Source organism: Lutibacter maritimus (genome assembly GCF_900116115.1).
GTDB classification, from domain to species: domain Bacteria; phylum Bacteroidota; class Bacteroidia; order Flavobacteriales; family Flavobacteriaceae; genus Lutibacter; species Lutibacter maritimus.
This window is the reverse complement of sequence record NZ_FOZP01000006.1, coordinates 57,672-288,357: the sequence shown is the minus strand read 5'-3', so window position 1 is coordinate 288,357 and position 230,686 is coordinate 57,672. Positions and strand designations below refer to the sequence as shown.

Below are 230,686 nucleotides of genomic sequence, written 5' to 3'. Positions count from 1 at the left end.
TGGCGCATTTGTGGGGATCAAACTTTAATGAGTTTGTTGGAATTGCTCAATATTCCAAAGATAGATGGTTTGCAAATTCAAAATTAGTTTTTGGAAAAAAAGGGTTCGATTTTAATTCTTCAACAGATTCTTTTAGCTATGGAGGAAATATTTATAGAGATAATGATGAAAGAGCAAATGATTACGGAAATACCATTGGTCAAGGAAATGCAGCTAAAATATTTATAGCAGATGTACAAGTGGGGTATTTGGTAAATCCTGCAACAAATTTAAAATTGTTTGGAAGTGTAACATTTAGAAATTTTAACCCAGATGTGCCAACAACAACTTTTAATAAAACAAATAATACGTGGATTTCATTTGGTTTAAAAACAGATGTTTTTAATTGGTATTTTGATTTTTAACAAAAAAAATGGGATATATATCCCATTTTTTTTACTATAATATTAATTAAAAAGTATTATTTAGTGGCATCAAAATATTCTTTAGCCATGCTTTCTCTAAAGTCTGGATGCGCAATTTTTATTAATTCCTTAACGCGCTGACTAATTGTTTTCCCATATAAATCTGCAACGCCATATTCAGTAACAATATATTGTACGTGAGCCCTTGTAGTTACAACCCCAGCACCTGTGTTTAAAAATGGTACAATTCTACTAATCCCTTTATTGGTAACAGAAGGCAATGCAATAATGGCTTTTCCACCTTCACTTAATGACGCGCCTCTAATAAAATCCATTTGTCCACCAACACCTGAAAACATATTAGCACCAATAGAATCTGCACAAACTTGCCCAGTTAAATCTACTTGAATAGCAGAATTAATAGCCACCATTTTTGGGTTTTGTCTAATATTAACTACATTATTTGTATAATCGCATGAACGCATTTCAATAAATGGGTTATCATCTACATAATCATATAAACGTTTAGATCCTCCTAAAAATGTAGTTAATGCTCTACCTGCATTTATACCTTTGTAGTTTCCGTTTATCACATCTTTTAAAATTAAATCAATTACTCCATCAGAAAACATTTCGGTATGTAAGCCTAAATCTTTATGATTTCCTAAGCGAGATAATACGGCATTTGGAATAGAACCAATACCCATTTGTAAAGTACTTCTATCTTCTATTAATTGTGCAATATAATCACCAATTTTATTTTCAATTGTTGTTGGTGTAGGCATGTGAAATTCATGAATTGGCGCACTTTCTTCAACAAAAGTATCCAATTCAGAAATGTGAATTAATCCTTCACCATGAACTCGTGGCATTTGATCATTAATTTGAGCAATTACATGTTTGGCGTTTTCAATTACTGCTAAAATTGCTTCAACAGAAACACCTAAAGAGCAATAACCATGTTTATCTGGGGTTGAAACCTGAATTAAAGCTACGTCAACAGGTAATACGTTTCTTTTAAATAAATTAGGAACTTCACTTAAAAAAACAGGCGTGTATGATCCGTTTCCTGCCTTAATAGTATGTCTTACGTTTTTACCAATAAATAGTGAGTTTACATGAAAACTATCTTTATATTTTGGATCTGCGTAGGGTGTTTCACCTTCAATATGTAAATGACAAACTTCAACGCCTCTTAATTCTTCATGTCTTGCAGACATTGCATTAATTAAAGCTTGTGGTGCTGCTGCTGCTGCCTGAATATATACTCTATCGTTTGATTTTATTACTTTAACTGCTTGTTCTGCGGTTACTGATTTATACATAAATATTATATTAAATGTTTGGTGGTGCAAATTTACCAAACATATTCTTTTAAAAAACTGTCGAAAATCATCTTTCGAAAACGTTTTCTTAATTATTTTAATTGATACTAACTTCACTTTGTTTTTCTTTTTTTTAAAGTAACTTTGCAAAACCAATTTTCAAGAAAATGATAAAAATTAAAACGAGAGAAGAAATTGAGTTAATGCGCGAAAGTGCGCTAGTGGTTTCTAAAACATTAGGAATGTTAGCTGGTGAAGTAAAACCGGGCGTAACCACTTTATATTTAGATAAATTAGCTGAAGAATTTATACGCGCCGAAGGTGCAATTCCAGGATTTTTAGGTTTGTACGATTTCCCAAACACCTTATGTATGAGCCCAAATGCGCAAGTTGTACACGGAATTCCTAATGACAAACCGTTAGTTGAAGGCGATATTATATCAATTGATTGTGGTGCGTTAAAAAATGGTTTTTATGGAGATCACGCTTATACTTTTGAAGTTGGTGAAGTTGCGCCAGAAGTAAAAAAACTGTTAGCTATAACAAAACAAAGTTTATATGAAGGTATTAGACAGTTTAAATCTGGAAACAGAGTAGAAGATGTTGGTTTTGCTATTCAAAATTATTGTGAAAAACATGGATATGGTGTTGTTAGAGAATTGGTTGGACATGGTTTAGGTAAAGCAATGCATGAAGATCCAGAAATGCCAAACTACGGCAGAAGAGGAAGAGGTAAAAAGTTTATGGAAGGTATGGTGGTTGCTATTGAACCTATGATTAATTTAGGAACACATCAAATAAATCAATTAAAAGATGGTTGGACTATTTTAACACGCGATGGAAAACCAAGTGCACATTTTGAACACGATGTTGCCATTGTAAATGGTAAACCAGAACTACTTTCTACATTTAAATATATTTACGAAGCTTTAGGAATTGTAAGCAGTGAAGAAGATGAGTTTAGACAAAACTTATAATGAAAGTTTTTAAATTTATACTCAACACTATTCCTAGACCAATACTTATAAAAGTAAGTTATTGGGTGCGTCCGTTAATTTTTTATTATTTAAAAGGATCAACATTTACAGATCCAATTGATAATAAAAGCTTTAGAAAGTTTTTACCGTATGGTTATGGGCAACAACGTCTAAATGCCTTATCACCAAGCACGCTTTCTTTGGAACGTCATCGGTTACTTTGGCTGTATTTAAAAAATGAAACAGATTTTTTTACAGCACCAAAAAAAGTATTGCATATTGCACCTGAACAATGTTTTTTAAAAGTGTTTAAATCTCAAAAAAACCTTAATTATACTACTGCAGATTTGTATTCGCCAATTGCGGATGTAAAAGCAGACATTTGCGATTTACCTTTTGAAGAGAATTCATTTGATGTAGTGTTTTGTAACCATGTGTTGGAACATATTGAAGATGATAAAAAAGCAATGAGTGAATTATATAGAGTTTTAAAACCTGGTGGCTTGGGAATATTTCAAATTCCGCAAGATTTATCACTGGAAACTACTTATGAAGATTTTTCAATAACATCAAAAGAAGAACGAAAAAAACACTTTGGACAATACGACCATGTTCGTGTATATGGTAAAGATTATTTTGATAGATTAAGAGCTGTTGGTTTTACTGTAAATGAAATAGATTATTCCAAAACGCTTTCACAAGAATTACTTACAAAATACTGTTTGGTGAAAGGCGAAATTTTACCTATTTGTACTAAATAATTTAATTGTCGAAATTTTCTGATTTGTACGTTTGTAATTGATCATTTTCATCAATATAAATTAAAAAGGCTTTTAATTCAGTGTGTGTTTTTAAAAATTCTTTTGTTTTTTCTAATCCCATTGCCATACAAGCTGTAGCATAACCATCAACATCGGCACAATCAGATTTTGAAATAACAGAAGCACTTAATAAATTACTTTCAGTTGCATAACCAGTTTTGGTATTTATAGTATGGACAAACTTTTTGCCATCAGGTGTTGTTCTATATTTTCTATAATTTCCAGAAGTAGCAATAGATTCATTATGTAATTGAATTACAGTTGCAAATGAACGTGAGCCATCTTCATTTGGGTTTTCAATAGCAATTTTCCAGGCAACACCATCTTGGTTAACACCTCTAGCTCTAATTTCGCCACCAATTTCAACCATATAATTGGCAATATTGTTTTGTTCAAAAAGTCTTCCAATAATATCAACTAAATATCCTTTGCCAATGGCATTAAAATCGAAATAAATTTGAGGATACATTTTTTTAACTTTTCCATTGTTTAAACTCACTTTATGAAAACCTACAAAAGTGAGTAATGAGTCTATTTTAAGCGAGTCTAAGTCTGCAATTTCATTTTCTGGTCCAAATCCCCATGCGTTCACTAAAATCCCAACTGTTGGATCAAAATCTCCGTTAGTTTCATTAAAAATTCTAGCCGATTTATTAAAAACTTCTTGAAAATACGCATCAACCACCACAGTGGTATCACCATCGTTAATTTTTGAAATATCAGAAGTAGGAATGTAGGTTGAGGTAGACTTGTTAATTGCTGTAATTAAACTATCTATTTTTCCTTCAAAATTAACAGTATCATCTGATAAATATTTAATAGAAAAAGTTGTTCCTATGGCTTCCCCTTGTAATGTTTTTAATTCGAGGGAATTATTATCCGAACATGAAAAAAATACGATTAAAATTAATATATATAGGGCGTTTTTCATTATAATTTTGTATATTAAAAGGTCAGTAAAAATAGGCTGTAAAGATAGTAATTTATTATTATCATAAATATTTCTTAAATTTGAAATGAATTAATTTTATTGTGGTCTTTTTACTACATTTGTTCAGTATTTAAACAATTTTTATTATGAAAAGAATATCAGTTTTGATTATCACAGCATCAGTTGTGTTGAGTTCATGTGTGTCACAAAAAAAATACACAGAATTAGAAGGGAATTATAAAAAAACAAGTCAGGAGTTGGTTGATGCCAAAGCCGATTTAATGAAATGTAGAATAGAAAATGAAGGAAAACTTTCAGCACTGGAGCAAAGAGTGTTGGATTTAAAAAAAGACAAAGAAAAAACATTAGAGTATGTTGACAATTTAACAGTGTTATCTAAATCTGCTTCAGATAACATTAAAGAAACGCTTGCTCAAATGGGTAAAAAGGATGAGTACATTCAACACATCCAAAAAGCTATGAATAAAAAGGATTCAATAAATTTAGCTTTAGGATTCCAATTGAAAAAAGTATTAAAAGATGGATTTAATGATGAAGACATTGAAGTAAGTGTTGAGAAAACAGTTGTTTACATTAACATAGCTGACAAATTATTATTTAAAAGTGGAAGTGCTACCATTTCTAGCGAAGCTAAAAGAGTGTTAGGAAAAGTTGCTGAAGTAATTGCTGCACAACCTAATTTAGAAGTAATGGTTGAAGGTTATACTGACAACAAACCAATTAGTACAGCTGGAATTCAAGATAACTGGGATTTAAGTGTTAAAAGATCTACTTCAGTTATTAGAGTATTACAAGATGACTTTAAAATTGCACCAGACCGTTTAGTTGCTGCTGGTAGAAGTGAGTATAAACCATTAGCAAGTAATGATACTGTTGAAGGTAGAGCTAGAAACAGAAGAACTAGAATAGTTTTAATGCCTAAATTAGATCAGTTTTTCAAATTATTAGAAAATAAGATTGAGTAATTTATAAAACTCATTATTTAAAAAAGCCACGCAATTTGCGTGGCTTTTTTTTGTTAATATTTTTAATTAAGTTCTATATCTAATAATTGTAAGCCTTCATATTGCAGTAAATATTCTTCATTTAAAAAAGGAGGTTGCGTAGTATCATTTTTATGTGCTAAACCAACTCCGGCAAAAATTACTTTAGCATTATTGTGCCGTGCATGTGCTTTAAATGTTTCCATCCAAATAACATCATAGGTTAATGCGTATTCTGAAATTAATGAGGCTTTTACAACTACAAAATAGCGTTGATTATTTTTATCAATACAAACATATTGTGGATTGCTTTTTAGCTTGCTATTAATGGCTATAAACTCATAGCCTTTCGCTTCTAAATCTTTGCCAACAATATTCATCGCTAAATTATGTATTTCTTGTTTAGATAAAGGTCTACTCATTTTTTTTTGATATTTAGTAAATAAAAAATCCGATACAAAAGTACCGGATTTTATTTATTTGTATCAAATTGATGTTCTAAAAATTAACCTCCAAAGTCATCAAATCTAATATTTTCATCTGGCATTCCAAAATCTTCTCCCATTTTTTGAACAGCTTTATTCATTAACGGAGGACCACAGAAATACAATTCAATATCTTCTGGTGATTCATGCTTTGATAAATATTCATCAATAACTGCTTGATGCACAAATCCAGTAAATCCATCTCCTTTTGTATCATTTGCATCTATTTTATTTACCCAATTATCTTCTGGTAAAGGTTCAGATAATACTAAATAGAATTTAAAGTTTGGAAATTCTTTTTCTAATTCGTAAAAATGATCTAAATAGAATAATTCTCTTTTTGATCTACCACCATACCAATATGTAACTGTTCTTCCAGTTTTTAAAGTTTTAAATAAGTGATATAAATGAGAACGCATTGGAGCCATACCAGCACCTCCACCAACATATAACATTTCTGCATTTGATTCGTTGATAAAGAACTCACCATAAGGTCCAGAAATGGTAACTTTATCGCCTTTTTTACGAGAGAAAATATATGATGAAGCAATCCCAGGATTCACATCCATCCATCCGTTTTTAGCTCTATCCCAAGGCGGCGTTGCAATACGTACGTTTAACATAATTTCTCTACCTTCAGCAGGATAAGAAGCCATAGAGTATGCACGTTCTACTAGTTCTGGGTTTTTCATTTTCAAACTCCATAAACCAAATTTATCCCATTCAACTTGAAACTTATCAGGTGTTTCATGTTCTTCAGGGTGTGCGGTAATATCAATATCTTTAAAATCAACTTCACATGGTGGAATTTCAATTTGAATATAACCACCTGCTTTGTAATCCATATCTTCTGGAATTTCTACAACAAATTCCTTAATAAAAGAAGCTACATTGTAATTTCTAACTACGGTTGCTTCCCATTTTTTAATGCCAAAAACCTCTTCAGGAATGGTAATATCCATATCTTGTTTTACTTTTACCTGACAAGCTAAACGTGCTCCGTGCTGTAATTCTTTTCTAGTGAAATGTGGAGTTTCAGTTGGTAAAGCTTCGCCACCACCAGAGTTTACGTGGCATTCACATTGAATACATGTTCCACCTCCACCACAAGCAGAAGGTAAAAATATTTTTGCATTTCCTAACGTAGATAGTAATGAACTACCTGATGGTACTTCAATTTCTTTTTCACCGTTAATTTTAATTTTTACAGGACCTGAAGGCGATAATTTTTGTTTTACAACTAATAAAAGAGTTACTAATAAAAGTGTTATTATCAAAAATACGGCAACGGTTGCTACTATTATTCCTATTGTGTTTACTGCTAATATCATCCTTATTCAATAATTTGAGGTTCGTTAATTGTTGTACTGTCAACTACAGTTTCAACCTCTTCTGTAATACTACTTTCTTGAGAAGGCGCTACAACTTCAATAGAAGCAGTTTCTGTAGTTTCTTCTTTTTCATCACCACCTGTAAGCATTCCTCCAAAACTCATAAATCCAATAGCCATTAAGCCAGTGATAATAAAAGTAATTCCTAACCCTCTTAATGGAGCAGGTACGTTTGAGTATCTAATTTTTTCACGAATGGCAGCAATTGCTAAAATTGCTAAAAACCAACCAATTCCAGAGCTTATTCCATAATTAAAGGCCAAACCTAGTGTAGGTATTTCACGAGATTGCATAAATAACGAACCACCTAAAATGGCACAGTTTACAGCAATTAAAGGTAAAAATATACCTAGTGAATTGTATAATGAAGGTGAAAATTTCTCAACAATTATCTCTACTAATTGTACCATTGTTGCAATGGTTGCAATAAACATAATAAATGATAAGAAACTTAAGTCGTAATCAGCATATTCTTCACCTAACCAGCTTAATGCACCTTCTTGTAATAAATATTGATCTAATAGCCAGTTTAATGGTACAGTAATTGCCATTACAAAAATAACCGCTGCACCTAAACCAACTGCAGTTGAAACTTTTTTTGATACGGCTAAGTACGAACACATTCCAAGGAATGTTGCAAATACCATATTATCTATGAATATTGCTTTAAAAAATAATTCTAAATGTTCCATATGTTTTAGTATTTAGTTTCTGTTTAAAAAAAACAAAAAGCTAATGATATTAATTTTCTATTAATGCTTTATTTCTTGAACGTTGTACCCAAATAATAATTCCTAATGTTATTAATGCCATTGGCGCTAACAACATAAATCCGTTATTTTCATAACCATAAGCATAAACGCCAGTTTTTTCAATTGGATCACCTAAAACTTTAATTCCAAGTAAAGTACCTGAACCTAATAATTCTCTAAAGAAACCAACAATCACCAAAATTACTCCGTAACCTAATGAGTTTCCAATGCCATCTAAAAATGATCTCCAAGGCCCATTCGCTAAAGCAAACGCCTCAAAACGTCCCATGATAATACAGTTGGTAATAATTAACCCTACGAAAACGGATAAAGTTTTACTTAATTCATAAGCAAATGCTTTTAAAATAATGTCTACTATAATTACCAATGCAGCTACAACAATTAACTGAACAATAATTCTAATTTTAGAAGGGATAATATTTCGTAGTAATGAAATTACTACGTTTCCAATAGCTAAAACAAATAGTACGGCTATTGCCATTACTATGGAAGCTTTTAGGTCTGCAGTAATAGCTAACGCAGAACAAATACCAAGTACTTGTATGGTAATTGGGTTATTATCTGCTAATGGGTCTGTAATTAATTTTGCGTCTTTTTTTGATAAAAGTCCCATAAATTATTTTTTTAATGTTTTTAAATAAGGTAAGTATAGCTGTAAATCCTTTTTAAGCATTGCTGCTAAACCGTTCCCTGTAATAGTTGCACCTGCTATAGCATCTACTTCGTTGTCAGTTTTATCGTTGTTTTTAGGGTCAGCATTTCCTTTAGCAACTTCAATACCTTTAAACGTATTATTACCATCTAAAATGTGCTCACCTTTAAAATCATCCATAAAAAAGCGTTCTTTTATATTTGAACCTAATCCTGGTGTTTCTCCAGCGTGATCAAAAAATACACCTTGAACAACTAAGTTTTCATCTAAAGAAACATATCCCCAAATGGCATCCCATAATCCTTTACCTCTAACAGGAATAATATAAAAAGTTGCATTATCTTTTTCTCCAACAAATAAAGGAAGTTTTCTTTCGTATGAAGGATTTTTAGCTGCAGCTTCTTCTTTTTTAATATCTATTAAATATGCATTTGGATTTTCAACAGCGTTGGTACCTGTAATAACATATTGTTTTGTAATATATTTTTTAAATTCCTCTCCAACAATTGATTTTGAAACAAATTCAACACTTGTTTCATCATTTTCGTTAACACCTAAAGCATATAATATGTTTTGTTGTTTTTCAATACGCTTGTTTTCAGTAATTTGCTCTTTGAAATTAGAGGACACAAAAGCTAGTAAAGCTCCAACTATAAGTACCATAGCTGTTGCGAATAGTACTGTATATGAGTTTTTATCTGTATTAATTGCCATTTGTTATGCTGTTTTTACTTTTAAACGTTTTAATCTTCTTTTAACGTTACCTTGAACCACGTAATGGTCAATAGTTGGTGCAAATACGTTCATTAATAATATTGCTAACATTACACCTTCTGGATATGCTGGATTGAACACACGTATTAAAATTGAAATAAATCCAATTAAAAATCCATAAATCCATTTTCCTTTGTTAGTTTGTGATGCAGTGACTGGATCAGTTGCCATAAATACTACACCAAAGGCAAAACCTCCTATTAGTAAATGATGCCAAAACTCAGTACTCATTAAGCTATAAAATTTGCTTCCTTCAGCTATCCAACCAGCGTTTACAACACCGTTAAAAATAAGTCCCATTACTAAGGCTCCTACTACTGAAGATAACATAATTCTCCAACTTCCAATTTTGGTAGCTACTAAAAATATACCTGCCAAAAGAATAAGGAACGTAGATGTTTCTCCAACAGAACCAGGTATGTATCCAAAGAACATATCGGATACTGTGTAAGCAAATTCTTTTCCTTGCGCTAAGCTTCCTAAAATGGTTTCTCCAGAAATGGCATCTAAGTTAGCACCTGCAGCAATTTCTTTTGCTCTTTCAGTTGCTCCTTCTACCCATACTTTATCACCACTCATCCAAGTTGGATACGCAAAGAATAAAAATGCACGGATTACTAAAGCCGGATTTAAAATATTCATTCCTGTACCACCAAAAACTTCTTTTCCAATAACTACTCCAAAAATAACAGCTACTGCTAACATCCATAATGGAATATCTACCGGTACAATTAATGGAACTAGCATACCTGTTACAAAGTAACCTTCTTCAACTTCGTGTCCTTTTATAACTGCAAAAAGCACTTCAACACCTAAACCAACAACGTATGAAACAATAATTAGCGGAAGTATTTTTAAAAAGCCAAACCAAAAAGCATCCATTGATAAAAATTCAACAGGTGCTCCAAAAGCTTTAAAGTGTTGAAATCCAGTATTGAACATTCCAAAAATTAAACACGGTATTAGTGCTAAAACAACCATTGTCATGGTTCTTTTTAAGTCATCAGCAGCTCTTACGTGACCGCCAGAGTGTGTAGTTTCGTTTGGAGTATATAAAAAAGTATGTAAAGCACTATAAGCAGGTAACCACTTTTTACCTTTACCCTTTTCTTTTATATTATGTAAATTTTCTTTTAATCCCATAATCTTATCCTATTTCTTTTAACATTAAGTCTAAACCTTTTCTAATAATTTCTTGATGTGGTTGTTTAGAAACACACACAAATTCAGTTAAGGCAAAATCTTCTGGAGCAACTTCATACATACCTAATTGTTCCATTTCATCTAAATCTTTATACTTACAAGCTTTTAATAGCTGCATTGGATAAATATCTAAAGGAAACACTTCTTCGTAATTACCAGTTACAACAAATGCTCTGTGTTCTCCGTTAGTATTGGTATTTAAATCGTATTTTTTATTTGGGAATAACCATGAAAAAGTTAAGGCTCTTGAAGTTGAAATTTTATTGAAAACTGGTAAATTCCAGCCAAACATTTCATAATCATTTCCTTCAGGAATTACAGTTACCATATTATCATAATAACCCAAACTTCCTTTTAAACTTTTTGCAGTACCAGTTAGAACATTTCCGCTAATTATTCTGTTATTATCACCTTGTAATTTTCCATCAACTAAAGAAGCAATTGTAGCGCCTATTTTAGTTGTATAGTATTTTGGTGTAGCAACTGATGAACCTGCTAAAGCAATAATTCTTTCAGCATTAAACATTCCTGTTAGTAATAATTCACCAATAATTACTAAATCTTGTGGGTTGATTGTCCAAACAACTTCACTTTTATTTACAGGATCAATTTTTGCAATTTGTGTTCCAACATTTCCTGATGGATGCGGTCCTGAAACTTTATGCAATGAAATATTGTCTAAACCAGCTAATGGTGAATTGTCATTTTTTCCAACAGAAACGTGAACACTACCGGATGTTAACTTGCTTAATGCAGTAACAGCAGCTTGTAATTCTTTTTCTTTTCCTGCTAAAACATAGTTATAATCTGCAGCTAATGGAGCACTAGCGTAACCAGAAATAAAAATTGCTTTAGGAGTGTTAGAAGGTTTTGCAATAACATCATAAGGTCGTTGTTTTATAAAAGGCCAACAACCTGCTGCTAATAAATGACTTTTTATTTCATCAGCTTTCATAGCTTTTGGATCTTTTTTTCCAAAATCTACAAATTGTTGATCTTTATCAGCACTTATTTTAATTGCTAAAATTTTTCTTTTTTCACCACGTATAATATCAACCACTTCTCCGCTAACGGGTGAAGGAAATTTCATATTTTCATTAGCTTTGTTGTAAAAAACTGCTTCTCCAGCTTTTACTTTAGCACCAATTTTAATTGATAATTTTGGGATAATACTGTGAAAGTCTTCTGGCTTTATGGTATACATATTTGATGCTAAAGCTTGTTCGGTAACCTTCTCAGCTTCACCTTTTAGCTTTATATCTAGCCCTTTTTTAATTCGAATGTCTTGTGACATATTTTAAGTATATTTAATAGTATCTAAAAAACGGTGCAAAAATAATAATTTATAATGTAGTTTCTGTGTTTTTCAGACAATTTTTTACGCAAAGGTTATAATCATTAATAATCAAAATCGGTTTTATTATATTTACCGTTAGATTTTTGGTATACATATTGATTTTAAATTTACAACCTAATTTAATTTATTTTGAAAAACACATTACTTTTTTTGGTTTTGGCATTTTTATTTAATGTTGCTTACTGTCAAATAGATTTTTCTCAGCCAAATCATATTAAAACCATACAGTTAAAACCAATTGCAACAAATTCATTTGCACCCATTATAAAACTTGGCGATAAAATTCAATTATCTTTTGATGATTTAAATGCTGATGAACATACATATACCTATAAAATAGCGCATTGCGATATAGATTGGAGTGTTTCAAACTTATCTGAATCTGAATTTATAAATGGTTATGCTGAAGATAGAATTAGAGATTACGAAAATTCATTTAATACCCTACAGCCTTTTACCAATTATACCTTAACCATACCTAATGAAAATACCGCTCTTAAAATTTCAGGAAATTATATTATTTCTATTTTAAATGAAGACCAACAGGTTGTTTTTAAACGCTCTTTTGTGGTATACGAACCAAAAGTTACCGTTGGGGTGGCAATTTATAGAAGTAGAGATATTTCAAATATAAATACACAACAAGCTGTAGAATTCACCATTAATAATCCAAATTTTAGAATTAACAATCCTAACGAAGAAATTTACCCAATAATTCTTCAAAATAATAATTGGCAAACAGCTATTAGCGGACTAAAGCCTCAGTTTTTTAGAGGCACACAATTGTTGTATAAATACAATAAAGAAACCAGTTTTTTTGGCGGCAATGAATTTTTATTCTTTGATTCTAAATCTATAAGAAACTCTAGCTTAAATATTGCAAAAGTAGAGTTGGGTACTAATTTATATCATACATATTTATTTACCAATGAAGAAAGAATAGACAAGCCTTATACATTACATCCAGATGCTAACGGAAATTTTGTTGTTAGAAATTTAACAAGTGATAACCCTAACACAGATGCAGATTATAGTTGGGTGCATTTTTCATTAAGTACATTAGAAAACTTAACGGGTAAAGATGTATACGTTAGCGGTAATTATAATAGTTGGCAATTAAATGAATTAAACAAATTAAATTACAACCCATCAACAGGTTTGTATGAAGGTGCTATTTTATTAAAGCAAGGTTTTTATAATTATCAATACGTTACAAAAAATAGCAATGGGCAAATTAGTAACCACGACATTGATGGTTCGTTTTATGAAACTGAAAACGATTATACTGTTTTAATTTACTATAAAGGTTTTGGAAACAGATATACACAAGTAATTGGTGTAGGTTATGGAAATTCCGAAAAAATAAACAATTAGGTTTTACTTTCAAAAATTTCTTATATTTGAAGAACTAATAAAAAAATCAAATTAAGTTACTATGGTACAACAAGTAACCAATGGAATTAAAATATCTGTAATTTCTAATTTTGAAGGCACAAGCTATCGAAATTACAAGTTATATTATGGTTTTAGTTATCAAGTTACTATTGAAAACCAGAGCAATGATACCGTGCAACTGTTAGAACGCCATTGGAAAATTTTTGACTCATTAAACCATACAGAAATTGTAGAAGGATCTGGTGTTATTGGTCAAAAACCAGTTTTAAAACCAGCACAAATACATACCTATGGGTCTAATTGTTTTTTATCATCTCCAATTGGAGCGATGCATGGGTATTACAAAATGATTAATTTTACTACTTCTAAAATATTTAAAGTGTACATACCTACATTTCAGTTAATGGTTCCTAATATTAGTAATTAAAAAAATGAAATTTAGTTTAATAAAATATACTTCTAATCAGTGTAAAGGTTTAGAATGTTTAAACTGTGGACAACCATTAACTGGCAAGGAGAATTTTTGCTCGTATTGTGGGCAAAAAAACACGACCAAAAAACTTACATTTCACAATTTTATAAACAGCCTTTTTGCCGGGTTTTTTTCCTATGACTCTAGGTTTTGGTCAACGTTTATTCCGCTGTTAACAAAACCCGGAAAAGTATCAAAGCAATATATTGAAGGTAAACGCGCCAGATTTGTAAACCCTTTTCAATTGTATTTAAATGTTTCTATCATTTTCTTTTTAATTATTGGAATTTCAAATAAATTTAGTATTGAAAGTACAAATGAAAGTACAAATGAAAGTCCAATGGCTAAGGCAAAAACAACCATTGACTCTTTATCGCAAAGTGAAAAAAAACAACTCGATTCGGTTTTAACAAATTTAAAAGATGAACTTGTAAATGTAAACCCTAAAGATTCTACAAAAACAGAAATTATTACAGACCTAGAAACGGCGTTGGCTATTGCAAAAAGAAACGATACAAGTAAATTAGATGAAAACTATCAATACGCAATACATAAAACGCCTAATAAAAGCATTGGAATTGTTAATAAGGTAAAAGATTTTTATCATTATTATAAGGCTCATCCAACATATCCTGTTTCAAGTGCTTTAGATAGTTTGGGCTACGAAAATACTTTTTGGAATAAAGTGTATTATCAACAAACCGTTAAATCTAATAAAAATTACGAAAAATTTAAAAATGAAGGTGGAAAGGAATTTTTAAAAGTATTAACATCGTATATTTCAATATCACTATTTGTTTTTTTACCATTCTTTACGCTATTTTTAAGTTTAATTTATTTTAGAAGAAACTACACTTATATTGAGCATTTAGTGTTTGTTTTTCATGTGCAAACAGTTTTCTTTTTATTATTATCTATATTTTACATCATAAATTTGTTTACTAAAACCGATGGTGTTTTATTGGTATTTATGCCATTATTTGCATTTTATTTATATAAAGCATTGCGCTATTTTTATAAACAAAGCAGATTAAAAACCGTGTTAAAATTTATTATTTTAAATGGTTTTTATATGCTTTTAGCGTCATTCGGACTTTTAATTGTAGCGGTACTGTCTTTTATTGTTGGTTAAAATATTTCTGAAAAATATTTACCATGTACAACATCTTCATAATCCATTTTAACAGTAGTATTGTTTTTTTCTACGCAAGTAATACTTACCGTTTCAACATACGAGCGTTTCATTAAAATAGACTGTTCTTTATTACCAATTTCTGAATGATGAAAGTTTAAAATTGCTTCTTTTGAAATTTGGTTGGTAGCTTTCCAGTTATTGAACCATTGTTTGCGTAATTCTTTGGCATCATCGGCATATAAAGTTGCAGATGACCAAATTTTCGGTTCAATTTTTAACTTGTTAAAGTGTTTTGTTTGTGCGTCCCAAATAAGTTCAAACAAACGTAAGTTGTTTGTGTTCCAATCAGCAATTACCATAGTAAAAGGTTCAATGTTATTTAGGTTCATTTCAGCAATCACCGTTTCAAAATTAGTTGCTTTCAAAATTTCTTTAGCAATAACACCCCTGCTTTTTTTGTAAGGTACTTTTCTGGTATGTTTTGTAAATGCGCCATTTAAAACACAAACCAATCTGTTAGTTGCACTAACACCAATCCACGTGCCGCCAGCAATTTTGTCTTTTGGCATAAGAATTTCAACACCATCTTCAACATATTTTTTAGGAGCAAACGTTTCTCGGGTACTTTGTTCATCTCTATTGGAGGTTAAAATAAAGTTATGATTACTTGTTGGTAGAAATGTAACGGTACACATGCTATTAAAATTAGTATATTGAGTATTAGTTTGAAACAATAAAAGTAAATCACTTTTTGTAACTTTGTAGACAAATTTAAATCAAAAAAAACTAAAAAAATAATACCATGGCTTCAGGATTTTATAATGTACCAAAAGCGGTAAACGAACCAGTAAAATCTTATGCTCCGGGAAGTGCGGAACGTAAGGCTTTAATTGAAACGTATAAAAAAATGTTTAACCAACAGGTTGACATCCCTTTTTATATTGGTGGAAAAGAATATAGAACTGGCAATACTGTTGATATTCATCCTCCTCATGACCATAAACATTGTGTTGGTAAATACCATACTGCAGATAAAGAACATATTGAGTTAGCAGTAAAAAAAGCTGCTGAAGCAAGAGTAAAATGGGCAGCAACAAGTTGGGAACACCGCGCTGCAATATTTTTAAAAGCAGCAGAATTATTAGCAGGACCATTCCGTTATAAAATGAATGCTGCTACTATGATTGCACAATCTAAAAATGTATTTCAAGCAGAAATTGATTCGGCTTGTGAATTAATTGACTTTTTACGTTTTAACGTAGAGTTTATGACAGAAATTTATAGCAATCAACCACAATCATCTCCAGGAATTTGGAACCGTATGGAGTACCGTCCTTTAGAAGGTTTTGTATATGCCATTACACCATTTAACTTTACAGCAATTGCTGGTAATTTACCTGCTGCACCTGCGTTAATGGGTAATGTTGTTATTTGGAAACCAGCTAGCTCACAAGTATATTCTGCACAAGTAATTATGGAGTTATTTAAAGCTGCAGGATTACCAGACGGCGTAATAAATATGGTTACAGGTAATTCAGCAATGATTACAGATGTGCTTTTAAATAGTTCAGATTTTTCTGGTGTTCACTTTACAGGATCTACACCAGTATTTAATAGTTTTTGGGAAACAATAGGTAAAAATATGAATACCTATAAAACCTATCCAAGAATTGTTGGTGAAACTGGTGGTAAAGATTTTATTTGGGCACATGCATCATCAAACCCTCAAGAAGTAGCAACAGCAATATCAAGAGGTGCTTTTGAATATCAAGGGCAAAAATGCTCAGCTGCTTCACGTGCTTATATGCCAAAAAGCTTATGGCCAGCAATTAAAGAAGCGGTTATAAAAGATGTTAATTCATTTAAAATGGGTTCGCCTGAAGATACTTCAAACTTTATTAATGCCGTAATTGATAAGAGAGCATTTAAAAAATTATCAGGCTATTTAGAGCAAGCTAAAAAAGCTACTGATGCTGAAATTATTGTAGGCGGAGGTTATGATGATGCTGTAGGTTATTTTATAGAACCAACGGTTATTGTTACAACAAATCCAATGTACGAAACTATGTGTACTGAATTGTTTGGGCCAATAATTACAATTTATGTATATGAAGATGAAAAATGGTTAGAAACTTTAGATTTAGTGGACAAAACTGGAGAATATGCTTTAACAGGTGCTATTTTTAGTGGCGACAGATATATTATTGATATTGCAACTAACAAATTAGAAAATGCTGCAGGAAACTTTTATATAAATGACAAACCAACCGGAGCCGTAGTTGGGCAACAGCCATTTGGTGGTGCTCGTGGATCTGGAACAAATGATAAAGCTGGTTCTGTTTGGAATTTATTACGTTGGGTAAGCAACCGTACAATTAAAGAAACATTTGTGCCACCAACAGATTATAGATATCCGTTTTTACAAGAAAGCACTATTGAAACTGTAGAAAAAGAAGTAGAAAGCGCTGTTGAAAAACTAAAAGAATTAGGAAAAGACCTAAAAAGTAAGTTTAAATAAAAACAGTATAAAATAATAAAAAAACTCGCCAATTGGCGAGTTTTTTTATGTTTAAAGTTCAATTAAACGCCTTTAAATTTGTCAGCGCCTTCTAATAACCCAATTAATTGTTGTGGATTATGGATGATAACAGGCATATGTTGCGGACAAATGTAAAATTCACTTTCTTGATAGTAAAACTTTGTAACCGGTATTTCTGTTGATGGCGTTTTACAAACTAAACATGCTTTAACTTGACTCATAATTGTAAATATTAATTAAAAGACAAAGTTATCCTAAATAGTTTAATAAAAAACTAATAAATGTCATCTCTTTTTAAGGGGAATATGCACTACTTTTTTAGTTTCAAAAAAAGCATCATCAAAAAAATCAGTTAAATTGTATTGAGTTGCTTTTGGAAAATTTTGTAATTCTTCGGTTAAATCGCCTCCTTTTAAATATAAAATACCGTTTTTTAATTCGTGGCGTTGTTTTTTAGCAATTTTTCCTTTCGTCCATTTTACAAAATCGTCCATATTAGTTACGGCTCTACTTACAATAAAATCGAATTCTTCGTTCACCAACTCCGCTCTTTTATGTTCTGCTTTTACATTTGTTAAACCAAGGTCAGCAACAACTTCATTCACCACTTTTATTTTTTTTCCTATAGAATCTACCAAATAAAATTCAGTTTCAGGAAATAAAATAGCTAAAGGAATCCCCGGAAAACCACCACCAGTGCCAATATCTAATACTTTAGAATTTGGTAAAAAACCTTGAACTTTAGCAATTCCTAACGAATGTAGTACATGGTGCGTGTAAATTTCATCAATATCTTTTCTTGAAATAACATTTATTTGCTCATTCCAAAATTTATAAAGGGCTTCTAATTTACCAAATTGCTCAATTTGAATTTCAGTTAAATTAGGAAAGTATTTCAAGATGATTTTCATAGTTAATATTTGATTGGTGCAAAATTACTATTTCTAAAATTAAATTAACATCTTTTCAAAAAATGTTATTTTTTTCATAAAAATATTATATTAGAACATAAATGGTTTAATTTTGGAGCGAATAGAGTAATCTATAATATATTATGATGAGTAACAAAACAATAAGCTTTTCTAGAATTGATAAAGCTAAATTTTTTAGAACATTAAATAAAAGGGTAAATACGTATTTTAAGGAAAATAAAATTGAACGTACAGGTAACTGGAAATTGTATACCAAAGCAATGATAATGTTTGGTATATTTTTAGTGCCTTTAATTTTAATATTAACAGTTTCAATGCCACATTGGGTGTTGTTATTGTTAACCGTTGTGATTGGAATTGGAATGGCAGGAGTTGGTATGAACGTTATGCACGATAGCAATCACGAATCTTTTTCAAGTAAAAAGTGGGTAAATAAAATAATGGGTAGTAGTATTTATATTTTAGCCGGAAATGTATATAATTGGAAAGTACAACACAACGTATTACACCATACCTTTACAAACATTCAAGGACACGATGAAGATATTGATGCTGGAAGAATTATCAGATTTTCAAGACACGCAAAGTGGTTGCCAATTCATAAATTTCAAAAATATTATTCCATTTTTTTATATGGTTTACTAACTATAAACTGGGCAATTACAACCGATTTTAAACAAATGCACAGTTATTTAAAACGTAAACTTTCATACGGAGAGTTTCCAAATCCGGCAACTGAATGGACCGTTTTAATCATTACTAAAATTATTTATTACTTATTGTGGCTTGTACTGCCTTTATTGGTATTAGATATTGCTTGGTGGAAAGTTTTAATTGGGTTTTTTGTAATGCACTATACCGCAGGAATGATTTTAAGTGTGATTTTTCAATTAGCACACGTAGTTCCAGCAACCGAAATGCCTGTGCCAGATACTGAAGGTAATTTAGAACATACTTGGGCAATTCATCAGCTATATACTACAGCCAATTTTGCGCCAACTAATAAGTTTATATCGTGGTATACAGGAGGATTAAATCATCAAGTTGAACATCATATTTTTCCACATATTTCACACATTCATTATGGAAAAATTGCCCAAATTGTAAAAGAAACTGCACAAGAATTTAATTTACCATACAACGAGTATACTACATTTTCAAAAGCAATTAAAGAACATTTTAATCAATTAAAAGCGTTAGGTGTAAAGCCAACGTATGCCTAAAATTTATGTTATGAACAATCAACTATCCAACAGAATTAACAGTTTACCAGTTTCAGAAACTTTAGCAATGGCTGCTAAAGCAAGAGAATTAAAAGAACAAGGAAAAAATATTATCAGTTTAAGTTTAGGCGAACCTGATTTTAATACACCTGATTTTATTAAAGAAGCAGCAATACAAGCTATACATGACAATTATAGCACTTATAGCCCAGTTGATGGTTATTTAGATTTAAAACAAGCAATTTGTAGAAAATTTAAACGTGATAATAATTTAGAGTATAAACCAAGTCAAGTAGTAGTTTCAACAGGCGCAAAACAATCTATTGCAAATGTAGCAATGGTTTTATTAAACCCTAGTGATGAGGTATTATTACCTGCACCATATTGGGTAAGTTATTCTGCAATTGCAACTTTAGCTGAAGCAACGTACAAAGAAATTCCTTCTACTGTTGAAACTGATTTTAAAATTACACCAGAACAGTTAGAAGCTGCCATTACTCCTAAAACAAAAATGATATTCTTTAATTCGCCAAACAACCCAAGTGGAACTGTTTATTCTGAAGCAGAATACAGAGCGTTGGCTGCAGTAATTGAAAAATATCCAAATATTTATGTGCTTTCTGATGAAATTTACGAACACATTAATTATGGTGAACCATTATTTAGTTTTGCACAAATTGAAAGCATGTACGACAGAACAATTACCGTAAATGGTGTTGCTAAAGCATTTGCCATGACAGGCTGGAGAATTGGTTACATTGGCGCTCCTGAATGGATTGCTAAAGCATGTAATAAATTACAAGGTCAAATTACATCTGGAGCAAATTCAATAGCACAACGTGCAACAATAGCTGCATTAGATGCGCCAGTTTCTAAAATACAATTTATGGTTGATGAGTTTAAAAAACGTAGAGATATTGTTTTAGGCTTATTAAGTGAAATTGACGGAATAAAATGCAATACTCCAGGAGGTGCTTTTTATGTTTTTCCTGATGTTTCTGCATACTTTGGAAAAACAATAAAAGGACATAAAATTGAAAATGCTGGAGATTTTTCTATGTTTTTATTAGAAGAAGCAAATGTTGCAACCGTAACAGGTGATGCCTTTGGAGCACCAACTTGTTTAAGAATATCTTACGCAGCTTCTGAAGCGCAATTACGTGAAGCAATCGCTAACATAAAAAAAGCAGTGAGCTAGTATTTATGTATAATTAACATAAAAAAACCGAAACACAAGTTTCGGTTTTTTTTATGCTTTTTAGTGTTTTAAAGTACTACTTTATATATTAAAGTATTCTTGTATTGCACAGTTAGTATACTACCTATAAATACATAAAATAGCTTGTTGCTAATATTATAAATAAAAGAATAGCATAAACGTTGTTAAAGTATAGTATAAACTATATAAAAGGTGAGTATCTTTTAAAATGGAGTTGTACAATAAATTAGAAAATAAATGTACGTTTAATTTAAAATAATTGTACAATTAAAGTAAGGAAGTTGTACAACTTATATAAAACTGTAAAATTGCTATAAATTGTAGTGGTTAGCAGTGATGTATAAAAATAAGTAATTATTGAATATAAAGGGTATTACAATGGATTATTTTATTAACATTATTAACTATGTTTTTTAGAGAAATCAACATCGTAATTTAAAGTAACGTGTAAAATATCATTAGAAATAAATTTGGTAGCGTTTGATTTATAATAATATCTCCCATAACCCACCCAAATTTTTGAGTTTTCTAACAATTGATAGCCAATTAAAGCAGCAAAATTATTTTGGTCAAAGTCAGGTTCAGTTAAACCAGTTTGAAATCGAATCCTTATTTCATTAGAAAGTTTACCGTAAATATTTTTATTGTTTTTTAGTTTTACTAAGTTGGTAGTTACTTCTAATCTGTATCTAAATCGTTGAGAATAGCTGTTACCATCAATACTATATTCATTATCACTATTTTGCACAATAACATCTTTAAATCGTTGTTCAAAAACAAATCGTTGATTTAGTTTAGTGTTCCCAATTGCACTATTTACAATTAAATTTTCCCAAATTCTATTTTCGTATTTTTTAATTGGAGCATGCGCAGCGCCTTCAGGATAATAAGTATATGATAAATATCCAGCACCAATACTTACGTTTTTATTTAATTTGTAACTAGCACCTGGCTGTATTACCAATGCTTGGTTATTCTGAATAAAATCAACCGTTCGTAACTGAGTTACATTACTTAGTGAAAATTTATTTGAAAGTTTAAAATTATTGGTAAAGGTTAACCACGATCCTTTATCTTTTAAAACGGTAGTTTGTGCATTTACACTACTTACAATTAAAAAAAATACAATTATAAATCGGATATTTTTCATCTTAAAAAAAGTATTTTAAAGTGGGCAAAGGTATTGTTTTAACAAAGCATTAAGAAGTGATACCGTGTTTTTTTAAGTTGAAAATTGTATATTTAAAGCTACTAATTTAAAAAACAACTAATTATGGCTGTAATGAAAGTTATTGAAGTAATGGCAAGTTCAACGATAAGTTGGGAAGAGGCCACAAAAAATGCAGTAGAACACGCATCAAAAAGTGTAAAGCACATTAAATCTGCATTTGTACAATCACAAAGTGTGGTTGTTAATGACAACGAAATTTCTGAATTTCGTGTAAATGTTAAAATTACATTTGAAGTTGAATAAATAATTAGCTTCATAAATATTTAAAAGCGCTTTATGATAAGCGCTTTTCTTTTTTGTATTTTTACGTAATTACTACTTTTAAATGAATAAATTTTTAATAGCATTGCTACTAATTTTAACAATTAGCTGTAAAAATCAAAACAATAAACCTATGCATACACCAAAATTTACCAATAATTTAATAAAGGAAACAAGTCCTTATTTATTACAACATGCGCATAATCCTGTAAACTGGTATGCTTGGAATAATGAAACGTTAGCATTGGCAAAAAAGGAAAATAAGTTGTTGCTTATTTCAATTGGGTATTCATCGTGCCATTGGTGTCATGTAATGGAACATGAAAGTTTTGAAAGCGAAGAAGTTGCTGCAGTTATGAATGCAAATTTTATTAATATAAAAGTTGATAGAGAAGAGCGACCAGACATAGATCAAATTTATATGAACGCGGTTCAATTAATGACTGGTAGTGGCGGTTGGCCATTAAATTGTATTGCATTACCCGATGGAAGACCCATTTGGGGAGGAACGTATTTTCCAAAAGAAAACTGGATAAATGCGTTAACTCAAATTAGTAAAATGTATGCCGAAAAACCAAACGATGTTATTGATTATGCAGTAAAATTAACCGAAGGTATAAAAAAATCTGATTTAATAACATTTAATGAAAATGTAAAGGAATTTTCGGTGGCAGATTTAAATCAAATTACCAACACGTGGCAACAATATATGGATTTTGAGATGGGCGGCAGAACGGGTGCTCCAAAATTTCCAATGCCAAACAACTATCAATTTTTATTAAGATATGGAACGCAGATAGCAAATGATTCAATTTTAAACTACGTAAATACTACCTTAACAAAAATGGCTTTTGGCGGTATTTATGATCAAGTTGGTGGAGGTTTTTCTCGGTATTCGGTTGATAAAAAATGGCACGTGCCTCATTTTGAAAAAATGTTATATGATAATGGACAGTTAGTGAGTTTATATTCAGAAGCTTTTCAAGCTACTAAAAACCCATTATATAAAAATATTGTGTACCAAACGTTAACATTTATTGAACGTGAACTTACCAATAATGAAGGAGCATTTTATTCATCATTAGATGCAGACAGTATAAATAACGAAGGTAAATTAGAAGAAGGGGCTTATTATGTTTGGACTATAAACGAACTAAAATCTATTTTAGGAAATGATTTTAACCTGTTTTCTGACTATTATAATATTAACCATTATGGTTTGTGGGAACACAATAATTATGTGTTAATTAGAACAAAATCAAACGCTGAAATTTCTAAAACACATAGTATTTCAGAAAATGAGTTGGTTAAAAAAATAGAAAACTGGCAACATATTTTGTTAAATGAACGCAATAAAAAAGAAAAACCAAGACTAGATGATAAATCGTTAACTTCTTGGAATGCTTTAATGTTAAAAGGATATATTGATGCTTATAAAGTTTTTGATGATCCACATTTTTTAGAAATTGCCATTAAAAATGCCACATTTATTTTATCAAAACAAGTACAAGAAAACGGAAATTTAAATCATACCTATAAAAATGGTAAAAGTTCTATTAATGGTTATTTAGAAGATTATGCCACAGTTATTAATGCTTTTATTGCATTATATGAAGCTACTTTAAATGAAAAATGGTTAGTAAATGCCAAACAGTTAACCGATTATACGTTTGATCACTTTTTTGATACACAAAACTCTATGTTTTATTTTACTTCAGATGAAGACCATGATTTAATCACTCGAAAAATGGAAATTGAAGACAATGTAATTCCTGCTTCAAATTCTATAATGGCAAATAACTTATTTTTATTAAGTCATTATTATTCAAATAGTTATTATTTAAAAGTTAGCAAGCAAATGCTACACAATGTAAAAGACAGAACAGCGCAATATGCATCAGGTTATTCTAATTGGCTGCAATTAGCGTGTAATTTTACTGGAGAATTTTATGAAATTGCAGTTTCAGGAAAAGATACTTCAGCAAGAATAAAAGAAATCAACAAAAATTATATTCCAAATAAATTAATTGCCGGCAGCATTTCAAAAAGTAATTTACCATTAATGGAAGGACGTTTTAGTGAAAATGAAACAAACATTTTTGTGTGTGTTAATGGCGCATGTTTACTTCCTGAAAAAAGTACTGAAAAGGCATTGTCTCAAATTAAAATAAAGTTTTAAGATGAAATATTTACAAATTTTCTTTGTGGCACTAGTTGCATTTGAACATATTTATTTTATGATTTTAGAAATGTACTATTGGGATAAACCAAAAGGATTAAAAGCGTTTGGAATGAAATTAGAAGAAGCAAAAAGCTCTAAAACATTGGCAAAAAACCAAGGATTGTATAATGGGTTTTTAGCAGCAGGATTAATTTGGGCAATTATAAATAAAAATAATTTTGAAGAATTAGCATTCTTTTTTCTTATATGTGTGACCATTGCCGGAGTTTATGGGTCATATACAACAAAGAATATAAAGCTTTTTTATGTTCAATCAATACCCGCAATACTAGGAATTTTAACTTTAATATTATAAATAAATAACTATGGATTATCAAAAATATATAGATTTAGCATTAGGCTTTATTGGAAAATATGCAGTAAATGTGGTTGTAGCAATACTCATATTAATTATTGGACTTTGGCTTTCAAAAAAACTAATTAAAATTTCTAGAAAATTAATGGCAAAACAAGGCGTTGATGAAACGCTTCAAAGGTTTTTAGGAGATTTATTAGGTTGGACATTAAAAATTTTAGTGTTTATAACTGCAATCTCTCAAGTAGGTGTTGAAACAACTTCATTTATTGCAATTTTAGGAGCTGCAGGTTTGGCGGTTGGTTTGGCATTACAAGGTTCACTTGCTAATTTTGCAGGCGGTGCTTTAATTATGATTTTTAAACCATTTAAAGTAGGTGATTTAATAGAAGCTCAAGGTGAAATAGGTGTAGTAAAAGAAATTCAAATATTTGTAACTAAAATAATTTCTCCGGGTAATAAGTTGGTAATTATTCCAAATGGAACCTTATCTAACGGGAATATTAAAAATTATACTGAAGAAGGTAAATTGCGTGTTGATTTAACCTTTGGAATTGGTTATGGTGAAGATATTAAACAGGCAAAAGAGGTTTTTATGAATGTTATAAAAAGCAATCCAAATGTTTTAAATGAGCCAGCACCAAGTGTAAATGTATCTGAATTAGCAGACAGTTCTGTTAATTTTGCAGTAAGACCTTGGACCACTCCAGATAAATATTGGGATGTATATTTTTCCGTTACTGAAGAAGTAAAATTAGCCTTAGATAAAGCAGGTATAGAAATCCCATACCCACATCATGTTGAAATTAGAAAATAAATTACTTTTTTGAAGTAGTAACCATAAAATCTTTTAAATAAAAAGGTTCAAAATAGGCGACATTTTCAATGTCGCTTTTTTTGTATTTTAAATACGATAGTTTTCCCATTTCTTTTGCTGATGGAAATTTATTATCAATAAAAATGGCGTTTTTATGAGTCAATATTTCTCTACATTTATCAGCGCCATCGCCAAAAAAGTAAACGGTGTTTTTTTCTAAAAAATTTAAAAAGGAATCTTCAGAAACAATAGTTGCTGTAACTTCTTCTTTTAAATTATTTTGCTCATCATATACAGCCGAATACACTTCCATACGTCTTGCATCTAACATTGGTATTTTATATCCTTCAGAAATTATAACAGATTCGGCTAAAGATTGTAATGTGTTTACAGAGATTAAAGGAATGTCTAACGCAAAACAAAGGCCTTTTGCTGCAGAAACTCCAATTCTAAGTCCGGTATAAGATCCAGGACCTTTACTAACTGCAATAGCTTTTAAATTGGAAAATGTGATGTTAGTTTCATTGATAACATCAGAAATAAATTGATGTAATTTTTCAGCATGAGAAAAACCACCTTCGTTTAATTCCTTAAAAGCTACTATTTCTCCATCTTTTGCTACACTTACTGAGCAGTTTTTAGTAGCAGTTTCAATATTTAATATATAGGCCAAAATCTGAGTTTTTTAAATGCAAATATACTTAATTAGTTGTGTATAAAACAAAACATCCAACTTTATAGGTTGGATGTTTAATGTATTATTTTAACAATTTTTAATTAAGTGTAATGGATTCTCCATAATAGAATTTCAACACTTTTGTTTTAAAAATATAATCGTATTTAGCTCTAATTATTGCGCCTTCTGCACTTACTAAACGGTTACGTACTAAATCAAAATCAAATTGTGTCATTGCACCAACATTGTAACTTTCTTGTGCATTTTTAAAAGCTTCATTTTGTGCAAGTAAAGATTTTTGAGCTGATTCAAAAGTTTTTGCTGCAGCTTTTGCATCATAATATGCTTTTTGTATGGTTTGTTGTAATTGTAATTTTTGATTTTCTAATCCAAATTTAGAAATCTCATAATTAATTTTTTGCCTGTTTACATTTGATTTGGTTTGATTTCTGTTGAAAATTGGAATATTTACATTAAAATTTAAACCGTAACCTAAATTGTTGTCTAATTGTGTAAAGTAAGGGATATGAGAATTGTTTTTAAGGTTGTAACCATAACCAGTTCCAATATTAGCGCCAAAACTTACGGATGGTAAAAAAGATGCTTTTGCAATTTCTACAGATAAATCAGCAGATTCAATATCTAATTCAGCTCTTTTAATTTCAGGTCTGTTGGTTAACGCTTTTTGGTAAACATCTTCAGGATTGTTGTATAGCATTGCTATTGATGGTGAATCTACTTGTATAATTTCAACATCAAAACCAACTGGACTTATTTGTAATAGTTGAGCTAAATCTAACAATGCTAAGTTTAAGGTATTTTCATATGCAATTACGGCTTGTTCATCGGCAGCAGCAGTAGATTGTGCGTTTAATAAATCGCCTTTTGGTTTTACACCAGCTTCAAATTTTGCTCTTGCATTTTCAATTTGCTTGTTGCTAATTTCATATTGAACTTTAGCAACATTTAAATTTTCTTTTGCAAATAATACATTTAAATAAGTATTTACTACATACAAAGAAATGTCATCTTGAATTTTTTCTAAATCTAATTTACTTGATTCAACTCCTAACTTAGCTTGTTTGTAAGTATTTAAATTTCTATAACCATTAAAAACAGTAATTCCAGAATTTATTCCAAAAGAACCTCCAAATGTACTTGTTGAAACTCTGTCTTGAGAAACAGGATCAAATCCAGAGCCAAAATTTAAATTTCCACTTGTAGAAGCATTTAAATTAGGTAAAAAATTTCCTTTAGCACTGTTTAAATTCTCTTGGCTAATTTCAACATTTAATTGGTTTTGTTTAATGGTAATATTATTGTCTATTGCGTAGTTAACGCATTCTTGCAATGTCCATTTTTTGTCTTGTGCGTTTAAAGTAATAAAGAATATAAAAGCTATAAGACTAAGAATTTTTGTTCTCATTAAGTTAGTTGAGTTTTGGATTAATTATTAATAACAATGTCTGAAAAAATGTAACTATTTCAATAAAAATAGAAAACATATAACTTTTCAGAGATGTTTAATTTGCTATATGACGACTAAAATTATTATTTGTTACACTGTTAGCGTCTTATAGAAATGTTAAATTTTCTTTTTTCTTCTATTTTTAATGATAAAATATAATAATGCTCCAACTAAAAGATACGGAAAGACCATTAAATAAAGGATGCCAGAATTTAAACCTTCGGCTTGAGATACTTCACCACTTTCAACCACAGCTTTACACATAGCGCATTGTGCATTTGCTATGTAAGCTATTAAAAATAATACAATTGAAAGGAAATATTTTTTCATTATAAATAATATGGAGAAATCATTAAATATACCACAACTCCAGTAATTGTTACATATAACCATAGTGGAAATGTGATTTTTGCTATTTTTTTATGTAATTCAAAATTGTTTGTAATTGCTCTAACGTAGGTAATTAGTACAAAAGGAATTACAACAATTGATAATAATATGTGTGATATTAAAATGAAGAAGTACACAGTTTTTAAAATTCCTTCGCCACCATATTTAGTAGATTCAGACGTCATATGATATGCCACATACATTACTAAAAAAAGTACTGAAAAAACTATGGCAGTTTTCATTAGTTTTTCGTGTAATTGTATTTTTTTATGTTTAATTGCCCAAACAGCAGCAATTAATAACAATGAAGTTAATCCATTAATTGTTGCGTAAATTGGTGGTAAAAATACGGGTAATTTTAGGTCAATTTTTACACCAAATAAAATAGCTACTACTAAAGGAATTGCAATTGATAAAATGACAATCCATGTATTGTATTTTTTTGTACTTTTTTCCATTATTCTTTTAATAAAATTTGAATATCTTCTTTAATCATTTGTACACCTTTTGGTTCTAAACCTTCGTAAAAAGCAATTGGATTTCCATTTTCATCTAATCTTGAGCGAATATTACCTTGTTTATCAACCAAAGCAAACATACCAGAATGTTCAAAACCACCTTCGGCATCACTATTTTCACCAGCATATAATGTAAATCCTTTATTTGCTAATTCATAAATTTTATCTTGATCGCCAGTTAAAAAATTCCAGGTTTTTAAAGTTGCGCCGTGATCTTTTGCGTATTGTTTTAAAATTTCAGGAGTGTCGTGTTTCGGATTTATACTGAAAGAAGCAATTCCAAAATCTAAATTTCCATAAAATTCATTTTGAATTTTTACCATATTTTCATTCATTCTAGGACAAATAGTTGGACACGTTGTAAAAAAGAATTCAACAACATACACTTTGTTTTTATAAAATGCATTTGATATTAGTTCACCATCTTGGTTGGTAAATTCAAAATTTGGAACTTTTGCAATGGTAATTAATGTTGGTGTTTTAAATTTATTTACAATTTTTGGTACTGCATAAATTCCAAAAATTAAAATGATAAAAGCAACTCCTATGTATGAATATTTTTTCATTTGATTTAAATTTCTCTTTTTCTACGTTGTTCTTTTTCAGCAGATTTTTTTAGCTGATAATAAATAATATCAATATCATCTTTCATCTTATTTTTTAAAATAGAGATAGATTTCATATTGTATCCGTATAATTTTCCATCTTTGGTATCTTCATCATCTTTTCTTCCTCTTAAACGCAATTCCATATCAATTATGTATGCATTTTCTGAATATAAATTTTCATTTAAATTAAATGGCGTTTTAAAACTATTGAATAGTGTTTTTATGTTTGCAGAATTTGCATAAACAAAATGCCATTTGCTAATATCAGTAAATGCAGAAAGTTCTTCTATGGCTTCTTTGTATAATCCTTCCGATCCTTCAGGTAATATGGCAATTATTTGAAAATATGGTTTTTGATAAAATCTTTTATAAATGGTTTGGTTTAAATTAAATAAACTTCCTTTTGCTGTACTACTATCGTTTCCTAAAAAGCAAACAATTGATAAGTGATTTTCAAATGAAATAGTACTTGTATTAGTAAGTTCTTTAATGTCAATTACATCTTCGGTTAAAATTGGTAAGTTGGAGTATTTATAAATTCCTTTGGATAGGAAAATATAAAAAACCAGCGGTAAAATAAATAAGCTAAAAAGTACCCAAAATTTTTTCATAATACAAAGTTAAAATAAAAAAAGGTGGTTAAAAACCACCTTCAATAAATTATTTTTTATTTTTTTAATAGCTCCATTTTACCAAAGGTGATAAAACATCGTTTAAGTAACTTCCTTCAATTAATAATAAGGTTGCTAAATAAATAATTAAGAAAACTGCAGTCCAAACTACAGCTCTTCTTAAACTTTTAGATTCATCAGCCATATGCATAAAAAACCAAGTAATATAATAGGCTTTTGCAATGGTTAAAACTAAAAATATAATGTTTAACGGACTTGTACCAAGTATTTTTGTTAAATGAAGAGATTCAGGTTTTAAAATTCCTAAAATAACTTCAACAATAGTAATTAATGAAAGAATACCAAATACTTTCCAAATTAAACCGGTGTGCGGTGTATGTTCTTGTGTGTGCGTTGTCATTTTTTATCTTTTTAATAAATTAAACCAAGTAGAAGAATGTAAATACAAATACCCAAACTAAATCTACAAAGTGCCAATATAATCCTACTTTTTCAACCATTTCATAATGACCTCTTCTTTCATACGTTCCTATAATAACATTAAAGAAAATAATGATATTGATAATAACTCCTGAAAAAACGTGGAAACCGTGAAAACCTGTGATAAAGAAAAAGAAATCAGCAAATAATGGTTTTCCGTATTCATTTACTTGTAAATTAGCTCCTTTTACAACGGCTTTTGTTTCGTTTAAATAAGTCATTGCTTCCGCACGAGGAACAATGGTTTTGGTTTTTGTTACAGGATCAATTTTTTCTAATCTTATTGAAATATCTGGATTTGCTTTAAAACCAGCTATCACTTCTTCAACAGAAAATGGCGGTAAAGAACTTTCACTCATAAACCAAACACCTTTATCTCTGGTTAATTGTGTTCTTTCGGAATGTGATGAAACTGCAAATTTTTCTAATTCAATTTGATGTCCAGAAGCATCCACAAATTGTACAATTTTACCATCGTTTAATTGAACTGCCCCATAAGAACCTCCAATAAAATTTTTCCATTCCCAAGCTTGTGAGCCTAAGAATATTAAACCTCCAATAATGGTAAGCAACATATAAAAAGTAACTTTTCCTTTTTTCATTTGATGACCAGCATCAACGGCTAAAACCATTGTTACCGATGAAAATATTAAAATAAAGGTCATTAATGCTACATAATACATTGGTGCATGAACACCGTGCAAAAATGGAAAGTGTGTAAAAACTTCGTCAGCAATTGGCCAACTATCAATGAATTTAAAACGCATTAAACCATACGCGCCTAAAAAGCCTGAAAAAGTAAGTGCATCTGATAAAATGAAGAACCACATCATCATTTTACCATAACTTGCTCCTAAAGGATTATTGTTCCCTCCACTCCATGAAGTACCAGTAGAATCAGTAGCAATAGTTGCTTCCATATAAGTTTTGTTTTTGATTTTTAGTTATAGTTGCGCCAAAAATACATTATTTTTTTTATCTAATAAAATAGAAAAATAAAAACAAGTAAATCCACAGAATATCAACAAAATGCCAGAATATCGCTCCAAGTTCTAATCCTAACGTATCTTTTGATGAATATTTTTTATTGAAATGATTAAAAATAACCACTAAAAGTACTACAATTCCAGCAGCAATATGTGCTATATGTGCCAATGTAATTCCATAAATAAAAGAAGATTTTACAGTGCTTTGCGCTCCTGCAAATACAAAACCTTCATTAAATAACTCATTAAAACCTTCAAATTGAAAAAAGATAAATCCAGCACCCAATAAAAGCGTTGTAATTAAGAATACCGTTGTTAATTGTCGGTTGTCTTTTTTAATGAAAAATTTAGCCAGTAAAAAAGTTATACTACTTAAAATTATAAGTGCAGTACTTGTGTAAAATGCTTCAGGTAAATCAAAAGAAACCCAATCGTTTCTTTTTCTACTCACTACATAAGCACTTGTTAATCCAGCAAACATCATGGTCATACTAATCATTGAAACCCATAACATTGGTTTCGCTGACTTTCTTTTGGCTGATTTGTATTCTTGTTCTAAAGTTTGTCCCATTTTTTAATGTAAAAATTTATCTACAACGTAAATTATTTGTACTAAAGTAATATATAAAACGCTTGAAAGCATTAATTGTCTAGCTTCTTTATTAGTTTGATGTTTGTATAGTTTTATTGCATAATATAGCATTGTACTGCCTAAAAACACCAAAATTAAAGCTGTTAATGGGTAAATATAAAAACTTCCAGTGATTTTTAAAACAGGAATTATAGAAACTAGTGTTAAACATACTGTATAAATAATAATTTGAACAACAGCTTTTCTGTTTTTTTGCCCCATCGGCATTAAATTAAATCCTGCTTTTTTATATTCATCAAACTGTAGCCAAGCAATTGCCCAAAAATGAGGGAACTGCCAAAAGAACTGAATTAAAAATAACATGCCAGGTTCTATAGAAAAATTATTAGTAGCCGCTACCCAACCTAACATAAAAGGAATTGCTCCAGGAATTGCCCCAACAAAAACCGATAACGGTGTTACGGCTTTTAATGGCGTGTAAATGCTTGTGTATAAGAAAATAGAAATTGCTCCGAACAAAGCACTTTTTGGATTGATACTATATAATATGGCTAACCCAACAATAGTAAAAGAAACAGCAATTACCATAGCCATTGAAACATGCATTCTTCCGGATGGTAAAGGTCTATTCATAGTACGTTTCATTAAAGCATCGGTATCTTTTTCTATAATTTGATTAAACGCATTTGAAGCGCCTACCATTAAATAGCCACCAATGGCTAATAAAATTAATGTTGAAAGTTGAATTTTTTCAACGGCTAATAGATACCCAGCTAAAGATGAAAATACAACACTTAATGATAAGCCAACTTTTGTTAATTGCTTAAAATCATTAAAAACTGTTGAAAAAGTCATTTTTTCTGACAAAGAATTTGAAGATAATTGCATTTTTTTAGTAATAATATGTGCAAAGATATTTTTTTATTAGACAATTACAACCTTATAATAAGGAGATTAAAAAAAATATTAAAATAAATTTAAAAAAAGTCTTTGCTATTAAGAGAATTGTTTTAAATTTGCCCTCGCATTTGAGAGATTAAATGAATGTTCTTTAAAAAATGACTGCGAAAGTAGCTCAGGGGTAGAGCATCACCTTGCCAAGGTGAGGGTCGCGGGTTCAAATCCCGTCTTTCGCTCTACAATATAATATACCAATGCAGAAGTGGTGGAATTGGTAGACACGCTGGACTTAAAATCCAGTGGGCAGTAATGCTCGTGCGGGTTCAAGTCCCGCCTTCTGTACAAAAAAAGCCGAAACAATTTGTTTCGGCTTTTTTGTTTTCATAGATTTTTTTTTCAAAAGATACTTTAACAAACCTCTAAATAAATTCTATTAATTATACTCTGAGTATATTTCACACATTAAATTACTTACATAAATAAAATGCAATCGATTGCATTTTTAAAATTATTTAGTATTTTTACAAAAAAAACATACATAACTATGGCAAGTAAATATCAAGTGAGGTACGCTTCAAGTCCAAAAGCAGTAAAGCTTTATGATACGCAGCAATTACGTGAAGAATTTTTAATAGATAACTTAATGGAAGAAGGTAAAATTAATTTTACCTATTCGCATTATGATAGGTATATTACTGGATCGGCAGTACCATTAGAGCCACTTAAACTTGAAACGATTGATCCATTAAAAGCTCAATACTTTTTGGAAAGAAGAGAGCTTGGTATTATAAATGTTGGAGGAATTGGAATTGTTGAAGTAGATGGAGCAATTTATGAATTAGACTTAAAAGATGCTTTGTATATTGGAAGTGGTAATAAAGAAGTTATTTTTAAAAGCAACGATATTAAAAATCCTGCAAAATATTATATAAACTCAGCACCAGCTCATACAAATTACCCAACAAAAAAAGTTAGTAAAGCCGAAGCTAATAAAATAGAATTAGGTTCACTAGAAACAGCAAATCATCGTACGGTTAATCAAATGATTATTGGTGGTATTGTAACAACTTGTCAATTACAAATGGGTATGACAGAATTAAAAACAGGAAGTGTTTGGAACACAATGCCAGCTCATGTCCACGACAGAAGAATGGAAGTGTATTTTTATTTAGATATTCCAGAAAACCAAGCAGTATGTCATTTTATGGGAGAACCACAAGAAACACGTCATATATGGATGAGTAATCATCAAGCGGTAATTTCTCCTCCTTGGTCAATTCATTCAGGTTCAGGAACAAGCAATTACACGTTTATTTGGGGAATGGCTGGTGAAAATTTAGATTATGGAGATATGGATGTTTGTAAAATAACAGATTTAAGATAAATTAATAATAAAAAATTATGTCAATAAATTTATTTGATTTAACAGGAAAAGTAGCCCTAATTACAGGCGCAGTTCATGGGCTAGGAATGGCCATGGCTAAAGGACTCGGAAATGCTGGAGCTACTATTGTAGTAAATAACAATTCAATTGAAAAATTAGACGAAGCAGTTGCAGAATATAAAGCAGCAGGTTTAAAGTCGTTTGGATATGTTTTTGATGTAACAGATGAAAAATCAGTAATTGAAGCCATCACTAAAATTGAAACAGAAGTAGGTCCAATTGATATTTTAGTAAATAACGCTGGTATTATTAAAAGAACACCTATTGTTGATATGGAGGTTGTTGACTTTGAAGCTGTAATAAAAGTAGATTTAGTAGGTCCTTTTATTGTTTCTAAAAATGTAGCTAAAGGAATGATTCAACGAGGTGGAGGAAAAATTATTAATATTTGTTCTATGATGAGTGAGCTAGGTAGAGATTCTGTAAGTGCTTACGCTGCAGCAAAAGGTGGATTAAAAATGTTGACTAAAAACATGGCTACAGAATGGGCTAAATACAACATTCAAACAAATGGTATTGGTCCAGGCTATTTTGCAACGAGTCAAACTGCTCCAATTAGAGTAAACGGACATCCTTTTAACGATTTTATTATTAGCAGAACTCCTGCTGGACGTTGGGGTAATCCTGATGATTTACAAGGAGCAGCAATATTTTTAAGCTCAAAGGCTAGTGATTTTGTAAACGGACATGTTATATATGTTGATGGTGGAATTTTAGCTACTATTGGAAAACCATCAAACGAAGATTAAAAATAAAAGTATTATGAAAACTGTTCAATTATTTTTTAGCTGTTTATTGCTAGTTATTTTTGCATCTTGTGCACAAAAAAATACTAGAAAGTTTATAACGGTTAAAAATTCAATAGATATTCCCAGATCTTTTGAAACAATTGAGTTAACCAAGCAATTTTTAAAGGTTGATAGTTTAAATAATATTGGAATTAAAGATGTAAATTCTGATAAATTAGCAATCACTCAATTAGTAGATTTAGATGATGATGGAATAATGGATCAATTATTATTTCAACCAGAAGTAGCTCCAAACTCTGAAACAACCTATGAAATAATAACCATTTCAGAAAATGAAAAACCAGAAACAAACAATTGGTGTTATTCAAGATTTGTGCCTGAAAGAACAGATGATTATACTTGGGAAAACGACAAAGTGGCTTTTAGAGTATACGGTCCAACAGCTCAAAAAATGATTGAAGAAAATATTCCTGGCGGAACACTTTCAAGTGGAGTTGATGCGTGGTTAAAAAAAGTATCATACCCAATTATTAACAAGTGGTATAAAAAAACAGTGGTTGATAAAACAGGAAGTTATCATGAAGATACCGGTGAAGGATTAGATAATTTTCATGTTGGAGCAAGTAGAGGTGTAGGAGGTATCGCCATTAAAAAGGATAGTTCCTATTATGTTTCAAAAAATTATACCAATTGGAAAACCATTACAACTGGACCTATTAGAACCAGTTTTTATTTAAATTATGCCGATTGGGATGCTGATGGAACTAATATTAAAGATTCTAAAATTATTAGTTTAGATTATGGGAGTAACTTGTCAAAATTTGAAATTACATTAGAAGGATCCAATACTATTTCAGCAGGTTTAGCTTTACACGAAAAGGATGGAGAGGTAACTGGTAGCAAAATGCATAATTGGGTAAGTTATTGGCAACCGCATGCCAATTCTAAGCTTGGGACTGCTATTGTAGCTCCTAAAAAATATTTTATTGATTTTGAAACGTATAACACTGAAAAAACAGATTTAAGCAACGCATTTTCCCATTTAAATGTAATAGATAATAAAGTGATTTATTATGCAGGTTTTGGATGGGAAGAAAGCGGACAATTTTCAACTAAGGATGAATGGGAGAAATATTTAAATCAATTTTCAGAAAAAATAGAACATCCATTAATAGTAAGCTTAAAAAATTAAATTAGATGCTTCTAATGATTATAAAATTTAACATTAGAAGCATTTTAATAAAGAATTAATTGTAAATTTATTATTTAATAATTTACAGTTATGGAACTTACATTTCCTTTATTTGCAGGAATAATTGCAGCCGTTCTTCATGTAATTTCTGGTCCTGATCATTTAGCGGCAGTAACGCCATTTGCAATTGAAAGTAAAAAGAAAGCTTGGAAAGTTGGTTTGTTTTGGGGAATTGGACATTTGTTGGGAATGCTTTCCATAGGAGTTTTATTTTTATTTTTTAAAGAATTAATTCCTATTGAAAAAATATCTGAACACAGCGAAAAGTTTGTGGGTGTTATTTTAATTGGGTTAGGATTGTGGATTTTTCTTAAAATTTTTAAAGCAGAAAAAAAACACAAACACACGCATATCCATGCTCAAAATAATCCAATTATTCACGAGCACCTGCATAAACACACTGCTGAAAAAGTACATACACACTCACATCCAAATCTAAAACAAGGAAATATAGCTTCTTTATCTGTTGGTTTTGTTCACGGACTAGCAGGTGTAGCTCATTTTTTATTGTTTTTACCAGTTATCGGTTTTACAAGCATGTTAGATTCTTCTAAATACATTATTGGCTTCGGCATAGGAACTTTAATAGCGATGATTTCTTTTGCCATGGTTGTTGGAAAAGTGGCTGATTTTTCAAAACAAGATCATAATGAAACCTTTTTTAAAGGCATTCGTTTGGCTGGTGGTTTATTTGCATTTATAATTGGAATTTATTGGGTAATTGCCAATTAACAAATTCTTGGCAACTGTTCTCCCACTAATGGGCTCACAATTCTTTTTCCGCCAATCAAACTTTTTAAAACCACTTTATTTGGGTGTTCATCTGTAATTTCACCAATAATTGAAGCATTTTTACCTTTCTCATGACTTCTCATTAATGCTAAAACCTCGTTTTCAATACTTGGATCAACAATAGCAATAAAAACGCCTTCATTGGCAACATACATTGGGTCTAAACCAAGCATTTCACATGCTGCAGCAACTTGTTTTTCTATAGGAATATACGCTTCTTTTAAAAAAACGCCCAATTCAATATCAGTGGCAATTTCATGTAAAACAGTACCCAACCCTCCACGTGTTGGGTCTCTAAATAATTTTATTTTATCGCCAAATGCATCTAACAAATCTTTTACTAAATAGTTTAAATTGGTTGAATCGCTTTCAATATCCGATTCAAATTCCAACCCTTTTCGTTCGCTCATTATAGCCATTCCATGTTGTGCTATAAAACCATTTACTATAATTTTATCGCCAACTTTAATATGATCAACAGAAATATTTGCCTGCGGATGCACTTCTCCAAATCCCGTAGTATTGATGAAAATTTTATCGCCTTTTCCTCTTTCAACAACTTTTGTGTCACCAGTTACAATAACAACGCCACTTTCATCTGCCGCTTTTTTTATTGATTTTATAATGTTATAAAATTCACCTACATCTAATCCTTCTTCAATAATAAATGCCAATGATAAATATTTTGGAATTGCACCACACATGGCAACGTCATTTACAGTGCCGTGAACAGCTAAACTTCCAATATTTCCACCTTTAAAAAATATGGGCGTAATTACAAAACTATCTGTAGAAATAGCAATTTTACCTTCTATTTTAACAATAGCACCATCGTGTTTTTCATTTAAAAAAGGATTGTTAAATACAGAAAAAATAAGCTTATCTAACAAATTTCTGGTTAGTTCTCCGCCACTTCCATGGCCCAAATTAATTGTTGTAAATCCTAAATTATTTATATCCATTTTAGTCGATTTATTGGGTTGAAAAATGATAATATGCTGCACAAGCACCTTCTGATGAAACCATTGGAGCACCTAACGGATTTGATGGTTTGCAAGCTTTACCAAATTGCTCACATTCATTAGGTTTTTTAATACCTCGTAAAATTTCACCTGCAATACAATTCGGGTTTTCAGGTACTTTTATATTACTGATATTAAACTTTGCTTCAGCATCATATTTTCTGTAAGCATCTTTTATAACGTAACCACTATTAGGAATTTCACCGATACCACGCCATTCTCTATTGCCAATTTCAAATATTTTATTGATTACATTAATAGCGGCAATATTTCCTTCTTCTTTAACAATGCGCGAATATTGATTTTCTAGTTTGTATTTTCCTGCTTCTAACTGTTTTACAGCCAAATAAATACCCTGAACCAAATCTAATGGCTCAAACCCAGTAATTACTGTTGGAATTTTATATTTCTCCACTAACGGATAATATTCTTTAGTTCCCATAATTGCACACACATGACCTGCGCCTAAAAAAGCATCAATTGTACAAAATTTATCATCTAAAATAGCTTCCATTGCTGGCGGAACCAATACATGTGATGCTAAAATGGAATAGTTAGAAATGCCTTCTTTTTCAGCATGTAATACCGATAAAGCATTTGCTGGTGCAGTAGTTTCGAATCCAACAGCGAAAAATACAACTTCCTTATCGGGATTTTCTTTTGCTATAGAAACTGCCTCAATTGGCGAATATAAAATACGTAAATCTCCACCCAAAGCTTTGGCTTCTAATAAGCTTTTTTTACTTCCAGGGACACGAATCATATCGCCAAATGAACATACAATTACACCTTGTTCTAAAAGTTCAATAGCTTTGTCAATTAAGTTTAAAGGTGTTACACAAACGGGGCAACCAGGTCCGTGAATCATTCTAACTTTTTCAGGCAATAATTCTAAAATACCGTTTTTAACCAAACTATGTGTTTGACCTCCGCAAATCTCCATAATGTTCCACTCACGCGTTGTAATCTTGTGAATTTCATCTAAGATTTTCTTAGTTTCTTCTAAATTTCGATATTCACTTAAATACTTCATTTATTAATTTTTAATGTGTAAATAATACATCAATTGTCCGAAAGAAATGTTTTCATCGTTAGGTGATAATTCTTTATGAAAATACAATTTAATTTCTTTTGGAGCTAATTCTAAAAGCATATCTACCAAAGTTGTGTTTTGAAATACACCACCACTACAAGCAATATGCTTAAATTGGTGTTTTTTAGCGATATTTAAAATAGAAGTTGCTAACGTAAATAAAAAATTAGTAATCATATTTTTAGTTGAATTTCCTTGTTGAATTTCTTTGTAAATTGCTGAAATTATTTCATTTACAGAAATAACATCTGTTGAATTTAAATAGTTTTTACAGTTTTTTAAATCATAATTGCCAATTGAATTTTCCAATAAAATAGCCGCTTCACCTTCGTAAGAATTATAATCGGTAATATTTAATAAGGATGCTACAGCATCAAATAATCTCCCGACCGAAGATGTTTTAAGTTGATTATTTTTCTTTAAATATTGATAATTCTTTAATTCTGTTGATGTGAATTTTTGCACTAAAACATCAATCATTTCATCTGAGGCTAAAGAAAATAATGATAGCCGAGGTTCTTTAGCCATTTTATTGCCCAAAATCCAATCAAAATTTTCTATTTGGGCAATTCTCTCAATAACATTGTTTTTATAGCTAAAAAATTCTCCGCCCCAAATTTGATTATCATCACCAAAACCAGTGCCGTCAAAAACCACTCCTAAAACTTTTTCTTCAAACAAGTTATGCTCTCCTAAAATGGCTGAAAAATGTGCTTTATGATGCTGAATTTCAACCAATTTTGAACTTGTTTTTTTAGCCAATTCTATTCCATATTTTGTACTGTGATATAACGGATGCTTATCTACCAAAATAACTTCTGGTTGTTGTTCAAAAATATTGATAAAAGATGCTATTTCAGTAATATAACGATTATAAATATCAAAATTTTCTAAGTTCCCAATATACTGACTTGCGTATAAATAATTATTCGGATAAAAGGTAAAACTACTTTTTAAATCGGCGCCCATGGCCAATATTTTTTCAATAGTTTTAATAGCTGTACCAAAATAATTTGGCGCAAAACCACGTGAACGTCTAAATAGTATTTTTTGCTGAAAATTACTGCTAAATTTCACCACAGAATCGTCTTGGGGATGGGTTATTTTTAAATTATGTTGTAAAAAATAATCGGCTACATTTTCCAATTTTTCAAATGCTTCATCATTTTCACTAATAATTGGTGAACCATGAATATTACCGCTTGTGGCAACTATTGGAAAATTTAATTCATTTGCTAATAATTGTAAAATTCCAGTATAAGGTAATAGTACACCAAGTTGATTTAAGTTTGGAGTAATTTCATTTAAAGCTAAATTACCATTGTAATTTTTTGATGAAATAATAGTAATCGGACTTTCTTTTGATGTTAGTGATTCTATTTCCTTTTCTGAGATAAAAAACTCTTTTTGAAGCTTTTTTAAAGATGGAAACAACACCGCAAATGGTTTTTTTGGTCGATGCTTTTTTTCTCTTAATTTTTGAATAACCTCTGTGTTTTCGCCATTACAACACAATAAATAGCCACTGGTGTTTTTTATAGCTACAATATTTCCTTCTTGTAAAAGCGATGCAACTTTCTGAAATACTGTGTTTTTAGAAGTTTTAATAGCTATTCCTTCAGCATTTATTAAAACTAATTCAATTCCACAGGTTGAACATGTATTTGTTTGAGAATGAAAACGTCTGTTTGCTGGGTTTGTATATTCTTCCATACAATCATCACACATTAAAAAATTGTGAATGCTGGTATTACTTCTTTCAAAAGGAAAATTTTCAGTAACCGCAAATCTAGGTCCACAATTTACACATGTTGTAAAAGGGTAATTGAAACGTTTGTTCTTTGAATTTTTGATTTCATTTTTACAGTCGTCACAAATTGCAAAATCGGGAGTTAAAGGCAGATTTAATTGTCCGTTTTTTTTTGAGGAGATAATTTTGAAATCATCAAATAGAACGTGTTCAATCTCAATAATTTTACTTTTTTGAATGTTTGCAACTGGCGGAGGAAAATGTATTAATTTGGAATAAAACTTGTCAATATTTTCTTTTGTGCCAGTTACATTAACTAGTACACCTTCTTGGTTATTAGATACGGTTCCTTTTAAATTAAATTCGGTGGACAAAGTATAAATATAAGGACGAAAACCTACACCTTGTACTTGCCCAGCAACCGTAATTTTATAGGTTTTCAACATTCAATTTATAGCTTTATAATTTACTATAAATTTACACTTTTTTTAGGTGAAGTGCTTCTGAATGGTTTAAAATTTGTTGAATTATTTCAGGAATTGCAGCTCGAACGTGATCGTTTAAATCTATGGTCATTGGATTTAATTCTTCAATAGAAACCGTAAATAAATGAATGTCAGGAATATGCTCCATTAAATAGACTGCCTCAATCATATCTTTTAAACCAACATCATGAACACTTAATGCAGAAGGAAAATCCGATGCAAATTTTGGACGAATAAGAGAAATAGTTCCGGCTTGTTTTCCATCCATAGTGGCATCAACAAAAATGATGGTTTTATAAGCCTCAAAACAATTCAGCAATAAAAAACCACCTGTTCCGCCATCTAAAATATCTATATAATCAGGAAGTTCAATTTTACTCATTTCCTGAATAATATGCACGCCAATCCCTTCATCACCCATTAAATAATTGCCAACACCCATTACTAAAATACTGTTGGATTTGTCTTTTTCAAAAAAATAAGAATCGCTGCTAATGGCAACTGGAGTTCTTTCTGTCATATTTTATTCATTTTAAAAAAGTAAATTCATTTTATCTGTACTTTCAAATAAAATGAACTTACTACTATGAATGTATTGTTTTTATTTTTTACTTTCTTCTGGAATATCTTCGTGATGTTTAATTCTATCTTCTCGTACAAATTTAAAGCCTCCAAACATTGATGAGACTTCCCCACGACCTTCTAACCAATCATGATAAAAAACCAAATACACGTGTACTAAACTAAATAAAATAAATGTCCACATTGCTATATGATGAATAGTACGCACCATAAAATCACCTCCAAATAAGGGAATAACCCACGAAAATAATTTTGGAAACCACCAACCAGATGTATCTGCATACAATGCGAAACCAGTAAATATTTGAATTAGAGCTATAAAAAACATTACTAAATAGGATAACGTTGCCACACTGTTATGACCAACACTAATATCTTTTACATTTGGATGATCTTCATTTAACAGCATAACATCAATCTTAACAACGTGCCAAAAATTATTCCAATTCTTTTTACTGAATGGCCAAAAAGCACGCCAACTTGCAAATTGATTTCCTACAAACGACCAATAAATTCTCATTATCATTATAAAAAGAAAAATATAAGCGGCTACAAAATGGATAAAACGAACAATTCCGAACGAATGTAAATTGGTAGCTTCTGCGTTTGATAATAATGCTGGTGGATTTGCAATTAAAAAACCTGTAATACATAGCACAATAATTGCAAGGACATTTAACCAGTGAAATAATCGTACCGGCAATTCCCAAACCATTACTCTTATAAATTTTTTTGCTTCCATGATTTAAGTTTTAACTTTCACAACTTGCAATATTTTGAACTTGCGAAATATGATTTCCGTGTTCATCATATAAATGTACTGCGCAGGCAATACAAGGATCAAAAGAATGTATTGTTCTTATAATTTCAAGAGGTAATTCTGGATCTGCAACAGGAGTTCCAATTAAAGTAGATTCGTATGCTGAACGTTGCCCTTTTGGATCACGTGGTGAAGCATTCCAAGTACTTGGTACAACTTGCTGATAATTTTCAGTTTTACCATCTTTAATTTTAATCCAGTGCGCTAATGCTCCACGAGGTGCTTCCATAAAGCCAACACCTTTAGTTTCTGCAGGCCAAGTAGAAGGTTCCCAACTATCCATATTTGCCATACGCTCATCACCATTTTTAATGTTATTCATTAAAGTATTGTAGAACTCCATAGTCCAATTTGCTACTAATTGTGTTTCAATTCCACGTGCAGCAGTTCTTCCTAATGTTGAAAATAATGCATCAACAGGCACTTCCAAATGAGTTAATGCTCCATTTACAGCATCTTGAATTTCTTTATTTCCACGTCCGTAACCGACTAGTAAACGTGCTAAAGGTCCAACTTCCATTGGTAAACCTTTCCAACGTGGTGTTTTAATAAAACTGTATTTTTCTTCAACATTTAAAAACTCATACGGTGGTTTTGGTCCTGAGTATTTAATGTTAGTTTCACCATCCCAAGGATGTTTTCCTTTATCATCACCATCAGAATAATTGTACCATGAATTATTTACAAATTCTTCAATATCACCATTTCTATGGTCTACATCGTGCACTTTAGATAAATCATTATTTAAAATTACTCCTTGTGGAAATTTAAAGCTCGATAAATCTGCATAACCATTTGTTGGGAAATCACCATAACTCATGTAATTTCCAAATCCTTTACCAATAGCACCCCAATCTTTATAGAAAGAAGCAATGGCTAATAAATCTGGAATATACACTTGTTCAATAAAATCTTTTCCGTCTTGTAACAACTTTCCTACGTATGCAAGTCTTTCAGCATTTAAACCGCCGGCGCCATCAGAATTAATAGCACAAGCCATTCCACCAACTAAATAATTTGGATGTGGATTTTTACCACCAAAAATAGTATGTACTTTTACAATTTCTTTTTGCCAATCTAAAGCTTCTAAATAATGCGCTACCGCTAATAAATTTACTTCAGCAGGTAATTTCATTTGTGAATGTCCCCAATAGCCATTGGCGAAAATGCCTAATTGACCGCTTTCAACAAATTTTTGAATTCTTTTTTGAATATCAGAAAAATAACCAGGCGAACTTTTTGGCCATTTTGAGATACTTTGCGCCAATGCTGAAGTTTGTGTAGGATCAGCTTTTAAACAGTTTACTACATCTACCCAATCTAATGCATGTAAATGATAAAAATGTACAGCGTGATCGTGCATATACAAAGCACCTTCCATAATATTCCTTACCATTTCAGCATTTGGTGGTACCGCAATTCCTAAAGCATCTTCCACAGATCGAACTGAAGCAAGTGCATGTACCGTTGTACAAACACCACAAGTACGTTGTACAAATGCCCAAACATCTCTTGGATCTCGACCTTTAACTATTTGTTCAATACCTCTAACCATTGTGCTTGAGCTAAAAGCATCAACTATTTTACCATCTTTTATTTCGGCTTCTATTCTTAAATGACCTTCAATACGTGTAATTGGGTCAACTACTATTCTATTTGCCATTGTTTTATGTTTTAAGACTCAATATTTTTTTCGTTATCCTTACCTCTGTTAATTCTATCCATTAATTCTTTTCGTTTAGAGATATTTGCAGCAACTGCATGAACAGCAATGCCACCAGCTAAAACTCCTGCAGCAACTTTTCCAATAGTATCTGCATTAGATTCAACTGCAAATCCAGGCATTTTTGTTGTTCTTTCATAGAAAGGACCATTATCCCAAAAATCTTCTTCACTGCAACCAATACATCCATGGCCAGATTGAATAGGATAGCTTACACCATTATTCCATTTTATAGTTCCACATGAATTGTAAGTCATTGGCCCTTTGCAACCAACTTTGTATAAGCAATAGCCATTTTTAGCATTTTGATCATCAAAAGTTTCAGCAAATAAACCGGCATCATAATATGGTCTTCTGTAGCAAGAGTCATGAACACGTTTTGCGTAAAATGCTTTTGGTCTTCCTAATCGGTCAAGTTTTGGTAAACGACCAAAGGCAACCACATGCACAATAATTCCGGCCATCACTTCACCAATTGGTGGACAACCAGGAACTCTAATTATTGGTTTATTTTTTACAATTTTATGAATTGGTGTTGCGCCAGTTGGATTTGGTTTTGCAGCTTGCACACAACCATTGGAAGCACAACTTCCCCAAGCAATAATAGCTTTTGCTCCTTCAGCAGCTTCTAAAAACGATTCTTTTGCAGATTTTCCTGCAATACAACAATAGTTTCCATCATCTCCCATTGGAATAGAACCTTCAACACACAAAATATATTCACCATGATATTTCTTCATAGTTTCTTGTTTTGCTGCTTCTGCTTGATGACCAGATGCAGCCATTAGTGTTAAGGTATAGTCTAATGAAATTTTATCTAAAATAATATCTGCAACAATTGGGTGATTTGACCTGATGAATGATTCACTGCAACATGTGCATTCTTGATAATGTTCCCAAATAACAGGCAATCTTGGCGTTTTTTCTAAAGATTGCGCTATTTGTCCTACCATAGAGTTTTCCAATCCCATAAAAGCAGCCATATATGTGGTAAACTTCATGAAATCTCTACGACTATAACCTTGTTTTATGATACTTTCATAATAGGTTTTGCGTTGTTCATTATTATTAGACATAGGTAAAATTTTAAATGATAAAAATACTTTTTAAGTGATTTGCTTCTTTGTGGAAAAAGAACCTATCTAATTTACAATAAAATTTAATTAAAACAAGTGTAACTACCTAATTTAGAATGTTTTAAAATAAGACTATACAATCCTTAATGGTAACAATTGTTACAATGGTTTTTTACTGATGAATATCATAGGGTTTCTTTTTATATATTTTGTAACTTTGAGAGTAAATCGTTTAATACTCATGCACGAACTATCGATTGCCTTAGGAATTGTGAAAATTGCAGAAGATGAAACTGCAAAAGCAAAAGCAGAAAAGGTGACTAAAATAGAATTGGAAATTGGTGTGTTGGCAGGTATTGAAATTGATTCGTTGAATTTTGTTTGGAGTTCTGCAGTAGAAAATACGGTATTAGAAAATGCTGAAAAAGAAATACTAATTATTGATGGCATTGGAAAATGTATAGATTGTGATACCGAGTTTGCAATGGAAAATATTTATGATTGTTGCCCAAATTGCGGCAGTAATTTTAAAGGAATTTTAAAAGGAAAAGAGTTAAAAGTTAAAACGTTAGAAGTCATTTAAATTTATAAAATTATGTGTGGAACTTGCGGCTGTGGATCAGAAAATAATGGTCCAACAATTTTAAAACCAGGAGAACATAAACATTCACATGAAGAACATCATCATCACGATGAGCATTCACACTCGCACGATGATCATCATCACCATCATCATGATGGCCATTCTCACACGCACAGCCATATTCATGACCACAAACACAAAGTGTTGGAAATTGAACAAGATATTTTAAATAACAATGCGGTTTTAGCAGCCAGAAATAGAGGTTATTTTGAAGCTAAACATATTTTTGCGTTGAATTTGGTGAGCTCACCCGGTTCTGGAAAAACTTCAATTTTAGAACGAACATTGGCCGATTTAAATAAGGAAATGTCTTTTTATGTAATTGAAGGAGATCAACAAACAATGAATGACGCCAATAGAATTGACGCGTTAAATATTCCAGTTGTTCAAATCAATACTGGAAAAGGTTGCCATTTAGAAAGTGATATGGTGTATGAAGCCGTTAAAAAACTTGAAATGAAAGATCATTCAGTTTTAATGATTGAAAATGTAGGAAACTTAGTTTGTCCTTCAATGTTTGATTTAGGCGAAAGTAAACGTGTTGTCATTATAAGTACAACCGAAGGTGAAGATAAGCCAATAAAATATCCAGATATGTTTCATACAGCTGATGTTTGTATTATTAATAAAATAGATTTATTACCGTATGTAAATATTGACATTCAAAAATTAAAAAATTACGCATTACAAGTAAACCCTCATTTACAATTTTTTGAAGTTTCAGCAACAAAAGGCGTTGGAATGGAAACTTGGTATAAATGGCTGAAAGAAAATTTAGTTTAGGCAATATAAATTTTGCGTTAGCGATTGAAGTGGCATCCTTTTTTAGAGTGCAACGAAGAAAAAGATAGAACAAAAAGCGCGACCTGAAAAGGAACGCCCAAAATCAATATTAAATAATTATGTGTTTATCAATACCAGGAAAATTAATAGCAATTACATCGCAATTAGATGAAACTTTTAGAGTTGGAAAAGTATCGTTTGATGGTATTATTAAAGAAGTTAGTTTAACGTTGGTACCAGAAGCAAATATTGGTGATTATGTGCTGGTTCATGTGGGCGCTGCTATTTCAACCATTGATGAAGATGAAGCTAAAAAAACTTTTGAATTATTAAAACAGCTTGATGAATTGCATGAATTAGAAGATGATTCAGAAAAATAATTGAATTCTTTGTTCTTTTTTATTAAACATTTCAAAAATATTTGCCTTAAAGTTCTTATTTTAGTTTTACTAACTAACTAAAAATGAAAACATCAAAGGAATTGAAAATAGGGAATCCTCCCAAAAGTGTTGCTGGTTTTAAGGCAATAACAATTTCTATTCAACAAATTTTACAAAGAATGCCTTTTTTAAAGGCGCTGAAAGTTTTAAATAAACTGAATCAAAAAAATGGTACAGATTGTCCAGGTTGCGCTTGGCCAGATCCTAAACACAGATCTAAATTAGGAGAATTTTGTGAAAATGGTATCAAAGCCATTGCTGAAGAAGCTATGGAGGCAAAAGCCAGTCCAGAAATTTTTGCTAAATATTCCATCAAACAATTACAAGAACAATCGGATTATTGGCTTGGGCAACAAGGAAGATTAACGCATCCAATGATTATTCGACCAAATGAAACACATTACTCTCCAATTTCTTGGGATGAAGCTAATAAGTTAATTTCAAAAGAATTAAACGCATTAGAAAATCCGAACGAAGCGATTTTTTATACATCGGGAAGAACCAGTAATGAAGCTGCTTTTTTATATCAATTATTTGTTAGAATGTATGGCACTAATAACTTGCCAGATTGCTCAAATATGTGTCACGAATCTAGCGGAGCAGCACTTTCAAAAACGGTTGGAATTGGTAAAGGATCGGTTACTTTAAACGATTTATACAAAGCAGAACTGATATTAATTTTTGGTCAAAATCCGGCTACAAATCATCCAAGAATGTTGGTTGCTTTAGAAAAGGCTAAAAAAAATGGTGCAAAAATAGTTACTATAAATCCGTTAATTGAAGCTGGATTACTTCATTTTAAAAATCCACAAACAATTAAAGGAATTAGCGGAATTGGAACAGAAATTTCCGATTTGTATTTACAAATTCAAATTAACGAAGATGTAGCTTTATTAAAAGCGGTGCTTATAAAATTGTTTGAAAAAGCAACTTTGCAACCTGATATAATAGATCAAGATTTTATTCAACAAAAAACTGCGGGTTTTGATGAGTTTAAAAAAGATTTATTATCTAATAATCTACAAGAACTTATTGTAAGAACAGGTTTGTCGGAAAAAGATATTGATGCGTTGGTAGATTTAATTGCAGACCACAAAAAAATAATAACTTGTTGGGGAATGGGATTAACCCAACACGTTAATGCAGTTGATAACATTCAAGAAATTGTGAATTTGTTGTTGGTGAAAGGAAGTATTGGAAAAGAAGGTGCAGGAACTTGTCCAGTTCGTGGACATAGCAACGTGCAAGGCGATAGAACAATGGGAATTGCTGAACGACCTTCAAAAAAATTATTAGATAAAATAAGTGAAAATTTTGGATTTACACCACCAAAAGAACATGGCTATTCGGTTGTGGATGCTATAGCAGCAATGCACCAAAAGAAAGCGAAAGTTTTTATTGCTATGGGTGGAAATTTTTTATCAGCAGCACCAGATACACATTTTACATCAGCAGCATTAAGTAATTGTAATTTAACCGTGCATATTTCAACAAAGTTAAATCGGTCTCACTTAGCACACGGAAAAACAGGAATTATTTTGCCTTCCATGGGAAGAACAGATGTTTTTGAAGTGAACGGAAAACCACAATTTATAACTGTAGAGAATTCTATGGGAGTTGTACATTCATCAAAAGGCACCTTACAACCACCTTCTAAATTTGTTGAAAGTGAACCCATTATTGTGGCAAATATTGCAAAAGCAACTTTAAAAAACTCCAAAGTAGATTGGGATTTTTTAGTGAGCGACTATAATAATATTAGAGATTTAATTGGAAAAACTATTGCTGGATTTGATAATTACAATGAAAAAATTAAAAATCCAATAGGTTTTGAATTGCCAAATGGTGCAAGAGTTGGGGACTTTAATACACCAAATAAGAAAGCTAATTTTACTATTAATAAATTGCGAAATGAAGAGAAATTAGCGGATGAATTTATTATGATGACCATTAGAAGTCACGATCAATTTAATACAACTATTTATGGTTTAAATGATAGGTATAGAGGTATTTACAATGGTAGAATGGTTGTTTTTATGAATGCACAAGATATGCTTAAAAAAGGGTTGAAAAAAGGTAATAAAGTAACACTTTTCAATAATTACAATCATAAAAAAAGAGAAGTTTCTAATTTTACGGTTGTGCCATATAATATTCCAAAAGGTTGTGTGGCAACTTATTTTCCGGAAGCAAATCCGTTAGTGCCATTAGAATTAATTGCCCATACAAGCTACACGCCATCTTCAAAATCGGTTTGTGTAAAAATAATTTAAAAAAAAGCGTTTATATTTTTTAATATAAACGCTTTTTTAAAAAGAATATAATTAATAGTTATTCTTCGTAAGAGTGCTTATAAGGTTCGCCACTTACAATTTTTAATATATCATTTTCTACCGTTTCTCTCGGGTATTCCACAAAACGTCCAATTTCCTTTCCTTCTTTAAAAAAAATAAAAGTAGGAACACGAACAATATCAAAACCTTCTTGTAAATTATCCGGAGTTGATTTGCTTCTGTTTACAGCTATCAATTGTAAATTTTTGTAATTAAACCCAGTTGCATCTAGTATTTTATAAAATACGGGTGTTTGTTGTTGACTATCACCACACCAAGTTCCCATAAATGCTTTTATAGTAACATTGTTAATAATTGGTTTTAGTTTTTCAATTACTTCAGCATTTAAAGTATAGCTATCGTAATTTGGTTGAAACCAAGAATTATAGGGCTCCACTTGAAAATTTTCTTTAGCTGCAATTCCAACTAAATTACCTGAAACATCTTTAGTGGCGTTCACCATATTTTTTTTTGATGAACAGCTAAATGCACTAACTATTAAAAGTATCAATACTAAATTTTTCATTTTATAAAATATAAGATTAAGTAAAAATACAAAATTATATTAATGAATGTCTACTCATTGCTTTTGGTTGTTCAATTCCCATTAATTTTAAAATTGTTGGAGCAATATCACCTAAAACGCCGTCTTCAATTTTATGTAAATCTTTATCAACTAAAATAAGAGGAACTGGATTTGTTGTATGTGCTGTGTTAGGTGTTCCATCAGGATTAATCATTGTTTCACAGTTTCCGTGGTCGGCAATTATTAAAGTTGTATAGTCATTTGCATTTGCAGCAGTTATGACGTCTTTTACACATTGATCAACAGCTTCACAAGCTTTAATGGCTGCTTCCATAACACCTGTATGTCCAACCATATCTCCATTTGCAAAGTTTAAACACACAAAATCAACCTCTTTTTTATTTAATTCAGGAATAATTGCATCACGAATTTCATAAGCACTCATTTCAGGTTGTAAATCGTATGTTGCAACTTTTGGTGATGGGCATAATAAACGTTTTTCACCTTCAAATTGTTGTTCTCTTCCTCCAGAAAAGAAGAAAGTTACATGTGGATATTTTTCAGTTTCGGCAATTCTAATTTGTTTTTTACCTGCTTTTTCTAAAACTTCACCTAATGTATCTACTAAATTATCAGTGTTATAAATTACGTTAATTCCTTTGTAAGTTTCATCGTAATTAGTAATTGTTACATAATGAAGTGGTATGGTTTTCATCCCAAAATCTGGGTAATCTTGTTGGGTAAGAACTTCTGTTAATTCACGACCTCTATCAGTTCTGTAATTAAAGAAAATTACAACATCATCAGCTTTTATTTGCGCTTTTGGAGTACCATCGGCATTGGTCATAATTATTGGTTTAATAAACTCATCAGTTACATTTTCTGCATAACTTTTTTCAATGCTTTCAATTGCATCTGTTGATTTTGTACCAACTGCATTTACCATTGCATCATAAGAAATTTTTACGCGTTCCCAACGTTTATCTCTATCCATTGAAAAATATCTACCAGTAATTGTCGCCAATTCACCAGTGGTTTTTTTCATATATTCTTGAATATCATTGATAAAGAATTTTCCTGATTTAGGATCGCAATCTCTACCATCAGAAAATGCATGTAAATAAACATTTTTCGCATTGTTTTCAGCAGCAACATCTAACAATCCTTTTAAATGATCTATATGAGAGTGAATACCACCATTTGAAACTAAACCTAGCAAATGAATGTTTTTATTATTTACTTTAGCGTAATTAAGTGCATTTAATAAAACTTGTTCTTGACCTAATGTTTTGTTTTTAACTGCCATATTAATTCTAACTAAGTTTTGGTATACTATTCTACCAGCACCTAAGTTCATATGCCCAACTTCACTATTTCCCATTTGTCCTTCAGGTAAACCAACGTGTTCACCGTCAGTTCTTAGGCTTGCATTTGCATATTGATTGTATAAATTATCTATGTATGAAGTGTTTGCGTTATATACTGCAGAAACCTTTGGATCTTGCGTAATTCCCCAACCATCTAAAATCATTAAAATTACTTTCTTATTCATTTTAAAATCTATTTAATTTTGAAGTTCAAATATACGAAGTATTCAACTTAAGCGCCTTATTTTTAGGTCTTAAATTGAACTTAAAATTACTAAAACGATTGCGATAAAATATTTTATTTGTTATAAAAATATATTTAAATACAACTTATGTAGTTAAAATTTGGTAACTAGATTTTTTACTTTTTGGCGAGTTATTACTTACACCAAGCGGTAAACATCCAATTTCTTTTTTCTAAATCTCTCATAAAATCTGTTATAATTTGTTCGGTTACATTGTCGCCAGTATCTATAGCTGCGTTTATAACATTTAGCATTTTATTATGTAAAATGTCGTAATCTTTAAGTACTTGGTTAACCATTTCAATTGCAGTCATTTTGTAAGCTTTAGCTTCTTTAATTTCAGAAACATCTAAGATTTCTTTCATGGTTAAGGAAGGTTTAATTCCAAATACACGAATTCTTTCGGCAAGCACATCAATATTTTCTTTAACAGTGTTGTATTCATCTTCAAATTCTTTGTGTAATTCAAAAAAATCTTGACCATCTACATTCCAATGGAAATTTCTTAATTTATGATAATGTACAAAGTAGTTTGCTATTAGTTCGTTTAAACTTACTACTATTTCTGCCGTTTCTAAATAGGTAAAGCCTAATTTTCTAAAGGTGTTTTTTGTTGAAGTATTTATGTTTTTTGCTATTGATTTCATATTATCTGTGTTTTTAGTGTTTTTTGAACTTTTATATAAAGGAGTTCAAAAAAAGTTATTATTTTTAATTTGATGATTTAAAAAAATCGAAAAGTTAAGGTTGTTCTAATTGAAAATTAGATAACAGAAAATTTAGAATGTTTTTGTGTATTTTTCATATAAATAATATAAAGATTTAATTGAGAAAATCAAATCTTTAACATTCTTTAACAGGGGAAAAAAGGGTATGAAAACGTAAGTATTTATTGCATTTTCAATTTAAAATGAGTTTATAAGTAGAACTATTATTTTTTATATTTTTCTATTGCTTGTTTAATTTTTTCAATTCTATTTTCAGGATCTGGATGTGTACTCATTCTTTCCGGAGTTTTATTTGGTCCAGCAGCAGCTTTTAAAATTTCCATAACACCAATTAATTCTATTGGGTTGTAGCCTGCATCAATCATAAATCTAACACCCAATTCATCACTTTCCAATTCATCATCTCTACCATAACTCATATTTATAACATTAGCAATTGCAGCTGCTCCTTGTGCAGTATTTGGATCGAGCCCAACGGCAACACCACTTACAAAAGTTTCAGTTAAACCTTGTTTAGCCATTCTTTCTGCAGAATGACGCCCAACAACATGTCCAATTTCATGACCTAAAACGCCAGCCAATTGATCTTCATTTTCTAATTTTGAGAACAAAGCGTAAGTAATAAATATTTGTCCGCCCGGTAATGCAAAAGCATTAATTGTTTGTGGGTCTTTTAATAAATGAAAATCATATTGATAATTGGTTTGTTTTGCAACGCTATTGGTTACTAATTTTTGCCCCACCATATCAACAAATTTTTGATAGTTTTGATCAGGATACAAACCACCATGTTGTTGTGCCATTTCTGGAGCGGTTTGTAAACCTATAGCAATTTCATCTTCTGTAGAAATTGAAATATGTTGTTTTTTTCCTGTAAATTCATTTATTTCACTATTAGAATAATATTTAATTACTCCAAACAATATAATTGCAGCGCCAATTAATAATTTTACTTTAGAATTTCCTCTTTTCATTTTTTTTAATTTCTGAATAGTCGTAAATATACAATGTAAAATATTTATGAACAAGACTTCAAAATTTGAAAAAATTGTAACTTCCCCAAATAATAGTTTTTTTATGAATAATAATATTGTTTTTAATGAAGTAACTAAAAAGTTACCAAAGCATTTACATCAATTTATTGTAAAACAGCCTTATAATGAGTATACCGCTCAAAACCAAGCTGTTTGGCGATATGTTATGCGTTTAAATTTAGATTATTTAAGTAAAGTTGCACATGAATCGTATATTTCTGGATTAAAAAAAACAGGTATTTCTGTAGATGTTATTCCTAAAATGGAAGGAATGAACCGAATTTTAAAAAACATTGGTTGGGCTGCTGTTTCGGTTGATGGATTTATTCCTCCCAATGCATTTATGGAATTTCAAGCATACAATGTTTTAGTTATTGCATCCGATATTAGAACTATAAATCATATTGCATACACGCCAGCTCCTGATATTATTCACGAAGCAGCTGGTCATGCACCAATTATTGCTAATCCTGAATATGCAGAGTATTTAAGGCGTTTTGGTGAAATTGGAAGCAAAGCAATTTCTTCAGCAAAAGATTATGAAATATATGAAGCAATTCGTTTGCTATCAATTTTAAAAGAAGATCCAAATTCTTCTGATGAAATTATTGAAAGTGCATTACAAAAAGTAGAAGCATTGCAAAATTCTATGGGCGAATTATCTGAAATGGCGCAAATTAGAAATTTACATTGGTGGACTGTAGAATATGGATTAATTGGAGAAATTAATAATCCTAAAATTTATGGAGCAGGCTTGTTATCATCTATTGGAGAAAGTAAGTTATGCTTAACCGATAAAGTAAAAAAAATACCATATTCTATTGCAGCCGCCACTCAAAATTTTGACATAACAAAACAACAACCACAATTATTTGTAACACCAGATTTTGCTCATTTAAGTTTTGTTTTAGAAGAATTTGCAAACAAAATGGCATTACGAAAAGGGGGTTTAAAAGGTGTTAAAAAATTAATTGAATCTTCAAATATTGGAACAATTGAGTTAAGTACTGGAATTCAAATTTCAGGAGTTTTTAATAATGTTATTGCTGATGATAATAACAATCCGGTTTATATTCAAACTACAGGTCCTACAGCCTTGGCAACAAGAGATAGAGAAATTATAGGTCACGGAACTGAACATCATGCAGAAGGATTTGGAAGTCCTATTGGAAAGTTAAAAGGAATAAATTTGGCTATTGAAGATATGTTTCCAAAAGATTTAGAAGTGTACGGTATTTATGAAGGTAAAAAAACCATTTTACACTTTGAAGGAAATGTAAAAGTAGAAGGAGAAGTAATAACTGGAAAAAGAGATTTAAAAGGAAAAATAATTTTAATTTCTTTTAAAAATTGTACTGTTACACATAACAACAATTATTTATTTAAACCTGAATGGGGAATTTATGATATGGCTGTTGGAAAAGAAATAGTTTCGGCTTATGCTGGTCCAGCTTCTGCAAGTTCTTTTCAAAATCTTGGGAAAGTTTCGGAAGAAAAAACACATAAAATTAAGTATTCAGAGAAAGAGTTAAATCTTCATAAAATGTATGCTGAAATTGCCTTAATGCGTACTGAAAATATTTATGTTGATAGAATTAATTTATTGTTTGAAAAGTTAATAAAAGAATATCCAAATGATTGGCTTTTACCTTTAGAAATGTTTGAATTAACATTTAATTTAGATGCTAATTTGAATACTAAAATTTATAATTATTTATTGCAACTAAAAGATAATGAGCATTTTACTGATTTGATAGAAAATGGTTTAAAACTTATTTTAAGAAACAATTAGTAACTGGTGTTACCGTATTTATAATATTATAACTTATATTTGCGCAAAATTTAAAATAGTTAAAATGAGTTTTTTCGGATTATTTGGTGGTGGAAACGAAGGTTCCTTAATTGAAGAATATTTAAAAGAAGGTGCTGTTGTAATTGATGTTAGAACAGTTGAAGAGTTTAAAAGCGGTCATGTAAATGGCTCTAAAAACATTGTATTAAATACAATTCCAGGAAAGGTAAAAGAAATTAAAGCTTTAAATAAAAAGGTAATTGCAGTTTGCCGAAGTGGTGCAAGAAGTGGGCAAGCAACATCGTTTTTAAAGCAACAAGGAATTGATGTAATTAATGGTGGGCCATGGCAAAATGTGGCTAAATTTGTAAAATAAAAGTAACAATTTTAATTAATATTGAAAAAAGAGAAGCATTATGCTTCTCTTTTTTGTTAATAATCACTTTTTCTTCTTCTTTTTAAAAGTTTGTATATAATTAAAATTAAAATAATCCCAACCAATATAGGAATTCCAAAAAATATAAAATAATAAATTCCAGTTATAATAAAGTTTCCAGCGCCTTTTACTTCATACGGATTTTTTAATGAAATTTTAGTGTATCCAACGGAGGGTTTGTTATTAGAAAAAACATCAATTTCTTGAAATAAATAGTTGCTTTTTGCTATAATTTCTTCAAAATTAAAATCATCTATTTTTTTATTATAAATAAGTATAAAATTATCATCAGGTTGAACGCCATAATTTGCCAATTTTAAATGTAGCGTGTTGTTAGATGGGTTAAAATATAGTTGTGAGGGAGCAATACCTTTAATATCGGCTAGGTTTATATCATCTTTTAATTGTGCATAAAAGTTGCCAGTTTCAATAGGTGATTTCCAAATAGAGCCTGTTTCAATTAAATAAATAAATCCATTTTTATTTTCTTTATTATAACCTTGTAAAATTTGTGCATTATTAGTATTTACAATAAAGTGAACAGTGAAATTTAGTAATTGTTTAGGCGGAAATGTTATTTCCCAAACATACCAATTGCTATTATTTGAAGGAAGTTTTAATAAAGGAATTTCTTGTTGATGAATACTTCCTTTAATTTTATATAAATCATCAAAAACCACTTGGTTTAAGTGCGATTGATAATTTTTTGAAGGAAAAACGGTATTTATAGGATAACCAACTTTTATAGTTAACGAATCATTAGTTGTATTTAAGAAATTGTAAACACCTTTTACAACAGCAAAACCTTTATATAATTGTATATGTATTGATTCTGACTGCATTTGTATTTTTTTATATGCTATAGAATCTTCAGGATATAATAATTGAAAAGAGCCGCTTCCTCCTGCATTCCAAATGCCTGGTTGTGCTGTATTAGACAGTAAACTGGAAAAAAGGATGAAGGTTCCAATAATTAGAATGGTATTTTTCAGTAATTTTTTCATTTTAAATTACAGGTTTTTCATTACCATCTAAAATATTATTTGTTGGATTTGCCACAAAATAAAGTTCAATTAAAGTTCTGAAAGCTATTAAAATTATGGCAACAACTGTTATTCCTGATGAAAAAACAATAAAAAATCCGCTTATAATTACTGTAAATTGTTGCACAAATATGCGTACATAAGGTTCTGTAAATGTTTTGTTTAGTGAGCTTGTTTCATATTTTTTTGGAATAATAAAATTAAGCACATAATCAGCAAAATTATAGACAGTTATTGAAATTAACACAAATGTAATTCCTTTATATGTAAGTACGTATTGAATATTTTCTAATATATTAAAGGCTTCTTTTATATTATTGTCTGAAATAGTTAAAAATGCAAATACAAATATGAGTTGAATTGCTATAAAAAATGAAAAGTGAAATATAAAAAATAGAATGAGCGAATAATTTGAGTAATTTGAGTTTTTTTCTAGTTTGTTATTAAAAGAAATTATAGAATATATTTTAAAGACATACACAATACCGATTATAGCTGTTTCTAAAAAATAAGCTGTAACTATTGTTATCGGATCTACTTTTCCAATAATTAAAAGGTATAGTAGAAAAATTGCATTAAACCAAACAAATGAGTTTTGTTTGGTTGGTAAATATTTTTTTAAATTAAAGCTTTTCATAATTATTTACTTTTGGTGGGAATTATATTTTTTCCAAAGTATATAGTTTATGAGCTATAGCATTTTTAAAATCTCTCATGATATAAGTTGCTACATTATCTTTATACATTATTACATCATTTGGGTTTGTTGTTGAATATTTTACGGTGTATAAATTATAATCTTTAAAAGCCGTTCCTTTATCGGTAATATACCAGTTTTTATTTTCGTTAACACACCAAAACATATTGTGTGTGTTGCTTATAATTGTGGCTTCCATCCACATTTCTTGTCTGGTTAAATTATCACTAAAATTACGTGCAATTGCAGTTGTGTTACTTTTTGGATGGTATACAATCATATCAACTAAATTTGTATGTTTTACTGCTGATACTTTTGAAGTTAAATAAACATCTTTATCTGTTTTTACTTTAAATTTTTCGCCTTCGGTTTTTAACACGTAAATTTTATCAACTTTTTCAGGATCTTCAAGCGGATTAAAAATTTCTTTCTTTTCTAAAGTTTTTAAAACATATTCATTTTTTTGTTCATATTTTTTAATAAAAGGGATATCAAAATTGGTATTTCCAACTGTTTTTCCATTGGCATAAGTAATTTTTCTAAAAGAAAAAACATTGTACGTTTTGTCTTCATAGGTAGATTTATAAGCATACCGTTTTTTTAACCAATTTCCATCAGAACTGTATTCGTAATTATACGAGCTTAAAACATTGTCATTCATTATAGTTTCTAAGGTATTTCCATAAGAATCATATGTGTATTTGTAAAATGAGCTTGAGTTTTTTCCTAAAAATGAATAAGAGATATTATTGCCATTTTCATATAAATAAGTGCTGGTGCTTTCTTGTGAACCTTTATAAAAATATTTGTAAATTTTTGTGTAACTATCTGAATTTTTGTAGTTTAAGTAATCGTAAATTGCTGTAGTTTCTCCAGTATTATTTTTACTTATTGCTTGTAACAAATTTCCTTTACTATCATAAGAGTATTCAATGATTGAAGGGTATTCCGATATGTATTCTCTTTTAGTTAATAGGTTATTGGTGTATATGTAATTTGTTGAAGTGTTTGTTGTTTTATTGTCTAATAATGAAATTACTTCGGTAGCATCGCCTATTAATTTATTGTTATTGTAACTATAAGTAGTTGTAGATTTACTTTGATAATAACTGCCAAAATATTGATAAATATTAGTGGTCATATTTCCATTTTTATTATAAATAATTTCTGAAATAGACTCAATATAATAACCATCTATGTTGCTATCATATCTATACGTGTATTCTTCAACTTTTATAACTTTACCTTGTAATTTATTGTCTTTTAAACTGACATTAAGATCTTGTGAAAATAAATTAATTGAGGTTAAAAAAATGGTTAAGTAGCAAATAAAAGTTTTCATATTTTTTGATTTTTGATAGTTTATTATCAATCAAAAATCTTTAATTTTTAAAAGCTAATCAATACGACAAATGCCTTATTTTTTATATAAGTTTATGTTTTTGAGCTATTAAAACAGCTTCCATTTTGTTATGTACTTGTAATTTTTTGTAGATATTTTCAATGTGTTTTCTAACTGTAGATGGTGAAATAATTAAATTATCAGCAATTTCATTATAATTTAACCCTTTGCTTAAATGTTCTAAAATATCGGTTTCTCTATTGGTAAGTTTTATTTTTTCTACTTCTTCACTGTTATCAATTATTAGTGGATTTCTAAGTAGGTTTAAAGTTTTTAAAGCAATACTTGGTGTCATTGGTGCGCCACCATTTATAACTTCTAAAATACATTTATGTAAATTTTCGGCGTCAATTTCTTTTAATAAATAACCATTTGCGCCAGCTTTTATTGCGTTAAAAATATTTTCATCGTCATCAAAAACCGTTAACATAATTATTTTAATATGTGGATATTTAGACTTTACAATTTCGGTTGCCGTAATTCCATCCATTTCAGGCATTTGTATATCCATTAATATTACATCAATATTATGGTTTACTTCTAATTTTCCAATTAACTCAGCACCATTATTACCCTTAAATTTGAAATCTAAATCATTAAAAAAAGATAATTTTTCTATTACGGCTTTCGCTAAAAAACTATTGTCTTCTGCAATGGCTATTTTTAAAGTCATAATTTTAATTTTTTTAGTATTCGTAAATCTAATTAGAAATACTTCGTGAATCTATACGGCATTTGTCTTATTTTTAGGGCATATAATTTTAATTGAGGTCCCGTTATTTGGTGCTGATGTAACAGTAATTTTTCCTCCAACCTCTAAAATTCTACGTTGCATATTTTCTAAACCATTGCCAAGATTAATGGTGTTTATGTCAAACCCTTTACCGTTATCATGAATTTCAAAATTGATATGATCATCAGTTTCTGAAATAAGTATATTAATTTCAGTTGCTTCAGCATATTTTATAGTGTTGTTAATAGCTTCTTGAAAAACTCTAAAAATATTCATTCCTTTAATTGAAGAGAATACAATATTGCTACTTTGTATATTTGATGTAAAATGAAACTGAATAGTTGTTGCAACTGTTTTCGCTTTTTCAATAAATGTTAATAGGCGAGATTGCAAATCTTGGTAAGAAATTTCGTTTTTGTTCATTGCCCAAATGGTATCTCTTAATTGCCCAATAGTTGCCGATGCAAATTGATTAATTTCGGCTAATTTGTTTTTAAGTTTTTCATTAGTAGCGTCGGTTAAAAACTTTAAATTATCTATTGAAGAAATTATAAAAGTAAGCTGTGAGCCAATATTATCATGTAAATCGCGAGAAATGCGTAAACGCTGATCTTGTAATTTACTATATGTTTGTGCTTCTTTTAGTTGAAGTTGATTTAAATATTCTCTTTTTTTATGCTGTTGTCTTTTATATAAACCGAATGAAATAATTGAAAAAACCAGCAATCCAGATCCTAACAATAAAGCATATAAATTTTTGTTTTTAATTTCTAATTCACTTTTTAATAATTGTTCTTTCTGTTGCGAAATTTCTTTTTCACGTTGTGCAGTATCATATTTTTCTTGAATTTCTGCAATTTCTTTTGTTACTCTTGAATTAAACATAGAGTCTTGCATAACAGAATACAATTTTTGATAATGAATTACGCTATCGCTATTATTTTTATGTGCAAATAAATATAGTAGTGATTTGTATGAATTCATTTTTAATTCATTGGCATTTGTTTTGTTAGCTAAATATAAAGCTTCTCTAAATTTAAGTTCAGCATTATTAATTTTACCAGTTTGTAAATATAAATCGCCCATATTTAAAGCTACACTTGAAATGCCATAGCTATCATTTAATTTTTTGCGTAATTTTAATGATTTATCAAACATTTTAAGTGCTTCAACATATTTGTTTTGATCTTTTAAAACACCTCCATAATTGTTATAAAGTGCCGAAAGTTCTTGTTCATAATTGTTTTTTTCACCAACTTCAATTCCTTTTTTGTAGTACGTTAAACTTTGTACAGTATCTTTTAAATACAAATATGAATTTCCAATATTTGTGTAGGAGTGAACTAAACCATATTCATCATTAATTCTTGTTCTTATTTCTGCAACTTCAAGATGTTCTGTTAATGCTTTTTCATATTGTTTTAGGTTAAAATAAATGTTGGCAATATTGTTTTTTATAAGCGCAACGTATTGTATGTTTTTTAATTTTTCAAAAATTTCAAGCGCTTTTGTATTAAAGTAGATAGCAGAATCCATTTTAAAAATTCTTTGATATGAAATTCCCATTTTGTTATACAAGCTTCCAACACCAGCAGAGTCTTTGTTTTTAATACGAATTAATAACGCTTTTTTATAAAATGAAATAGATGTATCAAAATTTGAAAGTTTATAATGAATAATACCAAAATCATTATAAGCCTGAGCTTCGCCATTTAAATTTTTTGTTTTTTTTGATAAATCAAGTGCTGCGTTGCCAAAATAAAAGGCAGAATCCGTTGAAATACCACTATAATACCAACATAAATCTCCTAATACTTTTACTTTTGTTGAATCTGAAATTTGAGTTTTTAAAAGTAATTTTAAGCTATCAATTACATTATTTTGAGCAGAAGCTGATAAAAATACTATTGAAAATAAGGTAGCTAGTTTTAGTTTCATATGAAATTTTTAAGCAATATACAAAAAAAGAGGCTTGTTTTTATGTGTGTTTAATATTTAATAAAAACACGTGTTTTATAAAAATTATGTAGTGTTATGTATAATAATTGGTATTATTTTACGTAAATAATTTAAAAATGTATTAAAACACAATTTGAAAAATGCTTAAATTAATGTGAGTTTTACTAATTTTTAGGACATACAATTTTAATTGATGTTCCTTTGTTGATTTCAGAATTTATAAAAATTTCACCGCCAATTTCAAGAATTCTTCGTTCCATATTTTCCAAACCATTACCAAGTTCAGTGGTGTTTTTGTCAAAGCCTTTACCATTATCATTTATCAAAAAAGTAATGGCGTTTTTATTTTCTGAAATGTGTATATTAATTTCAGTTGCTTCGGCATATTTTATAGTGTTGTTAATGGCTTCTTGAAAAACTCTAAAAATATTCATTCCTTTAATTGATGAAAAAATGATTTTGCTTGTAATCTTGTTTTCAATATTAAAATGAATATTTTCTGAAACCAATTTTGCTTTTTCAATAAGCGCCAAAGTTCTGCTGTAAAAATCTTCAAAAGTAATTTCACTTTTATTCATTGCCCAAATGGTATCTCGTAATTGCGCAATTGTTGAAGTTGCAAATTGGTTAATTTCAGATAATTTGTTTTTAAGTTTTTCATTTGTAGCATCTGTTAAAAACTTTAAATTATCAATAGAAGAAATTATAAAGGTTAGTTGAGAGCCAATATTATCGTGTAAATCGCGAGAAATTTGTAGTCTTTGATCTTGTAATTTGCTATATGTTTGCGCTTCTTTAAGTTGAAGTTGATTTAAATATTCTCTTTTTTTGTGCTGTTGACGTTTGTATAAACCTAAAGAAACTAGCGAAAATATTAAAAGACCAGAACCTAATAATAAGGCATATAAATTTTTGTTTTTTATTTCTAATTCACTTTTTAATAGCTGTTCTTTTTGTTGAGCTATTTCTTTTTCTTTTTTTTCGGTTTCAAATTCAATTTGCAATTCTGCAACACGTGTATTGATTTGTATGTTAGTAGTGCTATCTTTTAAAGTTTGAAATATTTTATTGTAAGCATACGCATTTTTATAATCATTTAATTCTAAATAGCATTGTGTTATTAATTCTGCACAATATTTTTCTAAGTGTTGGTATTTATACTTTTTAGCTAAATCGCCACTCTTTTTAAAATTTTTAATAGCTTCTTCGTATTTTTTTTCGGCAAAATTAATGTCTCCAATATGTGTGTAACTAACAGCAATACCATAATTATCATTCAATTTTTGTCTGATAGTTAGCGAACTGTCAATGTATTTTTTTGCAATATTAAATTTTTTAAGTTCAGAAAAAGTGTCTGCTAAGTTTGCATAACCATAACCTAAACCAATATTATCTTTTAATTGCTTTTTTAAAACCAAAGATTTTTTATGGTAATACAAAGCGCTATCAGCATTTTTATTTAATAAATGCAGCGTGCCATAATTATCATAAATAGGATCTATTAAAGTGTTGTCATTGGTAGATTCAATTAATTTAATACTCATTCGCATATAATAAAAAGCCTTATCCATATCATTTCTTTTAATGGAATATCCTAATTGACCATATGCTACGCCAGCTTTTAATGTTTCACCTAAATTTTCATAAATTTTAATTGCTGTTAAAATGTAATCTATCTTTTGATCATTTTTATCTTTATAGGCGCTTATTTGACTTAATTTGAAATAAATTTCGGCTAATGAAAGACTGTCATTTAACGAAATTGCCAAGTCTTTCCCTTTCTGAATAATTTTTTCAGAATTTGAAATGTCTCCAACAAATTTATCATAAGGAAATTGTACAATTTTTTTTAGTTGAATTTCTTTCGGTAAATTGGTAATGGCATTTTGAAGACTATCTGAATAGGAAGTTTTTTGGGCAAAAAAGTTGCAAATCCAAAAAATGATAAAAAAATAAGCTAAACGTAGTTTCATTGCAAATTTATGTGTTGGAATTTTGTAAGATGAAAATAGTAATATTTCTAGAATTCCAAAAATTAATGAAATAATTTGCGAGTTGTTATTGGTTATAAATTAAAAATTTTAAGCATATAACTTATAATATTCAATTAAAGCTTCGGCTCTTTCTATTTTATTAGAAGGAATTGGAATGCGTGTTTCATCAAAAGTATCTCCTTTTCTTGTAGACCAAGCAATTTCAATTTCTAGCAGTTTTAAGCCATTTTTACCATCAATTATTGTCATGTTTTTAATCCATTTTTTATCGCCATATAAATCTATCCTTTTATTATTAATAGTGATATAATCTGTATAAAAATTTACAATTGCCTCCTTTTTAATGGGTTTTAAATGAGCTGTTGATATTTTATTGCGAGCCCAAGGAATTAAAATTGCAAAAGGAATTACAAAAATAAGTGTCATTAAAAAAGTTATTTTTCTTGATAACATTAAAAAAGGAATACCAACTATTAAAGTTGCAATTCCCATATAAATATTATCTTCTTTTTTAAGTGATTTTGCTTCCTTAATAAATAGGTTCCATTCTTTAGCGCTAAAAGTCCAAGTATCTAAAAAGTCTTTAGAATTAGTTGTAGACAAAATCAGTTGTTTTTAAATTTGAAAAGACCGCTTCAATTATTGTAGATTATTGAAACGGTCCTTAAAAAAAAGTTATTTTAAATTATACGCATTTATAGTGCTATTATTTGCTTTGTAGTATAAAAACCCTTCAAATTCATCAATCTGATATTCAGGTTTTTTATCATTTAAAATAATTTCTTTAGTAACTTTTCCAGAGTTTTTATCAACTTTCACCAAACCAACACCGTCATCTAATTTGGTTAAGATAAATTGAGAATTTTCGGTAGCAGCAGATGCTTTAAATCGTTTTGACATGATTGCAAACGATGCGCTTCCAATGGAGGCAAACATATCTGATGCTCTTTTAGCCTCTTTACCATAATCATTATAATTATCTAAATCATTTGCACTGCCGTATGGGTTAGTTCTGTTCATGCCAGCTCTGGCAGCTGTTGAAACTGCCAGTGCTGTAGATGCTACGGCAACAACTCCTGATAGCACTTTAATAAAACCACTTTGACCTGGAGATTTAAAATATTCTTGAAATATTTGCTTTCCATTAGCATCTAATAAGGCTAGGTTTTGAGAAGAACTTAAAAAGATATTTCCATTTCTCATTTCCATGGTATTTGCAACTTCTTTTTCATCAAATTTTACATTTGCCAGTTCACTAATATCAGTAGAGCTAGCATCAATTGCATAAATGGTTCCGTTTGCAGCTATTAAATATCTGTTTTTAGCACTGTCGAAGGTTGAAGCTACTGCAGCAGAATTTTTATATTTTAAAGGTTTTTTCCAAACTTGATCACCTGTTTTTAAATCAACAATATTAGCATCTTCACTTGTTATATAAATTAAACCTTGTGGAGTTTGTGCCATTATCATAATATTTTCACCCGTTTTTAAAGGTTTTTTAAATAAAGTAGTTCCATCAAAAGAAATTTTGTTTATACCTCCTTGTTGAATTCCAAATAAAATACCATCATCTTGCACATAAAAATGTTGTACATATCCTTTAGTTTTAGGGGCTTTTTCCCATAAATCTTCACCAGTTGCAGCGCTTAAAAATGCAATTTCAGATTCGTTTTTGGTGGCTAAAATACTATTACTTCCACCATCATTTTTATCGCTTACTACAGCTAAACCTTGTGGTAAAATTTGAAAGTTAGAAACATTTCCTTGTACTTTTCTATCATCTTTCCAAAGTTCAGCACCGTTATTTCCAACTTTATGAATTCTGGTGTTTTTACCATTTGTAGTAGTTTCAAAGCCATAAATTTCTTGTTCTGATTCATCTGCTACCATCCAATTTACACCTTTTATTTTGCATTCCCATAAATCATCTCCTTTGTGAGATTTAGCAATTAAACCTTGAGCAGTAGGAATAATAATAAAGTTTTTTAAAAATAGCGGTGTGCCTGTTACGCTAAAATCTTTTGCAATACCAACACGTCCTGGTTTATCTAAAAAGAAACTATAGTCTAGTTTACTTGAATTTAAATCGTAAACAGCCACTTTTGGTGTCATTTTTTCAAATTTATCTCCTTCTTTTTGAATACCGCTAACAATTAATTTATTTTGTGGTAGTACAATATTACAGGTATATATTTGGTTCCAGTTATCGTTTTCTGAGTTAAAAATAACTTCACCTTTAATGTAATCAATAACTGCTCGTTTTGTTTTTGCTATTCCTGCAAATTTAGAGTTTGCCCCTTGTGATACAACTATATAAGGTGAGCCAGGTATAAATTCTGTTTCTTCAGGTTTTAATTGTCCAAAAGTGTTAAATACAAATACAGGTTCTTTTTGTGTAGGTCTAATTCCAGTTAAACCATCATTAGTTGCCACTACCAAAACACCTCCAATAGTTAATGTCATTTCGTTAATTTTAGCGCCTAAATCGTATACAGCATCGGGTGTTTCTGATTTTTGAGCTAAAATTGAAACTGCGCTGAATAATAGAGCAATTATCAAATTGTTTTTTAAATTAAAATAGTTTGATTTCATAATTAATAGTTTTATTAAGTTTTTGCGTGATCTGTAACCAAAAGTCTATTAAATAGACAGTTAAAACAATACGTCATATGTCGTATTTTGCGAAAAAATAAAGAATTACAAGAGCATAATTAATGATGCAATTGCTAAAAAAACTCCTATAATTAACATGTAAAGAATTAACAAACGTTTGGTTTTAGTTACTTTTTTTTGAATTTTTAACCATAAAAGAAAACTAATAACACCAAAAGGCAACGATAAAAATAAATTTATATAATAAACCCAAATAAAACTTGTTAGCATAAACCATAAAGCAAAAACAAATGTTAAAGCATAGTATATTAAACTTTTTTTCATTTTTTGCTATTATGGGTTAAATTCTACAGAGTAATTGCTAGAGAATCTTATTTAAGATATTTGTAATCTGGGTCTTTTTGTAAAATTAAGTCTAATGCCAAATTGTATGACTTAAGCATTTTTATTAAAGTAGCATCTGTAAAACCTTTTTCAATCCATAAATAAGCAACATAGTTTATAGAATTATTGTTTTCTCCATAATATGATTTTACCAAAGCAACTTCAGTATTTAATTTGTTTATAAATTCTAAAATCTCCATTTTAGTTAAGTTAGGTTGTAAAGCATAATTTCCGCTAATAGAGATATATCTATTTTGGCTATCTAAATCAACAAAAGTTTCGTATTTGTCTTTTATTTTAAGGTAAGAACTGTTCACTTGTAAAACTTCTACGTAAGCATTTTTAAAAATTTCAGAAAGTTTTTGAGTGTTTAAAGTGGTGTTGTCAATATAATTTTGAGAAAATGAAATTGTTGAAATAAACAATCCAACTAAGATTAATTTTATTTTTTTTGATGTAAAATGTAGTGTTTTCATAATGTGATTTTTGAATTAGTGTTTCAAAAATCATAAATATTAGAAACGCAAACAATACGTCAAATGTCGTATTTTATTAAAAATGGATGTTTGGAATAGTTTTTTCAAGCAACGCTATTTTATCATGAAGTGTTTTTAAAAACTGTTGATGTTGCGTTGAAGAAGAATTAAATGGACGATGCGCCATCCCTTTTTGAATGGTATCAACTTCTTTTAAAGTTGCAAACGTTTTTTCATCAATCCAAACATATTTAAACTGTTCCCAAATATAATTAATGGCCGTTTCATTTGGGTGCATCATATCACTCGAGTAAAAACGATAATCTCGTAAATCATCTAGCATAATTTCAAATGACGGAAAATAAAACAGCTTATTTTTTGTAGTTATTATTTGATGAACGGCCGAGATTAAATGCGCTTTGCTTTGTGTGTTTTCAATAAAACCATCTTTTAAATGTCTAACCGGACTTACTGTAAAAATAATTGTTGCTGTAGGATTTATATCCTTTATAAGCACACATGTATTTTGTAAGGAAGCCAATATTTCATCAACAGAAAGCATTTCTTTTAAAAACTTTTTTTGGGGAACTTTATGGCAATTTCCAACAATCGTATCGGTTTCAATAAATCTGTAAACCCAAGCAGTTCCTAACGTAATTACAATATGGCTTGCATTTTTTAATTGCTGATGCGTTTGCTTAATTGCTGAATTTAAATTGAGTAATAATTCGTTTTGAGTTATTGCACTTATATCTGAGTGCGCATCAAAACAATGCCAACGTTCATTTAATGAAAACGTATTTTTTTCTGAGTATTTTTTTAAGTTTATAGCATTTGTAATTAAATTTTCAATAGCAATTGGGTTAAATAAAATACCAAAAGGATTGCTAAATGTTGGAAATTTAAAATAGTGTAACTTTTTGCTAATATTTTCAGAAAAACAAGAACCAATTAAAACTAATTTGGAGTTATAATCTATTTGATTACGCTCTTTTTGAAGTTTTATGTTGGTTCTAAAGTTCATTTTTTACCAATTTTTAAAGAATGTATTCTTTTCCTTTTTGTAAAGCATCTTCAATACCTGCTGGATTTTTTCCTCCAGCAGTTGCAAAAAACGGTTGACCGCCACCGCCACCTTGAATTAGTTTTCCTAATTCTCTTACAACTTGTCCGGCATTTAGTCCTTTTTCTGTCACTAAATTTTTAGAAATATAACACGTTAAAAACGCTTTTCCATCGGCTTCAGCACCTGCTAATAAAAATAAATTTTCAACTTGGTTACCAATTTCAAAAGCTAAATCTTTAATACTATTTTGATCTAAATCTAGTTTTTTAGCTAAAAAGTTTATACCATTAATTTTTTCAACCTCATTAATTAAATCGCCTTTTAAATTTTTGGCTTTATCTTTTAATAATGTTTCAATTTGTTTTTTAAGCGTAGTGTTTTCTTCCTGTAAATCTAAAATTGATTTTAAAGGATTTACTGGATTTTTCAAGATGTCTTTAATTTCAAAAAAAGCTCTGTTATTTTCAAAATAAAAATCTTTTGTAGCATCGCCAGTAATTGCTTCAATACGTCTAATTCCAGATGCTATAGCATTTTCAGAGGTAATTTTAAAATGCCAAATATCTCCTGTGTTTTGAATGTGAGTTCCACCACATAATTCTACCGATTGTCCAAATTGAATGGCGCGAACGGTATCGCCATATTTTTCGCCAAATAAAGCCATTGCACCTTTATCTAAGGCAGTTTGCATTGGAATATTTCTAAATTCTTTTAATGGAATTTTACTATCAATTCTGGCATTTACAAAATCTTCTACTTCACGTAATTCATCAACGGTTAATTTTGCAAAGTGCGAAAAGTCGAAACGTAAATTTTTTGAATGTACAGCAGATCCTTTTTGTTCTACATGAGTTCCTAAAACTTCTCTTAATGCTTGGTGTAATAAATGGGTTGCAGAATGGTTACAAGCAGTTCTAAAACGTTGTTTTTCATCTACCGAAACATTAAAAGTTTGTGTTGGGTCTTTTGGTAAATTTTCGGCATAATGAATAATTAAATTATTCTCTTTTTTTGTGTTTACAATATAAATTACATTTCCATTAGGCACTTCTATATAACCTTTATCACCTACTTGACCACCGCCTTCAGGATAAAAAGGAGTCATATTAAACACTAATTGGTAAAAATCCCCTTCTTTTTTTGATGAAACTTTGCGATAACGTGTTATTTTAACTTTGGCTTTTAAAGTATCATAACCAATAAACTCTTCTTCGTCATCATCTTCATATAAAACAACCCAATCATCTGTTTCTACAACAGAAGCTGCTCTTGATCTGTTTTTTTGTTTTTCTAATTCAGTATTAAAATCAACTTCATTTAAAGTCATTCCTTTTTCTGATAGAATCAATGCTGTTAAATCAATTGGAAAACCATACGTATCAAATAATTCAAAGGCTTTTTTTCCAGAAACTTCAGTTCCGTTGGTGTTTTTTATAATACCATCAAGTAGTAATAGCCCTTGATCTAGAGTTCTTAAAAAAGAATTTTCTTCTTCTTTAATTACGTTAGTTATTAATTGTTTTTGGGCTTTTAATTCAGGGAAATATTCTCCCATTTGTTTGCTTAAAGTATTTACCAATTTGTAAATAAAAGGTTCTTTTGTATTTAAAAATGTAAATCCGTAACGAATGGCACGTCTTAATATTCTTCTAATTACATAGCCAGCGCCAGTATTTGATGGTAATTGTCCGTCGGCAATTGCAAATGCAACAGCTCTTACATGGTCTGCTATTACACGAATAGCAATGTCTGTTTCTTCATTTTTTCCGTAATCGCTGCTTGTAATTGCTTCAACTTCTCTAATTAGTGGTGTAAAAACATCCGTATCATAATTAGATTGTTTGTTTTGTAATACCATACACAAACGTTCAAATCCCATTCCAGTATCTACGTGTTGTGCTGGTAATTTTTCTAAAGAACCATCGGCTTTACGGTTGAATTCCATAAAAACCAAGTTCCAAATTTCTACAACTTGAGGATGATCGTTATTTACTAAGCTTTTACCAGAAATTTTAGCTTTTTCTTCTGCAGAACGTATATCAACATGAATTTCTGAACACGGACCACACGGACCTTGTGCGCCCATTTCCCAAAAGTTATCTTTTTTATTTCCATTTATAATGCGCTCTTCATCAATAAACTGTTTCCAATAATCATACGCTTCTTGGTCATAACCTAATCCATCTTCTTCGGCACCTTCAAAAACGGTTACATATAAACAGTCTTTATCAATTTTATATACTTCGGTTAATAATTCCCAAGCCCAAGAAATTGCTTCTTTTTTAAAGTAATCACCAAAACTCCAGTTTCCTAACATTTCAAACATTGTATGATGGTAAGTGTCTTTACCAACTTCTTCTAAATCGTTATGTTTTCCTGAAACACGTAAACATTTTTGAGTATCAGCAACACGTTTTTCGGCGGCTGTTTTTTGTCCTAAAAAATATTCTTTAAACGGCACCATTCCAGCATTTGTAAACATTAATGTTGGATCGTTTTTTAATACTATTGGTGAAGATGGAACTATTTGGTGTTTTTTAGAAGCAAAAAAATCTAAAAATTGTTGACGTATTTGTTGTGATTTCATCTGTTAATTATTTACTAAAATAAAGGAGTTTTATTCCTTTTGTAAAACATTTTGTAATTTTGTTAATTGTGTACAGCAATATTATAAATTAATAGTGCGTTTAAAGTGCAAAAATAATATAATTTAATAACAATGGCGAAGGTAAAATATTATTACGATTCTGATACACTTTCCTATAAAAAGATAAAGTCTAAAATAAGCGATATTTTAAAAAAAATATCATTGGCTTTAGTGTCAGCAATCATGTTTATGGTATTAGGCTACGTTGTATTTACTCAGTTTTTTGATTCTCCTAAAGAAAAGGAATTAAAAAGAGAGTTAGAGTTTGTAAAATTAAATGAACAATTACACAGTAAAAAAATTGTTCAGTTAGAAAAAATTTTACAAGATATTCAAGATAGAGATAATAATATCTATAGATTGTATTTTGAAGTTAGTCCAATTTCAAACGAGCAAAGAAAAGCTGGTTTTGGTGGTGTAAATAGGTATAAAGCTTTAGAAGGTTTTGACAATTCTGAAATGATAATTGATGTAACAAAAAATATGGATATTTTATCTAAACAGTTATACATACAGTCAAAATCTTTAGATGAAATAGTGAAATTAGCCGAGAATAAAGAAAAGTTATTAGCAGCTATTCCAGCAATTCAACCAGTTAAAAATCAAGATTTAACAAGAATGGCATCTGGTTATGGATGGAGAACAGATCCGTTTACAAAAGCCAACAAAAAGCATTGGGGAATGGATTTTACAGCACCCAAAGGTACACCAGTTTATGCTTCAGGTGATGGCGTTATAGAAAGAGCAGATCAAAACGCAGCAGGTTACGGAAAACACATACGAATAGACCACGGTTTTGGATATATTTCGCTATATGCTCACCTCAGTAATTATAATGTAAAAAAAGGACAAAAAGTTAAAAGAGGAGATTTAATTGGTTTTGTAGGAAACACTGGTCGTTCTCAAGCACCACATTTACACTATGAAATTTTTAAAAACGGAGCCAGAATAAACCCAATTAATTTTTATTATGGTAACTTATCTCCAGAGGAGTTTGCAGCAATGCAAAAAGCTGCTGAAATTCAAGGCCAATCACTAGACTAATGTATATAGATTTACCAGAAAAAAGATATTATAAAATAGGAGAAGTTGCCAAAGCATTTGGTTTAAACGCATCTCACATTCGGTTTTGGGAAAAAGAATTTGATATTTTAAAACCTAAAAAAAACAAAAAAGGAAATCGTTTATTTACGCAAGAAGATCTTAAAAACTTACAGCTAATTTACCATTTGGTAAAAGAAAAAGGTTTTACACTAGAAGGTGCTAAAAGCAAAATGAAAGAAAATCCAAAAAATATTGAAGGAAATCATGATATTATTATGCGTTTAGAAAAGATTAAGGCCGAATTAATTAATATTAAAAATGAAATTTCTTAATTATATTTATATAATTTAGTAACAAATTTAAATTTTCAACAACTAATTAAATAGTATTAATTTAAAAATAGAAAACAATGAAAAAGTGGTTAATTCCCGTAATAATAATTGGTTTACTTGTATTGGGTGGTTATAGTTGGGTAAAAGGTTTTTATAACTCTACCGTTCAGTTAAATGAAAATGTTTCAGAAAGTTGGGGAAATGTGCAAACAGCCTATCAACGTAGAAGCGATTTAATTGGTAATTTAGTAAATACCGTTAAAGGTGCAGCAGATTATGAAAAAGAAACTTTAACATCTGTAATTGAAGCCAGAGCAAAAGCAACATCAGTAACTGTTGATCCTACAAATATTACACCAGAGCAGTTAGCAAAATTTAATGAAGTTCAAGGCGGATTGAGTGGTGCATTAAAAAGTTTATTGGTAACCGTAGAGCGTTATCCAGATTTGAAAGCAAATCAAAACTTTTTAAAATTACAAGATGAATTAACAAGCACAGAAAATCAAATACTTACGGCACGTACACGTTATAACGAAGCAATAAAACCTTTTAATAATCATGTTAAAACGTTCCCTAATAATATTTTGGCTGGATTTTTTAATTTTGAAGGGAAGCCATATTTTGATTCTGAAGCTGGGGCAGATAAAGCGCCAAATGTTGAATTTAATTTTAGTGATAAAGAATAATGTCTAAAGTTGAAGATTTTTTAACAGCTGAGCAAGAACAAACAATTGTTTTAGCCATAAAAACTGCCGAAAAAAATACTTCAGGTGAAATACGTGTTCATATTGAAAAAAGCACAGAAAAACCTCCTATGGAAAGAGCATTGGATGTTTTTTATTCCTTAAAAATGGATGCTACTGAATTAAAAAATGGCGTGTTGATTTACGTGGCTGTTGAAAGCAAAAAGTTTGCAATTTTAGGCGATGAAGGTATTAATAAGCTAGTTCCTGAAAATTTTTGGGATAATGAAAAAAATATCATACTTGCACATTTTAAAGACAAGGAATATGCTTTAGGACTTAAAAAAGCAATTTTAGAAGTTGGTAAAAAACTTAAAGAATTTTTTCCACATCAATCTGATGATACAAATGAATTATCTGACGAAATTTCAAAAGGATAAATGAAATCAAAAAATAAAAATAGTAGGTTAATAAGCATTTTTTTGCTTGTATTTTGTTTTATACAAGTAACTTTCGCTCAGTTTACTATTCCTAAAGTACCCAAGCTACAAACCAGTGTTTACGATTATGCTTCTATTTTGTCTGTTAATGAAAAAGCGGCTTTAGAACAAAAATTAATCCAGTATTCCGATTCCACTTCAACACAAATTGTTGTAATTACTGTTGAAACAATAAACGGTGAAGATATTGGTATTTTAACACCAAAATGGGCACATGAATGGAAAATAGGACAAGCAAAAGAAGATAACGGAATACTTATTTTATTAGCTAATAAAGAACGTAAAATTTGGATTTCTCCCGGCTATGGAGTTGAAATTAAATTAACTGCAGGTATTACTGGTGATATCGTGCGTGATGTAATTATTCCTGAATTTAAAACAGGAGACTTTTATGCTGGATTAGATAAAGGTGCAGATGCAATTTTTGAAGTTTTAAAAGGAACATACAAAGCAAATAAGGCCAAAAAAAAAGATGGAGGATTTCCATCGTTTATAATTATATTCATCATATTTATTATTTTAATGATTATTTTCTCTAATAAAAATAGAGGAGGTGGAAATGGAGGAAGAGGCTTTAGAAGAGATTCAACAGCTGCAGATATTTTAGAAACAATTATACTAACACGTGCTGGACGTGGCGGCTTTGGTGGTGGATTTGGAAGTGGTTCAAGTGGTGGTTTTGGTGGTGGCGGCTTTGGTGGCGGTTTCGGTGGCGGCGGCTTTAGTGGCGGCGGCGCAGGAGGAGGCTGGTAATAGTTGTTTAATTTTTAAGGAATTAAAAAAATAAAATTAATTCATAAAATATGCGGATACTTTATATAAAGTATTCGCATATTTTTTATAAATAATAATTATTTTAAATAGCTAATTTTAATGCTATAGCCTATTAATATTTTGCTTAAAACAAAATTTTTCGCTAATCAAAAAACTTTAATTAAACTCTCATATAATTATTAATGCTAAATAAAAAACTTTACTTATAAAATATATTAATCTAAAAATCAGTTACATTAAATTTAAAAAAACTCTCAATTAAATATCTATCATTTCTCAAACTGATAAATATCATTCTAAATTGTTTAAGTTGAACATAATTTTGATAAAAACTTTTTGTAATGATAAAAATATTTAAAACTTCAAAAAATGTTATTATTAACATTGATGAGTATTTTGATACAGTTGAGTTAGGTATTCTAAATTTTAAAGAAGGAGTTAATAATTATTTAGAAGGAAATTTCACCGAATTTGAAAATAACCTAAAAATTATTGAAGTACTTGAAGGTAAAGCCGATTCAATAATTAGAAAAATTGAGAATGATTTATACATATATTCATTAATCCCAAATTATGCAAGTGAGGTTTTAAACTTGCTTGAAAAAGTGGATGATATTATTGATAAGGTTAAAAATAATTTAAGTCAATTTGATGTTGAAAGACCTTTTCTTCCTGAAGAAATAAAAAATGATTTTTCTCGCCTTTTAAACATCTCGGTAAAATCTGCCGAAAATGTAATTCCTGCTGCTCGCGCTTTTTTTACTGACCAAAACTTGGTAAAAGATAAAATTCAAAAAGTTATTTTTTACGAACGTGAAACTGATAAGTTAGCAACCAATATTAAGCGAAAAGTATTTAAAGAAATGCCGCATCTTAAACTAAGTGAAAAAATACACTTACGTTATTTCACATTGCATGTCGAAGAAGTTTCAGACGCAGCAGAAGTTGTGGCAAAAATGCTATCATCATTAGTAATAAAAACTAGAATGTAATATTTAAATATAATTTATGTTTTTATTTTTTCTAACAAGCGGATTATTTTTAGGTTGGTCATTAGGCGCAAATGATGCTGCCAACATTTTTGGTTCTGCTGTTGGTACTAAAATGGTCAAATTTAAATCTGCAGTTGTAATTGCCTCTGTTTTTGTGATTATAGGTGCAGTTTTACAAGGTTATGGAGCTTCACAAACTTTGGGCGATTTAGGTTCAATAAATGCAATTGGAGGTGCTTTTACAGTGGCACTTTGTGCTGGATTAACGGTGTTTTGGATGACCAAGTTGCAATTACCAGTTTCTACTTCACAAGGAATTATTGGAGCAATAATAGGGTGGAATTTCTATTCTGGAAATCCAACGGATTTAGCTGTGTTGAGCAAAATTGTCAGCACTTGGGTTGCAGGACCGATTTTAGGAGGGATTTTTGCAATAGTTTTGTATTTACTCTTAAAATATTTTCTTGATAAAAGAAGAATTCATCTTTTAAAATTAGATGCATATTTAAAATACGGACTTTTAATTGTAGGTGCTTTTGGTGCATATAGTTTAGGAGCAAATAATGTATCTAATGTTGTAGGTGTTTTTATCCCATCACTTCCAGAAATTACATTAAACTTTGGATTTTTCTCATTAAATGCTGTTCAACTTTTATTTTTAGTTGGTGGTGCATCTATAGCAATAGGTATTATTACGTATTCTAAAAAAGTAATGATGACCGTTGGAAATAATTTAATGAAACTTTCTGCAGAAGCTGCTTTGGTGGTGGTTTTATCGCACTCGTTAGTGTTATTTGTTTTTTCTTCAACAACACTATCAAACTTGTTTCAAAGTGTAGGTTTACCAGGAATTATGTTGGTTCCTGTTTCAAGTTCTCAGGCAATTGTAGGAGCTATTGTTGGAATTGGTTTATTAAAAGGAGGAAGAGGAATACAATATGGCGTTTTAGGTAAAATTTCAATAGGATGGATTGCAACGCCTATAATTGCTGGTTTTACCACATTTGTTTCTTTATTTTTTATGAACAATGTATTTAAAATGGTTGTTGTTCAAAATGAAAATAATATAATAACTAATAAAATAAATGATGTTATTATACACCCACAAATGAATACCTCTGTTAATTTATACCAACCTTTATTGTTCTTAATTATCATTGTTTTAGTAATTGCTTTAGTTGTAATGCTTGTTAATTTGGTTCGTACGTCTTCTCAAACAAAAGAAGATGCTTCATCTGAAAGGTTACTTAAATATGAATCTCAAGAAAAAATGTTAAATGCTGAAATACAAAAAGTAAATACAGAAAATGCCAAGTTAGAAAAGCAGATAGAATTTAAAAGAAAGGAACAAATGGTAATTGCTTTAAGCATTATTCAAAAAAATCAATTTCTTGAAAAATTAAAAATTAAAATTGATAAAATAATATCAAAACCAGAAGTAAAAGCAGAAGAATTAATAACCCTAAAAAGGTTGATTATTGATAATTTAAGTATTGATAAAGAACGAGAAAAATTTAATTTTTATGTAAATGAACTAAATGCAGATTTTTATTTGAGGCTTGTAAACAGGTTTCCAGATTTATCTGAAAATGAACAACGTTTGGCGGCTTTAATTCGCCTTAATTTAAGTTCAAAAGAAATTGCTTCCATATTAAACATATCTACGAAAAGTGTAGAAGTAAATAGACATCGACTTAGAAAGAAAATGCGCTTAAAACGCGAAGAAAACTTAACTGAAATTGTAAGTAAACTTTAAATATATATATGAACTTTAATTAAAATAAAAATGAAAAACAAATTTTACACATTGCTAGTAGTAATGATCCTATATGGTATTGGATCTGTTGCTCAAGAAGGAACTAAAACTGATTCTATAAGGATAAATCAGTATGGACAAGCAGTTCGTTTTCAGCCGCTAAATGCTGAAGCTCAAGATGGAATTTTAAAATTTACATCAGCAGACAAAAGTTATTCTATTTGGATGGATAACCGCGTTCAGTTTGATGGCGAAATGTTTTCTAATGATGCATTTAATCCAATTGGAAACGGAGCTTCCATTAGAAGAGCAAGGTTTGCTATGAAAGCTGAACTATGGAATAATTGGTATGGAGAAATTGATTTAGATTTTTCTGGTTCGGCTGTAGAATTAAAAGATGCTTACGTTAAATATACTCCAGATTCTGATAGCTGGAATATTAAAGCAGGACATTTTAAAGAAAGTTTTGGTATGGAAACCACTACAACTTCTAGATATTTAACGTTTACAGAACGTTCCCTTATGTCTAAATTTGATCCTTCACGCCATTTGGGATTTCAATTTAACCATTGGGCGGATAAATACTTAATAACAGCAGGATTACATTTTAGTACAGTTGGAGATAATGAAGAAGTAGTTTTTACTCAAGACAACAATAAAGATTTGGGTGTAGATGATGGATATTCATTAACTGGTAGAGCTGTTTTTATTCCTATAAATGATGAGGATAAAGTATTACATCTGGGAATTGCAGGTACGTATAGAACTCCAAAAGTAGATTTAGAAATTCCTTATTCTTACAGATTTAGCACAAGATCTCACTCATCAATCAACAGAAAAAAATATATAGATACTGACGATATTTTAAATGTTGATAATAACACAATGGTAAACTTTGAATTAGCGGGTAGATATAAAGGATTTATGTTTCAAAGTGAATATAAGTTAGTTACAGTAAATAGAAATGATGATTTAGATGCCATCAATTTTAATGGTTTTTATGTGCAAGGAGCCTATTTATTATTTGGGGGTCATCATAATTACAATGCAGAAGAAGGTGAATTTACAAGAATTACAAGAGGAAAAGAATATGGTGATTTAGAATTAGCTGTTAGATATGATTTTGTAGATGCAAATGATTTTGATAATGGAATTTATGGTGGTTCAGCAGAAGGATATACTGTTGGTTTAAACTATCATGTAAATCCAAACGTGAAATTTATGTTGAATTATATTTATAATAATAACGATAGATTTGCGAACGGTAAAGGTAAATTATATGCGGGTTATGATGCTGATGGCAACTTAACAAAAGATCCAACAAATGTATTTGATGCAGATGGTAATGGTGGTGATGATTTTGGAATGGCAGCATTTAGAATAGAAATTGATTTTTAACAATTAAAAAATATTAAAATGAAAAATATTAAATATTTATTAGTAATGATAATTGCCTTAACTACAACTTTTAGTTGTGTTGAAGACGAGAATGTGTATGTTGAACCAAGTCCTTGGGTTACGGTTACAACAAAAACAGTAAATTATACGCAGGGACCATTAAAAACGGTGAATTTTCCTAATAACCCAATTCCAGGAGAAGCAGTTAATGTTGTATTAACATATTTAAGTACTGAAACAATTTTAGAAGCAAGAATTTATTTTGCAATAGGAGATAATCCAGTATATGTAAAAGCCAATAAAATTGGAGGTGAAGATGATCCTTCATTCACTCAAACAGGAGTTACAATTAACATGAAAGATCAATCACAATCAGGTGTTAAAACTTCATTTTATGTTCGTATTGCAACAGCAAATGCAGAGTATTATTATGGTAATGATGGTTCTATGTATTTAGATGATACTCCTGGAGGAGGCTCAACAGATGAATCTGATACATTTAAAGAAAATCCATCTCTTTGGAATGTATTTACAGCTCAATAAATAATAAAAATATCAGCTTGTATTTTTAGCTAAATACAAGTTGATATTAATATAAAATATGCTACTAAAAATCAAAAACATTGGTGTAATACTAAGTGTGATATTCATTCTTTTTGTGTCTTGTTCTAAAAATAATGAAGTTTTTCCAGTAAATAATGGATTAGAACTCATTAATTCATACAAAATTAATGTGTTAGAACCTTCGGGTTTAGCAATTAATAACGATGGAACAATTTTATACACCGTAAGTGATAGCACCAATAAAATATACAAATTATCTACTGCTGGAGATGTGCTGCAAACTTTTGAATATTCTGGAAATGATTTAGAAGGTATTTCAGTATTTACCAATACTAAGTTGTTGGTTGTTGAAGAAAGAACAAAAGAAGTAGTAGAATATGATATGGAAACAGGAAATTTTAATAAACATAAAATTGACTACAATAACACCACAGCAAATAGTGGGTTAGAAGGTGTAGCGTATAATTTTAATGATGAAACCATATTTATTTTAAATGAAAAAGATCCAGGATTATTAATAAGGTTAAATCCAAATTACACCATTAAAACCTCTACTACATTAAATTTTGCTTCAGATTATTCAGGGGTTTTTCACGAAAGCGCCACTGATAATTTATGGATTGTTAGCGATCAAAGTAGAACAATTAATAAGTGTAATTTAGAGGGTAACCTTATAAAAAGTTACCCAATTAATGTAATTAAAGCGGAAGGAATTGCAGTTAGTAACGATAAAATTTATATAGTAAGTGATGCGGAGGCTAAACTGTACATATTTAAAAAACCAGTTTAAAATTAAAAAAATACAATAATGACAAAACCAGAAATGAAAATAGGTGAAATATCTAAACCTCGTTTTGAGTTTAGAAGTTTCGGACAAAGTTTTGAAGAATCTGCTAAAAGAATGTCCAGATTTTCAGTGCCAATTCCTGAAAAAGTTTGGGAAAGAGAATCCGAAGAAATTTATATTTTATCTAAAACAAACGATATAAATAACACCAAAATACGCGATGGTAAAATGGATATTAAAACCTACGTGCAAACTGTTGATGGCTTAGAACAATGGAATCCATTAATGAAAGGTGAATTCCCAATTGCAAAAGAAGTGTTATTAAAAGAAGTATTTCCTGCATTTAAAGTAAAAATACCAACCTTTAATAAAGATGTTTACACTTTTGATGAGTTTATGGCAATTATAGATGCACATCCAGATTTGCAAGGAGTTAGAGTTTACAAGCAACGTTTTGGGTATATGGTAAACAATACTTTATGTGAAGTTGGAAATGTTTTAATAAACGGAGCAAAAGTAGTTACTATTAATTCTGAATCTACAGAGTTAGAAGATATCAAAAAAACAATTGCAGATTGTAAATTAGAAGGCGTTGAAAATATAAACTATTTACAAGCAATAAAAAGAGTAATAGGTTGGATTAATAAACCACTAGCAAATTAATTATGGCACAAGAAATTGAAAGAAAGTTTTTAGTAAAAAGCGATGCTTTTAAAACTGAAGCTTTAGCAAAAATGAGAATTACCCAAGGTTATTTATCATCAATTCCAGAAAGAACGGTACGTGTTCGTATTAAAGGAGAAAAAGGGTTTTTAACAATTAAAGGGATTGGAAATGAATCTGGCGCATCGCGTTACGAATGGGAAAAAGAAATTGCTGTTGAAGAGGTAAATCAGCTATTAAAAATTTGTGAACCAGGTGTAATTGATAAAACACGTTTCAATGTAAAATCTGGTGAACATACTTTTGAAGTTGATGAATTTTATGGAGATAATGAAGGTTTGGTTGTTGCTGAAATAGAACTTTCATCAGAAGATGAAAATTTTGAAAAACCGAGTTGGTTAGGTGAGGAAGTAACAGGGCAAGTCAAGTATTACAATTCGATGTTAATGAAAACGCCATATAAAAATTGGTAAACACAAAATTATTTTAAAAATCCTATAAATAGAAATGTTTATAGGATTTAAAACCTTTTATTGAAAAATAATATGTATAAAAATGTATTGGACATGAGTAACTACCGAATGGAAAAACTTCCAAAAAGGCAGTTAACCAAGGTAGAAAAAGTATTTGCCATTATTGGCGGGCCATTGGCAATTATTTCATTCATACTCATCATGTTTGTGCTTGATTTGTCGTTTTTACAAAATTTTAATTCAGAGAGTTTAAGTAAAAGTGCATTGGCTAATTTTGATAAAATTGGAATAAACAATTTTATTCAGTCTAATAGAGCAATGTTGGCCATATTTATCGCCTCATTAATTTTATGGATAACCGAAGCAATTCCAAACTATTTAACTTCTTTAATTTTAATTATTGCGTTGGTATTGACAGGTGTTTTACCAGAGAAAGTTGCTTATGCGCAATTAGGTCACGAAGTAATGTGGTTAAATATCTTGTCGTTTATTTTGGCAAGTATGTTGGTTGCAACTGGCGTTGCAAAAAGATTTGCACTTTGGTTTATTTTAAAGTTTGGAAAAAATGCTTCTTCCATATTTTTAAGTTTTATTGTTATAAATGTGTTGTTATCTATATTTATTTCAGCTACAACTGCAAAAGCAGCTATTTTATTACCAATATTTATGGTGATTGCTGCTGTTTATGGAGCATCAAATGGGAATAGAAATAATTTTGGGCGAAATATAATTCTACAAAATCTATTTCAAATTAATATGGGAGCCAGTGCTTTTTTAACAGGTTCTGGAGCCAATTTATTGGCGGCATCACTAATTGCAGGAGCTATTGGTAGCGATATATTTTTTGCCGATTGGATGATTGCTGCATTTCCTGGGGCAATGATTTTAATGATTTTAGGATGGATTATTGGAACAAAAATTATTTTTCCGCTTAAAAAAGAAGAGAAAACGCCTTCTATTGAAGGTGGAATGGATACGTTAAAAACAGAATTACACAACATGGGTAAAGTTTCATTTAATGAAATTAAATCTATTTTTATATTTGTCTCTATTTTAGCACTTTGGGTAACAGATAAATACCACGGAATAAGTCCAACAGCAGTTGCATTTGTTGGAGCGATAGTTGCTTTACTTCCAAAAATTGGAATTGTATCTTGGAATGATGTTGATATTCCTTGGCATTTATTATTATTCTCTGCCGGAGCTTATACTTTAGGTGCTGGATTTAATGTAACCGATTTGCCAAGTATTGCAGTAAACTCAATGTTTGATAGTTTAGGAATAAGCGACAATACGCCTTTTTGGTTGCTTTATATGGTATTAACCTTTGGAATGGTTTTTAGCGCATTGGTATTTCAAAGTAAAACAATGCGTGCTATGATTTTTATTCCAATTGCTATAGGAATTGCAACAAGATTTGGTTTTGAAATTATTAGTTTAACGTTGCCAGTAGCCTTTTTAATAGAGCATGTGTATACATTGCCTTTTAATAGCAAGCCTGCATTATTGTTGTATTCTACTAATCATTATAGTTGGGCAGATACTTTTAAATACGGAATAACCATGCAAATTTTAGCTTGGATACTTTCAATTGTAATGGCAATGACTTATTTTAAATGGCTAGATATAACACCTAACGGACTTTTTTAAAAAGCTAAAAATATAATGATTCAAAATAGTGTAAAAATTCATGATAATTTTTCTTTAGAAATTAAATCGATTTATGAAAATACTTCAAAAAGAAAAAAAACAAAATATGATACTATTACCTATTTGTTTATTCCTAATGGTTTAAATATTAATAATCAAACATATACCAAAACAAAATTTTATAATGATGTAAAGGTTTACATTAGATATAATGCTTCGGAATACACTTTAGAAGAGATCATAAATTTAAAAACAGGACCTTTAAATTTATTTATAAAAAGTGTAAAAAAGATTGTTAAGGAAAAATCAACTAAAAAAAATATCTTAGATTTTGAGGCAAAAGTAAAATTGTTGGGAGCAATTTTAAATAACTCGTTAAAATTACAAACACACTATTTTAAGTTCCAAAAACTGGCAGATTTACAACTTTCTAATCAAGATTTTTTTAATCAATTAAAAGAAATTCTTCATATTTACAGAACACAAATTCCAATAATCGAAAACTCAAGTTTAGATGAAAATATAAAAAATATTATAAAACTAGGCGATGAGTATTTAAGCAATATATCCAACTATTACACCATACAATTATTAGAACATTTCAAAAAAATAAGTACTGAAAAGTCGGATTTAAAAATAATTATTCAGTTTATAAAAGAAGAACAAGAGTATCGAAAAACACAAAATTTTGATACTTCTAAAGATGATGATTATTATGATGAAACGTTGCTTCATAAAAGAAGTCAACTAAAAAAATATATTGATGGAGTTTTGTTTTTAACTCGAGATGTAAGAAAAGATGGCGCTTTTGTTGAGCAATCTGTTTTTGCAATTGCTGCAGGTTTAGCTATGGTTTTTTCAACTGGGATAGCATTTTATTATCAACAAGTTTACGGAAATTTTACACTTCCATTTTTTATTGCATTAGTTGTTGGCTATATGTTTAAAGATAGAATTAAAGCTTCAATTGGGTTGTTATTTATTAGTAAAGCAAGTTCTTTTTTTTATGATTATAAGATAAAAATTAAAGATCTTCAAAATAATTTAATTGGTATCACAAAAGAGAATTTTGTATTTGTCCCTTTCGAAAAATTAGGACCAAAAGTTAAAAAACACCGTATTAAAGATGGATATTTGGATGCGGATTATGATTTTTATGGAGAACAAATAATTCAATACAAGCGAAAAATTGAGATTTATCCGAAAAAATTTGGTCAAGAAATTTCTGATAATCGATTAAATAGTTTAGTTGACATTACACGAATTAGTTTTAATCGATTTATTACCCAAATGGATGATCCCAAAAAAAGTTATTCTATTTTAAAAAAAGGCAAAATTATTAATAGAGTTGGCAATAAAATTTATCACATAAACGTAATTCAAAAATTTTATTCAGAACAAGGAATTGAGTTTAAACGATATAGAATTATTATGAACAGAAAAGGAATTAAACGTGTTGAAAATATAGCGCTTGATGTTATTTAATCATTTGTTTTAATTCGCTAACTTTAATTGGTTTGGTAATATAATTGTTACAACCTACAGCCATTACTTTTTCCATATCACCTTCTAAAGCAAAGGCAGTTTGGGCAATAATTTGTACTTTTTTATTAAATTTTCGTATTTGTTTAGTCGCTTCATAACCATCCATTACGGGCATTTGAATATCCATTAATATAATATCAATATCTTCATGTTTCTTGCAAGCTTCTACAGCCTCAATGCCGTTTTTTGCATGAATTATTTCTTTGGCTAAATCTTTAATGGCAATGGAAAGAAGCATATCAGAAGCTTCATCATCTTCTACAATTAATATTTTTAATTTTTCAGAAGAATTTGTTGTATTGAGTTTAATGCCCTTTAATTCTGTTGCTGTATTAGTAATTGTATCTTTGGTTTTAAAAGGAATAGTAAAATAAAATGTACTGCCTGTTTTTTGTTCTGATGAAACCCAAATTTTTCCACCAAGCATTTTTACATATGCTTTTGAAATTGCCAAGCCTAGTCCAGCTCCTTGATGTGCCATTTTATCGGTAATATCTGCTTGAATAAAACGTTCAAATATGGCATCAAGTCTATTTTTTGAAATACCAATTCCTGTATCCTTCACATAAAATTCTAGTACTGAGTTTTTTCCTTCATTTTTTATAAGATAACCAAATTCTATACAACCCTTATCAGTAAATTTAACAGCATTTTTTACAAGATTTGTAAGTATTGCATACATTTTTTCTTTATCAGTTTTAATAATTGCCGCCTCTAAAGGTAATGGCTTATTACAAAGGAATTGAACACTTTTTTTTTCAACTTCGGGTTTAAAAAACGTATAAATATCTTCTAGTTGTTCATTAATATTTAATTCTTTTAAGTCAAGTTCTATTAATCCAGATTCAATTTTAGAAATATCAATTATATCATTAATTATATTAAGCATTCGCGCTCCGCTTTTTTCAATAACATGGATATATTGTTGTTGTTTTTCACCGGAAAGTTCAGGGTTTTTTAATAATTCTGAAAATCCTAAAATACCATTCATTGGTGTGCGTATTTCGTGACTCATATTTGCTAAAAAAGCAGATTTTAATTGATCGCTTTGTTCTGCTTTTTCTTTTGCAATTTTTAAATCATTTTCAATAATTTTTAGGCTCGTAATATCGTGACTTACACCAACTAAAAATTTGTCGCCATTATCATTTATAAACCTTTTTTTACTTGTAAGGAGTGTGCGAGTTTCATTGTCTCCTAAAGTAAATGGTTCTTCATTAATACTTTCAATGCCGCTCATTAATACTTGTTTGTCAATTTTAAGAAAATTCTTTCTTTCTTCAAGGGAAACATCCTCAGCAAGTGTTTTTCCAATAACATCATTTTTAGAACATTGAAATAATTTACAAAATGCATCATTTACTACTAACATTCTGCTTTCATCGTCTTTTACAAATACTGGGTCGGCAATATTATTTATAATTGTATATAAATATTTTTCGCTTTGCTCTGCTTTTTCTTTTGCTTTCACTAGTTCTAATGCTGCTATTTTTTGAGCAGTAATATCATTAACTGTACTAATTGCTCCAATAATTTTGCCTTTATGGTTATATAACGGAGCAATTCTATCTACTACCCAACCTTTTTTATTTGTAGTTGTAATGTTAAAAGAGGTTTCTACAATGTCTGTTTTTAAACCTTTTAGAGCTTTTTCAACATTTGCAAGAATGCCACTTCCTTCTAAAAACGGAAATACTTTTGTGGGGTTTTTACCCAAAACATCTGCCGCTTTTATTCCTGTTAATTCTTCCATATAGGGATTCCAACCTATATATTTTTTATTTAAATTATATACAACAAAGCCTTCTTGAGCACTATTAATTACTTGTTGATTAAATTCATTGGCCTCATTTAATTTTTCTTCTACTTGTTTACGATGTGTAATGTCAGAAAAAATACAATGTGTATGATGAAATTGGCCAAATTCATCACATCCTATTTTACCTTCATAAGAAACCATAAAATGAGTGCCGTCTTTTCTTACCATTTCAAATTCATAATTATGAATTTCACCATTTTTTATGAAAGTTGGGAACCGTTCTTTAATAAGTTCTGCAGATTTTGGAGTCATAAATTCCCGAAAGTAGCGACCAATAACTTCTTCTCTTTCATACCCCATTGTTTCTAGCCACGTATTATTTACATCAATAATTCGTGTAGTATTATCTAATGATTGATAACTTAATGGAGCGTTATCATATAACAGTTTAAAGCGTTTTTCATTTTCTTCAGCATGTTCTTTGGCTTTAAGTAATTCCTTAGTACGTTTTTCATTTTGTTTAATTTGTAAATCAAATTCAAGCTGAAGATTATTATATAGTTTTTGTAATTCAGAAAGCTGTATTTGTAATTCTTCGTATGTAGGTTGAGTTTTCATACTATTTGTGATTTGATTTTTCAATAAAATCGGTTTTTTTGTATTTAAAAAGTTACTATAAAACCTTTTATAAATCAATGAATTAGATTTTATAATTTTTTTAGGAAATTTAACTAATATAAAAAAAAGAATTGAAATAGTTGTGTAAACTTCTTTGGATAATAAAATTAATAATCATTCTAATTAAGAAAATTTAAATGGTTTTCATTTTAAAAATTTATTAAGAACACTTAAAAGATATAAAATTATTATGAGTAGAAAGGAAATTAAGCAAATTGAATTTGGACCGTTATTTAGCTTTAAAGATAAATTAAGTTGTAAGTTTGTATTAAAAAAATCATTTTTAAAAAATTAAAATTAAAATGAACCAATATGTAGAGCTAGTAAAAGAATATCCAATTTTAAGCGCCATTATTCAATTTGCCGTTTTAGGAACTTTTGGCGATATTATATCTAAATGGCTTCAACAAAGAGTAATTTTTTTACCATATAAGTTTTCAATTTTATTTTTAAAAATGCTCGAATGGGCTTTTTTAGGTATTTGTATAAAATATGCGTTTATTGGTTTTCAAGGGTTTGTTGAGAGTTTAATTTCACATAAATTATTACCTAATCTTGGTTTGTTTGGCAGCGCATTCTCGGTATCTGTTTTAATGAATTTACAGTTTGGGTTATTACTGGTTATTTTGCATCGTTTTTTAGATAATTTAATTTCAAGAGAAAATAATTGGAAAAACATTGATAAAGGAATGTTTTCACTAGTTTGGTTTTGGATTCCAGCACATACCATAACATTTATGTTAGATAAACCTTTTCAAATTGGATTAGCTGCTGTTTGGAGCGTTATTTTAGGAATTATTTTAGGATATTATAATAGAGAAATTAAGAGTTGAAAAATTTAGTTTTTTAAGTATTATTTAAATTTATTTACTTTTACAAAAGACTAATTTATAAAACAGAGTGAATGCTTATAGACAAAAGTTTACAGGAAATAGAAAAATTATTGCCTTTTTTTAAAAAGACAAATGTAAAAGTATCTGCTGTAAATGTAGGATGGCATTTAGATCATTCATTAAAAGTAGTTAATAATGTTTGTTTAGCTATAAAGCAATCGAAAGTTGAAAATTATAAGTCTAATTTTAGCTTTTTAAAGAGTTATATTCTTTTAATAGGAATTATTCCCAGAGGTAAAGCTAAAGCTCCCAAAAACGTTATTTCAACTGCTGATATTTTTGAAAATGATATTTTAGAACAATTAATTTCTGCAAGAATTAATTTAGAGGAAGTAAAAAAAATGCCTGCTAAAAGTCATTTTAGGCATCCTCATTTTGGTATGTTATGTTTGAAAAAAAGTCTTCGGTTTTTAGCAATTCATACAAATCATCATTTAAAAATAGCGCAAGATATTATCAAAAATTAAAAGCATAAGTATTATTTTTTTTAGTGATAATCGTGCGCTTCAGTTAATTTTCCTTTAAAAACCCGATGTACAAAAGTGAAATAAATAACTACTAAAACAAACGCAATAATCCACCAAATAATACCCACCTCTAATGCATAAGTTTCTGAGGCTGTATTGTAAATTGTTAACGATTCAATTATGGAATTTGTACTTGGAATTACAACTGGAAACATACTGGCAACAGCGCTTCCAATACCGCTAATTATAAAAATGGTTGATGCTGTAAAACCAAGCCAACTTTTTTTGCTGTTTCGTGCAAATAGCATTCCAATTAAACCTAGTAAAGCTATAAAAGGCAATAAATAAATAGATGGATGCTGAGAAAAAAGTTCTTTATGAAATGATTTCATTGTTATAAATGCAAGTAAAGAAATAGCAATTAAAACAACCAAAGCAACCCATAAAGGCAATATTTTAGATTGTAATTTTTTAACAAATTCACCGTCCGTTTTTAAGATGATCCAATAAGCGGCGTGAATGGTTAATGTTAAAACAGCCACTAATCCAATTGTAATTGTAAACCAATCTATAACACCTGGTCTTTCTGCAAAAGGAGAGAAGCTTCCATCCCATAATGGCGTAAAAAATGCATAATTATTAGTAAAACTAGCAACGCCATCTTCAACACCTCCAAGATTTACACCTCTAATAACATTTCCAAAAGCAATACCAAAAAATAAAGCCAATAACAAACTAGAAATTCCAAATGCTTTTTGCCAAGGTTTAATCCATAATTCGTGGTTTATTAAATGTGTAAATTCAATACCTAATGCTCTAAAAATAAATAACCAGAGTATAATAATTAAAGGCAAATAAAAACCACTAAATGCTGAAGCGTACAATGTTGGGAAAGCAGCAAATAAAACGCCTCCAAAAGCTACTAACCAAACTTCATTTCCATCCCAAAATGGACCAATGGCTCTCATAACCTGTTTTTTTTCAGCATCAGTTTTAGCAAAAAATAAATGAATAATTCCAGCACCAAAATCAAAACCATCTAATACAATATACATAACAAGCATAAAGCATAAAATTACATACCAAATTACTTCCATGTGTTTAGTTTTTTAAAGTTAATTTTGGACCTTTATGAATTATTTTCCCTACTAAAATTAGCATTATAAATCCTAATAATAAGTACAATCCAACAAATCCTAAAAGTGTAAATAAGGTGTTTCCTGCTGAAACACTTTCAGAAATTCCATCAGAAGTTTTAAAAAGTCCGTATACTAAATACGGTTGTCTACCAAGTTCAGATGTGTACCAACCTGCTGTGTTTGCAATGTATGGAAATGGAACGGCGAATAATAATATCCATAAAAACCATCGTTGAATTTCTAATTTTTTCTTCCATAAAAACCAAATTCCTATAAACATAATTCCAATAAAAATAGTCCCTAAACCAACCATAATATGGTATGAGTAATATAAACCTGGAATGTTAGTTGGCCATTCTTCTTTAGGAAAATCATTTAAACCTTTTATTTCAGCATCCCACCTTTTGTAGGTTAAAAAACTCAATACTTTTGGAACTTCAATTTTATTATCCAATCGTTGTTCTTTCATATTTGGTTGTCCAATTAATACAATAGGAGCACCTTCTTCCGCGTTAAATAAACCTTCCATAGCTGCTAAAGTTACAGGTTGTTTTAAAGCAACTTGTTTTGCTAATAAATCGCCCGTAGGAAAAGCTACAAATAAGGTTGAAATAAGTCCTGTAATTATGGCTGTTTTTAAAAATAAATGTGCGTATTCCTTATGTTTATTGATTAAAAGGTAAAATGCACCAACACTAGCTATAACAAAAGAAGTTGTTACTAATGAAGCCATTTGGTTGTGAAAAAATGATGGCAATAACCAAGGATTGCTAAATAAATCTGAAAAATTATTTAATATAAACTTGCCATTAGCTAAAACTTCATGACCTACTGGATTTTGCATCCAAGAATGCGTGGCAATAATTAAATAACCACTTGCCCAAGAGCCAATAAAAATTAAGAACGCCGTTAAAAAATGGAGTTTTTTACCCAGAATTTTTTCGCCAAACAAAAATAATCCTAAAAAGGAAGATTCTAAAAAGAAGGAAAACATACCTTCCATAGCTAAGGTTTGACCTATTATATTTCCGGTTCTTTCAGAAAATTGCGCCCAGTTTGTTCCAAATTGAAACTCCATTGGAATTCCTGTAACAACGCCCATTCCAAAGTTTATAGCAAATATTTTTGCCCAAAATTTAGCTGACTCATTGTAAATTAATTGATTGGTTTTTAAGTAAAAACCTTTGTATAAAACAATTATTAACGCCAAACCCATAGTGAGTTGTGGAAATAAGTAATGGTAAGTAATGGTAAAAGCAAACTGCAATCTACCATACAAAAGTGCGTCATCCATTATGTATGAATTTTATAATTTTTAAGCCAGTGTTGAAGCCAAAATTACAAATTATTGTATTACTCTATGTAAATAGTATTACTTAAAGTAAGTGTAAATTTGAAAATTTGATTATTCATTATTATCTTTAGGAAACGCTTTTTTGTTAAAAACAATTAGCAAACCTACAGCTATGGAAATTGCAGCATCAGCTACATTAAAAATTGCATTAAAAAAAGTAAAAGGTTTGCCGCCCCAAATTGGTATCCAACTAGGTAAATCGCCACTCCAAATTGGGAAGTATAGCATATCAACAACTTTTCCATAAAATAATTCACCATATGGTTTTTCGGCAAAAAGTGTTGCTGTAGCATTTGCAGGAGTATCAAAAATGACTCCGTAAAAAACCGAGTCAATTATATTTCCCATTGCACCTGCAAAAATTAGTGAAATAGCTACAATTAATATTGTGTGAGCTTCTTTTTTAATAGATGAATATAGCCAATAACCAATACCACCAATTGCAAAAAGTCTAAAAATTGTTAAAAATAATTTTCCAGCTTTCCCTCCAAATTCTGCACCCCAAGCCATTCCATTATTTTCTATAAAATGGATTCTAAACCAATCAAAAACAACAACGTCTTCTCCATATAAGAAGTTTGTTTTGATATAAATTTTACTTATTTGATCAATTAATAAAACAGTGATTATGATAAAAAGCGCTTTTTTCAATGTAATGGTAATTATGTATTGATATTAAATAATGAAGCCTCCATTATTCAGGAAGCTTCATTATTTAATAATATAAATTTATTTTATTGCTGCATGTTTTTAGCTTCAATACTCAATGTTGCGTGAGGTACTAATTTTAATCGTTCTTTAGCAATTAATTTTCCAGTAACTCTACAAACACCATAAGTTTTATTCTCAATTCTAATCAATGCGTTTTTTAAATCGCGAATAAATTTTTCTTGACGAATGGCTAAAGCAACATTCGCTTCTTTAGACATGGTTTCAGAGCCTTCCTCAAAAGCTTTAAATGTTGGAGAAGTATCATCGGTTCCGTTATTAGAATCATTTTTAAATGAACTTTTAATCAAATCTAAATCTTCTAAAGCGTAATCAATTTTTTTCTGAATTATTTCTCTAAATTCTGCTAGTTCTTTATCTGAATATCTATTGTTTTCATCCATAACTTACATTTTTTCAATTAATATTTTTGTATTTACATCGTCAAAAGCAATTTCTATGCCTTTTTCCAAATCTTCAATAAAAATTAGTTCTTTTGTTAACGTTTCGTTTTTAATATATTGTTCATTAGCTAAAACTGATTGCTCTAATATATCATTTTTTTGAATAACTAATTTAATTTTATCATTAACTTCTAAACCGCTTTCTTTACGTAAATTTTGCACTCTGTTTATTAGCTCTCTTGCGTTACCTTCTTTACGTAATTCATCAGAAATTGTAACATCTAATGCAACCGTTAAATTTCCTTGATTTGCCACTAACCAACCTTCAATATCTTGTGATGTAATTTCAACTTCATCTATTGTTAAATTTACAACATTTTCGTTTACTTTTAAAGATATTTCTCCTTGTTTTTCAACAATTGCAATGTCTTTTTGCGTTAAATTTTGAATTGCTTGTCCCACAAACCTCATGTCTTTACCGTATTTTGGTCCAAGTACTTTAAAGTTTGGTTTTATGGTTTTTACTAATATTCCTGAAGCATCATCAATTAATTCAATTTCCTTTACATTTACCTCTGATTTTATTAAGTTTTCAACAGCTAAAATTTCTTCTCTATCTTCATTATTTAACACAGGAATCATAATACGTTGCAATGGCTGACGTACTTTTATCATTTCTTTTTTACGAAGTGATAACACCATTGAAGATATTTTTTGTGCTTGTTGCATTTTATGTTCTAACTTGCTATCAACCAAACTTTCATCGTATTTTGGAAATTCTGCCAAATGTACCGATTCAAAATTTTCTTTACCAGTTGCGTTTGTTAAATCTTTGTAAAGATTATCCATGAAAAATGGTGCTATTGGAGATGCTAATTTTGAAACAGTTACCAAACAAGTATATAATGTTTGATATGCTGAAATTTTGTCTTGTCCGTATTCACCTTTCCAAAATCGTCTTCTGCTTAAACGCACAAACCAGTTACTTAAATTTTCACCTACATATTCTTGTATAGCTCTGGCTGCTTTAGTTGGTTCGTAATCTTCGTAAAAACTTTCAACATTTTTTACCAATGTATTTAATTCTGATAAAATCCAACGATCAATTTCTGGTCTTTCATTTAAAGGAATTTCATCTTCCGCATACGTAAAACTATCTAAATTCGCATATAATGAAAAGAAAGAATAGGTGTTGTAAAGTGTTCCAAAGAATTTTCTTCTAACTTCATCAATTCCTTCAATGTCAAATTTTAAGTTATCCCACGGATTTGCATTTGAAATCATATACCAACGTGTAGCATCTGCTCCATATTTATCCATTGTTTCAAACGGATCAACAGCATTTCCTAAACGCTTACTCATTTTTTTACCTTCTTTGTCTAACACCAAACCGTTAGAAACTACATTTTTATAGGCAACAGAATCAAAAACCATCGTTCCAATTGCGTGCAATGTATAAAACCATCCTCGAGTTTGATCTACTCCTTCTGCAATAAAATCGGCTGGGTAAAACTTTTTCTCGTCAATTAATTCCTTATTTTCAAATGGATAATGCCATTGCGCATAAGGCATAGAACCAGAATCAAACCAAACATCAATTAAATCGCTTTCGCGTTTCATTGGTTGTCTTTTTGGCGATATCAATATTATTTTATCAACTACATTTTTATGAAGGTCTATTTTATCATAATTTTCTTCACTCATATTTCCAACTTCAAAAGTTGAAAATATATCTTCTTTCATAAAACCAGCATCAACTGATTTTTTCATTTCAGCTTTTAATTCTTCAACGGAGCCAATAATAATTTCTTCCGTTCCATCTTCCGTTCTCCAAATAGGTAATGGAATTCCCCAATAACGTGAACGAGATAAATTCCAGTCGTTGGCATTTTTCAACCAATTTCCAAAACGTCCTTCTCCGGTTGATTTTGGTTTCCAGTTAATAGTATTATTTAAATCGAACATTCTATCTCGTTTCTCGGTTACTTTAATAAACCAAGAATCTAACGGATAATATAACACCGGTTTATCTGTTCTCCAACAATGTGGATAACTATGGCGGTATTTTTCTACGTGAAAAGCTTTATTTTCTTCTTTTAATTTGATAGAAATTTCAACATCTAAAGAACGTTCTGGAGCTTCACCTTCATCGTAATATTCATTTTTCACATACTTTCCGGCAAATTCACCCATATGATTGGTGAATCTTCCTTGTAAATCTACTAAAGGAACTGGATTTCCGTTATCATCTAATACCAACATTGGCGGAACTTCAGGACTTGCTTGTTTTGCAACTAGTGCATCATCTGCTCCAAAAGTTGGTGCTGTGTGTACAATTCCAGTACCGTCTTCTGTAGTAACAAAATCTCCTGCAATTACTCTAAAAGCATTTTCAGGATTTTTATATGGAAGTGTGTATGGTAATAATTGTTCGTATTTAGCTTCTAAAATATCGGTTCCTTTAAATTCTTGAACAACAATAAAAGGAATTTTTTTATCGTCTTGTTTGTAATCTGCAAGTTGTGCTTCATTTTCAACAGCAAAAAACTTTCCTGCAAATTGTTTCCCAACTAAGTTTTTGGCTAAAATTACATTTATTGGTTCAAAAGTATATTGGTTAAACGATTTTACTAAAACATAATCTATCTTTTTACCAACTGTTAAGGCTGTGTTAGAAGGTAATGTCCAAGGAGTGGTTGTCCAAGCTAAAAAGTGTACATCACCATCAATATTTTGCAACATTTTTGGTAAGGTATTTTTAATAGCTTTAAACTGTGCAACTGCTGTTGTATCTGTAACATCTTGGTACGTTCCTGGTTGATTTAACTCATGAGAACTTAATCCTGTACCAGCTTTTGGAGAATATGGTTGAATGGTATACCCTTTATAAATCAATCCTTTTTTATACATATTGGCCAATAACCACCAAACAGTTTCCATATATTTTGGTTTATAGGTTACATACGGATCTTCCATATCAACCCAATAACCTACACGTTTTGTAAGGTCGTTCCAAACATCGGTATAACGCATCACTGCTTTTTTACAAGCTTCGTTATATTCTTCAACAGTTATTTTTACGCCAATATCTTCTTTGGTTATACCTAATTCTTTTTCAACGCCTAATTCAATAGGTAATCCGTGCGTATCCCAACCTGCTTTGCGTTTTACTTGAAAACCTTGTAAAGTTTTATATCTACAAAAAATATCTTTAATAGCTCTCGCCATTACGTGGTGAATACCTGGTAAACCATTAGCTGAAGGAGGTCCTTCAAAAAATACGTATGGTTTATTTTCATTTCTTGTTGTAATACTTTTTTCGAAAATATGTTCTTTTTCCCAAAACGCTAAAGTTTCATCTGCTACTTGAGTGAGGTTCAATCCCTTATATTCTCTAAACTTTTTACTCATTTTTACCTTAAATTCAATTAGTTTGCGAAATTACGTATTTTCTACAAAATATCATTTCATATTTTGTAAAAAATTATACACATAAAACATTGACTTTAATAGAATTATAGTAAGTTTATATTTCTATAAATTTTTATACTAAATATGATTCAAAAAATTATCTCTAATTCCTATAAAAATGCAAAACGAATTCCGTTGAATTGCGGTTCGAAATTTATTTTTTTTAGTGATTGCCATAGAGGTGATAATAGCTATGCCGATGATTTTGCAAACAATAGCAATATTTATTATCATGCTTTACGAAACTATTTAGAGAGAGATTATACCTACGTTGAACTGGGTGATGGAATTGAATTATGGGAGAATTTATTTTTTAATGATGTTTTTGAAGCGCATAAAAACAATTTTTTATTATTGCGTGAATTTCATTTAAAAAACAAGTTGCATATGCTTTGGGGAAATCATGACATGGTTTTGAAAAATCCCAAAAAAGCAGCAGAACTTTTGGGGAGCTATTTTGATAAAATAACAGGTAAATATCAAGATTTATTACCGGGCTTAACTTTAGAAGAAGGTATTGTTTTAGAGGTTGAAGGTAGTAAAAAAGACATACTATTAATTCACGGTCATCAGGCAGATTTTTATAATTATGTTTTGTGGAAATGGAGCCGATTTTTAGTTCGGATTTTATGGAAACCATTGCAAGTTGTTGGGATAAAAGATCCAACAAGTCCTGCTAAAAATTTCACTGAACTGATAAAAGTTGAACGCCGACTTAAAAAATGGATTTTAGCTAACAATAACCAAATGGTTATTGCTGGTCACACACATAGGCCACGATTTCCTGAACCAAATGAATTGCCTTATTTTAACGATGGAAGTTGTGTGCATCCAAGGTCAATTACTGGAATTGAAATTGTAGATATGCAAATTTCATTGATAAAATGGCATATTATTTCTCAAAAAAATGGCACGCTTCAAATTGTAAAATCTGTTTTGGAAGGACCAATTCATATTTTTAAATATTTAAAATAAAAAAGCGCCCCTTAAAAAGAGACGCTAAAACTAATCTTTGGGTATATGTTTATTAGGATTCATATATCCTTTAACTAATTTTTACTAACCTGTTTTTTTGACACATAAAATTTTGAAAAGTCACTTTTTAAAATAAAAAAAGTGTTTCTTTTTTTTGAGAAACACTTTTATATTATTAATGGCCTATATTTTTAAAAAACTACTTTCCTCTTTCTTTTTGTATCTGTTCGTATGCTTTTTGAACTTGTTTAAATTTTTCTTCAGCACCTTTTACATGTTCTTCACCTAAATGTTGCAGTTTATCTGGATGGTATTTTTTGACCATTTTTCTATAAGCAGCTTTTATTTCATCATTTGTTGCGTTTTTTTCTATTTCTAAAATTTTATATGCACATTCTGAATCTTCATAAAACATAGCTTTAATAGATTCAAAATCATTTAAACTAATGTATAAATAACTTGCAATAGTTTTAATGGCGTTTATTTCCACTTCAACAACATTGCCATCGGCTTTTGCAATTCCAAACAAGAAATGAATTAATTGTAAACGAGAAGCATGTGTTAAGTTTTGACGAATTTGCACACAAATTTGTTGTGTTGAAATGGTATTAGTTTGAATAAATCCTTTAAATAATTTAAACGCATTTGCAGCTCTTTCTTCGCCATACATGTTTTTAAAATGTGTACGAACATAATCTAATTCACGGGTATCAACTTTTCCATCAGCTTTAATTACAACAGATGAAAGTAGTAGCAAACTTATTTCAAAATCCCCCGATTGCACATTACCTCCTGATGCACTATATTTTTTAGCATTTTCAATATCTTCTATAGTAAAACCTCCAATTATACTTCCAACTACAAATCCCAAAATACTACCAATTGGACCTCCTAGTGTAAAACCAACTCCGGCGCCAATCCATTTAATAAAATTCCCCATAATTTAATTTAATTCTGCAAAGATAATTGAAATATTAGTACCTATAAAGCCCATAAATGTTACAGTTGTTAAAATATTTATAAACTTTTAGCATTTAAACTGTTATATTTGCAACTAATTTACGTCTAACAAAATCTAATAAAAAAATCAAAATATTATGTATCCACCAGAATTAGTTAAACCAATGCAATTAGAATTAGAAAACGCAGGTTTTACATCATTACATACTGCACAAGAAGTTGAAAAAGTATTAGCACAAGATGGAACAACACTGGTTGTTGTAAACTCGGTTTGTGGTTGTGCTGCAGGAACTTGCAGACCAGGAGCTGTTGCTTCTTTAAAATTTGATAAAGTTCCAACAAATTTAGTGACCGTTTTTGCCGGAGTTGACAGTGAAGCTACTGCAAAAGCAAGAGAATTTATGATTCCTTTCCCTCCATCTTCACCTGCAATTGCACTTTTTAAAGATGGCGCTTTAGTTCATATGTTAGAACGTCACCACATTGAAGGAAGACCTGCTGAGGTAATTGCTTCAAATTTAGCAGCTGCGTACGATGAGTATTGTAACTAACATTTTAACTTTCAATTTTTAATTGAAGGAAATATAATTTTTTAAAATCCGTTTTATTTAAAGCGGATTTTTTTATTTTTAAAAGATGAATACAACCCAAATAATTAAAAATACTGAAATTTTTGTAAAAGAAATCTTGAAAAATGCCGAAGGTGGGCACGATTGGTTTCATATTTTACGCGTTTGGAACAATGCAAAACTAATTGCAAAAAATGAAAATGTTGATGAATTTATTGTTGAATTAGGAGCTTTACTACACGATATTGCTGATAGTAAATTTCACGATGGAGATGAAACTATTGGGCCAAAAATGGCACGTGCTTTTTTAGAAAATGAACAAGTAGAAAATTCCATTGTTGAACATGTAGAAAGCATTATTTCAAACATTTCTTATAAAGGTGGAAATTTTAAACAAACTTTTAAATCTCCAGAATTAGATGTTGTGCAAGATGCCGATAGATTAGATGCCATTGGGGCAGTTGGAATTGCACGTTGTTTTAATTACGGAGGTTTTAAAAATAGATCTTTATACAATCCTGAAATTGCTCCAAAATTAAATCAAACAAAAGAAGAATATAAAAATTCTGAGGCGCCAACAATTAATCATTTTTATGAAAAACTATTATTGTTAAAAGATAAAATGAACACCAAAACTGGAAAAAAAATTGCTGAAAACAGGCATGTTTATATGGAAACATTTTTGCAGCAATTTTATAAAGAATGGAATGGAGAATTGTAAAAAATTAATAATTTATTATTTTATAAAGTATTGTTAAATATTTAAAAGCATAATTTTCAATGCATAGATTTTATATCTTGGCTCGCTTTTAAGCTCCAATCTTATAGAGCGTTATAAATTTATTAAAACATGAATATTTTAAAACTTTTTTCGCTTTTTATATTGCTTTTAACAAGTAGTGCATATTCCCAAGCTACTATAAAACATACGATAACTAAAGGAGAAAGTATTTCTGTCATTTCCAAAAAATACAATGTAAAAGAATCGGAAATTTATGAGTTAAATCCGCAAACAAAAGGCAAATATTTACAATTAAATGCTACATTATTAATTCCTAATAAAAATTTTGAAGATACAATTCCAAAAACACACACGGTGTCATCTGGTGAAACTTTATCTATAATTGCTCAAAAATACAATTTAAAGCTTGCTAAATTAATGGAGTTAAATCCAACGGTGGATTCCAGAAGATTAAAAATCGGAACAGTTTTACAAATATCCAGTTCAGAAAAAAATGAAGAAATTGCTAACATTTTAACTACTCACAAAGTTGTATCTGGCGAAACATTGGGTGGTATTGCTCAAAAATACAATATTGGCTTATCTAAATTAAGGAATTTAAATCCTGAGATTGATCCTAAATATTTAAAAGTAGGTACTGTTTTAAAATTGATTGAGGAAACAACTGTTAACGAAAAAATAACCAGTATAGTTAACAATCAAGAAACTGAAATAGCAACCAATTCAGAAGAATTTCAGCTGAAAATGCATAAAATTAAAAAAGGCGAAACCCTAAAAATTATTGCTAAAAAATATCAATTAACTTTAAATCAGTTAAAAGCGCTAAACCCAAAACTTGAACCACGAAAATTAAAAATAGGAACGGTAGTTGTGTTAAATAAATTAGATAGCTTATCTATTAATAAAGCAAAAAAAGATTCAAGTTACACTGTTTTTGTTGATGAAACTAAAGATTTGCTGCACAAAGTGCTGGCCAATGAAACCAAATATAGTATCGCAAAAAAATATGGTATTACGGTTGAAAAAATAGATGAGCTAAATCCAGAAGTTATTAATAGTTTGCCTGAAGATTATTTATTAATTATTAAAAAGGGAACTATAAATGAAAGCTTAACGCCAGAAATAATTAATAAAATAAAGTATGATGAAATTACTTCGGTTAAAATTGAAATTTTAATTGAAGAAGCTTCAAAAAAAATTGGAACACCCTATAGAAGTGGTGGAACAAGTGGAAAAGGATTTGATTGTTCTGGATTAATGTATACTACTTTTAAAGAAATTAATATGGATTTGCCAAGATCATCTAAAGGAATGGCCAAATATGGAATAAAAATTAACAAATCTGATGCAAAAAAAGGAGATTTAATATTTTTTACTACCAATAGAAAAGGTAGTATTAGTCATGTTGGGTTAATTACTGAAGTTTTAGATGATGAGATAAAATTTATTCATTCATCCACTAGTTTAGGAGTTATAATTTCTTCAATAAAAGAGCCTTATTATGCTAAACGTTTTGTACAAATAAATAGAATTTTATAAAAAAAATGCTCAAGGAAACTTGAGCATTTTTAATCTATTTTTTTAATATTAGAATTCTAAATCTGCAACTAAATCAAATTCATCATAAATAGCTTTATCTTTTAAATTGTCAAAAAAGCTAGTCGATCCATATCTAACATCATATTTTGTTCTGTCAATTTTTAAGGCTGCATTGGCTTTGTTTCCGTAAACAGAAAGATCAAAAGTTATTACATTCGTAATTCCTTTTATAGTTAAATCACCAGTTACTTTGTATGAGTTTTTGCCAGTAGCATTTACTTTTGAAATTACAAGTTTAGCTGTTGGGTGTTTTTCAACACCAAAAAAATCGTCCGATTTTAAATGTCCTTCTAATTTTCCTTTGTATTCACCTTGTAAATCTGTTGTAACAATAGTATTCATATCCATTACAAATTCTCCTCCAGTTAATTTGTTGTCATTAAAGGTTAAAAATCCTGATTTTAAGCTAATTGTTCCTTCATGAGAACCTGTAACTTTGTATCCTTTCCAAATTACGTTACTATTTGCAATTTTAATTTCTTTTTGTTGTGCATTTACTTTTGTAAATGAAAATGTGAAAACAGCAATAAGTGCTATTAACGCTAAATTTTTAAATGTTTTCATGTGCTTATGTTTTTTATAAAATTAAATTAATATTATTTAATGCAAAGTTGCGTAAGTAATTTACAAATTAAAAAAAGGTAGCTTATTAAATATAGTTAATATAGATTAACATTTTTATTCTTCTATTGCAAGCTGACTTTTTATTTTACTAAAAAATTCTTTTGTAATACCAAGATACGATGCAATCATATATTGGGGTACTCGTTGCTCAATTGTTGGATATTGCTCTTTAAAAAAAAGGTATTGTTCTTTAGCAGTTAGGCTAAAACTTCTAATAATTCTTTTTTGAGAAGCTGCATAGGCAGATTCTACAATTTTTCTAAAAAAACGCTCTAATTTTGGAATTTCACGAAGTATTTCTTCATTATCTTCATATGTAATTTGAATAAGCTCAGTATTTTCAATACATTGTACATTAAAATCTGCAGGAGCTTGGGTTATAAAACTTCCCATATCGGATGTCCACCAATCTTCAATGGCAAATAAAACAATGTGTTCCTGTCCGCCAGCATCCATATAAAAAGTTTTTGTGCAGCCTGAAATTATAAAACATTGTTTTTTGCAAATATCACCTTGCTGCACAATATATTGTCCTTTTAAATATTTTCTAAACGTTACTTTTGAAATTAAAAATAACGTTTCCTCCTCAGTTAAACTGATGTATTTGTTGATGTAATTGAGAAGAGGTTGGGCGTTCATTTAAAATTAATTTGAAAACTTACGATTTTTATTCAAAGTTTGGTTTGCGTTTATCTAAAAAGGCAGTTGTTCCTTCTTTAAAATCATTTGTACCAAAACTTACTCCAAATTGCTCAATTTCAACACTAAAACCATTTACTCCATTGGTGTAATTTGCATTTATGGCTTTTATGGCAGCCGAAATTGCAACCGATGAATTTTTGGTAATTTTTTCGGCTAACTTTTCACAAAAAGCAATTAATTCTGATTGGTCTACAACATAATTTACCAATCCCCATTCTTTTGCTTCTTCAGCACCAATCATTCCGGCAGTCATAATCATTTCCATCGCTTTTCCTTTCCCAACCAATTGCGGTAAACGTTGTGTGCCTCCATAACCAGGAATAACACCTAAACTTACTTCTGGTAATCCCATTTTCGCATTGGTACTTGCTACTCTAAAATGTGCAGCCATTGCAAGTTCTAAACCACCACCCAATGCAAAACCATTTACTGCAGCAATTACTGGAGTTTCTAGATTTTGAACAAAATTAAATAGAATTTCGTGACCTTTTCTTGCCAATTCGGTTCCTTCTTCAATATTGAAATTGGCAAATTCAGAAATATCTGCGCCAGCTACAAATGCTTTTTCGCCACTTCCGGTGAGTATAATTGTTTTAATTTCAATGTTTTTATTTAAAACTTTAAAGGCAATATGCAATTCTTCAATAGTGGCTTTGTTTAAAGCGTTTAACTTAGAAGGTCTGTTTATTGTAATTATTCCAATGTTTCTTTTTTTATCTATTATTAAATTTTCAAATTTCATGATATTTATTTTTTAGGTAAAATTATTTTAAATACTGTGCCAGTGTTTTCTTGTGATGTAAATGTAATTGTTCCGTTGTAAGCTTCTACAATATTTTTAACCATAGCTAAACCTAAACCAGTTCCGCTAGATTTGGTGGTAAATTGTGGCTCAAAAACTTTTGTTTTATCATTTTCTGTAATTCCTTTTCCGTTATCAGCAACTACAATAATTACATTATTTTCTTTTTCAGAAACAGTAACTTCAATTTTCTCATTTTCTATTTCTTCTAATGCTTGAGTGGCATTTTTTACTAAATTAGTTACGATTCTTATCAGTTGATTTTTATCTAAATTTGCTATTATTATAGGTTGTTTAGGGAAAAATGAAATATAATCTTCAGTAAAAATATCCAAGGCATGCTTTATAGTTTCAACCACATCAATTTCTTCTCTGTTTTGTGATGGCATTTTAGCAAAGTTGGAAAATGCAGAAGCTATTGAACTCATAATATCAATTTGTTGAATTAAGGCTTTGCTAAATTCATTTAATTTTTCATTAATTTTTGGATCAGTTGGGTCAAATTTTCGTTGAAAACTTTGTACGGTTAATCGCATTGGGGTTAACGGATTTTTTATTTCGTGAGCAACTTGTTTTGCCATTTCTCTCCAAGCTTGCTCACGTTCACCTTTGGCTAATTTTAGTGCGCTTTTTTCCAATTCATTAACCATGTGATTGTATGCGTTTACCAAAGTAGAAATTTCTACACTGGCATCGTTTAAAATTATTTTTTCATTTGTTTTATTTAAACTTGTTTGCCGCATTTTATCAGTTACAGCTTTTATATTTCTGGTAATATAGCTTGAAATAAAATATGCTAAACCGATGGCTAATAAAAACATAAAGCAATAAACATAAGCCATTCTAACTAAAAATTCTTCTAAATCTCTTTCTTGATCTGTATTGTCTTGTACATATTGTAAATTTAAAATTCCAATAGGTTTAAATTTATTATCAGTTATAAAGGTGTAGGAAGATTGTAAGTTGTTGTTATTTACAATTTTATCATTCACATATCTATGGTCGTAACTATTGCTAACCACGTATAATATTTCTTGAGGAAGTTTATCAGGAGCATCGCTTTTTACAAATCCAGAATGTGAACTTTTTACAATATTTCCTTCTAAATCATAAATATTAATTTCTAATTTTTCAATATCAGCAATTTCATAAACTTTATCTTTAAAAATAAAAGGTAAATTTTTAGTTTCTAAAGGGAAAGTATTACCGTTTCCGCTATTTAGCCAATAATTAATTGATGCTTGTACTGATTCTTCTTTACGTTCTAATCTACCTTGATTATATTCATTTGTTTGCTCTTTGTATTGGTAAATTGTTACCGCTGCAATTAATATTGAGGCCAACAATATTAACAATATCATTGCTAAGAATATACGAATACGTAAAGAAAGTTGCTTAAGTTTCATATTGTAATTTGTAGTAAATATAAGTAATAAATTACAGTCTATTTAACAACAAATGTACCAACTAAATTATTTATATTTTAGTTTTAAAAGAATTAGTATTAAAGTTAAAATTCCTGTAACAATATTTGAAAGTATCATGGCCAAACTGTTTAAATGAAAACCGTAAACAAGCCATAACATAATACCTACAAAAAAAATGAGGTACATTGGTAATGATAAGCTTTTTGTAGATTTAGTTTTCCAAGCTTTATAAACCTGAGGAACAAAAGCAGCTGTTGTTAAAGTAGCTGCTATTAATCCAATAATTTCAAATTTATTTATCATTTTATATTTTAAAATAGAAACTCTAAACTAAGTTTAGAGTTTCTATTGATTTATCCTACTATATTTATTATTTTACCAGGAACAATAATTACTTTTTTAGGTGTTTTTCCTTGTAATTGTTCTTGTGTTTTTTCATGAGTCATTACTATTTCTTCAATTTCTTTTATTGATAAATTTAATGGCAATTCTATTTTAAACCGCATTTTTCCATTGAATGAAACAGGATATTCTTTACTGTTCTCAACCAAATATTCTGGTTTAAAAACTGGAAAATCAGCTGTTGAAATAGATGTTGTATGTCCTAAATTTTTCCATAATTCTTCTGCAATATGTGGTGCATAAGGCTCAATAATAATAGCTAAAGGTTCTAAAATTGCTCTTTTATTACATTTTAAAGCAGTTAACTCATTTACTGCAATCATAAATGTTGAAACCGATGTGTTGAATGAAAAATTAGCAATATCTTCTTCTACTTTTTTAATGGTTTTGTGCAATGTTTTTAATTCTTCTGGAGTAGGATTTTCATCAGAAACAGAAAACTCTCCATCAACAATATACAATTTCCATAATTTTTTTAAGAAACTATACACACCTGAAATTCCTGAAGTTTTCCAAGGTTTAGATTGTTCTAACGGACCTAAAAACATTTCGAACAAACGCAAACTATCTGCGCCATATTCTTCACAAATTTGATCAGGGTTTACAACATTGTATTTAGATTTACTCATTTTTTCAACCTCACGACCAACAATGTATTTTCCATCCTCCAACACAAACTCTGCATCTTTATATTCTTCTCTCCAGTTTTTAAATGCCTCAATATCTAATTCATCTGAAGCATTTACAAAAGAAACATCTGAATGGATTGGTTGTACTTTTAAATCTCCAATTAAACCTTTTGAAACAAATTTATTTTCTCCTTCAACTCTATAAACAAAAGCAGAAGTCCCGGTAATCATTCCTTGGTTAATTAGTTTTTTAGCATATTCATCAACAGGTAAAATTCCTTTATCAAACAAGAATTTTTGCCAAAAACGAGAATACAATAAATGTCCGGTTGCATGCTCGCTACCACCAATGTATAAATCTACATCTTGCCAATATTCCACCGCTTCTTTACTTACAAATTCTTCCGTATTTTCAGGATCCATATATCTATTAAAATATGATGAACTTCCTGCCCAACCTGGCATAGTATTTAATTCTAAAGGAAAAACAGTTTCATTATTAATCAATTCATTTGAAACGACTGCGTTTTTAACAGTATCCCAAGCCCAAGTTGTTGCGTTTCCTAATGGTGGTTTTCCATCTTCAGTAGGTAAATATTTTTCCACTTCTGGCAATACAATTGGCAAATATTGTTTGTCAATCATTTGCGGTAAACCGTTTTTGTAATACACTGGAAAAGGCTCGCCCCAATAACGTTGGCGGCTAAAAACAGCATCGCGCAAACGGTAATTTATTTTTCCATAACCAAAACCACGTTTTTCAATTTCATAGATAATAGTTTTCATTGCTTTTTTATAAGGCAAACCATTTAAAAAATCTGAATTTGCAATTACAGAGTTTTCTTTATCTGTAAAAGCTTCTTCTGAAATATCTACATCTTCAAAAATATTAATGATTTCAATACCAAAATGTTTTGCAAAAGCATAATCGCGGTCATCGCCACAAGGAACCGCCATTACAGCACCAGTTCCATAACCAGCTAATACATAATCGCCAATCCAAATTTGCACTTTTTCGCCAGTAAAAGGATGTAATGCATAAGCGCCAGTAAATACACCCGAAATGGTTTTTACATCGGCCATGCGTTCTAATTCACTACGTTTTGCTGTAGCTTTCACATAAGCCTCAACAGCTTCTTTTTGTTCGGTAGTTGTTATTTTTGTAACCAACTCATGTTCTGGAGCCAGTGTCATAAAGCTAACACCAAAAATAGTATCAGGTCTGGTAGTAAATACGTCTATCTTATCTTCAAAACCATCAATATTAAAAGAAACCATTGCGCCTTCAGATCTTCCAATCCAATATGTTTGGGAATCTTTTAAAGGTTGTGGCCAATCAATTTTTGCCAATCCATCTAATAAACGTTGTGCATAGGCAGTAATTCGCATACTCCATTGCATCATTTTTTTACGTACAACTGTGTGTCCGCCACGTTCAGAAACTCCGTTTACAATTTCATCATTTGCTAAAACAGTTCCTAATGCAGGACACCAGTTAACTTCGGTTTCTGATAAAAATGTTAATCGGTATTTTAATAATATATGTTGTTTTTCTTCTTCTGAGTAGTTTTTCCAATCATCCGCAGAAAAAATTGTAATTTCATCATCACAAGCTGCTTTAACAGCTGCATTTCCTTCAACCTCAAAAATTGAAATTAGTGTTGAAATATCTTCAGCCTTATCACTTGTTTTGTTATACCACGAATTAAATAATTGAATAAAAATCCACTGTGTCCATTTATAATAAGTAGGATCGGAAGTTCTTACTTCACGTGACCAATCAAATGAAAAACCAATTTTATCTAATTGTTTTCTGTAAGTGGCAATATTAGCTTCAGTAGTAATTGCAGGATGTTGCCCTGTTTGAATAGCATATTGTTCTGCTGGCAAACCAAATGAATCATATCCTTGAGGATGCAATACATTATATCCTTTATGACGTTTGTAACGCGCGTAAATATCTGATGCAATATAACCCAGTGGATGACCAACGTGCAGTCCTGCGCCAGAAGGATAAGGAAACATATCTAATACATAAAATTTTGGTTTATCGGATTTGTTTGTTGCCTTAAATGTTTGGTTGTCTGCCCAATATTTTTGCCAGTTAGCTTCTATCTCTCTAAAATTGTATTCCATTTTTGCTATTCATTTTTTAAAAGCGCAAAGTTACGCTTTATATAGAAAATAGTAAAGTCTATTTTTTAGTTAACTTTTTTTTGATTTTAATTAGTATTTTTGGTTAATTACAAATTAAAAATGGCACAAAAAATTGGATTAGTTTTATCGGGCGGAGGCGTTAGAGCAATCGCTCATATTGGGTTTATTCAAGTTTTGCTTGATAATAATATTGTGCCCACAAAAGTTGCTGGAACATCTGCGGGCGCGTTGGTTTCTGCGCTATATGCTGCAGGTTATAGTCCAAAAGAAATGCTATCTTTTTTTGAACAAACTCCTTTGTTAAAATTATCATTGTATGCAATGAATAAACCTGGTATTATGGATAGCGATAAATATGCCTTGTTTTTTAAAAAGTTTTTTCCTGATAATTCTTTTGAAAGTTTAAAATATCCATTAACCGTTACAGCTACTAATTTAATTGAAGGAAAACTTGATTTTTTTAATTCTGGAGAATTGATAAAACCATTAATTGCTTCGTCAGCTTTACCACCAATTTTTTCGCCAATTGAAATTGAAGAAAATTTATATTCTGATGGAGGTATTTTAAATAATTTTCCCATTGAACCATTGTTAGATTGTGATATTATAATGGGAAGTTTTGTAAACCCAGTTGCAAAAATTGATAAATCTGAAATAAATTCATCATTAAAACTTTTATATAGAGTATATCATATTGGTTTGGATGCAGTTAATGTGAAAAAATTTAATCAATGCAATTATGTGTTTGCTCCTGTGGAATTAAATAAAATTGGTGTGTTAGACGGAAATGCTGTAAAAAAAGCCTACGATTTAGGTTATGAATTAGCTAAAAAAGAAATAAAACTAATTTTAAAAGCAGTCAGCTAATTTAATATTAGTAAAGGGTACTTTAGTTGGTAATAATTTTATGTTAATTTGTACTTTTCAAAATTGAAATATAGTATTTAATAATTTGACTGATAATAACTACAAAGCACATTTAGCACTTTTAGGAGCTAACATTATTTATGGCGCTAATTTTTTAATTGCAAAAGGTTTAATGCCCGATAAAATTGGCGCATCTGCTTTAGTATTATTAAGAATTATTGTTGCTGGAATTTTATTTTGGATTGTAAAACAGTTTGTAAAAGAGAAGGTTAAAAAGAAGGATATTGTTTTACTAGCTTTTTGCGGATTGTTTGGTATTTCAACAAATATGTTACTTTTTTTTCATGGTTTAAGCTTGACTTCGCCCATTGATGCTTCAATAATTATGACTGCTACTCCAGTAATTGTTTTAATTTTAAGTGCATTTATTTTAAAAGAAAAAATAACCAAAAATAAATATATTGGAATTTTAATAGGAGCTATTGGAGCCGTAATTTTAATAGTTTATGGGAAAAATGCAGTAGGAACAAGTTCTTTTTTAGGGAATTTATTTGTGTTTTTAAATGCTTGTTCTTACGGTTTGTATTTAGTATTGGTAAAACCTTTAATGAAAAAATATAAAGCAATCACAGTTATAAGCTGGGTATTTTTATTTGGACTTATTTTTGTATTTCCGTTTGGAATAAATGATTTATTGGCAACAAACTTTAATGGATTTACTACAAACACTTATTTGGCAATTGCTTTTGTTATTATTGGAACAACTTTTTTTACCTATTTATTTAATATTTACGCACTTAACTATGTGCCTCCTTCAGTTAACGGAAGTTATATTTATTTGCAACCAGTTTTAAGTTTTATTTTAGTGAGCTTATATGCTTATGTTTTTGGAAATGATGAATATGCCCAAGATATTAATTTGGTTAAAATTGCCAGTTGTATATTAGTTGTTTTTGGAGTTTATATGATTAGTAAAAAACCGAAATTAGCATAATTGTCTTGCCTTTTTTTCTTGTGGTAATAAACAAAAATATATAAAATCGTTTGTTGGTGTTGGAATTCCTAATTCTTTGCCCAATCTAACAATTGTTCCGTTTTGAGACTCTAACTCAGAGGGCTTTCCATCCATAATATCTCGTTGCAAAGACGATGTTGTTTTTGGAGGTTGATTTTCTATTATTTTAAATTGGGTTTCAATAGTTTCTTTATTAATATTTATGTCTTTTGCGTTTGCAATGGCTAAAATTTCTTCAGCTGTTTTGTACATTATTTTTTTTATTTCAGGCAAAGCAACCATTTCATCAACATACGTGCGCGTTAGTGCACCAATGGCGCTAACTGTTGTAATGTATAAAAATTTTGTCCAAATCTCTTTTTGAATATCATCAGACAAAATAGTGTTTATTCCTGCATTTTTTAAAACTTGTTCAATTTTAATTGCTCTTTGAGATTTTTCGTGATTTAGTTCACCAAAAATTATAGTTGGTTCATAGGAAATGTGGTGTATAACTCCAAAATCTTTAACCTTACTAATTACTTTGCACAAGCCACCAATAATATGTTTTTTATTAATTTCTGAAATTAGTATATCTTGGTTTTCAACACCATTTAATAATGAAATTACAACGGTTTTTTCATTAATATTTTTATTAATTTTTTTGGCAACATCTTTTAACTGCCAAGTTTTTACACACACTAAAACTAAATCAATGTTGTTTATTTGGGCTATTGAATCAGTCACATTTGCCGGATAAATTAAACAATCTCCTTTAGGACTTATTAATTTTAAACCATTTTTTTGTATGGTTGCTAAATGTTTGCCTCGCGCAATAAATGTTACGTTATTTCCTGCTTGTGCAAGTCTTGCTCCAAAATAACCGCCAACGCCACCGGTTCCGTATATTACTATATTCATTAAATTTCAATTTATTCAAAAATACAATTTTATGTGTTGAAAATCAAAATAATAATCTCAAATTTAGACTAGTCTAAATTTTTAGTTATATTTGTCTAAATATTATATGTATGTTTTCACACTCTGAAGAAAATTATTTAAAGGTTATTCACAAATTAGCGTTTTCTAATAGCAAAAATGTTAGCACTAACTTAATAGCAAATGAGCTGCAAACAAAAGCGTCTTCTGTTACCGATATGCTAAAAAAATTGGCAGATAAAAAATTGGTTAATTATGAAAAATATAGAGGAGTTTCATTAACAAAAAAAGGAGAATTAATCGCTGTAAATGTTGTTAGAAAACATAGATTGTGGGAGGTTTTTTTGGTAGATACATTAAAATTTAATTGGGACGAAGTACATGACGTTGCCGAACAATTAGAGCATATAAAATCTGATCAATTAATAGATAGATTGGATACTTTTTTAAACTATCCAACAATAGATCCGCATGGAGATCCTATTCCTAAAAAAAATGGAGAAATACCATTCAATAACTCAATTTTATTAAGTGAAGGAATTACCAATAAAATTTATAAAGTTTCTTGTGTAAAAGATAACTCTAAATCATTTTTGCAGTTTTTAGATAAGCATGAAATAACAATTAATTCTGAATTAACAATTGTAGATAAATTTGATTTTGACGATTCTATGACTGTTAAATTAATTGGAGGACATTCAATAATACTTTCAAATAAAGTGAGTACAAACGTTTTTGTTAATTTAAAATAAACTTATGGCAAGTCCTATAACATATTTACTTGTTTTTACAGCTGTAATAATACTTTTAGTTGTGCTTTTTTATCCAAAAGGTGGTATTTATTGGCGATTAAAAAACAGTTTTAAAAACGATTCAAAAACATTAATTGAAGATATTTTAAAAAAATTATATCACGCGGAAGATGGTGGAAATTCTTTAAGTACCAACGATATTATTTCATCAACAAATATTCGCCCCAAAAAAATAATAGAAACTATAGCCCAAATGGAGGCAAACCAATTAATAAATTTTAATAATGGTACTATTAAACTTACAGAAAATGGTATGGACTATGCGTTACGAATTATTAGAGTTCACCGTTTATGGGAAAAATATTTATCAGAAAAAACAGGTTTTGATAAAAAAGATTGGCATGATATTGCTGAAAAAATGGAACATAAATTAAATACCAAGCAAGCAAAAGAGCTGGCAACTAATTTAGGAAATCCAAGATTTGATCCTCACGGAGATCCAATTCCTACAGAATTTGGTGAAATTGAAGCTATCCAAGGAAAACCAATGCCTGTTTTTAAAGAAGGAACTATAGGTAGAATTGTTCATATTGAAGATGAACCAGATATTATTTACCAACAAATTTTAGCCGAAGATTTACATATTGGTTCACACGTTCATATTGTTGAAAATAATGAAAAACGAATTGTATTTCATTCCGAAGGTGAAGAATATGTGCTAGCGCCTATTGTTGCAAATAATATTACCATTTTACAATTATTAAAAGATGAAATTTTAGAAGAAAACACTTTCAGACTTTCTAGTTTAAAAGAAAATGAAAGTGCTAAAATTATTGGTATTTCTAATGAATGTAGAGGAGAAATGCGAAGAAGACTCTTAGATTTAGGGTTTGTTTTAAACACAACAATTGAGTTAGATTTAATCAGTCCAATGAACAACCCAAGATCTTATTTAGTAAGAAATACCGCAATAGCTATTAGAAATGAACAAGCAAAATTTATTTTAATCGAAAAAATTAAAAACCATGCAAACAGTAACTAAAAGCGCTTGCGACAGTTGTGAATACAGCAACACATCTGGATTAAAAAAATTAGGAATAAATACAGATGATACAGATTTTGTTGTTGCATTAGCAGGAAATCCAAACACCGGTAAAAGTACTGTTTTTAATGCTTTAACAGGATTAAGGCAACATACAGGAAACTGGCCAGGGAAAACTGTAACCAGAGCAGAAGGTGGCTATAGTTTTAATGAGAAAAAATATAAATTGGTTGATTTACCAGGAACGTATTCATTGCTTTCTACTTCTCAAGATGAAGAAGTTGCCAGAAGCTTTATACTTTTCGGAAAACCAGACGTTACCGTTATAGTTGTAGATGCTAGTAGGTTGGAAAGAAATCTAAATTTAGTGCTACAAATTTTAGAAATTACCAATAAAGCTGTTTTATGTTTAAACTTAATGGATGAAGCAAAACGTATGGAAATTGAGATTGATGATAGAACTTTAGCACGCGATTTAGGGATTCCTGTAATTCCAACTAGTGCACGTTCAAAAGTAGGAATTCAAGAATTAATTAGTACAATTCACAAAGTTGCAACTGGTGAAATTATTTGTAAACCACACCGCATAAAAAATGTGCCAAAACAAATTAATAATGCCATTGAAAAATTATGTGTTGAAATTGAAAAAGAATATCCAAATATTCCAAATAGCAGATGGATTGCACTACGATTATTAGATGGTGATGAACGTATTATTGAAGCTGTAAAAACAGGTGAATTTATTACAGAATAACTTATTTTTAGTAGATATACAATAAATGAAAACAAATAAAATATTAAATATAAGTAACGATTTAAGATGGCAAATTGGAGATGGCTTTCATGATAAATTAACCGAAGGTATTTATTCTGATGCAGCTCAAATTGCTCAAAATTCAGTATTTAAAAAAGGAGCCACAAAACATTTTCGTTTTGATAGAGTTTTAGATAAAATTGTAACCAGTAAAATTTGGGGTTTCCCAATTATGATTTTAATTTTATCAGTTGTTTTATGGTTAACTATTATTGGCGCAAATTATCCATCGGGTTTATTGTCACAATTATTGTTAGATACCATTCATCCTTGGTTAAAAGAAACAACAATTTCAATAGGATTTCCTATTTGGTTGGCTGGTTTTTTGTTTGATGGTGTATACTTGGCTTTAGCTTGGGTGATTGCTGTTATGTTACCGCCAATGGCTATATTTTTCCCGCTATTTACTTTGTTAGAAGATTTTGGATATTTACCACGAGCTGCTTTTAATTTAGATAATTTATTTAAAAAATCTGGCGCGCACGGAAAGCAAGCTTTAACAATGAGTATGGGATTTGGTTGTAACGCTGCGGGAGTTGTTGCTACTAGAATAATTGATAGTCCACGGGAAAGGTTAATTGCAATCATAACTAATAATTTTTCTTTATGTAATGGGCGTTGGCCAACACAAATATTAATTGCGTCTATTTTTATTGGGGCAATGGTTCCCAAAGGATTTGCTGGAGCTTTATCAACTTTGTCTGTAATCACAATTGCGCTTTTAGGTGTGTTTTTTACATTTGCTGTATCATATTTCTTATCCAAAACTTTGTTAAAAGGTGAAGTTTCATCCTTTACATTAGAATTGCCTCCATACAGACCTCCAGTATTTTGGAAAACAATTTATACATCATTAATTGATAGGACTTTAATTGTTTTATGGCGAGCTTGTGTATTTGCAGCCCCAGCAGGTGCAGTAATTTGGTTAATTGCCAATATCTCAATTGGCAATATAACTATTGCGCATTGGATGATAGAACATTTAAATGGTTTTGGTTTTTTAATAGGGCTTAATGGTGTTATTTTATTAGCTTATATAGTTGCAATTCCTGCAAATGAAATTGTAATTCCAACTATATTAATGTTAACTGTAATGAGTGTTTCCATTTCAGGTGTAGGAGAAGGGAACGGTGTAATGTTTGAATTAGAATCGGCTACAGCAACAGGAGAAATATTAAGAGCAGGTGGATGGACACTTTTAACAGCGGTTAATTTAATGTTATTCAGTTTATTACATAACCCTTGTAGTACTACAATTTACACCATTTATAAAGAAACTAAAAGTGTAAAATGGACTGTTATAGCAAGTGTTTTACCTTTAATTATAGGTTTTGTGGTTTGTTTTATTGTTGCGCAGGTATGGCGAATATTAGTGTAATTTAATGGCAGTCACAACCATCTATACAATTACCCTTTTTTTTATTTTTAAAAAAGTATTTTTTAATTAAAAATCCGACTGCGAGTACTAAAGCTATGTATGTTAATATTTCTTGCATTAGCTTAGTATATTAAAGGCTAAAAAAGCTGCAATATAGGCTAAAGCTCCCATTCCAACCAATTGTAAAATAGGCCATTTCCAACTTTTAGTTTCACGTTTAACAATTGCCAATGTGCCAATACATTGCATTGCAAAAGCATAAAAAAGCAGTAGTGACATTCCTGTAGCAAAATTAAAACGTTTTAAACCTGTTTTTGGGTTTATTTCCGCCCCCATTCGTTCTTTTATGGTGCCAACATCTTCTCCTTCACTTTCAACACTATAAATGGTTGCTAATGCGCCAACAAAAACTTCACGAGCGGCAAATGAACTTATTAAAGCTATTCCTATTTTCCAATCATAACCCATAGGTTCAATTACAGGTTCAATAAATTTTCCCATTGTACCAATGTAGGAGTTTTCTAATTTATATGATGCTATTTTCTTTTGAAGTGCTTCATTATCTAAATTGGAATTTTCTTCAAGTGTTGTAACATGTTTTTCTGCATTTTTATATGCTGATGTTCCGTTAGAAGCTAAAAACCATAATACTATTGATAATGCTAAAATAATTTTCCCAGCTCCTAAAATAAACGCTTTAGTTTTTTCAACTACTTCATAAAATACATTTTTAACAGAAGGCACTTTATAATTTGGCATTTCAATTACAAAAAAGCTTCTATGTTCAACTTTCAACACATTATTAAGTAAAATTGCTGAAAATATAGCTGCAGTAAATCCTAATAAATACAACGCCATTAATGTTAAACCTTGTAGGTTAAAGATGCCAAAAATTCTTTTACTAGGAATTATTAAGGATATTAAAATGGCATAAACAGGTAACCTTGCAGAGCAAGTTGTAAATGGAACCACTAAAATTGTAATTAGGCGTTCTTTCCAATTGCTTATATTACGGGAAGCCATAACAGCTGGAATTGCACAAGCTGTTCCTGAAATTAATGGAATAATACTTTTTCCACTCATTCCAAACTTACGCATTATTTTATCCATTAAAAATACAACTCGGCTCATATAACCGGTTTCTTCTAATAGTGAAATAAACAAAAATAATATGGCAATTTGTGGAATGAAGATTAAAACACCACCAATACCTGGTATAATACCTTCAGCTATTAAATTGGTAAATACGCCTTCGGGTAAATTATTTTTTGCAAGTTGACTTAATTTGGCAAATATGCCATCAATTAAGTCCATTGGAAAACTAGCCCATTCAAAAATTGATTGAAATATAAGTAGTAAAATAAAAGCAAAAATAACATAACCCCATATTTTATGAGTTAATATACTATCTAATTTAGAACGTAAATCAGTTGCCTTAGATTTATCAACTTTATATGCTGTTTTTAAAATTTCATTTATTTTTTGATACCTAAAAATAGTTTCCTTATGTTGGTATTTTTTTATTTTTTCAACATCAGTTTTAAAGGTATTTATTTTTTTATTTTGCGCTTCAGTTAAAAAATGACAATATTCTTGTTGTGTAATTAATAACCAAGATTTGTATAATGAATTTTCAGAAAAAGTTTTTTCAAGTTCACTAAAATAATTAGCATCAATTTTTGTTGAAATGTTAGCGAGTGTTTCTGTATTCCAATTTTTATAATTGGCTAATTCTTTTTTTAGAACATCAATTCCAATATTTTTACGAGAGCTAATTAAAACAATTTCGGTTTTTAAAGCTGTTTTAAGTGTTTCAATATCAATATTTATTCCTTTTCTTTCCATTTGATCGGACATGTTTATGACCAAAATGGTTGGAATTTGTAAGTCTTTAATTTGAGTGAATAATAATAGGTTTCTTTTTAAATTTTCAACCTCAGCAACAACAATTATTGCATCGGGATACGATTCGTTTTTTTTATTTAAAAGTGTTTCAAGAACAATAGTTTCGTCTAAAGTTTGTGGATTAATACTGTATGTTCCTGGTAAGTCTACAATTTCGGCAGTTAATTCATCAGAAATTTTACATTTTCCATGCTTTTTATCTACCGTTATGCCTGGGTAATTTCCTACTTTTTGTTTTAAACCTGTAAGTTGATTAAATAGTGAAGTTTTTCCGGTATTAGGGTTTCCCACTAATGCAACATTTAAAACGGCATTATTTCTCATGTACTACAACTTTGTGATATTAATTAGATCAGCCATTTCTTTTCTAATTGCTAAATGACTTCCATTAACCTTAATATACAACGGATCTTTAAGTGGTGCAATTTGAATTAAACTTACTTCTTTACCTGGTAAGCAACCCATTTCTAGTAAACATAACGGAATAATATCTAAAGAAAAATCTTCAATAATTCCACGTTCTCCAATTCGCAAACTTGCTATAGTATCACCCATTATTAAGAATAATTATAAATAATGAGCAAATATAGTAAATTAGAATGATTCTAAACTATGATAAATATCATTAATAAAATTATTCAGTTTGCAGTAGTTTAATATCACTAATAAGTCTTTCTATGTCTTCATTATTGGTGCCATCGTAAAAACCTCTAATTTGTTTTTTCTTATCAACCAATATAAAATTTTCTGTATGTATAAAATCTTGCAAACCGCCATCGCCTTCTTCTAAAACAGCAAAATAACTTTTTCGGGCAAGCTCATAAATATGTTTTTTACTTCCGGTTGTTATATTCCATTTGGCGTCAATTACACCTTTTGCAATTGCGTATTCTTTTAATACTGAAACGCTATCAATATCTGGCGTTACCGAATGAGATAAAAACATAACATCATCATCATTTTTAAAAACTTCTTGTAATTTTCCAATATTGTTTGTCATTACCGGGCAAATGGTCATGCATCTGGTAAAGAAAAAATCTGCTACATAAATTTTATCTTTATAATTGTCTTGTGTAATGGTATTGCCATTTTGGTTGATTAAACTAAAATCGGCAACTTTATGATTTCTTCTAATGTGAACAACGCTTTCATCAACTAATTTTGGATTTACATCAGAAGGATTAAAAATTGGTAATTTTTTATTTGGCGTTAGCAAAGTATAAATTGCATAAATCATTCCAACTGAAAATACCGCCATAATAGCAAGTGTTGGAATTGATTTTTTGAAAAATTTTAAGTCCATTTTACTGTTAAATTAAATAACAAATTTAGTATAATTAGATATTATAGTAACCGTATTGCTTTAAAACTTTGTTAAAACCTTCAATATCTTAATTAAGGACTTTTAAAAACTGTATTTAAAACCGTACATTTGTGCGATTTTAGTTTTTTGAAACACATTTATGGAAATATTAATAAAGGCAGCACAGTTTATTTTAAGTTTATCGTTTTTAATTGTTTTACACGAATTAGGACATTTTATACCTGCAAAACTATTTAAAACAAGAGTAGAAAAATTCTACTTATTTTTTGATTATAAATTCTCATTATTAAAAAAGAAAATAGGAGAAACCGAGTATGGAATTGGTTGGATTCCTTTAGGTGGCTATGTAAAAATATCAGGTATGATTGATGAAAGCATGGACACTGAACAAATGAAGCAACCTGCACAACCTTGGGAATTTAGATCTAAACCAGCTTGGCAACGTTTAATTATTATGTTGGGCGGAGTTATTGTAAATTTTATTTTAGGTATTGTAATTTATATTTTAATAACCTTTACTTGGGGAGTTGAATTTGTAAAACCTTTAGATGTAAAAAACGGTTTTGCGGTTAATGAATTGTTTAAAGAATTCGGATTTAAAGATGGTGATAAAATCACAAAATTTAACGGTGAAGAACCTTTAGATGTTACCGATATTAATAAGCATTTATTTTTAAGAGGAATTACCTCATTAGATGTATTGCATGAAGATGGAACTTCCGAAACAATTAGTATTCCAGAAGATATTGGAAATATAATGTGGGGAAATGGAGTAATGGAACCTTTTTCTGTAAGAACTGAAGCAGTTATAGATACTGTAATTGTAGATTCACCTGCAGAAAAAGCTGGTTTAATGAAATATGACAAAATAGTTGCTGTAAATGGAACTCCAGTTACCTATTGGCAAGAATTTACAAACTTAGTGGTAAATTCAAATGATGCTATTAATATTGATTTTGAGAGAGATGGTTTATCAAAAACAGCAACCATCACGCCTAGAGAAGATAATACAATAGGAGTGTCTAACTCAAAATTACGAGGTATTACCATTCAGCATAAAGAGTATTCATTTTTTGAAAGTATTTCAAAAGGAAATTCTTTAGCAATTTGGACATTAAAAGATTATATCACACAATTTAAATATGTGTTTACTAAAAAAGGCGCTACAAGTATTGGTGGATTTATAGCCATTGGAAATATTTTTCCTGCAACATGGAGTTGGCAATCTTTCTGGGGAATTACGGCATTTTTATCAATAATGCTTGGTTTTATGAACTTATTACCAATCCCAGCTCTAGATGGTGGTCACGTTGTATTTACATTGTTTGAAATGATCACTGGAAGAAAACCAAATGATAAGTTTTTAGAATATGCCCAAATTACTGGCTTTATTCTTTTAATTGGTTTACTGCTATTGGCAAATGGAAATGATGTAGTGAAATTAATTTCGAAATTTTTTTAACATAATATAAAAAAAACCTAAATTTTTTTGATTTAGGTTTTTTTATATCAATATTAATCGTAATATTGCAATGTAACAATTAATATTATGGGAATTACAAAAACAGATAAGTTTAATGAAGAACAAAATACGCTAGCAACAATAGCTAAAGTATTTGCACATCCTGCCAGAATTGCAATTTTGCAACAATTATTTAAACTAAACACATGTGTTTGTGGAGATTTGGTTGTTGAAATTGGATTGGCACAAGCTACCATTTCTCAACACTTAAAAGAATTAAAAAATTTAGGAATTATAAAAGGAAACATTGAAGGAACAAGCGTTTGTTATTGTATAAATGTTGAAGTATGGGAAAATACCAAACAAATCTTTTTAAAATTTTTGAATCAAGATATAGAAAATAATAGTTGTTGTATATAAAAAATTAGAAATTATGACCATTACAGAAATCAAACATCATTTAAGTAAATTAAATACTATTGCATTTCAATTACCAAATGGTACGTTAGTTCCCAATCATTTTCACGTTACCGAAGTTGGTAAAGTAACCAAACATTTTATTGATTGTGGTGGGACCCTTAGAAATGAAGTGAAAGCAAACTTTCAATTGTGGGAAGCTAATGATTATGATCATAGGTTGCATCCAGAAAAATTAATTCATATTATTGAATTATCTGATAAGCTTTTAAATTTGGGAAATTTAACAATTGAAGTAGAATATCAAGGAACTACAATAGGTAAATATGGGTTGGATTTTGATGGAATAAATTTTTTGTTAACCACAAAACAAACAGACTGTTTAGCAAAAGATAATTGTGGAATACCAACTGAAAAACCAAAGTTAAAACTTTCAGGATTGGAAAATAAAACTTCGAGTTGTTGTTCAACAGATTCAAATTGCTGTTAAAAATAGAATGAAAAGAATGTCTTCAAATTAAATAATAAAAACATACGAAATGAAAATAATTAAAGTGTTAGGAACAGGCTGTCCGAGTTGTGTAAGCGCGGAGAAAGCAGTAGTTAATATTGTTGATGAATTAAACATAGAAGCTAAAATTGTAAAAGTTACAGACATAGAAGAGATTATGATTTACGATGTAATGCGAACTCCTGCAATTGTTATTGATGGAAAAGTTGTTTTGGCTGGAAAAATCCCGTCAAAAGAAGATTTATTACCGTTTTTGGTAGATAATTTTGCAAACAATGCTTGTTGTTCTGATGAAAATTATGAGTCTTCTTGTTGTTCTACTGATGAAAATCAATCTTGTTGTTAAAAATTAATATATGTTATTAGAAAAAATAAGTAGCACAATAGATGTTATAAAAAATGTTCAAATCTCAGATGAACGTAAAGCAGTATTAAAACCTTTAATAGATTTTATTCAAGGGAAAGTTTTAGCAAATAAAACTATAAATCTTAATTTTATTTGTACACATAATTCACGTCGAAGTCATTTATCACAAGTTTGGGCACAAGTTGCCGCACATTATTTTAACGTAAAAAATGTGTATTGTTATTCTGGTGGAACAGAAGCTACGGCAATGTTTCCAATGGCAGCAAAAGCTTTAGAATTGGCTGGATTAAAAATTAATAATTTATCAAAAGGTGATAATCCAGTTTATAGTATTAAATATGCTGAAAATGAGCATCCTATAATTGCATTTTCAAAAACCTATGACAGTGAATTTAATCCAAAAAGTGAGTTTGCAGCAATTATGACTTGTAATAATGCCGATGTAGGTTGTCCGTTTATTCCTGGAGCTGAAAAACGTATTCCTGTAAAATATGATGATCCAAAAGCATTTGATAACACACCACAACAAGCCGAAAAATATACAGAACGTAGCAATCAAATTGCTTCAGAAATGTTATATGTTTTCTCTCAAATAAAATTGTAAAAAATGAAGAAGAAACTTAGTTTTTTAGATAGTTATTTAACCTTGTGGATATTTATTGCAATGGCAATTGGGGTTGGAATTGGTTATTTTGTACCGTCATTCCCAACGTTAATTGATTCTTTTAGCAGAGGTTCAACAAATATTCCAATAGCAATTGGTTTAATAATTATGATGTATCCTCCACTGGCAAAAGTGAATTATGCCTTATTGCCAAAGGTTTTTAAAAATGTTAAAATACTTTCCATTTCATTAATTTTAAACTGGATTATTGGACCGGTTTTAATGTTTGTGTTGGCACTTATTTTTTTACAAGATTATCCAGAATACATGGTTGGGTTAATCTTAATAGGTTTAGCACGTTGCATTGCTATGGTATTGGTTTGGAACGATTTAGCGGATGGAAGTAGTGAATATGGAGCTGGACTTGTAGCGTTAAATAGTATATTTCAAGTATTTGCGTATAGTTTTTATGCTTGGCTTTTCATTACAGTTTTACCTCCATATTTTGGTTTTGAAGGTGCTATTGTAGATATTTCAATTGCAACTATTGCTGAAAGTGTTGCTATTTATTTAGGGGTACCATTTTTATTAGGAATTTTAAGTAGACTTATATTGGTAAAAGTAAAAGGTGAAAAATGGTATACCGAAAAGTTTATTCCAACCATATCACCATTAACCTTAATAGCTTTACTGTTTACCATTGTGGTCATGTTCTCTTTAAAAGGAGAATTAATTGTAGAAATACCTATGGATGTGCTAATTATTGCAGTGCCGCTGTTAATATATTTTGCCATTATGTTTTTAATAGGGTTTATTACAACCAAAGCAATGGGAGCTACTTATAGTGAAACTGCTGCAGTTGCATTTACTGCCGCTGGAAATAATTTTGAATTAGCAATTGCAGTTGCCATAGCGGTTTTTGGCTTAAACTCCGGACAAGCATTTACAGGTGTAATTGGTCCTTTAGTTGAAGTTCCTGCGCTGATTTTATTAGTTCGAGTTTCCTTTTGGTTAAAGAAAAAATATTTCTAAAATTTAAAAAATAAGCTAAAAATGATTTTAATCATTTTTAGCTGAAAATATCAATCGTACATTTGCGATATACTTATGAAAAGAACATCAAAAAATATAGAGTATTTAGAAGACACCGAAGAATTAGTTCGGTTTGCAAAAGCTTTGGGTCATCCAACACGTATTAAAATTCTAAATTATTTAGAAAATCGAAGTTGTTGTTTTACGGGTGATTTGGTTGAAGTTATTCCTTTAGCACAATCAACAATTTCACAACATTTAAAAGAATTGAAAGATGCAGGTTTAATTCAAGGTGAAGTAAATCCTCCTAAAATAAAGTACTGTATAAATAAAAAAAATTGGGAAAAAGCAAAAGTGTTATTTCAAACATTTTTTGATAAATAATAGTATAAAATAAATTTAAAATGAAAATAATTAAAGTATTAGGTACTGGTTGCCCAAGTTGTGTTTCAACAGAAAAAGTGATTACAGAAGTTGTAAACCAATTAAATATTGAAGCTAAAATTGAAAAGGTTACAGATATTATGGAAATTATGGCTTATGATGTGATGAGTACTCCTGCAATTGTAATAAATGAAGTAGTTGTTTTTAAAGGTAAAGTGCCAAGTGTTGATGAAGTTAAGGCTTTATTAAATGATACTCCTTGTTGTAGTTCATCTGCTGGATCATCTTGTTGCTAATAAATAAATAAACAATGTTTGACTGGATTCAACAACTTTCAGACTGGCTGGTTTTTAACGTTCTTAATTTAGAAAAAGGACGACATTTAACTGAAGCTTTAAATTTCTTTATTTACGATAGTATTAAAATTTTATTATTAGTTTTAGTTATTATCTTTTTTATGGGAATAGTAAACAGTTATTTTCCTGTTGAAAAAGTCCGCAATTATTTGTCTCGTAAAAAATTATATGGTTTTGAGTATTTAATGGCTTCATCATTTGGAGTTGTTACTCCGTTTTGTTCGTGTTCATCAGTACCATTATTCATAGGTTTTGTAAAAGGCGGAATTCCGTTAGGAGTAACGTTTGCTTTTTTAATAACATCGCCTTTGGTAAATGAAGTTGCAATAGGTTTATTTATTGGTTTGTTTGGAGTAAAAACCACTTTTATTTATGTAATTAGTGGGGTTTTATTAGGAACAATTTCTGGCATGATTCTTCAAAAATTAAAGCTAGAAAAATACTTATCAACTTGGGTAAAACAAGTATTGGAGAATTCCCAGCATGAAACCGAAAAATTTGAGTTGGAACATACTTCATTTAAAGATAAATTGCCATCAATTTGGAAAGAAACTAAAACTATTTTAAAAGGAATTTTTCCCTATGTTTTGGTTGGTATTGCTATTGGCGGATTAATGCATGGATACATTCCTGAAGGTTTTTTTGAGCAATACATGAGAAAAGACAATTTTTTCGCTGTGCCTTTAGCAACCATCATGGCGGTGCCAATGTATATGAACGCTTCAGGTGTTTTGCCAGTAATTCAGGTTTTGGTATCAAAAGGAATTCCTTTAGGAACAGCCATTGCTTTTATGATGGGTGTTGTAGGCTTATCTTTACCTGAAGCAATGCTATTAAAAAAGGTAATGACCATTAAATTAATTGCTATTTTCTTTTCTGTTGTAACCGCATGTATCATTATATCTGGGTATATTTTTAATATAATTTTTTAACTAATAAATAAATATTAATGAAAAACTTGAGCGTATTAATTTTAGTAATTACAGTGTTAGTTTCATGTAAAGAAACTTCAAAAAAGGAAATTGTTGAAGTAAAGGATTTAGCCAATAAAATTGAAGTAATAGATTTTCATTCTACCCACAGATGTATGACTTGTAATGCTATTGAAAGCAATACAAAGTATACATTAGAAACGTATTTTTCAGAAGAATTAGCTGCAAATAAAATTACATTTAAAGTTGTAAACGTAGATGAAGAAGCAAATTTTAAATTAGCTGAAAAGTTTGAAGCAACAGGAACATCTTTGTTTTTAAATATAATTGTTGATGGTAAAGAAACTGCAATAGATTTAACAGATTTTGCTTTTATGAATGGAACCAACACCAAGGTTTTTTCAGATGAATTAAAAGCTAAAATTGATGTTGAGCTAGCAAAAATCTAAATGGAATTATTAAAATCATTACTCGAAAATTATAATATACCAATTGTTTCGGCATTAGTTTTAGGGTTAATGACATCAATTAGTCCGTGTCCACTAGCTACAAACATTACAGCTACTGCTTATATTTCAAAAAATATAACTAGTAAAAAGAAAGTTTTATTGAGTGGAATTATTTACTCTTTAGGACGCGCTTTTAGTTATACCTTAATTGGATTTATAATATATTTTGGAGCAAGTAAGTTTCACGTAGCTCGATTTTTTCAACAAAATGGAGAAAAATATTTAGGGCCTTTACTAATTATAATAGGTTTAGTAATGTTAAATATTATTAGACTTAATTTTTTAAGCAAAACTAATTTTATAGATAAATTATCTGAAAAATTTATTGGAAATGGATTGTTTGGTTCTTTTTTAATAGGTGCTTTATTTGCGCTAGCTTTTTGTCCTTATAGCGGTGCGTTGTATTTTGGAATGTTAATTCCTATGACAATTGCAAGTGCTGATGGATTGTATTTGCCGATTGTATTTGCATTTGGAACAGGAATTCCAGTACTCATTTTCACCTATTTATTGGTATTTGCAGCAAGTAGTATTGGCACATTTCATACTAAAATTACAAAAATTGAAAAATGGATTCGTATACTAACTGGTTTTATTTTTATAGTAGTTGGTTTGTATTATGTATTTATATTTGTAGGATTAATTTAAATTTTTAAAATGAATAAAAAACAAGTGTACTTAGCTTTGGTAGTTTTTATGGTTACTTTTTTGGTTTTCAGCACCATTTTTTCTAATTGGGAATATTTAAAAGAGTTACTTTTTTAAATAAAAAATGCCCGTTATAAAACGAACATTTATTAATTATTTAAAGGTTTAAAATTTAAGAAACTTTTAATTCATTTATAAATTTTAATAAATCATCAATTTCAACGTGATCCATCATAATTACTTTGTACCAATGATTGTCTCCTTCATGTGTTTGCGGAACTACGCCAAATTTTTTAGCTAAATCTTCAGGTACATAAGCAGATTTTAACGTAACAATATTCATAAATTCATTTCGGTAATACTCAATTCCTAAATCATCTAATTGATTACAAAACCATTCAGTACGTAGCAAAAGCGTATTAATTTTTTCAAACCAACCATAATATCCGTAGCTGAATAAAATCATCCAAACCGCAATTGCGTTTGCACCAGATCGGCTACCAACAATGGTTAAATCCATTCCATCTACATATTGGGCTTCTTTGGTTAAAACATTTTCAATTAAATTTTTTCTACATAAAAATACACCGGTTCCGTAAGGAGCTTGCAACATTTTGTGTGCATCAATTGTGATAGAAGATAGGTTTGGGTTTTCAAAATTAATGGTAGATTTTCTGTTAGAAATTGGGTAAATAAATCCACCAAAAGCACCATCAACATGAATTTTAAAAGGAACTTTATGCTTTGTTAAAATTTCGGCATAAACATCGGGATTATCAACAGATCCAAACATTGTTGTTGCCATATTAGAAATTACCATAAAGTATTTTTTACCGTTGGCAATTAAATTGCTTACAATTTGGTCTAGTTCTTCAGTTATTAATTCTCTGGTATTAAAATCTACCGGAATCTGAACATTATCAACACTTAATAAATTAGAACCTTTATTTACCGAGTAGTGTGTATCTATGGATGATAAAATAACCATTTCATCTAACGTAGCATTAAACTCTTTTTTATATAAATTTCTATAAATCCAAAGCGCCTGAATATTTGCTTCGGTCCCACCAGTTGCAATATAGCCGTCGTATTCATTTTCTTTGGCTTTAAAAATATCAACAGCTAAAACTTTTATAACTTCTTTTTCTAACTCTTGAGAACCTTTAAAAGCGGGTTCAGATTTACCTAAAGTGTGACAACCAATATTGTTTGGGTTGGATATAAAAGATTTTAATAAAGGTGAATCTTTTAAAAAAGCACCGCTGGTATTAAAAACGTTTTCATCTAATTTTGAAACCGGATAACCCAAATGTTTGCTGTTTTGAAAATCAATTGTTGATGCTAAAGCTTCATCAATTCTTGCGATTAATTTTTCTTTTGAATATTTTTTCCAGTATTTCATGCTTAATATTTTGAATTATATTTAAAAAAAGGTCAAAAAAAAGGCAATTCTTAAACTTTTCGCAAAAGTACATAAATTATGTTATTAAAAATGCTTTTAAACGTCTGATATATAGTTGAAATTTATTCCATAAAAAATGAGTAATTTTAATTTTTAAATCTGATTATCCTTTGGACATAGAAATTCAAATAAAAACCTTACCAAATCAACCTGGAGTTTATCAATATTACGATAAAAACGATAAGATTTTGTATGTTGGAAAAGCGAAAAACTTAAAAAAAAGAGTAGCATCATATTTTAATAAAACTCAGGAAAATGGTAAAACAAGAGTTTTAGTAAAAAAAATTGCAACTATAAAACATATTGTTGTTGATACTGAAACCGATGCGTTATTATTAGAAAACAATTTAATAAAAAAATACCAGCCACGTTACAATGTAATGTTGAAAGATGACAAAACGTATCCTTGGATTTGTATCAAAAAAGAACGTTTCCCTAGAGTATTTTTAACCAGAAATGTTATTAAAGATGGCTCGGAATATTACGGACCTTATACATCGGTAAGAACGGCAAAAGCCTTACTAGATTTAATTAAAGAATTGTATCAGTTACGCTCTTGTATGTTTGATTTAAGTGAAAAAAATGTGGAAACAGGCAAATATAAAGTTTGTTTAGATTTTCATATTGGAAACTGTAAAGGAGCTTGTGAAGGCTTGCAAGAAGAAGAAGATTATATAAATGATATTACAGCAATTAGAAACATTATAAAAGGTAATTTTAAAGAATCTATAAAAACTTTTGAAACATTAATGATGCGTTTTGCTGCTGAAATGGAATTTGAAGAAGCGCAAAAAATTAAAGAAAAAATAGATTTGTTAGCCAATTACCAGGCAAAATCTACTGTTGTAAATCCGTCAATTACCAATGTTGATGTATTTTCAATTGTTTCTGATGAAAGCTATAGCTATGTAAACTTTTTTAAAATTTCAAATGGCGCAATTATTCAGTCGCATACCACTGAAATTAAGAAGAAGTTGGATGAAACAGATAAGGATTTATTAGAACTTGCAATTATAGAAATTCGTCAGCGATTTAATTCTCAATCTACAGAAATTTATGTTCCTTTTACAGTGGAGGTTGGAGATAACATAAAAGTAACAGTACCAAAACTTGGTGATAAAAAAAGAATTGTAGATTTGAGTTTGCGAAATGCAAAATACTATCGTCAGGAGCAATTTAAGCAAATTAAAATTGTAGATCCAGATAGACACGTGAACAGAATTATGGCACAAATGCAAAAAGATTTACGTTTAAGTGAAGAGCCTCGACACATTGAGTGTTTCGATAATTCTAATATACAAGGTACAAACCCAGTTGCGGCTTGTGTTGTTTTTAAAGATGGAAAGCCAAGTAAAAAAGATTACAGACATTTTAATATTAAAACTGTTGATGGTCCTGATGATTTTGCTTCTATGGAAGAAGTAGTTTTTAGGCGTTATAAAAGATTGCAAGATGAAGAAGAACCATTGCCACAATTAATTGTAATTGATGGTGGTAAAGGACAACTTTCTTCGGCTTTAAAGAGTTTAGATGTTTTAGGACTTAGAAATAAAATAGCAATTATTGGTATTGCAAAGCGTTTAGAAGAAATCTATTATCCAGGAGATTCGGTACCGCTGTATTTAGATAAAAAATCGGAAACTTTAAAAATTATCCAGCAGTTACGTAATGAGGCACACAGATTCGGAATTACACATCATAGAAACAAAAGAAGTAAAAGCGCTATTACAAATGAATTAGAAGAAATTTCTGGTATTGGAAAACAAACTGTTGTATCTTTATTAAAACATTTTAAATCTGCCAAACGAGTTTCTGAAGCTTCATTTGAAGATTTAGAAAAAGTAGTTGGTAAAAGCAAAGCAAAGCGCATTATAGATTATTATAAAAAATAAATAGACATTGAAAAAAATACTATTTGTAACAATTTTATTTTCTTTTTTAATTGGTTTTTCTCAAGAGAAATCTGAAAAAAAAGACGTGAAAGTTGGATTGGTTTTAAGCGGTGGAGGTGCTAAAGGATTTGCACATGTTGCCGTTTTAAAAGTTTTAGAAGAAACAGGCGTTAGAGTTGATTATATTGGAGGAACAAGTATGGGCGCAATTGTAGGTGCTTTATACGCTTCAGGTTATACAGCTTCACAACTAGATTCAATTTTAAAATCGGTAAATTTTGATAAAATTTTAAGGGATGAATTACCTAGAAAATCAAAACCTTTTTACGAAAAAGAAAGTGGTGAAAAATATGCCTTAACCTTGCCAGTAAAATCAAAAAGAGTAGGTATTCCAACAGCAATTTCTGAAGGGCAAAATGTATTAAACTTATTAACACAGTTATTACAACATGTAGATCATATTAACGATTTTAGTAAACTTCCAATTCCATTTGTTTGCATAGCAACTAACTTAGAAACTGGTACACAGGTTGTCTTAGATAAAGGGTTTTTACCAGAAGCTGTTAAAGCGAGTGGTTCTTTTCCAACATTATTAGCACCTGTTGAAATTGATGGAATATTATTAACTGATGGAGGTGTAGTGAATAATTTCCCTGTTAATGAAGTACTTGATATGGGAGCCGACGTAATTATTGGTGTTGATATACAAAGCGGATTAGAAGCTAAAAAAGATTTAAATTCAGCTGTAAAAATTTTAAATCAAATAGTGGGTTTTCAAATGTATAAAACATTAGAATACAAACATGAAAAAGTGGATTTGTTAATTAAGCCTGATATGAAAGATTTTAATGTAATTTCATTTGATAAATTGAATGAAATTATGGCTGAAGGTGATAGAGCTTCAAGAGAAAAAACAGACGAGTTAATTAAAATTGCTCAAAAACAAGTGCATAAACCAGCGAAAAAAATAAAAACAAATCAAATTAAAAAATTACATATAAAAGATATTGAAATTGAAGGTAATAAAAATTATACCAGAGCTTATATTTTAGGAAAACTTAATTTAAAAAAACGTGATACTATTAGCTATTCTGATTTAATTGAAGGAATTAATAATTTATCGGCTACAGGAAACTTTGAAAACATACAATACAAACTAGTAAATGATGAAAAGGGAAGTATTGTAAAATTTAAAATGAAAGAAAATAAGGTTTCAAATTATTTACAATTTGGGGTGCATTTTGATGATTTATACAAAACAGGAATTTTATTAAATATTACATCAAAACATTTATTTAATAAAAACGATGTTATTTCAACAGATCTTGTTTTAGGTGATAATATTAGATACAATATCAACTATTTTATTGACAATGGTTTTTATACAAGTTTTGGATTTAGATCTCGATATAATAGTTTTAATTCTAATGTAAAATTTGATGAAGCTAATGTAAACAAAATTAATTTAGTGTATGAAGATTTAACCAACCAAGCTTATGTACAAACTGTATTTAGTAGGAAGTTTGCTATTGGAGCAGGAATTGAACATAAAAAATTAAAAGCTTTTACTGAAACCATAACTTCGTTAGAAAATAACGGAGTTCCATCAAACCAATCAAGGTTGTTTTTTGATAAATCGAATTATTTTAATTTAATTTCATATCTAAAGTTAGATACTTATGATAAAAAATATTTTCAGAAGAAAGGGTTTTATTTGGATGCTGATTTTAGATGGTTTTTAACATCATCAGATTATAATGGAAATTTCAGTCCTTTTTCTCAATTAAAAGGGCAAATTGGATTTGCACAAACGTTTTTTAATAAACTAACATTACATTTTAAATCAGATGCTGGAGTAACTTTTGGGAAAAATGAAAATAGAGCGCTTGATTATAATGTTGGTGGTTATGGAGAAAATTTTATAAATAATTTAATTCCATTAAGTGGTTATAATTTGGCATCGTTAAATGAAAATGCCTTTTTAAAATCGGCTTTAACTGCTAGATGTGAGTTTTTGCCAAAAAACTATGTTTCTTTTACAGCTAATTATGCAAGGGTTGAGAAAGATTTATTTAATGAAGGGAAGATTTTTGAGAACACTAAATCGGGTTATATGTTTGGCTATGGTTTAGATACTTTTTTAGGACCAATTGAAATTAATTATGCTTGGTCGCCAGATCATAATGATAGATTTTGGTATTTTAATGTTGGGTATTGGTTTTAAAAAAAGCCCTGCTTTCGCAGGACTTTATAGATATTGTGAATTACCTTATTCAATAATTTTACCGTGTTTATTGGTAAAATTAAATGTTAAATATTGGTAAGCATCTCTTGGTAAAATTTTTATCCACTTTTTGTATTTTGTAAACCATCTGTGTTGAATTGATGGAAAACCTTTAGTTAAATAAGCAGCAATAAAAGGATGAACATTTAATGATATCTTTTTGTGTTTATTTGAGCTAATTAGTTTTTCAAGTTCAACACCAATTTTGTCAATTATAACAATTGGTGCTTCTACTTCTCCAGAACCACCATTAGGGTCAGATTCTTGAGTTTTAATTACAAGTTCAGGTCGAACTCTTTGTCTGGTTATTTGTACCAAGCCAAATTTACTTGGTGGTAATATTTTGTGTTTTGTTCTGTCAAAATCCATTTCAGCTTTTAAATGATCATATAACTTTTGTCTGTGTTCAGCTGTATGCATATCAATAAAATCAACAACAATAATTCCTCCCATGTCTCTTAATTGTAATTGTCGTGCAATTTCTGATGCAGCAATTAAATTAACTTCAAGGGCAGTATCTGCCTGGGAAGTTGCTTTGTTTGAACGGTTTCCGCTATTTACATCAATAACATGTAAAGCTTCAGTGTGTTCAATAACTAAATAAGCTCCTTTACTCATAGAAACTGTTCGGCCAAATGATGTTTTTATTTGACGTTCAATTCCATATTTTTCGAATATAGGAAGTTGTGATTTGTACAAACTTACAATTGACTCTTTGTCTGGAGCAATTTCTTGTAAGTATTCTTTAATTTCTAAGAACAGTACTTCATCATTAGTAACAATACTTGAAAAAGAATCATTAAACAAGTCTCTTAAAATAGAAGAAGCTCTGTTTAATTCACTTAATACTTTGGTAGGTGTATCTTGTGTTTTTAAAGTTCTAAACTTTTTACACATTACAACCCAGCGTTCTAAAGAGTTTTGCAAATCTCTATCAAGTTCTGCAACTTTTTTATTTTCAGCTACTGTTCTTACAATAACTCCAAAGCCTTTCGGTTTAATACTTTTTATAAGTCTTTTTAATCGTTCTTTTTCTAAAGGATCCATAATTTTTTGAGAAACGGATACTCTGTCAGAAAAAGGAACTAATACTAAATATCTACCAGCAATTGAGATTTCTGAACTCAATCGAGGACCTTTTGTAGATATTGGTTCTTTTACAATTTGTACTAATGAACTTTGACCTGATTTTAATACGTCAACTATACTTCCATTTTTATCAATGTCTTTTTCTAGTTGAAAGTTTTTTAAAGTGTAATCTTTAATTTTACCTGTGCTAACACCTTTTATAAATTTATTTAAAGACTTTAATTGTGCGCCTAAATCTTGGTAATGTAAAAAGCCATCTTTTTCATAACCAACATCAACAAATGATGCGTTTAAGCCAGATAGCACTTTTCCAATTTTAGCTAAAAAAATATCACCAACTGAAAATTTATTATCATTGGTTTCATTATTTAGTGCAGTTAATTTGCCGTCTTTTAATAAGGCAAAATCAATATCAGAGGAATTTGATCTAATAATTAATTCTGTTTTCACTCTGAATTGTTTTTATGCGCAACTATAAATAGTTGAGCGATTTATACTATGTTTTTGCAGGAATTTACCCAACAATATTTGCAATAATGTACTGCAAATATTTATTTCAATGAACTTAACGCGTAAAGAAAAAAAGTAAGCAAAGCTTACTTTTTCTTTTTATGTCTATTTGCTCTTGCTCTTTTCTTGCGTTTATGCGTAGAAATCTTTGATCTCTTTCTTTTTTTACCACTTGGCATAATAAAATGTTATTTTTTGTTAATAATTAGTTTTTGCTTATGCAACAGTTACTTTGTTTTTTACACCTTCTACAAAAACTTTTGCAGGTTTAAACGATGGAATGTTGTGAGCAGGAATTTTAATTGTAGTGTTTTTTGAAATGTTTCTACCAGTTTTTTCGGCTCTAGTTTTAATTATAAAACTTCCAAATCCTCTTAAGTAAACATTGTCACCTTTTTCTAAGGAGCTTTTTACCTCTTCCATAAACGCTTCAACAGTTGCTAAAACATCTGCTTTTTCTATCCCAGATTTGTCTGAGATATTTGATACGATTTCTGCTTTCGTCATTTTTATTATTGTTATATAGTTTATTATAAAATTAAGACGGCAAATATATGATATATTAATCAAAATCAAAAAGTTAATTCATTAAAATTTAATTGATTAAATCATGTATTATTGTGTTTTATATTAAAAGCGATGAAATTTTCTAATGTATTAGTACAGTGGTATTTACAAAACAAAAGAGATTTGCCTTGGCGACAAACAAGCAATCCTTATAAAATTTGGTTGTCGGAAATTATTCTTCAACAAACGAGAGTTGACCAAGGAATGGTCTATTATTTTAAATTTATTGAACATTTTCCTACCGTTTTTCACTTAGCAAAAGCCTCAGAAGAAGAGGTTTTAAAATTATGGCAAGGTTTAGGTTATTATTCGCGTGCAAGAAATTTACATTTTTCAGCAAAATATATTGTAAATGAGTTAAAAGGTCATTTTCCTTCATCTTATATACAGATATTAAAACTAAAGGGAGTTGGTGACTATACTGCTTCAGCTATAGCCTCTATTTGTTACAATGAAGCAACAGCTGTTGTTGATGGAAATGTTTATAGGGTTTTGGCACGCTATTTTGGAATTGCTACACCTATTAATAGTACAAAAGGTATTAAAGAGTTTAAATTACTGGCGCAAAAGCTACTAAATCCAACAATTTCAGGAACACATAACCAGGCAGTTATGGAGTTTGGTGCAAGAATGTGTAAACCACAAAACCCTGATTGTGAAATTTGTCCGTTAAATGAAAGTTGTGTAGCGTTACAAAAACAAATAGTAAAAACACTTCCGGTTAAAGAGAAAAAACTAACAATTAAAAAGCGATATTTTAATTATTTAGTAGTGCAAACACCTAATAATAAAACAATTATTGAAAAAAGAGAAAAAGGTATTTGGATAAATTTATATCAATTCCCTTTATTGGAAAGTGCGCATGAAATTGATGTAAACCAATTAATTACAAGTGAAAAATTTGATAAATTGTTTGGTAAATTAAATACATCGGTTAAATTATTTAACCAAACAATGGTAGTTCATAAATTATCGCATCAACATATTTACACGAAATTTTGGATTATCAACATACCAAATTCAGCAAAATTTTCATTAAATTGGGATGAAATTAAACGTTTTCCAGTACCAATACTAATTGATAATTTTTTAAATGAATATAAAAGCAACTAAAATTTTTAGTACTTTTGTTATTCACTGAAAATCTACTAAAAAATGGCAGGAACTGTAAATAAAGTTATACTTATTGGTCACCTTGGTGATGAAGTTAAAATGCATTATTTTGAAGGTGGAAATTCAATTGGCCGTTTTCCAATTGCAACTAATGAAACCTATACAAATAAGCAAACCGGAGAAAAAGTTACTACAACAGAGTGGCATAATATTGTAGTAAGAAATAAATTGGCTGAAATTTGTGAAAAATACCTTAGTAAAGGAGATAAAGTATATGTTGAAGGAAGAATAAAATCTCGTCAATGGGAAGGTGAAGATGGTGTAAAAAGATATTCAACAGAAATTCATGTGGTTGATATGACATTTTTGACTACTAAAAATGATTTAAATGCAGAACCAAATAAAGAATCAACCAAAATTTCTACACCAAATAAGCCAGAACCTCTTGATTCTAATATAGAAGATGATGATTTGCCTTTCTAAGTTTAATTTAATTTTGATGTAATTTGGACCCTGAACCCACGTTTTTAATTTTACTACAAAACCCAAACATTTGGTTAACACTAAGTGTTGTATCGTTATTTTTATTATTAATATTATCAGCATTAATATCGGGTGCTGAAGTTGCCTTTTTTTCATTGTCCAGAACAACTTTAAATGAAGCTACTGAGTCTAATTCAAACAGCAAAAAAATGGTGGCTCAATTATTAGAAAATCCAAAAAAATTATTAGCTACAATTCTTATTTCAAATAATTTTATAAATATTTTAATTGTTTTAATATTTGCCTATATAGGAGAAAGTATTTTTGCTAATATTAGTTCAGAAATTATTAAATTTTTAATTGAAGTTGTTCTTGTAACATTTTTAATATTATTATTTGGCGAAGTTTTACCAAAAATTTACGCAACACGTAATTCATTAAAATTTGCAATTTTTATGGTAATTCCCATAAAAGTATTAAATGTATTGCTCTCATTTGTAAGCATTCCGTTATTAAGTTTAACAAATGTAATTGAAAACAAATTACGTAAAAAACAATCTAATTTATCGGTTGAAAAATTGTCGCAAGCATTAGAAATAACATCAAATGATGCCACAACAAAAGACGAACAAAAAATATTACAAGGCATTGTAAATTTTGGAAATACAGAAACGAGTCAGATAATGACACCTCGAATGGATATTTTTGCATTGGCAAATGATGAAGAGTATGAAAGTGTAATTGCCAAAATTGTATCAAAAGGATTTTCAAGAAATCCTGTATATAAAGAAAATATTGACGATATAATTGGTGTTTTATATGCAAAGGATTTATTACCACATTTAAATAAAAAACAATTTAACTGGCAAAAATTAATAAGAGAGCCTTATTTTGTGCCGGAAAATAAAAAGTTAGATGATTTGTTAAATGAATTTCAAGAAATGAAAAATCATTTAGCAATTGTGGTTGATGAATATGGAGGCACAAGTGGTATTATTACTTTAGAAGATGTAATAGAAGAAATTGTTGGAGATATTAATGATGAATATGATGATGACGATTTATTTTACACTAAAATAAATGAAAACACGTTTTTATTTGAAGGAAAAACAAACCTAAAAGACTTTTATAAAGTTATTGGATCTGATGATGCGCAATTATTTGAAGAAGAAAAAGGAGAATCTGAAACAATTGCAGGTTTTATTTTAGAAATTTACGGAAAATTTCCAAGAAAAAATCAAGTAATAAAATTTAATAATTATTCATTTAAAATAGAATTAATGGATAAAAAAAGAATAAAACAAATTAAAGTAACTATTGTAAGAGGGGCGTAATTTAATATGAAAAAATTAATAATCTTGTTTTTAATAATGATTGGTTTTCAATCTTGTGGAAACGAAACTCTACCCAAGCCTAAGCCTTATTTAACTTTACAGTATCCAAAACCAAACTACATAACACATAATTTTAATTGTCCGTATTCTTTTGAAATATCAAACGAAGCAATTGTGCATTTAAAAGATAATTGTTGGTTAACAATTGAATATCCTCAATTAAAGGCTACTATACATATTACGTATCGTCAAGTAAATAATAACTTAAATGAAATATTATCAGAGGTTGAAAAATTAACATTTAAACACACAATAAAAGCCGATGTTATTAATGCCATTCCTTATGAAAATTTTGATAAAAATGTATATGGAAAATTGTACTCAGTTGAAGGAGATGTGGCAACAAATATTCAATTTAGAGTAACGGATAGTGTGAAAAATGTATTGGCTGGAGCGCTATATTTTTATACAAAACCTAATTACGATTCTATATTACCAGCTGTAAAATATATAGAAAAAGATATTATTCATTTAGTTGAAACAATAGAGTGGGAAAATGAAATATAAAACTTATAAATATTCTAAAACAATAAGAATTTGGTTACTAATTGGCTTAATAATGTTAGTTGGTCAAGTTATTTTAGGAGGTATCACAAGATTAACTGGATCTGGGTTATCCATAACAAAATGGGATGTTATTACAGGAGTAGTTCCACCGTTAAATGAAACGGAATGGATGCAAGAATTTGAATTGTACAAAGAAACACCTCAATTTCATAAAATTAATTCCACATTTACAATACAAGAATTTAAATTTATTTATTTCTGGGAGTATTTTCATCGTTTGTGGGTGCGAGCATTGGGTTTTATCTTTTTAATTCCATTTTTATTTTTTGTTTTTACAAAAAAGATAGACTCTTATTTAATGAAACGATTAGGTTTGGTAGTATTCCTAACAATTTTAACTGCTTCTGCAGGTTGGATAATGGTAAAGAGTGGTTTGGTTGATAGACCTTGGGTAAATGCGTATAAACTTACTATTCACTTTATATTAGCTGTTTTGGTAATTGCCGCAATGGTTAAAACAGTTGCTGATGTGTATGTGTTTAAAAGTTTGAAGAAAATAAAATCTAAACGAATAGTGGTTGGTGTTTTATTGCTTACTTTTTTCCAATTAATAATAGCAGGACTTATTTCGGGTATGCGAGCAGGACTTTATTATCCGAGTTGGCCAAGTATGAATGGAGAATTTATTCCTAGTGTGTTGTTAGATTTGAAACATTGGAATTGGGGAAATATGATAAACTATGATAGTTATTTATTTGCGCCAGCACTTATACAATTTATACACAGAATGTTAGCTTATATTATAGTTGTATGTGTTTTGTATATGTTTTTTAAAATGCAAAAGAAAGTTGAACGAACTTCAAAAAAGTGGTTAAATTTAACGGTGATACTTGTTTTAGTTCAAGTCACTTTAGGGATTTTAACTGTAATTAATGTAAAAGGAAAGATTCCCCTTTTTTATGGTGTTAGCCATCAATTAGTTGGCTTATTATTTTTTATGAGTTTATTGTTCTTTTACTTTTCATTAAGAAATAAAAGGGTATAAAAAAAAGAGCTTCAATTTGAAGCTCTTTTTATTTTGTTCTGAAAAGACTAATTATTGTTGTACTTCTTCAACAACTTCTTCTACAGCAGCAGCAGTAGTATCAACAGCAACTTCTACTTCTTCTACAACTGGAGCAGTTTCTTCAACTACTACTTCTTCTACTGCTTCCTCTTTTGGAGCTTCTTTACAAGAAAACGCAAATACACTAACTAATGCAACTGCGATTAAAAATTTAATTTGTTTCATTTTCGATTGATTTTTATTTGTGGTGCAAATTAACGACAAAATTTTTAATCTTTACAAAAAATATTTAAATTATTTTAAAATTTTGTTAATTTTTTTTGAATTCACTACAGAATAGAGGTCTCCACCCGCTATACCCGCAATTTTTCCCCTAACTTTTTGTTCATTTACTATATTTGTATCTATAGTAAACACACCTTTTTTACTTTCAAAATCTACTTTAGAATACGAAACACCTTTCATTTTTGATAATTTAGATTCAATGGTGCGTGCACAGCCAATTTCACAGGTCATTCCTTCTATATCCATTTCATAAGTTTCATATACTGCAGCAATAGTATTATTTTCTAGAGGAGTTTCATTTTGTTTGGTTTCTTTTTTCTTTTGATCGCAAGAAATTAAACTTAAAACAAAAAGAACAAGGAGCGTTAATTTTCTCATAATTAGTGTGTATATAGTTATAAAAGCGAATTTATAAACTAATACATTCATTTCCGAATAATTATACGATTTTTGTTGTTTTATTTTTACAATGGAGCAACATAAACAAAAATGGATTTTTTTAATAATACTTTCATTAGTTTGGGGGAGTTCATTTATTTTAATGAAAAAAGCATTAATAAGTCTTAACCCAGTGCAAGTTGGCGCTTTACGAATATTAATAACTGCTATATTTCTATTTTTAATTGGTTTTAAGCGTGTTTTTAAAATTAATAAAACACAATGGTATTATTTATTTTTAAATGGTGTAATTGGTAGTTTTATACCTGTTTTTTTGTTTGCTTTTGCAGTAAAGCATATAGATAGTTCTATTGCGTCCATTTTAAATTCGCTTACGCCATTAAATACTTTAATTTTTGGATACTTAGTTTTTGGATTTGCTTATAGAAGAAAACAGTTGTTAGGAGTTTTAATTGGTTTAGCAGGGACGGTAATTTTAATTTTAAAAGGGGCTGAAATAAATCCTTCTCAAAATTATTTATATTCAATATTGGTTTTAATAGCAACAATTTGTTACGCCTTTAACTTAAATATTATTAAAAAGCATTTGCAAGATTTAGATGCGTTAAGTATTGCGGTAGGAAATTTTATGATTTTAATGATTCCAGCTTTAATAATATTATATTTTACAGGAATATTTTCAACTTTTGAAGTTGATGAAGCCAGTACAATGTCTTTAGTTTACATTACTATTTTAGCAGTTTTTGGAACTGGTTTGGCTAAAATATTATACAACCATTTAATTAAAATATCAACACCTGTTTATTCATCGTCTGTAACTTATTTAATCCCAATTGTAGCAATTTTATGGGGAATTTTAGATGGAGAGAAAATCTCCGCGGTTCAAATATTGGCTGGTGGAATTATAATTTTTGGTGTGTATTTGGTGAATAAAGCAAAATAAAAAAAGCGACACAATTTCTTGTGCCGCTCTTCGGTATTTAAACAATATTATTTATTGAAAATCTGCATCAGTTACACCTTTGTTAACTTTAGCATCAATTAATTTAAATTCAACTTTTTGAGGTCCTAAACTTCCACTTTTTATTGTTGGAAATTTAACACCATCAAACTCTTTATAATCAGAAAAAGTAGCTTCTTGACTTTGAGTTTGACCACCCATTGAAACTGTTTGAACTTCTTTTACTTTTAAACCTGTTGCAACATCAAAATAAATTGCTGTTGATACAACTTCTCCTTTAGTAGAAATGACGTAAGCATCTTTACCATCTATAGGTTCAATTCCACTTAAAATGGAGTTTTCATTATTAAGTAACCCCATTTCTAAAAATGTACCTAAAGTATTGGTCATTTCACTAGCCATTGCAGGAGGTAGAGGTTGTTTGTTCATAAAAACACCATCAGCCGTCATTATAACTTTAGCTAAAACATTTCCGCCCATACTTGTTTCATTGGCATAATGTGTTGCAGTTCTTTTTTCTGTTGATTGAATGGTGCTTCCCATTGCGGATGCTTCGTAAGTTACCAATGTACTTTTTAAAGCTTTAATTTTATCAGCACCACCAATTGCGTTAAAATAATTGTCAATTACAGAAACTTTTGTAACTCCAGCCGGAATTGGTTTTGTCATTGCTGGTTTAGATGTTGCGTTTGCCTCTTTATCAAAATAATTAATTTTATAAGGCATTTTTTCTAAATTAGGCAATACATCTAATGCTTTTCCAACAATTACAATTCTGGCATTATCTGCACTAAAATATTTTTGAGCTACGCGTTGTATATCATCTACAGTTACAGCATTTATTTTTTCTAAATACGTTTCGTAAAAGTCTGCTGGTAAATTTTTAGTAGCAATATTTAAAGCATAACTCGCTGCAGTAGATGGTCTTTCTAAAGCCATTACAAAATTTCCAATGTATGCTGCTTTTGCATTTTTAAGTTCTTCATCAGAAACTTTGGTGTCTCTAAAAGTTTTAATTTCTTTTATAAATTCTACTACAGAACTGTCTGTAACCATATTTCTAACTGTTGCAGATGATTTAAATGTTGCAGCAGTTCTTTCGTCGTTTCCAATTCTTGAATATGCGCCATAGGTATACCCTTTATCTTCACGTAAGTTTAGGAATAAACGACCTTCTCCACCTCCACCAAAAATTTTGTTGGCTAACAATAATGGAAAATAATCTGGATTGCTCATTTTTAAATCAACAGTATTTACAACTGCAATATTTGATTGTACTGCATTTGGCATATTAACAAAGTTGATTTCTGTTTTAGGAACATTTTTTACTTCAGGCATTGTATACGCAGGTAGTGTTCCTTTGTTCCATTTTCCTAATTTAGATGTTACTAGTTTTTTCACATCTTTAAAATTAACATCACCAATTATTACTAAGTAGGCATTGTTTGGTTTAAAATATGTAGTATAAAAGTTTTTAACATCATCAATAGTTACATTTTTAGCTGTTTGTTCTGTTGCAAATTCTCCGTACGGATGCTTTTTCCCATATACTAATGCGCTTTCTACTTTTCCAGCAATTTCTGCAACACTATTTTCTCCAGATTTTATTCCTTCAATTAATTGTGTTTGTTGCTTTTCAAATTCTTCTTGAGTAAATAATGGATTTTGAACAGCATCAGCCATTAATTCAAAAATACGAGGAAAGTATTTTGATAAAGTGTTAAAGCTAGCGCTTTGGCTTCCTATGTTTAAGGAAGCACCTAAAAAGTCAATTTCCTCAACAAAAGCATCTTTTGGAATGTTAGTTGTACCGTTACCCATCATTCCACCAGCAATACTTGATAAACCGGCTTTATTTCCTTCAAAAATTGGTCCGTTATCTAAAATTAAACTAGCGGTGACTTTTGGTAGCTTATGGTTTTCAACAACCATTACTTTTAAACCGTTTTTTAACTCAAAAGTTTGTGGTTTTCCTAAATTAATTTTAGGTGCCGGGCCAGCAACAGGTTGTTTTGTTCTATCTATTTGTGCATTTATTCCTAAAGAAATAAGAAACAATGCAATTAATGTTGTTATTTTAGTTTTCATTTGTCTTCTCATCTTTAAAATTATTCGCTTTTAGCTTTAAGGTAATCCATTTCAACACGATTGTTTGCGTTTAAAAGTTCATTTGCAACGCGTTTAATGTCTTCTCTTGTAATTGAGCGATAAATGTTTAACTCATCATTAATTAAATTGGTATTTCCTTTTAGCATATAGTTTGTAGCTAAAGTGGAAGCTATGTTTTCAACTCCAGAATTTGAGTTAACAAAATTATTTTCAAACTGGTTTTGTAATTTTTGATATTCTTTTTCAGAAATTAATTCGGTTTGAAGTTTTGTAATTTCATTTTCCATTGCAGCAGCTAATTCATCTAATGAAGTTTCGCCTAATGGAAGTGCTCCCATAATATAAGTTCCATAATCTTCTTGAGAGTCATTGAAAGCAAGCACTTGCAACGCTTTTTTCTCTTCAACTAATTTTTTATACATTCTAGAGCTTTTCCCGCTTGTTAAAATTGAGGAAACCATATCTAAAACATACGCATCTTTATCTTTACTTGAAGGTGTTCTGAAAATAAATAATTTAATAGGAATTTGAATATTAGAATCGTATTCAACTACTTTTTTAGCTTCAACGGCATCTTCAACAATACTTACTCGTTCTACAGGTTCTCCTGCAGGAATGTCACCAAAATAATCTTGAATCATTTTTTTTGCACTATCTTTTTCAAAATCTCCAGCTACAACTAATACTGCATTGTTTGGTGCGTAAAACTTTTTGTGAAAAGCTAAAAACTCATTTAATTGAGCAGCATCTAAATCTTCCATACTTCCAATTACAGAGTTTTTATATGGATGTTTAGCAAATATATGTTGATTAATTCCCGTTCTGTAAATAATTTTACCGTAAGGTGCATTGTCAATTCTGGCTCTTTTTTCTTCTTTTACAACTTCATTTTGAGTGTCAACACCATCTTGATTAATAACTGGGTGTAACATACGTTCTGACTCTAGCCATAATCCTAATTCTAGATTGTTAGAAGGGAACGTTTCGTAGTAATAAGTTCTGTCTTGAGTTGTATTGGCATTATTATTACCACCATTTGCAGAAACTATTTTAAAAAATTCTCCTTTAGGAATATTTTTAGTTCCTTCAAATAATAAATGCTCGAAAAAGTGTGCAAATCCAGTTCTTCCTTTCACTTCGTCTTTTGCACCAACATGATACATTACCGAAGTTGTTACAACAGGCGCTGAATTGTCCTGATGTAAAATGACGTGTAAACCGTTACTTAAATCATATTCTTCAAATTCTACTTTTTGCGCAATAATAGAAGCGCTTACTAGTAGGGTTAAAAAACTTACTAGATAAATTTTTCTCATAGTTTGTAATTGTTTAATTAAATTAAGATTCAGCGAATAAGTCGCTAATAAGTTAAACTTGTTACAGTTTTTACTTGAAATTAAAAATAGGTAATGGGTAATTTTCATAGCAAAAACAATATTATCAAAAGTATTAAAGTTTTTTATGTAATAATAGGTTTGTGAAAAAAATAACTAAAAATTAAGATTGATTATGTTAAAAGCTTATATGTGAACGTATTCTTTAAAATAATTTTTGTCAAAAAAGAAAAAAGATTTATATTTGCACCCGCCTTAATAGAAAGGTAAATTAATTAATTAATAAAGCGAATATAAAATAAAGCTTATGTATGCAATTGTAGAGATAGCAGGGCAGCAGTTTAAAGTAGCAAAAGACCAAAAGGTTTACGTGCACCGCTTACAAGGAGAAGAAGGGTCAAAAGTATCTTTTGATAAAGTTCTTCTTTTAGAAAACGGAGGTACAGTAACAGTTGGCGCCCCAGCTATAGAAGGAGCCGAAGTAACGGCAAAAATCTTAGGTCACTTAAAAGGTGATAAAGTTATCGTTTTCAAAAAGAAACGTAGAAAAGGATATAAAGTAAAAAATGGTCATAGACAATCTTTTACTGAAATTCAAATTGAAGGTATTGCAGCATCTGGCGCAGAAAAAAAAGCACCAGCTAAAAAAGCAGCACCTAAATCAAAAGAAGTTGAAGCTCCAGTAGCTGTTTCTGAAGATTTAAGCGCAATGACAGTTGCTGAATTAAAAGAGTTAGCTAAAGAAAGAGGTATTTCAGGATACACGTCTTTAAAGAAAGCTGAATTAATTGAAGCATTAACTAAATAATATTCACAATTTTAAAACCATAATATCATGGCACATAAAAAAGGAGTAGGTAGTTCGAAGAACGGTAGAGAATCAGAATCGAAACGACTAGGAGTAAAAATATTTGGTGGACAAGCTGCAATTGCAGGTAACATTTTAATCCGTCAAAGAGGAACTCAACACCATCCTGGTGATAACGTATATATGGGTAAAGATCATACATTACACGCAAAAGTGGACGGTGTGGTTAAATTCCAAAAAAGAAAAGACAACAAGTCTTATGTTTCTATTGAACCTTTTGAGGTTTAATACATAGATTTTTATTGATTTAAAAACTCCTTTACTTTTAAAGTTTAGGAGTTTTTTTATGCGCTAATTTTGTAACTTTGATATTTATGCATAAAATTTACAACATAGTAGTTATTGTGGCTAGTTTCTTAATGAAATTAATAGCATTATTCAATACTAAAATAAAACTTTTTGTTGAAGGTAGAAACGATGTTTTTACAAAGTTAAAATCATCAATAAAAAGTGCAGACACTGTAATTTGGGTACATTGCGCATCTTTAGGGGAATTTGAACAAGGTAGACCACTTATTGAAAAATTAAAACTTAATTTTCCTTCAAAAAAAATTTTACTTACTTTTTTTTCTCCATCAGGTTATGAAGTTCGGAAAAATTATGAAGTAGCTGATGTAGTTTGCTATTTACCTTTAGATACAACTTTTAATGCTAAAAAATTTCTTGACATTGTTCATCCTGAAACGGCTATTTTTGTTAAATATGAGTTTTGGCCAAATTATTTAAAAGTTCTTAAAAACAGAAAGATTAAAACCATTTTAATTTCTGGAATTTTTAGAGAAAATCAAGTATTTTTTAAATGGTATGGCGGTTGGATGCGAAAATCTTTACAAGCATTTTCTCATTTTTTTGTGCAAGATTCAGTTTCAGAAAAATTATTAAATAGTATTCATTTTAGCAACGTAACTGTTAGTGGTGACACGCGTTTTGATCGTGTTTTTGAAATTACAAAACAAGATAATCAATTAAATTTTATCAATCATTTTATAAACAGCAAACATACTTTAGTTGCAGGAAGTACTTGGAAAGAAGATGAAGTTTTATTAGTAGATTATATAAATAATAATGCTACAGAAAACGAAAAATTTATAATTGCACCCCATAATATTCATCAACAAGAAATTCAACAGTTAAAAAAATCAATATCAAAGCCAACTATTTTATTCTCTGAAAAAGAAGGTAAAAACCTTGAAGAATTTCAAGTGTTTATAATTGATACAATTGGCATTTTAACGAAAATTTACAGTTATGCAGATGTAGCTTATGTTGGAGGAGGTTATACAAAATCTGGAGTTCATAACGTTTTAGAACCCGCAACTTTTGGTGTTCCAATTATAATTGGTCCAAATTATTACAAATTTAATGAGGCTATAGAATTGGTGAAAAACGAAGCTTGTTTTATGGTTGATAATTCTCAAAAATTATCCGTACTTTTAAGCGAATTTTTATTGCCAAAAGGTAAAAGAATTGAAGCAGGAAAAAGAGCTCAAAATTATGTTTTAGATAAAACAGGAGCTACTAACAAAATTTTAAACTATTTAAAATGATAAGAGAAAAATTAGATAATTATTATTCATTTGTTTTTGAAAAAGAATTGTTGGATGAAATCGAGCAAGTTGGCGTATATAAAAAATTACGTGAAAATGAGTTATTAGTTGATTTAGGCGATAAAATGAAAGGAGTTCCTTTACTTTTAGATGGTGCCATAAAAATTGTTCGTGAAGATAAAAAAGGTGAAGAAATTTTGTTATACTTTTTAGAGCGTGGAGATACTTGTGCAAGTTCATTTGCAAGTGCAATTTCTAATGGAAAATGTGGCATTAGAGCCATTGCAGAAAAAGAATCTGAAATTGTGTTTTTACCAAAAGAAAAGTTAGATGAATGGTTGGTAAAATACAAATCATGGAGAAATTTTGTAATTGATAGTTATAATATTCGCTTAAACGAAATGATGGAAACTATTGATACTTTAGCTTTTATGCGAATGGACGAGCGTTTGTACAAATATTTAAAAGATAAAGCCCAAATTATGCGAGAAACTTCCTTAAATACAACGCATCAAGACATTGCTTATGATATGCATACTTCACGTGTTGTAATTTCTAGATTGCTAAAACAGCTAGAAAATGAAGGGAAAATAAAGCTTAATAGAAATAAAATTGAAATACTTGAGTTTTAACTAATGTAACACAAGTTACATATCAGCATAATTTATAGAATACTTTTATAAAACTAACTAATTAAATAAATTATGGAATTTATTACTCAACCTTGGGCTTGGTATGTTGCAGGTCCAATTATAGCGTTTGTCATGTTTTTACTATATTATTTTGGCGAACGATTTGGAGTCTCTTCAAATTTAGAAACTTTTTGTTCAATTGGCGGTGCAGGCAAGTTTGTAGACTATTTTAAAATAGATTGGAAAGAAAATTCATGGAACTTAATTTTTGTTGCAGGTTCTATTGTGGGCGGATTTATTGCATTTTATTGGTTATCTCCAAATGATGCAGTTGCATTAAATCCTCAAACTGTTCAAGATTTAGCAGCTATTGGAATTCAAAATGCAGGAACATCTTATTTACCTGATGAAATCTTTAGTATAGATACAATGCTTTCATTAAAAGGATTTTTAATTTTAATAATTGCAGGTATTATGGTTGGTTTTGGTGCAAGATGGGCTGGCGGTTGTACTTCTGGACACGCAATTGTTGGCTTAAGTAATTTAGAACTTCCATCATTAATTTCTGTAATTGGTTTTTTTATTGGAGGTTTAATAATGACTTGGTTTATTTTACCACTATTATTTTAAAAAGAAAGCATTATGAAATACATTAAATTTTTTTTAGTAGGTATTCTTTTTGGAATAGTAATGAGCAAAGCCGAAATTATTTCGTGGTTTAGAATTTATGAAATGTTTAAATTTCAGTCGTTTCATATGTACGGAATTATCGGTTCAGCAGTTGTTTTAGGAATGATAAGTATGTTTTTATTCCGAAAAAAAATGGTTAAAACTTTTGAAGGAAATGAAATTCATATAGCTCTTAAAAAAGTTGGATTGTACAGAAATTTATTAGGCGGTATTTTATTTGGCTTAGGTTGGGCATTAGCCGGAGCTTGTCCAGGCCCAATGTTTGTTTTAATAGGCAGAGGTATTGTAGCTATTTTAATAGTAATATTTGGCGCAACTTTAGGAGCCTTTTTATATGGTCTTTTAAAAAATAAACTACCACATTAAATTATTTATTTTGATGAAAATAAATGAAATTGTTGCCCAAAATTTTTCAACCATTTTTGAAGATAATTTAAGGCAAGAAATCTGTAATTATGGTATTTTAAAAAAAGCTGAGCCAGATAAAATAATTTTAGAAATTCGTCGAGAGATTGAGTTTATTCCTTTTATAACTTCAGGAGTTGTTAAAGTGATGAGACGTGATGGAAAAGGAAACGGTATTTTTTTACATTATTTAACGTCACAACAAACAAGCTCCATTGCAATTACTTACGCATTAGAAAATAAAAATAGTGAAATTAGGTTAAAAGCTGAAAGTACTATTACTTACATAGCAGTTCCTGTAAAAACCGTAAATTCGTGGTTTGTAAAATACAATTCGTGGCGTTTATATTTTATGAAACTAAATTACAGGCAAACATCATTTTTAATTGAGAAAATAAATGACATTGCTTTTGAAAATTTAGAATTCAGATTGTTAAAGTATCTGGAAAATGCTAGTTTAGTTTATAATAGCAATACAATTAATAGAAAGCATTTTGATATTGCACGTGATTTAAAAGTATCAAGAGAAGCTATTTCAAGAGTACTAAAAAAATTAGAAAAAGAAGAAGTTATAATTTTAGGAAGAAATAAAATAACACTCAATTAATGGAGTTAAGGGATAAATTTGGTAGAAAAATTTCATATTTACGTTTAGCAGTTACAGATCGTTGTAATTTGCGCTGTCAATACTGTATGCCAGCTAAAGGAATTGATATTGTTGATAGAAAAGAATTACTTTCCTATAAAGAAATGTACAGAATTACTCGTGTACTGTCTGAATTAGGTGTAAATAAAGTTCGTTTAACTGGTGGAGAACCGTTTGTAAGAAAAGATTTTGTGAATTTTTTAGAATCACTTTCCTTTAATGATAAGTTAGATGAAATTAACATTACTACAAACGGCGCATTAATTTCAAATTATATAGATAAGTTAGAAGCTTTAAACATAAACGCTATTAATTTAAGTATTGATAGTTTACATAAAGAAAAATTTGCGACAATAACGCGTAGAGATGTTTTTGAAAATGTGTTTGATACTTTTCAGAAATTAGAAAAAAGTAAACTTAAATTAAAACTGAATGTAGTAGTGCAATCTGGTTTTAATACCGATGAAATTATAGATTTTGTTGAGCTTTCAAAAGAAAAAGATATTGCAGTTCGTTTTATTGAAGAGATGCCTTTTAATGGAAAAGGACAAAGAGATATGGCAGAACTTTGGGATTTCAATAAAATTATAAATCATATAAAAAATCATTTTCCAGAGGTTGAATCAGTTATTTCAAAAAAGTCGTCCACTTCAAAAAACTATAAAATCCCAAATTATAAAGGAACTTTTGGTATAATTCCAGCATTTACCAGAACCATTTGCAACGATTGTAATAGAATTAGAATTACAGCAACCGGAATGTTTAAAAACTGCTTGTTTGACGGTGGCGTTTTTAATGTGCGCGATTTTATTAGAAATGGCGCAAGTGATGATGAGTTGAAAGAATTGTTTATAAAAACCGTACATCATAAACCAGAAAACGGTTTTATTGCAGAAGCCAACAGAGGAAATGATATTTCCGAAAGTATGTCTACAATTGGAGGGTAAATTAATTAATAACCAACAACAATGGAATTAACAACAGTAAAAGATGCTCTTGAAATTATTTTAAAAAGCGCTGAAGATTTTGGAATTGAAGAAATTGATTTTTTACAATCTTCAGGTAGAATTTTACAAGAAAATATTGTTGCCGATAGAGATTTTCCACCGTTTAACAGAGTTAGTATGGATGGAATTGCAATTTCATCCGAAGCTTTTAATAACGGAATTCGTTCTTTTAAAATTGAAGGAATACAAGCTGCTGGAAGCCCACAATTATCATTAAAAAATACAGAAAATTGTATTGAAGCAATGACAGGTGCTGTCTTACCAAAAAATACTGATGCTGTAATTCAATATGAATTATTAACTATAGAAAATAATAGTGCAACAGTTAATTTAGAAGCTGTAAAGGAATTTCAAAATGTGCATTTAAAAGGATTGGACAGAAAGCAAGGTGATGTTTTAATTCCCAAAGACATTTTAATTTCTGCAGCTGAAATTAGCGTGTTTGCAACGGTTGGTAAAGAGAAAGTAAAAGTTGCAAAGCAGCCAAAAGTTATGATTGTTTCAACAGGAAATGAGTTGGTTGAAGTAGACCAAATTCCGGCAGAACATCAAATTAGAAGAAGTAATGTGTATGCGTTGGTTTCATTATTAGAAAAACTGCAAATAAAAGCTGAAACAGCACATATTTTAGATGATAAAGAAACGTTAACTTCTACAATTGAAGGTTTTTTAAATGAATATGATGTATTACTTTTTAGCGGTGCAGTTTCTAAAGGTAAATTCGATTTTATTCCTGAAGTTTTGAATAATTTAGGTGTTCAAAAATTATTTCATCAAGTAAAACAACGACCAGGAAAACCATTTTGGTTTGGTAAAAAGCAGCATAAAACGGTTTTTGCTTTTCCAGGAAATCCGGTTTCTACCTTTGTAAGTTGTTTAAAATATTTTTATCCGTGGTATTATAAATCTGTTAATTTAGAAATGCCTAAAAATGAAGCAATTTTATCAGAAGATTTTTATTTTAAACCTAATTTAACCTATTTTTTACAAGTAAAACTTACGCAAGAAGAAGGGAAATTATATGCAACCCCAATAGCAGGAAAAGGCTCTGGGGATTTAGCAAATTTAGTAGATGCGGATGCTTTTTTGGAATTGCCAGATGATAGCACTAACTTTACGAAAGGAACAATTTTTCCAATTATTAAATTTAGATAAAACATTATTCTGAACTCGTTTTGGAATCTTATATTTATGGAAGATAAATTTAGCCATATCAATAAAAAAAATCAACCTAAGATGGTGAATGTTGGCGATAAAAAAATCACTAAACGAAAAGCAACAGCAAAAGCCACTATGTTTTTAGGTGAGGAAATTATTTCTCATTTTAATAATGATGAATTAATTACTAAAAAAGGTCCTGTTTTTCAAACGGCTATTATCGCTGGTATTCAGGCAGTTAAAAAAACTTCAGAATTAATTCCAATGTGCCATCCTTTACTAATTAATGGCGTTGATATTGATATAGAAATTACAGATAAAGAGCATATTGAAATACTTTGTACCGTTGCAATTGAAGGGAAAACCGGTGTTGAAATGGAAGCTTTAACAGGTGCAAATTTAGCGGCACTTACCGTATATGATATGTGTAAAGCCATTTCGCAAAAAATGGTAATTAAAGAAGTGAAATTGTTTGAAAAATCGGGTGGAAAAAGTGATATTAAAAATGGGTAAACATCAAAAACACGCAAAACTTGCATTAAGAGATAACGATAATTTTGCAACCAATGAAATTTCAATTGTTGGTACTAAATGCGATGTTATTTCTAATTTAGTACATCAAGTTAGTCAAAAAATGGCGAATTATAAATTGGCATATTTTGATGCTTCACATAATGATGCAATTGAAACTAAACCGCTAGAAAAATATGTTTTTCACCATAAAGGAACTGCTAAAATTGAAGTGAATTCTAGTGTAAATAAATTCAATCAACGCATTCAGTTTTCTCAGTACGATTTTTTATTTATCAACGGAAATCATTACGAAGCTGCCAAACAAATTTTGATTTTAGATAATGATAAAGAAACTTCGGTTTTAAAAAGATTAAATCAGTTAAATAATATACAGTTTGTTATAAAATTAACAAATGATTCAAAATATTTCTATTTTTTAGAAGAGCATAATCCTCAAATTAAAAATTTAATCTGTTATTCTATTGATGAAATTGATAAAATCTCTAAACATATAGAGAATCTTATCAAGCAAAGAATAGCTCCAATTCAAGGTTTAGTGTTAGCCGGTGGGAAAAGTACCAGAATGGGAACGGACAAAGGAACGCTGCAATTTTATGGTAAAAATCAGCGTGATGTAACTATTGATTTGTTGGAAAAAAATCATTTAAAAACGTTTTTATCGGTTCGTGAAGAACAAGAAATTTCAATAGAAAATAAAATCACCGATAAATTTATTGGTTTAGGTCCGTTTGGTGCAATTTGTTCTGCTTTTCAAGAAAACCCTAATGTTGCTTGGCTAGTATTAGCTACCGATTTGCCATTTGTAAATAGTGAGGTTATTCAATTGTTATTAAAACATAGAAATCCATCAAAAATAGCAACAACTATTAAAGGGAAAAACGCTCAGTTTCCAGAACCATTAATTACCATTTGGGAGCCTAAAAGTTATACGTTATTGTTAAATTATTTAGCGCAAGGTTATTCTTGTCCGCGTAAAGTATTGATAAATTCTGATGTTGAAATTGTTGAAATTGATGATAGTTTTATCAGAAATATTAATACTCCTGAAGATTTTAAAGAAGCATACAAAGAAATAAATGACTAATTCTATTCACGTACTTAACGGTGATGCAATTTTGCCAATATTTCAAAAATCAGGAATAAAAGGCGATATTGTAATTTGTAGAGAAATGTTTTGTGAAGGACCAATTTTGGAGCAAGTCGCCAGTGATGATTTTTGGAAACAACGCTATGCTTTTTTTGAAAAATATTTTAGCATAGGAAAATTAGAATATTTTGACAAAACCATTAAAGAAATCTTAAAAATTGAAGATTTAGCGGTGTATGATGAAATTGTTTTGTGGTTTGAATACGATTTGTTTTGTCAAGTAAATTTATTGGCAATGTGTTCATTTTTATTGCAGAATTACCGAAAAGATGTTACCTATAATTTAGTTTGCACTGGAAGGGTAAAAGGAAAAACCAAGTTACATTCATTAAGTGACTTTTCTTCAGAAGAATATGTAGCACTTTATAAAAATAAAGTAAAACTCACAAAAAATAATTTAATTTTTGCAGATCAGGCTTGGAAATTATATGTTCAAAATAATTATAAAGAACTATCCGATTTTAACTTTAGTAAAACCGGAAAATTCACCTATTTACAAGCTGCAATAAATCAACATTTAAAAAGGTTTCCGCAAGAAAATGGTTTCAATGAAATTGAGAATAAAATACTTCAAATTATTGCGTCTGAAGCTTTATCTTCTGAAAAAATAGTTCAAAAATTACTATTTTGGCAAAATGAAAATACTGTGTATGGTTTTGGGGATGTGCAATTTTTTGCGTATCTTAAGGAGTTAAATAATTTCTTTTTTGTAGATGATGAAAAGTATTATTTAAATGAAAATGGGAAACGTAAATTATTAAGTAATGGACTTTAATAAACAGGCATATTTTCAACGGCAAACTACCTTAACCGAAATTGGTTTGACCGGACAAGATTTGTTGCAAAAAGCCAAAGTTTTGGTTATTGGTTGTGGAGGATTAGGAAGTCCAGTTGCCATTTATTTAGCCACAAGCGGTGTTGGAGAATTGCATTTGGTTGATTTTGATAACGTTTCTGTTTCCAATCTACACCGTCAGGTATTTTTTAGAGTTAAAGATATTCAGCAGCCAAAGGTTGAAATTTTAGCAAAAGAAATTGAAAAAAGAGCACCGTTTACAAAAGTTACTTGCACCAACAAAGCCATCAATAAAAATTCTATTTTAGAACTAATTGCTAAGTATGATATAATTGTTGATGGAACCGATAATTTACAGATTAAATACTTAATAAACGATGCTTGTGTGCTTAAAAAAAAGCCATTGGTTTATGGTTCTTTATATAAGTTTGATGGTTATGTTGCAACCTTTAATGTATTAAATGGTGATGGTGATTATACGTGTAATTTACGAGACGCTTTTCCTGAAATTGCTACTGATATTCCTAATTGTGAAGAAGCAGGAACTTTAAATCCAATTGTTGGTATTATTGCATTATTGCAAGTTAATGAAGTTGTAAAATTAATTACCAAAACAGGTAAATTATTAACTAATCAATTGTTGATATATAATTCTTTAGAAAACAGTCAGTTAAAAATAAAGCTAAAGAAAAACAAGTCATTAATTTTTGAAGATATTTTTAGAAACTCCAATTATTTAGATGCACATTGCACCACACAAGATAGTGCTTTATTAATTTCTTCATCTAATTTTAAAAAACGGGTAAAAGATTCAAATATTGAAATTGTGAGTGTTATAAATAATCTTCAAACGGTTATTCCGTTTGAAGTACATAAAAAAATTCCTCATAAAATTTTTGATATAGAAATGTTTATTCCAAAGTTTGATAAAACCTATGTTTTTGTTTGTGAAAAAGGTATTAAGAGCTATGATATAACTCAAAAAATTAAAAATAAATTTCCAGATTTAGCTGTTTTTAGTTTGTTTGAAGGAATAGAAAAATACTAATTTAAGGGTGCGTATTCACCCAAACTTCGCCATCTTCAAAATGTTCTTTTTTCCAAATAGGAACCGTTTCTTTTAATGTATCAATAGCAAATTCACAAGCTTCAAAAGCTGCTTTTCTATGCGCTGATGAAACCGCAATAATTACAGGAATATCACCAATCTTTAATTCGCCTATCGCATGATGAATAGCAATTTTATGAATTGCAAATTTTACCAAAGCAGTATCTGCAATTTTTTGCATTTCTTTTATAGCCATTGGTTCGTAACCGCTAAAATCTAATAAAGTTACTTCTTTATTTTGTGTAGCATTTCTTACGGTTCCAATAAACAAAGCAATACCACCGCAGGCTGCATCTTGTACAAAATTGTAACATTCCTGAAGGTTTAAAGTATCCGAAGTTATTTTTACTGAAGTTTTATTTTCCATTTTTTAAGATAACGTTCACAAAGTTAAGAAATCAAAAGTGTACTTTTGCCCAATTGTAATTTATATTTAACTTAATGAAGAAAACATTTAGAATTATTAGCGTGTTAGAAGGAGTATCTTATTTATTGTTGCTGTTTATTGCAACGCCAATTAAATATTTAACAGGTGTAGATTCTTATGTAAAATTATTAGGAATGCCACACGGTTTACTTTTTATAGCATATGTTATTTTAGCAATAGTTTTAAAATATCAGTTAGAATGGAAATCTAAAACCTTTGTAACGGTTTTAGTGGCATCTATAATTCCATTTGGCACTTTTTATATCGATAAAAAACACTTCAGAAATTAACCGCCACTAACAGGTGGAATTATTGCAACAACATCGTTTTCCTTTAAAGTTAGAGTGTCTTCAGCATATTCTTCATTTACCGCAATAGCAAATTGATGCATATTTTTCAATTTTGGAAATTTTTGCATCAAAACTTCTTTTAAATCTTGTACTGTAATGTCAGTATTTAATTCAAAATTAATAGAATTCTCTCCAGTTAAATCGGTTGTAATTCCAAAAAAAAGTAGTTGAATCTTCATATTTTTATTGAATAATTTAACAAAAATAAACCATTTTGATTTAATGATATGCTTATTTTATTTAAAATCATTCTAAATAAATTTATATGTGATCTTAGTTACAAAACTAATATTCCTTTAAACTAACTTTGATTGAAGTCCAAATATATTTTAATAATGAAGTACGGTTTTATAATTGATAATCGAAAATGTATCGGTTGCCATGCTTGTACAACTGCTTGTAAATCAGAACACGATGTTGCCATTGGTGTAAACAGAACGTATGTAAAGCAAGTTGAAAAAGGCGAGTTTCCAGATACGCGGAGAATTTTTTCTGTAATGCGTTGCAACCATTGTACAGACGCACCTTGCGTTGAAATTTGTCCAGTTGAAGCATTGCATACACGTGAAGATGGCATTGTAGATTTTGACAACAACCGTTGTATTGGTTGTAAATCTTGTATGCAAGCGTGTCCATATGATGCCTTGTATATTGACCCAGATAATAACACAGCAGCAAAATGTAATTATTGTGCGCACAGAGTTGATGTTGGTAGAGAGCCAGCTTGTGTAGCCGTTTGTCCAGAACATGCAATTATTGCTGGTGATATGCACAACCCAACCACTGAAATTTCACAATTATTAGCTCGTCAAGCGGTGAAGGTTAGAAAACCAGAAAAAGGAACCAATCCCAACCTATTTTATATTGATGCTGATGATGCTTCTTTAGTCCCTGAGGCTACAGCTAAATCTGGACCAAGTTTATGGAATTCTCAAGCGCGCGGTGTTGGTCATTTTGCAAAAGCTGCAGAAAAAATGATGCATACAAATGATGATGTAGATTTATTACAAATGGTAATAGATAATGATATTCAGGCAGCATATCAACGTAAAGAAACAGAAAATCCTAATTATATTGATGTTTTAAGCGGAAAAGCGCGTAGAGTTTACGATACTCCAGACAAAGGAATACTTTGGGGATGGGAAGTTTCTGCTTATGTATTTACAAAAGCAATTGCGGCTGGCGCATTTTTAATACCGTTTTTAGCAATTATTTTAGGATACGAAGTTTCTCCTACAGCTAAATTATGGTCTGCTGGAATTTCATTAACATTTTTAGCATTAACAGGATTATTCTTGGTAATGGATTTAGACAGACCAGATCGATTTTTAAACGTTTTATTGCGTCCACAATGGAATTCTTGGTTGGTAAAAGGAGGTTATACCATTACAATTTTTGGTTTGTTAGTAACCGTTTGGGGAGCAGTAACATTCTTTAAAATTGCCATTCCTGAAAAAGCTTTGTTGTGGGTAACAGCTGCATTTGCAATTTTATTAGCCGTTTATACTGCATTTTTATTTGCACAAGCAAAAGGACGCGATTTTTGGCAAAGTCCAACATTACCATTACATATGTTAGTTCATAGTATAATGGCAGGAACAGCAATTTTTGTAATTGCCTCCTTAATTTTTGGAACTGAAAATTGGATGGTTATTTTAAAAAATACAATGATAATTGCATTAGTGGTTAATTTATTCACACTTATTACAGAATTAACTATAACACATCCAACAACAGCTGCAAAAACTGTAGTGAAAATGATTACAAAAGGAAGGTATAAAAACTTATTTTGGGTTGTAACAGTAATGGTAGGTAATATAATTCCACTAATATTTTTATTAGTTGGCAACACATTGCCTTTATTAGTTGGATCAGCAGTATTAGTTTTAATAGGAATTATAGCAACGGAGAAAATTTGGGTGGAAGCACCACAAAGAATTCCTTTAGCTTAATTTAAAACACAGAAAGTCATGGGATACAAAAAACCATCATTTATAGAAAATATTGCAGAGAAAATTGGATTAATTCCAAATCTGCACAAAGAAGGATATCAAGAGTTTGATAAAGATATGCGTCATTTTACCGATGAAGAAGTTGCTAAAATGTATGAGAACTTTCCTCCACCAGAAAAGTGGGATAATTGGGTAGAATACAATCCAAAAGTTTGGCCAAGAAAAGAGAAAAAAACCTATCAAATTGTGCCAACAACTTGTTTTAATTGCGAAAGTGCTTGTGGTTTAACAGCATTTATTGATAAAGAAACACAAGAAGTTAAAAAATTTGAAGGAAATCCTTATCACCCAGGAAGTAGAGGAAGAAACTGTGCGAAAGGTCCAGCAACTATTAATCAATTAACAGATCCAGACCGTATTTTATTTCCCTTAAAAAGAAAAGGAAAGCGTGGCGATGGAGAATGGGAACGAGTTTCTTGGGATGAAGTTTTAGATACATTTGCTGAACGAATTAGAAAAGCAATAAAAGAAGATAGACATAATGAAATAGCCTACCACGTTGGAAGACCAGGCCATGAAAAATTTATGAACTGGATTTTACAAGGTTGGGGAATAGATGGACATAATTCTCACACCAATATTTGCTCATCCGGAGCACGTTTTGGGTACAATTTATGGTACGGTTATGATCGCCCATCACCAGATCACGCCGAAGCAAAATTTATTTTGTTGGTTTCGGCTCATTTAGAATCTGGCCATTATTTTAATCCACATGCACAACGTATTATTGAAGGAAAAATGAAAGGTGCAAAGTTAGCCACTATGGATCCTCGTTTATCTAACACAGCAAGTATGTCCGATTATTGGCTGCCATCTTATCCAGGAACCGAAGCAGCCGTTTTATTGGCTATGGCTTTAATCATTTTAAAAGAAGGATTATACAATAGAAATTATTTAGAAAACTGGACCAACTGGAAAGCTTATTTAAAAGCAATGCACAGCGATAAAGAAGTTACTTTTGAAAACTATATTGCTGCTATGATTGATGAATATAAAGAGTTTACACCTGAATACGCCGAAGAAGAATCAGGAGTAAAAGCTGCTATGATTGTTGAAATTGCACATAAAATTGGAGAAGCAGGTGAACGATTTGCATCGCACAATTGGCGTGCAGCAGGCGCATCAAATTTAGGTGGTTGGGCAGTGGCACGTTGCTTACATTTTCTAACTGTCTTAACTGGAGCAGTTGGTGCTAAAGGAGGAACTTCTCCAAATAGTTGGAATAAATTTGCACCAACACAACCAAATAAACCGCAGCCTCAAAAAAAATGGAATGAAATGCATTTTCCAAAAGAATATCCGTTAGCATTTTTTGAAATGAGTCAGTTACTGCCACATTTCTTAAAAGAAGGTAGAGGTAAAATGGATGTGTATTTTTCAAGAGTATTCAATCCAGTTTGGACGTATCCAGATGGATTTACGTGGATGGAAATGTTTATGGACGAAAGTAAATTTGGATTGCACGCAGCATTAACTCCAACATGGAATGAAACGGCTTTTCACGCAGATTTTGTGTTACCAATGGGTTTGGCTTCAGAACGTCACGACATCAATTCTTACGCAACACACGGTGGAACTTGGGTAGCATTTCGTCAACCAGTTTTAAGAGAAGCGGCTCGTAGAAATGGAAAACCAGTGGAATATACGTATCAGGCAAATCCAGGTGAAGTTTGGGAAGAAGATGAATTTTGGATTGCCTTAAGTTGGAAAATTGATCCTGATGGAAGCATGGGAATTCGTAAACATTTTGAATCACCTTATCGTCCTGGAGAAAAAATTACTATTGATGAATATTATCAATATTTATTTGAACGTGTAAAAGGCTTGCCAGAAGCTGCAAAAAAAGAAGGACTTACTGAATTGCAGTACATGCAAAAGTATGGCGCTTTTGAAATTGAAAAAGGCGAATCTTACAAAAAGAATGAAATGCTGTTAACTGAAGAAGAGTTGAAAGGTTCTATAATTGATAAAGATAATGATGTAATTTCAAAAAATGGAAAAGAAATTGGAGTGATGATTAATGGAAAAGCAATGGTTGGTTTTCCAACGCCATCACGAAAAAATGAATTTTATTCTCAAACCATGGTTGATTGGAAGTGGCCAGAATATGCAATTCCAAGATATATTAAAAGTCATATTCATAATGATAATCTCGATAAATCGAAAGGAGAATACGTGTTGGTTCCAACATTTAGGTTGCCAACTTTAATTCATACACGATCAGGAAACGCAAAATGGTTGGTTGAAATTTCTAATAGAAACCCAATTTGGATGCATCCAGATGATGCAAATAAATGGGGATTTCAAACAGGTGATTTGGTAAAAATGAATACTGATATTGGTTATTTTATTGATAAAGTTTGGGTAACACAAAGTATGAAACCAGGTGTTGTTGCGTGCTCACATCATATTGGACGTTGGCGCAGACCGCAAGATAAAATAGGAAATAGATGGGCAACAAATACGGTAAAAATTCAAAGTAATGGAGAAGGTGGTTGGAAAATGAACACTATTTCAGGAATTCATCCTTTTGAATCTAGCGATAAAGATTCAAAACGAATTTTTTGGAAAGATGGTGGTGTACATCAAAATATTACACATGCAGTGCATCCAGATCCTATAAGTGGAATGCATTGTTGGCATCAACGTGTGCGAATTGAAAAACCAAAACCCGAAGATAAGTATGGCGATATTTTTGTAGACACCAACAAATCTCACGAAATTTATAAAGAATGGTTGGCAATGACGCGTCCAGCGCCTGGTCCAAATGGAGAACGCAGACCTTTATGGTTCAACAGAGCTTTTACGCCAGATAAATCTCCAGGAGGTTGTTACTATATTCCGAAAGAAGAATAATAAAAAAAAATCCCGCAATTGCGGGATTTTTTTAGCTTTGTATGTAATGAAAAATCTTCAAACATATTCCCACTTAATAAAACAAGAAGCAAAACGATCAGGTTTTGAAAGTTGTGGTATTTCAAAAGCAGATTTTTTAGAAAAAGAAGCTTCAAATTTAGAAAATTGGTTAAAAAATGGTTTCCATGGAAAAATGAATTATATGGAGAACTATTTTGATAAACGACTTGATCCACGTTTGTTGCTTGATGATGCCAAATCCGTAATTAGTTTATCGTACAATTATTTTCCAAAAGAACTTCAAAATAATGATACGTATAAAATTGCAAAATATGCGTATGGTGAAGATTATCATCATATTATAAAAGGAAAGTTAAAAGAATTAACTTTTTTTATTGAAAATTTAATAGGGCAAGTAAACGGAAGAGCTTTTGTAGATTCAGCACCAGTTTTAGAACGCGCTTGGGCAGAAAAAAGCGGTGTAGGTTGGCGAGGAAAAAACTCATTATTACTTCAAAAAAATAAAGGTTCATTTTTCTTTTTAGCAGAACTTATTTTAGACGTAGAGTTAGCTTATGACAATCCGTTTAAAGCAGACCACTGTGGAACGTGTACAAAATGTATTGATGCTTGTCCAACAAATGCCATTTTGCCCAATAATACCATTGATGGAAGCAAATGTATTTCGTATTTTACTATTGAATTAAAAGATGAAATCCCAACTTCAATGAAAAGAAAATTTGAAGATTGGATGTTTGGCTGCGATATTTGTCAGGATGTTTGTCCGTGGAACCGATTTTCAAAACCTCATTCTGAAGAAAAATTTAAACCACATCCTGATTTATTTTCCATGTCAAAAAATGATTGGCAAGAAATCACCGAAGAAGTTTTTCAAATAATATTTAAAAAGTCAGCTGTAAAACGTACAAAATTTGCCGGTTTAGTTAGAAATATCTCATTTTTAAAAGATTAAGCTATAAATTTAATTACGAAAACTTTATTTTTTTTTAGTTTTTTAACAACTAAATTCAAAAAAAAAGTATACTGATTAAACAAAATAGGTCAAATTTGTCTTTTTTTTGAATAAAAAAATATTCAGAATTTTAAATTCAATATCTTTGTGTTGTCATAAAAATAAAAATCATGAATAAATCTAATTTAAGGAGAGAAGCCTTGTTGTATCATGCTAAACCAACGCCAGGAAAGATTCAAGTTGTACCAACAAAAAAGTATTCAACACAAAGAGATTTGTCATTGGCGTATTCACCTGGTGTTGCTGAGCCTTGTTTAGAAATTGAAAAAGACATAAATAACGTTTATAAATATACTTCAAAAGGAAATTTAGTTGCTGTAATTTCTAACGGAACTGCAGTGCTTGGTTTAGGTGATATTGGTCCAGAAGCATCTAAGCCTGTAATGGAAGGAAAAGGTTTATTGTTCAAAATTTTTGCTGATATTGATGTTTTTGATATTGAAGTAAATACTAAAAATGTTGAAGAATTTATTCAAACAGTAAAAAATATTGCACCAACTTTTGGAGGAATTAATTTAGAAGATATTAAAGCTCCAGAAGCATTTGAAATTGAACGTAGGCTGAAAGAGGAGTTAGATATTCCAGTAATGCATGATGATCAACACGGAACAGCTATTATTTCTACAGCTGCTTTAAAAAATGCCATTGAAATTACCGGCAAAGATATTTCAAAAGTAAAAATAGTAATTAATGGAGCTGGCGCAGCAGCTATTTCTTGCTCTAGATTATATATTGCACTTGGAGCCAATAGAAATAATATGGTAATGTGTGATAGCAAAGGAGTTATTAGAAAAGATGCTTTAAATTTAACAGAACAAAAAGCAGAATTTGCTACCGATAGAGATTTAAACACTTTAGAAGAAGCTATGGTTGGTGCGGATGTGTTTATTGGTCTTTCCGTAGGAAATATATTAACACCAAAAATGTTATTATCTATGGCCGATGAACCAATTGTTTTTGCAATGGCAAATCCAACTCCCGAAATAGATTATAATTTAGCAGTAAAAACGCGCAAAGATGTATTAATTGCAACGGGAAGGTCTGATCATCCAAATCAGGTGAATAATGTGTTAGGATTTCCATTTATTTTTAGAGGAGCTTTAGATGTTAGAGCAACAAAAATTAATGAAGAAATGAAGATGGCAGCCGTTCATGCGTTGGCTAATTTGGCAAAAGAATCAGTACCCGAGCAAGTTAATATAACTTATAATGAAACAAATATTCAATTTGGTAGAAATTATATCATACCAAAACCTTTTGATCATAGATTAATAGTTGAAATTCCACCAGCAGTAGCAAAAGCAGCTATGGAATCTGGTGTAGCAAAAGAACCGATAACTGATTGGGAAGCATATAGAGAAAGATTAGCAGAAAGATTAGGTACTGGAAGTAAGTTGATGAGAATGTTAACTACCCGAGCAAAATCAAATCCAAAAAGTGTTGTTTTTGCAGAAGCAGATCATTTAAATGTTTTAAAAGCAGCCTATCTTGCGCATGAAGAAGGTATTTGCGTTCCAATTCTATTAGGAAATAAAGAAATTATTAAAGAATTGATGAAAGAAATTAATTTTGAAGGAGATGTTGAAATTATTGATCCTAAATTAGATGAAGAAAAAGAACGAAAAGACAGATATGCAAAAGCTTATTGGGAAAGTAGAAAAAGAAATGGCGTAACTTATATTAATGCCAGAAAGTTAATGCGTGAACGTAACTTTTTTGCAGCCATGATGGTTAATTTAGGTGAAGCAGATGCATTGGTAACTGGTTTTTCAAGAAGTTATAGAGAAGTTGCAAAACCAATGATTGAATTAATTGGCAAAGCAAAAGGAGTAAGCAGAGTTGCTGCAACAAATATTATGTTAACTGAAAGGGGACCTATGTTTTTTTCTGATACAGCATTTAACATTAATCCTAATGAAGATGACCTTGTACAAATAGCTTCAATGACTGATAGAGTTATGAAAATATTTGGAATAGATCCTGTGTTAGCAATGCTATCTTATTCTAATTTTGGTTCTTCACCGTCAAAATCTGCAAATAAAGGAGCAAATGCTGTGGCGTATATGCATAAACACTATCCAAATATTGTGATTGATGGTGAAATTCAAGCAGATTTTGCGTTAAGTAACTCTTTAAGAAGTGATAAATTTCCGTTTTCTAAATTGCATAACAAAAAGGTAAATGGGCTAATTTTTCCAAACCTAAATTCAGCAAATATTAGTTATAAATTATTAAAAAAACTACACAATATTGAATCTATTGGCCCCATAGTAATGGGTTTAAATAAGCCTGTTCATATTTTACAATTAGGTTCTAGTGTTGATGAAATTGTGAATATGGTTTGCGTTGCTGTTGTTGATGCACAGGAAAATAGTAAAAAACAATAATAATTTTAGTACATTTGAAAACTTAATGTTTTCAAATTTATGATTACTCATATCAAGGGAAAATTAGTTGAAAAAAATCCAACGTTTGTTGTTATTGAAGCAAATGGTGTAGGTTATTGGCTAAATATTTCCCTTAACACTTTTTCGAATTTACCAAATCAAGAATCTGTCTTTTTATATACACATTTGTCTATAAAAGAAGATGCGCATACGTTGTATGGTTTTATCACTAAAGTTGAAAGAGAAATTTTTAGGTTATTAATTTCTGTTTCAGGTGTAGGACCAAGCATTGCGCGTACAATGTTGTCATCTATGACTACAGATGAAATTCAACGAGCGATAGCTTCAGGAAATGTTAGCTTAATACAATCTGTTAAAGGAATTGGTGCTAAAACCGCTCAAAGAGTATTGGTTGATTTGAGAGATAAAATTTCAAATACATTTGTGAATGATGAAGTTTTTATAAATGAAAGCAATACTAATAAAAATGAAGCGTTATCTGCTTTAGAAGTATTAGGTTTTAATAAAAAGCAAGCAGAAAAAGTATTAGATAAAATTTTAATTGAAGAAAAAACTGCAACTGTAGAAACTTTAATTAAAAAAGCGCTAAAAAATTTATAAAAATTGAAGAAAAGATCATCTATTTTAAAACAATATATGTTCCTTTTTTTATTGTTAGTATTTCATACAATAATTAAAGCACAAACAACACCTCCATTAGTAAAAGCTAATGATTCATTGGCTGTTTTAAAACAATCAGATTCCTTAAAATTAAAATATCCATTTAAAAATACTCAAACAGGAAATTTATTTTTATCCGATTTATCGCAAACGGAAATTATTTATGATGCCGAAATAAAAAAATACATTGTAATTGAAAAAATAGGAGATTATCAAATAAAACGTCCAATTTATATGACTCCTGAGGAATATGAAAAATATAAACTTAAAAAGGACATGCTTACTTATTATAAAAATAAAGTAAGTGCTACAAATAGTAAAAAGGAAGGAAGTTTAGACGCACAAAAAAATTTATTACCAACCTATTACGTAAAATCCGATTTTTTTGAATCACTTTTTGGAGGAAATACCATTGAAGTAAATCCGCAAGGTTCCGTGTTAGTTAAAATGGGAATGTTGTACCAGAAAGTTGATAATCCCCAATTATCTGAACGAAACAGAAGTAGTTTTACATTTGATTTTAATCAAGAAATAAGTGCTAGTATTCAGGCTAAAGTTGGAACTAGATTAAAAGTTGGTGCACAATACGATACACAGTCAACATTTAATTTTCAAAATCAAATAAAGTTAGAATATACACCAACCGAAGATGATATTCTTCAAAAAATAGAAGTGGGTAACGTAAGTATGCCTATAAAAAATTCATTAATTGTTGGCGCGCAAAGTTTATTTGGTGTTAAAACACAATTACAATTTGGAAAAACTACTGTAACGGGTGTTTTTGCTGAACAAAAATCACAATCTCGTTCCGTTGCTGCGCAAGGAGGCTCCACAATAGAAGAATTTGAGTTACAAGCAACAGATTATGATGAAAACCGTCACTTTTTTCTATCACAATATTTTAAAGATAATTACAATACTGCTTTAAAAGATTACCCACTAATAAATAGCCCAATAAATATCACTAAAATTGAAGTTTGGGTAACAAATAGAAATGCAACAACAATTGATGTTAGAAATATAGTTGCCTTAGCTGATATTGGAGAAGCAGACCCAACAAATATTGGACCAGCAAATGTAGTTCCAAATCCAGGAGCAAGTTATCCGTCAAATAGTGCTAATAATATTGTAGATATTTTAACATTAGATAATGTTGTTAGAAAAATTTCGACAGTAGGAAACGGACTTTCACCATATTCAATGCAACAAGGTAGAGATTATTCGGTTCTAGAAAATGCCATTAAATTAAGACCTGATGAATTTACATTACATCCACAATTAGGATTTATTTCATTAAATAGAAGATTAGCTGATTCTGATGTATTAGCAGTTGCATTTGAATATACAATTAGTGGAGATTCAAAAGTGTATAAAGTTGGAGAGTTTACAAGTGATGGAATTATTGCCCCAGATAACATTGTTGTAAAATTGTTACGCAGTGAAATTATAAGCACAAAAATTCCAATGTGGGATTTAATGATGAAAAACATCTACTCTTTACAAACTTTTAGAATGCAACAAGAAGGTTTTAGATTAGAGTTATTATATGCTGATGATGCTACTGGAGTTCCAATCAATATTTTGCAAAATGCAGAAACACCAGGAGTGGCGGATAAAACACTTTTAAACTTATTTGATATTGATAGACTCGACCAAAGTCAATTTTTAACCCCAGAAGGAGATGGTTATTTTGATTATGTTGAAGGAGCTACAGTAAATTCAGAAAAAGGATATATCATTTTTCCATCAGTTCAACCATTTGGAGATGATTTAGCATCAAAACTAACAAATGCTGCTGATGCTAATTATATTTTTAAAGAACTTTATGAAATAACGCAATCTGAAGCAAAAAATAATTTTCAGCAAAAAGATAAATATCTATTAAAAGGTTATCATAAATCAGAAAGCGCTAACGGAATACCATTAGGAGCATTTAATGTGCCTCAAGGATCGGTTAAAGTTACCAGCGGAGGTAGAGAATTGGTTGAAGGTGTAGATTATGTAGTAGATTATCAAATGGGTAGAGTTCAAATTGTAAATCCAAGTTTAGAAGCTTCCAATGCACCAATACAAGTTTCTGTAGAAAATAATGCAGCTTTTAATTTACAAACTAAACGTTTTTTTGGAATAGATATAGAGCATAAATTTTCAGATAAATTTATTGCAGGTGCTACTTTTTTAAATTTAAATGAAAAGCCTATTACTCAAAAAGCCTTATTTAATCAAGAACCTATAAATAATACAATTTTTGGTTTAAATGCTAGTTACGGTACTGAGGTTCCTTTTTTAACAAAACTAGTAAACAAGTTGCCTAATATTGATACTGATGTAATGTCAAACATTTCGGTTAGAGGTGATTTTGCGTATTTAAAACCAGGTTCGCCAAAACGAATTGAGCAAAATGGTGAAGCCACATCATATGTTGATGATTTTGAAGGATCGCAAATTCCTTTAGAAATAAAATCAATTCAGCAATGGCATATGGCAAGCACACCTCAATATCAAACCAAATTTAATTTTGGTGGAAGTGCTTCAGATTTATCATATGGTTATAAAAGAGCCCGATTAGCTTGGTATATTATTGATCCTTTATTTTATGGTGGTTCTTCACTAAAACCTAGCAATATAAATAATACTGATCTTTCAAGAGCTGAAGTGAGAAGAATTAGATATGAAGAATTATTTCCTGAACAAGATTTAGATTTAACACAATCTACTGTAGTAAGAACGTTGGATTTAGCATATTACCCAAATGAAAGAGGTAGTTATAATTTTGATACAAATAATGTTGGTCCTGATGGGAAATTTACAGATCCTCAAGACAGATGGGCAGGTATTACAAGAGCATTAACAACCACAAATTTTGAGCAGTCAAATGTTGAATACATACAGTTTTGGTTAATGGATCCATATGATCATTATTCAATAACCAATGAAGAAGGTTTACCTGTTGGTGTTAATCCAAATGATCCTACCAATCAAGTTGGAGAAGTATATTTTAACTTAGGAAACATTTCTGAAGATATTTTAAAAGATGGTAGAAAAATGTATGAAAATGGTTTACCTGTAGATCCATTAAATACCAATAATACCGACACTACTATTTGGGGTAAAATTCCTACAAATCAATCATTATTATACGCTTTTAGCGATAAAGATAGCGAAAGATTAAGCCAAGACGTTGGTTTTGATGGTTTAAATGATGAAGAAGAAATTGCGCAATTTGGAAATTCATTTGGACCAGATCCTGCAAATGATAACTATTCCTATTTTAGAAGTACCGAGTATGATAATTCAGATGCCTCAATTTTAACCAGATATAAAAAGTTCAATAATACACAGGGAAACTCACCAACAAATAATTTATCTACAGAAAGTTATCCAACATCAGCAACCACTTTTCCAGATGTTGAAGATATAGATAAAGATCAAACAATGAATTCTGTTGAAAGCTATTATCAATACAAAGTATCTTTAAATAAAAATGATTTAGTTGTTGGACAAAATAACATTGTTGATGAAAAACGTGTTAAAGTTAAGTTAGAAGATGGTAGTGAAAAGGAATTTAGATGGTTACAATTTAGAATTCAAGTAAGCACTCCTGATGAGATTGTTAATGACATAACGGGTTTTAATTCCATTCGTTTTATGCGAATTTTTCTAACAAAATTTAAAATGCCAGTAGTTTTGCGTTTTGGAGAATTACAGTTAGTTAGAGGGGATTGGAGACGTTACACTAAAACATTAGATGAAACTATAACTCCACCACAAGATTTAACAAATACGCAATTACAAAATTTTGAAGTAGGTGTTGTAAATATTCAAGAAAATGAAGATAAAACTCCAATTTCTTACGTATTGCCTCCAGGAATTGAAAGAGAAATTTTAAGAGGTAGTGCTACACTTCAAAAACAAAATGAACAATCTTTATCTTTAAAAGTTACAGATTTAGAACCTGAAGAAACTAGAGCAATTTTTAAAAATGTTAAAGTAGATTTAAGAATGTATAAACATTTAAAATTGTTTATTCATGCCGAAGGTGTTCAAACAAAACCTCAAGTTCAAAATGATGAAATAAAAGCAATTGTTAGAATTGGAAGCGATTTAAATGATAATTATTATCAATTAGAAAAACTGATAACCATTTCAAATTATGGAGTTTCTACAGCGCTTGAAGTTTGGCCAGAAGAAAATAATTTAGATGTATTTTTAGAGTATTTAGGAAAATTAAAATTAATGCGATTTGATGAAGGTGTTGCTCCAAATCAATTGTATCCAGCAATAGATACTCCATCACCAATTGAAGGGCTAGAAGGTTACGAAATCCGAGTGAAAGGAAATCCAAATTTAGCCAATATTAAAACCATTATGCTAGGTGTTAAAAACGTTTCAAACACCAATCAAAGTGCTGAAGTTTGGTTTAATGAAATGCGCGTATCTGAATTTGATAATGAAGGTGGTTGGGCTGCAGTTGTTAGTGCCGATGCAAATATTGCTGATTTTGCAAATGTTTCGGTTACTGGAAGAATGGAAACCAAAGGTTTTGGAGGAATAGAACAACGTGTAAATGAACGTAGCCAAGAAGATACTAAAACTTATGATGTAGTAACCAATGTAAATTTAGGACAAATGTTACCTAAGGATTGGGGAATTAAATTACCATTAAGTTACAGTATTTCTGAAGAAATTAAAGATCCAAAATACGATCCTCAATATCAAGATGTATTATTTGAAGAAGCAAAAAATATTAATCCAAATAGCGATAAAGCAAGAGATTTAACAAAACGAAGAAGTATTAGTTTAATAAATGTTAGAAAAGAATTTAATCCAAATTCAGAAAAAAACAAGAAGTTTTATAATGTTGAAAATTTATCGGTTTCTTACGCGTATAATGAAACATACCATAGAGATTATAATGTTCAAAAATATTTAGATCAAAATGTTAGAACTTCAGCTAATTATAATTATAATTTTAACGAATTTACGTTAGAGCCTTTTAAAAATTGGGAGTCGGTTAACGGAAAATATTTGAATTTTATTAAAGATTTTAATGTAAACTTATTGCCGTCAACAATTTCTATAAGTTCTAATATTTTTAGAAGTTACAACGAGCAACTATCAAGAAGTTTAATAGAAGGTTTACCACAACTACCAACCCTAACACAACGTAATTTTTTATTTGACTGGGATTATAATATTGGTTACAACCTTACAAAATCTTTGCAACTTAATTTTAGAGCAGCCAATAATTATATTTATGATGATTTTGACAGAGCTGATGATATTCAATTATTTGATAATTTCTTTTCAATAGGAAGACCAGATCATTACCATCAATCATTAAATGGAACCTATAAATTACCATTAAATAAATTTCCATTTATGGATTTTATGAAAGCAGATTTTACCTATGCAGCAGATTTTGATTGGCAAGCATCTTCACAATCGTATATTGATAAGGTTGGAAATGTAATTCAAAATGCTAATACACAAACTTTGGGTGTTGATATAGATTTTAATTTGTTTTATAAAACAGTAGGAATTGAAAGATTATTCAGTAAAAAAAGTGCGACTTTAAATTCTGAAAATTTAAACACACCAACAACTCCACGACCAAATTTAAATGCTAAAAAAAGTAAAACTTTAGGAGGAAAAATTGGCCAAAGCTTTTATGGTATTTTAACTTCAGTAAAAAAAGCCAGAGTTAATTATACGGAAAATAATGGTACATACTTACCTGGTTATGTTCCTGAAATTGGGTTTTTAGGAAGAGATAATTTTAACGGTAGTTTATCGCCAACACTAGGTTTTGTTTTTGGTAGTCAAATTGATATCAGACAAAAAGCAATTGAAAATGGTTGGCTTTTATCTAGAAATGCTGATGACCCATATTATAACAAAACATACAGTTATACACATTTTAATAAATTAGATTTAAATATAACTGTAGAACCATTTAATGATTTAGATATAGATTTTAGAGGTAGCAAAACTTACACTAAAAATTCATCTCAACAATTAGATGTAGTAAATAATGTACTTAATACCGATTCTCCAATAACTGAGTTTGGTAATTTTAGTATTAGTCATAACATGTTAAAAACTGCATTTAACAACAGCGATGCAAATTTTGAAGAATTTAAAGCAAATAGAGCAATTATAGCACAAAGATTAGCTTTAAGTACAGGTCAACCAATAGATGGATTTGGCAATACAAGTCAGCAAGTTTCTTTACCAGCATTTGTGGCGGCTTATTCAGGTACAGATGCTTCAAAAATTAGTTTAAATGCTTTTAGAGAAGTTCCAATACCTGGTTGGCAACTTAATTATAAAGGATTAATGAAAAATAAATGGTTTAAAAAACAATTTAGAAGTTTCTCATTATCACATAGCTACAACTCATTATATTCAATAACAAGTTTCAGTAATAATTTAGAATATAATGTGAATAGCCCTTATGAAAATAAAGATATTGCAGGAAATTATTTCAATAAAACGTTATTTACTAATGTTAATTTATTAGAAGAATTTTCACCACTTATAAAAGTTGATGTGAAAATGAAAAACTCCTTTTCATTTTCAGGAAGAATAAATAAAGATAGAGGATTAACATTAAACTTTAATAATAATACAATAACCCAAGTAAAGGGTAAAGAATATATTATAGGATTAGGTTATAGAATTAAAGACTTAGCCATGAAATTTAGATTTGGTGGCGAATTAACAAAATTAAAAGGAGATTTAGATTTAAGAGCTGATATTTCATTAAGAGACAATGAAACCATAATTAGAGCTATTGATGAAGATAATAATCAAGTAACAGGAGGACAAAAATTATTATCGTTAAAATTCTTTGCAGATTACGCAATAAGTAATAATTTAACAGCCTCGTTCTACTTCGATCAAAGTTCATCGAGATACGCCATATCAACTACTTTTCCTAGGCAATCAGTAAGCTCAGGAATTAGTATAAGATATATTTTAGGAAATTAATTAACCAATATTTAATAAAAAATTATAATGAACGTTCCATCAAATTTAAAATACACAAAAGATCACGAATGGGTAAAAGTTGAAGGAGAAACTGCTACCATCGGAATTACACATTTTGCACAAAGTGAATTAGGAGATATCGTATATGTAGATGTTGATACTTTAGACGAAACTGTTGAAAAAGATGAAGTTTTTGGCTCTGTTGAAGCTGTAAAAACTGTTTCAGATTTATTTATGCCTTTAACAGGTGAAGTTATTGAATTTAATGAATTATTAGAAGATGAGCCAGAAAAAGTAAATTCTGATCCGTATGGTGATGGATGGATGATTAAAATTTCTATAGCTGATGCATCTCAAATAGATAATTTATTAAGTCCAGAAGCATACAAAGAACTAATTGGATAGTAAATATTTATACATTGCTATTATTTTAACTGTTGGAGTTGCTATTGGTAGTTTAATTTCATTAAACAATCTAGTAGTTCCAACAGTTCAAAATTCCGATAAATTTATCCATACAACTGCATATTTTTTAATAAGTTTAAGTTGGTTGTTAACTTTTAAACAAAAATATAAGGTTCTTAAAACAAGCAGTTTAATATTTTTTTCAATATTGCTTTATGGCATAATTATTGAAGTATTACAAAAAGTTATCACCAACTATCGGCAATTTGATTTTTTTGATATTTTAGCCAATTTAGTAGGAATAATCATAGCATTTATACTTTTTTTTATCGTTTCAAAAAAAAAATGTATTAAATAAAAATATACTTGTAAAAGTTACATGAAAATTATTAAATTAGCACACTATAAAATTTTTCACAAATGCAGATTAAAAAGAACCCAAAAGCAAATCTAGAAAACTACAGTAAGTTATTTATGCAGTTAGGCTTAGTTTTAGCACTACTTGTAGTTTATTTAGCGATAGAGAAAAAAACATATGATAGAGTTATTAACGATTTAGGTATAGCAACATACAATATTGAAGATGACGAGCAAATTGTTGAAATTGAACAAGTAAAACCACCAGAGCAACAAGCACCACCTCCACCAACACCTGATAAAATTGAGGTTGTGGAAGATGAAAAAGAAGTTGAAGAAACAATTATAGAATCTACAGAAACAGATGAAAAAGAAGCTGTAAAAGTAGAAAGAATTGTTGAGGTTGAAGAAGAAGAGGAAATTATGGAAGATGTTCCTTTCGCAATTATTGAAGATGTACCAGTTTTTCCTGGTTGTAAAGGAACTAAAGCACAGTTAAAAGAATGTTTACAAGATAAAATAACTCAACATGTAAATAGAAAATTTAATTCTGAGTTAGCATCTGATTTAGGTTTAACACCAGGTATTAAAAGAATATTTGTAATGTTTAAAATTGATAAAACAGGAAATATTACTGACGTACAAGCTCGTGCACCTCATAAAAGATTACAAGATGAAGCAATTAGAGTTGTAGAATCTTTACCTAAAATGATTCCTGGAAAACAAAGAGGAAGACCAGTTGGTGTAAAATATAGTTTGCCAATTGCATTTAAAGTTGAATAAAAATTTAATTATATATTTTTAAAAAGAGCCGTTTAAATATTTAAACGGCTTTTTTTTTGTTTCATATAAAAATTTATACCAAAAAAGTAAATTTAGATTCCTTTTTTTATATTTGTTTAAATCACTACTACTATGAAACAAGTTTTTGCATTATTTTGTACTTTATTCTTCATTCAATTTTCTATTGGGCAAAGCATATTGAAAGACACAGTTACTAGAACGGCTTTAATTAAATTTAATGCCACTAAAAACAGTGTTTCATTCACTCCAGAAGTGCCTAAACTTAATCAAGTAGCTGGAGCTCCAAAAGCATTTTACACTTATTTCTGGGAGTTTGGTGATGGAAATTATAGTAAGCAAGAAAAGCCAACACATACCTATAAAAATAAAGGAAACTATAAAACAAGATTATCAGTTACCAATAATTATGATGATGGAAAACCGCCAACAACACGACCTATTGAAGTTTCAATTATAGATGATAATTTTAATACTACCCAAAATGAAAACCACCAGTTGTTAGCTTCGTTTGATGGTTTTAGAATTCAAACAAATAGAGATCCGGTGCCTGAAGAAGAAATGCAATTTGTATTAAGTTATGGTAACGAAAAAGAATATCCAACCGGTGGAAAAATCTATGTTTTTTTTAATGAAAAAAAATACAAATCTAAAAATTTTGAATTGCTAGATGTCAGATTGTATCATAATGAGCGAGAGATATCTGATGAAATTATTGCAGAAAGCACACGTTATATATCTAAAAATGAATTAATTCAAACTACAGGAGTTTCCACTTTTTTAGAAGAAAATGTAACAGCAATTGATACTTTACATCAAAATTTACCTGAATCAGTAAAAAAAGCAAAAGATTATTACCATGATTTTAAGTTATTTGATTTTGATAATTTACAATCTAAAGAGGAGCGAAATATGTTTTTTACATTTAAAACTACACCTGAAATGTTGAAAGATACCAGTGCTGTAATTACCATAAGAAGTATATATGTGCCAGAAAGAGGTAACGATTCTCATAAAATAAGAACAAAGGAAATGGAAATTGTAACTTCACACGATCCAAACAAAATGGCAGTCTATGATACTCGATTGAATTATAGATTGGTGCGTTTTAAAAGATTGAAATATAAAGTGCAATTTCAAAATGATGGAGAAGGACCTGCTCGTTTAATAAAACTTAATGTTGACATTCCAGAAATGTTAGATAAATCAACGTTGGAAGTTTTGGATATGTATCCAAAATGTCCAATTTGCCCTGAAGAAGAAGTAAATTACAGTTGTTTAGATACTATAATTAATAAAGATCAAATTTCTTTTCAGTTTAAAAATATTTATTTGCCAGGAACTGCTCAAAAAGGAGTTTATGATAAAGATTCTACAAAAGGATTTGTAAAGTACTCGTTGAAGTTTGGGAAAGATTTCCACAAGCAAAAATCTAAAAGTAAAACCGCAATTATTTTCGATAAAAACGATCCAATAATAACAAATACGTCAACTTCACGTTTCTCTCCAGGAATATCAATAGGAGCAAAAACCGGATATAATAGTTTTCCAGATTTAAAAAATTCTAAATCATACTTTGTTGGTGCAACAATTTCACCTTATAAATCTTATAAAAAATATTTACAGGCTGAAATTATGATAGCCAGTCACGATTTTGATAAATTTAAAAGTACAATTTCTGAAACGGGTCCTATTGATTCGGCAAATGGAGTTAAATATGATAACACATTGTTAGAAAGTGAAATAGATTTAGCGTATCAAAAATTAAATATTGATGTGGTTCCAATTTCATTCCGATACAATTTTAACGGTGTAATAGCTGCTGGTGTTGGGACACAAATTTCGTTTGATATTTCAAACAAACAAACTGGTACAATTTCTTCAAACTATTTTTCTTTTGTAAACGGTAGAAAAGGCGACCCTATTGAAGAGCTAAATTCTGTTGAAAAAGTAGATACTTCAGGCGCATTTTCAGATATTAAATATGGTGTTTTTAGTGATATAACCATTGGCGCTTCCAGAATTGGCCCAAGCGTTGGTGCACGCTATATTTACAATTTTAATGAACCACATTCGCAAATTCATTTGTATGCAATCTGGAAATTTTAAGCTTAAAATGTTTAAAAAAAGCCTTTTTTTTATAGCTACTTTATGCTGTACATCACTTTTTTCACAAACTTTAAGTTTTTCAAAAGTGATAGATTCACTAAAAAATGAAGATAATTTATCGGAATTTATTTATGTGCATATAGATGAGTTTGCTAAAAATCCAACAAGTAATTATTTGTCAATTTTTGAACAGCTTTCTACAAAACTTTGGAGAGCGCCAAGCAATGAAAAAGAAGCAACTTCTCAACTCTATTTTTATATTAATTATGCCTATTATTTAAAAGAATTTGGTTTTATAAATCAGTCTATTATTTATTATGAAAAAGCCTATAATTTTTATAAAAAACAACACATTAAAAATTACGATATTATTGAATTTTGCCTAAAACCATTAGCAAATAATTACACTAGAATTGGTGATGTAGACAGTGCTGAAGATGTTATAAAAGTTACTATTGAAAAAGCTATAAGCGAAAATAAAACTAGCCAAATTAGTGCCACATACTTAAATTTAGCAGCACTTTTAAAGACAAAAGGTGCATATTCATCGGCCATAAATTATTTAAATTTAGCGTTAGATTTGAGTAACAAAAGTGTTGATAAAGCACGTTTGTATTCAGATTTGGCAATCAATTATTTAATGCTAAATGAGTTTAATAAAGTTGAAGAATATGTTGGGTTATCTGACAAATTTAATAATCCAACTGATTTAACAATACAATGTAAAAATGCAACTAATTTGGGAAGCTTATATCTTAATAAAAATGAATATGAAAATGCATTATTTCAATTCCAAAAAGCTTTAAAAAATGCTCAACTTGTTTTTGGAAAACATGATAGAGAAGTTGCAAAAATATACAATCAATTAGCGCAAGTTTTTTATTTAAAAAAGGATGTTGTAGAAGCTCAGAAAATGTATCAAAAAGCACTAACTGTTTTATTGCCTAATTTTCAGCCAAATACCATTGAGGAAAACCCAAAAACTGCCTTTTTTTATCCTGAAAACACTTTAAAAGATAGTTTTGATGGTAGAGCAGCAGTTTTTATTGATACTGGAAATTATAAGGAGGCTTTAAATAATTACGACTTGGCCTTTTTAGTTGAAAATGAATTAAGAGCTGTTTATTTAAATCAAAATGCTAAACTTTTACAACAGCAAGAAAATAGAAATAGAAGTGAAAAATGTATTGAATTATGTTATTTTTTATTTGAAAACACAAATGATGTTGAATGGATTGAACAGGCTTTTTTATATGCTGAAAAAACGAAAAGTGCTGTTTTGTTAGAGACAAAAGAATTGCTTTCGAAAAGAAATAAAATTGGAAATGATAGCTTATTTATTAAACATGATGCATTGCTTTTTAAAAAAGGACAACTAAATAAAAAAATTACAATTGAGCAATTAAAAGATACAAATGCCAATATTACTTTGTTAGCAAAACTAACAAATGAACGAAATCAGGTTTCAACGGATTTACAATTATTAAATCAACAAATTTTTAAAAAATATCCGCAACTTAAAACTTTTAAATCATCTGATATTTCAGTAAAAATAATCCAAAATAACGTCCTTTTAAATAATGAGTTGTTATTAGAATATTTTGATGGAAATTATAATTTGTATATTTTTTCAATTGAAAAAGATAAACCTATTGCAATTCATAAAATTGAAAAAAATGTTAGTTTTAATCAGGAAATAAATGCTTTTTTAAATTTCTTTTCTGATGGAAGAGGTGTGACGCTTCAAAATAATATGAAAGAATATACAACACTTGGGTATAAACTTTATCAAAAATTATTCAACAATTTAACGAATAAAAATATCATTTTAATTCCTGATGGTGTTATTTCTTTTATTCCTTTTGACGCATTAATTACTAAAAAAACTACTAGTACTAATTTTGAAAATTTGCCTTATTTGGTACAACAGAGTGCAATCAATTATGCATATTCTTCAACAATTTTATTGCAAGAAAAAAATAACAAAACTGAAAATGAAAAGATCTTAGGATTTTTTCCTGTTTTTGAAAATAATCACAGAGGACTTTCTCAATTAACATATACATTAATTGAATCTGCCAATATTAAAAAAACGTTTAAAGGAAATTTTTTAATAGAATCAAATGCAACTAAACGTGTATTTGAAAAAATGGCCAACCAATATTCAATTATTCATCTATCTACACACGCTACTTCAGGTGATTATTTTGAGCCACCAGCTATTGAATTTTATGATGAAACCTTGTATTTGCCAGAAATTTACGGCTATAATTTAAATACAGATTTACTAGTGTTAAGTGCCTGTGAAACTGGAATTGGGACTTTAAGAAAAGGTGAAGGAGCAATGAGTTTAGCACGTGGATTTTCATATGCAGGCGTAAGAAATTTAATAGTGTCACTTTGGAAAGTAAATGATAAGTCTACTGAAAAATTAATGACTAATTTTTATAAATTTTATAAAAACAACAATAATAAAAATGAAGCATTACACCTTTCTAAACTAAATTATTTAAATGATTTTTCTATTTCATCAAACAAAAAATCACCGTATTATTGGGCGAGTTTTATTTATATTGGAGAGGTAAATGTTAGTGAGAATTTATTTTATAAATATTGGTGGTTGTTAGTGATGAGTTTTATGTTAATTGTTGCTTATTTTGTTTTTAAAAAACCTTAGATTTGACTTTCTTGTTAACAGATAACGAAAGGGATTAAAATTTTAAAAAATTAGAATGAAATTAACCACAATTCTTTTAAGAAAAGGATATGCTACTATAAAGCTTAAAAAAATTAACACCAACCATTTTGAACTTAAAGCAACTTTAAATGGTATAAAAGGTAGATTTATATTAGATACGGGCGCATCCAATTCTTGTATTGATATAGTGTTGGCGGATAAATTTAAATTACAAGTTGAAGATTCTGATACAAAGGCTGCAGGCGCAGGTGCAATTGGAATGGATACAAAAATTTCATCGCAAAATCACATTCAAATGAAAGATTGGAAATACAGTAATTTTAACGTTGTTTTGTTTGATTTAACCCACGTAAACACTGCATTAACAGAACATAATGCCAACGCTGTAGATGGAATAATTGGTGCTGATATTTTAGAAAGAGGAAAAGCAATTATTGATTATAATGGTAAGTGTCTGTATTTAAAAAAGTTAGTTTTTAAGTTTTAACTTTTAGTACTTAAAACATAAGTTACAATACCACCAACATAAAACATATTATGATTTATTCCGTTTGCAACGGATAAATCAAATGCAAAATTATTAGAAAAATTGTAACCAGCACCAATATTAATATTTTGAGATATTAATTTGCGATTGGTAAAATCTCCAAAATTTTCAGCAAAAAAGCGCATTTTATCAGAAAATGAATAGGTAAAATTAGCAATATAAAATCCTGATTTTGATGCGTCGGTTTCAACAGCATAACCAATATTGTAATTTAATGTTAACTTCTTAGTTAGTGAGTTAGAAAAATTTATAGAACATATTTTTCCTAATTTACTTATTTTAAATTCAGAGTCGGTTGGTAATATTGCTCTAATCATTATTGATGCTTCAGGAAGCATTTTTTTTTCTTCCCATAAATTAACTGAAAAACCTACTTGAATATCATCAAATTTATTTAAGGAATGCACTAAATGGTCATTTTCCCAAAGTTCTTCTTTAAGAATTGGCGTATTTAGTTGAACTTCTATTTTTTCTGATAAACCAAATCTAAAAAGTGCACTAGGAATACTCCAAGATTTTAGTTCAATATTAGCTTCTTTTTGTATAGCATAAAGTGATTCTAGTTCTATTTGTAAAGTGTTTTTATTTACAGAAGATGAAGGTTCAACAGTTTGTGAAAAACCATAGTAATTAGCCGAAAGTACTATGATTAAAACGATGATAAGTCTGGTCATTTTTGTGAATATGTAATTTTAGTTACAAAATTATCTAGAATTAGTCTAAATAAAAATGACTTTTATCATTGATAATAAAAAAAGCCTAAATATTACATTTAGGCCTTTTCATTACTATCATAAAGTTTGGTTACACTTTATAATTCTAAAGCTTTTTTAGGGTTGTTATCCATTAATTTTTCAATTGGATTTTCAAGGGCTTCTTTTACCGCAACTAAAAATCCTACAGATTCTCTTCCGTCAATAATTCTGTGATCGTAAGATAGGGCAACGTACATAATTGGTCTAATAACAACTTCGCCATTTAAAGCTATGGGTCTTTCAACAATATTGTGCATTCCTAAAATTCCACTTTGCGGTGGATTAATAATAGGTGTAGATAACATAGATCCAAAAACACCACCATTGGTAATGGTAAAAGTTCCACCAGTCATTTCATCAATGGTAATTTGTCCGTCTCTTGCTCTTATAGCTAAACGTTTTACTTCATTTTCAACACCTCTAAATGTTAAGTTTTCAGCATTTCTAATAACAGGTACCATTAATCCTTTTGGACCCGAAACTGCTATTGAAATATCCTGAAAATCATGTGATATTTTATAATCACCATCTAACATAGAGTTTACATCTGGATACATTTTTAAGGCTCTTACAACTGCTAAAGTAAAGAAACTCATGAATCCTAAACCAACATTATGTTTTGCTTTAAAAGCTTCTTTAAATTCATTACGCAAATCAAAAATTGGTTTCATATCTACTTCATTAAAAGTAGTAAGCATAGCAGTTTCATTTTTAACAGCAACTAAACGTTCAGCAACTTTTCTACGAAGCATAGAAAGTTTTGTTTTTTCTGAACTACGAGTTCCACCCGCAGGAGTTCCCATACTTGGTACGGCTTTTACAGCATCATCTTTTGTGATTCTTCCATCTTTTCCTGTACCCACTATTTCAGAGGGTGCAATACCTTTTTCAGCTAACACTTTTTTGGCTGCAGGAGAAGCACTTCCGCTTGCATATGTTTTTTCAATTGGTGTTGTAGCTGGTTTCTCCACTTTTGGAGTTTCGGCAATTGTTTCTTCTTTTTTTGGAGTAGTACCTTCTGGTCTTTTACCATCTAAATCAATTAAACAAACCACCGAACCTACAGCAACAGCATCGCCTTCTTCAGCCTTAATAGTAATAATTCCACTTTCTTCAGCAGGTAATTCTAGGGTAGCTTTATCGGAATCAACTTCAGCTATTGGCTGATCTTTTTCTACATAATCTCCGTCTTTAACTAGCCAAGTTGCAATTTCAACTTCTGTAATAGATTCTCCCGGAGAAGGAACTTTCATTTCTAAAATCATCTTTTTTTATTTTTTAGTCTTTTCTAGACGAATTTTTATTAGTTAGTTTTAAATGTTTTCATTTTATTTTTTTGCTGTAACATTTACTGTTCGCTCTAAAATATTTTCTTATGAGTCAAAATTTGTATGGCTCGTTTCAAATACTTTATCAATAACACGTTGGTGTCTTCTTTTAAATCTGGCTGTTGAACCTGCGGCAGGAACAGCGTAAAATGGTTGTGAAGCCACTTCTAAATGCACCAATCTAAAACGTTGCAACATATAACTCCAAGCGCCCATATTTTCTGGTTCTTCTTGCGCCCAAACATATTTTTTTACATTTGGGTACGATTCAATGATGGCTTTTAATTTTTCTATATGTAATGGAAATAATTGTTCAATTCTAACAAAAGCCACATCATTTCTCTCTAAAGTTGTTCTTTCTGCAATTAAATCGTAATAAAATTTACCGGTACAAAATACTAATTTAGTTACATTATTTTTATCAATTGTATCATCAATTACTTCTTGAAAACTTCCATTTGCAAATTCATCTAATTTTGAAACTGCCAATTGATGGCGTAACAAACTTTTTGGTGTAAATACAATTAAAGGTTTTCTATAATCGCGTTTCATTTGGCGACGTAATAAATGATAAAAGTTTGCAGGAGTTGTACAATCTGCAACTATCATATTATCTATGGCGCATAATTGTAAAAAACGCTCCATACGTGCAGATGAATGTTCTGAACCTTGACCTTCGTAACCGTGTGGTAATAATACTACTAAGCCATTTTGTAGTTTCCATTTATCTTCAGCAGCTGATAAATATTGGTCGAAAATAATTTGTGCGCCGTTACTGAAATCTCCAAATTGAGCTTCCCAAATGGTTAGCGCATTAGGATTTGCCATGGCATAACCATAATCAAAACCTAGTACACCATATTCTGATAAAAGGGAATTATAAATAGTCATATTTCCTTTTTTATCATTTATTGTATTTAATAAATTTATACGTTCTTCAGAAATTTCATCACGTAAAATTGCGTGTCTGTGGCTAAAAGTACCTCTTTCAACATCTTGTCCAGAAATACGAACATCATAACCTTCTTGCAACAGACTTCCGTATGCTAATGTTTCTCCCATTCCCCAATCTATCGCATCGGTTTCAAAAACCATATTGTTTCTGTCCATTAATATTTTTTCAGCTTTTCTTAAAAACTTAACGCCTTCTGGAACTGTAGATACGGTTTTTGCAATTGATTTTAATTTTTCTTCTTCATAGGAAGTATCTTCAGAAATTAGCATATCTTCTAAATCTCTTCGGGTATAACCTTTCCAAGCGTCTTCCATAAATTCTCTTACTTTGGAAGTTTCTGCTTCTTTTGATTTAAGGTATTCTTCTTCTAATAAATTTTTAAAGTCATCAATTGTTTTATTTAAATAAGTAATATCAATTGAACCTTCTTCAATTAATTTTTTAGCATAAATATCTCTTGGATTATCATGTTTTGCAATGGCTTTGTATAATTTAGGTTGCGTAAATCTTGGTTCATCACCTTCATTATGTCCATATTTTCTATAGCCTAATAAATCAATAAAAATATCACGCTTAAATTTCATTCTAAAATCTAATGCTAATTCAATTGCGTGAACAACAGCTTCAACATCGTCTGCATTTACGTGTAAAACTGGAGATAACGTTACTTTAGCAACATCGGTACAGTAGGTGCTTGAACGTGCATCTAAATAATTGGTTGTAAAACCTATTTGGTTATTTACAACTACATGGATTGTTCCACCAGTTGTATAACCGTTTAATTTGCTCATTTGTATAACTTCATATACTAAGCCTTGACCAGCAATTGCTGCATCTCCGTGAACAATTATTGGTAATAATTTAGAATTATCGCCGCCATAATCTTTGTCAATTTTGGCACGTGAAATTCCTTCAACCACAGGGCCCACGGTTTCTAGATGTGATGGGTTAGGAACTAAATTCATTTTTAGTTCTTTATTGTTTCTTAGGGTTTTATAAGTAGTTAATCCTAAATGATATTTTACATCACCATCAATAGTTTCATCTTCAAAATCTTTCCCTTCAAATTCACTAAAAAGTTCATGAATTGGTTTTCTAAAAATGTTTATCAACGTATTTAATCGTCCTCTGTGCGCCATTCCTAGTACAAACTCATCAACATCATAAATTTCAGCAGCATTTCTAATTGCTGCACTAATTGCAGGAATTAAAGTTTCACCTCCTTCTAATGAAAAGCGTTTTTGACCAACATATTTAGTTTGCAAAAAGTTTTCGAAAGTAACAGCTTGTGTTAATTTTTTTAAGATGTATTTTTTTGATTCGGTAGAATAATTAGGATGGTTTGAGTTTTTTGTAAGTTGACTTTGAAACCATTTAATTTCTTCAGGATTACGAATGTACATATATTCAACACCAATAGAATCGCAATAAATGGTTTCTAAATGTTTAATAATGTTTCGTAAAGTGTTTTTGCCCGATCCAACTAATTCTCCTGCATCAAAAACAGTTTCTAAATCTTTTTCAGAGAGTCCGAAATTTTCAATAGCTAAAGTTGGTGTGTATTGTCTTCTGGCGCGAACAGGATTTGTTTTTGTAAACAAATGTCCTCTGGTTCTATAACCATTAATTAAGTCAATAACTTTAAATTCCTTTAAAACATTTTCAGGAACTTTAATATTTATATTGTTAGTTGCTGAATCATCTGCTAAAGAATATTTTTCGTTAGCAAAATCATATCCCTGAAAAAAGCTTCTCCAACTAGGCTCAACTGAGTCAGGATTTATTAAATACTGGTCATAAACATCGGCAATATAGCCAGTATGTACAGCATTTAAAAATGAAAATTTATCCATAGTATTTGTTAGTAGTCTATATGTATTATTTTACGGGGTAAAAATACAATTTTTAGCACAACAACCATTTTAATTGATTTTTTTTTGAAATAATTATATTTTTATCAAAAAACAACACTTCAATCTAAAAAAGTGTATTTTAACTCGGTGTTTTTAAAAGAATTAATATGAAGTTAATAAAAAAATGACAAAATTTTAAAGATGTTTAAATTTAGTTTTCAATTACTTACAAATGATTTTAAAAAAAGATGAATTTTTTTAATGAAAATTGTTGCAGAAAAAAGAAAACCTTGTATATTTGCACTCGCAAAAGAGAATAAATTCCTCCTTAGCTCAGTTGGTTAGAGCATCTGACTGTTAATCAGAGGGTCCTTGGTTCGAGCCCAAGAGGGGGAGCAACTTTTGTTAAAGCCTTTACAGAAATGTAGAGGCTTTTTTGTTTTTAGACTTTTCCAAAACCTTACTGGCATTGAGTATAGAGACAATCTCTGGAGTGAATGGGGTGGCTGCAGCTCTTAAATTTTTGAATTTTTCATATAAGATGCAACCAAGAATCTTTTTTTGTCTTTCCATTAGCCAAAAGAACTATTTCAGTAATAGAAGTAGTCAGAATGATTAAAAAAGATTAGCTCTTAAACTCAAAAAGTTCAACCTACAAATCATTTATCTCATAGGCTTCTTAAATAACTGAATTATTCCAAAATTTTATATTTATATGCATTATATGCGACAGAACCGTGCTTTGCGGATTTTGAAAGAAAATGATTTCCTTGTTAATTTTTACTCGCTGTTATTCAATAATAATTCTTTTATTTATTGTGCCATTTATGGTATTTATTTGAACTATATAAACACCTGTTGCTAATTTTAGAGGTAAAGAAATAATCCTTCTGTTAAGGCCAGTCTTCCAGGTTTTCATGGTTAGTCCTAAATAATTAAATAGGGTTACCCCTGTTATTTCCGTATTCACAATTTTATTAATTTGCAATTCCGAAATCTTATTATTCATATAAATAAAAATACTATTCTCTAAAGCAACTTCCTGCAATGTTTTTAAAGAAGGTTGAAAAACAAGGGAAAATCTCTCCAAATATTCTCCAGCTTCCAAAATTACTTCAAATGGCTGACTGTTTATTTTATAAGTTTCACCCGTTAAATGATCCTTAATAAAAAGCTCAACACCCTCTTCTATATTTTCAAGTGCTTCTATTTTAATGCTTGCCAGGCCAGTTTCACTAATTTTAAATCCTAAAGGCAAAACCTGTTCCAAATCAAAGTTATTTACACCTTGAATTACAAATTTACCATTATCAATAATCCAAAACATATCCTCTTTACCATCTTCATTGAGAGGGCCATCATAACCAATATCAAATTGATTAGAAGCATATTCATCCAGACCAACCAATAACGGACGACGATACCCTAATGGAGAATCAAATATCAATCTAATTTTTGGTCTCATATCGGTAGTTGTTTCTTGGTTTTCCTGGGTTTTCGATTTTTTGGACATAACTGTTTTCATAAATAACGATCCACTGTTTGTTCCAGTAACAACTTCTCTTTGAAATACCCTCTGACCGTTTTTGAAATATAAATTTCCTGTATCGAAAGCATTTACAAAAAACCCTTGTCCAACAGGAATATACCGTTCGGGTACTTTTGAACCTAAATTACCCGTACTTGCAGTTAATGGAACATCTGACTTGGCACTAACACCTCCCATTAAGTTATAAATTGCATACCCCGCCTCGTATTGGGCCAATAAATGATTATTGGATAAACCAAAATGATCCCAAAAATAAAGGGTGCCATCAAACACATTAGCACTTCCGGTACAGCCTGTACAATCCTTTATGTTGTTTCTTATAAATTCGTTGGCATCCAGCGCCGACGGAAAAGGATTTCCTATCAAATAAGTTTGATCTTCGTTTAAATAGGAGGTCATAATATCCCCGGAATTAGGTTTACCAATAAAAACATAATTTTGAAGTGCATCAATAGCTGCTGCTCCACCACTTCCTTTCATGCAAAATCCATCTCCTACATTAATTGCAACGGAACTTCCAACATAATTCCACTGATAATAATTTTGCCAATCAGTATTAGTATTAGGAGTCGTAGAATTGTAAGTCCATATCCATCGGTTACTTATTTTTATTGCTCCTGAATTTGAAGTATCTGCAAAATAGGCGCCATCTCCAAAGGTGATGGAACCAGGACTAAAATTAGATACATCTGTAAAAGTATTTGTCATTAATGTTCCATCTCTTAATACGCCACCAACTGAATAGGTAAAATTATCGGCACTTACTGGTGAAGACCAATTATTGTAGATAAAACTATTTTTATGCCCTTGCTGGTCTATCAAAATATTTCCCGTGCCTCCAATAGGATTTGGATTTATTCCGATTCCTGCCTGAACCAATTGAGCTTCACCAGTCAATCGGATATCACCACTTAATAAAGATAAAATATTTGAAACCGTTAATTCAAATTTATCCTCTACACTAATTCCTAAAGCTCCACCCGAATTGTTTGTAGTTAAATTGTAAAAGGTTTCATTGGTTTTAATTCCTGCATTTATCGTCTGAATTTGATTTAAAGTGGCACCATTAAAGGTTACGGTTCCCGTTCCAGGAATAAAAGCTCCACTGTTTTTCCAATCACGACTTACTTGTAATTCTGAATTACTGGTACTTACCATGGTAACTGAAGCGCTAGGCGATATAATCAAATCTCGGGAACTCGCTATAAAACTATACAAAGACGCTAACGGAGAATCTCTGTTTATTACCGGCATTCTTGAACCTCCGGAAGGTGTAGTTGGAATTTGAGCATCTATGGTACTTGATGGTAAACCACCGTCCCAATTAAGACAATCAAACCAATCGGTACTTACTAATCCGGTCCATAAACCAGCGGTTCCATTTAGAACAGTTACGCAGAAAGTTTCTGAATATTTATCGTTGATATCAATACTGCCTATAGTACCGCCACAAATATTATCAACAAGTGCACGGAAACAAGTAGACGAAGTAAGATTGGAGTATGAATATTGGTATGTAGTGTTGGCTATATCTGTCCAGGTACCAGTACTTGTTGGTGCAGATTGCCATTTTAAAATCGGACCAGTATGTCCTTGCAATGTCAAAGTACCACTAGACCCTAAACAAATTGGGTTTTCACCCGTTATTATTCCTCCTGAAATACTGCCCAAGTTATCTGAATAATATAAAAAAGCAGGTTCTGAAACATTAGTACATCCGGAAGAGGCGTCGGTAACTATTCTTCTTATTCTGTAATCACCTGAGGCATTTGAATTAGGCACTAATATAAAGTCGGTGATGTCCTTTTGAGCTAAATTTGAAGTTGTGATAGGCACATTGCTCGCATTTACAATTGTTGTATAAGCTCCTCCAAAGAATGAAACCTCCCAGCTATAGGTTAGGGTACTACCCGAAGGAGTTGTTCCATTAAGATTTTGCCAACTGTTATTACCGCAGGCAGAATTGAAAATTGGTTCTCCTCCTACAAATGATAGTGAGTTTGGTGCACACTGACCATATATTTTCGTTATGGCAGTCGAAAATATTAATAAACAAAGAATTAGTATATTGATAAATATCTTCATCTTATTAACTATTTTACGGGGATCTACAGGTCTATATTATAGTTCTTAGACTTTTAATTAAAACTTTAGGTAACTTATAATAATTTATTTCTCCTTATAATTTAAAATAACAACAAAACCCATTAAACATATATTAGATGTAACAAATAATATTAAACTTACTTTTCTTTTGATGTTTTTACAATACATTGATTTCCTTAAAGTTACAATAAAAAACCACTTATTTCAATTTTATTACCATTTATTTAATTTTATGAGACCGCTTCTCATTTTTTTATAAGCTAAAAAACCTTAAACATCCCATTCGGCCTCAAACTTCATCTAGACTTGCAGCAAAAAGCCGGATAAATTTCTAAAACCTATACTTCTTGGTTCTATCGCATCTGATGCATATAAATATAAAAGTTTAGAATAATTCATTTATTAAGAAGCCAATGAAATTGTAAATCGTCAGCAAAAAGTGGACTGATTTTAACAATTTCTAGCTAGTGGTTATTATAAGAAATCACAAATTCAATAAACGGAAATTAACGAAATGTTGATCATCTTTTAGAATGATAAGAGTTAACTCATTAATTTTATTATAATTGAGTTTTGAATTATTGAATTCCAGCTGCAGCTTCTGTCAAGAGGGGGAGCAACTTTTGTTAAAGCCTTTACAGAAATGTAGAGGCTTTTTTATTTGCTTTAATGCCTTTACTATTTATGTAATTCATTATTTTAAACTTAAAGTAACTCAATATATTACCACCCTCCTTGTAAACCATCATTAAGGGCTTTCTCATAATTTTCAAGATTAAATTCAAACAAAAAAGGCGATTTGTGAGCTCCTCCTTTTCTGCGTTCATTTAATTTATTTAAAATATTATACGACATTATTTTACGTTGAAAATTTCTTCTATCTAATTCTTTCCCCAAAATAGTTTCATAAAGTACTCGCAATTCAGACATTGTAAATTTATCAGGCAGAAGATTGTATCCTATTGGTTGACTATTTAGTTGTTCTCGAAGTGATTGGAGTGCTTTGTTAATTATTTTAGAATGATCTAATATAAAATCGATTTTTTCATTTAAACTTACCCATTTGCAACTGTCTGAGATAAAATCGGGTGTAGGATTCACTTTCGTATATTCTACAAGTGCGTAAAACCCAACAGTAATAAATCGCTGATCAAAAAAATCAGAATTAATTGTAGTATTAGATTTAGTAATTTTTTCAACTAAGGGATTCTGTTTAGAACGCTCAAAGTCACTAAAAACCTGAAATTGTTTTAAAAAAATAGCATCTAACCCAGTTCTTTCTTTTAAAACTACTTGGGCCGCTTCCTCAAGTGACTCATTAACTCCTATAAACCCTCCAGGTAAAGAATGTAGTTTTAAAGATTCATAGAAAAGAGATAACACTTTTAGCTCACCTTCATGAAATCCAAAAATTACACAATCTAATGAAATGTGGTTCAAAAAATTTTTTCCAGTATTTGTAATTGAAATAGCCAATTTTTTATTAAATAATTTATGAGCGCAAAATAGCAATAAATGATGAATTTCATTTGAAATTTCAAATGAAATTTGTATCATTGTGTCGTATTGACACTTTAAAGTATAATTAATACAAAATAAAAAAAGTAAAAGGAAATATTTCAAATTAAAAACCAAACCTAATTAATAATTAATGAAACATCTAAATCTAAAAACCGCAACCTTCATTTTTGTATGTATATTTAGTTTTTCACTTTTTACAGCTTGTAAAAAAGAAAAAGAAATTAGTGAAGTACAAAAAATGTTAAAATTAATGACGCTAGAGCAAAAAGCACAATTGGTAATTGGCACAGGTATGCTCATAGAGTTACCTGAAGAAATGACAAAATTTATGCCTGATTCTATATTGGCTAAAATGCCTTCAGGATTTAATGGAATTGTAAAATCTAAAGACACTAATTATATAAAAATGGTTGAAAAACTATGGACTTATCTTCCAGGAACAGCTGGAGTAACTGCTGAATTTTCTTCTTTAAATATTACAAGTCAAGTTCTTACAGATGGGCCAGCAGGCTTAAGAATTAAGCCTATTCATAAAAATACTAATCAAACTTTTTATTGTACAGCTTTTCCTATAGCAACTGTTTTAGCTTCAACTTGGGATACTCATTTAGTTTATAGTGTAGGTAAAGCAATGGGAGAAGAAGTAAAAGAATATGGTTCAGATATTTTGCTTGCACCTGCATTAAATATTCAACGAGATCCCTTATGTGGTCGAAATTTTGAATATTATTCAGAAGATCCATTATTAACAGGTAAAATGGCTGCTGCCATGGTTAACGGTGTACAATCAAATGAAGTTGGAACTTCAATTAAACATTTTGCAGCTAATAATTCAGAAACCAATCGCCTATCTGTAAACACTATTGTTAGTGAACGTGCATTAAGAGAAATTTATTTAAAAGGATTTGAAATAGCAGTTAAAGAAGCGCAACCTTGGACTGTTATGTCTTCTTATAATAAAATTAACGGAACTTATGCTTCTGAAAGTGAAGATCTACTGACAAAAATTTTAAGAGACGACTGGGGTTTTGAAGGTTATGTAATGACTGATTGGGGCGGAGGTAGTGACCTTGTGGCACAAATGAATGCAGGAAACGATATGATTCAACCTGGAACACCTCAGCAAGTTGAACAACTTATTGAGCTTGTTAAATCAGGAAAATTAGACGAAAATATATTAGATAGAAATCTAGAACGAATCTTGAATATAATGCTAAAAACGCCAAGATTCAACAATCATTCTATTTCAAATAAACCAAATTTAGAAGCTCATGCTTCTATTACACGCAAGGCTGCAACTGATGGAATGGTTTTATTAAAAAATGATAATAAAGCACTTCCTATTTTAAAAGAAGTTAAAAATATTGCAACATTTGGAGTAACATCTTTAGATATTATTGCAGGAGGAACTGGTAGTGGAGATGTGAATGAAGCCTATACAATTTCATTATTTGACGGATTAATAAATGGCGGACTTACTCCAGACAGTGAATTGGCTGAAATATATACAAAACATATAGAAAACGAAAAAGCTAAAAATTTAAAATCAGGAAATTTTTTAACCGATTTTATGGGAGGTACAGTTCCTGTAGCTGAAATGTCAGTTTCAAAAGAAATAGCAGCAAAAATGGCTAATAAAAATGATATAGCACTAATTACTATTGGACGAAATTCAGGTGAAGGAGGTGACCGTAAAGCTGAATCTGGTGACTTTTATCTAAATGAAAATGAAAAAGAAATGATTCAAAATGTTTCTGAAGCGTTTCATAAAAATGGAAAAAAAGTAATTGTTATTTTAAACATTGGTGGCGTAATAGAAACAGCAAGTTGGAATAGTCTTCCAGATGCAATTCTTTGTGCTTGGCAACCTGGTCAAGAAGCAGGAAATTCCATTGTTGATATTCTTAAAGGAGATGTAAATCCTTCGGGAAAATTGGCAGTAAGCTTCCCAATGTCGTATGATGACACACCAACAGCGAAAAATTTTCCTGGACAAGAAGTTAAATTAGTAGGCGAAGAAGATGATAAGCCAGACCAATCAGGATTTTCATTTATGAAACGTGTTCCTTGGGAAATTGTTTATGAAGAAGGTATATATGTTGGCTATCGCTATTACAATACTTTTGGTGTTCCTGTAGCTTATGAGTTTGGGTATGGATTATCATATAGTACTTTTGAATTTAGCAATCTTCATTTAAATTCTAACAAATTTGAAGACAACCTACAAATTTATGTTGATGTTAAAAACACTGGTCATATTGCCGGTAGAGAAGTGGTTCAAATTTATATTAGCGCTCCTCAAGGACAACTTGGAAAACCAGAAGAAGAACTTGTTGCGTTTGCGAAAACCAAATCACTTCAACCTGGTGAAAGCGAAAGAATAACTTTTAAAATAGCAGCAATGGATTTTGCTTCTTTTAATGAAAAAAACTCTGGTTGGGTTGTAGAATCTGGCGAATATATTTTAAAAGTAGGTGCATCATCTAAAGATATTAGAGATAAAAATACATTTACAGTATCAGAAGATTTAAATTTAGAAACAGTAAGTAAAGCATTAATTCCACAACAAAAAATTAATGAATTAAAAAAATAACGTATCAATTTTAAATATTAATTATAAATTTAAATCATGAAAAAACAAACCTTATTATTAATTTTCGCTATCATTTTCATGCACATTAGTACATATAGTCAACAGGCATTGTGGGGTGGGCAACAAATTATTTCGCCTGAAATAAATGATGATAATTCAGTAACATTTAGATTATTTGCGCCAGAAGTAACTGCTGTTCAAATAACTGGAGATTTTTTACCAACTGAAAAAATACAAACACCTTATGGTGAAATGGATGCACCTGGTAAAGCTGAACTAGCAAAAGATGAAAAAGGTATTTGGTCTTTTACAACTAATGCTTTAACTCCTGAATTATATGGTTATTCATTTATTGTTGAAGGATTAACTATTTCTGATCCTAATAATCCTTTTTTAATTAGAGATGTTGGAACTGTTACTAATGTTTTTATTATTAGTGGTGAACAAGCAGATTTATATAAAGTGAATGATATTCCTCATGGTACTGTAGCCAAAAGATGGTATGCTTCTTCAGGACTAGATATGAAACGTAGATTAACCGTTTATACACCACCGGGATATGAACAATCAACCGAAAAATATCCTGTTCTTTATTTACTTCACGGAGCTGGTGGTGATGAAGAAGCTTGGATGGATTTGGGGCGTACTTCACAAATCATGGACAACTTAATAAATCAAGGAAAGGCAAAACCTATGCTAGTTGTTATGCCTAATGGAAATGTAATTCAGGATGCTGCTCCAGGTGAAGGTCGTGATGGATTTTACAAACCTCAATTTATGGTTTCAAAACAAATGGATGGAACCTATGAAGAGAATTTCATGGACATTGTTAATTTTACAGAAAATAACTATAAAGTTATAGCCGATAAAGAACATCGTGCCATTGCGGGCCTTTCAATGGGAGGTTATCATTCAATGCATATTTCAAGATATTATCCAAATACCTTTGATTATGTTGGATTGTTTTCTGCAGCTTTTGTACCCAGAGATGGTGTTACTTCAAAAGTTTATGAAAATATTGATGAAACTTTAAAATCTCAAAAAGAAAATGGATACAAACTTTATTGGATTTCAATTGGTACGTCAGACTTTCTTTACGATGCAAATCAAGAGTTTAAACAAAAACTAGATGATTTAGATATGAACTATCAATACTCAGAATCTGAAGGTGGACATATTTGGAGAAATTGGAGAGTTTACCTTTCAGATTTTGTTCCTTTACTTTTTAAATAAAAATGACTAATTAGGGTGCTTGGTACTAAAAAATCTATTTTACAAAAGTATCAAGTATTCTTTTAAACTTCATAATTAGATTTATGACGTTAAAAAAAGTGGACTGATTTTAACAATTTAGTTTAAAGAGTTCGGTTTACCTCTATTAATCGTAAAAATACGGAAGCTTGGTTACAACTTTTGTTAAAGCCTTTACAGAAATGTAGAGGCTTTTTTGTTATTAAAAATATACTAAAGGTCTCAAGAAAATCGATTTGAAATCCTTTTATATTAAGATTTTTCAAATTTAAAGATGTTGAAAACATACTTTAATTAGATAGGATAATTTAGTCTACTTTTTACAGATGATTTCAGAGAATTTATTTTTTAAAAGGCCGAAATAGTATTAAAAAATGAATTCTAAATAATTGAAAAATAGGGTATTTTAAAAAAAAAATAATTTAAATTTGGTTAAATGATAACTTTCTCTTCGAAAAAGTATCTATTTATAGAGTGTCAAAGTAAAACAAATGAAAAAATTTAAATTTGAATATCGCATTACCTTAGCCTATTTATTTTTAGGAGGTGTTTGGATAATATTTTCAGACAAACTTCTATATTTGATTATAGATAATGCAAATCTTTTAACCGAAATTCAAACATACAAAGGATGGTTTTTTGTATTTGTTACCGCACTCATATTTTACATTTTCCTTAAAAAACATCTAAATTTATTACGATATACAGAACAAGAATTAATCTTATCCAAAGAAAAAGCAGAAAAAAGCGAAAAATCATATAAAGATGTTGTGGAAACTTCCAGCGACCTAATAACAGTTGTTGATGGTCAAGGGAAGATTTTATTTGTAAATCATGCTTCAAATAAATTCTATGGTTTGTCTCCAAACGAGTGCATAGGTATGAGAACTTTTGATTTTGTGCATCCAGAAGATAAAGATTATACACAATCCAAATTTGAAGAATTAATAAATTCAAAAAATAACAATTTTTATTTTGAAAATAGACAAATAAATAAAAGTGGAGAAATATCCGATACGGAATGGAATTTACATATTGAGCGAAAAGGAACAGAAATAATTAAAATAACTTCAATTGGCCGAGATATAACAAGACAAAATAGCACTCAACAAGAATTAATAAAAGCCAAAGAAAAAGCAGAACAAGCCGATCGTTTAAAATCTGCATTTTTGGCTAATATGAGTCACGAAATTCGTACGCCAATGAATGGAATCCTTGGGTTTTCAGAACTTTTAAAAACACCAAACCTTTCCGGCGAACAGCAACAAAATTACATTAGGGTTATTGAGAAAAGTGGAAAAAGAATGCTAAACATCATCAATGATATTGTTGATATTTCAAAGATAGAAGCTGGCTTAATGAAATTAGACCTTAAGGAATCTAATATAAATGAACAAGTAGAATACATTTATACTTTTTTTAAACCAGAGGTTGAAGCAAAAGGAATGCAACTTTTCTTGAAAAAGACCTTACCATCAAAAGAAGTTATCATTAAAACCGACCGCGAAAAATTGTTTGCAATATTAACCAACCTTGTTAAAAATGCCATTAAATATTCTAATAAAGGTGTTATAGAATTTGGTTATGAAAAAAAAGAAGGTTACATAGAGTTTTTTGTAAAAGATATGGGTATTGGAATACCAAAAGAAAGGCAGCAAGCTGTTTTTGAACGTTTTATTCAGGCTGACATAGAAGATACAATGGCAAGGCAAGGAGCAGGTCTTGGTTTGTCAATTACCAAAGCATATGTAGAAATGCTTGGAGGCAAAATATGGGTTGAAAGCGAAGAAGGTATTGGTTCAACATTTTATTTCACATTACCTTACAATGTAGAACTGAAAGTAAAAATGAACACCAAAGAAATTGATGTTACTTCCAATTCAGAAAATCATATTAAAAATTTAAAAATACTCATTGCCGAAGATGATGAAACATCAGAAATGTTGCTCTCTTTAAACGTAAGTGAGTTTAGTAATGAAATTATAACGGCAATAACTGGCAAAGAAGCCATAGAAGCTTGTCAGAACAATCCTAATATTGATTTAGTTTTAATGGATATTCAAATGCCTGAAGTGAACGGATTTGAAGCAGCACGTCAAATACGGAAGTTTAATAAAGATGTAATTATTATTGCACAAACGGCATATGGTTTAGCCGGAGATAGGGAAAAATCGTTGGATGCAGGATGTAATGATTATATATCAAAACCTATTAACAAATCTAAATTAGAGTCACTCATACAAAAATATTTTCAAAAGCCACAAACTGTGAATTAATAATTAAACGATTGATAATAAATATATTATCATAGTAAATGCTCAGTAAAAAGTGAATTAGCTACATCATTTAATATAGGTTTAAAACATATTTATTACCTCTTTAAACCGTAAATTTACGAAATGTTGGCTACAATCTCGAGTAATAGAGCGAGCAATTTTTGCTAAAGCCTTTAAAACAATTTAAAAGTTTTTTTATGCAAAAAATTTGTGCAATATTTTCAAAAAGTAATAAAATTAGCTATCTAATAATTTAAAATCAAGAATTATTTTAAGTCCTTTTGAATTATAGATAGTAAGTCGTCTTTTTTGTGGGTTTTGCAATAGCATCATTACAAATTACCGAAATTATTTTTTCTTTATCGCCAGAAAGCGCAAATATAGTTTGAGCCACAATAACTATCTTTTTTAAAGGTAAGGCTTTAGTAAATATTTTTAGTCTTCATTTAGAAATATATGTGTGAATTATATAAGTTTTATATAAAGTTTTGTAACATGTTTGTGTTTTAAACCTCTCAAATTTGTAACACATTAGTTTTTTATTAATTTAAAACATACATAAGATGAAATTTAAAAAAAATTATTTTGTAGCAATTACAGTAATGGTTGTAATGTTAGCAGTCAATGGATGTGCTAATGATGATGAAGGCGATACAGCAAGAATTCAATTAAAATTAGTTGATGCGCCTGGAGATTATTTAGAAGTGAATGTTAATATTGTAGATATTCAGTACAACAATAGTGATAGTGAAGAAGCTGGTTGGGTAAGTTTTGGAACTCCAGAAGATTACCCTATTAATGTTAATTTAACTACACTTATTGCAGGTAATAGCCTTTTATTAACAGATCAATTAATTCCTTCTGGAAAGTTAAAACAAATAAGATTGGTTTTAGGAGATGGCAATACACTTAAAATAGACGGGGAAGCGGATTTGAAACCTCTAAATACACCAAGTGCTATGCAATCGGGTTTAAAATTAAATTTGAACACCACATTAGATGCTGGCTTTACGTATACATTTATACTGGACTGGGATGTGCAAAAATCAATTGTAATGACAGGTGCTGGAACGTATAATTTAAAACCTGTAATTAGGGTTAATGCTGAAGTGAATTCAGGATCAATTGCAGGAAATGTATCAGGAGAATTTTTAGAAAACACTATTGTTCAGGTATATACTGCCGATGATGTGTATGTGACAGAAACAGGTGTTAATTTAACAGGTGACTTTTTAATTCAGGGACTTGCAGCTGGAGATTATAAATTAAAAATTGTTGACCAAGTAGCTTATGAAGATTATGAATCTCCGCTAATTACCGTTACTTTAGGAACAGTAATTACTATTACTCCAATAGTGATGGTACCAGCTATTTAAAAAACACATTGAAATAGCATATTTATAAAAACCCAACCTGTACAAGTTGGGTTTTTATTTGAACCTTTTTTATGCACAACGTTTGTGCAAAATTTTTGTTGAAATTCATGTTTTTATATTGGAATGGAGGTTAAATATTTTAAGGTCAGTCTTTTAATAAACTCATTTTAGGTCATATTTTTTATAAATACAACTATTTAATTTAAATTTTAAGAATTCAGATACCCTACGTTTATTAAAATATCTCTTTTAATACTATTGTTTTATAGGTTATTTAACTAATTAATTGTGTAAATTTAATAAGAAGTTTTGCTAAATAGCAAAGCAGTTAAAATAAAACGTCTAGATGTTTATGATATAACATCTAGATATTTTTACAAAAACATCTAGATGTTTTGTAACATTTTTGCTATTAAAATAAGAAAACTAATAAATGAAATAAACCAAACATTAAACATCAATTTGTTATTTATAATAATTTAAATTCAGGAATGATTATAAATGCTCTTGAATTATAGGAAGTAACTCGTCATTTTTATGGTTTTGGAATGTAATTATTACAACCTACCGAAATTGATTTTTCTCTATCACCAGAAAGTGTAAATGCAGTTTGGACGATAATAAATATTTTCTTTTTTAATAAGCAATCTTTTAATGTTTCTTAATTATTATATATTTTATGGCAATATCTGAAAGATAAGTTTATTTTTGCGATAGTTTTTATTTAATTTGAAACAAAATTTAAGTTAATTTTCACATTTAAATGCGTATAATAGTTATTCTAATTGTATTTTTATTTTCAAATGTTGTTTCTAGTCAAGAAATAGGGTTTATAAATAATGGCAAACATACCCTTAAGCTTTTAAAATTAAACGATAAATATGCCTTAACATATTCCGATATTAATTCTACTGAAAGTAAGGTAGTTGAAAACACCTTTCATTTTGCATTTAAAGAAAGTATTTATTCTATTTTAATGGATGGTTTTAAAAATAAGAAAAGTCATCAAATAATTTTAAAAACTGGGAATGATACTATAATTAAATTTCAATATAATATTATTGACGGTGAACGTTTGGTTAAAATAATGCAAAACAATTTATTATTAAACACCTTTGGATCAAGCTCATTTTTTAAGAAAGATGAAATTGAAAAGCTTTTTGGAAATAGTTTTAAAGGCTAATATATTATTGCTAATTTTATTGAGCATTTAAGGCTCTATAGTTCAAGGGATAGAATAGAAGTTTCCTAAACTTTTGATCCAGGTTCGAGTCCTGGTGGAGCTACTTTTTTAAGTAGTTAAAATACTTGTAATATTTCTAAATTTTAGTAATTACTTTTATATTAAGATCAATATAAATTAATTAAATATTTTACATATCTTTATAAATGTAAAAATTACAATTATAAATTTTATTAAATGAAATATCTATTAAAAATTATACAACTTATACTGCTTATTTGTTGTTTTTCATGCGGAGATTCAAGTATCGCTCAAAATGATGATACTATTGACCAAAACCCAGATAAAGAAATTAGTTTTTATTATGGCGCTGATTTATCTTATGTAAATGAAATGTTAGATTGCGGAGCTACCTACAAAAATAGTGAAGGAATTGTAAAAAATCCTTATGCAATTTTTAGTGAAGCTGGTGCAAATTTAATTCGTGTTCGTTTATGGAATAATCCAACTTGGACAAGCTATTCTAATTATGAAGATGTTAAACTAACAATTTCAAAAGCAAAAGCTGAAGGAATGAAAGTATTGTTAGATTTTCATTATTCTGATACTTGGGCAGATCCTGGAAAGCAGGAAATTCCAGCTGCTTGGCTTTCAAACATTGATAATACAGAAGCTTTATCAACACAACTATACAATTATACTTACCAAACTTTAAATAAGTTAGCTGTTGCAAATTTATTGCCAGACATTGTACAAGTTGGAAATGAAATAAATCCAATGATTTTACAACATGGCGATTTAAAATGGCCTATTGATTGGGTTAGAAATTCTACGTTACTAAATAATGGAATAAAAGCAGTTCGGGATATATCAAAAGAGCATAATAAAAATATTGAAGTAATGTTGCATATTGCCCAACCTGAAAATGGTTTGTGGTGGTTTAAAGATGCAACCGAAAATGGTATTACAGATTTTGATTGGATTGGCTTATCATATTATCCAATTTGGTCGGAGTATAAACTAAATAATTTATCTACGCCATTAAAAACGTTGGTTGATACTTATAAAAAAAGATTGATGATTGTAGAAACTGCGTATCCATTTACATTAGAAAATGCGGATAGTGCAAATAATATTTTAGATAGCAATGCATTGGTAACAGGATATCCTGCAACCGAAATAGGTCAATTAAATTATTTAAATAAACTAAAAGAAATTGTAAAAAATGCTGGGGGCGAAGGTATTATTTACTGGGAACCTGCTTGGGTTGCTACCAATTGCAGTACGCAATGGGCGCAAGGTTCTCATTGGGATAATGCAACGTTATTTGATCATACTAAAAAAGCCACATTAGGAATGAGCTTTTACAATGGTTCTTTTAATGAATAAATTAAATAGCAGTTCGTGAAATTATTAATTTCACGAACTGCTATTTAGTAATTAAAACTTAAAAGTTGCGCCTACTAAAAAGTTTCTAGTTGCTTGCGGATAATATCCTTGAACTTCAAAAGAATTTCCTGGTTCCGACCAATAATCTAAATAAGTGTAACCTCTATCAACATATTCTTTATTAAAGATGTTATTTACAAGAGCAGATAATGTAATGGATTTAAAAATTGATTTTGGTTCAATTTCATAAGCTAAATTTAAATCTGTTGTAAAATAGCTATCTAATTTTGACGCTTCAGTATCGGTATTGCTTAAATATTGTTCTCCAACAATTTTAGATAATATGTTTACAGATACATTTTTAGTAGGTTGGTAGTTAATTGAATTTCCAGCAATTAAGTTTGGCGAAAACGAAATATTGGTAGTTCCAATATTTTTACTTGTACCATCTCTTTCTAAAATGAAGTTTTTAATTTTATTTGAACTTAAAGTTATATTTGGACTAATAGAAAGCATATTTGAAAGTTTGATATTAGCATCAATTTCAAGTCCTAAACGATAACTATCTTCAACATTTTCTCTTAAATACTCACCCACATCATTTAATCCACCTGTTTGTATTAATTGGTTTTTGTAGAACATATAATACATATTTGTGTTTAAACTTATGGTATTGTTGCTTAAACGCCAGCCTAATTCAAAATCGTATAAAGTTTCGTTTTTAACATCATCGCCATTTTTAAAATCATCTCTATTAGGTTCTCTGTTTGCTCTTGCAAAAGAAGTGTAAATACTGTTTAAATTGTTGATTTTAAATGTTAATCCTAATTTTGGATTGAAAAAACTATACGATTTATCAATTTCAAGCGTATTTCTATCGGAAGTTAATCCGTCTGTTTTATAGTTTACAAATCGTTCTTGTAAATCTACCAACGCACTTAAGTTTTCATTTAATTTAAAAGAAGCTTTTGAGTAAATGCTAAATTCATTTTTTGTAGCATCACTAAAATAGTAACGATCTCTAATTGAAGCATTTTCTGCAAATTGTTTTGCCCAAATTACTTCACCAAAATGATCGCCTTTATAATTACTTGCGGATATTCCAGAAATTACTTCATACTCTTTATTTTTGTAATTAGCATTAAAGTTTAAAACATAAAAATGGTTATCTAACCATCTTCTTACTATTAAATCGGTTGCTGGAGTTCCATACCAGTCGGTGCTAGTAGCTTCAACAATATTATTGTATTTTGAAACAGCGCTTTCTTCTTTATACTGCTCAAAATATCCTTTTCCTTTTGTGTAGTTTAAACCAAGATTTGTAGACCATTTTTCATTTAATTTCTCATTCCAATGCAATTGATAATGGTCTTGCCAATAATTATCAGTTTCATTATCATACGTATATGGATTTTGCTTTCTATCTTCTTTAAGTTCTTCTGCGCTTAACCCATACCAAGCCTGATAAGTTTTTTCTTCATTTCCAAAAGTTATCACCTTAATTAAGGTGTTATCATCAATATATGATCCTTGTAAAAAGTAGGATTTTAAATCAGAAAAAGCTCTATCTATATAGCCATCTGAATCAATTTTAGAAAAACGACCTGCAATTTCAATATGGTCATTTATTTTTCCAGTACTAAATTTTATGGTATGTTTTTGGGTGTTATATGACCCAAAAGCAGTACTTAATTGTCCGTAAGGATTTTCCGAAATAGCATCTGTTAATAAATTTAAACTTGCTCCAAAAGCTCCTGATCCATTTGTGGAGGTTCCAACACCGCGTTGTAATTGTAAACTTTGAGTAGAAGAGGTGAAATCACCTAAATTAACCCAAAAAGTACCTTGACTTTCAGTGTCGTTATAAGGAATTCCGTTTAAAGTAACATTAATTCTTGAAGCGTCAGAGCCTCTAACTCTTATGTAGGTATAACCAACACCAGCTCCCGCATCAGATGAACTTGTAACTGATGGTAAGTAATTAAGCAAAACAGGAATGTCTTGTCCTAAGTTACGTTTTTCAAGATCTTTTTTGGTGACATTGCTGTGTGTAACCGGTGAAGAACCTTTTACACGAACGGCAGAAACTAAAACTTCCTCTAGATTAATAAAGCTATCAGCCATATCAATAGTGATAAAAGTGTTTTTGTTTAAGTTTACAATAACTTCTTTTGGCTGGCTAATGGCGTTTACAACTATAGTGTACGTTCCTTTTTTTAAGGAAATAGTAAAGTTTCCTTCAAAATCTGAAGCAACTCCATTTGTAGTTCCTTTAATTAAAATACTGGCTCCGGGTAAAGGAGTTGTTCCATCTGTAACTTTGCCAGATAGTTTAAATAATTCTTGTGCATTTGTTTGAACACTAAATGCCATCAATACTAAAGCTACTAATAGCTTCACTTTTTGAAAATAATAATTAAATTTTTGTTTCATTTTTTTATAAAATAAAACGATTTAAAAAGAGGTAATTAATCGATGATTTGAATAATTAACTGGTTTGCCATTAAACACGTTGTGTTTAGTTTTCCCTTAACAGCATTACCTGTTCAGGTTCATTGGGTTTGATCTCAGCCGTTATTGGCACCCCTTTTGAGACACTGCAAACTTAGTTATAATAATTGTATTTTAGAATAGTTTTAGAAAAATATTTATACAATTAAAATTTAGGTTTTTGTCTTAACACCTTTTTTAAAGCAATGTTTTTCTTTTTTTCAATCCGTTTTTCTACACTAGATTTGGTTGGTTTTGTAGCTTTTCGTTTTTTAGGAACTTTTAAACCATTTTTAATAAGTTCTAAAAAACGTTTAATAACTATTTCTTTATTTTTATGCTGACTTCTACTTTCATCACATTGTAATAATAGCACATTTTCCTTTGTTAATTTTGATTGTAGATTTTTAGTAAGAAGTATTTTTTCATCATCAGTTAATTCAGAAGAATTTTGAAGATCAAAAATTAATTCAATTTTTGAAGAAACTTTGTTTACATGTTGCCCACCAGCTCCGCTACTTCTAACGGCTTTAAAATTTAGTTCGTGTATAATTCTTTCCAGATTCAATATTTTAAATGTTTTTTATTAAATAAATTTAGCTTTTAACAATTTATCAATTTGTTTAGTCGCAATTTTTAAACGTGTGTCTAAATTACCTTTTAATAAAATATATGGTTTATTATATTTTATTAATTCAGCTTCAAAAGTTTTAAACATTTCTAAACGATGATGAGGGTTTTCACGTATATCATCAGCTTCCCAAGTTGTATCTATATAGGTTAGTAAATACAAATCATATTTATTGGATAGTGCGGCTTTTTTTAATTCAGGATCAACGGTTTTGTCGTAATAATTTTCAAAATACACTACAGTTTCTAGTAAATCAGTATCACAAATTTGGAGTTTTTCGGCTTTTTTAGCTAAGGAATTTTCTAGTTTAATTTGACCATAAGCTATTGGAAGTTGATCACTTCCAGCACATAATTCACGTTTATTATTCCATTTATCTTGTAAATACTCACGTGCATATTCTTGAACCCAAACTGTATTATAGTGTCGAGCAAGCATTTTTGAAATGGTAGTTTTTCCTGTACTTTCAGGTCCAAATAACACAACTTTTATTAAGTTGCTGGGTTGTTGTTTAAGTGTTTTTTCCACGCTAAATATCCAAATATTGCTATAAATGTAAATCCAAAATATTGAAGACTTGTAAATGTAAATCCTTTATAAAAATACAAAGGAATTGATATAATATCTCCAATAATCCAATAAATCCAGTTTTCTATTTTTCTTTTTGCCATTAACCACATTCCTACAAAGAAAATAGCTGTTGTAATGGAATCTACATAAGCTACCCAACTCGTCCATTTATCAAAATAATTATATACAACGTATACAAAAAATAGTGTGCCAATAAAAATTAGAAAGCTTAGTAAATGTTCTTTTAAACTTGTTTTAGAAATTGGGGTAACGTGCGTTGCATCTACTTTTCGTGTCCAAATATACCAACCATAAACGCTCATAATAAAATAGTATCCATTAATCATCATGTCGCCAAGCAACCCCCATTTTAACAATAAATATACAAAAATAGAAGTACTAATCATTCCTGTTGGGAAAACCCAAATGTTATTTTGTTTTGAGTACCAAACTGATAAGAAACCAAAAATAACAGCTATAATTTCTAACACAATGTCTAAAGAATCGTATGTGGAATATTGTCCAAATAAAAAGTTGAAAATTTCTATCATTTAAAAATTATTTTGTTCAAATGCAGTTCCAATAACTACCAAATCTGCACCATATTTAAAGGCATTATTTAGTTGTTCTTTGGTTTTAATTCCACCACCAACAATTAATGGAATAGTAATATTTTTTTTAACTTCTGAAATTAAATCTAAGTTAACAGGTATTTTTGCACCACTTCCGGCCTCTAAATAAATTAATTGTTTGCCTTTGTACATTCCAGCAATTGCGGTGGAAACAGCTAAATCTATATTATTTTGAGCAATTGGAGTTGTTTTACTCACTTTTAGTACTGATGAATTTGTACCACCATCAATTAAAATATACCCTGTTGGAATAATTTCTAAGGTGGAATTTTTTAAAAACGGAACGGATTTAATTTGTTGTTCAATTAAATATTCTGGATTTCTACCAGAAAGTAACGATAAAAACAACAATGCATCCGCTTTATTGGTTACTTGACTATAATCTCCAGGAAAAAGTACGATAGGAATTTGTGTGTTTTCTTTTAATTTTTTAACAAAAACGGATGTTACTCCTTTTTCAACAAAACTTCCGCCAACAAAAATAAAATTAGCTTTTAAGGTTTCAATTTTTTTTGAAATTACAGGAATTTCTTCAAAAGTAGTTTTGTCAGGATCTAGTAAAATGGCTAATAATTTTTCACCTTTTTTTGATGCTTTTTGTATGTAGGCTAAAATAGAATCAGTCATTTTTTAAAGTATCTAAAGCATAAACTAAGGTAAAACCATTAAATATTTCAAAATAAATAGCATAAAATTTATCAATATCATACGCTTTTATATGCCCTTTGGTTTTTCCGTCTTTTATTTTAAAAGATTCAATATCTATATCATTTTTAAAAGTTAATCCGCCGTGCGGATAAATTTTATACAAACTTTCTTTTCCACCCCAAATTACGGTTAATTGTTCAATATAATCGTCATCTTTACTAATAAACCAACGTTCAAAATTGACAAATTTATGTTGAATGATTTTTATTTTTTCTCTGTTCTTTTCAATATCAATTCCAACTTCAACAGTACTAATAATTATTGCAGAGAAATTAAAAGAATGCGTTATAGAAATGTGTTTTCCATCTTTTAAATGAGGTTTTCCATTTTCATTATAATACAAATCAGCATCCGTATATCCGGCTTCTTTTAGCAAATGACGCACACTTAAAAAACCACGTTGATGTAATTCAGATTTCATGGATTGAATTCTGCCCAAACTTCTATCGGTTAATTTAATAGCTGAATTTAATTCATCAAAAGACTCTTCAATTTTCCATACAAAAATTGAGGTAAAAGCATTCGGTTTAATTGTTTTATATAAAGGCATTTAGTTTGTCAAATGGATTTTGTACTTTTGCAAAATCTAAAAAAATTATAAACTTTTAATTGTTTTAAATAAACAAGCAAATTTAATAAATATGAGTACAGAAACATCAACTTACGTAAAATATAAAGTAAAAGACATCAATCTTGCAGATTGGGGGCGTAAAGAAATTCAATTAGCGGAAGCAGAAATGCCAGGTTTAATGAGTTTGAGAGAAGAGTTTAAAGGACAAAAACCTTTAGCAGGAGCAAGAATTGCGGGTTGTTTACACATGACTATTCAAACTGCTGTTTTAATTGAAACATTGGTAGATTTAGGTGCTGAGGTTACGTGGAGTTCTTGTAATATTTTCTCTACACAAGACCAAGCTGCTGCGGCAATTGCTGCTGCAGGAGTTTCTGTGTACGCTTGGAAAGGAATGAATGAGCAAGAATTTGACTGGTGTATTGAGCAAACCTTATTTTTTGGTGAAGATAAAAAACCATTAAATTTAATTTTAGATGACGGGGGAGATTTAACCAATATGGTTTTGGATAGATACCCAGAGTTAGCTGCAGGAATTAATGGTTTAAGTGAGGAAACCACAACTGGTGTTCACCGTTTATACGACAGAATGAAAGCAGGAACATTGCCAATGCCTGCAATTAATGTAAATGATTCAGTAACAAAATCTAAATTTGATAACAAATACGGTTGTAGAGAAAGTGCAGTTGATGCTATTAGACGCGCAACGGATGTAATGTTAGCAGGTAAAAGAGTTGTTGTTTGTGGTTATGGTGATGTTGGTAAAGGTACAGCAGCTTCTTTTAGAGGTGCGGGTTCAATAGTAACCGTTACTGAAATTGATCCAATTTGTGCATTACAAGCGGCAATGGATGGTTTTGAAGTAAAACGTTTAGATACCGTTGTAGGTAATGCTGATATTGTGATTACAACTACAGGAAATAAAGATATTGTACAGTCGCATCATTTTGAAGCAATGAAAGACAAAACAATTGTTTGTAACATTGGTCATTTTGATAATGAAATTGATATGGCTTGGTTAAACAAAACGTTCGGAAATACAAAAGTTGAAATTAAACCACAAGTAGATAAATACACTGTTGGTGACAATGAAATTATTGTATTGGCTGAAGGTAGATTGGTAAATTTAGGTTGTGCAACTGGGCATCCAAGTTTTGTAATGAGTAATTCTTTTACAAACCAAACACTAGCACAATTAGAACTTTGGAATAATAGAGATGCTTATGAAAATAAAGTATATATGTTACCAAAGCATTTAGATGAAAAAGTAGCACGTTTACATTTAGCTAAAATTGGTGTTGAATTAGAAACTTTACGTGAAGACCAAGCAAAGTATATTGGTGTTGAGGTTGAAGGTCCTTTTAAACCAGACTATTATAGATATTAATCTGAAATAATTATATAAAAAAAGCTTTGTTAATATTTATTAGCAAAGCTTTTTTAGTTATTTTTGAAAATAATTAATTTTTATTGGGGATGTAGCTCATCTGGCTAGAGCGCTTGACTGGCAGTCAAGAGGTAGTGGGTTCGACTCCCATCTTCTCCACTAGTAAAACAAGGGCTTTCAAGAGATTGAAAGCTTTTTTTATTTTTCATTTGCAGAATATTTGCAGAACATTTTAAAATTATGGAGATTAAACAAGTTGGATAATCTTCTTTCTTTTTTGATGAGTAAGAATCATATAATCAAACGGTTATAAATTTATATTATTAATATTTTTTTTGTATAAAATATAAGACAGGTTTTTACTATTAAAATAAAATGACTACACCATCCTCTCTTTTTGAAATATTATAATTATAAGAATTCAAATCCTCTCTTGCACTTTCACTTTTCCCTAAATTTTGGCGGGGCCGGGGGCTATAGAGTGGGTAATCGCATATATAAAATTTAATTTTTTTATTATAAGATTGATAAAAATGAAGCTATTCACATATTAAAATGATGTTAATAGAATAAATGGAGTAATAATACTGTTATGGCTGGAGTAATTTCTGGTTTTTATATCTCTTAATTTATTACGATCTATAGAAGTTCAGAGGTACTACTTATAATACTGAACAAGGTTCATTGTATAAGTCAATATAGTCTGTATAAATGCTTATTAGAAGTTAGCTACTGCGCACGCAATTACTCCTCCACGAAGTGGAAAGGGTTGGGTGGGCGGGAACAAATAACAGAAGAGCGATGAGCTCACCTAATTAATTAAGTCCTCAACAAAGCTAACTTTAATTGTCCTATAGTTTCGAGTTGTTGCCTTAGATTTTTCTCATAAGCTGTAACCTTTTTAAGCTTCTCTATCTTTAACTGCCACTGTTGTTCCTTATAATTTTGAATTGCTGTATTAAGCACTTTTCTGGTATCATCTATTCTAATAAAAGGTATTACACTTCCAATGATGTAATATTTAAAATACCTTCCTACCTGTAATGTTTGACATAGATAGTATAGTGATTTACGCTGTTCTTCTGTTTCTGTTGTTACAACGAAACAATTTGGTATAGGTTTATGAAGAGCTCTACCACTATTCAAGCCTTTATTTTGGATGTAAAAATGTGGTTGGTTATAGGTTCTACCGATTTTGTGAGATTTGATTGTGTACCTTAGTTCAGTCATCTTGTTGGAATTTAATGGCTCATCTATTTTTTGAGCCGAATTAGAAAAAAGAATGACTGTATTAGTTCCGAGGATTTGTTGTCAAGGTTTCCCTAGAGAACACAACCTGAGTTATAAATATGATTTGAAAACTAATTTTTATAGGTGGAGGTTCTCCAGGGAATTCATCTTGACCTTTACAACAAAATATGCGGCTGGCGAAAGGGAGGAAATTAAATTTGCATACTTTTTATTCGGATCAAAAATTAGTTGAATGAATGTTTAAGATGTTTGAAGTTTTATTAGTTATAAGAGATGCAATGTGAGATTCTAACACTTGTTATATCTTAATGAACTAAATGCAGTATTGTTAGTTAAAAGTTAAAAAACTGAATTATTGTATTTTAAAAAATGTTTATCGTGAAAGAAATATTTTGCGTAAGCGGGAGCTCGCCGCCAGCTCGTTGAACGGAGGGTGTTGTGGCAAGAGCAGGTTGCTTTTTCAGCATAACTGCGTGCCACGACTATGTTGAAAACACAGGGTTGGCGGAGTTTTTGAAGCTGTAGGAAAGACAAGTGTAGATATGTAGAGAAGAATGAAGAGTGCTGTGCACTTCACTTTGGAACTCAATTAATTATCTCTTCATCGATGCTTAAGAGAAATCTAATTACGATACTTATTTAAATTTAAGAAGTGCCAAAACGATGAATGATGAACGGAATATTTACTCTTGTGCGCGTTTGCAATATGTTTTAATTGCGAGTGATAAGGAGTGATTAAATTATATGCAAAATGGATGCTATCAAAAACTGTGACAACCCGATAAGCCCGCAGTGAGCAGCAGGCGAGCGCAAATTATTAAGCAGCGGTTTCACCCAATAAAAAGACTTGCGCAGCATATCATTAAAGGGTTTGGGTGAAAAAGTAGCTGCGGGTGAGGAATGAGCGTGCGTGTGAAAAAAAATAAACAAATAGCCCGTGCGAGGATGTTTCACCGCAGTAGGGCTATTGTGGTATATGCAAGGGAATTTCCAATGTATTTATTTGAAACTATATAAACCTAAAATTTCTAAAATAGTACAATCACTCTAATTCCCTTGCAGATATATTTTTTGTAACAAAGCTAAGGGAATGAAGAACTCCTTATTCCCTGCACGAATGTCTGCACCTTGTTCTGCAGCTCTTTATGAAAATGAATCAAAAAAGCGCAAAGGCAAAAATTAAGTGCTTTTTTCAAGCTCTTAATGTGAGGAATTGGAAGCTTTATGTAATGTAGAGTTAACGGAATGGAATAATGCTGGAGATTGTTGATCAGCTAACATTGTTTAACAAGTATTTCATTCAAACTTTTTTTTATTAAAATTAATCTTCAAATAAAAAAGAAAAAAGAATGCTTTCAATCGTTTTAATATCTACAATTGTATTTACGTTTGTGCTCTCTATTTCATCCTTTAATTTAGTTAATAAAATAACTTTAGTTTTATAAATGTGAGGATGAATAACTCTAGGAATTTCTTTTTCAAACTCTCTTTTTAAATCAGCTTTAAAATTGTCTGTTTGATTTTCAAAGGCTGCAATTACTATTTCTCTCATAATTATTTTGTTTAATACTTATTATATAAATCTTTTTAAATATTCAATATTTACATTATTTTCTTCAACATCTAAAACTAGATTTAAACCTATAAATTCACTTTCTGAATCTTCTATTTTTATTTCAATAGTTGGTATGGATAAATCATATTTTTTATTAATTACGTTTATAATTTCATTAAGATCGCTTCCTATTAAAATATTATTTTCTGATATGTAATTAATTTGCTTGATTCCTAATTCAATCAATGTGTTTTTTAGATCAGCGCATTCTGGAAATTTTATTTTTTTAAATATCATCCCTAGATTATCAATATATCTAATATAAGAATTACAATTAATGTAGTTTGAAAATGGATTCGATGTTTTATCCAAAAGACAATTGAAATCCGAGCTATAAGGTTGAAACAAATAATTAAAATTAAATGTTTTATTCATTTGTAAAACCTGTATTGTAACATAACCACCAACGGTATTTTTAACCCCTAGTACATTTTCTGTTTTGTTAGATATATCAAGGGTTTTGCCCAATGTTATAAGTTTTAAAATAGCATTATTAATTAAAAATAAATTATCTAGTAAACTTTCAGTTAAATTATATTTTCCGATTAGTTCGTAAATTATATTTGTTACTAAATCATCCTTTAAACTATTAAAGGGTTCATTGAAAAGATACTGGGAATTAGATATTTCCAATCTTTTCAAATCTTTATGACAACCATTATTTGATATAGCGTTAAGCTCTAAATCATCATTTTCTTTTTTAATATATATTAATGTTGCATCAATTTTTTCACGACCAATAAGAAACCTACTTGCGCCATCTAATTTATTTTCAACTTCTCTGGGATTAATACAATTGATTAAATTTTCATATTCATTAATATAGTTTGCAATACCGTTATCTCCAACAGAAAACCAGCTCCATTTTCCAAGAATACCAGTCATAAAGTTTGGATAATAATATTTAAGCTTAATTTGAGTACTCAACCTGTCTTTTTCATCTCTATCAAGTCCTGTGGTTGTAAGCTGCGTGTCTCCAGCAATTATACCATATTCAGGAGTTATACATCCAATAATTAATGTCATAGTTGATTTAATTTAATATTTCCATTCGATATGTCTGAATGGCAACCTGTTTAATTCATCCCGATAGAATTCCCATTTAGGCATAAATTCATCCATAAAATTTATAAAGCGTTGATTGTGATTTCTTTCTAATAAATGTACTAGTTCGTGCACTATAATATATTCTAAACATTCTAATGGTTTTCTTGCCAATTCAAGGTTTAGCCAAATACGCTTTGCTTCTATATTACAAGTGCCCCATTTTGTTTTCATTCTTTTTATTCCAAACTCGTTTGATTTAACTCCAATTTTCTTTTCCCATTTAGATATTATTGGAGGAATGATTTCTTTTAATTGACTACGATACCACTCTGCAATTATTTCTTCTCTTTTTTCAGTAGTTGTATTTTCTTTAATATACAGCTCTATTCGGCTGTGTTTTAAAATAATTTTTGGTGTGCTATTACATTCGATTATTTTTAATAAGTATCTTTTTCCTAAAAAATAATGACTTTCTCTATTGATGTATTCTCTTGGTGCCTCACGTGGTTGGCTTCTTATAATTTCTTGTTGTTTTTTTATCCATTGCAATTTTGAAATAGCAAATACTCTAATTGTATCCAAACTCATTTGTTCCGGCGCAGCAATTGTAACTTTACCTATTGGTGGATGAATGCTCAAATGAATATTTTTTATATCCTTTTGTACAACGTCTATAGTAATATTTCCAAGTTGAATTTGAGACATTAATATTCTTTTTGTTCTTTAATTAGATTGAAAAGCTTTTCTACTTGTTCGTGATCATTAGTAACCATATATAATGCATACTTTATTTCTTGCTCTTTTGCAGAATTACCACGCCAACCATCTTTTTTGGTTTCTCTTACAACCTCATCTACAACTAATGCCATTCCTTCACTATTTAGGAAGCTGTATAAAGCTCTTAATGCAGGTGTTTTTAGAATATCAGGTGTATCATCTGTTTTACCTGCATTGGCTTGTTTTGCAAGTATGGCTATCTTTTTTAAATATTCCTCGTAACTAATTGCATCTTCCTTACGCTCTATAATTAAGGCTTCCAAAAGTTTTGACATTTTCTCGAAAAATGCAGGATTTGTTAAGCGCTCATTTATTATTTTACTTCTAATATTATTTTCAATAGCTTCTGCAACTGCTCCTCTGTTTTTTCTAATTCCACTACCTAATGAACTTATAGCATCTGCGATACCTGAGTTTTCAATTATTTCCAATAAAGACATATCACCAAAAGGGGAAATGTTTTCAGGATCTTCTGCTTGGATATAAGTATCCAATAAATGACGCATATCTGCTTCATACGATTTTAAATCTATTGTTTCACCACTTGCTTGTTTGATTTCCTGACGTAATTTTGCATAAAAATCAATATCCGTATTGATTTTAGTAATTTCACTTGTGGAATAGCCTAAATTATCAATATCATCAGCAATATTAGCATAGGCACGTACTAGTGAAACAGTATTTCTGTATAATGCAATTCTTTGAGGTTCTCTTGATTTTAAATCGTCTTCAATTTCAGTATTTCCACAGAAGTATTGGATATATTCCAACGTGCCTTTAGGTGGTTTTACAGGCTCACACAATAAGGCCAATTCTTCTAGAGCACCTTCCAGTCTTTCCTTTCCAGCTTTCAAACGATCTTTTAATAATACATTAATATCATCTGCATTGAAATTATCGGCATCTAGTTCTGATGTATATACTGCCATTGCATCACCTAATGGTTGAAAAAGGTTTTGATAATCTACTATATAGCCAAATTCTTTATCATCAGTATCTAAACGATTTACCCTACATATTGCTTGGAATAAGCCGTGATCTTGCATTTTTTTATCGAGATATATGTATGTACAAGTTGGCGCATTAAAACCTACTAACAATTTTGAAACTACTATAAGTAATTTCATATTGGCTGGTTCTTTTTGAAATTTTAGTTTTGCCCAATCTTCATAACTTTCTGTTTTTGTTTTATTTGGTTGAACTTTAATATCTTTTAACAGTTCTTCGTATAAATTATAAATGGCTTCTTTATCGGTTTCAGTATTCGCCCCAATATCTTCAGTTGTGATGTCATTTTTATTAGGACTATAGGATGTTATAACTGCACATTGATTTTTAAAACCTGTTTTTTGAAATAATGTATAGTACTTACACGCATCATTTATGGAACTTGTAACCAATATTGCATTTCCACACTCTGAACTTAGTCTAGGTTTGGTGCCAAAATCAAAAATAATATCTTTTACAATTTTATCCATTCGAGATTGGCTGCTCAATAAATGCTGCATCGTACCCCATTTCTTTTTAAGGGCAAACTTTTGAAAGTCATTTAAACCTTTCGTTTTAGCTTCAAACCATTCATCTATTTTCTTTTGTGAAGTGATTTTTTGGTCAATATCACGAGGGTCATACATTAAATCTAAAATAACTTTGTCAATAACGGCTTCATTAAATTTATAGGTATGAATGTATTTTCCAAAAACTTCTAAACTAGATTTTTTATCAGCTTTAAGCAACGGAGTTCCCGTAAAACCAATGAAAACTGCATTAGGCAACATCGCTTTCATTGCACGGTTTAATTTGCCTCCGTGCGTTCTATGGCATTCATCAATAAAAACAAAAAGTTCACCAATTACATCTATTGGATTTTGTATAAGATCTTCAATATATTTATTGAAATTAGTAACATCTTTTTTGCCAAATTTATGGATTAAAGAGCATAATAGTCTTGGTGATGGCTCACCTAATTGTGACATTAAATCTTTTCCGCTTTTTGTTCTATATATTGTTTCGCCTGCATCTTCAAAAACACCTTGTATTTGTTTGTCTAACTCAGTACGATCAGTTAAAACTACAACTCTTGCTTTTGGATTATTTGCTAGAATCCATTTAGCTAAGAGTACCATAATAATACTTTTCCCACTACCTTGTGTATGCCACAGAATTCCGCTTTCATAACGGTTTATAAATTTCTGAGCTTCCTTTATACCAAAATATTGATTTACTCTTGGAACTTTTTTAACACCTCCATCAAACAGCACAAAATTATATATCAACTCAATAAATCTCTCTTTAGAGCACATTTTAAGTAAATATTTATCTAACAATAATCTGCTGTTATCTTCAATATCTTCTTTCCAGTTTAAATAATATTTTTCTGGTGTGTTTATAGTCCCATAACGCAAGCCTTCACTATCATTACCGGCAAAGATAAATTGTACAGTTGTAAAAAAAGGTTGGATAAAACGGTCTTGTTGATTGGTAATGTTTTGGCGAATTCCTTCTCCAATATCAACAATTCCCCTTTTTAATTCAATAACACCTAAAGCGATACCATTTACGTAAATTACAATATCTGGTCTTTTTGTAAGATTCCCTGTTATAGTTACTTCTTCTGCAATTGCAAAATCATTATCAGAAAAATCACTCCAATTTATCAGTTTTATAGTTTCATAATTTTCACCAACATTTGCCTTCACTTTTACACCGTACCTAAGAGATTGGTACACATTTTTATTTGTTGTATATAGACTATCGTTAAAATTAATTGAGGTCCTTTTTAATTCATAAATTGCTTTATTAATTTGGGTTTGACTATATCCTTTACGAACTAAATAATTTGAAAGAAATTCTTCTTCAATGTTACTATTTTTTGGTCTCTCTGTCCAATCACCTAAATAATTGTAGCTTAATTCTTCTTTAAAAAGTTTAATAACTCTTTTTTGAGTTTCTTTTTCACGTTGCCCAATAGTATCCATACCTATAAATTTTTAAAGGAGCTAAGTAATTTATTTAAAACACTTGCTATATCTGATTCAGTTGAGAATATAGAATAATAGCCTTCTCCATCATCATCCTTTAGATTATTTAAATTTAAAATTTCATCTACTTTTTTATTCAACTCATTCTCACCTGTATCAAAAAACACTAGTTCATATAGTTTTTTTAGAGGATCATACTTGATGTGTATTTCAAAATTATCTCCTTCATATTTCCAATCAGAAATAACAATACAAGGCCAGTCTTCATCTTTATTTGAATAGAAATAAAAAGAACTTTTAAAAGGAACTGTCTCTTTTTTATTCACATATTTATAAAAAAAGCTATGAGAATAATATTCACTATGCATCCCATTCATACGCTCTTTAGACAATAAAAATATTCTGTCTTCATTTATAAATCGAATGTAATTTTTAGGCCCTAAATAATCCAATAACTCAGGTATATCAATAAAGTTTCTTCTCCAATCAGTAACCGAAGATATTGAATCTTTTATAATGGTTCTTAAACTGTTTTCAATTTCGTTTTCATCAAAATTAGCATCATCAAATACTTGTTTTATATAATCTCTGCGAAATCCTTTATCATAAGGGATTACTCTGCTACCTCCATCAAATAATAATCTTTTCCAACTTATATCTCTATCGAAATCTATTAAAAAGCTAATATTACTACCTTCTGACAATAAATAGTTTCCTTTTGTTAATAAGGCTCTACGCCATAAATTATCTTTAAATTTAATTAATCCATTTTCGTCAAAAATAGTTGTTGCTTTTTTTGCATAATTTTGAAAAGATTTAAAATACAAATCATTATCAACACCAGACCAATTGCAATCTTTATTATTATTGTGATAATCTGAAATACCTGAAAAATACAATAAAAAGCTAATTTGACCTTTAAAATAATTATGTTGTTCCATTTTTAAAATGGCACTTTCCCATTTATCATCTTGAATAAGAAGCGCTTTTATTTCTTCTTCAATTAGTTGTTGATTATTAAATCCTTCTATTTTTGAACCACTTATTAAATGTGCAAGAATGTTATTACTAAATGGTAACAATTTAGAAATACCCTTAATGGATCTTATAAATTCCCTTTCACTATTATAAATTGTATTTTCAGATAAATTATGAATTACACGCATCCATTCTAACAAACCCTTGTCTGATTTCCAAAATATTAAATATTGACAATAGGCGTAAAATTGAACTCTTTGTGTAAAATTATCAAAATCATTTTCAATTGCTTTTTTGAAAATAGCTTGTTCGTCGTAGTAAAAAGAACCATTTAAAAATGTTTTGATAGGATTATTACCATTCTTAATGCTATCCAGCAATTCAATAAACTGAATAATAAAAGTTTCATCAAAACCTGCTAAGTTTTTATATTGTTGAAATGAAATAGTCGTATTTTTTTTATCCCTATCTATTAAAAACTTAACATTGTTTTCTGATGAATGTTTCGCATAATGATTTACTATAGTTGCTCTTAATAAATTCATTATTTTATCATCAAACACATATTTTTCATTGCGGTAATTCCAAAACAAATTAGACCAATCTGTGTCAATTTTAAAAGAAAAATATTCTTGAACTGGAACATCTTTTTCTACTCCATTATGTTCTAATTTATATACTGGTGGATCCGTAAAATTTGTCCTAGCTATTAATTGTTCAAATTTGGCTTTAAAGTTTTCAAATGGTGTAAGTGGTTTACCTCTTGCATTCATTTTAATATATAAATCATCCGTAAGTTTAAATTCATTTAAATTTAAAAATTGAAACGTTATAACTGGATTGTCAACACTTATTAATCTTTCAAAAAAATTGGAAGCATTTTTAAATTTTTCGTGAATGGTATCTAGCATAACCAACATAGATTTAATAGTTGGATCGCTTTCCCAAGATAAATAATACCATCCACAGTCTTGGATGGTTTTAGATATATTATTTTTTTTGTCTTTATCGGAAGGTAGTAAGTTATCTAAATCGATGTTGCTATTGATTAATGCATCACAAAACTCCTTTGAACTTGTTCGAGTTTCATACGTGAATTTAGATTTATTATCAATGGAGAGATTTTTACGAAATAAATCAATTTCACCATCTTTATTTGCCAAATACCAATGCAACAAGAAAAGAGTTGTTAATCTTTGTTGGCCATCTAACGGAATAAATTTGGTGTCGTTCTCATTATTTTCGTTTAATAAACTACCATAAACAAAGTCTAAATCCCTGTGTTTTTTATTTTCTTCTAAATAATTATATAATGCATCTATAAATAGATTTCTAATTTCAGAAGTTGAATTTCTACCTTGCGCATAATCTCTTTGGATTATTGGAATTTCAATTTGATATTTCTTTTCATTGAAAAGTTGGAAAAAAGTTAATCTTTCACCAGATTGCGTTTGTATTTCGTTTGTGCTCATATTAGTCTTTTTGATCTGGTAAATAAATTTTTAGTGTATCTTCAATTGCAGTTAAATAATCATTTGCATCCGTATTTTTCCAATACATAATTTCATCTAATTTTTTACTGTATGATTTTAAAAAAACATTTTTTGTACATAGAGGAATAAAAGTACCAGTCATATCATTTTCAAGAATTGTTTTACGCTTAATAGGGAACATTGCGTTTTTATAACTTCTATTTGTTCTGGCATCTAATAGGGCTAAATTTGAAATGCTATCAATATCATCAGGTTCTTTATCTTCCTTAAAATATTCAACTAATTCAGTATATAAATCATTAAACTCAACATCTATAATTCTATCTGCTTCACTAACTTGCAATAATCTTATTGCAAACTTTTTAATATTATCCACCAAAGAATTATCAATTATTGCTTGCTGTTTGTCTTTCGTTTTTTCACCGGTAAAATATTCTAGGATATCACGAGCCCAATCTTTTCTTGAATTACCAGTAATAGATTTATCTGTTTGAGAACGAATATGTTCGATATCCCAATTTTCTGTTTCATACCTATCAAAAGGGAAACGCATATTGGAATCTTTGTTGCTTACAATAGTTTGAATATTAAATAGTAATAATATTGTTTTAACCAATGGATTTTTATAATTTAAATCCTTTATTTTACATTTTACTTTCTTTCTAATTTCCTTTTTTAAATACTTTTTAAACTCTGTTTTAGTTTTGCTTTCGGCTTCTAATTTTATAGTTTTAATATCGCTATTTGTTGCAATTAAAAAACCAACTAAATGGTATAATTCTCTATTTTTATACCATTCTTCAAAAGTTAAAAAATACTTTTTTATCTCTAGCCATAAATTATCTATATCTGGAACGTCTTTATTATTTGCTTTACTTTCCTCAAAAGCATCATTAAATTTATAAAACGTACATAATTTTTCATCTTCAACTTTCTTATCTTTCATTAAATCAAAAATGTATTCAATGCGTGTATCGTATTTAAAATGATTTGAAGTATTGTAAATGAAATACCAAAAAGAATCATCTTGTAACGTGTTTTCAATTTTATCCCATTCGGAAGCAATTTGTAATTGACGTAATCTGATTTTATCTTCGCTTTCTTTCTTGAAATTCCCTTTTCTAAGAAATAAAGCTTTTACTAACTCAGCATTTGTTAATGGAATTTTTCCCATATTTAAACGCGTGAAAATATCAATAGAATCCGAACCATCATTTACTTCATACCATATCACTTTGGTTTGATTTATTAAAATAGGGTAGAATAAATTTTTAGTTGCAGCATTGGATTTTTCCTTTTCCAAAAACCAATCAGAGATTGTAATAAAAGCTTGATTAATGTGATGATAATCTACGTTTTTAGCAGCTAACGAAGTGTCTTTTATATTTTTTAAAAATTGTTCACTATCGTTGCGAGTTTGATATTTTAAATTAAATATTGGTTTTGGCGTTTTGAATTCCGTTTCATTAAAATAATATAGAATAATTAAAATTGTGGTTAATCTTTGTTGACCATCAATTACTTCCCAATAATCTTTTTCATTTTCTTTGTAATTTTTAACAGCTATAGGTTGTAAACAATAAAAAGGGGCTTCTTTACCAGCTTCTTGAGTTGGTTGATTTTCTTTGAATTCCCATAAATCATTTAATAATGCAGTTACCTGTTCTGATGTCCATCTATAACCTCTTTGATATGAAGGGATGTAAAAATTATATCCTAAAACATCATTAATAGCTTTTAATTCAATGTTATTTTTACTCATATTTTAGATACTTTAAAAAATGTATTGGGTTTTGTTATGTAATACGATTGAAAGCCAGAATTTTGACATTCTTGCTCCCAAATGTTTTGAATTATTTCGCTTCTATTGTAGATGTCATTCATTCCTTTTTCCCAACTTGTCCAAATATTACCATTAATTCTACCTTCCTTATGCCAATAATATTCCTCCGCACAGATATTAAAAAAATCGACAATAACACCTTCATTTTCTGATTGTTTTGTTTGACTTAATTCATTCCATTGCTCAACACTTAATTTTGATATTACATCTAATTTATTGTTGATTTTATCATAGCGTTCATTAAATTCAGCGAATAATTCTTTAAGCATTCTATCTGTTTCCATTTTCTTAGAGTGGTTTTGATAACGTGTCGTTAACCAAATTGCAATCACAGATATAAATAATGGTGCTAAATCTTTTAAAGCATCAATTATAAATATTAAGCATTCTTTCATACCAATTTTATTTACTATATTAAATATTATACAATTCTCTATACCACGTAATCCAACTATCAATTTCTTTGTCTTTTACAATTAATGCTTTATCAATAACATCTTTGGAAGTAAATGATGAGAATTTTGAGTTATTATCGACTAAATTTTTGTAGGCATTTATAGAAGCATCTAAAGAATGATTATCTGGATGATGCACTACTGAAAAGTCCACATTTTTAAAATTATTTGTTTTATCATCTTCAATGGCAAAACCTAATAGTTGATTTCTCCATAATTGATTCATCCCATTTTGAAAAGGACAGCTTAAATTATTGTTATTATTTACAAAGAAATCTTTATGATTTTCTGTAATGTTCCAATAGTTATAGTTGCTACCACTATGGTAATAACAGGTCTCTTTATTTTCTGTAATTTCGGAAAAAGTTTTAGTGCAATTGTGTACTGGTTTTTTACCTTTACTTGTAGCACCTCCACATACAGAAAATTCAGCTTCAGTTAATTTGTGCTCAATTAACCATAAACACAACTCATTACTTTGGTTGTAATACGCAATTGCAATGTCACTATCAGTACCTGCAATGGCCGAATGATCTCCTAATAAGCCTTTTTCTTTATTACTGTTGCCATCCCAATATTCTATACGAAATCCTTTGTACAATTCTGCAACTGCTAATTCTTTAAAATCTGGCTTTAATAATTTTAGAATTTCATTTGCTTTAGGTGATAATAATATTGGTACAAACAAATTTACATTGGCAGCTTGTGAGCTTGCCATATGATTAAAATGCGTATGTAACTTAAAAGGAAATTTATTTAAATGTTGCAATACATCTGCTAATACTGATGGATAAATTATTGGGTAATTATCTTGAACTTCTTCTGGTAAAATGGCATCGTATTCTAAAAAGGTATTTCTATACTTGTATAAACCTACTTTTTTTGTGATGTATTTCCATTTATAGTTGATGAGGTGAACATATAGTTCTTTCTGAAAATTATTTAATTCATTTGGAAGTTTATACGCTTTGTTGTTTATGGTTTCAATTTTCATAGCAATTAAATTTTGACACTTATACCAACCTAATTTTACCAGTAAGTAAATTTTGCATAAGCCCTTGTTTCAGCAATTTATATTTTGATAATTTTTCTTCTAATTGTTCAATTTCATTATCCATATCTTTAAGAATAGTAGCTATTTTGGTTTGTTCATTTTTTGTTGGTGGTAAGAAAATATCAATCTTATTTAAATGGAATGGACCAAAATTTGGTTGTGCACCACCAGTTATCAATAAATCAATTTGATCTTTAAAAGTGTTTGACTTTAGAAAAATTAATAAGTAGTTATAATCTAAACCGTTTATTGGTTTAAAGCGAATTACACTAGTATTCATTAGTAAACGCAAGTCTTGTTTTCTTACTACTGCAACTTTAGAATAAGAATTCCCAGAACTAGCCATTACAATATCATTCTCATCAATTTCAAAGTGTTTATACATATTTTCAAACTCCTTCATTGAAATATGCCTATCGGTTTTATCAAGATTTAGATAACCATTTACAAGATTTGTAACATTGATCACTTTCATTCCATTTTTAGTGAACTGCCAATTTCTTAATCCAGGACCTTCTTGAAACCAACAAACATCGGGTAACTTCTTAACCTCCCAATCTTTTTTAGGTGTTAACAATTGTTGCATAGCACCTTGTTTTATGTTTCTTTTTTTAGAGAGTTTTTGTTCTATGGTTTGTATTAGGTTATCAGTATCGGTTAATACTTGGGCTATGGATTTTTGTTCTTCTTTGGTAGAAGGCATCGGAATTTTAATGTTTTCAATTTTTGAAGCATTTAAACTCGGTACGCCAGAAGCCTCATTATGAGAATACCAATCAATCAGTAGAAAATTATAAAATAAATATTTAGGAATAGCATTTTCAAATATTTCTGAATAAAATAAAGTATCAACAGTCCAAAATGGAGTATCCATAAATCTAGGCTTATCAATAGTCCCTTTTCTTCCAATTAACACAGACTGTTTATTATATAAATATGTATTTGTAGCTCCCATTATACCACCTGTGCCTAAAATGGGGTACTTCCCATTTATTACTTCAACTTCTTTTTGACTTTTTCCGTGCCTAATTTTTAAAACATCACCTAATCTAGTTACTACCCAATCCTCTGGAATAACACCAATCACTGTATTTTTATAACCCTTCAACGCGCTTAGGGCAACATTTTGTTTTAATTCCATACAAATCCCATTTTTTTTAGATGTTCTGAAACTTTATTTTCTAAAAGAGAAGTTTCCGTATTAATTAATGGTAAAGGTGTTTCATAACGTTCCGTTAATTCTTTTATACGGTTGGTTAAACGTTGGCTAATGTTGTCTATTTCACTTTTAACTGCATTTTCAATAGCTACCATCCATTTATCGACTACTACTAATGTTTTTATTTCTTCGGCAGTTAAGGTTGGGTATTTGGCATACAATAGTGCATCCAACTTATCTTCAGCCTCTTTTATTTCTTTTTTTACAGCTGTTTCATCATCTTTTAATTGAATGTATTTTCTTAAAATGGTAATTTCAAAAATATATTCTAACTGGCTATCTTCTTCAATTTTCTTGTTAATGGCTATTTCAATTGCTTCATTTAATGCTTTTAGCTCTTTATTTACTTTAGTTTTTTTAGCTAAAATTTTCACATAGTTGTTTAACACTTTTTTTTCATCGTCACTACAATTAGCATTGGCTAATTTATCGGTAATCGCTTTTTTGGTGATGTTGCCTTTTCCGTTTTTTAATTGTTCTAAAGCGGCGTTGTTTTTCAATTGAAACTCTTCAATAATTAACATTCTCAAATCTTCTTTTAAATCTTCACTTGAAGTGAATAACTTAGGAAAATAATTGCTTAAGGCTACATCTATAAAATCAATTAAGTTTGTTTGTGCGTCTGTTTTTTTAGTTACATCTTTTAACGCAGCTTCTTCACCGCTATGTTCTTCTTGTAACTCTGTATATTCAGCTATAATTGTTTCTAAATTGGCATTGAAATTGTCAATTTCCAGTTTTTCATCAGGGAAAAATCTATCTGTAACTAAGTCTTTTGGCACTAGGTCACAAGTCCAACCTTTATCTACCATTACCTTTTTGGTGTTCTCCTTATAAATGCGGTATGTTTCTGCTTTCCAACCATCATAAGAAATAATATAGCAATCATCTTGCATTGTATCATTCCAATAGGTTAGTAAATGTTGGTACATATTGTATTTATTAACCAAAGGTTTGTTTTGGTATTTGGTTAATATATTTTCATCTAACTCTTTAATGATGGATTTAGGATGACAGTTAACATCTTGCCCTTTTAAATAGGTGATGCTTTCAGTTTTCCAAGTAGCAAAAAGTTCGTCCATTTGATTGCTAAAGGTAACAAACTCAGGATGTTCAAAAATAGTTTGGTTTATGTATTCTTTTTTTATTTTCAGGCTTGAATACTTGGTTCTTAAAGGTTGAAATAAACTACTTTTTAAACTTGGGTACACTTGCCAATAGTTGTTTAAATCTTCTATATCAACGTTTGGAATACCGCCTTTTAAATGTCCTTCAATATCTTGAATATCTTCCTTATCTTGACTTTCAATATACCGAGGAATATTTAAATTGTATTCATTATTTTGAATTTCGGTAACCGACACCATTTTACTATATCCAGGGATTTCAATTTGGCTATTAAAAATATCGGTTATCATACGAATGTCTTGCTCACGCAGTCTATTTTTATTACCATCCTTAGCAAATCCTTTACCTGCATCTACCATAAAAATACCTTTACGGTTTGCAGCATATTCTTTGTCTATTAAAATTATACTCGCAGGAATCCCTGTACCATAAAATAAATTTGGAGGCAAACCAATAATTCCCTTTATATAGCCTTTTATAATTAAATTTTTACGAATAACTTCTTCTGCATTTCCTCTAAATAAAACGCCGTGAGGTAAAATTACGGCACCTTTACCGTTACGTTTTAGCGAGCGTACAATATGTAATAAATAGGCGAAATCTCCATTTTTAGATGGTGGCACACCATAATCAGCAAAACGATTGTATTTACCATCTTCAGGCAAGGTTAATCCGCTGCTCCAACGTTTGTCGCTAAACGGTGGATTTGCTACCACAAAATCGAATTGTTTTAAATTGCCATTTTCTTCAAATAAAGGTTTGGAAAGTGTATTGCCTTGTTTTATTTCAGCGGTTGGATAATCGTGTAAAATCATATTCATACGTGCCAATCCAGCTGTAGTTGCTTCTTTTTCTTGGCCGTATAATGTTAATTTTGAATTTGCTGTAACACCTACTTTTAACAATAAGGAACCTGATCCACACGTAGGATCATAAATAGTGGTGTTGGCACTTGTATTGGCTTTATCAATTCCAATAATCATTGCCATTGTTCTACTGATTTCTGCAGGTGTATAAAATTGCCCTTTGCTTTTTCCGCTTTCCGTAGCAAAATTCCGCATTAAGTATTCATAGGCATCTCCTAAAATATCATCACCTTCAGCACGGTTTCCACTAAAATCTAATTCTGGTTTTTCAAAAATTGCAATCAAGTTGGTCAATCGTTCTACCATTTCTGTTCCATCACCTAATTTGGTAACATCATCAAAATCTGGCATATCAGAAAGCTGATTAGCTTTCGCAATAGGTCCAATTATTTTTTTATTTATAAGGTCTCCAATATGATCATTCCCTTTAAGGGCTTTTAAATCATCAAAGCTAGAACCTTCTGGAATTGTAATTGGGGCATAGGGTTTGCCTGCCCATTTATCACTTATGTATTTTAGGAATAACATTACCAATACATAATCTTTGTATTGACTTGGATCCATTCCACCTCTTAACTCATCACAACTTGCCCATAATGAGCTGTATAGTTCGGATTTTTTTATTGCCATTTTGTTTTGTTAGAGTATTCTGTTTTTATAAAAATATGTTAGCTATAAAGGTACTTTTTTGAACTGAATGATTTGTGTATGTTTTATAACTTTTTGTGAATAATTTTAGATTCTTTCTCCTAGTCTTTAAATAATCCGTAGGTCTTCTCTTCAAATTCTTTAGGTACAACTCTTAATCCACTCAAATCTATTTTATTATCTAAAAACTCCCCAAAAGGAATAAGTGAATTCTTTAGTGCTTGAGTTGCTTCCTCTTCGCTTCTGTATTTTTTATCTTTGACACTGAAATTTATAAAATCTTCCTGATACTCAATTAAAACTTCTTCTAATGAAAGCTTGCAGCCAGAGAAGACATCTTTATTGTAAATTAATGTATCAATATCAATTAGAAGTAAAGGTTTTACATTGGACACATCTAACCCCTCTTGTTCTAAATTTTTTAATTCTTCTTGAAACCAAAAGTTAACCCATTTATTTAAAGCAGTAGTATTAAATATTCTATAGTGCAAAACTAATATTGGGTGAATTATTATATTTCTTGGATTGTACTTTGAATCAAATTCTAATGTTTTAGTAAGAATTTTACGAATATTATTAATAATTTGTAAAACTGCTTTTTGCTTTCCTTTTTCGTTTTTATAAAGTTTAATAGATAGCTCGTTATTTATTTCGTTAAAATCAGACGACTGTTTTACTTTTGCATTTAGCAATATGTCTTTAGATTCAAATAGAAATATTTTTTTGCCATTACGAACATAGTAATCTGGAGCCCCCTCAAATTCTGCATCTAAATCATCTCCATTTCTTTGGAAAAATCTATTTCCGAAATAATCTTTTAAAACTTTATGTAATATAAATTTTTCAGAAAAATCATAAGTTTTAAGACCATAAAGGTCTTTAACTTTTTTTCCTTTGGGTAGTTCATCATTAATTGCTTTGAACTTAAAATATAACCCATTACCTATTAATTCAAGTGCAAATAAAGGGTAGGTTAATCTAAATGTATTTTCGTCATAACGATAAACTGGAGCAGATCTCATATAATTGAAATCAAAAGCTTCAAATAATTCAGATGGATCAATTGAAAACTTTTCAAGGAACTCGATATTTGATGCTTTTTTCTTGTTTTCAGTTATAATAATATCGGTATGTGATTCTTTTTCGTTAGTAATAACAGAAGTTGCAAGAGGTAATAATCCCTTTAAGTAGGCGGAGTACCCTGATACATTGTATTCTTTATAGAATTCTTTTAACAATTCTTGAGCACTATCAATACCTTCCAAAAATTCAAAAAATGATATTGCTCTAATTATTTGGGTTACAAATACCTTTTTTAAATCATAGTTAACAAAATCTGAACTATTTAAGAATAAACCTATGCAGTAACCCGTAGCAAACTTGGTGATATCTTCTTTTAAATAGCTTATACTTTCATCTAAAACGAAGGTCCTATTAGTGGTGTTAATTTTATTTAATAATAAGTAAGCCTTAAAAATTCTAATTTCAATTTCTTGGTTTGTATAATTTTTTAATAGGCCAAAATTTTCTGCAAAAGCATTTTCAAAAAAGGACAAGCTACTAACAATAAAGGGAAAACTGTAATCTGTAATTGGTTTATCTGAAACTCCAACAAATGCTCGTAATTTCAGAAATACTTCCCTAGAAAATTGATCGTTTTCTTCAGAAAAAAACATTTTCAAGAACGTTACAGGATGTTCGTACTTAGAGTCTCTAGAAAACCCTAAAATAAAAGAACCGAATTTTATAAGTAAATCTTTATCAATACCATCCAGATATTCATTTATTCCTTTAGGTTCCTCATCTGGAAAAATATCATTAAAAGTTAGTACAATTCTGGAAGTTAATTTCATTTAAGTAAAAATTTCAAAATAAATAATAAAACTAATGCAATTGTCATTTTTGAAACTTAGTAGCAATTTTTCATAAAGACCTACCAAATATAAAGTATTAAAGTCGTGTTTTCAAGTTTATATCGTAGTAAAGCTAGTTTAGACTCACTTTAAATACACTAATATAATTTTTTAGAAATTAGAGTAACCCATTCAATTTGATTCTTATGTATTCTAGGCAAAGGGTGGTAATATGCCCACTTAAAATCAGTTTTTTGCCAACCAATAGGATTTGTGATATTGATAGCCTTAATTGCATTTAAAGCTAATGATTTTAGTTTTGGATTTACGCCCCAGGAAAAAATAACTGGGACTTTGTTTACCCAAAGTGCTTGTAAATCTTCTTTGCGTGATTCGTCAAAAATAGAATGTGAGATTTGCTCAGTTTCTAGTACTGGAATCATTTTATAGAATTCATTGCTATTCGCTTCACGGTAATCGGATAAATTTAGTACTCGAGCATATTCAAAATCACAATTTTGCATAACCTCCATAATCTGGTCTTGCGTACGATCAGGAATTGCTAGTGATTCTTCTGTATTATTATCTATACCATTTATAGGCCTTGAAGAGCCAGGATTCATCATTATTACCATTATATCTGGTTTACAAATGTCTGAATTGATTTTCTTAATATCTAAGTACTTACGGAACTTAAATCCTAGCTCTTCATAGTATAGTCCTGTTATTATGAATTGATTTTTTATCATTATTTTCTTCTTTTTTAGTGTAACTTTTTATGTCACTATTTTATATTTAAAATCTTCTTATATAAGGAGGCTCAACCGTAAAAATAGTGACACTTAATCCTAAGGTGTATAGCCCATTATGTCTAATAGATGAGTAGAGCTTTTCTTTATCACATAGCCCCGAACTCGCTTGCCATTGATTCTCTTTTGTGATAGTTCTATTTCAAACCCTACAGCGTGATTTACGATATTAGAGGCTGTAATCCCGATTCCTGTAGTATTAATCCTAGATCTCTTTAAGAATTTTATAAATCCCTGTTTCAAATTTTTAGTAGATATAAAGTTGTTTTCGTCACTATCAATTAGGCTACTCAGATAGTTGTCTATACTCCAGCTAGAGTATATTTCCATATATCGCTCTATCAAAGTTCGAGAAAATTTTAAATTGTATAAAACAAATACTCCTAATTGACTATAAGCCTTTTCAAAGATTGGGTACTCTTGTTCATACCTTTCAATAAGATAAGCATCAGAATCCTTAACTTTAATTTTTATATAATCCTCAAATAAGCTTCTAAAATTGTCAGTTGTAGCCAATTTAATTTCCACTTCATTTTTAAATAAAAGCGCACTATGCCCAGAAACCTCAAAGCGATCTTTAGGGTAAGCTGAGACAACGGAAACTCCTTCTGCATAGATATTATATAAAAGATTGGCTTGATATTGTGCAAAATTTATCATCAGTTCTGACAATTCAAAAGAATCTTTTTCTTCATCATAATCTGCAAAATATGAGTTGGATAAGAATTGCTTCCTAAGGGATTCCTTCTCTTTTGAAGATAATTTGTTGAAGCCACTAATTAAATGCTTAGACTTGGCTATTTTATCATCAATTTCTTGTTGTGCTTTTTTCTTGTAATTATCCACAATAAGTCCAGGATGATTAGCTGTAATACTTGCACTTATATGAATTAGTATATGCCTAAAAACATTTTGATATTGCTCATTTTCTCTGAGTCTACCGTGTATTTGATAAAGAGATGTCTCTAAATCAATCAAAGTATGTCTTTTATCACTATTGGAAAGCACAATAACCAATCCATTATTACTAAAAAGATTAGCTCCAGCAAATGCCTTTGAAGTAAAAAAGTTTAATCTTTTGTTTGGGTCATTGATTTTTGAGATCTTAAGATTTACCCTTTTCAAAATTCTTTCATTCCAGATTTTATCGCTACACACGACTTTAGCGTTATTAGAGCTAACTTTTAAACTTTTACAGATAGTTGCTATATCTTTCACCGAGTTAACATAAATGAATAATTCTTCAACTTTCTCTGGATTCCCATTAATTTGGGAAATAATCAATCCATCAACTCCCAAAAATTTATCTATCATTTTAAGGACAGATTCAATAGGGTTGTAGTGATTTAATGATGATACTTTGACTTTAGGTAAATCGTCCCATTCTATTATAGTATGTGGCTCATCCTTTAAGAAGTTAGGATTAAACATATTATTAATTGGGGTGGCAGACATATAAGTGACGTAATTAAATCTTTCAGTTGTTTTAATTAAATTATCAATTGCTCGTTTTCTAAATCCATAATTGCCTAAAATGTTGTGAAACTCATCAACAAGAACCCTATAATCTTTCAAGTTAAAATCCTGTTCAACTAGCAAATCAGCAACTTTATAAAAACTATCGTATGTCACTATAATTTTATGGATATTATTATTTTCTATATATTGAACAAATTCAGATCTAATAAACCCCTCTTTTACCGCAATTATGGGATACGTAATATTTTTGTCTGCCATTATAGAATCAATAAGTGAAACATTTGGCACAACAACGATATAATTTACTTTACTAGACAATACAGAGTAAGTACCACCAACATCTGATCGTTTCTTGTTTAATATACCTCTCGGTAGTCCATTTTTTTTTATTTCAGGAATTTCACTAATATAACGGTAACCTTTACCGTTAATGGTATTATAGTTTTTCATTTTATAATTGATTATTTTTTGCGTTATTTTCTAGTTCGACTGCTTTCATTATTTCATTTAATCTCCTCATAAGGTCTTTACCGTATAGGTGAAAGAAAATACTTAGGTCTTCTCTATTATCTTTAACTTTTAGATATTCTGTATATTCTACATTACACTTAAGTTTATCATAATTAGCATTAGGTTTACAAATTATATGAAAGAAATCCCGCGCTTGTTCACCGTAAGTATTAGCAAAAGCTAGCCCTAGTTGATTTTTATATTTATAATTCTTGGTAATATCTCTAGAGTTTTTATCTATATCTTTAATAGATTTTCTAAAAAACGCTTCAGTTGGTTTACTTAATCTAATAAGGTTTCTCATAATATTAATTGTTAATAGTTGTCTGTATATTGTCATTCTTTTGACTATTAGCTTTATTTAAGCGTTTCATATTAAAAGAGCGCATTGCTTCAAAATAAGTGGCAGAAAATAATGTGTGGACAATGTCTATTGAAAAAAATGATGTGTTATTTTGTAAACATTTGGAAAACTCCTTATTACATAATTCTTTATCATAATTTTCATTGATTTTACAGATTCTATGATAGAGATTTCTTGCTTTTTTCCCATATTGAAAGGCCATTGCAAGACCAATTACAACTCTATGATTATAATCAGGGGCTAAATCCATTGAATATTTTTCAATCTCCCTTACTACATCTCTAAAATTATTGGAAATAGATTTCTTCTTTTTTAGTTCAAGTTTATCGGGCCATTTAAATCCTAAATCCATTTCTACTAAATAATCAATAGTGAATTCATTTTCATAATTCCTTGAAATTAATTGCTGGTAAATTGATACTCTTTTATTAATTGTTTCCATAAATTTAATTTTTAATGTTTGTTTTAGATAAAAAGTTATTTGCTTGTTCTTGAATTTCACTGTCAGATAAAACTTTACCTGATTTAATGTAGTCTGTTAGTTCCATTTTAGAGAAGTAAAGCCTATTACCTTGTTTCATATAAGGTATTTCTCTTCTACTAACTTTGCCATATAAAGTATTTACGGAAAGGTTTAAGAATTTTGCAGCATCTTTAATTACTAGAAGATCAGTTTGCTGAACATTTTGTTTTGGAAATTGAAGCAACGAAGTAATGTTGTCAATTTTAGCATTTAGTTCTTGCACTACTTGCGGTAGTGAATCGAAAGGTATTCTACTCATTATAATATAATTTTAAATTATGTCAAATACTCTTTGCATTTGAACAGTTCCAAAATTATATTGAATGAATATTTAAATCTAACGGGAAGAGACACGTGTTCCCGCGAAAACTAAAATAGTTGACGGGTGAACGAAAATTAATATGAATTTCGCTTCATTAATCGGTCATAACCTCCTGGTTTTGAGGTTTGCTGAATTAATTCTTCAGTGTCATTACTAAGTGCTGAAAAACATTTTGACACTAATTCATAAAACGTTTTTGGTCTTGATTTTTTAGAATGTAAAGAATCAATCAACTCTTTGAATGCAAATCTTATATATGTTATACCAATATTTAGTTCCGTTATGGGTGAATCAATATATGGTACTTTGTAATCATTCTCAAAGAAATAGGTTACCCACTCAACTAGTCTTGAATAATCTTCTTCAGAAAGAATTTGTTTCTCTTTCGTTTTATTTATTTCAAGTGTGAATTTAAATGCATTTTGTACAGCTATTTTGATGGTAGTACTATTATTGAGTTGAGAATTCTGACTTTTAAGAGGATTAGTTTCTATTGCTGCAATTTCATCAAGTTCATCTATTGATGATACTTTACTAGCTCTTTCAGCTTCACTTTTCAAGTATTCTAATTTTGATTTTTTTAGAATGAGTTCCTTTTTACTTATTTTTTTACTAGGAGTTATTATGTTTATTGGATCTTTTAATTTGACATATTCATTATTAAGAGCATTTGTCAATTTTGTGGCATCAGTGCAAATTTCCCAATTAGGAGTATTGTTAGGCAACCCCTCTTCAGCACAATAATCAGAATATTGATCCATTGCAGCAAAATAATAATTTTCTTTTGTTTTTAACACCCTAATATAATCATCGCGATGTTCATCAGGAATACCTGACAAATCAGGTTCTTTAGCTTTGGTATATGAATTATTAATTAAGTTCTCTATGTTTTCTGTTAGTTTGTCATAGAATCTATTATCTTTACGTTTATTATATTTTTGAAAAAAGAAAAGGGCTAAATTATCATCATTCTCTATTGTGAGTTTAATGTAGCTTTTAGCAATAAGGTTTAGGTAATAAGTTTCCATAGTAATTATTTTGTTGGATGCAGTTTATTTATTAGAAGTCCATAATTTTTTTCGCGAATTCTTTCTTGGTTTCGTCTTCAAAACCAGCAAAGTAGTTTTTAGTAACATTCAAATCACTATGGTTTAAAGCCTCACTTATAAACTCCATTGAAGCTCCTTTACGAATAGAGTTCGTCGCAAATGAATGGCGGGCCCAATATGAGCTTAAATCTTCTGGCAAATCATTTGCTTTGGCTATTCTTTTAATATGGTCATTAATGTAACGAGTAAAATTCTTAATTTTCTTGTACTGAGTTAAACTATCGTCTTTAATATTTAAAATATCGAATACATAATTACTTTTATCATTATTTCCATATTCCTTAATTACCTCTCTTGTAAAGTCTGTTAAATAAATTGTAATCGTCTTTTTTTCTGTAGACTTGTCAAAAGTTTTGGCTCTGTAATACTCAAACTTATCACCCTTAATATCTGAGTATTTTAGTAATGCAATGTCTTTTAAATTCATACCATTGCAGGCGTAACTAAAAAACCAAAATGCTTTTACCTTAGCTTCATTAGGGTTGCTTACTTCGGCGTTAAATAACTTTTTAAGTTCGACTGAACTCAAAGCTTTCTTGACAATTTTTGTGTTGGGTATTTTATAATTGTTGTCTCTTTTTAAGCCGAAAGGGTAAATGTCTTTGCTTATGTCATTTGAACGAATGGCATTATTAAAAACAGCTCTTAGTGTTCTTGTGTATATTGAAATGGTTGTGTAGGTTTTACCTTTTGAAACCATAAACTTTTCATATGCATTAAGCCAATCAACATTGATGCTTTCAAAAGTCAACTTATCAATAGGGCAATTTTTTTTAGTATCACTGAAATCTGCTAATGAATTAAGAGTGTATTTATAGCTTTCAGCAGTTCCTATTTTATCATTTTTAATGTACTTATTAATCACTAAATTAAAATGATATTGAACGTTATTTTTATCTGAAGACTTTCTAAATAGCTTCTTTTCAAATTTATTAAAATCAAAAACAGTTAATTGTTCAGCTTCTTTGTATGCTCTTGATTCAATAGTTTGAAGTTTTAAGCGTGTTTGGTTATTTGCTCCCCTTAAATTTTTGTTATCAGAGTTTACCCAAATAGTTTCAAACTCTTTTTCCGTTAAATACGTGTCTAATGAATACCATTTTTCAATTTTATTATAATAAACACGAAGTTTAATAGGGTATTTACCATTATCTTTAACTCTCCGATTGTCAAGTCTAATTGAAATATTATAACTCATAGCATTTTATTTTCTGTAAATATAATCATTTGCAGAATATTTGCAGAAAAATAAGTGAAATAATCATATAATAGACATTAACACTTAGTAATGAATTTTAGGTTATGCCTTTAAAAATAAGGGAATGTAGAATAAATAGGTATTGAGAAAAAGTCTAATTTATTGACTGGCAGTCAAGAGGTAGTGGGTTCGACTCCCATCTTCTCCACTTTTAAAATCACAAAAATCAACAAAACCCTATAAACATTGTGTTTATAGGGTTTTTTAATTTAATAGGGTAATTGATATTAACTATTTAAAATACATCTTTTTACTTCATCAATGTATGATCTTCCTATGGTATATCTGATATTTCCAATTTCTACGCTGTTACCTTCAATAGTATCAATTTTATCAATAGCAACGGTATAAGATCTATGAATTCTTATAAAATTATTTGAAGGTAGTTGTTCGGTAAAACTGCTTAGCGTTTGGTGAATTATAAATTTATTTGATAAAGTACTTATTTTTAAGTAATCTTTTAAACTTTCAATTACAAGTATTTCATCTAAATAAATTTTTTTCATTTTCTTTTTGTCAATTTTAACAAAAATACTTGGTCTTTCTGTGGTTACAATTGTTTTGTTGGCAGTGCTAAAAGTTCTAAAAACTTTATTGATAGATTTTATAAAACGTTGAAAAGGAATTGGTTTTACTAAATAATCTAAAACATCTAAATTGTAGGATTCTACTGCAAATTCTGAATGTGCAGTTGTAATAATTATAAGTGGTTTTTCTTCTAAACTTTTAATAAAACTAAAACCATCAAGCAATGGCATATTGATGTCTAAAAAAATAAGATCAATTTTGTTTTCTTTTAAAAATGATAAACCATCAATTGCATTATTAAAAGTTTGAACTAAATGTATGTCTTGAATTTCTTTTAAATGGCTTTTTATTACGTTAATTGCCAACGGCTCATCATCAATTATTATACAATTTATTTTCATTATACTTTAATTTTTAGTTCAACTACAAATAATTGGTCTAAGTTTTTTATTTCTAAATTATATTCATCACTTTTATATCCTAGCGCTAATCTTTTTTTAACATTTTGTAATCCAATTCCACTAGTTGTATTAAGTTGTTGCTCAAATTTAGTTATTGTGGGTATTGGATTTGCAATGCGAAAATAAAGAAAATCTTCGATAATATTAAAGTCAATATCTATTCTAATTTTACCAATATTTTTATTGGCGCCGTGTTTAAATGCATTTTCAATAAATGACAATAATAAAATTGGTGCAATTTTTTTATTTTTAATATCACCTGAAATGGTCATATTAACTTCTAATTTTTCATCAAAACGAATGCGTTCTAAATCTAAATAATTTTGAATACAAATAATTTCTTTTTCTAAACTTTGCTTCTTTTTTTTAGTTTCATATAGTAGGTAACGCATTAGCTCAGAAAGTTTTATAATTATTTTTGGAGTTTTTTTTGAATTTTCTAATGATAGTGCGTAAATATTATTTAAGGTATTAAAAAAAAAGTGAGGTGAAATTTGACTTCTTAAAAATAGGAGTTCGGTTTCTAATTGTAATTTTTCTAAATCGGTTAATCTTTTATGCTCTTTTAACCAATCCATTGTTATTTTTATAGCCGTAACAAATGTAATTACATACAGTTCGCCTATCATCATATCAATAGAATAGTTTAGTGTTAAATTGCTTATTGGCTCCGTTCCTTCAGGCCAAACATTTTCACTTACTAAATAGTAAGTAAGATTAAATTTTACCAATAACATTACAAAAAGTGAAGCTAAAAGTAAAACAACAAATGTGATGTATTTTCTTTTAAAAACAAATTTTGGCATAAACACATAAATGTTCAGATAACATAAAGTCATATGTATAGGAAACCCAATTAAATTTGTTTTTATAGAATAAGAATAATCATTAAAATAACTTCCCCATCTAAGCGTGTTAAAAATAAAATACAAACACCAAAAAATAATATGATGTTTAATTTTTATTTCTCTAAAATTTGTTGAATTAAAAGAGATATCTTTTTGAATAAGCGACATTATTTTTAAGTCTTTTTTATTGTTTAACGAAGTTTAGATGTTATACGTCTAAATATTTTTATAATGCTACGAATTTAAGTAATATTTATATTTAAATTAGACAACAAATGGATATTAAGAAAATAAAACCTACAGTTTATTAAAATGAAAAAGAATTATAAATATATTTTGTTTGCAATAATTATAAGTATTTCCGCTTGTAAAAATACTATTGATAAAAATAATACATC

205 protein-coding genes, 5 tRNA genes and 1 pseudogene (2 of these 211 only partly in view) are annotated in these 230,686 nt (G+C 29.7%); 107 read left to right on the top strand and 104 right to left on the bottom strand.

Annotated elements, in window-relative coordinates; genetic code table 11:
• On the top strand, window positions 1-404 hold the 3' portion of the coding sequence (locus BM335_RS11610; RefSeq protein ID WP_090227664.1) for a gliding motility protein RemB. 1,672 nt of this gene lie to the left of the window's left edge; only the last 404 of its 2,076 coding nucleotides appear in the window; its start codon lies beyond the left edge, outside the window; the stop codon is at window positions 402-404.
• A 56-nt stretch (window positions 405-460) separates the two neighbouring features.
• On the opposite strand, the gene BM335_RS11605 is transcribed toward BM335_RS11610, so the two are convergent.
• A complete protein-coding gene (locus BM335_RS11605; RefSeq protein ID WP_090227659.1) occupies window positions 461-1,729 on the bottom strand; it encodes an acetyl-CoA hydrolase/transferase family protein in 1,269 nt (422 codons plus the stop codon).
• Window positions 1,730-1,896: 167 nt separating this feature from the next.
• Here BM335_RS11605 and map point away from each other — a divergent pair, with 167 nt between their 5' ends.
• Together map and BM335_RS11595 are read left to right on the top strand one after the other, a co-directional pair.
• Window positions 1,897-2,706, top strand: coding sequence for a type I methionyl aminopeptidase (map, locus tag BM335_RS11600; protein WP_090227656.1), 810 nt, complete (start codon window positions 1,897-1,899; stop codon window positions 2,704-2,706).
• On the top strand, window positions 2,703-3,467 hold the full coding sequence (locus tag BM335_RS11595; RefSeq protein WP_090227651.1) for a class I SAM-dependent methyltransferase: 765 nt from the start codon (window positions 2,703-2,705) through the stop codon (window positions 3,465-3,467). The genes map and BM335_RS11595 overlap by 4 nt, the downstream gene beginning before the upstream one ends.
• Before the next feature lies 1 nt (window position 3,468).
• On the opposite strand, the gene BM335_RS11590 is transcribed toward BM335_RS11595, so the two are convergent.
• On the bottom strand, window positions 3,469-4,458 hold the full coding sequence (locus BM335_RS11590; protein WP_090227647.1) for an FAD:protein FMN transferase: 990 nt from the start codon (window positions 4,456-4,458) through the stop codon (window positions 3,469-3,471).
• Between the two features lie 146 nt (window positions 4,459-4,604).
• Between BM335_RS11590 and BM335_RS11585 the strand changes: the two genes are divergently transcribed.
• Complete coding sequence (locus BM335_RS11585) at window positions 4,605-5,444, top strand: OmpA/MotB family protein (protein WP_090227643.1); 840 nt, start codon at window positions 4,605-4,607, stop codon at window positions 5,442-5,444.
• 62 nt (window positions 5,445-5,506) lie between these two features.
• Here the strand turns inward: BM335_RS11585 and BM335_RS11580 are convergent, their stop codons facing one another.
• The 7 genes from BM335_RS11580 to BM335_RS11550 all read right to left on the bottom strand — a co-directional run bounded on the left by BM335_RS11580 (window position 5,507) and on the right by BM335_RS11550 (window position 12,034).
• Window positions 5,507-5,884 (bottom strand): Na(+)-translocating NADH-quinone reductase subunit F, encoded by a 378-nt coding sequence (locus BM335_RS11580; protein ID WP_090227639.1) that lies wholly within the window; start codon window positions 5,882-5,884, stop codon window positions 5,507-5,509.
• Between the two features lie 83 nt (window positions 5,885-5,967).
• Complete coding sequence (gene nqrF, locus BM335_RS11575; RefSeq protein ID WP_090227634.1) at window positions 5,968-7,278, bottom strand: NADH:ubiquinone reductase (Na(+)-transporting) subunit F; 1,311 nt, start codon at window positions 7,276-7,278, stop codon at window positions 5,968-5,970.
• Window positions 7,279-7,280: 2 nt separating this feature from the next.
• A complete protein-coding gene (gene nqrE, locus BM335_RS11570) occupies window positions 7,281-8,030 on the bottom strand; it encodes an NADH:ubiquinone reductase (Na(+)-transporting) subunit E (protein WP_090227630.1) in 750 nt (249 codons plus the stop codon).
• Window positions 8,031-8,079: 49 nt separating this feature from the next.
• Complete coding sequence (locus BM335_RS11565; protein ID WP_090227625.1) at window positions 8,080-8,724, bottom strand: NADH:ubiquinone reductase (Na(+)-transporting) subunit D; 645 nt, start codon at window positions 8,722-8,724, stop codon at window positions 8,080-8,082.
• Between the two features lie 3 nt (window positions 8,725-8,727).
• Entirely contained in the window at window positions 8,728-9,477 is a 750-nt protein-coding gene (locus BM335_RS11560) for a Na(+)-translocating NADH-quinone reductase subunit C (RefSeq protein ID WP_090227621.1), read from the bottom strand.
• 3 nt (window positions 9,478-9,480) lie between these two features.
• Window positions 9,481-10,680: an NADH:ubiquinone reductase (Na(+)-transporting) subunit B gene (locus BM335_RS11555; protein WP_090227616.1), complete on the bottom strand. Its 1,200-nt coding sequence runs from the start codon at window positions 10,678-10,680 to the stop codon at window positions 9,481-9,483.
• Window positions 10,681-10,684: 4 nt separating this feature from the next.
• Window positions 10,685-12,034 carry a Na(+)-translocating NADH-quinone reductase subunit A gene (locus tag BM335_RS11550; protein ID WP_090227611.1) on the bottom strand — a complete coding sequence of 450 codons (1,350 nt, stop codon included), beginning with the start codon at window positions 12,032-12,034 and terminating at the stop codon, window positions 10,685-10,687.
• 192 nt (window positions 12,035-12,226) lie between these two features.
• Here BM335_RS11550 and BM335_RS11545 point away from each other — a divergent pair, with 192 nt between their 5' ends.
• The 3 genes from BM335_RS11545 to BM335_RS11535 all read left to right on the top strand — a co-directional run bounded on the left by BM335_RS11545 (window position 12,227) and on the right by BM335_RS11535 (window position 15,096).
• A complete protein-coding gene (locus tag BM335_RS11545; RefSeq protein ID WP_177219199.1) occupies window positions 12,227-13,471 on the top strand; it encodes a type IX secretion system plug protein in 1,245 nt (414 codons plus the stop codon).
• 61 nt (window positions 13,472-13,532) lie between these two features.
• A complete protein-coding gene (apaG, locus tag BM335_RS11540; protein ID WP_090227600.1) occupies window positions 13,533-13,919 on the top strand; it encodes a Co2+/Mg2+ efflux protein ApaG in 387 nt (128 codons plus the stop codon).
• A 4-nt stretch (window positions 13,920-13,923) separates the two neighbouring features.
• Entirely contained in the window at window positions 13,924-15,096 is a 1,173-nt protein-coding gene (locus BM335_RS11535; protein ID WP_090227596.1) for a DUF3667 domain-containing protein, read from the top strand.
• Here the strand turns inward: BM335_RS11535 and BM335_RS11530 are convergent.
• Entirely contained in the window at window positions 15,093-15,794 is a 702-nt protein-coding gene (locus BM335_RS11530) for an NRDE family protein (protein WP_090227593.1), read from the bottom strand. The two genes, BM335_RS11535 and BM335_RS11530, sit on opposite strands and share 4 nt — an antisense overlap.
• Before the next feature lie 107 nt (window positions 15,795-15,901).
• Here BM335_RS11530 and pruA point away from each other — a divergent pair, with 107 nt between their 5' ends.
• Window positions 15,902-17,617, top strand: a complete 1,716-nt coding sequence (gene pruA, locus BM335_RS11525; RefSeq protein WP_090227589.1) for an L-glutamate gamma-semialdehyde dehydrogenase — start codon at window positions 15,902-15,904, stop codon at window positions 17,615-17,617.
• 62 nt (window positions 17,618-17,679) lie between these two features.
• On the opposite strand, the gene BM335_RS11520 is transcribed toward pruA, so the two are convergent.
• On the bottom strand, window positions 17,680-17,859 hold the full coding sequence (locus BM335_RS11520; protein ID WP_090227585.1) for a hypothetical protein: 180 nt from the start codon (window positions 17,857-17,859) through the stop codon (window positions 17,680-17,682).
• 63 nt (window positions 17,860-17,922) lie between these two features.
• Window positions 17,923-18,549: a 16S rRNA (guanine(527)-N(7))-methyltransferase RsmG gene (gene rsmG / locus BM335_RS11515; protein WP_090227580.1), complete on the bottom strand. Its 627-nt coding sequence runs from the start codon at window positions 18,547-18,549 to the stop codon at window positions 17,923-17,925.
• Between the two features lie 146 nt (window positions 18,550-18,695).
• On the opposite strand from rsmG, the gene BM335_RS11510 reads away from it, so the two are divergent.
• Window positions 18,696-19,793 (top strand): fatty acid desaturase family protein, encoded by a 1,098-nt coding sequence (locus BM335_RS11510; protein ID WP_090227575.1) that lies wholly within the window; start codon window positions 18,696-18,698, stop codon window positions 19,791-19,793.
• A gap of 10 nt (window positions 19,794-19,803) precedes the next feature.
• Complete coding sequence (locus BM335_RS11505; RefSeq protein ID WP_177219198.1) at window positions 19,804-20,991, top strand: pyridoxal phosphate-dependent aminotransferase; 1,188 nt, start codon at window positions 19,804-19,806, stop codon at window positions 20,989-20,991.
• A 421-nt stretch (window positions 20,992-21,412) separates the two neighbouring features.
• Here BM335_RS11505 and BM335_RS11500 read toward each other — a convergent pair whose 3' ends face one another.
• Window positions 21,413-22,162, bottom strand: coding sequence for a DUF2490 domain-containing protein (locus tag BM335_RS11500; RefSeq protein ID WP_090227572.1), 750 nt, complete (start codon window positions 22,160-22,162; stop codon window positions 21,413-21,415).
• Between the two features lie 123 nt (window positions 22,163-22,285).
• Between BM335_RS11500 and BM335_RS11495 the strand changes: the two genes are divergently transcribed.
• The 4 genes from BM335_RS11495 (at window position 22,286) to BM335_RS11480 (ending at window position 25,858) form a co-directional block, all read left to right on the top strand.
• Window positions 22,286-22,486: a dodecin family protein gene (locus BM335_RS11495; protein ID WP_090227565.1), complete on the top strand. Its 201-nt coding sequence runs from the start codon at window positions 22,286-22,288 to the stop codon at window positions 22,484-22,486.
• A gap of 82 nt (window positions 22,487-22,568) precedes the next feature.
• Window positions 22,569-24,683: a thioredoxin domain-containing protein gene (locus tag BM335_RS11490; RefSeq protein WP_245780662.1), complete on the top strand. Its 2,115-nt coding sequence runs from the start codon at window positions 22,569-22,571 to the stop codon at window positions 24,681-24,683.
• Between the two features lies 1 nt (window position 24,684).
• Window positions 24,685-25,041: a DUF1304 domain-containing protein gene (locus BM335_RS11485; protein ID WP_090227562.1), complete on the top strand. Its 357-nt coding sequence runs from the start codon at window positions 24,685-24,687 to the stop codon at window positions 25,039-25,041.
• Window positions 25,042-25,051: 10 nt separating this feature from the next.
• The gene (locus tag BM335_RS11480) at window positions 25,052-25,858 is read left to right on the top strand and encodes a mechanosensitive ion channel family protein (RefSeq protein ID WP_090227558.1); all 807 of its coding nucleotides are present in this window, start codon (window positions 25,052-25,054) and stop codon (window positions 25,856-25,858) included.
• A gap of 1 nt (window position 25,859) precedes the next feature.
• Here the strand turns inward: BM335_RS11480 and tsaB are convergent, their stop codons facing one another.
• The 10 genes from tsaB to cyoE all read right to left on the bottom strand — a co-directional run bounded on the left by tsaB (window position 25,860) and on the right by cyoE (window position 33,096).
• Entirely contained in the window at window positions 25,860-26,531 is a 672-nt protein-coding gene (tsaB, locus tag BM335_RS11475; RefSeq protein ID WP_090227553.1) for a tRNA (adenosine(37)-N6)-threonylcarbamoyltransferase complex dimerization subunit type 1 TsaB, read from the bottom strand.
• Between the two features lie 100 nt (window positions 26,532-26,631).
• Window positions 26,632-27,960 carry a TolC family protein gene (locus BM335_RS11470; RefSeq protein ID WP_090227549.1) on the bottom strand — a complete coding sequence of 443 codons (1,329 nt, stop codon included), beginning with the start codon at window positions 27,958-27,960 and terminating at the stop codon, window positions 26,632-26,634.
• 159 nt (window positions 27,961-28,119) lie between these two features.
• Window positions 28,120-28,332 carry a hypothetical protein gene (locus BM335_RS11465; RefSeq protein ID WP_090227545.1) on the bottom strand — a complete coding sequence of 71 codons (213 nt, stop codon included), beginning with the start codon at window positions 28,330-28,332 and terminating at the stop codon, window positions 28,120-28,122.
• Window positions 28,332-28,850 carry a DUF420 domain-containing protein gene (locus BM335_RS11460; protein ID WP_090227541.1) on the bottom strand — a complete coding sequence of 173 codons (519 nt, stop codon included), beginning with the start codon at window positions 28,848-28,850 and terminating at the stop codon, window positions 28,332-28,334. Before BM335_RS11460 ends, BM335_RS11465 begins: the two co-directional genes overlap by 1 nt.
• Entirely contained in the window at window positions 28,850-29,476 is a 627-nt protein-coding gene (locus BM335_RS11455; RefSeq protein ID WP_090227536.1) for an SCO family protein, read from the bottom strand. Before BM335_RS11455 ends, BM335_RS11460 begins: the two co-directional genes overlap by 1 nt.
• 5 nt (window positions 29,477-29,481) lie before the next feature.
• Complete coding sequence (locus BM335_RS11450) at window positions 29,482-30,129, bottom strand: hypothetical protein (RefSeq protein ID WP_090227532.1); 648 nt, start codon at window positions 30,127-30,129, stop codon at window positions 29,482-29,484.
• Between the two features lie 64 nt (window positions 30,130-30,193).
• Window positions 30,194-30,550: a cytochrome C oxidase subunit IV family protein gene (locus BM335_RS11445; protein WP_090227527.1), complete on the bottom strand. Its 357-nt coding sequence runs from the start codon at window positions 30,548-30,550 to the stop codon at window positions 30,194-30,196.
• 19 nt (window positions 30,551-30,569) lie between these two features.
• A complete protein-coding gene (locus BM335_RS11440) occupies window positions 30,570-31,550 on the bottom strand; it encodes a cytochrome c oxidase subunit 3 (protein WP_090227524.1) in 981 nt (326 codons plus the stop codon).
• Between the two features lie 55 nt (window positions 31,551-31,605).
• Window positions 31,606-32,187, bottom strand: coding sequence for a cytochrome c oxidase subunit 3 (locus tag BM335_RS11435; RefSeq protein WP_090227521.1), 582 nt, complete (start codon window positions 32,185-32,187; stop codon window positions 31,606-31,608).
• 3 nt (window positions 32,188-32,190) lie between these two features.
• Window positions 32,191-33,096, bottom strand: coding sequence for a heme o synthase (gene cyoE, locus BM335_RS11430; RefSeq protein ID WP_090227518.1), 906 nt, complete (start codon window positions 33,094-33,096; stop codon window positions 32,191-32,193).
• A 176-nt stretch (window positions 33,097-33,272) separates the two neighbouring features.
• Here cyoE and BM335_RS11425 point away from each other — a divergent pair.
• From BM335_RS11425 to BM335_RS11400, 6 genes are all read left to right on the top strand, one after another.
• Window positions 33,273-33,344 (top strand) — tRNA-Gly (locus tag BM335_RS11425).
• Window positions 33,345-33,364: 20 nt separating this feature from the next.
• Window positions 33,365-33,450, top strand: a tRNA-Leu gene (locus tag BM335_RS11420).
• A 202-nt stretch (window positions 33,451-33,652) separates the two neighbouring features.
• Window positions 33,653-34,492 carry a 5-dehydro-4-deoxy-D-glucuronate isomerase gene (gene kduI, locus BM335_RS11415; protein ID WP_090227756.1) on the top strand — a complete coding sequence of 280 codons (840 nt, stop codon included), beginning with the start codon at window positions 33,653-33,655 and terminating at the stop codon, window positions 34,490-34,492.
• Window positions 34,493-34,509: 17 nt separating this feature from the next.
• Complete coding sequence (locus BM335_RS11410) at window positions 34,510-35,301, top strand: gluconate 5-dehydrogenase (RefSeq protein WP_090227514.1); 792 nt, start codon at window positions 34,510-34,512, stop codon at window positions 35,299-35,301.
• 13 nt (window positions 35,302-35,314) lie between these two features.
• The gene (locus BM335_RS11405; protein ID WP_090227511.1) at window positions 35,315-36,493 is read left to right on the top strand and encodes a DUF4861 family protein; all 1,179 of its coding nucleotides are present in this window, start codon (window positions 35,315-35,317) and stop codon (window positions 36,491-36,493) included.
• A 90-nt stretch (window positions 36,494-36,583) separates the two neighbouring features.
• A complete protein-coding gene (locus BM335_RS11400) occupies window positions 36,584-37,285 on the top strand; it encodes an urease accessory protein UreH domain-containing protein (RefSeq protein WP_090227507.1) in 702 nt (233 codons plus the stop codon).
• Here BM335_RS11400 and hypE read toward each other — a convergent pair.
• From hypE to BM335_RS11365, 7 genes are all read right to left on the bottom strand, one after another.
• Entirely contained in the window at window positions 37,282-38,307 is a 1,026-nt protein-coding gene (gene hypE / locus BM335_RS11395; protein ID WP_090227502.1) for a hydrogenase expression/formation protein HypE, read from the bottom strand. The two genes, BM335_RS11400 and hypE, sit on opposite strands and share 4 nt — an antisense overlap.
• 10 nt (window positions 38,308-38,317) lie before the next feature.
• Window positions 38,318-39,400 (bottom strand): hydrogenase formation protein HypD, encoded by a 1,083-nt coding sequence (gene hypD / locus BM335_RS11390; RefSeq protein ID WP_090227497.1) that lies wholly within the window; start codon window positions 39,398-39,400, stop codon window positions 38,318-38,320.
• A gap of 3 nt (window positions 39,401-39,403) precedes the next feature.
• Window positions 39,404-41,656, bottom strand: a complete 2,253-nt coding sequence (gene hypF / locus BM335_RS11385; RefSeq protein WP_090227491.1) for a carbamoyltransferase HypF — start codon at window positions 41,654-41,656, stop codon at window positions 39,404-39,406.
• Between the two features lie 31 nt (window positions 41,657-41,687).
• Complete coding sequence (locus BM335_RS11380) at window positions 41,688-42,215, bottom strand: hydrogenase maturation protease (protein WP_090227487.1); 528 nt, start codon at window positions 42,213-42,215, stop codon at window positions 41,688-41,690.
• Between the two features lie 81 nt (window positions 42,216-42,296).
• On the bottom strand, window positions 42,297-43,019 hold the full coding sequence (cybH, locus tag BM335_RS11375; RefSeq protein WP_218157817.1) for a Ni/Fe-hydrogenase, b-type cytochrome subunit: 723 nt from the start codon (window positions 43,017-43,019) through the stop codon (window positions 42,297-42,299).
• 10 nt (window positions 43,020-43,029) lie between these two features.
• Window positions 43,030-44,760, bottom strand: a complete 1,731-nt coding sequence (locus BM335_RS11370; RefSeq protein ID WP_090227480.1) for a nickel-dependent hydrogenase large subunit — start codon at window positions 44,758-44,760, stop codon at window positions 43,030-43,032.
• 11 nt (window positions 44,761-44,771) lie between these two features.
• On the bottom strand, window positions 44,772-45,896 hold the full coding sequence (locus BM335_RS11365; RefSeq protein ID WP_090227476.1) for a hydrogenase small subunit: 1,125 nt from the start codon (window positions 45,894-45,896) through the stop codon (window positions 44,772-44,774).
• Window positions 45,897-46,137: 241 nt separating this feature from the next.
• Here BM335_RS11365 and BM335_RS11360 point away from each other — a divergent pair, with 241 nt between their 5' ends.
• The 4 genes from BM335_RS11360 (at window position 46,138) to BM335_RS11345 (ending at window position 50,035) form a co-directional block, all read left to right on the top strand.
• On the top strand, window positions 46,138-46,479 hold the full coding sequence (locus BM335_RS11360) for a hydrogenase maturation nickel metallochaperone HypA/HybF (RefSeq protein WP_090227472.1): 342 nt from the start codon (window positions 46,138-46,140) through the stop codon (window positions 46,477-46,479).
• Window positions 46,480-46,491: 12 nt separating this feature from the next.
• A complete protein-coding gene (hypB, locus tag BM335_RS11355) occupies window positions 46,492-47,322 on the top strand; it encodes a hydrogenase nickel incorporation protein HypB (protein WP_090227470.1) in 831 nt (276 codons plus the stop codon).
• 119 nt (window positions 47,323-47,441) lie between these two features.
• On the top strand, window positions 47,442-47,702 hold the full coding sequence (locus tag BM335_RS11350; RefSeq protein WP_090227468.1) for a HypC/HybG/HupF family hydrogenase formation chaperone: 261 nt from the start codon (window positions 47,442-47,444) through the stop codon (window positions 47,700-47,702).
• An 83-nt stretch (window positions 47,703-47,785) separates the two neighbouring features.
• Complete coding sequence (locus BM335_RS11345) at window positions 47,786-50,035, top strand: FdhF/YdeP family oxidoreductase (RefSeq protein WP_090227467.1); 2,250 nt, start codon at window positions 47,786-47,788, stop codon at window positions 50,033-50,035.
• Between the two features lie 58 nt (window positions 50,036-50,093).
• On the opposite strand, the gene BM335_RS11340 is transcribed toward BM335_RS11345, so the two are convergent.
• From BM335_RS11340 to BM335_RS11325, 4 genes are all read right to left on the bottom strand, one after another.
• Window positions 50,094-50,621, bottom strand: coding sequence for a thioredoxin family protein (locus tag BM335_RS11340; protein ID WP_090227466.1), 528 nt, complete (start codon window positions 50,619-50,621; stop codon window positions 50,094-50,096).
• Between the two features lie 34 nt (window positions 50,622-50,655).
• Complete coding sequence (gene gpmI, locus BM335_RS11335) at window positions 50,656-52,173, bottom strand: 2,3-bisphosphoglycerate-independent phosphoglycerate mutase (RefSeq protein ID WP_090227465.1); 1,518 nt, start codon at window positions 52,171-52,173, stop codon at window positions 50,656-50,658.
• 194 nt (window positions 52,174-52,367) lie between these two features.
• Window positions 52,368-52,880 carry a Dps family protein gene (locus BM335_RS11330; RefSeq protein WP_090227460.1) on the bottom strand — a complete coding sequence of 171 codons (513 nt, stop codon included), beginning with the start codon at window positions 52,878-52,880 and terminating at the stop codon, window positions 52,368-52,370.
• 284 nt (window positions 52,881-53,164) lie between these two features.
• Window positions 53,165-53,935: a M48 family metalloprotease gene (locus BM335_RS11325; protein ID WP_090227452.1), complete on the bottom strand. Its 771-nt coding sequence runs from the start codon at window positions 53,933-53,935 to the stop codon at window positions 53,165-53,167.
• Between the two features lie 103 nt (window positions 53,936-54,038).
• Here BM335_RS11325 and BM335_RS11320 point away from each other — a divergent pair, with 103 nt between their 5' ends.
• A complete protein-coding gene (locus tag BM335_RS11320; protein WP_090227448.1) occupies window positions 54,039-55,787 on the top strand; it encodes an aromatic amino acid hydroxylase in 1,749 nt (582 codons plus the stop codon).
• A gap of 64 nt (window positions 55,788-55,851) precedes the next feature.
• Window positions 55,852-56,163, top strand: coding sequence for a rhodanese-like domain-containing protein (locus BM335_RS11315; protein ID WP_090227444.1), 312 nt, complete (start codon window positions 55,852-55,854; stop codon window positions 56,161-56,163).
• Window positions 56,164-56,219: 56 nt separating this feature from the next.
• Here BM335_RS11315 and BM335_RS11310 read toward each other — a convergent pair whose 3' ends face one another.
• The 11 genes from BM335_RS11310 to alaS form a co-directional block, all read right to left on the bottom strand.
• The gene (locus tag BM335_RS11310) at window positions 56,220-57,227 is read right to left on the bottom strand and encodes a hypothetical protein (RefSeq protein ID WP_090227440.1); all 1,008 of its coding nucleotides are present in this window, start codon (window positions 57,225-57,227) and stop codon (window positions 56,220-56,222) included.
• 1 nt (window position 57,228) lies between these two features.
• Window positions 57,229-57,903 (bottom strand): DUF6498-containing protein, encoded by a 675-nt coding sequence (locus BM335_RS11305; protein WP_090227435.1) that lies wholly within the window; start codon window positions 57,901-57,903, stop codon window positions 57,229-57,231.
• 22 nt (window positions 57,904-57,925) lie between these two features.
• On the bottom strand, window positions 57,926-59,305 hold the full coding sequence (locus BM335_RS11300) for a hypothetical protein (protein ID WP_090227430.1): 1,380 nt from the start codon (window positions 59,303-59,305) through the stop codon (window positions 57,926-57,928).
• 82 nt (window positions 59,306-59,387) lie between these two features.
• The gene (locus tag BM335_RS11295; protein WP_090227427.1) at window positions 59,388-60,038 is read right to left on the bottom strand and encodes a response regulator; all 651 of its coding nucleotides are present in this window, start codon (window positions 60,036-60,038) and stop codon (window positions 59,388-59,390) included.
• 51 nt (window positions 60,039-60,089) lie between these two features.
• Window positions 60,090-62,036 (bottom strand): tetratricopeptide repeat-containing sensor histidine kinase, encoded by a 1,947-nt coding sequence (locus BM335_RS11290; protein ID WP_090227422.1) that lies wholly within the window; start codon window positions 62,034-62,036, stop codon window positions 60,090-60,092.
• A gap of 185 nt (window positions 62,037-62,221) precedes the next feature.
• On the bottom strand, window positions 62,222-64,030 hold the full coding sequence (locus BM335_RS11285) for a tetratricopeptide repeat-containing sensor histidine kinase (protein ID WP_090227417.1): 1,809 nt from the start codon (window positions 64,028-64,030) through the stop codon (window positions 62,222-62,224).
• Between the two features lie 108 nt (window positions 64,031-64,138).
• Window positions 64,139-64,654, bottom strand: a complete 516-nt coding sequence (locus tag BM335_RS11280) for a hypothetical protein (protein WP_090227414.1) — start codon at window positions 64,652-64,654, stop codon at window positions 64,139-64,141.
• Window positions 64,655-64,726: 72 nt separating this feature from the next.
• Complete coding sequence (locus BM335_RS11275) at window positions 64,727-66,643, bottom strand: outer membrane protein assembly factor BamB family protein (protein WP_090227411.1); 1,917 nt, start codon at window positions 66,641-66,643, stop codon at window positions 64,727-64,729.
• Window positions 66,644-67,035: 392 nt separating this feature from the next.
• Complete coding sequence (locus BM335_RS11265; protein ID WP_090227403.1) at window positions 67,036-67,524, bottom strand: YbjN domain-containing protein; 489 nt, start codon at window positions 67,522-67,524, stop codon at window positions 67,036-67,038.
• Window positions 67,525-67,600: 76 nt separating this feature from the next.
• A complete protein-coding gene (locus tag BM335_RS11260; RefSeq protein ID WP_090227400.1) occupies window positions 67,601-68,548 on the bottom strand; it encodes a GSCFA domain-containing protein in 948 nt (315 codons plus the stop codon).
• Window positions 68,549-68,561: 13 nt separating this feature from the next.
• Window positions 68,562-71,177, bottom strand: a complete 2,616-nt coding sequence (gene alaS / locus BM335_RS11255; RefSeq protein ID WP_090227396.1) for an alanine--tRNA ligase — start codon at window positions 71,175-71,177, stop codon at window positions 68,562-68,564.
• A gap of 132 nt (window positions 71,178-71,309) precedes the next feature.
• Here alaS and BM335_RS11250 point away from each other — a divergent pair, with 132 nt between their 5' ends.
• From BM335_RS11250 to BM335_RS11185, 14 genes are all read left to right on the top strand, one after another.
• Complete coding sequence (locus BM335_RS11250; RefSeq protein WP_090227392.1) at window positions 71,310-72,281, top strand: M23 family metallopeptidase; 972 nt, start codon at window positions 71,310-71,312, stop codon at window positions 72,279-72,281.
• On the top strand, window positions 72,281-72,613 hold the full coding sequence (locus tag BM335_RS11245) for a MerR family transcriptional regulator (protein WP_090227387.1): 333 nt from the start codon (window positions 72,281-72,283) through the stop codon (window positions 72,611-72,613). The genes BM335_RS11250 and BM335_RS11245 overlap by 1 nt, the downstream gene beginning before the upstream one ends.
• Before the next feature lie 77 nt (window positions 72,614-72,690).
• On the top strand, window positions 72,691-73,299 hold the full coding sequence (locus BM335_RS11240; RefSeq protein ID WP_090227383.1) for a LemA family protein: 609 nt from the start codon (window positions 72,691-72,693) through the stop codon (window positions 73,297-73,299).
• Entirely contained in the window at window positions 73,299-73,736 is a 438-nt protein-coding gene (locus tag BM335_RS11235; protein WP_090227380.1) for a TPM domain-containing protein, read from the top strand. The genes BM335_RS11240 and BM335_RS11235 overlap by 1 nt, the downstream gene beginning before the upstream one ends.
• Window positions 73,737-74,549 (top strand): TPM domain-containing protein, encoded by an 813-nt coding sequence (locus BM335_RS11230; RefSeq protein WP_090227375.1) that lies wholly within the window; start codon window positions 73,737-73,739, stop codon window positions 74,547-74,549. It begins immediately after the preceding gene.
• A 362-nt stretch (window positions 74,550-74,911) separates the two neighbouring features.
• Window positions 74,912-75,562, top strand: coding sequence for a DUF47 domain-containing protein (locus BM335_RS11225; RefSeq protein WP_090227371.1), 651 nt, complete (start codon window positions 74,912-74,914; stop codon window positions 75,560-75,562).
• Between the two features lie 16 nt (window positions 75,563-75,578).
• Window positions 75,579-77,318, top strand: a complete 1,740-nt coding sequence (locus BM335_RS11220; protein ID WP_090227366.1) for an inorganic phosphate transporter — start codon at window positions 75,579-75,581, stop codon at window positions 77,316-77,318.
• Between the two features lie 30 nt (window positions 77,319-77,348).
• Window positions 77,349-78,716, top strand: coding sequence for an OprO/OprP family phosphate-selective porin (locus tag BM335_RS11215; protein ID WP_090227362.1), 1,368 nt, complete (start codon window positions 77,349-77,351; stop codon window positions 78,714-78,716).
• Window positions 78,717-78,734: 18 nt separating this feature from the next.
• Window positions 78,735-79,259: a hypothetical protein gene (locus tag BM335_RS11210; protein WP_090227358.1), complete on the top strand. Its 525-nt coding sequence runs from the start codon at window positions 78,735-78,737 to the stop codon at window positions 79,257-79,259.
• 58 nt (window positions 79,260-79,317) lie between these two features.
• Window positions 79,318-80,070, top strand: a complete 753-nt coding sequence (locus tag BM335_RS11205) for an SdiA-regulated domain-containing protein (protein ID WP_090227353.1) — start codon at window positions 79,318-79,320, stop codon at window positions 80,068-80,070.
• Window positions 80,071-80,088: 18 nt separating this feature from the next.
• A complete protein-coding gene (locus tag BM335_RS11200; RefSeq protein WP_090227349.1) occupies window positions 80,089-80,730 on the top strand; it encodes a hypothetical protein in 642 nt (213 codons plus the stop codon).
• A gap of 2 nt (window positions 80,731-80,732) precedes the next feature.
• Window positions 80,733-81,203: a CYTH domain-containing protein gene (locus BM335_RS11195; protein ID WP_090227344.1), complete on the top strand. Its 471-nt coding sequence runs from the start codon at window positions 80,733-80,735 to the stop codon at window positions 81,201-81,203.
• Between the two features lie 93 nt (window positions 81,204-81,296).
• Window positions 81,297-82,853 carry an SLC13 family permease gene (locus BM335_RS11190; RefSeq protein ID WP_245780661.1) on the top strand — a complete coding sequence of 519 codons (1,557 nt, stop codon included), beginning with the start codon at window positions 81,297-81,299 and terminating at the stop codon, window positions 82,851-82,853.
• Window positions 82,854-82,868: 15 nt separating this feature from the next.
• A complete protein-coding gene (locus BM335_RS11185; protein ID WP_090227333.1) occupies window positions 82,869-84,338 on the top strand; it encodes a hypothetical protein in 1,470 nt (489 codons plus the stop codon).
• On the opposite strand, the gene BM335_RS11180 is transcribed toward BM335_RS11185, so the two are convergent.
• The gene (locus BM335_RS11180; RefSeq protein WP_090227330.1) at window positions 84,331-86,775 is read right to left on the bottom strand and encodes a PAS domain-containing hybrid sensor histidine kinase/response regulator; all 2,445 of its coding nucleotides are present in this window, start codon (window positions 86,773-86,775) and stop codon (window positions 84,331-84,333) included. The genes BM335_RS11185 and BM335_RS11180 overlap by 8 nt on opposite strands.
• A gap of 362 nt (window positions 86,776-87,137) precedes the next feature.
• On the opposite strand from BM335_RS11180, the gene BM335_RS11175 reads away from it, so the two are divergent.
• Together BM335_RS11175 and BM335_RS11170 are read left to right on the top strand one after the other, a co-directional pair.
• The gene (locus BM335_RS11175; protein ID WP_090227326.1) at window positions 87,138-87,668 is read left to right on the top strand and encodes a hypothetical protein; all 531 of its coding nucleotides are present in this window, start codon (window positions 87,138-87,140) and stop codon (window positions 87,666-87,668) included.
• A 71-nt stretch (window positions 87,669-87,739) separates the two neighbouring features.
• On the top strand, window positions 87,740-88,195 hold the full coding sequence (locus tag BM335_RS11170) for a hypothetical protein (protein WP_090227322.1): 456 nt from the start codon (window positions 87,740-87,742) through the stop codon (window positions 88,193-88,195).
• Between the two features lie 20 nt (window positions 88,196-88,215).
• Here the strand turns inward: BM335_RS11170 and cydB are convergent, their stop codons facing one another.
• From cydB to ileS, 5 genes are all read right to left on the bottom strand, one after another.
• Window positions 88,216-89,292, bottom strand: coding sequence for a cytochrome d ubiquinol oxidase subunit II (cydB, locus tag BM335_RS11165; protein ID WP_090227317.1), 1,077 nt, complete (start codon window positions 89,290-89,292; stop codon window positions 88,216-88,218).
• Between the two features lie 4 nt (window positions 89,293-89,296).
• Window positions 89,297-90,628 carry a cytochrome ubiquinol oxidase subunit I gene (locus tag BM335_RS11160; protein ID WP_090227313.1) on the bottom strand — a complete coding sequence of 444 codons (1,332 nt, stop codon included), beginning with the start codon at window positions 90,626-90,628 and terminating at the stop codon, window positions 89,297-89,299.
• A 111-nt stretch (window positions 90,629-90,739) separates the two neighbouring features.
• Window positions 90,740-91,345, bottom strand: a complete 606-nt coding sequence (locus BM335_RS11155) for a lipoprotein signal peptidase (protein WP_090227310.1) — start codon at window positions 91,343-91,345, stop codon at window positions 90,740-90,742.
• A 77-nt stretch (window positions 91,346-91,422) separates the two neighbouring features.
• Window positions 91,423-91,800: a TraR/DksA family transcriptional regulator gene (locus BM335_RS11150; protein WP_090227308.1), complete on the bottom strand. Its 378-nt coding sequence runs from the start codon at window positions 91,798-91,800 to the stop codon at window positions 91,423-91,425.
• A gap of 3 nt (window positions 91,801-91,803) precedes the next feature.
• A complete protein-coding gene (ileS, locus tag BM335_RS11145; protein WP_090227305.1) occupies window positions 91,804-95,211 on the bottom strand; it encodes an isoleucine--tRNA ligase in 3,408 nt (1,135 codons plus the stop codon).
• A 144-nt stretch (window positions 95,212-95,355) separates the two neighbouring features.
• Here ileS and BM335_RS11140 point away from each other — a divergent pair, with 144 nt between their 5' ends.
• The gene (locus BM335_RS11140; protein WP_090227302.1) at window positions 95,356-96,246 is read left to right on the top strand and encodes a metallophosphoesterase; all 891 of its coding nucleotides are present in this window, start codon (window positions 95,356-95,358) and stop codon (window positions 96,244-96,246) included.
• 199 nt (window positions 96,247-96,445) lie between these two features.
• On the opposite strand, the gene BM335_RS11135 is transcribed toward BM335_RS11140, so the two are convergent.
• Window positions 96,446-97,186, bottom strand: coding sequence for a TerB family tellurite resistance protein (locus tag BM335_RS11135; RefSeq protein WP_090227297.1), 741 nt, complete (start codon window positions 97,184-97,186; stop codon window positions 96,446-96,448).
• A gap of 157 nt (window positions 97,187-97,343) precedes the next feature.
• On the opposite strand from BM335_RS11135, the gene BM335_RS11130 reads away from it, so the two are divergent.
• The 3 genes from BM335_RS11130 to BM335_RS11120 all read left to right on the top strand — a co-directional run bounded on the left by BM335_RS11130 (window position 97,344) and on the right by BM335_RS11120 (window position 100,056).
• On the top strand, window positions 97,344-97,757 hold the full coding sequence (locus BM335_RS11130) for a BrxA/BrxB family bacilliredoxin (protein WP_090227293.1): 414 nt from the start codon (window positions 97,344-97,346) through the stop codon (window positions 97,755-97,757).
• 85 nt (window positions 97,758-97,842) lie between these two features.
• Complete coding sequence (locus BM335_RS11125) at window positions 97,843-98,496, top strand: HD domain-containing protein (protein WP_090227289.1); 654 nt, start codon at window positions 97,843-97,845, stop codon at window positions 98,494-98,496.
• Between the two features lie 129 nt (window positions 98,497-98,625).
• Window positions 98,626-100,056: a LysM peptidoglycan-binding domain-containing protein gene (locus BM335_RS11120; protein ID WP_090227285.1), complete on the top strand. Its 1,431-nt coding sequence runs from the start codon at window positions 98,626-98,628 to the stop codon at window positions 100,054-100,056.
• A gap of 48 nt (window positions 100,057-100,104) precedes the next feature.
• Here BM335_RS11120 and BM335_RS11115 read toward each other — a convergent pair whose 3' ends face one another.
• From BM335_RS11115 to leuS, 6 genes are all read right to left on the bottom strand, one after another.
• Complete coding sequence (locus tag BM335_RS11115) at window positions 100,105-100,680, bottom strand: YceI family protein (protein ID WP_090227280.1); 576 nt, start codon at window positions 100,678-100,680, stop codon at window positions 100,105-100,107.
• A 114-nt stretch (window positions 100,681-100,794) separates the two neighbouring features.
• Complete coding sequence (locus tag BM335_RS11110; protein WP_090227277.1) at window positions 100,795-101,379, bottom strand: Crp/Fnr family transcriptional regulator; 585 nt, start codon at window positions 101,377-101,379, stop codon at window positions 100,795-100,797.
• Between the two features lie 28 nt (window positions 101,380-101,407).
• Entirely contained in the window at window positions 101,408-102,184 is a 777-nt protein-coding gene (locus tag BM335_RS11105; protein ID WP_090227274.1) for an enoyl-CoA hydratase/isomerase family protein, read from the bottom strand.
• A gap of 5 nt (window positions 102,185-102,189) precedes the next feature.
• A complete protein-coding gene (locus BM335_RS11100; RefSeq protein ID WP_090227270.1) occupies window positions 102,190-103,650 on the bottom strand; it encodes an ATP-binding protein in 1,461 nt (486 codons plus the stop codon).
• Between the two features lie 66 nt (window positions 103,651-103,716).
• Window positions 103,717-103,974, bottom strand: a complete 258-nt coding sequence (locus BM335_RS11095; protein ID WP_090227265.1) for a SemiSWEET family sugar transporter — start codon at window positions 103,972-103,974, stop codon at window positions 103,717-103,719.
• A 50-nt stretch (window positions 103,975-104,024) separates the two neighbouring features.
• Window positions 104,025-106,838 carry a leucine--tRNA ligase gene (gene leuS, locus BM335_RS11090; RefSeq protein ID WP_090227261.1) on the bottom strand — a complete coding sequence of 938 codons (2,814 nt, stop codon included), beginning with the start codon at window positions 106,836-106,838 and terminating at the stop codon, window positions 104,025-104,027.
• Between the two features lie 120 nt (window positions 106,839-106,958).
• Between leuS and BM335_RS11085 the strand changes: the two genes are divergently transcribed.
• Together BM335_RS11085 and BM335_RS11080 are read left to right on the top strand one after the other, a co-directional pair.
• Window positions 106,959-107,726 (top strand): patatin-like phospholipase family protein, encoded by a 768-nt coding sequence (locus BM335_RS11085; protein WP_090227751.1) that lies wholly within the window; start codon window positions 106,959-106,961, stop codon window positions 107,724-107,726.
• 85 nt (window positions 107,727-107,811) lie between these two features.
• Complete coding sequence (locus BM335_RS11080) at window positions 107,812-108,720, top strand: DMT family transporter (protein ID WP_090227257.1); 909 nt, start codon at window positions 107,812-107,814, stop codon at window positions 108,718-108,720.
• Here the strand turns inward: BM335_RS11080 and BM335_RS11075 are convergent.
• On the bottom strand, window positions 108,712-109,641 hold the full coding sequence (locus BM335_RS11075) for a ketopantoate reductase family protein (RefSeq protein WP_090227254.1): 930 nt from the start codon (window positions 109,639-109,641) through the stop codon (window positions 108,712-108,714). The genes BM335_RS11080 and BM335_RS11075 overlap by 9 nt on opposite strands.
• A 110-nt stretch (window positions 109,642-109,751) precedes the next feature.
• Between BM335_RS11075 and BM335_RS11070 the strand changes: the two genes are divergently transcribed.
• From BM335_RS11070 to feoB (BM335_RS15840), 3 genes and pseudogenes are all read left to right on the top strand, one after another.
• The gene (locus BM335_RS11070) at window positions 109,752-110,411 is read left to right on the top strand and encodes a metal-dependent transcriptional regulator (protein WP_090227249.1); all 660 of its coding nucleotides are present in this window, start codon (window positions 109,752-109,754) and stop codon (window positions 110,409-110,411) included.
• Between the two features lie 4 nt (window positions 110,412-110,415).
• Window positions 110,416-111,453, top strand: coding sequence for a metal-dependent transcriptional regulator (locus tag BM335_RS11065; protein ID WP_090227245.1), 1,038 nt, complete (start codon window positions 110,416-110,418; stop codon window positions 111,451-111,453).
• Window positions 111,437-113,645, top strand: a pseudogene (gene feoB, locus BM335_RS15840) (ferrous iron transport protein B). Before BM335_RS11065 ends, feoB (BM335_RS15840) begins: the two are co-directional and overlap by 17 nt.
• Window position 113,646: 1 nt before the next feature.
• On the opposite strand, the gene BM335_RS11055 reads toward feoB (BM335_RS15840), so the two are convergent.
• From BM335_RS11055 to BM335_RS11040, 4 genes are all read right to left on the bottom strand, one after another.
• Window positions 113,647-113,763, bottom strand: coding sequence for a FeoB-associated Cys-rich membrane protein (locus BM335_RS11055; protein WP_090227242.1), 117 nt, complete (start codon window positions 113,761-113,763; stop codon window positions 113,647-113,649).
• Window positions 113,763-115,874, bottom strand: coding sequence for a ferrous iron transport protein B (feoB, locus tag BM335_RS11050; RefSeq protein ID WP_090227238.1), 2,112 nt, complete (start codon window positions 115,872-115,874; stop codon window positions 113,763-113,765). Before feoB (BM335_RS11050) ends, BM335_RS11055 begins: the two co-directional genes overlap by 1 nt.
• 3 nt (window positions 115,875-115,877) lie before the next feature.
• A complete protein-coding gene (locus BM335_RS11045; RefSeq protein ID WP_090227234.1) occupies window positions 115,878-116,105 on the bottom strand; it encodes a FeoA family protein in 228 nt (75 codons plus the stop codon).
• Between the two features lie 79 nt (window positions 116,106-116,184).
• Window positions 116,185-116,853, bottom strand: a complete 669-nt coding sequence (locus BM335_RS11040) for an SCO family protein (protein ID WP_090227230.1) — start codon at window positions 116,851-116,853, stop codon at window positions 116,185-116,187.
• Between the two features lie 160 nt (window positions 116,854-117,013).
• On the opposite strand from BM335_RS11040, the gene rseP reads away from it, so the two are divergent.
• The 11 genes from rseP (at window position 117,014) to BM335_RS10985 (ending at window position 124,096) form a co-directional block, all read left to right on the top strand.
• On the top strand, window positions 117,014-118,336 hold the full coding sequence (gene rseP, locus BM335_RS11035; protein WP_090227227.1) for an RIP metalloprotease RseP: 1,323 nt from the start codon (window positions 117,014-117,016) through the stop codon (window positions 118,334-118,336).
• Between the two features lie 87 nt (window positions 118,337-118,423).
• Window positions 118,424-118,756 carry an ArsR/SmtB family transcription factor gene (locus tag BM335_RS11030; RefSeq protein ID WP_090227222.1) on the top strand — a complete coding sequence of 111 codons (333 nt, stop codon included), beginning with the start codon at window positions 118,424-118,426 and terminating at the stop codon, window positions 118,754-118,756.
• A gap of 13 nt (window positions 118,757-118,769) precedes the next feature.
• Window positions 118,770-119,243 (top strand): DUF6428 family protein, encoded by a 474-nt coding sequence (locus tag BM335_RS11025; protein ID WP_090227218.1) that lies wholly within the window; start codon window positions 118,770-118,772, stop codon window positions 119,241-119,243.
• Between the two features lie 49 nt (window positions 119,244-119,292).
• Window positions 119,293-119,610, top strand: a complete 318-nt coding sequence (locus BM335_RS11020; protein WP_090227214.1) for a thioredoxin family protein — start codon at window positions 119,293-119,295, stop codon at window positions 119,608-119,610.
• Between the two features lie 10 nt (window positions 119,611-119,620).
• Window positions 119,621-120,235: an arsenate-mycothiol transferase ArsC gene (locus tag BM335_RS11015; RefSeq protein WP_090227209.1), complete on the top strand. Its 615-nt coding sequence runs from the start codon at window positions 119,621-119,623 to the stop codon at window positions 120,233-120,235.
• A gap of 3 nt (window positions 120,236-120,238) precedes the next feature.
• On the top strand, window positions 120,239-121,267 hold the full coding sequence (gene arsB, locus BM335_RS11010) for an ACR3 family arsenite efflux transporter (protein WP_090227206.1): 1,029 nt from the start codon (window positions 120,239-120,241) through the stop codon (window positions 121,265-121,267).
• A gap of 75 nt (window positions 121,268-121,342) precedes the next feature.
• Complete coding sequence (locus tag BM335_RS11005) at window positions 121,343-121,651, top strand: ArsR/SmtB family transcription factor (RefSeq protein ID WP_090227202.1); 309 nt, start codon at window positions 121,343-121,345, stop codon at window positions 121,649-121,651.
• A gap of 20 nt (window positions 121,652-121,671) precedes the next feature.
• Complete coding sequence (locus tag BM335_RS11000; RefSeq protein WP_090227197.1) at window positions 121,672-121,947, top strand: thioredoxin family protein; 276 nt, start codon at window positions 121,672-121,674, stop codon at window positions 121,945-121,947.
• 14 nt (window positions 121,948-121,961) lie between these two features.
• Window positions 121,962-122,939: a permease gene (locus BM335_RS10995; protein ID WP_090227192.1), complete on the top strand. Its 978-nt coding sequence runs from the start codon at window positions 121,962-121,964 to the stop codon at window positions 122,937-122,939.
• Window positions 122,940-122,956: 17 nt separating this feature from the next.
• Entirely contained in the window at window positions 122,957-123,388 is a 432-nt protein-coding gene (locus BM335_RS10990; RefSeq protein WP_090227189.1) for a nitrophenyl compound nitroreductase subunit ArsF family protein, read from the top strand.
• A complete protein-coding gene (locus BM335_RS10985) occupies window positions 123,389-124,096 on the top strand; it encodes an aromatic aminobenezylarsenical efflux permease ArsG family transporter (RefSeq protein ID WP_090227185.1) in 708 nt (235 codons plus the stop codon).
• A 172-nt stretch (window positions 124,097-124,268) separates the two neighbouring features.
• Here the strand turns inward: BM335_RS10985 and BM335_RS10980 are convergent, their stop codons facing one another.
• Window positions 124,269-125,498 (bottom strand): pyridoxal-dependent decarboxylase, encoded by a 1,230-nt coding sequence (locus tag BM335_RS10980; protein WP_090227182.1) that lies wholly within the window; start codon window positions 125,496-125,498, stop codon window positions 124,269-124,271.
• A 170-nt stretch (window positions 125,499-125,668) separates the two neighbouring features.
• On the opposite strand from BM335_RS10980, the gene uvrC reads away from it, so the two are divergent.
• A complete protein-coding gene (gene uvrC, locus BM335_RS10975; protein ID WP_090227178.1) occupies window positions 125,669-127,450 on the top strand; it encodes an excinuclease ABC subunit UvrC in 1,782 nt (593 codons plus the stop codon).
• Between the two features lie 7 nt (window positions 127,451-127,457).
• Window positions 127,458-129,674 carry a patatin-like phospholipase family protein gene (locus BM335_RS10970; protein ID WP_090227174.1) on the top strand — a complete coding sequence of 739 codons (2,217 nt, stop codon included), beginning with the start codon at window positions 127,458-127,460 and terminating at the stop codon, window positions 129,672-129,674.
• Window positions 129,675-129,719: 45 nt separating this feature from the next.
• Here the strand turns inward: BM335_RS10970 and BM335_RS10965 are convergent, their stop codons facing one another.
• Together BM335_RS10965 and BM335_RS10960 are read right to left on the bottom strand one after the other, a co-directional pair.
• Entirely contained in the window at window positions 129,720-131,273 is a 1,554-nt protein-coding gene (locus BM335_RS10965) for an Rne/Rng family ribonuclease (protein WP_090227170.1), read from the bottom strand.
• Window positions 131,274-131,549: 276 nt separating this feature from the next.
• Window positions 131,550-131,840, bottom strand: coding sequence for an HU family DNA-binding protein (locus tag BM335_RS10960; RefSeq protein WP_090227167.1), 291 nt, complete (start codon window positions 131,838-131,840; stop codon window positions 131,550-131,552).
• Between the two features lie 132 nt (window positions 131,841-131,972).
• Between BM335_RS10960 and mutY the strand changes: the two genes are divergently transcribed.
• From mutY to BM335_RS10935, 5 genes are read left to right on the top strand one after another with little or no spacing between them, the layout of a single operon-like run.
• The gene (gene mutY, locus BM335_RS10955) at window positions 131,973-133,013 is read left to right on the top strand and encodes an A/G-specific adenine glycosylase (protein WP_090227163.1); all 1,041 of its coding nucleotides are present in this window, start codon (window positions 131,973-131,975) and stop codon (window positions 133,011-133,013) included.
• 42 nt (window positions 133,014-133,055) lie between these two features.
• The gene (locus tag BM335_RS10950) at window positions 133,056-133,496 is read left to right on the top strand and encodes a single-stranded DNA-binding protein (protein ID WP_090227160.1); all 441 of its coding nucleotides are present in this window, start codon (window positions 133,056-133,058) and stop codon (window positions 133,494-133,496) included.
• 23 nt (window positions 133,497-133,519) lie between these two features.
• Window positions 133,520-134,830: a gliding motility-associated protein GldE gene (gldE, locus tag BM335_RS10945; RefSeq protein WP_090227155.1), complete on the top strand. Its 1,311-nt coding sequence runs from the start codon at window positions 133,520-133,522 to the stop codon at window positions 134,828-134,830.
• 6 nt (window positions 134,831-134,836) lie between these two features.
• Window positions 134,837-135,397: a gliding motility lipoprotein GldD gene (gldD, locus tag BM335_RS10940; protein ID WP_090227151.1), complete on the top strand. Its 561-nt coding sequence runs from the start codon at window positions 134,837-134,839 to the stop codon at window positions 135,395-135,397.
• The gene (locus BM335_RS10935) at window positions 135,387-136,442 is read left to right on the top strand and encodes a COX15/CtaA family protein (protein WP_090227147.1); all 1,056 of its coding nucleotides are present in this window, start codon (window positions 135,387-135,389) and stop codon (window positions 136,440-136,442) included. The genes gldD and BM335_RS10935 overlap by 11 nt, the downstream gene beginning before the upstream one ends.
• Window positions 136,443-136,493: 51 nt before the next feature.
• Here the strand turns inward: BM335_RS10935 and BM335_RS10930 are convergent, their stop codons facing one another.
• Together BM335_RS10930 and BM335_RS10925 are read right to left on the bottom strand one after the other, a co-directional pair.
• Entirely contained in the window at window positions 136,494-136,688 is a 195-nt protein-coding gene (locus tag BM335_RS10930) for a hypothetical protein (RefSeq protein WP_090227144.1), read from the bottom strand.
• A gap of 69 nt (window positions 136,689-136,757) precedes the next feature.
• The gene (locus tag BM335_RS10925) at window positions 136,758-137,126 is read right to left on the bottom strand and encodes a heavy-metal-associated domain-containing protein (protein WP_177219195.1); all 369 of its coding nucleotides are present in this window, start codon (window positions 137,124-137,126) and stop codon (window positions 136,758-136,760) included.
• 91 nt (window positions 137,127-137,217) lie between these two features.
• Between BM335_RS10925 and BM335_RS10920 the strand changes: the two genes are divergently transcribed.
• Window positions 137,218-138,090: a DMT family transporter gene (locus BM335_RS10920; protein ID WP_090227137.1), complete on the top strand. Its 873-nt coding sequence runs from the start codon at window positions 137,218-137,220 to the stop codon at window positions 138,088-138,090.
• A 51-nt stretch (window positions 138,091-138,141) separates the two neighbouring features.
• Here BM335_RS10920 and BM335_RS10915 read toward each other — a convergent pair whose 3' ends face one another.
• Both BM335_RS10915 and BM335_RS10910 read right to left on the bottom strand, forming a co-directional pair.
• Window positions 138,142-140,196 carry a M16 family metallopeptidase gene (locus tag BM335_RS10915; protein ID WP_090227748.1) on the bottom strand — a complete coding sequence of 685 codons (2,055 nt, stop codon included), beginning with the start codon at window positions 140,194-140,196 and terminating at the stop codon, window positions 138,142-138,144.
• 20 nt (window positions 140,197-140,216) lie between these two features.
• On the bottom strand, window positions 140,217-141,533 hold the full coding sequence (locus BM335_RS10910; RefSeq protein ID WP_090227133.1) for a M16 family metallopeptidase: 1,317 nt from the start codon (window positions 141,531-141,533) through the stop codon (window positions 140,217-140,219).
• A 325-nt stretch (window positions 141,534-141,858) separates the two neighbouring features.
• On the opposite strand from BM335_RS10910, the gene rplU reads away from it, so the two are divergent.
• The 13 genes from rplU to BM335_RS10845 all read left to right on the top strand — a co-directional run bounded on the left by rplU (window position 141,859) and on the right by BM335_RS10845 (window position 152,029).
• Window positions 141,859-142,359 (top strand): 50S ribosomal protein L21, encoded by a 501-nt coding sequence (rplU, locus tag BM335_RS10905; RefSeq protein ID WP_090227126.1) that lies wholly within the window; start codon window positions 141,859-141,861, stop codon window positions 142,357-142,359.
• Between the two features lie 27 nt (window positions 142,360-142,386).
• Window positions 142,387-142,647: a 50S ribosomal protein L27 gene (rpmA, locus tag BM335_RS10900; protein WP_090227121.1), complete on the top strand. Its 261-nt coding sequence runs from the start codon at window positions 142,387-142,389 to the stop codon at window positions 142,645-142,647.
• Between the two features lie 86 nt (window positions 142,648-142,733).
• On the top strand, window positions 142,734-143,966 hold the full coding sequence (locus BM335_RS10895; protein WP_090227116.1) for a 3-deoxy-D-manno-octulosonic acid transferase: 1,233 nt from the start codon (window positions 142,734-142,736) through the stop codon (window positions 143,964-143,966).
• Window positions 143,963-144,598, top strand: coding sequence for a Crp/Fnr family transcriptional regulator (locus tag BM335_RS10890; RefSeq protein ID WP_090227113.1), 636 nt, complete (start codon window positions 143,963-143,965; stop codon window positions 144,596-144,598). Before BM335_RS10895 ends, BM335_RS10890 begins: the two co-directional genes overlap by 4 nt.
• Before the next feature lie 72 nt (window positions 144,599-144,670).
• Window positions 144,671-145,228, top strand: a complete 558-nt coding sequence (locus BM335_RS10885; protein ID WP_090227110.1) for a YeeE/YedE family protein — start codon at window positions 144,671-144,673, stop codon at window positions 145,226-145,228.
• A 12-nt stretch (window positions 145,229-145,240) separates the two neighbouring features.
• The gene (locus BM335_RS10880) at window positions 145,241-145,654 is read left to right on the top strand and encodes a DUF6691 family protein (RefSeq protein ID WP_090227105.1); all 414 of its coding nucleotides are present in this window, start codon (window positions 145,241-145,243) and stop codon (window positions 145,652-145,654) included.
• Window positions 145,655-145,667: 13 nt separating this feature from the next.
• Window positions 145,668-146,300, top strand: a complete 633-nt coding sequence (locus BM335_RS10875) for a Crp/Fnr family transcriptional regulator (RefSeq protein ID WP_090227101.1) — start codon at window positions 145,668-145,670, stop codon at window positions 146,298-146,300.
• The gene (gene moaA, locus BM335_RS10870) at window positions 146,300-147,286 is read left to right on the top strand and encodes a GTP 3',8-cyclase MoaA (protein ID WP_090227098.1); all 987 of its coding nucleotides are present in this window, start codon (window positions 146,300-146,302) and stop codon (window positions 147,284-147,286) included. The genes BM335_RS10875 and moaA overlap by 1 nt, the downstream gene beginning before the upstream one ends.
• Window positions 147,287-147,307: 21 nt before the next feature.
• Window positions 147,308-148,501, top strand: a complete 1,194-nt coding sequence (locus BM335_RS10865) for a molybdopterin molybdotransferase MoeA (RefSeq protein WP_090227094.1) — start codon at window positions 147,308-147,310, stop codon at window positions 148,499-148,501.
• Window positions 148,502-148,537: 36 nt separating this feature from the next.
• The gene (gene moaC, locus BM335_RS10860) at window positions 148,538-149,017 is read left to right on the top strand and encodes a cyclic pyranopterin monophosphate synthase MoaC (protein ID WP_090227090.1); all 480 of its coding nucleotides are present in this window, start codon (window positions 148,538-148,540) and stop codon (window positions 149,015-149,017) included.
• Window positions 149,010-150,122 carry an NTP transferase domain-containing protein gene (locus BM335_RS10855; protein ID WP_090227087.1) on the top strand — a complete coding sequence of 371 codons (1,113 nt, stop codon included), beginning with the start codon at window positions 149,010-149,012 and terminating at the stop codon, window positions 150,120-150,122. The genes moaC and BM335_RS10855 overlap by 8 nt, the downstream gene beginning before the upstream one ends.
• Window positions 150,115-150,960 carry a DUF1835 domain-containing protein gene (locus BM335_RS10850; protein ID WP_090227080.1) on the top strand — a complete coding sequence of 282 codons (846 nt, stop codon included), beginning with the start codon at window positions 150,115-150,117 and terminating at the stop codon, window positions 150,958-150,960. The genes BM335_RS10855 and BM335_RS10850 overlap by 8 nt, the downstream gene beginning before the upstream one ends.
• Entirely contained in the window at window positions 150,950-152,029 is a 1,080-nt protein-coding gene (locus tag BM335_RS10845; protein ID WP_090227076.1) for a HesA/MoeB/ThiF family protein, read from the top strand. Before BM335_RS10850 ends, BM335_RS10845 begins: the two co-directional genes overlap by 11 nt.
• Before the next feature lies 1 nt (window position 152,030).
• Here BM335_RS10845 and BM335_RS10840 read toward each other — a convergent pair whose 3' ends face one another.
• A complete protein-coding gene (locus BM335_RS10840; RefSeq protein ID WP_090227073.1) occupies window positions 152,031-152,456 on the bottom strand; it encodes a molybdenum cofactor biosynthesis protein MoaE in 426 nt (141 codons plus the stop codon).
• Window positions 152,457-152,530: 74 nt separating this feature from the next.
• On the opposite strand from BM335_RS10840, the gene BM335_RS10835 reads away from it, so the two are divergent.
• Window positions 152,531-152,806: a DUF3817 domain-containing protein gene (locus tag BM335_RS10835; RefSeq protein ID WP_090227068.1), complete on the top strand. Its 276-nt coding sequence runs from the start codon at window positions 152,531-152,533 to the stop codon at window positions 152,804-152,806.
• Here BM335_RS10835 and moaD read toward each other — a convergent pair.
• Window positions 152,803-153,045 carry a molybdopterin converting factor subunit 1 gene (moaD, locus tag BM335_RS10830; RefSeq protein ID WP_090227064.1) on the bottom strand — a complete coding sequence of 81 codons (243 nt, stop codon included), beginning with the start codon at window positions 153,043-153,045 and terminating at the stop codon, window positions 152,803-152,805. The two genes, BM335_RS10835 and moaD, sit on opposite strands and share 4 nt — an antisense overlap.
• Before the next feature lie 156 nt (window positions 153,046-153,201).
• Here moaD and nrfD point away from each other — a divergent pair, with 156 nt between their 5' ends.
• The 12 genes from nrfD to BM335_RS10770 all read left to right on the top strand — a co-directional run bounded on the left by nrfD (window position 153,202) and on the right by BM335_RS10770 (window position 175,685).
• A complete protein-coding gene (nrfD, locus tag BM335_RS10825; RefSeq protein ID WP_090227060.1) occupies window positions 153,202-154,818 on the top strand; it encodes an NrfD/PsrC family molybdoenzyme membrane anchor subunit in 1,617 nt (538 codons plus the stop codon).
• 18 nt (window positions 154,819-154,836) lie between these two features.
• Complete coding sequence (locus BM335_RS10820) at window positions 154,837-157,734, top strand: molybdopterin-dependent oxidoreductase (RefSeq protein WP_090227057.1); 2,898 nt, start codon at window positions 154,837-154,839, stop codon at window positions 157,732-157,734.
• Window positions 157,735-157,780: 46 nt separating this feature from the next.
• A complete protein-coding gene (gene queG / locus BM335_RS10815) occupies window positions 157,781-158,707 on the top strand; it encodes a tRNA epoxyqueuosine(34) reductase QueG (RefSeq protein WP_090227053.1) in 927 nt (308 codons plus the stop codon).
• Window positions 158,708-158,877: 170 nt separating this feature from the next.
• Window positions 158,878-161,154, top strand: coding sequence for an NADP-dependent malic enzyme (locus BM335_RS10810; RefSeq protein WP_090227049.1), 2,277 nt, complete (start codon window positions 158,878-158,880; stop codon window positions 161,152-161,154).
• A 39-nt stretch (window positions 161,155-161,193) separates the two neighbouring features.
• Entirely contained in the window at window positions 161,194-161,775 is a 582-nt protein-coding gene (gene ruvA / locus BM335_RS10805) for a Holliday junction branch migration protein RuvA (RefSeq protein WP_090227046.1), read from the top strand.
• Between the two features lie 3 nt (window positions 161,776-161,778).
• Window positions 161,779-168,828 (top strand): T9SS outer membrane translocon Sov/SprA, encoded by a 7,050-nt coding sequence (gene sov / locus BM335_RS10800; RefSeq protein ID WP_245780660.1) that lies wholly within the window; start codon window positions 161,779-161,781, stop codon window positions 168,826-168,828.
• Between the two features lie 27 nt (window positions 168,829-168,855).
• Window positions 168,856-169,233, top strand: a complete 378-nt coding sequence (gcvH, locus tag BM335_RS10795; RefSeq protein WP_090227037.1) for a glycine cleavage system protein GcvH — start codon at window positions 168,856-168,858, stop codon at window positions 169,231-169,233.
• A complete protein-coding gene (locus tag BM335_RS10790; protein ID WP_090227032.1) occupies window positions 169,226-169,591 on the top strand; it encodes a VanZ family protein in 366 nt (121 codons plus the stop codon). The genes gcvH and BM335_RS10790 overlap by 8 nt, the downstream gene beginning before the upstream one ends.
• A gap of 62 nt (window positions 169,592-169,653) precedes the next feature.
• Window positions 169,654-170,373 carry an energy transducer TonB gene (locus BM335_RS10785; protein ID WP_090227029.1) on the top strand — a complete coding sequence of 240 codons (720 nt, stop codon included), beginning with the start codon at window positions 169,654-169,656 and terminating at the stop codon, window positions 170,371-170,373.
• 132 nt (window positions 170,374-170,505) lie between these two features.
• Window positions 170,506-172,500, top strand: a complete 1,995-nt coding sequence (locus BM335_RS10780; RefSeq protein WP_090227025.1) for a PKD domain-containing protein — start codon at window positions 170,506-170,508, stop codon at window positions 172,498-172,500.
• Window positions 172,501-172,585: 85 nt separating this feature from the next.
• Window positions 172,586-175,177 (top strand): CHAT domain-containing protein, encoded by a 2,592-nt coding sequence (locus BM335_RS10775; protein ID WP_177219194.1) that lies wholly within the window; start codon window positions 172,586-172,588, stop codon window positions 175,175-175,177.
• 55 nt (window positions 175,178-175,232) lie between these two features.
• Window positions 175,233-175,685, top strand: a complete 453-nt coding sequence (locus BM335_RS10770; RefSeq protein WP_090227019.1) for a retropepsin-like aspartic protease family protein — start codon at window positions 175,233-175,235, stop codon at window positions 175,683-175,685.
• On the opposite strand, the gene BM335_RS10765 is transcribed toward BM335_RS10770, so the two are convergent.
• The 3 genes from BM335_RS10765 to BM335_RS10755 all read right to left on the bottom strand — a co-directional run bounded on the left by BM335_RS10765 (window position 175,682) and on the right by BM335_RS10755 (window position 180,636).
• On the bottom strand, window positions 175,682-176,419 hold the full coding sequence (locus BM335_RS10765; protein ID WP_090227016.1) for a transporter: 738 nt from the start codon (window positions 176,417-176,419) through the stop codon (window positions 175,682-175,684). The two genes, BM335_RS10770 and BM335_RS10765, sit on opposite strands and share 4 nt — an antisense overlap.
• A 137-nt stretch (window positions 176,420-176,556) precedes the next feature.
• The gene (odhB, locus tag BM335_RS10760; protein WP_090227011.1) at window positions 176,557-177,765 is read right to left on the bottom strand and encodes a 2-oxoglutarate dehydrogenase complex dihydrolipoyllysine-residue succinyltransferase; all 1,209 of its coding nucleotides are present in this window, start codon (window positions 177,763-177,765) and stop codon (window positions 176,557-176,559) included.
• Between the two features lie 108 nt (window positions 177,766-177,873).
• Window positions 177,874-180,636, bottom strand: coding sequence for a 2-oxoglutarate dehydrogenase E1 component (locus tag BM335_RS10755; RefSeq protein WP_090227008.1), 2,763 nt, complete (start codon window positions 180,634-180,636; stop codon window positions 177,874-177,876).
• Window positions 180,637-180,958: 322 nt separating this feature from the next.
• Here BM335_RS10755 and BM335_RS10750 point away from each other — a divergent pair.
• Window positions 180,959-181,032 (top strand) — tRNA-Asn (locus tag BM335_RS10750).
• Window positions 181,033-181,426: 394 nt separating this feature from the next.
• Here the strand turns inward: BM335_RS10750 and BM335_RS10745 are convergent.
• Window positions 181,427-184,270: a T9SS type A sorting domain-containing protein gene (locus tag BM335_RS10745; RefSeq protein WP_090227005.1), complete on the bottom strand. Its 2,844-nt coding sequence runs from the start codon at window positions 184,268-184,270 to the stop codon at window positions 181,427-181,429.
• 744 nt (window positions 184,271-185,014) lie between these two features.
• Complete coding sequence (locus BM335_RS10740; protein ID WP_245780659.1) at window positions 185,015-185,848, bottom strand: NUDIX hydrolase; 834 nt, start codon at window positions 185,846-185,848, stop codon at window positions 185,015-185,017.
• A 94-nt stretch (window positions 185,849-185,942) separates the two neighbouring features.
• On the opposite strand from BM335_RS10740, the gene BM335_RS10735 reads away from it, so the two are divergent.
• From BM335_RS10735 to BM335_RS10705, 7 genes are all read left to right on the top strand, one after another.
• A complete protein-coding gene (locus BM335_RS10735; protein WP_218157816.1) occupies window positions 185,943-188,405 on the top strand; it encodes a beta-glucosidase in 2,463 nt (820 codons plus the stop codon).
• 36 nt (window positions 188,406-188,441) lie between these two features.
• Window positions 188,442-189,638 carry an esterase gene (locus tag BM335_RS10730; protein WP_090227002.1) on the top strand — a complete coding sequence of 399 codons (1,197 nt, stop codon included), beginning with the start codon at window positions 188,442-188,444 and terminating at the stop codon, window positions 189,636-189,638.
• 509 nt (window positions 189,639-190,147) lie between these two features.
• A complete protein-coding gene (locus tag BM335_RS10725) occupies window positions 190,148-191,932 on the top strand; it encodes a PAS domain-containing hybrid sensor histidine kinase/response regulator (protein ID WP_090227000.1) in 1,785 nt (594 codons plus the stop codon).
• A gap of 563 nt (window positions 191,933-192,495) precedes the next feature.
• The gene (locus BM335_RS10720) at window positions 192,496-193,308 is read left to right on the top strand and encodes a DUF4382 domain-containing protein (RefSeq protein ID WP_090226995.1); all 813 of its coding nucleotides are present in this window, start codon (window positions 192,496-192,498) and stop codon (window positions 193,306-193,308) included.
• Between the two features lie 763 nt (window positions 193,309-194,071).
• Window positions 194,072-194,491, top strand: a complete 420-nt coding sequence (locus BM335_RS10715) for a hypothetical protein (protein WP_090226989.1) — start codon at window positions 194,072-194,074, stop codon at window positions 194,489-194,491.
• Between the two features lie 31 nt (window positions 194,492-194,522).
• Window positions 194,523-194,594 (top strand) — tRNA-Arg (locus BM335_RS10710).
• A 134-nt stretch (window positions 194,595-194,728) separates the two neighbouring features.
• Window positions 194,729-195,880, top strand: coding sequence for a glycoside hydrolase family 53 protein (locus BM335_RS10705; protein ID WP_090226985.1), 1,152 nt, complete (start codon window positions 194,729-194,731; stop codon window positions 195,878-195,880).
• Between the two features lie 51 nt (window positions 195,881-195,931).
• Here BM335_RS10705 and BM335_RS10700 read toward each other — a convergent pair whose 3' ends face one another.
• The 6 genes from BM335_RS10700 to BM335_RS10675 all read right to left on the bottom strand — a co-directional run bounded on the left by BM335_RS10700 (window position 195,932) and on the right by BM335_RS10675 (window position 201,461).
• Window positions 195,932-198,313 carry a TonB-dependent receptor gene (locus BM335_RS10700; protein ID WP_394332777.1) on the bottom strand — a complete coding sequence of 794 codons (2,382 nt, stop codon included), beginning with the start codon at window positions 198,311-198,313 and terminating at the stop codon, window positions 195,932-195,934.
• Window positions 198,314-198,536: 223 nt separating this feature from the next.
• Window positions 198,537-198,938 carry an alternative ribosome rescue aminoacyl-tRNA hydrolase ArfB gene (arfB, locus tag BM335_RS10695; RefSeq protein ID WP_090226981.1) on the bottom strand — a complete coding sequence of 134 codons (402 nt, stop codon included), beginning with the start codon at window positions 198,936-198,938 and terminating at the stop codon, window positions 198,537-198,539.
• Between the two features lie 18 nt (window positions 198,939-198,956).
• Window positions 198,957-199,529 (bottom strand): AAA family ATPase, encoded by a 573-nt coding sequence (locus BM335_RS10690; RefSeq protein ID WP_090226977.1) that lies wholly within the window; start codon window positions 199,527-199,529, stop codon window positions 198,957-198,959.
• The gene (gene pnuC, locus BM335_RS10685; RefSeq protein ID WP_090226973.1) at window positions 199,493-200,122 is read right to left on the bottom strand and encodes a nicotinamide riboside transporter PnuC; all 630 of its coding nucleotides are present in this window, start codon (window positions 200,120-200,122) and stop codon (window positions 199,493-199,495) included. Before pnuC ends, BM335_RS10690 begins: the two co-directional genes overlap by 37 nt.
• A complete protein-coding gene (locus tag BM335_RS10680; RefSeq protein WP_090226970.1) occupies window positions 200,123-200,830 on the bottom strand; it encodes a phosphoglycerol geranylgeranyltransferase in 708 nt (235 codons plus the stop codon).
• Entirely contained in the window at window positions 200,823-201,461 is a 639-nt protein-coding gene (locus BM335_RS10675) for a 4'-phosphopantetheinyl transferase family protein (protein ID WP_090226967.1), read from the bottom strand. The genes BM335_RS10680 and BM335_RS10675 overlap by 8 nt, the downstream gene beginning before the upstream one ends.
• A gap of 91 nt (window positions 201,462-201,552) precedes the next feature.
• Between BM335_RS10675 and ahcY the strand changes: the two genes are divergently transcribed.
• The gene (ahcY, locus tag BM335_RS10670) at window positions 201,553-202,869 is read left to right on the top strand and encodes an adenosylhomocysteinase (RefSeq protein WP_090226962.1); all 1,317 of its coding nucleotides are present in this window, start codon (window positions 201,553-201,555) and stop codon (window positions 202,867-202,869) included.
• A gap of 85 nt (window positions 202,870-202,954) precedes the next feature.
• Window positions 202,955-203,028 (top strand) — tRNA-Ala (locus BM335_RS10665).
• A gap of 660 nt (window positions 203,029-203,688) precedes the next feature.
• Here BM335_RS10665 and BM335_RS10660 read toward each other — a convergent pair.
• The 21 genes from BM335_RS10660 to BM335_RS10560 all read right to left on the bottom strand — a co-directional run bounded on the left by BM335_RS10660 (window position 203,689) and on the right by BM335_RS10560 (window position 230,456).
• Window positions 203,689-204,099, bottom strand: coding sequence for a DUF6943 family protein (locus BM335_RS10660; protein ID WP_143102417.1), 411 nt, complete (start codon window positions 204,097-204,099; stop codon window positions 203,689-203,691).
• 1,342 nt (window positions 204,100-205,441) lie between these two features.
• Window positions 205,442-205,672 carry a hypothetical protein gene (locus BM335_RS10655; RefSeq protein WP_090226955.1) on the bottom strand — a complete coding sequence of 77 codons (231 nt, stop codon included), beginning with the start codon at window positions 205,670-205,672 and terminating at the stop codon, window positions 205,442-205,444.
• 21 nt (window positions 205,673-205,693) lie between these two features.
• Window positions 205,694-206,761: a hypothetical protein gene (locus BM335_RS10650; RefSeq protein ID WP_090226952.1), complete on the bottom strand. Its 1,068-nt coding sequence runs from the start codon at window positions 206,759-206,761 to the stop codon at window positions 205,694-205,696.
• A 12-nt stretch (window positions 206,762-206,773) separates the two neighbouring features.
• Window positions 206,774-207,487, bottom strand: coding sequence for a M48 family metallopeptidase (locus BM335_RS10645; protein WP_090226948.1), 714 nt, complete (start codon window positions 207,485-207,487; stop codon window positions 206,774-206,776).
• On the bottom strand, window positions 207,487-210,537 hold the full coding sequence (locus BM335_RS10640) for a type I restriction endonuclease subunit R (RefSeq protein ID WP_090226944.1): 3,051 nt from the start codon (window positions 210,535-210,537) through the stop codon (window positions 207,487-207,489). The genes BM335_RS10645 and BM335_RS10640 overlap by 1 nt, the downstream gene beginning before the upstream one ends.
• A gap of 2 nt (window positions 210,538-210,539) precedes the next feature.
• Complete coding sequence (locus BM335_RS10635) at window positions 210,540-212,990, bottom strand: DUF262 domain-containing protein (RefSeq protein ID WP_090226940.1); 2,451 nt, start codon at window positions 212,988-212,990, stop codon at window positions 210,540-210,542.
• 1 nt (window position 212,991) lies between these two features.
• The gene (locus BM335_RS10630; protein ID WP_090226937.1) at window positions 212,992-214,773 is read right to left on the bottom strand and encodes a DUF262 domain-containing protein; all 1,782 of its coding nucleotides are present in this window, start codon (window positions 214,771-214,773) and stop codon (window positions 212,992-212,994) included.
• On the bottom strand, window positions 214,770-215,249 hold the full coding sequence (locus tag BM335_RS10625; RefSeq protein WP_143102416.1) for a hypothetical protein: 480 nt from the start codon (window positions 215,247-215,249) through the stop codon (window positions 214,770-214,772). Before BM335_RS10625 ends, BM335_RS10630 begins: the two co-directional genes overlap by 4 nt.
• Window positions 215,250-215,268: 19 nt before the next feature.
• Window positions 215,269-216,303, bottom strand: a complete 1,035-nt coding sequence (locus tag BM335_RS10620) for a PGN_0703 family putative restriction endonuclease (protein WP_090226930.1) — start codon at window positions 216,301-216,303, stop codon at window positions 215,269-215,271.
• A 19-nt stretch (window positions 216,304-216,322) separates the two neighbouring features.
• Window positions 216,323-217,504, bottom strand: a complete 1,182-nt coding sequence (locus BM335_RS15745) for a restriction endonuclease subunit S (protein ID WP_177219193.1) — start codon at window positions 217,502-217,504, stop codon at window positions 216,323-216,325.
• Window positions 217,495-220,206, bottom strand: a complete 2,712-nt coding sequence (locus tag BM335_RS10610) for a type I restriction-modification system subunit M (RefSeq protein WP_090226925.1) — start codon at window positions 220,204-220,206, stop codon at window positions 217,495-217,497. Before BM335_RS10610 ends, BM335_RS15745 begins: the two co-directional genes overlap by 10 nt.
• A gap of 119 nt (window positions 220,207-220,325) precedes the next feature.
• On the bottom strand, window positions 220,326-222,077 hold the full coding sequence (locus BM335_RS10605; RefSeq protein WP_090226920.1) for a hypothetical protein: 1,752 nt from the start codon (window positions 222,075-222,077) through the stop codon (window positions 220,326-220,328).
• Window positions 222,078-222,235: 158 nt separating this feature from the next.
• A complete protein-coding gene (locus BM335_RS10600) occupies window positions 222,236-222,826 on the bottom strand; it encodes a DUF1643 domain-containing protein (RefSeq protein WP_090226915.1) in 591 nt (196 codons plus the stop codon).
• A 99-nt stretch (window positions 222,827-222,925) separates the two neighbouring features.
• Window positions 222,926-224,815 (bottom strand): DEAD/DEAH box helicase family protein, encoded by a 1,890-nt coding sequence (locus tag BM335_RS10595; RefSeq protein WP_090226912.1) that lies wholly within the window; start codon window positions 224,813-224,815, stop codon window positions 222,926-222,928.
• Between the two features lies 1 nt (window position 224,816).
• Entirely contained in the window at window positions 224,817-225,179 is a 363-nt protein-coding gene (locus BM335_RS10590; RefSeq protein ID WP_143102415.1) for a hypothetical protein, read from the bottom strand.
• A gap of 4 nt (window positions 225,180-225,183) precedes the next feature.
• Window positions 225,184-225,681: a PriCT-2 domain-containing protein gene (locus BM335_RS10585; protein WP_090226903.1), complete on the bottom strand. Its 498-nt coding sequence runs from the start codon at window positions 225,679-225,681 to the stop codon at window positions 225,184-225,186.
• A gap of 4 nt (window positions 225,682-225,685) precedes the next feature.
• Window positions 225,686-226,021, bottom strand: coding sequence for a helix-turn-helix domain-containing protein (locus BM335_RS10580; RefSeq protein WP_090226900.1), 336 nt, complete (start codon window positions 226,019-226,021; stop codon window positions 225,686-225,688).
• A 137-nt stretch (window positions 226,022-226,158) separates the two neighbouring features.
• Window positions 226,159-227,112: a hypothetical protein gene (locus tag BM335_RS10575; protein WP_090226896.1), complete on the bottom strand. Its 954-nt coding sequence runs from the start codon at window positions 227,110-227,112 to the stop codon at window positions 226,159-226,161.
• Window positions 227,113-227,143: 31 nt separating this feature from the next.
• On the bottom strand, window positions 227,144-228,391 hold the full coding sequence (locus tag BM335_RS10570; protein ID WP_090226891.1) for a site-specific integrase: 1,248 nt from the start codon (window positions 228,389-228,391) through the stop codon (window positions 227,144-227,146).
• A 287-nt stretch (window positions 228,392-228,678) separates the two neighbouring features.
• On the bottom strand, window positions 228,679-229,380 hold the full coding sequence (locus BM335_RS10565; RefSeq protein ID WP_090226887.1) for a LytR/AlgR family response regulator transcription factor: 702 nt from the start codon (window positions 229,378-229,380) through the stop codon (window positions 228,679-228,681).
• Window positions 229,380-230,456: a sensor histidine kinase gene (locus BM335_RS10560; RefSeq protein WP_090226883.1), complete on the bottom strand. Its 1,077-nt coding sequence runs from the start codon at window positions 230,454-230,456 to the stop codon at window positions 229,380-229,382. The genes BM335_RS10565 and BM335_RS10560 overlap by 1 nt, the downstream gene beginning before the upstream one ends.
• A 144-nt stretch (window positions 230,457-230,600) precedes the next feature.
• Between BM335_RS10560 and BM335_RS10555 the strand changes: the two genes are divergently transcribed.
• Window positions 230,601-230,686: the start of a GH92 family glycosyl hydrolase gene (locus BM335_RS10555; RefSeq protein WP_090226878.1), read on the top strand. It continues 2,170 nt past the right edge of the window; 86 of the gene's 2,256 nt are visible here — the first part of the coding sequence; its start codon is at window positions 230,601-230,603; its stop codon lies beyond the right edge, outside the window.

Excerpts from the sequence above, each read along its gene's own strand:
- BM335_RS11605 (WP_090227659.1), bottom strand. The coding sequence starts at position 1,729 with ATGTATAAATCAGTAACCGCAGAACAAGCAGTTAAAGTAATAAAATCA.
- map (WP_090227656.1), top strand. The coding sequence starts at position 1,897 with ATGATAAAAATTAAAACGAGAGAAGAAATTGAGTTAATGCGCGAAAGT.
- BM335_RS11590 (WP_090227647.1), bottom strand. The coding sequence starts at position 4,458 with ATGAAAAACGCCCTATATATATTAATTTTAATCGTATTTTTTTCATGT.
- BM335_RS11585 (WP_090227643.1), top strand. The coding sequence starts at position 4,605 with ATGAAAAGAATATCAGTTTTGATTATCACAGCATCAGTTGTGTTGAGT.
- BM335_RS11580 (WP_090227639.1), bottom strand. The coding sequence starts at position 5,884 with ATGAGTAGACCTTTATCTAAACAAGAAATACATAATTTAGCGATGAAT.
- nqrF (WP_090227634.1), bottom strand. The coding sequence starts at position 7,278 with ATGATATTAGCAGTAAACACAATAGGAATAATAGTAGCAACCGTTGCC.
- nqrE (WP_090227630.1), bottom strand. The coding sequence starts at position 8,030 with ATGGAACATTTAGAATTATTTTTTAAAGCAATATTCATAGATAATATG.
- BM335_RS11565 (WP_090227625.1), bottom strand. The coding sequence starts at position 8,724 with ATGGGACTTTTATCAAAAAAAGACGCAAAATTAATTACAGACCCATTA.
- BM335_RS11560 (WP_090227621.1), bottom strand. The coding sequence starts at position 9,477 with ATGGCAATTAATACAGATAAAAACTCATATACAGTACTATTCGCAACA.
- BM335_RS11555 (WP_090227616.1), bottom strand. The coding sequence starts at position 10,680 with ATGGGATTAAAAGAAAATTTACATAATATAAAAGAAAAGGGTAAAGGT.
- BM335_RS11550 (WP_090227611.1), bottom strand. The coding sequence starts at position 12,034 with ATGTCACAAGACATTCGAATTAAAAAAGGGCTAGATATAAAGCTAAAA.
- apaG (WP_090227600.1), top strand. The coding sequence starts at position 13,533 with ATGGTACAACAAGTAACCAATGGAATTAAAATATCTGTAATTTCTAAT.
- BM335_RS11535 (WP_090227596.1), top strand. The coding sequence starts at position 13,924 with ATGAAATTTAGTTTAATAAAATATACTTCTAATCAGTGTAAAGGTTTA.
- BM335_RS11530 (WP_090227593.1), bottom strand. The coding sequence starts at position 15,794 with ATGTGTACCGTTACATTTCTACCAACAAGTAATCATAACTTTATTTTA.
- pruA (WP_090227589.1), top strand. The coding sequence starts at position 15,902 with ATGGCTTCAGGATTTTATAATGTACCAAAAGCGGTAAACGAACCAGTA.
- BM335_RS11520 (WP_090227585.1), bottom strand. The coding sequence starts at position 17,859 with ATGAGTCAAGTTAAAGCATGTTTAGTTTGTAAAACGCCATCAACAGAA.
- rsmG (WP_090227580.1), bottom strand. The coding sequence starts at position 18,549 with ATGAAAATCATCTTGAAATACTTTCCTAATTTAACTGAAATTCAAATT.
- BM335_RS11510 (WP_090227575.1), top strand. The coding sequence starts at position 18,696 with ATGAGTAACAAAACAATAAGCTTTTCTAGAATTGATAAAGCTAAATTT.
- BM335_RS11505 (WP_177219198.1), top strand. The coding sequence starts at position 19,804 with ATGAACAATCAACTATCCAACAGAATTAACAGTTTACCAGTTTCAGAA.
- BM335_RS11500 (WP_090227572.1), bottom strand. The coding sequence starts at position 22,162 with ATGAAAAATATCCGATTTATAATTGTATTTTTTTTAATTGTAAGTAGT.
- BM335_RS11495 (WP_090227565.1), top strand. The coding sequence starts at position 22,286 with ATGGCTGTAATGAAAGTTATTGAAGTAATGGCAAGTTCAACGATAAGT.
- BM335_RS11490 (WP_245780662.1), top strand. The coding sequence starts at position 22,569 with ATGAATAAATTTTTAATAGCATTGCTACTAATTTTAACAATTAGCTGT.
- BM335_RS11485 (WP_090227562.1), top strand. The coding sequence starts at position 24,685 with ATGAAATATTTACAAATTTTCTTTGTGGCACTAGTTGCATTTGAACAT.
- BM335_RS11480 (WP_090227558.1), top strand. The coding sequence starts at position 25,052 with ATGGATTATCAAAAATATATAGATTTAGCATTAGGCTTTATTGGAAAA.
- BM335_RS11470 (WP_090227549.1), bottom strand. The coding sequence starts at position 27,960 with ATGAGAACAAAAATTCTTAGTCTTATAGCTTTTATATTCTTTATTACT.
- BM335_RS11465 (WP_090227545.1), bottom strand. The coding sequence starts at position 28,332 with ATGAAAAAATATTTCCTTTCAATTGTATTATTTTTAATAGCTTACATA.
- BM335_RS11460 (WP_090227541.1), bottom strand. The coding sequence starts at position 28,850 with ATGGAAAAAAGTACAAAAAAATACAATACATGGATTGTCATTTTATCA.
- BM335_RS11455 (WP_090227536.1), bottom strand. The coding sequence starts at position 29,476 with ATGAAAAAATATTCATACATAGGAGTTGCTTTTATCATTTTAATTTTT.
- BM335_RS11450 (WP_090227532.1), bottom strand. The coding sequence starts at position 30,129 with ATGAAAAAATTTTGGGTACTTTTTAGCTTATTTATTTTACCGCTGGTT.
- BM335_RS11445 (WP_090227527.1), bottom strand. The coding sequence starts at position 30,550 with ATGACAACGCACACACAAGAACATACACCGCACACCGGTTTAATTTGG.
- BM335_RS11440 (WP_090227524.1), bottom strand. The coding sequence starts at position 31,550 with ATGGAAGCAACTATTGCTACTGATTCTACTGGTACTTCATGGAGTGGA.
- BM335_RS11435 (WP_090227521.1), bottom strand. The coding sequence starts at position 32,187 with ATGGGACAAACTTTAGAACAAGAATACAAATCAGCCAAAAGAAAGTCA.
- cyoE (WP_090227518.1), bottom strand. The coding sequence starts at position 33,096 with ATGCAATTATCTTCAAATTCTTTGTCAGAAAAAATGACTTTTTCAACA.
- kduI (WP_090227756.1), top strand. The coding sequence starts at position 33,653 with ATGGCAAGTAAATATCAAGTGAGGTACGCTTCAAGTCCAAAAGCAGTA.
- BM335_RS11410 (WP_090227514.1), top strand. The coding sequence starts at position 34,510 with ATGTCAATAAATTTATTTGATTTAACAGGAAAAGTAGCCCTAATTACA.
- BM335_RS11405 (WP_090227511.1), top strand. The coding sequence starts at position 35,315 with ATGAAAACTGTTCAATTATTTTTTAGCTGTTTATTGCTAGTTATTTTT.
- BM335_RS11400 (WP_090227507.1), top strand. The coding sequence starts at position 36,584 with ATGGAACTTACATTTCCTTTATTTGCAGGAATAATTGCAGCCGTTCTT.
- hypE (WP_090227502.1), bottom strand. The coding sequence starts at position 38,307 with ATGGATATAAATAATTTAGGATTTACAACAATTAATTTGGGCCATGGA.
- hypD (WP_090227497.1), bottom strand. The coding sequence starts at position 39,400 with ATGAAGTATTTAAGTGAATATCGAAATTTAGAAGAAACTAAGAAAATC.
- hypF (WP_090227491.1), bottom strand. The coding sequence starts at position 41,656 with ATGTTGAAAACCTATAAAATTACGGTTGCTGGGCAAGTACAAGGTGTA.
- BM335_RS11380 (WP_090227487.1), bottom strand. The coding sequence starts at position 42,215 with ATGACAGAAAGAACTCCAGTTGCCATTAGCAGCGATTCTTATTTTTTT.
- cybH (WP_218157817.1), bottom strand. The coding sequence starts at position 43,019 with ATGGAAGCAAAAAAATTTATAAGAGTAATGGTTTGGGAATTGCCGGTA.
- BM335_RS11370 (WP_090227480.1), bottom strand. The coding sequence starts at position 44,760 with ATGGCAAATAGAATAGTAGTTGACCCAATTACACGTATTGAAGGTCAT.
- BM335_RS11365 (WP_090227476.1), bottom strand. The coding sequence starts at position 45,896 with ATGTCTAATAATAATGAACAACGCAAAACCTATTATGAAAGTATCATA.
- BM335_RS11360 (WP_090227472.1), top strand. The coding sequence starts at position 46,138 with ATGCACGAACTATCGATTGCCTTAGGAATTGTGAAAATTGCAGAAGAT.
- hypB (WP_090227470.1), top strand. The coding sequence starts at position 46,492 with ATGTGTGGAACTTGCGGCTGTGGATCAGAAAATAATGGTCCAACAATT.
- BM335_RS11350 (WP_090227468.1), top strand. The coding sequence starts at position 47,442 with ATGTGTTTATCAATACCAGGAAAATTAATAGCAATTACATCGCAATTA.
- BM335_RS11345 (WP_090227467.1), top strand. The coding sequence starts at position 47,786 with ATGAAAACATCAAAGGAATTGAAAATAGGGAATCCTCCCAAAAGTGTT.
- BM335_RS11340 (WP_090227466.1), bottom strand. The coding sequence starts at position 50,621 with ATGAAAAATTTAGTATTGATACTTTTAATAGTTAGTGCATTTAGCTGT.
- gpmI (WP_090227465.1), bottom strand. The coding sequence starts at position 52,173 with ATGAATAAGAAAGTAATTTTAATGATTTTAGATGGTTGGGGAATTACG.
- BM335_RS11330 (WP_090227460.1), bottom strand. The coding sequence starts at position 52,880 with ATGAAATCAATAGCAAAAAACATAAATACTTCAACAAAAAACACCTTT.
- BM335_RS11325 (WP_090227452.1), bottom strand. The coding sequence starts at position 53,935 with ATGAAAAGAGGAAATTCTAAAGTAAAATTATTAATTGGCGCTGCAATT.
- BM335_RS11320 (WP_090227448.1), top strand. The coding sequence starts at position 54,039 with ATGAATAATAATATTGTTTTTAATGAAGTAACTAAAAAGTTACCAAAG.
- BM335_RS11315 (WP_090227444.1), top strand. The coding sequence starts at position 55,852 with ATGAGTTTTTTCGGATTATTTGGTGGTGGAAACGAAGGTTCCTTAATT.
- BM335_RS11310 (WP_090227440.1), bottom strand. The coding sequence starts at position 57,227 with ATGAAAAAATTACTGAAAAATACCATTCTAATTATTGGAACCTTCATC.
- BM335_RS11305 (WP_090227435.1), bottom strand. The coding sequence starts at position 57,903 with ATGAAAAGCTTTAATTTAAAAAAATATTTACCAACCAAACAAAACTCA.
- BM335_RS11300 (WP_090227430.1), bottom strand. The coding sequence starts at position 59,305 with ATGAAAACTTTTATTTGCTACTTAACCATTTTTTTAACCTCAATTAAT.
- BM335_RS11295 (WP_090227427.1), bottom strand. The coding sequence starts at position 60,038 with ATGACTTTAAAAATAGCCATTGCAGAAGACAATAGTTTTTTAGCGAAA.
- BM335_RS11290 (WP_090227422.1), bottom strand. The coding sequence starts at position 62,036 with ATGAAACTAAAACTAGCTACCTTATTTTCAATAGTATTTTTATCAGCT.
- BM335_RS11285 (WP_090227417.1), bottom strand. The coding sequence starts at position 64,030 with ATGAAACTACGTTTAGCTTATTTTTTTATCATTTTTTGGATTTGCAAC.
- BM335_RS11275 (WP_090227411.1), bottom strand. The coding sequence starts at position 66,643 with ATGAAATCAAACTATTTTAATTTAAAAAACAATTTGATAATTGCTCTA.
- BM335_RS11265 (WP_090227403.1), bottom strand. The coding sequence starts at position 67,524 with ATGAAAACACTACATTTTACATCAAAAAAAATAAAATTAATCTTAGTT.
- BM335_RS11260 (WP_090227400.1), bottom strand. The coding sequence starts at position 68,548 with ATGAACTTTAGAACCAACATAAAACTTCAAAAAGAGCGTAATCAAATA.
- alaS (WP_090227396.1), bottom strand. The coding sequence starts at position 71,177 with ATGAAATCACAACAAATACGTCAACAATTTTTAGATTTTTTTGCTTCT.
- BM335_RS11250 (WP_090227392.1), top strand. The coding sequence starts at position 71,310 with ATGGCGAAGGTAAAATATTATTACGATTCTGATACACTTTCCTATAAA.
- BM335_RS11245 (WP_090227387.1), top strand. The coding sequence starts at position 72,281 with ATGTATATAGATTTACCAGAAAAAAGATATTATAAAATAGGAGAAGTT.
- BM335_RS11240 (WP_090227383.1), top strand. The coding sequence starts at position 72,691 with ATGAAAAAGTGGTTAATTCCCGTAATAATAATTGGTTTACTTGTATTG.
- BM335_RS11235 (WP_090227380.1), top strand. The coding sequence starts at position 73,299 with ATGTCTAAAGTTGAAGATTTTTTAACAGCTGAGCAAGAACAAACAATT.
- BM335_RS11230 (WP_090227375.1), top strand. The coding sequence starts at position 73,737 with ATGAAATCAAAAAATAAAAATAGTAGGTTAATAAGCATTTTTTTGCTT.
- BM335_RS11225 (WP_090227371.1), top strand. The coding sequence starts at position 74,912 with ATGATAAAAATATTTAAAACTTCAAAAAATGTTATTATTAACATTGAT.
- BM335_RS11220 (WP_090227366.1), top strand. The coding sequence starts at position 75,579 with ATGTTTTTATTTTTTCTAACAAGCGGATTATTTTTAGGTTGGTCATTA.
- BM335_RS11215 (WP_090227362.1), top strand. The coding sequence starts at position 77,349 with ATGAAAAACAAATTTTACACATTGCTAGTAGTAATGATCCTATATGGT.
- BM335_RS11210 (WP_090227358.1), top strand. The coding sequence starts at position 78,735 with ATGAAAAATATTAAATATTTATTAGTAATGATAATTGCCTTAACTACA.
- BM335_RS11205 (WP_090227353.1), top strand. The coding sequence starts at position 79,318 with ATGCTACTAAAAATCAAAAACATTGGTGTAATACTAAGTGTGATATTC.
- BM335_RS11200 (WP_090227349.1), top strand. The coding sequence starts at position 80,089 with ATGACAAAACCAGAAATGAAAATAGGTGAAATATCTAAACCTCGTTTT.
- BM335_RS11195 (WP_090227344.1), top strand. The coding sequence starts at position 80,733 with ATGGCACAAGAAATTGAAAGAAAGTTTTTAGTAAAAAGCGATGCTTTT.
- BM335_RS11190 (WP_245780661.1), top strand. The coding sequence starts at position 81,297 with ATGAGTAACTACCGAATGGAAAAACTTCCAAAAAGGCAGTTAACCAAG.
- BM335_RS11185 (WP_090227333.1), top strand. The coding sequence starts at position 82,869 with ATGATTCAAAATAGTGTAAAAATTCATGATAATTTTTCTTTAGAAATT.
- BM335_RS11180 (WP_090227330.1), bottom strand. The coding sequence starts at position 86,775 with ATGAAAACTCAACCTACATACGAAGAATTACAAATACAGCTTTCTGAA.
- BM335_RS11175 (WP_090227326.1), top strand. The coding sequence starts at position 87,138 with ATGAACCAATATGTAGAGCTAGTAAAAGAATATCCAATTTTAAGCGCC.
- BM335_RS11170 (WP_090227322.1), top strand. The coding sequence starts at position 87,740 with ATGCTTATAGACAAAAGTTTACAGGAAATAGAAAAATTATTGCCTTTT.
- cydB (WP_090227317.1), bottom strand. The coding sequence starts at position 89,292 with ATGGAAGTAATTTGGTATGTAATTTTATGCTTTATGCTTGTTATGTAT.
- BM335_RS11160 (WP_090227313.1), bottom strand. The coding sequence starts at position 90,628 with ATGGATGACGCACTTTTGTATGGTAGATTGCAGTTTGCTTTTACCATT.
- BM335_RS11150 (WP_090227308.1), bottom strand. The coding sequence starts at position 91,800 with ATGGATGAAAACAATAGATATTCAGATAAAGAACTAGCAGAATTTAGA.
- ileS (WP_090227305.1), bottom strand. The coding sequence starts at position 95,211 with ATGAGTAAAAAGTTTAGAGAATATAAGGGATTGAACCTCACTCAAGTA.
- BM335_RS11140 (WP_090227302.1), top strand. The coding sequence starts at position 95,356 with ATGATTCAAAAAATTATCTCTAATTCCTATAAAAATGCAAAACGAATT.
- BM335_RS11135 (WP_090227297.1), bottom strand. The coding sequence starts at position 97,186 with ATGGGGAATTTTATTAAATGGATTGGCGCCGGAGTTGGTTTTACACTA.
- BM335_RS11130 (WP_090227293.1), top strand. The coding sequence starts at position 97,344 with ATGTATCCACCAGAATTAGTTAAACCAATGCAATTAGAATTAGAAAAC.
- BM335_RS11125 (WP_090227289.1), top strand. The coding sequence starts at position 97,843 with ATGAATACAACCCAAATAATTAAAAATACTGAAATTTTTGTAAAAGAA.
- BM335_RS11120 (WP_090227285.1), top strand. The coding sequence starts at position 98,626 with ATGAATATTTTAAAACTTTTTTCGCTTTTTATATTGCTTTTAACAAGT.
- BM335_RS11115 (WP_090227280.1), bottom strand. The coding sequence starts at position 100,680 with ATGAAAACATTTAAAAATTTAGCGTTAATAGCACTTATTGCTGTTTTC.
- BM335_RS11110 (WP_090227277.1), bottom strand. The coding sequence starts at position 101,379 with ATGAACGCCCAACCTCTTCTCAATTACATCAACAAATACATCAGTTTA.
- BM335_RS11105 (WP_090227274.1), bottom strand. The coding sequence starts at position 102,184 with ATGAAATTTGAAAATTTAATAATAGATAAAAAAAGAAACATTGGAATA.
- BM335_RS11100 (WP_090227270.1), bottom strand. The coding sequence starts at position 103,650 with ATGAAACTTAAGCAACTTTCTTTACGTATTCGTATATTCTTAGCAATG.
- BM335_RS11095 (WP_090227265.1), bottom strand. The coding sequence starts at position 103,974 with ATGATAAATAAATTTGAAATTATTGGATTAATAGCAGCTACTTTAACA.
- leuS (WP_090227261.1), bottom strand. The coding sequence starts at position 106,838 with ATGGAATACAATTTTAGAGAGATAGAAGCTAACTGGCAAAAATATTGG.
- BM335_RS11085 (WP_090227751.1), top strand. The coding sequence starts at position 106,959 with ATGGCACAAAAAATTGGATTAGTTTTATCGGGCGGAGGCGTTAGAGCA.
- BM335_RS11075 (WP_090227254.1), bottom strand. The coding sequence starts at position 109,641 with ATGAATATAGTAATATACGGAACCGGTGGCGTTGGCGGTTATTTTGGA.
- BM335_RS11070 (WP_090227249.1), top strand. The coding sequence starts at position 109,752 with ATGTTTTCACACTCTGAAGAAAATTATTTAAAGGTTATTCACAAATTA.
- BM335_RS11065 (WP_090227245.1), top strand. The coding sequence starts at position 110,416 with ATGGCAAGTCCTATAACATATTTACTTGTTTTTACAGCTGTAATAATA.
- BM335_RS11055 (WP_090227242.1), bottom strand. The coding sequence starts at position 113,763 with ATGCAAGAAATATTAACATACATAGCTTTAGTACTCGCAGTCGGATTT.
- feoB (WP_090227238.1), bottom strand. The coding sequence starts at position 115,874 with ATGAGAAATAATGCCGTTTTAAATGTTGCATTAGTGGGAAACCCTAAT.
- BM335_RS11045 (WP_090227234.1), bottom strand. The coding sequence starts at position 116,105 with ATGGGTGATACTATAGCAAGTTTGCGAATTGGAGAACGTGGAATTATT.
- BM335_RS11040 (WP_090227230.1), bottom strand. The coding sequence starts at position 116,853 with ATGGACTTAAAATTTTTCAAAAAATCAATTCCAACACTTGCTATTATG.
- rseP (WP_090227227.1), top strand. The coding sequence starts at position 117,014 with ATGGAAATATTAATAAAGGCAGCACAGTTTATTTTAAGTTTATCGTTT.
- BM335_RS11030 (WP_090227222.1), top strand. The coding sequence starts at position 118,424 with ATGGGAATTACAAAAACAGATAAGTTTAATGAAGAACAAAATACGCTA.
- BM335_RS11025 (WP_090227218.1), top strand. The coding sequence starts at position 118,770 with ATGACCATTACAGAAATCAAACATCATTTAAGTAAATTAAATACTATT.
- BM335_RS11020 (WP_090227214.1), top strand. The coding sequence starts at position 119,293 with ATGAAAATAATTAAAGTGTTAGGAACAGGCTGTCCGAGTTGTGTAAGC.
- BM335_RS11015 (WP_090227209.1), top strand. The coding sequence starts at position 119,621 with ATGTTATTAGAAAAAATAAGTAGCACAATAGATGTTATAAAAAATGTT.
- arsB (WP_090227206.1), top strand. The coding sequence starts at position 120,239 with ATGAAGAAGAAACTTAGTTTTTTAGATAGTTATTTAACCTTGTGGATA.
- BM335_RS11005 (WP_090227202.1), top strand. The coding sequence starts at position 121,343 with ATGAAAAGAACATCAAAAAATATAGAGTATTTAGAAGACACCGAAGAA.
- BM335_RS11000 (WP_090227197.1), top strand. The coding sequence starts at position 121,672 with ATGAAAATAATTAAAGTATTAGGTACTGGTTGCCCAAGTTGTGTTTCA.
- BM335_RS10995 (WP_090227192.1), top strand. The coding sequence starts at position 121,962 with ATGTTTGACTGGATTCAACAACTTTCAGACTGGCTGGTTTTTAACGTT.
- BM335_RS10990 (WP_090227189.1), top strand. The coding sequence starts at position 122,957 with ATGAAAAACTTGAGCGTATTAATTTTAGTAATTACAGTGTTAGTTTCA.
- BM335_RS10985 (WP_090227185.1), top strand. The coding sequence starts at position 123,389 with ATGGAATTATTAAAATCATTACTCGAAAATTATAATATACCAATTGTT.
- BM335_RS10980 (WP_090227182.1), bottom strand. The coding sequence starts at position 125,498 with ATGAAATACTGGAAAAAATATTCAAAAGAAAAATTAATCGCAAGAATT.
- BM335_RS10960 (WP_090227167.1), bottom strand. The coding sequence starts at position 131,840 with ATGACGAAAGCAGAAATCGTATCAAATATCTCAGACAAATCTGGGATA.
- mutY (WP_090227163.1), top strand. The coding sequence starts at position 131,973 with ATGAAATTTTCTAATGTATTAGTACAGTGGTATTTACAAAACAAAAGA.
- BM335_RS10950 (WP_090227160.1), top strand. The coding sequence starts at position 133,056 with ATGGCAGGAACTGTAAATAAAGTTATACTTATTGGTCACCTTGGTGAT.
- gldD (WP_090227151.1), top strand. The coding sequence starts at position 134,837 with ATGAAAAAATTAATAATCTTGTTTTTAATAATGATTGGTTTTCAATCT.
- BM335_RS10935 (WP_090227147.1), top strand. The coding sequence starts at position 135,387 with ATGAAATATAAAACTTATAAATATTCTAAAACAATAAGAATTTGGTTA.
- BM335_RS10930 (WP_090227144.1), bottom strand. The coding sequence starts at position 136,688 with ATGAAACAAATTAAATTTTTAATCGCAGTTGCATTAGTTAGTGTATTT.
- BM335_RS10925 (WP_177219195.1), bottom strand. The coding sequence starts at position 137,126 with ATGAGAAAATTAACGCTCCTTGTTCTTTTTGTTTTAAGTTTAATTTCT.
- BM335_RS10920 (WP_090227137.1), top strand. The coding sequence starts at position 137,218 with ATGGAGCAACATAAACAAAAATGGATTTTTTTAATAATACTTTCATTA.
- BM335_RS10915 (WP_090227748.1), bottom strand. The coding sequence starts at position 140,196 with ATGAAAACTAAAATAACAACATTAATTGCATTGTTTCTTATTTCTTTA.
- BM335_RS10910 (WP_090227133.1), bottom strand. The coding sequence starts at position 141,533 with ATGAGAAAAATTTATCTAGTAAGTTTTTTAACCCTACTAGTAAGCGCT.
- rplU (WP_090227126.1), top strand. The coding sequence starts at position 141,859 with ATGTATGCAATTGTAGAGATAGCAGGGCAGCAGTTTAAAGTAGCAAAA.
- rpmA (WP_090227121.1), top strand. The coding sequence starts at position 142,387 with ATGGCACATAAAAAAGGAGTAGGTAGTTCGAAGAACGGTAGAGAATCA.
- BM335_RS10895 (WP_090227116.1), top strand. The coding sequence starts at position 142,734 with ATGCATAAAATTTACAACATAGTAGTTATTGTGGCTAGTTTCTTAATG.
- BM335_RS10890 (WP_090227113.1), top strand. The coding sequence starts at position 143,963 with ATGATAAGAGAAAAATTAGATAATTATTATTCATTTGTTTTTGAAAAA.
- BM335_RS10885 (WP_090227110.1), top strand. The coding sequence starts at position 144,671 with ATGGAATTTATTACTCAACCTTGGGCTTGGTATGTTGCAGGTCCAATT.
- BM335_RS10880 (WP_090227105.1), top strand. The coding sequence starts at position 145,241 with ATGAAATACATTAAATTTTTTTTAGTAGGTATTCTTTTTGGAATAGTA.
- BM335_RS10875 (WP_090227101.1), top strand. The coding sequence starts at position 145,668 with ATGAAAATAAATGAAATTGTTGCCCAAAATTTTTCAACCATTTTTGAA.
- moaA (WP_090227098.1), top strand. The coding sequence starts at position 146,300 with ATGGAGTTAAGGGATAAATTTGGTAGAAAAATTTCATATTTACGTTTA.
- BM335_RS10865 (WP_090227094.1), top strand. The coding sequence starts at position 147,308 with ATGGAATTAACAACAGTAAAAGATGCTCTTGAAATTATTTTAAAAAGC.
- moaC (WP_090227090.1), top strand. The coding sequence starts at position 148,538 with ATGGAAGATAAATTTAGCCATATCAATAAAAAAAATCAACCTAAGATG.
- BM335_RS10855 (WP_090227087.1), top strand. The coding sequence starts at position 149,010 with ATGGGTAAACATCAAAAACACGCAAAACTTGCATTAAGAGATAACGAT.
- BM335_RS10850 (WP_090227080.1), top strand. The coding sequence starts at position 150,115 with ATGACTAATTCTATTCACGTACTTAACGGTGATGCAATTTTGCCAATA.
- BM335_RS10845 (WP_090227076.1), top strand. The coding sequence starts at position 150,950 with ATGGACTTTAATAAACAGGCATATTTTCAACGGCAAACTACCTTAACC.
- BM335_RS10840 (WP_090227073.1), bottom strand. The coding sequence starts at position 152,456 with ATGGAAAATAAAACTTCAGTAAAAATAACTTCGGATACTTTAAACCTT.
- BM335_RS10835 (WP_090227068.1), top strand. The coding sequence starts at position 152,531 with ATGAAGAAAACATTTAGAATTATTAGCGTGTTAGAAGGAGTATCTTAT.
- moaD (WP_090227064.1), bottom strand. The coding sequence starts at position 153,045 with ATGAAGATTCAACTACTTTTTTTTGGAATTACAACCGATTTAACTGGA.
- nrfD (WP_090227060.1), top strand. The coding sequence starts at position 153,202 with ATGAAGTACGGTTTTATAATTGATAATCGAAAATGTATCGGTTGCCAT.
- BM335_RS10820 (WP_090227057.1), top strand. The coding sequence starts at position 154,837 with ATGGGATACAAAAAACCATCATTTATAGAAAATATTGCAGAGAAAATT.
- queG (WP_090227053.1), top strand. The coding sequence starts at position 157,781 with ATGAAAAATCTTCAAACATATTCCCACTTAATAAAACAAGAAGCAAAA.
- BM335_RS10810 (WP_090227049.1), top strand. The coding sequence starts at position 158,878 with ATGAATAAATCTAATTTAAGGAGAGAAGCCTTGTTGTATCATGCTAAA.
- ruvA (WP_090227046.1), top strand. The coding sequence starts at position 161,194 with ATGATTACTCATATCAAGGGAAAATTAGTTGAAAAAAATCCAACGTTT.
- gcvH (WP_090227037.1), top strand. The coding sequence starts at position 168,856 with ATGAACGTTCCATCAAATTTAAAATACACAAAAGATCACGAATGGGTA.
- BM335_RS10785 (WP_090227029.1), top strand. The coding sequence starts at position 169,654 with ATGCAGATTAAAAAGAACCCAAAAGCAAATCTAGAAAACTACAGTAAG.
- BM335_RS10780 (WP_090227025.1), top strand. The coding sequence starts at position 170,506 with ATGAAACAAGTTTTTGCATTATTTTGTACTTTATTCTTCATTCAATTT.
- BM335_RS10770 (WP_090227019.1), top strand. The coding sequence starts at position 175,233 with ATGAAATTAACCACAATTCTTTTAAGAAAAGGATATGCTACTATAAAG.
- BM335_RS10765 (WP_090227016.1), bottom strand. The coding sequence starts at position 176,419 with ATGACCAGACTTATCATCGTTTTAATCATAGTACTTTCGGCTAATTAC.
- odhB (WP_090227011.1), bottom strand. The coding sequence starts at position 177,765 with ATGATTTTAGAAATGAAAGTTCCTTCTCCGGGAGAATCTATTACAGAA.
- BM335_RS10755 (WP_090227008.1), bottom strand. The coding sequence starts at position 180,636 with ATGGATAAATTTTCATTTTTAAATGCTGTACATACTGGCTATATTGCC.
- BM335_RS10745 (WP_090227005.1), bottom strand. The coding sequence starts at position 184,270 with ATGAAGATATTTATCAATATACTAATTCTTTGTTTATTAATATTTTCG.
- BM335_RS10740 (WP_245780659.1), bottom strand. The coding sequence starts at position 185,848 with ATGATACAAATTTCATTTGAAATTTCAAATGAAATTCATCATTTATTG.
- BM335_RS10735 (WP_218157816.1), top strand. The coding sequence starts at position 185,943 with ATGAAACATCTAAATCTAAAAACCGCAACCTTCATTTTTGTATGTATA.
- BM335_RS10730 (WP_090227002.1), top strand. The coding sequence starts at position 188,442 with ATGAAAAAACAAACCTTATTATTAATTTTCGCTATCATTTTCATGCAC.
- BM335_RS10725 (WP_090227000.1), top strand. The coding sequence starts at position 190,148 with ATGAAAAAATTTAAATTTGAATATCGCATTACCTTAGCCTATTTATTT.
- BM335_RS10720 (WP_090226995.1), top strand. The coding sequence starts at position 192,496 with ATGAAATTTAAAAAAAATTATTTTGTAGCAATTACAGTAATGGTTGTA.
- BM335_RS10715 (WP_090226989.1), top strand. The coding sequence starts at position 194,072 with ATGCGTATAATAGTTATTCTAATTGTATTTTTATTTTCAAATGTTGTT.
- BM335_RS10705 (WP_090226985.1), top strand. The coding sequence starts at position 194,729 with ATGAAATATCTATTAAAAATTATACAACTTATACTGCTTATTTGTTGT.
- BM335_RS10700 (WP_394332777.1), bottom strand. The coding sequence starts at position 198,313 with ATGAAACAAAAATTTAATTATTATTTTCAAAAAGTGAAGCTATTAGTA.
- pnuC (WP_090226973.1), bottom strand. The coding sequence starts at position 200,122 with ATGATAGAAATTTTCAACTTTTTATTTGGACAATATTCCACATACGAT.
- BM335_RS10680 (WP_090226970.1), bottom strand. The coding sequence starts at position 200,830 with ATGACTGATTCTATTTTAGCCTACATACAAAAAGCATCAAAAAAAGGT.
- BM335_RS10675 (WP_090226967.1), bottom strand. The coding sequence starts at position 201,461 with ATGCCTTTATATAAAACAATTAAACCGAATGCTTTTACCTCAATTTTT.
- ahcY (WP_090226962.1), top strand. The coding sequence starts at position 201,553 with ATGAGTACAGAAACATCAACTTACGTAAAATATAAAGTAAAAGACATC.
- BM335_RS10660 (WP_143102417.1), bottom strand. The coding sequence starts at position 204,099 with ATGACTGAACTAAGGTACACAATCAAATCTCACAAAATCGGTAGAACC.
- BM335_RS10655 (WP_090226955.1), bottom strand. The coding sequence starts at position 205,672 with ATGAGAGAAATAGTAATTGCAGCCTTTGAAAATCAAACAGACAATTTT.
- BM335_RS10650 (WP_090226952.1), bottom strand. The coding sequence starts at position 206,761 with ATGACATTAATTATTGGATGTATAACTCCTGAATATGGTATAATTGCT.
- BM335_RS10645 (WP_090226948.1), bottom strand. The coding sequence starts at position 207,487 with ATGTCTCAAATTCAACTTGGAAATATTACTATAGACGTTGTACAAAAG.
- BM335_RS10640 (WP_090226944.1), bottom strand. The coding sequence starts at position 210,537 with ATGGATACTATTGGGCAACGTGAAAAAGAAACTCAAAAAAGAGTTATT.
- BM335_RS10635 (WP_090226940.1), bottom strand. The coding sequence starts at position 212,990 with ATGAGCACAAACGAAATACAAACGCAATCTGGTGAAAGATTAACTTTT.
- BM335_RS10630 (WP_090226937.1), bottom strand. The coding sequence starts at position 214,773 with ATGAGTAAAAATAACATTGAATTAAAAGCTATTAATGATGTTTTAGGA.
- BM335_RS10625 (WP_143102416.1), bottom strand. The coding sequence starts at position 215,249 with ATGAAAGAATGCTTAATATTTATAATTGATGCTTTAAAAGATTTAGCA.
- BM335_RS10620 (WP_090226930.1), bottom strand. The coding sequence starts at position 216,303 with ATGAAAATTGAAACCATAAACAACAAAGCGTATAAACTTCCAAATGAA.
- BM335_RS15745 (WP_177219193.1), bottom strand. The coding sequence starts at position 217,504 with ATGGAATTAAAACAAAATGTTGCCCTAAGCGCGTTGAAGGGTTATAAA.
- BM335_RS10610 (WP_090226925.1), bottom strand. The coding sequence starts at position 220,206 with ATGGCAATAAAAAAATCCGAACTATACAGCTCATTATGGGCAAGTTGT.
- BM335_RS10605 (WP_090226920.1), bottom strand. The coding sequence starts at position 222,077 with ATGAAATTAACTTCCAGAATTGTACTAACTTTTAATGATATTTTTCCA.
- BM335_RS10600 (WP_090226915.1), bottom strand. The coding sequence starts at position 222,826 with ATGATAAAAAATCAATTCATAATAACAGGACTATACTATGAAGAGCTA.
- BM335_RS10595 (WP_090226912.1), bottom strand. The coding sequence starts at position 224,815 with ATGAAAAACTATAATACCATTAACGGTAAAGGTTACCGTTATATTAGT.
- BM335_RS10590 (WP_143102415.1), bottom strand. The coding sequence starts at position 225,179 with ATGAGAAACCTTATTAGATTAAGTAAACCAACTGAAGCGTTTTTTAGA.
- BM335_RS10585 (WP_090226903.1), bottom strand. The coding sequence starts at position 225,681 with ATGGAAACAATTAATAAAAGAGTATCAATTTACCAGCAATTAATTTCA.
- BM335_RS10580 (WP_090226900.1), bottom strand. The coding sequence starts at position 226,021 with ATGAGTAGAATACCTTTCGATTCACTACCGCAAGTAGTGCAAGAACTA.
- BM335_RS10575 (WP_090226896.1), bottom strand. The coding sequence starts at position 227,112 with ATGGAAACTTATTACCTAAACCTTATTGCTAAAAGCTACATTAAACTC.
- BM335_RS10570 (WP_090226891.1), bottom strand. The coding sequence starts at position 228,391 with ATGAGTTATAATATTTCAATTAGACTTGACAATCGGAGAGTTAAAGAT.
- BM335_RS10565 (WP_090226887.1), bottom strand. The coding sequence starts at position 229,380 with ATGAAAATAAATTGTATAATAATTGATGATGAGCCGTTGGCAATTAAC.
- BM335_RS10560 (WP_090226883.1), bottom strand. The coding sequence starts at position 230,456 with ATGTCGCTTATTCAAAAAGATATCTCTTTTAATTCAACAAATTTTAGA.